At 35.3% G+C, this 230,686-nt stretch carries 202 protein-coding genes, 1 other RNA gene and 3 pseudogenes; 107 read left to right on the top strand and 99 right to left on the bottom strand.

From position 1 onward, the window contains the following. The first annotated feature begins 50 nt into the window (after positions 1–50). From gyrA to J2786_RS06905, 6 genes are all read left to right on the top strand, one after another. The gene (gene gyrA / locus J2786_RS06930) at positions 51–2,669 is read left to right on the top strand and encodes a DNA gyrase subunit A (RefSeq protein ID WP_047429924.1); all 2,619 of its coding nucleotides are present in this window, start codon (positions 51–53) and stop codon (positions 2,667–2,669) included. Between the two features lie 29 nt (positions 2,670–2,698). After that, positions 2,699–3,733 (top strand): tetratricopeptide repeat protein, encoded by a 1,035-nt coding sequence (locus J2786_RS06925; protein WP_047429927.1) that lies wholly within the window; start codon positions 2,699–2,701, stop codon positions 3,731–3,733. A 335-nt stretch (positions 3,734–4,068) separates the two neighbouring features. Beyond that, entirely contained in the window at positions 4,069–4,905 is an 837-nt protein-coding gene (locus J2786_RS06920) for a 1,4-dihydroxy-2-naphthoyl-CoA synthase (RefSeq protein ID WP_047429929.1), read from the top strand. A gap of 74 nt (positions 4,906–4,979) precedes the next feature. Further along, a complete protein-coding gene (menA, locus tag J2786_RS06915) occupies positions 4,980–5,909 on the top strand; it encodes a 1,4-dihydroxy-2-naphthoate octaprenyltransferase (RefSeq protein ID WP_047429931.1) in 930 nt (309 codons plus the stop codon). Between the two features lie 19 nt (positions 5,910–5,928). Next, a complete protein-coding gene (locus tag J2786_RS06910) occupies positions 5,929–6,375 on the top strand; it encodes an SRPBCC family protein (protein ID WP_047429934.1) in 447 nt (148 codons plus the stop codon). Between the two features lie 115 nt (positions 6,376–6,490). After that, complete coding sequence (locus J2786_RS06905) at positions 6,491–7,177, top strand: metal-dependent hydrolase (RefSeq protein ID WP_034697707.1); 687 nt, start codon at positions 6,491–6,493, stop codon at positions 7,175–7,177. Positions 7,178–7,294: 117 nt separating this feature from the next. On the opposite strand, the gene ffs is transcribed toward J2786_RS06905, so the two are convergent. After that, positions 7,295–7,392: signal recognition particle sRNA small type (gene ffs / locus J2786_RS06900), an RNA gene on the bottom strand. Positions 7,393–7,523: 131 nt separating this feature from the next. On the opposite strand from ffs, the gene J2786_RS06895 reads away from it, so the two are divergent. The 12 genes from J2786_RS06895 (at position 7,524) to J2786_RS06840 (ending at position 18,608) form a co-directional block, all read left to right on the top strand. Further along, positions 7,524–8,126 carry a DUF4199 domain-containing protein gene (locus J2786_RS06895; RefSeq protein WP_034697710.1) on the top strand — a complete coding sequence of 201 codons (603 nt, stop codon included), beginning with the start codon at positions 7,524–7,526 and terminating at the stop codon, positions 8,124–8,126. Between the two features lie 16 nt (positions 8,127–8,142). Then, positions 8,143–9,093, top strand: a complete 951-nt coding sequence (locus J2786_RS06890) for a glycosyltransferase family 2 protein (protein WP_047429937.1) — start codon at positions 8,143–8,145, stop codon at positions 9,091–9,093. 213 nt (positions 9,094–9,306) lie between these two features. Next, positions 9,307–9,696, top strand: a complete 390-nt coding sequence (locus tag J2786_RS06885) for a hypothetical protein (RefSeq protein ID WP_047429941.1) — start codon at positions 9,307–9,309, stop codon at positions 9,694–9,696. A 187-nt stretch (positions 9,697–9,883) separates the two neighbouring features. After that, positions 9,884–10,585 (top strand): GIN domain-containing protein, encoded by a 702-nt coding sequence (locus J2786_RS06880; RefSeq protein ID WP_310024404.1) that lies wholly within the window; start codon positions 9,884–9,886, stop codon positions 10,583–10,585. Positions 10,586–10,648: 63 nt separating this feature from the next. Next, positions 10,649–12,364, top strand: coding sequence for a phospho-sugar mutase (locus J2786_RS06875; protein WP_047429946.1), 1,716 nt, complete (start codon positions 10,649–10,651; stop codon positions 12,362–12,364). A 17-nt stretch (positions 12,365–12,381) separates the two neighbouring features. Then, positions 12,382–13,293: a hypothetical protein gene (locus J2786_RS06870; protein ID WP_052186944.1), complete on the top strand. Its 912-nt coding sequence runs from the start codon at positions 12,382–12,384 to the stop codon at positions 13,291–13,293. A 22-nt stretch (positions 13,294–13,315) separates the two neighbouring features. After that, a complete protein-coding gene (locus J2786_RS06865; protein ID WP_047429949.1) occupies positions 13,316–14,569 on the top strand; it encodes a pyridoxal phosphate-dependent aminotransferase in 1,254 nt (417 codons plus the stop codon). Positions 14,570–14,814: 245 nt separating this feature from the next. Then, positions 14,815–15,801 (top strand): phosphatase PAP2 family protein, encoded by a 987-nt coding sequence (locus tag J2786_RS06860; protein ID WP_052186946.1) that lies wholly within the window; start codon positions 14,815–14,817, stop codon positions 15,799–15,801. Positions 15,802–15,941: 140 nt separating this feature from the next. Beyond that, positions 15,942–16,664, top strand: coding sequence for a 3-deoxy-manno-octulosonate cytidylyltransferase (gene kdsB, locus J2786_RS06855; protein ID WP_047429951.1), 723 nt, complete (start codon positions 15,942–15,944; stop codon positions 16,662–16,664). Between the two features lie 81 nt (positions 16,665–16,745). Next, positions 16,746–17,408 carry a hypothetical protein gene (locus tag J2786_RS06850; protein ID WP_047429954.1) on the top strand — a complete coding sequence of 221 codons (663 nt, stop codon included), beginning with the start codon at positions 16,746–16,748 and terminating at the stop codon, positions 17,406–17,408. Between the two features lie 34 nt (positions 17,409–17,442). Then, the gene (locus J2786_RS06845; RefSeq protein WP_047429956.1) at positions 17,443–18,018 is read left to right on the top strand and encodes a glutathione peroxidase; all 576 of its coding nucleotides are present in this window, start codon (positions 17,443–17,445) and stop codon (positions 18,016–18,018) included. Between the two features lie 74 nt (positions 18,019–18,092). Further along, complete coding sequence (locus J2786_RS06840) at positions 18,093–18,608, top strand: VOC family protein (protein WP_310024398.1); 516 nt, start codon at positions 18,093–18,095, stop codon at positions 18,606–18,608. Between the two features lie 90 nt (positions 18,609–18,698). Here J2786_RS06840 and J2786_RS06835 read toward each other — a convergent pair whose 3' ends face one another. Further along, positions 18,699–19,355: an NAD(P)H-binding protein gene (locus tag J2786_RS06835; protein ID WP_047429959.1), complete on the bottom strand. Its 657-nt coding sequence runs from the start codon at positions 19,353–19,355 to the stop codon at positions 18,699–18,701. Positions 19,356–19,469: 114 nt separating this feature from the next. On the opposite strand from J2786_RS06835, the gene J2786_RS06830 reads away from it, so the two are divergent. Both J2786_RS06830 and J2786_RS06825 read left to right on the top strand, forming a co-directional pair. After that, positions 19,470–19,823 carry an MmcQ/YjbR family DNA-binding protein gene (locus J2786_RS06830; protein ID WP_047433219.1) on the top strand — a complete coding sequence of 118 codons (354 nt, stop codon included), beginning with the start codon at positions 19,470–19,472 and terminating at the stop codon, positions 19,821–19,823. An 82-nt stretch (positions 19,824–19,905) separates the two neighbouring features. Next, positions 19,906–20,397: a hypothetical protein gene (locus J2786_RS06825; RefSeq protein ID WP_047429962.1), complete on the top strand. Its 492-nt coding sequence runs from the start codon at positions 19,906–19,908 to the stop codon at positions 20,395–20,397. Between the two features lie 9 nt (positions 20,398–20,406). On the opposite strand, the gene J2786_RS06820 is transcribed toward J2786_RS06825, so the two are convergent. Both J2786_RS06820 and J2786_RS06815 read right to left on the bottom strand, forming a co-directional pair. Next, the gene (locus J2786_RS06820) at positions 20,407–21,456 is read right to left on the bottom strand and encodes an acyltransferase family protein (RefSeq protein WP_047429964.1); all 1,050 of its coding nucleotides are present in this window, start codon (positions 21,454–21,456) and stop codon (positions 20,407–20,409) included. Next, positions 21,440–22,366, bottom strand: a complete 927-nt coding sequence (locus J2786_RS06815; RefSeq protein WP_047429967.1) for a bifunctional riboflavin kinase/FAD synthetase — start codon at positions 22,364–22,366, stop codon at positions 21,440–21,442. Before J2786_RS06815 ends, J2786_RS06820 begins: the two co-directional genes overlap by 17 nt. Before the next feature lie 287 nt (positions 22,367–22,653). Here J2786_RS06815 and atpD point away from each other — a divergent pair, with 287 nt between their 5' ends. From atpD to J2786_RS06800, 3 genes are all read left to right on the top strand, one after another. After that, positions 22,654–24,162: a F0F1 ATP synthase subunit beta gene (atpD, locus tag J2786_RS06810; RefSeq protein ID WP_034697748.1), complete on the top strand. Its 1,509-nt coding sequence runs from the start codon at positions 22,654–22,656 to the stop codon at positions 24,160–24,162. Between the two features lie 88 nt (positions 24,163–24,250). Then, positions 24,251–24,532, top strand: a complete 282-nt coding sequence (locus tag J2786_RS06805) for a FoF1 ATP synthase subunit delta/epsilon (RefSeq protein ID WP_047429970.1) — start codon at positions 24,251–24,253, stop codon at positions 24,530–24,532. A gap of 80 nt (positions 24,533–24,612) precedes the next feature. Then, positions 24,613–25,431, top strand: coding sequence for a hypothetical protein (locus tag J2786_RS06800; protein WP_047429973.1), 819 nt, complete (start codon positions 24,613–24,615; stop codon positions 25,429–25,431). A 362-nt stretch (positions 25,432–25,793) separates the two neighbouring features. On the opposite strand, the gene J2786_RS06795 is transcribed toward J2786_RS06800, so the two are convergent. The 5 genes from J2786_RS06795 to J2786_RS06775 form a co-directional block, all read right to left on the bottom strand. After that, positions 25,794–27,983 carry a B12-binding domain-containing radical SAM protein gene (locus tag J2786_RS06795; RefSeq protein WP_047429976.1) on the bottom strand — a complete coding sequence of 730 codons (2,190 nt, stop codon included), beginning with the start codon at positions 27,981–27,983 and terminating at the stop codon, positions 25,794–25,796. 158 nt (positions 27,984–28,141) lie between these two features. Continuing rightward, on the bottom strand, positions 28,142–28,903 hold the full coding sequence (locus tag J2786_RS06790; RefSeq protein ID WP_047429981.1) for a hypothetical protein: 762 nt from the start codon (positions 28,901–28,903) through the stop codon (positions 28,142–28,144). A 178-nt stretch (positions 28,904–29,081) separates the two neighbouring features. Continuing rightward, entirely contained in the window at positions 29,082–29,960 is an 879-nt protein-coding gene (locus tag J2786_RS06785; protein WP_310024391.1) for a DMT family transporter, read from the bottom strand. 67 nt (positions 29,961–30,027) lie between these two features. Continuing rightward, the gene (locus J2786_RS06780) at positions 30,028–31,299 is read right to left on the bottom strand and encodes an aminotransferase class I/II-fold pyridoxal phosphate-dependent enzyme (RefSeq protein ID WP_185097549.1); all 1,272 of its coding nucleotides are present in this window, start codon (positions 31,297–31,299) and stop codon (positions 30,028–30,030) included. Positions 31,300–31,387: 88 nt separating this feature from the next. Beyond that, a complete protein-coding gene (locus J2786_RS06775; RefSeq protein ID WP_047429988.1) occupies positions 31,388–32,425 on the bottom strand; it encodes a PLP-dependent cysteine synthase family protein in 1,038 nt (345 codons plus the stop codon). 223 nt (positions 32,426–32,648) lie between these two features. On the opposite strand from J2786_RS06775, the gene J2786_RS06770 reads away from it, so the two are divergent. The 10 genes from J2786_RS06770 to J2786_RS06725 all read left to right on the top strand — a co-directional run bounded on the left by J2786_RS06770 (position 32,649) and on the right by J2786_RS06725 (position 47,202). Continuing rightward, complete coding sequence (locus tag J2786_RS06770; RefSeq protein ID WP_310024388.1) at positions 32,649–36,134, top strand: glycosyltransferase family 117 protein; 3,486 nt, start codon at positions 32,649–32,651, stop codon at positions 36,132–36,134. A gap of 88 nt (positions 36,135–36,222) precedes the next feature. Further along, entirely contained in the window at positions 36,223–37,716 is a 1,494-nt protein-coding gene (locus J2786_RS06765; protein WP_310024386.1) for a DUF8728 domain-containing protein, read from the top strand. Between the two features lie 132 nt (positions 37,717–37,848). Then, positions 37,849–38,376: a DUF1697 domain-containing protein gene (locus J2786_RS06760; protein ID WP_047429995.1), complete on the top strand. Its 528-nt coding sequence runs from the start codon at positions 37,849–37,851 to the stop codon at positions 38,374–38,376. 652 nt (positions 38,377–39,028) lie between these two features. Then, the gene (gene kdsA, locus J2786_RS06755) at positions 39,029–39,838 is read left to right on the top strand and encodes a 3-deoxy-8-phosphooctulonate synthase (RefSeq protein ID WP_047429997.1); all 810 of its coding nucleotides are present in this window, start codon (positions 39,029–39,031) and stop codon (positions 39,836–39,838) included. A 43-nt stretch (positions 39,839–39,881) separates the two neighbouring features. Beyond that, positions 39,882–42,119 carry a TonB-dependent receptor plug domain-containing protein gene (locus J2786_RS06750; RefSeq protein WP_310024381.1) on the top strand — a complete coding sequence of 746 codons (2,238 nt, stop codon included), beginning with the start codon at positions 39,882–39,884 and terminating at the stop codon, positions 42,117–42,119. 153 nt (positions 42,120–42,272) lie between these two features. Next, a complete protein-coding gene (locus J2786_RS06745) occupies positions 42,273–42,653 on the top strand; it encodes an HYC_CC_PP family protein (RefSeq protein ID WP_310024379.1) in 381 nt (126 codons plus the stop codon). 116 nt (positions 42,654–42,769) lie between these two features. Continuing rightward, a complete protein-coding gene (locus tag J2786_RS06740; RefSeq protein WP_047430006.1) occupies positions 42,770–43,243 on the top strand; it encodes a DUF3347 domain-containing protein in 474 nt (157 codons plus the stop codon). An 89-nt stretch (positions 43,244–43,332) separates the two neighbouring features. Next, positions 43,333–46,071 carry a multicopper oxidase domain-containing protein gene (locus tag J2786_RS06735; RefSeq protein WP_310024377.1) on the top strand — a complete coding sequence of 913 codons (2,739 nt, stop codon included), beginning with the start codon at positions 43,333–43,335 and terminating at the stop codon, positions 46,069–46,071. 28 nt (positions 46,072–46,099) lie between these two features. Next, a complete protein-coding gene (locus J2786_RS06730; protein ID WP_310024374.1) occupies positions 46,100–46,723 on the top strand; it encodes a DUF3347 domain-containing protein in 624 nt (207 codons plus the stop codon). A 26-nt stretch (positions 46,724–46,749) separates the two neighbouring features. Continuing rightward, complete coding sequence (locus J2786_RS06725; protein WP_310024371.1) at positions 46,750–47,202, top strand: heme-binding domain-containing protein; 453 nt, start codon at positions 46,750–46,752, stop codon at positions 47,200–47,202. A gap of 64 nt (positions 47,203–47,266) precedes the next feature. Here the strand turns inward: J2786_RS06725 and J2786_RS06720 are convergent, their stop codons facing one another. From J2786_RS06720 to J2786_RS06695, 6 genes are all read right to left on the bottom strand, one after another. Beyond that, positions 47,267–49,297 (bottom strand): alpha/beta fold hydrolase, encoded by a 2,031-nt coding sequence (locus tag J2786_RS06720; RefSeq protein WP_310024369.1) that lies wholly within the window; start codon positions 49,295–49,297, stop codon positions 47,267–47,269. A 72-nt stretch (positions 49,298–49,369) separates the two neighbouring features. Beyond that, a complete protein-coding gene (locus J2786_RS06715) occupies positions 49,370–50,488 on the bottom strand; it encodes an FAD-dependent monooxygenase (RefSeq protein ID WP_047430021.1) in 1,119 nt (372 codons plus the stop codon). 54 nt (positions 50,489–50,542) lie between these two features. Next, positions 50,543–51,043 (bottom strand): GNAT family N-acetyltransferase, encoded by a 501-nt coding sequence (locus tag J2786_RS06710; protein WP_047430025.1) that lies wholly within the window; start codon positions 51,041–51,043, stop codon positions 50,543–50,545. Between the two features lie 13 nt (positions 51,044–51,056). Further along, positions 51,057–51,665 (bottom strand): hypothetical protein, encoded by a 609-nt coding sequence (locus tag J2786_RS06705; protein ID WP_047430028.1) that lies wholly within the window; start codon positions 51,663–51,665, stop codon positions 51,057–51,059. Positions 51,666–51,852: 187 nt separating this feature from the next. After that, positions 51,853–52,719, bottom strand: a complete 867-nt coding sequence (locus tag J2786_RS06700) for a sigma-70 family RNA polymerase sigma factor (RefSeq protein ID WP_002979276.1) — start codon at positions 52,717–52,719, stop codon at positions 51,853–51,855. A gap of 363 nt (positions 52,720–53,082) precedes the next feature. Further along, positions 53,083–53,874, bottom strand: a complete 792-nt coding sequence (locus tag J2786_RS06695; protein WP_047430031.1) for a S1/P1 nuclease — start codon at positions 53,872–53,874, stop codon at positions 53,083–53,085. A gap of 444 nt (positions 53,875–54,318) precedes the next feature. On the opposite strand from J2786_RS06695, the gene J2786_RS06690 reads away from it, so the two are divergent. The 4 genes from J2786_RS06690 (at position 54,319) to J2786_RS06675 (ending at position 58,658) form a co-directional block, all read left to right on the top strand. Next, positions 54,319–55,260 (top strand): type VI secretion system baseplate subunit TssG, encoded by a 942-nt coding sequence (locus tag J2786_RS06690; RefSeq protein ID WP_047430034.1) that lies wholly within the window; start codon positions 54,319–54,321, stop codon positions 55,258–55,260. A gap of 54 nt (positions 55,261–55,314) precedes the next feature. Continuing rightward, positions 55,315–56,217 (top strand): TssN family type VI secretion system protein, encoded by a 903-nt coding sequence (locus J2786_RS06685; RefSeq protein WP_047430037.1) that lies wholly within the window; start codon positions 55,315–55,317, stop codon positions 56,215–56,217. Positions 56,218–56,242: 25 nt separating this feature from the next. After that, a complete protein-coding gene (locus J2786_RS06680; protein ID WP_034697821.1) occupies positions 56,243–57,382 on the top strand; it encodes a hypothetical protein in 1,140 nt (379 codons plus the stop codon). 100 nt (positions 57,383–57,482) lie between these two features. Then, positions 57,483–58,658 carry an aminotransferase class V-fold PLP-dependent enzyme gene (locus J2786_RS06675; protein ID WP_047430044.1) on the top strand — a complete coding sequence of 392 codons (1,176 nt, stop codon included), beginning with the start codon at positions 57,483–57,485 and terminating at the stop codon, positions 58,656–58,658. 52 nt (positions 58,659–58,710) lie between these two features. Here J2786_RS06675 and blaIND read toward each other — a convergent pair whose 3' ends face one another. Together blaIND and J2786_RS06665 are read right to left on the bottom strand one after the other, a co-directional pair. Further along, a complete protein-coding gene (gene blaIND / locus J2786_RS06670) occupies positions 58,711–59,439 on the bottom strand; it encodes an IND family subclass B1 metallo-beta-lactamase (protein WP_047430047.1) in 729 nt (242 codons plus the stop codon). A gap of 688 nt (positions 59,440–60,127) precedes the next feature. Further along, positions 60,128–60,781 (bottom strand): metal-dependent transcriptional regulator, encoded by a 654-nt coding sequence (locus tag J2786_RS06665; RefSeq protein ID WP_047430050.1) that lies wholly within the window; start codon positions 60,779–60,781, stop codon positions 60,128–60,130. Positions 60,782–60,866: 85 nt separating this feature from the next. Between J2786_RS06665 and J2786_RS06660 the strand changes: the two genes are divergently transcribed. Then, positions 60,867–61,895 (top strand): threonine aldolase family protein, encoded by a 1,029-nt coding sequence (locus J2786_RS06660; RefSeq protein WP_310024364.1) that lies wholly within the window; start codon positions 60,867–60,869, stop codon positions 61,893–61,895. A 50-nt stretch (positions 61,896–61,945) separates the two neighbouring features. On the opposite strand, the gene J2786_RS06655 is transcribed toward J2786_RS06660, so the two are convergent. Next, positions 61,946–62,449: a hypothetical protein gene (locus J2786_RS06655; RefSeq protein ID WP_047430054.1), complete on the bottom strand. Its 504-nt coding sequence runs from the start codon at positions 62,447–62,449 to the stop codon at positions 61,946–61,948. 319 nt (positions 62,450–62,768) lie between these two features. On the opposite strand from J2786_RS06655, the gene J2786_RS06650 reads away from it, so the two are divergent. Further along, positions 62,769–64,013 carry a site-specific integrase gene (locus J2786_RS06650; protein WP_047430057.1) on the top strand — a complete coding sequence of 415 codons (1,245 nt, stop codon included), beginning with the start codon at positions 62,769–62,771 and terminating at the stop codon, positions 64,011–64,013. A 14-nt stretch (positions 64,014–64,027) separates the two neighbouring features. Here the strand turns inward: J2786_RS06650 and J2786_RS06645 are convergent, their stop codons facing one another. The 3 genes from J2786_RS06645 to J2786_RS06635 form a co-directional block, all read right to left on the bottom strand. After that, positions 64,028–64,312 carry a helix-turn-helix domain-containing protein gene (locus tag J2786_RS06645; RefSeq protein ID WP_047430060.1) on the bottom strand — a complete coding sequence of 95 codons (285 nt, stop codon included), beginning with the start codon at positions 64,310–64,312 and terminating at the stop codon, positions 64,028–64,030. Between the two features lie 3 nt (positions 64,313–64,315). Further along, the gene (locus J2786_RS06640; protein ID WP_047430063.1) at positions 64,316–64,591 is read right to left on the bottom strand and encodes a helix-turn-helix domain-containing protein; all 276 of its coding nucleotides are present in this window, start codon (positions 64,589–64,591) and stop codon (positions 64,316–64,318) included. Between the two features lie 196 nt (positions 64,592–64,787). Beyond that, a complete protein-coding gene (locus J2786_RS06635; protein WP_226798643.1) occupies positions 64,788–64,940 on the bottom strand; it encodes a TraQ conjugal transfer family protein in 153 nt (50 codons plus the stop codon). Between the two features lie 837 nt (positions 64,941–65,777). On the opposite strand from J2786_RS06635, the gene J2786_RS06630 reads away from it, so the two are divergent. Then, positions 65,778–66,662, top strand: coding sequence for a helix-turn-helix domain-containing protein (locus J2786_RS06630; protein WP_226798642.1), 885 nt, complete (start codon positions 65,778–65,780; stop codon positions 66,660–66,662). Positions 66,663–66,751: 89 nt separating this feature from the next. Beyond that, positions 66,752–67,132: pseudogene (locus tag J2786_RS06625) on the top strand (alpha/beta hydrolase); the annotation flags it as partial. Between the two features lie 27 nt (positions 67,133–67,159). Here the strand turns inward: J2786_RS06625 and J2786_RS06620 are convergent. After that, a complete protein-coding gene (locus J2786_RS06620) occupies positions 67,160–68,107 on the bottom strand; it encodes a beta-1,6-N-acetylglucosaminyltransferase (RefSeq protein ID WP_047430069.1) in 948 nt (315 codons plus the stop codon). 435 nt (positions 68,108–68,542) lie between these two features. On the opposite strand from J2786_RS06620, the pseudogene J2786_RS06615 reads away from it, so the two are divergent. From J2786_RS06615 to J2786_RS06605, 3 genes and pseudogenes are all read left to right on the top strand, one after another. Further along, positions 68,543–69,661: pseudogene (locus tag J2786_RS06615) on the top strand (DEAD/DEAH box helicase). Positions 69,662–69,711: 50 nt separating this feature from the next. Next, positions 69,712–69,906, top strand: a complete 195-nt coding sequence (locus J2786_RS06610) for a cold-shock protein (protein WP_047430072.1) — start codon at positions 69,712–69,714, stop codon at positions 69,904–69,906. A 236-nt stretch (positions 69,907–70,142) separates the two neighbouring features. Further along, on the top strand, positions 70,143–70,499 hold the full coding sequence (locus J2786_RS06605) for a MaoC family dehydratase (protein ID WP_226798641.1): 357 nt from the start codon (positions 70,143–70,145) through the stop codon (positions 70,497–70,499). Positions 70,500–70,676: 177 nt separating this feature from the next. On the opposite strand, the gene J2786_RS06600 is transcribed toward J2786_RS06605, so the two are convergent. The 5 genes from J2786_RS06600 to J2786_RS06580 all read right to left on the bottom strand — a co-directional run bounded on the left by J2786_RS06600 (position 70,677) and on the right by J2786_RS06580 (position 72,709). Then, positions 70,677–70,940, bottom strand: a complete 264-nt coding sequence (locus J2786_RS06600) for a hypothetical protein (protein WP_047430076.1) — start codon at positions 70,938–70,940, stop codon at positions 70,677–70,679. Positions 70,941–70,983: 43 nt separating this feature from the next. Beyond that, the gene (locus J2786_RS06595; protein ID WP_142016419.1) at positions 70,984–71,781 is read right to left on the bottom strand and encodes a hypothetical protein; all 798 of its coding nucleotides are present in this window, start codon (positions 71,779–71,781) and stop codon (positions 70,984–70,986) included. Between the two features lie 7 nt (positions 71,782–71,788). After that, positions 71,789–72,019 (bottom strand): hypothetical protein, encoded by a 231-nt coding sequence (locus J2786_RS06590; RefSeq protein ID WP_047430082.1) that lies wholly within the window; start codon positions 72,017–72,019, stop codon positions 71,789–71,791. Next, on the bottom strand, positions 72,012–72,350 hold the full coding sequence (locus J2786_RS06585) for a cupin domain-containing protein (protein WP_047433224.1): 339 nt from the start codon (positions 72,348–72,350) through the stop codon (positions 72,012–72,014). The genes J2786_RS06590 and J2786_RS06585 overlap by 8 nt, the downstream gene beginning before the upstream one ends. 140 nt (positions 72,351–72,490) lie before the next feature. After that, positions 72,491–72,709 carry a hypothetical protein gene (locus J2786_RS06580; RefSeq protein WP_047430084.1) on the bottom strand — a complete coding sequence of 73 codons (219 nt, stop codon included), beginning with the start codon at positions 72,707–72,709 and terminating at the stop codon, positions 72,491–72,493. 467 nt (positions 72,710–73,176) lie between these two features. Between J2786_RS06580 and J2786_RS06575 the strand changes: the two genes are divergently transcribed. Both J2786_RS06575 and J2786_RS06570 read left to right on the top strand, forming a co-directional pair. Next, complete coding sequence (locus tag J2786_RS06575) at positions 73,177–74,274, top strand: calcium:cation antiporter (RefSeq protein ID WP_047430088.1); 1,098 nt, start codon at positions 73,177–73,179, stop codon at positions 74,272–74,274. A 545-nt stretch (positions 74,275–74,819) separates the two neighbouring features. Beyond that, complete coding sequence (locus tag J2786_RS06570) at positions 74,820–75,059, top strand: hypothetical protein (RefSeq protein WP_047430091.1); 240 nt, start codon at positions 74,820–74,822, stop codon at positions 75,057–75,059. A gap of 1,047 nt (positions 75,060–76,106) precedes the next feature. Here the strand turns inward: J2786_RS06570 and J2786_RS06565 are convergent. Genes J2786_RS06565 through J2786_RS06555 form a run of 3 tightly spaced genes read right to left on the bottom strand, consistent with a single transcriptional unit; the run spans position 76,107 to position 79,585 of the window. After that, positions 76,107–78,380 carry a glycosyltransferase gene (locus J2786_RS06565; protein WP_082001943.1) on the bottom strand — a complete coding sequence of 758 codons (2,274 nt, stop codon included), beginning with the start codon at positions 78,378–78,380 and terminating at the stop codon, positions 76,107–76,109. Between the two features lie 44 nt (positions 78,381–78,424). Continuing rightward, complete coding sequence (locus tag J2786_RS06560; RefSeq protein WP_047430094.1) at positions 78,425–79,453, bottom strand: glycoside hydrolase family 130 protein; 1,029 nt, start codon at positions 79,451–79,453, stop codon at positions 78,425–78,427. Continuing rightward, positions 79,454–79,585: a hypothetical protein gene (locus J2786_RS06555; RefSeq protein WP_262711490.1), complete on the bottom strand. Its 132-nt coding sequence runs from the start codon at positions 79,583–79,585 to the stop codon at positions 79,454–79,456. A 166-nt stretch (positions 79,586–79,751) separates the two neighbouring features. Between J2786_RS06555 and J2786_RS06550 the strand changes: the two genes are divergently transcribed. From J2786_RS06550 to J2786_RS06540, 3 genes are all read left to right on the top strand, one after another. Then, positions 79,752–80,312, top strand: coding sequence for a helix-turn-helix domain-containing protein (locus J2786_RS06550; RefSeq protein ID WP_226798640.1), 561 nt, complete (start codon positions 79,752–79,754; stop codon positions 80,310–80,312). A gap of 509 nt (positions 80,313–80,821) precedes the next feature. After that, positions 80,822–81,091, top strand: a complete 270-nt coding sequence (locus J2786_RS06545) for a hypothetical protein (protein ID WP_052187039.1) — start codon at positions 80,822–80,824, stop codon at positions 81,089–81,091. A gap of 53 nt (positions 81,092–81,144) precedes the next feature. Then, positions 81,145–81,639, top strand: coding sequence for a CinA family protein (locus J2786_RS06540; RefSeq protein WP_047430097.1), 495 nt, complete (start codon positions 81,145–81,147; stop codon positions 81,637–81,639). Positions 81,640–82,099: 460 nt separating this feature from the next. Here the strand turns inward: J2786_RS06540 and J2786_RS06535 are convergent, their stop codons facing one another. After that, positions 82,100–83,401: a chloride channel protein gene (locus J2786_RS06535; RefSeq protein WP_047430100.1), complete on the bottom strand. Its 1,302-nt coding sequence runs from the start codon at positions 83,399–83,401 to the stop codon at positions 82,100–82,102. 343 nt (positions 83,402–83,744) lie between these two features. On the opposite strand from J2786_RS06535, the gene J2786_RS06530 reads away from it, so the two are divergent. The 3 genes from J2786_RS06530 to J2786_RS06520 all read left to right on the top strand — a co-directional run bounded on the left by J2786_RS06530 (position 83,745) and on the right by J2786_RS06520 (position 85,940). Further along, complete coding sequence (locus J2786_RS06530) at positions 83,745–84,620, top strand: AraC family transcriptional regulator (protein WP_082001945.1); 876 nt, start codon at positions 83,745–83,747, stop codon at positions 84,618–84,620. Between the two features lie 112 nt (positions 84,621–84,732). Continuing rightward, complete coding sequence (locus J2786_RS06525; RefSeq protein ID WP_052186950.1) at positions 84,733–85,158, top strand: YybH family protein; 426 nt, start codon at positions 84,733–84,735, stop codon at positions 85,156–85,158. A gap of 29 nt (positions 85,159–85,187) precedes the next feature. Further along, the gene (locus J2786_RS06520; RefSeq protein ID WP_047430106.1) at positions 85,188–85,940 is read left to right on the top strand and encodes an SDR family oxidoreductase; all 753 of its coding nucleotides are present in this window, start codon (positions 85,188–85,190) and stop codon (positions 85,938–85,940) included. Positions 85,941–86,502: 562 nt separating this feature from the next. Here J2786_RS06520 and J2786_RS06515 read toward each other — a convergent pair. Then, positions 86,503–87,183 carry a hypothetical protein gene (locus J2786_RS06515; protein ID WP_142016416.1) on the bottom strand — a complete coding sequence of 227 codons (681 nt, stop codon included), beginning with the start codon at positions 87,181–87,183 and terminating at the stop codon, positions 86,503–86,505. 235 nt (positions 87,184–87,418) lie between these two features. On the opposite strand from J2786_RS06515, the gene istA reads away from it, so the two are divergent. The 13 genes from istA to J2786_RS06450 all read left to right on the top strand — a co-directional run bounded on the left by istA (position 87,419) and on the right by J2786_RS06450 (position 105,529). Continuing rightward, positions 87,419–88,816 carry an IS21 family transposase gene (istA, locus tag J2786_RS06510; RefSeq protein WP_226798639.1) on the top strand — a complete coding sequence of 466 codons (1,398 nt, stop codon included), beginning with the start codon at positions 87,419–87,421 and terminating at the stop codon, positions 88,814–88,816. 204 nt (positions 88,817–89,020) lie between these two features. Continuing rightward, positions 89,021–89,764, top strand: a complete 744-nt coding sequence (gene istB / locus J2786_RS06505) for an IS21-like element helper ATPase IstB (RefSeq protein WP_047430109.1) — start codon at positions 89,021–89,023, stop codon at positions 89,762–89,764. Between the two features lie 1,234 nt (positions 89,765–90,998). Next, on the top strand, positions 90,999–91,631 hold the full coding sequence (locus J2786_RS06500) for a hypothetical protein (RefSeq protein ID WP_047430115.1): 633 nt from the start codon (positions 90,999–91,001) through the stop codon (positions 91,629–91,631). Between the two features lie 814 nt (positions 91,632–92,445). Beyond that, the gene (locus J2786_RS06495) at positions 92,446–93,207 is read left to right on the top strand and encodes a phosphatase PAP2 family protein (RefSeq protein ID WP_142016413.1); all 762 of its coding nucleotides are present in this window, start codon (positions 92,446–92,448) and stop codon (positions 93,205–93,207) included. A 518-nt stretch (positions 93,208–93,725) separates the two neighbouring features. Further along, a complete protein-coding gene (locus J2786_RS06490; protein ID WP_310024349.1) occupies positions 93,726–95,042 on the top strand; it encodes a phage tail-like protein in 1,317 nt (438 codons plus the stop codon). Positions 95,043–95,428: 386 nt separating this feature from the next. Then, positions 95,429–97,066 carry a phage tail-like protein gene (locus tag J2786_RS06485; RefSeq protein WP_142016408.1) on the top strand — a complete coding sequence of 546 codons (1,638 nt, stop codon included), beginning with the start codon at positions 95,429–95,431 and terminating at the stop codon, positions 97,064–97,066. Between the two features lie 662 nt (positions 97,067–97,728). Then, complete coding sequence (locus J2786_RS06480; protein WP_142016405.1) at positions 97,729–99,189, top strand: phage tail-like protein; 1,461 nt, start codon at positions 97,729–97,731, stop codon at positions 99,187–99,189. Between the two features lie 1,313 nt (positions 99,190–100,502). Further along, positions 100,503–101,993 carry a helix-turn-helix transcriptional regulator gene (locus J2786_RS06475; protein WP_142016402.1) on the top strand — a complete coding sequence of 497 codons (1,491 nt, stop codon included), beginning with the start codon at positions 100,503–100,505 and terminating at the stop codon, positions 101,991–101,993. A 291-nt stretch (positions 101,994–102,284) separates the two neighbouring features. Further along, positions 102,285–103,004, top strand: coding sequence for a hypothetical protein (locus tag J2786_RS06470; protein WP_142016400.1), 720 nt, complete (start codon positions 102,285–102,287; stop codon positions 103,002–103,004). 17 nt (positions 103,005–103,021) lie between these two features. Next, the gene (locus tag J2786_RS06465; protein WP_142016397.1) at positions 103,022–103,762 is read left to right on the top strand and encodes a hypothetical protein; all 741 of its coding nucleotides are present in this window, start codon (positions 103,022–103,024) and stop codon (positions 103,760–103,762) included. Positions 103,763–103,773: 11 nt separating this feature from the next. After that, a complete protein-coding gene (locus tag J2786_RS06460; RefSeq protein ID WP_142016395.1) occupies positions 103,774–104,511 on the top strand; it encodes a hypothetical protein in 738 nt (245 codons plus the stop codon). 269 nt (positions 104,512–104,780) lie between these two features. Beyond that, complete coding sequence (locus J2786_RS06455) at positions 104,781–105,212, top strand: transposase (RefSeq protein WP_142016392.1); 432 nt, start codon at positions 104,781–104,783, stop codon at positions 105,210–105,212. Next, positions 105,188–105,529 (top strand): helix-turn-helix domain-containing protein, encoded by a 342-nt coding sequence (locus J2786_RS06450; protein ID WP_142016390.1) that lies wholly within the window; start codon positions 105,188–105,190, stop codon positions 105,527–105,529. Before J2786_RS06455 ends, J2786_RS06450 begins: the two co-directional genes overlap by 25 nt. 265 nt (positions 105,530–105,794) lie before the next feature. Here the strand turns inward: J2786_RS06450 and J2786_RS06445 are convergent, their stop codons facing one another. Together J2786_RS06445 and dinB are read right to left on the bottom strand one after the other, a co-directional pair. Continuing rightward, positions 105,795–108,854: a DNA polymerase III subunit alpha gene (locus tag J2786_RS06445; protein ID WP_310024343.1), complete on the bottom strand. Its 3,060-nt coding sequence runs from the start codon at positions 108,852–108,854 to the stop codon at positions 105,795–105,797. A gap of 7 nt (positions 108,855–108,861) precedes the next feature. Further along, positions 108,862–110,004: a DNA polymerase IV gene (gene dinB, locus J2786_RS06440; protein ID WP_310024340.1), complete on the bottom strand. Its 1,143-nt coding sequence runs from the start codon at positions 110,002–110,004 to the stop codon at positions 108,862–108,864. Between the two features lie 61 nt (positions 110,005–110,065). Here dinB and J2786_RS06435 point away from each other — a divergent pair, with 61 nt between their 5' ends. Together J2786_RS06435 and J2786_RS06430 are read left to right on the top strand one after the other, a co-directional pair. Next, positions 110,066–110,842 (top strand): XRE family transcriptional regulator, encoded by a 777-nt coding sequence (locus tag J2786_RS06435; RefSeq protein ID WP_142016380.1) that lies wholly within the window; start codon positions 110,066–110,068, stop codon positions 110,840–110,842. Positions 110,843–110,948: 106 nt separating this feature from the next. Further along, positions 110,949–111,575 carry an alpha-ketoglutarate-dependent dioxygenase AlkB family protein gene (locus J2786_RS06430; RefSeq protein ID WP_310024337.1) on the top strand — a complete coding sequence of 209 codons (627 nt, stop codon included), beginning with the start codon at positions 110,949–110,951 and terminating at the stop codon, positions 111,573–111,575. Between the two features lie 23 nt (positions 111,576–111,598). Here J2786_RS06430 and J2786_RS06425 read toward each other — a convergent pair whose 3' ends face one another. Then, positions 111,599–112,003, bottom strand: a complete 405-nt coding sequence (locus tag J2786_RS06425) for a hypothetical protein (protein WP_142016377.1) — start codon at positions 112,001–112,003, stop codon at positions 111,599–111,601. Positions 112,004–112,016: 13 nt separating this feature from the next. Here J2786_RS06425 and J2786_RS06420 point away from each other — a divergent pair, with 13 nt between their 5' ends. The 3 genes from J2786_RS06420 to J2786_RS06410 all read left to right on the top strand — a co-directional run bounded on the left by J2786_RS06420 (position 112,017) and on the right by J2786_RS06410 (position 113,609). Next, on the top strand, positions 112,017–112,304 hold the full coding sequence (locus J2786_RS06420) for a helix-turn-helix domain-containing protein (RefSeq protein WP_123861603.1): 288 nt from the start codon (positions 112,017–112,019) through the stop codon (positions 112,302–112,304). 92 nt (positions 112,305–112,396) lie between these two features. After that, positions 112,397–113,413 (top strand): DUF3945 domain-containing protein, encoded by a 1,017-nt coding sequence (locus tag J2786_RS06415; protein ID WP_310024331.1) that lies wholly within the window; start codon positions 112,397–112,399, stop codon positions 113,411–113,413. Continuing rightward, on the top strand, positions 113,406–113,609 hold the full coding sequence (locus J2786_RS06410; RefSeq protein ID WP_310024329.1) for a hypothetical protein: 204 nt from the start codon (positions 113,406–113,408) through the stop codon (positions 113,607–113,609). Before J2786_RS06415 ends, J2786_RS06410 begins: the two co-directional genes overlap by 8 nt. 168 nt (positions 113,610–113,777) lie before the next feature. Here the strand turns inward: J2786_RS06410 and J2786_RS06405 are convergent, their stop codons facing one another. The 4 genes from J2786_RS06405 to J2786_RS06390 form a co-directional block, all read right to left on the bottom strand. Then, positions 113,778–115,049: an ApeA N-terminal domain 1-containing protein gene (locus J2786_RS06405; protein WP_142016358.1), complete on the bottom strand. Its 1,272-nt coding sequence runs from the start codon at positions 115,047–115,049 to the stop codon at positions 113,778–113,780. A gap of 85 nt (positions 115,050–115,134) precedes the next feature. Then, positions 115,135–116,256: a hypothetical protein gene (locus J2786_RS06400; protein ID WP_142016355.1), complete on the bottom strand. Its 1,122-nt coding sequence runs from the start codon at positions 116,254–116,256 to the stop codon at positions 115,135–115,137. 101 nt (positions 116,257–116,357) lie between these two features. Then, positions 116,358–117,683 (bottom strand): HEPN domain-containing protein, encoded by a 1,326-nt coding sequence (locus J2786_RS06395; RefSeq protein ID WP_142016351.1) that lies wholly within the window; start codon positions 117,681–117,683, stop codon positions 116,358–116,360. A gap of 7 nt (positions 117,684–117,690) precedes the next feature. After that, on the bottom strand, positions 117,691–120,687 hold the full coding sequence (locus J2786_RS06390) for an AAA domain-containing protein (RefSeq protein WP_167497827.1): 2,997 nt from the start codon (positions 120,685–120,687) through the stop codon (positions 117,691–117,693). 487 nt (positions 120,688–121,174) lie between these two features. Between J2786_RS06390 and J2786_RS06385 the strand changes: the two genes are divergently transcribed. The 3 genes from J2786_RS06385 to J2786_RS06375 are packed head-to-tail and all read left to right on the top strand — an operon-like array spanning position 121,175 to position 126,257. Next, the gene (locus J2786_RS06385) at positions 121,175–122,221 is read left to right on the top strand and encodes a ComEC/Rec2 family competence protein (protein ID WP_142016346.1); all 1,047 of its coding nucleotides are present in this window, start codon (positions 121,175–121,177) and stop codon (positions 122,219–122,221) included. Between the two features lie 58 nt (positions 122,222–122,279). After that, on the top strand, positions 122,280–124,706 hold the full coding sequence (locus J2786_RS06380; RefSeq protein WP_167497826.1) for an RNA-directed DNA polymerase: 2,427 nt from the start codon (positions 122,280–122,282) through the stop codon (positions 124,704–124,706). Between the two features lie 3 nt (positions 124,707–124,709). Next, complete coding sequence (locus J2786_RS06375) at positions 124,710–126,257, top strand: DNA polymerase (protein WP_142016340.1); 1,548 nt, start codon at positions 124,710–124,712, stop codon at positions 126,255–126,257. Between the two features lie 187 nt (positions 126,258–126,444). Here the strand turns inward: J2786_RS06375 and J2786_RS06370 are convergent, their stop codons facing one another. After that, the gene (locus tag J2786_RS06370) at positions 126,445–126,753 is read right to left on the bottom strand and encodes a helix-turn-helix domain-containing protein (protein WP_142016337.1); all 309 of its coding nucleotides are present in this window, start codon (positions 126,751–126,753) and stop codon (positions 126,445–126,447) included. A 501-nt stretch (positions 126,754–127,254) separates the two neighbouring features. Between J2786_RS06370 and J2786_RS06365 the strand changes: the two genes are divergently transcribed. The 6 genes from J2786_RS06365 (at position 127,255) to J2786_RS06340 (ending at position 131,072) form a co-directional block, all read left to right on the top strand. Next, the gene (locus J2786_RS06365) at positions 127,255–127,791 is read left to right on the top strand and encodes a hypothetical protein (RefSeq protein ID WP_310024321.1); all 537 of its coding nucleotides are present in this window, start codon (positions 127,255–127,257) and stop codon (positions 127,789–127,791) included. 101 nt (positions 127,792–127,892) lie between these two features. Then, on the top strand, positions 127,893–128,588 hold the full coding sequence (locus J2786_RS06360; RefSeq protein ID WP_310024320.1) for a TonB-dependent receptor plug domain-containing protein: 696 nt from the start codon (positions 127,893–127,895) through the stop codon (positions 128,586–128,588). A 2-nt stretch (positions 128,589–128,590) separates the two neighbouring features. Next, positions 128,591–129,121 (top strand): conjugative transposon protein TraM, encoded by a 531-nt coding sequence (gene traM / locus J2786_RS06355; RefSeq protein ID WP_310024317.1) that lies wholly within the window; start codon positions 128,591–128,593, stop codon positions 129,119–129,121. A 15-nt stretch (positions 129,122–129,136) separates the two neighbouring features. Continuing rightward, positions 129,137–130,033: a conjugative transposon protein TraN gene (gene traN, locus J2786_RS06350; RefSeq protein ID WP_142016280.1), complete on the top strand. Its 897-nt coding sequence runs from the start codon at positions 129,137–129,139 to the stop codon at positions 130,031–130,033. Position 130,034: 1 nt separating this feature from the next. Next, positions 130,035–130,595 carry a conjugal transfer protein TraO gene (locus J2786_RS06345; RefSeq protein ID WP_142016277.1) on the top strand — a complete coding sequence of 187 codons (561 nt, stop codon included), beginning with the start codon at positions 130,035–130,037 and terminating at the stop codon, positions 130,593–130,595. Between the two features lie 12 nt (positions 130,596–130,607). After that, positions 130,608–131,072 carry a DUF3872 domain-containing protein gene (locus tag J2786_RS06340; protein ID WP_142016275.1) on the top strand — a complete coding sequence of 155 codons (465 nt, stop codon included), beginning with the start codon at positions 130,608–130,610 and terminating at the stop codon, positions 131,070–131,072. Between the two features lie 154 nt (positions 131,073–131,226). Here the strand turns inward: J2786_RS06340 and J2786_RS06335 are convergent. Beyond that, positions 131,227–131,669 (bottom strand): annotated as a pseudogene (locus J2786_RS06335) (JAB domain-containing protein). A gap of 370 nt (positions 131,670–132,039) precedes the next feature. On the opposite strand from J2786_RS06335, the gene J2786_RS06330 reads away from it, so the two are divergent. The 3 genes from J2786_RS06330 (at position 132,040) to pelA (ending at position 135,321) form a co-directional block, all read left to right on the top strand. Next, on the top strand, positions 132,040–132,357 hold the full coding sequence (locus tag J2786_RS06330; RefSeq protein WP_047430125.1) for a terpene synthase family protein: 318 nt from the start codon (positions 132,040–132,042) through the stop codon (positions 132,355–132,357). A 736-nt stretch (positions 132,358–133,093) separates the two neighbouring features. After that, the gene (locus J2786_RS06325) at positions 133,094–134,272 is read left to right on the top strand and encodes a BT3233 family polysaccharide utilization protein (protein ID WP_047430127.1); all 1,179 of its coding nucleotides are present in this window, start codon (positions 133,094–133,096) and stop codon (positions 134,270–134,272) included. Positions 134,273–134,301: 29 nt separating this feature from the next. After that, complete coding sequence (gene pelA / locus J2786_RS06320) at positions 134,302–135,321, top strand: pectate lyase (protein WP_047430130.1); 1,020 nt, start codon at positions 134,302–134,304, stop codon at positions 135,319–135,321. 150 nt (positions 135,322–135,471) lie between these two features. On the opposite strand, the gene J2786_RS06315 is transcribed toward pelA, so the two are convergent. The 14 genes from J2786_RS06315 to J2786_RS06250 all read right to left on the bottom strand — a co-directional run bounded on the left by J2786_RS06315 (position 135,472) and on the right by J2786_RS06250 (position 154,428). Beyond that, complete coding sequence (locus J2786_RS06315) at positions 135,472–136,578, bottom strand: pectate lyase family protein (RefSeq protein ID WP_047430133.1); 1,107 nt, start codon at positions 136,576–136,578, stop codon at positions 135,472–135,474. 241 nt (positions 136,579–136,819) lie between these two features. Next, on the bottom strand, positions 136,820–137,158 hold the full coding sequence (locus J2786_RS06310) for a cupin domain-containing protein (protein WP_047430136.1): 339 nt from the start codon (positions 137,156–137,158) through the stop codon (positions 136,820–136,822). A 348-nt stretch (positions 137,159–137,506) separates the two neighbouring features. Then, the gene (locus tag J2786_RS06305; RefSeq protein ID WP_047430139.1) at positions 137,507–138,241 is read right to left on the bottom strand and encodes a rhamnogalacturonan acetylesterase; all 735 of its coding nucleotides are present in this window, start codon (positions 138,239–138,241) and stop codon (positions 137,507–137,509) included. A gap of 207 nt (positions 138,242–138,448) precedes the next feature. Next, complete coding sequence (locus tag J2786_RS06300) at positions 138,449–139,414, bottom strand: pectinesterase family protein (protein WP_047430142.1); 966 nt, start codon at positions 139,412–139,414, stop codon at positions 138,449–138,451. A gap of 31 nt (positions 139,415–139,445) precedes the next feature. Beyond that, complete coding sequence (locus tag J2786_RS06295) at positions 139,446–140,357, bottom strand: alpha/beta hydrolase (RefSeq protein WP_052186955.1); 912 nt, start codon at positions 140,355–140,357, stop codon at positions 139,446–139,448. A gap of 23 nt (positions 140,358–140,380) precedes the next feature. Beyond that, positions 140,381–142,048: a glycoside hydrolase family 28 protein gene (locus J2786_RS06290; RefSeq protein WP_047430145.1), complete on the bottom strand. Its 1,668-nt coding sequence runs from the start codon at positions 142,046–142,048 to the stop codon at positions 140,381–140,383. A gap of 1 nt (position 142,049) precedes the next feature. Further along, positions 142,050–142,895, bottom strand: coding sequence for a rhamnogalacturonan acetylesterase (locus J2786_RS06285; protein WP_047430148.1), 846 nt, complete (start codon positions 142,893–142,895; stop codon positions 142,050–142,052). A gap of 120 nt (positions 142,896–143,015) precedes the next feature. Next, positions 143,016–144,659 carry a glycoside hydrolase family 43 protein gene (locus J2786_RS06280; RefSeq protein WP_047430151.1) on the bottom strand — a complete coding sequence of 548 codons (1,644 nt, stop codon included), beginning with the start codon at positions 144,657–144,659 and terminating at the stop codon, positions 143,016–143,018. 45 nt (positions 144,660–144,704) lie between these two features. After that, positions 144,705–145,958 (bottom strand): glycoside hydrolase family 88/105 protein, encoded by a 1,254-nt coding sequence (locus J2786_RS06275; RefSeq protein WP_047430154.1) that lies wholly within the window; start codon positions 145,956–145,958, stop codon positions 144,705–144,707. A gap of 11 nt (positions 145,959–145,969) precedes the next feature. Then, positions 145,970–146,965 (bottom strand): DUF4861 family protein, encoded by a 996-nt coding sequence (locus J2786_RS06270; RefSeq protein ID WP_047433240.1) that lies wholly within the window; start codon positions 146,963–146,965, stop codon positions 145,970–145,972. 49 nt (positions 146,966–147,014) lie between these two features. Then, positions 147,015–148,430: a pectate lyase gene (locus J2786_RS06265; RefSeq protein ID WP_310024313.1), complete on the bottom strand. Its 1,416-nt coding sequence runs from the start codon at positions 148,428–148,430 to the stop codon at positions 147,015–147,017. Positions 148,431–148,459: 29 nt separating this feature from the next. Next, a complete protein-coding gene (locus J2786_RS06260; RefSeq protein ID WP_047430159.1) occupies positions 148,460–149,482 on the bottom strand; it encodes a pectinesterase family protein in 1,023 nt (340 codons plus the stop codon). An 82-nt stretch (positions 149,483–149,564) separates the two neighbouring features. Next, complete coding sequence (locus tag J2786_RS06255) at positions 149,565–151,400, bottom strand: RagB/SusD family nutrient uptake outer membrane protein (protein WP_047430162.1); 1,836 nt, start codon at positions 151,398–151,400, stop codon at positions 149,565–149,567. Between the two features lie 10 nt (positions 151,401–151,410). Further along, complete coding sequence (locus J2786_RS06250) at positions 151,411–154,428, bottom strand: SusC/RagA family TonB-linked outer membrane protein (RefSeq protein ID WP_047430165.1); 3,018 nt, start codon at positions 154,426–154,428, stop codon at positions 151,411–151,413. A gap of 878 nt (positions 154,429–155,306) precedes the next feature. Here J2786_RS06250 and kduI point away from each other — a divergent pair. The 8 genes from kduI to J2786_RS06210 all read left to right on the top strand — a co-directional run bounded on the left by kduI (position 155,307) and on the right by J2786_RS06210 (position 164,913). Continuing rightward, positions 155,307–156,143 carry a 5-dehydro-4-deoxy-D-glucuronate isomerase gene (gene kduI / locus J2786_RS06245; RefSeq protein ID WP_047430167.1) on the top strand — a complete coding sequence of 279 codons (837 nt, stop codon included), beginning with the start codon at positions 155,307–155,309 and terminating at the stop codon, positions 156,141–156,143. A gap of 8 nt (positions 156,144–156,151) precedes the next feature. Further along, on the top strand, positions 156,152–156,934 hold the full coding sequence (locus J2786_RS06240) for a gluconate 5-dehydrogenase (protein WP_047430171.1): 783 nt from the start codon (positions 156,152–156,154) through the stop codon (positions 156,932–156,934). 17 nt (positions 156,935–156,951) lie between these two features. Further along, positions 156,952–158,349: a glucuronate isomerase gene (gene uxaC, locus J2786_RS06235; protein WP_047430173.1), complete on the top strand. Its 1,398-nt coding sequence runs from the start codon at positions 156,952–156,954 to the stop codon at positions 158,347–158,349. 9 nt (positions 158,350–158,358) lie between these two features. Next, on the top strand, positions 158,359–159,363 hold the full coding sequence (locus J2786_RS06230) for a sugar kinase (protein ID WP_142016267.1): 1,005 nt from the start codon (positions 158,359–158,361) through the stop codon (positions 159,361–159,363). A gap of 2 nt (positions 159,364–159,365) precedes the next feature. Next, complete coding sequence (locus J2786_RS06225) at positions 159,366–160,034, top strand: bifunctional 4-hydroxy-2-oxoglutarate aldolase/2-dehydro-3-deoxy-phosphogluconate aldolase (protein WP_047430178.1); 669 nt, start codon at positions 159,366–159,368, stop codon at positions 160,032–160,034. Positions 160,035–160,255: 221 nt separating this feature from the next. Next, positions 160,256–161,782, top strand: a complete 1,527-nt coding sequence (locus tag J2786_RS06220) for an MFS transporter (RefSeq protein ID WP_142016264.1) — start codon at positions 160,256–160,258, stop codon at positions 161,780–161,782. A 48-nt stretch (positions 161,783–161,830) separates the two neighbouring features. Then, complete coding sequence (locus tag J2786_RS06215) at positions 161,831–163,294, top strand: tagaturonate reductase (protein ID WP_047430184.1); 1,464 nt, start codon at positions 161,831–161,833, stop codon at positions 163,292–163,294. Positions 163,295–163,299: 5 nt separating this feature from the next. Next, positions 163,300–164,913, top strand: coding sequence for a UxaA family hydrolase (locus J2786_RS06210; RefSeq protein ID WP_047430187.1), 1,614 nt, complete (start codon positions 163,300–163,302; stop codon positions 164,911–164,913). Between the two features lie 88 nt (positions 164,914–165,001). Here J2786_RS06210 and J2786_RS06205 read toward each other — a convergent pair whose 3' ends face one another. The 3 genes from J2786_RS06205 to traM (J2786_RS23045) all read right to left on the bottom strand — a co-directional run bounded on the left by J2786_RS06205 (position 165,002) and on the right by traM (J2786_RS23045) (position 167,127). Beyond that, on the bottom strand, positions 165,002–165,394 hold the full coding sequence (locus tag J2786_RS06205; RefSeq protein WP_142016262.1) for a hypothetical protein: 393 nt from the start codon (positions 165,392–165,394) through the stop codon (positions 165,002–165,004). A 30-nt stretch (positions 165,395–165,424) separates the two neighbouring features. After that, positions 165,425–166,453: a LacI family DNA-binding transcriptional regulator gene (locus tag J2786_RS06200; RefSeq protein ID WP_047433242.1), complete on the bottom strand. Its 1,029-nt coding sequence runs from the start codon at positions 166,451–166,453 to the stop codon at positions 165,425–165,427. A gap of 503 nt (positions 166,454–166,956) precedes the next feature. Then, positions 166,957–167,127, bottom strand: a complete 171-nt coding sequence (gene traM / locus J2786_RS23045; protein WP_226798710.1) for a conjugative transposon protein TraM — start codon at positions 167,125–167,127, stop codon at positions 166,957–166,959. Positions 167,128–167,933: 806 nt separating this feature from the next. On the opposite strand from traM (J2786_RS23045), the gene J2786_RS06195 reads away from it, so the two are divergent. Continuing rightward, the gene (locus J2786_RS06195; protein ID WP_047433244.1) at positions 167,934–168,896 is read left to right on the top strand and encodes a hypothetical protein; all 963 of its coding nucleotides are present in this window, start codon (positions 167,934–167,936) and stop codon (positions 168,894–168,896) included. A 9-nt stretch (positions 168,897–168,905) separates the two neighbouring features. Here the strand turns inward: J2786_RS06195 and J2786_RS06190 are convergent, their stop codons facing one another. From J2786_RS06190 to J2786_RS06150, 9 genes are all read right to left on the bottom strand, one after another. Beyond that, a complete protein-coding gene (locus J2786_RS06190; RefSeq protein ID WP_047430192.1) occupies positions 168,906–169,460 on the bottom strand; it encodes a DUF4256 domain-containing protein in 555 nt (184 codons plus the stop codon). Between the two features lie 133 nt (positions 169,461–169,593). Further along, positions 169,594–169,992: a DoxX family protein gene (locus J2786_RS06185; RefSeq protein ID WP_047430194.1), complete on the bottom strand. Its 399-nt coding sequence runs from the start codon at positions 169,990–169,992 to the stop codon at positions 169,594–169,596. 17 nt (positions 169,993–170,009) lie between these two features. Continuing rightward, positions 170,010–170,588, bottom strand: a complete 579-nt coding sequence (locus J2786_RS06180) for a YdeI/OmpD-associated family protein (protein ID WP_047430196.1) — start codon at positions 170,586–170,588, stop codon at positions 170,010–170,012. 279 nt (positions 170,589–170,867) lie between these two features. Beyond that, positions 170,868–171,332: an SRPBCC family protein gene (locus tag J2786_RS06175; RefSeq protein WP_047430202.1), complete on the bottom strand. Its 465-nt coding sequence runs from the start codon at positions 171,330–171,332 to the stop codon at positions 170,868–170,870. A gap of 225 nt (positions 171,333–171,557) precedes the next feature. Continuing rightward, positions 171,558–171,884, bottom strand: coding sequence for an ArsR/SmtB family transcription factor (locus J2786_RS06170; protein ID WP_047430205.1), 327 nt, complete (start codon positions 171,882–171,884; stop codon positions 171,558–171,560). A 152-nt stretch (positions 171,885–172,036) separates the two neighbouring features. Next, entirely contained in the window at positions 172,037–174,151 is a 2,115-nt protein-coding gene (locus J2786_RS06165) for a carboxy terminal-processing peptidase (protein ID WP_047430207.1), read from the bottom strand. Between the two features lie 226 nt (positions 174,152–174,377). Further along, entirely contained in the window at positions 174,378–174,944 is a 567-nt protein-coding gene (locus J2786_RS06160) for an SLATT domain-containing protein (protein ID WP_047430210.1), read from the bottom strand. After that, positions 174,922–175,803 (bottom strand): SMODS domain-containing nucleotidyltransferase, encoded by an 882-nt coding sequence (locus J2786_RS06155; RefSeq protein WP_047430213.1) that lies wholly within the window; start codon positions 175,801–175,803, stop codon positions 174,922–174,924. Before J2786_RS06155 ends, J2786_RS06160 begins: the two co-directional genes overlap by 23 nt. 8 nt (positions 175,804–175,811) lie before the next feature. Continuing rightward, positions 175,812–176,216 carry a helix-turn-helix transcriptional regulator gene (locus J2786_RS06150; protein WP_047430216.1) on the bottom strand — a complete coding sequence of 135 codons (405 nt, stop codon included), beginning with the start codon at positions 176,214–176,216 and terminating at the stop codon, positions 175,812–175,814. Between the two features lie 150 nt (positions 176,217–176,366). On the opposite strand from J2786_RS06150, the gene J2786_RS06145 reads away from it, so the two are divergent. After that, positions 176,367–176,606, top strand: a complete 240-nt coding sequence (locus J2786_RS06145; RefSeq protein ID WP_034697863.1) for a SymE family type I addiction module toxin — start codon at positions 176,367–176,369, stop codon at positions 176,604–176,606. 805 nt (positions 176,607–177,411) lie between these two features. Here the strand turns inward: J2786_RS06145 and J2786_RS06140 are convergent. Beyond that, a complete protein-coding gene (locus J2786_RS06140; protein ID WP_047430220.1) occupies positions 177,412–178,173 on the bottom strand; it encodes an O-methyltransferase in 762 nt (253 codons plus the stop codon). A 788-nt stretch (positions 178,174–178,961) separates the two neighbouring features. Here J2786_RS06140 and J2786_RS06135 point away from each other — a divergent pair. Beyond that, positions 178,962–179,744: a YdcF family protein gene (locus J2786_RS06135; protein WP_047430222.1), complete on the top strand. Its 783-nt coding sequence runs from the start codon at positions 178,962–178,964 to the stop codon at positions 179,742–179,744. 78 nt (positions 179,745–179,822) lie between these two features. On the opposite strand, the gene J2786_RS06130 is transcribed toward J2786_RS06135, so the two are convergent. The 9 genes from J2786_RS06130 to J2786_RS06090 all read right to left on the bottom strand — a co-directional run bounded on the left by J2786_RS06130 (position 179,823) and on the right by J2786_RS06090 (position 189,650). Then, positions 179,823–180,692 (bottom strand): DMT family transporter, encoded by an 870-nt coding sequence (locus J2786_RS06130; RefSeq protein ID WP_047430225.1) that lies wholly within the window; start codon positions 180,690–180,692, stop codon positions 179,823–179,825. Between the two features lie 197 nt (positions 180,693–180,889). Further along, a complete protein-coding gene (locus J2786_RS06125) occupies positions 180,890–181,285 on the bottom strand; it encodes a VOC family protein (protein ID WP_047430228.1) in 396 nt (131 codons plus the stop codon). A gap of 896 nt (positions 181,286–182,181) precedes the next feature. After that, positions 182,182–183,141, bottom strand: coding sequence for a DUF6624 domain-containing protein (locus J2786_RS06120; protein ID WP_047430238.1), 960 nt, complete (start codon positions 183,139–183,141; stop codon positions 182,182–182,184). A 105-nt stretch (positions 183,142–183,246) separates the two neighbouring features. Next, the gene (locus tag J2786_RS06115) at positions 183,247–183,858 is read right to left on the bottom strand and encodes a hypothetical protein (protein ID WP_047430240.1); all 612 of its coding nucleotides are present in this window, start codon (positions 183,856–183,858) and stop codon (positions 183,247–183,249) included. Between the two features lie 128 nt (positions 183,859–183,986). Then, on the bottom strand, positions 183,987–184,862 hold the full coding sequence (locus tag J2786_RS06110; protein ID WP_310024296.1) for a phosphotransferase: 876 nt from the start codon (positions 184,860–184,862) through the stop codon (positions 183,987–183,989). 195 nt (positions 184,863–185,057) lie between these two features. Then, the gene (locus J2786_RS06105) at positions 185,058–186,215 is read right to left on the bottom strand and encodes an alpha/beta hydrolase-fold protein (RefSeq protein ID WP_047430242.1); all 1,158 of its coding nucleotides are present in this window, start codon (positions 186,213–186,215) and stop codon (positions 185,058–185,060) included. Between the two features lie 310 nt (positions 186,216–186,525). Continuing rightward, complete coding sequence (locus J2786_RS06100) at positions 186,526–187,233, bottom strand: hypothetical protein (protein WP_047430245.1); 708 nt, start codon at positions 187,231–187,233, stop codon at positions 186,526–186,528. Between the two features lie 167 nt (positions 187,234–187,400). Next, a complete protein-coding gene (locus J2786_RS06095; RefSeq protein ID WP_052186956.1) occupies positions 187,401–188,894 on the bottom strand; it encodes a BspA family leucine-rich repeat surface protein in 1,494 nt (497 codons plus the stop codon). A 471-nt stretch (positions 188,895–189,365) separates the two neighbouring features. Continuing rightward, positions 189,366–189,650: a bacteriocin-like protein gene (locus J2786_RS06090; protein ID WP_047430248.1), complete on the bottom strand. Its 285-nt coding sequence runs from the start codon at positions 189,648–189,650 to the stop codon at positions 189,366–189,368. Positions 189,651–190,098: 448 nt separating this feature from the next. On the opposite strand from J2786_RS06090, the gene J2786_RS06085 reads away from it, so the two are divergent. Then, positions 190,099–190,887, top strand: a complete 789-nt coding sequence (locus J2786_RS06085; protein ID WP_047430251.1) for an XRE family transcriptional regulator — start codon at positions 190,099–190,101, stop codon at positions 190,885–190,887. Positions 190,888–190,955: 68 nt separating this feature from the next. Here the strand turns inward: J2786_RS06085 and xth are convergent, their stop codons facing one another. After that, entirely contained in the window at positions 190,956–191,735 is a 780-nt protein-coding gene (gene xth, locus J2786_RS06080) for an exodeoxyribonuclease III (RefSeq protein WP_047430254.1), read from the bottom strand. Between the two features lie 190 nt (positions 191,736–191,925). On the opposite strand from xth, the gene J2786_RS06075 reads away from it, so the two are divergent. After that, the gene (locus tag J2786_RS06075) at positions 191,926–193,161 is read left to right on the top strand and encodes a YaiO family outer membrane beta-barrel protein (protein WP_047430257.1); all 1,236 of its coding nucleotides are present in this window, start codon (positions 191,926–191,928) and stop codon (positions 193,159–193,161) included. Here the strand turns inward: J2786_RS06075 and J2786_RS06070 are convergent. From J2786_RS06070 to msrB, 8 genes are all read right to left on the bottom strand, one after another. Beyond that, complete coding sequence (locus J2786_RS06070) at positions 193,158–196,595, bottom strand: sulfatase-like hydrolase/transferase (RefSeq protein ID WP_047430260.1); 3,438 nt, start codon at positions 196,593–196,595, stop codon at positions 193,158–193,160. The two genes, J2786_RS06075 and J2786_RS06070, sit on opposite strands and share 4 nt — an antisense overlap. Beyond that, positions 196,589–197,656: a HEAT repeat domain-containing protein gene (locus J2786_RS06065; protein ID WP_047430264.1), complete on the bottom strand. Its 1,068-nt coding sequence runs from the start codon at positions 197,654–197,656 to the stop codon at positions 196,589–196,591. The genes J2786_RS06070 and J2786_RS06065 overlap by 7 nt, the downstream gene beginning before the upstream one ends. A 9-nt stretch (positions 197,657–197,665) precedes the next feature. Beyond that, a complete protein-coding gene (locus J2786_RS06060; protein ID WP_047430267.1) occupies positions 197,666–198,022 on the bottom strand; it encodes a response regulator transcription factor in 357 nt (118 codons plus the stop codon). Positions 198,023–198,034: 12 nt separating this feature from the next. Continuing rightward, the gene (locus tag J2786_RS06055; protein ID WP_047430270.1) at positions 198,035–201,943 is read right to left on the bottom strand and encodes a response regulator; all 3,909 of its coding nucleotides are present in this window, start codon (positions 201,941–201,943) and stop codon (positions 198,035–198,037) included. A 407-nt stretch (positions 201,944–202,350) separates the two neighbouring features. Next, complete coding sequence (locus J2786_RS06050) at positions 202,351–203,166, bottom strand: ferritin-like domain-containing protein (protein ID WP_047430273.1); 816 nt, start codon at positions 203,164–203,166, stop codon at positions 202,351–202,353. 24 nt (positions 203,167–203,190) lie between these two features. Then, positions 203,191–203,901: a ferritin-like domain-containing protein gene (locus tag J2786_RS06045; RefSeq protein ID WP_047430276.1), complete on the bottom strand. Its 711-nt coding sequence runs from the start codon at positions 203,899–203,901 to the stop codon at positions 203,191–203,193. Between the two features lie 78 nt (positions 203,902–203,979). Beyond that, positions 203,980–204,549 (bottom strand): fasciclin domain-containing protein, encoded by a 570-nt coding sequence (locus J2786_RS06040; protein ID WP_047430280.1) that lies wholly within the window; start codon positions 204,547–204,549, stop codon positions 203,980–203,982. A 107-nt stretch (positions 204,550–204,656) separates the two neighbouring features. Continuing rightward, complete coding sequence (gene msrB / locus J2786_RS06035) at positions 204,657–205,181, bottom strand: peptide-methionine (R)-S-oxide reductase MsrB (protein ID WP_047430283.1); 525 nt, start codon at positions 205,179–205,181, stop codon at positions 204,657–204,659. A gap of 90 nt (positions 205,182–205,271) precedes the next feature. On the opposite strand from msrB, the gene J2786_RS06030 reads away from it, so the two are divergent. Both J2786_RS06030 and J2786_RS06025 read left to right on the top strand, forming a co-directional pair. Beyond that, the gene (locus J2786_RS06030; RefSeq protein WP_226798633.1) at positions 205,272–205,841 is read left to right on the top strand and encodes an RNA polymerase sigma factor; all 570 of its coding nucleotides are present in this window, start codon (positions 205,272–205,274) and stop codon (positions 205,839–205,841) included. Position 205,842: 1 nt separating this feature from the next. Further along, positions 205,843–206,664, top strand: a complete 822-nt coding sequence (locus J2786_RS06025) for an anti-sigma factor (RefSeq protein WP_047430286.1) — start codon at positions 205,843–205,845, stop codon at positions 206,662–206,664. A gap of 85 nt (positions 206,665–206,749) precedes the next feature. Here the strand turns inward: J2786_RS06025 and J2786_RS06020 are convergent, their stop codons facing one another. The 3 genes from J2786_RS06020 to J2786_RS06010 all read right to left on the bottom strand — a co-directional run bounded on the left by J2786_RS06020 (position 206,750) and on the right by J2786_RS06010 (position 209,770). Then, positions 206,750–208,147, bottom strand: coding sequence for an alkaline phosphatase (locus tag J2786_RS06020; protein ID WP_047430289.1), 1,398 nt, complete (start codon positions 208,145–208,147; stop codon positions 206,750–206,752). Positions 208,148–208,224: 77 nt separating this feature from the next. Beyond that, complete coding sequence (locus J2786_RS06015; protein WP_047430292.1) at positions 208,225–209,427, bottom strand: GTP-binding protein; 1,203 nt, start codon at positions 209,425–209,427, stop codon at positions 208,225–208,227. Between the two features lie 4 nt (positions 209,428–209,431). Beyond that, the gene (locus tag J2786_RS06010) at positions 209,432–209,770 is read right to left on the bottom strand and encodes a MerC domain-containing protein (protein ID WP_047430295.1); all 339 of its coding nucleotides are present in this window, start codon (positions 209,768–209,770) and stop codon (positions 209,432–209,434) included. 86 nt (positions 209,771–209,856) lie between these two features. On the opposite strand from J2786_RS06010, the gene J2786_RS06005 reads away from it, so the two are divergent. After that, positions 209,857–210,246: a Fur family transcriptional regulator gene (locus J2786_RS06005; protein ID WP_002979333.1), complete on the top strand. Its 390-nt coding sequence runs from the start codon at positions 209,857–209,859 to the stop codon at positions 210,244–210,246. Between the two features lie 57 nt (positions 210,247–210,303). Here J2786_RS06005 and J2786_RS06000 read toward each other — a convergent pair whose 3' ends face one another. Beyond that, positions 210,304–210,789: a hypothetical protein gene (locus J2786_RS06000; RefSeq protein ID WP_047430298.1), complete on the bottom strand. Its 486-nt coding sequence runs from the start codon at positions 210,787–210,789 to the stop codon at positions 210,304–210,306. Positions 210,790–211,153: 364 nt separating this feature from the next. Beyond that, positions 211,154–212,362 (bottom strand): hypothetical protein, encoded by a 1,209-nt coding sequence (locus J2786_RS05995; protein WP_047430301.1) that lies wholly within the window; start codon positions 212,360–212,362, stop codon positions 211,154–211,156. Positions 212,363–212,565: 203 nt separating this feature from the next. On the opposite strand from J2786_RS05995, the gene J2786_RS05990 reads away from it, so the two are divergent. Further along, positions 212,566–213,057, top strand: coding sequence for a hypothetical protein (locus J2786_RS05990; RefSeq protein ID WP_047430303.1), 492 nt, complete (start codon positions 212,566–212,568; stop codon positions 213,055–213,057). A 59-nt stretch (positions 213,058–213,116) separates the two neighbouring features. Here J2786_RS05990 and J2786_RS05985 read toward each other — a convergent pair whose 3' ends face one another. The 3 genes from J2786_RS05985 to J2786_RS05975 are packed head-to-tail and all read right to left on the bottom strand — an operon-like array spanning position 213,117 to position 214,730. After that, positions 213,117–213,344, bottom strand: coding sequence for a hypothetical protein (locus J2786_RS05985; protein WP_047430305.1), 228 nt, complete (start codon positions 213,342–213,344; stop codon positions 213,117–213,119). An 18-nt stretch (positions 213,345–213,362) separates the two neighbouring features. After that, positions 213,363–213,824 carry an NUDIX hydrolase gene (locus J2786_RS05980; protein ID WP_047430307.1) on the bottom strand — a complete coding sequence of 154 codons (462 nt, stop codon included), beginning with the start codon at positions 213,822–213,824 and terminating at the stop codon, positions 213,363–213,365. Positions 213,825–213,875: 51 nt separating this feature from the next. Further along, positions 213,876–214,730 (bottom strand): AraC family transcriptional regulator, encoded by an 855-nt coding sequence (locus J2786_RS05975; protein WP_047430310.1) that lies wholly within the window; start codon positions 214,728–214,730, stop codon positions 213,876–213,878. 91 nt (positions 214,731–214,821) lie between these two features. On the opposite strand from J2786_RS05975, the gene J2786_RS05970 reads away from it, so the two are divergent. The 8 genes from J2786_RS05970 (at position 214,822) to J2786_RS05935 (ending at position 220,519) form a co-directional block, all read left to right on the top strand. Continuing rightward, positions 214,822–215,802 carry a polysaccharide deacetylase family protein gene (locus J2786_RS05970; RefSeq protein ID WP_047433250.1) on the top strand — a complete coding sequence of 327 codons (981 nt, stop codon included), beginning with the start codon at positions 214,822–214,824 and terminating at the stop codon, positions 215,800–215,802. A gap of 150 nt (positions 215,803–215,952) precedes the next feature. Then, on the top strand, positions 215,953–216,339 hold the full coding sequence (locus tag J2786_RS05965; RefSeq protein ID WP_047430315.1) for a MauE/DoxX family redox-associated membrane protein: 387 nt from the start codon (positions 215,953–215,955) through the stop codon (positions 216,337–216,339). A 459-nt stretch (positions 216,340–216,798) separates the two neighbouring features. Then, positions 216,799–217,734 carry an NAD-dependent epimerase/dehydratase family protein gene (locus tag J2786_RS05960; protein ID WP_047430318.1) on the top strand — a complete coding sequence of 312 codons (936 nt, stop codon included), beginning with the start codon at positions 216,799–216,801 and terminating at the stop codon, positions 217,732–217,734. Positions 217,735–217,856: 122 nt separating this feature from the next. Further along, positions 217,857–218,765: a helix-turn-helix domain-containing protein gene (locus J2786_RS05955; RefSeq protein WP_310024278.1), complete on the top strand. Its 909-nt coding sequence runs from the start codon at positions 217,857–217,859 to the stop codon at positions 218,763–218,765. Between the two features lie 7 nt (positions 218,766–218,772). Then, entirely contained in the window at positions 218,773–219,474 is a 702-nt protein-coding gene (locus J2786_RS05950) for a type 1 glutamine amidotransferase domain-containing protein (RefSeq protein WP_310024276.1), read from the top strand. 49 nt (positions 219,475–219,523) lie between these two features. Then, positions 219,524–219,895: a hypothetical protein gene (locus tag J2786_RS05945; protein WP_156121416.1), complete on the top strand. Its 372-nt coding sequence runs from the start codon at positions 219,524–219,526 to the stop codon at positions 219,893–219,895. Positions 219,896–220,032: 137 nt separating this feature from the next. Continuing rightward, entirely contained in the window at positions 220,033–220,329 is a 297-nt protein-coding gene (locus J2786_RS05940; RefSeq protein WP_310024274.1) for a DoxX family protein, read from the top strand. Then, complete coding sequence (locus tag J2786_RS05935; RefSeq protein ID WP_310024870.1) at positions 220,286–220,519, top strand: hypothetical protein; 234 nt, start codon at positions 220,286–220,288, stop codon at positions 220,517–220,519. Before J2786_RS05940 ends, J2786_RS05935 begins: the two co-directional genes overlap by 44 nt. Before the next feature lie 1,112 nt (positions 220,520–221,631). Here J2786_RS05935 and J2786_RS05930 read toward each other — a convergent pair. The 5 genes from J2786_RS05930 to cobA all read right to left on the bottom strand — a co-directional run bounded on the left by J2786_RS05930 (position 221,632) and on the right by cobA (position 230,676). Beyond that, positions 221,632–223,149, bottom strand: a complete 1,518-nt coding sequence (locus J2786_RS05930; protein WP_047430331.1) for a TSUP family transporter — start codon at positions 223,147–223,149, stop codon at positions 221,632–221,634. A 5-nt stretch (positions 223,150–223,154) separates the two neighbouring features. Beyond that, positions 223,155–226,031 (bottom strand): TonB-dependent receptor, encoded by a 2,877-nt coding sequence (locus tag J2786_RS05925; RefSeq protein ID WP_047430333.1) that lies wholly within the window; start codon positions 226,029–226,031, stop codon positions 223,155–223,157. A 378-nt stretch (positions 226,032–226,409) separates the two neighbouring features. Beyond that, positions 226,410–228,086, bottom strand: coding sequence for an NADPH-dependent assimilatory sulfite reductase hemoprotein subunit (locus J2786_RS05920; protein ID WP_047430336.1), 1,677 nt, complete (start codon positions 228,084–228,086; stop codon positions 226,410–226,412). 42 nt (positions 228,087–228,128) lie between these two features. After that, positions 228,129–229,841 carry a diflavin oxidoreductase gene (locus tag J2786_RS05915; protein ID WP_047430339.1) on the bottom strand — a complete coding sequence of 571 codons (1,713 nt, stop codon included), beginning with the start codon at positions 229,839–229,841 and terminating at the stop codon, positions 228,129–228,131. After that, positions 229,831–230,676 (bottom strand): uroporphyrinogen-III C-methyltransferase, encoded by an 846-nt coding sequence (gene cobA / locus J2786_RS05910; protein ID WP_047430342.1) that lies wholly within the window; start codon positions 230,674–230,676, stop codon positions 229,831–229,833. The genes J2786_RS05915 and cobA overlap by 11 nt, the downstream gene beginning before the upstream one ends. Positions 230,677–230,686: the final 10 nt, after the last annotated feature.

The following is a 230,686-nucleotide window of genomic DNA, read 5'->3' as shown; positions in this document are numbered from 1 at the left end:
TTTCAGACTTACAGCTAAGGGTCTGAATATCATTACAATAAAATTTGTTTATGCAAAAAGAAGGAGAAAGACTGATTCCTATCAACATTGTTGATGAAATGAAGTCGTCTTATATCGATTATTCGATGTCCGTTATCGTTTCAAGAGCGTTGCCGGATGTAAGAGATGGCTTGAAACCCGTTCATAGAAGAGTACTTTATGGTATGTATGGATTAGGGGTATTTTCTAACAGAAAGTATTTAAAATCTGCGAGAATTGTTGGGGATGTATTAGGTAAATATCACCCGCATGGAGATTCCTCTGTATATGATGCTATGGTAAGAATGGCACAGGATTGGAGCTTACGTTATCCTCAGGTAGACGGACAAGGTAACTTCGGTTCTATGGATGGTGATCCGCCTGCAGCAATGCGTTATACCGAGGCAAGATTGAAAAAAATCTCTGATGAGGTTCTTTCAGACCTAGACAAAGAAACAGTTGATTTTCAGAATAACTTCGATGATAGTTTACAGGAACCAACCGTAATGCCAACTAAAGTTCCGAACCTTTTGGTTAATGGTACTTCCGGTATTGCAGTAGGTATGGCAACCAATATGGCGCCCCATAACCTGTCAGAATCTGTAGATGCAATCTGTGCTTATATCGATAATAAAGAAATTACGATTGACGAACTGATGCAGCACATTATTGCGCCGGATTTCCCTACAGGTGGTATCATCTATGGATATGACGGAGTAAGAGATGCTTTCCATACAGGAAGAGGTAGAGTGGTTTTAAGAGCGAAAGTTAACTTTGATGAGATCGGAAACAGAAACGCTATTATCGTTACTGAAATCCCTTATCAGGTGAACAAAGCTGAAATGATCGCCAGAACAGCAGAGCTTGTTAAAGACGAAAAAATCCCTGGAATCCACGAAATCAGAGACGAATCGGATAGAAAAGGACTTCGTGTGGTTTACGAATTGAAAAATGACGCAATCCCGAATGTAGTTCTTAACCTATTATATAAATATACAGCACTTCAGACTTCTTTCAGTGTTAATAATATTGCATTGGTACACGGAAGACCGGAGCAGCTGAACCTTAAAGATATCATTCACCACTTTGTAGAACACAGACATGAGGTAATCGTAAGAAGAACTCAGTTTGAACTTAAAAAAGCAAAGGAAAGAGCACACATTCTTGAAGGATTCATGAAAGTGATCGGAACTCAGGATTCCCTGGATAGAGCCATCTCTATTATCCGTCACAGTGCCAACCCTCAGGCTGCAAAAGAAGGCTTGATCGAGGCATTTGAACTTTCAGATATTCAGGCTCAGGCAATTCTGGATCTTAGATTAGCTCGTCTTACAGGAATGGAGCTTGATAAGATCCGCGATGAGTACGATGCAATCATGAAAGAAATTGCAAATCTTGAAGATATCTTAGCCAACGAGCCAAGAAGATTCCAGATTATCAAAGATGAATTGATCGAAATCAAAGAAAAATACGGAGACGAAAGAAGAACTGAAATTGATTATTCAGGAGGAGAAATGTCTATCGAAGATATTATCCCGAATGAATCTGTAGTTCTTACAATCTCTCACGCAGGATACATCAAGAGAACTTCGCTTTCAGAATATAAAATTCAAAGTAGAGGAGGTGTAGGAAACAAAGCAGCAACAACAAGGGATTCCGACTTCCTTGAGTATATTGTTTCTGCAACCAACCACCAGTACATGTTATTCTTTACAGAAAAAGGAAGATGTTATTGGCTAAGAGTATTTGAAATTCCTGAAGGCTCCAAAACAGCAAAAGGAAGAGCAGTACAAAACCTTATCAACATTGAACCGGATGATAAGATTAAAGCTTATATCAGAACAAACAACCTTAAGGATTCAGAATATGTAAATCAAATGAGCGTTGTGATGGTAACCAAAAACGGTACTATCAAGAAAACATCATTGGAAGCGTATTCAAGACCAAGAGTAAATGGAGTAAATGCTATCGAGATCAGAGATAATGACCAGTTATTAGGAGCTTATCTTACCAATGGAACATCTCAGATCATGATTGCTACTAAAAATGGTAAATGTATCCGTTTCCCTGAAGAGAAAGTAAGAGAAGTAGGTAGAGGATCTATCGGGGTAAGAGGTATCTTGCTTGAAGATGGTGACGAAGCTATTGGTATGATTGTTGTGAACGATGTAGAGAACGAAACAGTACTTGTAGTATCTGAGAAAGGATACGGAAAGAGAACTGCAGTAGAAGACTACAGAATTACCAACAGAGGAGGAAAAGGAGTTATTACCCTGAACATTACTGAAAAAACAGGAAACCTTATCGCTATTCAAAATGTAACAGACGAAGACGGATTAATGATTATCAACAAATCCGGTGTTGCCATCAGAATGGGAATGGACGAAATGAGAGTAATGGGTAGAAATACTCAGGGAGTAAAACTGATCAACCTTAAGAAAAATGACGAAATTGCAGCCATTGCAAAAGTAGAAATGGATAAAGATGTAGAAGAAGATTCTGAAGAACTTGAAGAAACAGAAGAAACAGAAGAAACAGAAGAAGGAGTTGTAGGATCGCTATTTGATAACCAGGAAAATGACAATGTAACACCTCAGGCTGGAAATGAAAACCCGGCAGAGGAGAATGAGAATTCTGATTCTGAAGAATAAATTGTACAATTAAATATAGAATAGTTATTATGAAGAAACTAATTTTAGGAATGGCTATCGTGGCGTCTGCTTTTGTTTTCGCGCAAAAAGATGCAAATGCTCTGAATGCAAAGCTTCAGGAAGCCAACAAAGCAGCTATGGCTGCCTATGATGCAAAAAATTATGCAGCAGCAGCACCTAAGTTTATTGAAGTTTATGACTTATTAAAATCCAGCGGTCAGGACAATAAAATATATATGTATTATGCAGGACTTAGCCACGCGTTAGCTAATAACAGTGACCAGTCTATCAAAATATATACAGATCTTGTGAATTCAGGATTTACAGGTGTAGAAACCACTTATACAGCAAAAGAAAAGAAAAGTGGTCAGGTTGTGAATTTTGATAAAGCAACCTGGGAGGTGATGAAGAAAAATTCAGACTATACTGATTTCAAAACTGAACAATCTAAAAGTATAGAGACTGATTTGTATGAAACATTGGTTTCACTACTTCTGAATGCTAAAAAAGCTAATGAAGCACTTGTGATTATTGATAAGGGATTAGCTAAATTCCCGAACAATGCCAAGCTTAAAGAAGCTCAGACTACAGCATATCTTCAGTCAGGAAACACAGAAAAATTTGTTGCAGGATTGAAGGAACAATTGGCGAAAAATCCAAATGATGCAGTAAGCTGGTTTAATTTAGGGGTAATGCAGAGTAAAAAACCTGAAACGGTTGCAGATGCTTTAGAAGCATTCAAGAAAGCAATCGAATTAAAACCTGATTTTGCTGACGCTTACCAAAATTTGGTGTATACTACGATTGGTGATGACTCTAAAGTAGTGGCAGATATTAATGCATTGAGAAAAGATAAGCCAGACGAGGCATCTAAATTAATCGATGCAAGAAGAGAAAGATTTGCTAAAGCATTACCATTTGCAGAAGGATGGTATAAAGTAGCACCAAAAAATATTGAAGCTGTTACTGCGTTAAAAGAAATTTATGTAGTAACTAAAAACGTAGATAAAGTTAAAGAAATGAAAGCTAAAGAAGCTGAACTTACAGCTGCTGGAGCAAAATAATCATTTTTAACAACAACAGATACGAAAACCGGAACAGCAATGTTCCGGTTTTTTGTTTTAAACAGAAGGCGTTGACATAGAGTCTTATCCGGATTTTATGTCTCATAAAGGAACTTTTGATCTGTTATGGTTTTTGAGCTAGATTCTGTAAACCTAACAGGTTTTTAAAACCTGTTAGGTTTAATCGGTTCACAGCTCTGTTATACAGTTTCTGTTGAAAATTTTTCATGTCGAATTCATCTGTTCAAAATTTCTGTTTTTTATCGTGATGAACCTTAAATTTCAACCTGAGAAATTCTCTGCAATTCCGTATCTTTGAGAAAAATTTTTATAAGATGATCGAGTGGAAAACCGCCAAGGAATACGAAGATATTACCTATAAAAAATCTAACGGAGTAGCAAGAATTGCTTTCAACAGACCTGAGGTGCGCAATGCTTTCAGACCTAAAACAACTTCAGAATTATACGATGCTTTTTATGATGCCTATGAAGATCCTTCAATAGGAGTTGTATTGCTTTCTGGAGAAGGACCTAGCCCTAAAGATGGAGGCTGGGCATTTTGTAGTGGAGGAGATCAGAAAGCCAGAGGACACCAGGGATATGTAGGAGAAGACGGAAGACATCGTTTGAACATCCTTGAAGTTCAGCGTCTCATCCGTTTCATGCCGAAAGTAGTGATCGCAGTGGTTCCGGGATGGGCAGTTGGTGGAGGACACTCACTTCACGTAGTATGTGACCTTACTTTAGCAAGTGAAGAACATGCTATTTTCAAGCAGACAGATGCTGATGTTACCAGTTTTGATGGTGGTTACGGTTCTGCTTACCTTGCTAAGATGGTGGGCCAGAAAAAAGCCCGTGAGATTTTCTTTTTAGGAAGAAATTATTCCGCTCAGGAAGCTTTCGAAATGGGAATGGTCAATAAAGTAGTTCCTCATGCAGAATTAGAAGATACTGCTTATGAATGGGCACAAGAAATTTTAGGAAAATCTCCAATGTCTATCAGAATGCTGAAATTCGCCATGAACCTTACAGACGATGGTATGGTAGGACAGCAGGTTTTCGCGGGAGAAGCAACCCGTCTTGCCTATATGACAGAAGAAGCTCAGGAAGGAAGAAATGCATTTCTTGAAAAAAGAAAACCTAACTTCGGAGAAGATCAATGGATATCATAACATTAGTAATGGGTAATAAGTAATGAATAATATCTTTTATTACTTATTACCCATTGCTCATTACTTATAAATATATGACTGATTGGATAAAAGCCGCAAGGCTAAGAACTTTACCGCTTTCCTTAAGCGGAATTATTATGGGTGCTTTCATTGCAAAATGGAGGCTCTACGGAGAAGGGGGAACGTGGGACTGGAAAATCCTTGCACTCGCTCTTTTGGTTACGCTTTTATACCAGATTTTATCAAATTATGCCAATGATTACGGTGATGGAGTGAAAGGAACCGATGCCAAAAGAATCAATGAAGCAGAAGCAAGAGCTGTAGCATCAGGGAAAATTACAGCAAAACAGATGAAAACAGCAGTAATTCTTTTTGCCGCTTTATCTTTCATTGCTACCATCGCTTTGTTGTACGTTGCTTTCATTCCCAACTATATGAATGAATTCTATATCTTCATAGGATTGGGAGTAGCAAGTATCCTTGCAGCTATTGGATATACGGTAGGTAAAAAACCTTACGGTTATATGGGCTTAGGAGATATCTTTGTGTTTATCTTCTTTGGATTGGTTTCTGTATGTGGAAGCTATTTCTTATTTACAAAAACATTCAGCTGGGATATATTATTGCCTGGTACAGCTGTCGGAATGATGAGTATGGCCGTTCTTAACCTGAACAATATGAGAGATATCGAAAGTGACAGACTATCAGGGAAAAACAGCTTTGCATTAAGAATCGGATTCAAAAATGCAATGATCTATGAAATGGTTCTGCTGCAGCTTCCGTTATTGCTTATCCTTGTATTTTTAGGAATGAATGGATTTATGCAACAGCAAAACTATTACGTTTTCATCGTAATGATTCTGTTATTTCCACTATCCAAGCTGAGAAGAAAGATTCTATCTGTAAAAGAACCGAAAGAATTAGATCAGTATTTGAAGCAGGTAGGAATCATGACTTTTGTAATGGCTGTTCTTACGGCAGTGGGGCTTAACTTATTTAAATAATTTTTAAAATAAAACACTTATGAATTCCAATGTCTATGTTGAAGCTCAAATGCTTATCAGAAAACCCGTTGAAGATGTTTTTGAAGCATTTATCAATCCTGAAATAACAACGAATTTCTGGTTTACCAAATCTACCGGAAAATTAGAAGAAGGTAAGACAGTTACCTGGGAATGGGAAATGTACGGCGTAAAAAATGAAGTGAAAGTTCATAGAATTATTCCGAACCAGCTGATCAGTACAGAATGGGGAGAGCCTTCAACCAACGTAGACTACGAATTCAAAACCATGGAAAAAGGAACTCTTGTTATCATTAAAAGCTATGGATTCAGCCAGACCGGCGAAGACCTGTTAAAAGTAATTAATGACAATACAGGAGGCTTTACAACGGTTTTAGACGGTTGTAAAGCGTATCTGGAACATGGGATTAATCTCAGGCTGATTGAAGATAAATTCCCACAGAAATAATAAATTAAAAAAACACAGATGGCACGAATGCTTTCACGAATATCACTCTTTATTGTGCTGTTTGTGAAATGATTTGAGTCATTTGTGTTTAATAATAATTGAAATTAAATTTAAAATGAAAATACAATTCTTAGGGCAAAATTGTTTCCTGTTCACCTACAAGGACAAAACAATTCTGAGCGACCCTTTTTACAACTACAAAAAAGCAGAATCAGGTTTTGATATTGCTGCTCAAAAAATCGACTATATCCTGTTGACCCATGCTCATGGTGATCATATTGCAGATGTAGCAGAGGTGCTGCAGCATTATCCGGAAGCTACCATTATTGGAGTTCCTGAAGTATGCGGTTATTTCCAGCAGGCTAAAAACAGAGACGATGTGAACTTAGGAGGATCGGCAAAAATCGACGATCTTAAAATTTCCATGGTTCCGGCTCACCATACAAGTTCTTTTCCGGATGGAAGCTACGGAGGCGTTCCTGTAGGGTATATCTTCAGACTCCCTGAAGGTAAAAACATCTATCTGGCAGGTGATACAGGAGTAATGGCTGATATGGAGCTGTTCCCAAGACTTTACGGAAACATTGATCTATCCATCCTTCCCATCGGAAGCCACTACACCATGTGTCCTAGAAAAGCTTCTTTTGCAGCAGCAGAGCTATTGAAAACTCCAAAAGTAATCGGATGTCATTTTGATACTTTCCCTGCCATTGAAATTAATCATGAAAGTGCATTACAGCATTTTGCAGATAAAAATGTAGAACTTGTTTTACCAAAACTGGGGGAGACCTTCGAATTTTAATCAATAACTGAACCGGAGGTAATCTGAAAATTAGAAAAATGGAAATGATGCGTAAGGTATTAAAAACAAAAAAAGATAATTATCAAATTACCTCTCTTCTTACTTTAAAACAAAAAAAAATGGCAAGCTACCTAAATCACACCGCTACGACCGATTACCTTTGCTGCGTTCCCACCCTGGAGGATTCTCAGGAGCTGGTTGTTTAGGACTTGCCGTTGCAAAGGTAGGAATATTTTATAAACTTCAAAACTTTATTAAAGAAAATTAGTCGAAAAAATGCAGTGGTAAAGCTAAACGCCTGACATTTAGAGGGAAAATTTTTCAACTTTTTTCTAAAAATTTAAATATGACGAAAAGTCCATCAACACTAGGAATTATACTTTTTATTGCTACAATGATCGTTTTCTTTGTAGTATATACTTTTTTTTCAGGAATCAATTATTTTGATATCTCCCTGAAAGCCAATGCTTTTGTTTTACCTCTTTTATATGCCGGAGTTGCTTTCTGGTCTGTAAAATCGTTTTGGAACAACCACAGAGTAGTAAAATTCAAAGAAGCTTTCAAAAGAGCATTCGTTCCGATGTTCATCGGGGGAATTCTTTCCATTTTCAGTATTTATGCGTTTTTAACCTTTGTAGATCCTGCAGCTAAAAGCCTGCTGAACTATCAATATGTACAGAGACAAAAATCAGAACTGGATACAGAATATACCTCTGCAAGAAAAATTCTCAAGCATCAGAAAGATATTGATGAGCTGGATCAGAAATACAAGGAAAGACTGCAAAGCTTCACTCCTGAGGCAGTTAAAGGAAAAGACATGCTTACCGCAAGTCATTTTTCAGGATATTTTGCAGCAATTCTTATATTTTACGTAGTTTTGTCGGTGTTTTTCGGAGCATTTTTCAGAACAAGAACAATACATCAGCCCGAAGAAACCAATCAAGCCTAATTTTTATTAAAATTAAATGAATTTATCTATAGTTATTCCGTTACTGAACGAAGAAGACTCTTTGGAAGAACTTTTTTCAAGAATTGATAAAGTGTGTACAACCAGTAATTTATCTTATGAAATCTGGTTTGTAGACGACGGAAGTACGGATTTGTCGTGGAGCATTATTGAGAATATGAAAGTTCAGTATCCTCAGATCCACGCTATTAAATTTTCCAGAAATTATGGAAAATCCCAGGCACTTCATGCTGCCTTTGAAAGAACAAACGGTGATGTAGTGATTACAATGGATGCTGATTTACAGGATTTCCCGGAAGAAATTCCGGAACTCTATAATATGGTAATTCATGATAATTATGATATCGTTTCCGGTTGGAAAAAGAAGCGTTTTGATAATGTAATGACGAAAAATATTCCGTCAAAATTATTCAATGCAGCAGCAAGAAAAGTTTCAGGGGTTTATCTTCACGATTTCAACTGTGGTCTGAAAGCCTATAAAAAACAGGTGGTAAAATCGGTTGATGTGTACGGAGATATGCACCGTTATATCCCAGTATTGGCTGCCAATGCGGGTTTCAGAAGAATTACCGAAAAAGAAGTGCAGCACCAGGCAAGACCTTACGGAACTTCAAAATTCGGAACAGAAAGATTTGTAAGAGGTTTTCTGGATTTGATAACGCTTTGGTTTGTAAGTCGTTTTGGAGGAAGGCCAATGCATTTCTTCGGAGCAGTAGGAACTTTAATGTTTATCGTCGGTTTCCTTTCAGCACTTTGGCTGGGAATCTCTAAACTGATTGATGTGGCAAGAGGAATCTACGGACATTTAATCACCAATAATCCATGGTTCTTTATCGCATTAACCATGATGATTATGGGAACACTTCTCTTTATCGCAGGATTCTTGGGAGAAATGATCATCAGAACCAATCGTGAGCACAAGAACTATAATATCGACGAAGTAATATAAATTCAGAGGGGTATTCAGTTAAACATACTGAAAATAATCTGTTAATGTAAATCTTTAGTCGATGTATGACCATTCCCATCCTCTGGAGGGGTGGCGAAAATTCAAAGAATTTTTGACTGGGTGGTTACGCTAAATAATCACTCCAATTTCAATACATAAAAAGCACTCTGTCAGCAGGGTGCTTTTTGTAATTTTATAAAAACTTTTAACTTAATGTTTAAAACCCAACCCATACTTTTTTATTTTCTTTTATTATTAATGGCTTCATGTTCATCCAATAAACTTTCCGGTTCATGGGAGTTTATTGATATTTATGATGGTGAAATTCGTAATACGGATACGTTGAAAAATAAAACAAACAATTCCAGATACGGAACAGGAGTTCTGACATTTTATCGGGATAAAACATTCAGCTCAATGGGGAACAGCGGAATTTATCAGGTAGATAGTAACCTGTTGAAAATGAAGTATAGTGATGACGAAAATGTAACCCCAATGAAAATTTCCAGCGTAAGTAAAAATTATCTGCTTTTATTTTCAATGGCAGGAAGTCCTAAAACCTGGTTTTATAAAAAAGTAAAAGAAAAGACGAATAAGAAATAGCTTTAGGAAAAGCAAAAAATTGAAAATTATCAGGTATTTTATTGTCAAAAGACAAAGATTTTTAGAAATTTTAATCCTATTTTTGTTCAAAGTAATATTGAAAGTCCTGTAAGAAGCATGAAAAGGGCTTTAAGAGATTTTCAGTAAAAATCATTACGATTATAATATAGAATATTTGAAATTACATATGAAAAAAATTGTATACACATTGATGCTGCTGGCAGTAGTTTCCTGTGGAAAAGTTTCTCCAAAAGGAAATATTGAAAAGAAAGATGTGGATGTTTCGGAGTTCGTAAACCTTGATCTGGAAGGAAAATTCCGAGTATTTTATGCTAAAGGTCCAAAGAATTTTGTAGAAATAGAAACCTATTCGAATGTGGCAAGTAATCTGGATGTGGATGTAAAAGACAAAACACTTTTCATCAAAGAAAAAAGAGGTACAAAAGGTGTAGATTTTTATAATGTAACGATTTATTCAAAATATAACCTTGAAAAAGTAGCTGTTTCAGATTCTGTTGAAGTGAACATTTCAAGTGAAATCAAAACAGACAATTTCAGACTCAGTATGAAAAATAATGCAAGTTTCATGGGATCTGTCAACACCAGAAGAGCAGAAGTGGAAATGCAGAACAGAAGCCGTGCTAATTTCCTGGGATTGTCCAAAGAAGCTGTTATAAAAATATCAGATACAGCAAGTTTAATTGCTCCTTACTGGAAAATTACCAATCTGAATATCGATTCTAAAAACGGAAATTATGCAGAAGTAAATGTGAAAGATTCTTTGAAAGGAAATATCCAGAATACAGCAAAATTTGTTTACTACAACGATCCGATCAGGGCGTTCAAAATCGATAAGACGACGAAAGTTGAAAACAAAAAACTGGATTAAAAACAGTATTATTTAAATTAGAAACTAAGAACTTTACAAATTATAAAAGAACAACATATAAATATGAATACACTAGAAAAAGCGAAACTTTGGTTAAGTGATACCTTCGATAAAGAAACGAGAGATGCTGTACAGACGTTGATCGATAGCAATTCCCCAGATCTGGAAGATTCTTTCTACAGAGAACTGGAATTCGGGACAGGAGGAATGCGTGGGATAATGGGAGTAGGAACCAACCGCTTGAATAAATATACATTAGGACAGGCTACCCAGGGATTGGCAAACTACATGTTACAGCAATTCAAAGGAGAAGAAATTAAAGTGGCCATCGCTTATGATGTTCGTAATAACTCAAAAGAATTCGGGAAACTGGTAGCAGATGTTTTGACGGCAAACGGAATTAAAGTATTGCTTTTCAAAGATCACAGACCGACTCCTGAATTGTCTTTCACAGTACGTGACAAAAAATGTAATGGAGGAATCGTGTTAACAGCTTCTCACAATCCGCCGGAATATAATGGTTATAAAGTATATTGGAATGATGGAGCACAGATTGTTCCACCCAATGATGAAGCCATTATCAATGAAGTATATTCTGTAAAATTTGAAGAAATTAAATTCAACGGAAATGATGATCTGATCGAATGGATCGGAGAGGAGCAGGATGATGTGTATATTGATGCATGTATTGAAAACTCTACCTATCAGAATGTTGGTAAAGAAAATTTGAATATTGTTTTCACGTCCATCCACGGAACAACGTATACAACTGTTCCCAAAGCCCTTGAAAAAGCAGGATTCAAAAAAGTGGATCTTGTGAGAGAACAAATGATCCCAAGCGGAAATTTCCCAACAGTAGACTCTCCAAACCCGGAGGAGCCTGCAGCACTGGAAATGGCAATGGATCTGGCAAGAATTACCAATGCAGATATCGTGATCGGAACAGATCCGGACGGAGACAGATTAGGTATTGCAGTAAGAAATCTTGACGGTGAAATGCAATTACTGAACGGTAACCAAACCAACACAATCCTTACTTACTACATCCTGAATGAATGGAGAAAACAGGAAAGAATTACCGGAAAAGAATTCATTGGTTCTACGATCGTAACTTCAGATATCTTCTTTGATATTGCACAGAAATTCGGGGTAGAATGCAAAGTAGGTCTTACCGGATTCAAATGGATTGGAAAAATGATCCGTGAAGCAGAAGGAACTCAGAAATTTGTATGTGGTGGTGAGGAAAGTTTCGGATTTATGACCGGAGATTTCGTTCGTGATAAAGACTCTTGTGGAAGTATTCTTTTAGCTTGTGAAATTGCAGCATGGTGCAAAGCCAACGGAAAAACAATGTATCAATACATGATTGAGATCTATGAGGATCTTGGAATGTATTACGAAGGATTAATCAATATCGTAAGAAAAGGAAAAGAAGGCGCTGAAGAAATTCAGAATATGATGAAAAACTTCCGTGAAAACCCTCCAAAAGAGCTGGCGGGATCATTAGTAGAAGAAGTAAAGGATTTCAAAGAACAGACAAGCCTTACCGTTTCTACCAACGAGAAAAAAGTAATGAATGATATTCCCAAATCTAACGTATTGATCTATTACACCCAGGATGGAACAAAAGTATGCGTAAGACCTTCAGGAACAGAGCCAAAAATCAAGTTCTATGTTTCAGTGAAGGATTCCATTACTTCAGAAGCAGATTTCAGAGACAAATTAAAATCATTGGAAGCTAAAATAGGGGCCGTTAAAACAGATTTGAAGCTGGATTAATACTCTGAAAACAGCAGATGATAAAAAAAATTATAGCAATATGCATACTCTCTGCAGCTGTAGTTTCCTGTAAAAAGGAAACTGCAGTTTCAGAAGTAAAACAGGTAAACGATTCGATTGTTCAGACTGAATCCAGAGAAGATCAGTATAAACCAATAGACACAACCTGTTCATCTACCAGCAAAACGGAAGATTACATCACATCTCTTCAGTGGTACCGCACCAAAATTGAAAAAGAGATGGCTGGAAACAGTCCGGAGCAGAATGACAAAGTATACGAAGATTATTTAAAAATAAGAGGAAAGTATACAGAGTGTCTGATGAACCTTCATACTGATGTTCTGGATAAATATGTGAATTATTATAATTACGATAAGGATCAGTACAACTTGCCGGACAATGTTAAAAAAATAGCTTCGGAATTGAAGAAAGCAGGTCTTGAGTTCAGGGAAGTAGGAGAAGGAATGACTGAAATATGGACCATTCCGGGATATTATTCATCCTTGTTTAAGAATAAAGTAACTCCTGATTATGAAGTCTATATTTCACAGACTGATAAAGAAAGTGAATCCAATTATGCAGCTGATGCTGGATTAATAATTAGCTGGGAACAGCTGGGAGACAGGCTTATGTTCTGGGAAAACTTTATGAACAAATACCCTGAGAGCAATCTTATAAAGGCTGTCAGACAGGACTATAAAATATATTTGTCTGATTATCTTTTGGGAATGGATAACACGCCAACCTATGAAAGAGACATGGACAAAGGAACCGGAAAACTAAATGATGAAAACAGAGCGGAATTCAACAGGATGATCAAAAAATATCCGAATTCCTATACAGCCAAAAAAGCAAAAGAGATCATGACTCTTTTTGATGCACAAACACCGGTAGATCAAATAGATGAGAAGATTCATGGAGAACGATAATATAAATTTAAAATAAGAAAAAGTGAAAGTTTCAAAATTAGCAGCGAACCTGATCGGTTCTGAAATTGTAAAAATTGGTAACGAAGTAAATGATCTAAAAGCAAAAGGAGCGGAAATTGCCAATCTTACTATTGGTGATCTGAATTCTAATATCTATCCTATTCCAGCATTACTGAAGGAAGAGATTCAGAAAGCATATCAGAATAATCTGACAAACTATCCGCCTGCCAACGGACTTTTATCTTTAAGAAAAGAAGTTTCCAAAGACCTGAAAAAAAGATGGAATCTTGATTATTCTCCAGAAGATATTTTGATTACTGCAGGATCAAGACCATTGATCTATGCTGTATACAAAACAATTGTAGACGAAGGAGATAAAGTTGTGTATCCTACACCATCATGGAACAACAATCACTATGCTTATCTTACTTCTGCCAACGCTGTAGAAGTGAAAACAAAACCAGAAACCAACTTTCTTCCAACTGCAGATGATTTAAGACCGCATTTGGATGGAGCAGTATTGTTAGCTTTATGTTCTCCATTGAACCCTACAGGAACCATGTTTACAAAAGAACAGCTTTCTGAGATCTGCGAACTGGTGATCGCTGAAAACAAAAAAAGAGGAGCAGATGAAAAACCGTTATACCTAATGTATGACCAGATCTATTCTTGCCTTACTTTTGGGGCTGAGCATGTAGATCCGGTTTCTCTTTTCCCTGAAATGAAAGATTATACAATCTATATCGACGGTATTTCAAAATGCCTTGCAGCAACAGGAGTACGTGTAGGATGGGGATTCGGGCCTTCACATATTCTGGACAAAATGAAAGCGCTTCTTACCCACGTTGGAGCATGGGCACCAAAACCAGAGCAGGAAGCAACCGCTAAATTCTATGAAAATTCAGAAAATGTAGATACTTTCGTTGAGGATTTTAAAGGTAAACTTGAAGAAAGCTTAAAAGTTCTTCACAACGGAGTTCAGGATCTAAAAGGAAAAGGACTTTCAGTAGACAGCATTGAACCAATGGGAGCTCTTTACCTTACTATTAAATTAGACTATATTGGAAAAACAAAACCAGATGGAACAGTCATTGAAAACTCTTCAGACCTGGTATTTTATCTGATTAATGACGCAGGAGTGGCTTTAGTACCATTCTCAGCTTTCGGAGAAGAAAAATCAGAACCTTGGTTCCGTGCTTCTGTAGGAGGATTGGCTGTAGATGAGATCAAAGTAATGCTTCCAAAACTGGAAAGTGCTTTGAACAATTTAAAGTAGTCTTCACATAAAAACATATGCTTCGACTCTGTCCGGCATGACATCATTAAACCCAGAATAAGTAATGTGTCACGCTGAGCAGAGTCGAAGCGTTTTTTTATCAAATAGTTGAATTAAAGTTACATTTACTTTTCAAAAAATTAAATAAATATTAAAAGTTAAATAATCATTTTGTAAGATACTTAACAAGGAATTATCTTTGAGGCTTTTACACACCTGAATATAATAAAGTCGAAAATTACACGATGAAAAAACTGAGATTTCTACTCTTACCAGTTTCAATACTGGTATGCTCACAAGAGGTTGATACATTGAAGGTACAGGAACTTCCCAAAGAAGCTGAGCTGCCAAAAGTACAAACTTACACCTTGAAGGACGGATCTGTCCGAACTTATCCCAAGCCTAAATTATTGGATTTTGTAACCAAATTACCCAGAAACTTTATCAATACCAATAAAGATTTTGTAGCAAAAGACCATGCGTATTATCTGGGAGGTGCTGTTGCAGCGACGTTGATTCTCCTGCCATTTGATCAGAAACTGATTGACAATTCAAGAGAGCTGGCAGAAAAATGGGGAATGGATAAGGATAACAACTATCACAAAGTAGGAGGTGTTTTTAAAATTCCTAAAGATGTCGGATCTACACTGTACCTGATCGGTAACGGATCTACATTAGTATTATTAGGGATTGGTTTCGGAACCTATGGATTGATAAAAAATGATTACAGAGCCCAGGCAACTGCCAGTGGTTTAATGGAAAGTTTAATTCTTTCCGGAGTTTTTACCCAAACCCTTAAAAGAATTACAGGAAGAGAAAGCCCGTTTATTGCAGAAGAATATGGTCATAAAGGCGGGGCGTGGAATCCGTTTCCAAGCTTTTCTGCATTCAGTAAAAATACCTCGAATTACGATGCAATGCCTTCAGGCCATTTAACCACCTTTATGGCTGGGATCACGGTGATAGCAGATAACTATCCGGATGCAAAATGGATCAAACCTGTAGGATATACGCTGGCAGGAGCATTATGCTTTCAAATGATGCAGAGTAAAGTTCACTGGGCTTCAGACTATCCTTTAGCCTTATTAATGGGATATTTTATAGGGAAAACAATATCAAAAAGCAGGTATACTTCATCAGAAGGAACTATTGGAAAAACAAAATATAATCTCAATTTTGTAGCATCCCGCCAATGGGAATACAATATGGTAGGTGTAAAACTCTCTTTTTAAACTGCTGAAATCTCTGTTTTGTAGAGTAAATAAGATACTTTTCACTACATTTGGTCTCAGGATAAAGGATTTATTCGGACTTTTACAGATGTCGGAATGAAACCTCCTGATTTAAAAAGAATTACTTAATATTGTATTGAATGAAAATAATAGCTGTTATCCCTGCACGTTATGAGGCAAGCCGTTTTCCAGGGAAATTAATGCAGATTTTAGGAGAAAAAACCGTTATTACCACAACCTATGAGAATGTAGTGGAAACCGGGCTGTTTGATGAAGTATTTGTTGCTACAGACTCTGAAATTATTTTTGATGAAATCGTAAAAAATGGTGGTAAAGCCGTAATGACAGGGCAGCACGAGACCGGAAGCGACCGTATTGCTGAAGCAGTGCAAAACATAGACTGCGATATTGTGATCAATGTTCAGGGAGACGAACCCTTCCTTAAGCTGGAGCCATTACAGCAATTGATTGAAGTTTTCAGAAATGATGACCAACAGGAAATATCTTTAGCTTCTTTAAAAATACAACTGCATGAAAAAGAAGAAATTGAAAACCCTAATAATGTAAAAGTGATTACTGATAACAATGGTTTTGCTTTATATTTTAGCCGTTCTGTAATCCCTTTTCACAGAGAAATTTCTTATGATGTAAGTTATTTTAAACATATTGGAGTATATGCTTTCAGGAAAGAAGCCTTACTGCAATTTTCTAAGTTGGCTATGAAACCTTTGGAAATATCCGAAAAGATTGAATGCATCCGGTACCTTGAATATGGAATGAAAATCAAAATGATAGAAACCAATTTCGTAGGAGTAGGCATTGATACTCCTGAAGATCTTGAAAAAGCCCGAAAACTGATCTGAAATTAGCAAATTGATCTTTGTATTTTGCCTTTTTGCAATTTTACGTAAATCCCCCTATATTTGAATCTATAAATAAAATTAATGAAGAAGTTATTATTAGTATTTGGACTGATATTTTCGCATGTGATATTCGGACAGACAGCAAAGGAAATTATTGACAAGAACATTGAATTATCCGGAGGTTTAACCAATTGGAAATTATTAAACTCAGTATTGCTTCAGGGAAAAGTAATATTGGGAATTAAAGATGAATATCCGATAAGAATTTTTCAGCAACGTCCAAATCTTACTAAAACATTGATTACTACAGGCGGAAAAGAAACCGCAATAGAAGGTTTTGATGGCACCAAAGGCTATGCAATGAATTATGCAGCCAACAAGCTTCAGGAATATCCTGAATATGTGCCGGAAAGCTTTGATAATGATTTCATTGATTGGGAAAATAAAGGATTTGATGCCAAATACCTTGGAAAAGAAAAAGTAGGAGAAATCTACTGCCATAAGGTAGAACTTACCAAGAATGTAAATAAGAATATGTATTATTTTGATACAAAAACTTATATGTTGATCAAAGAAGTGAAAAAAGATGAAACGCTGATCTATTCTGATTTTAAAAAAGTTGGAAATATTATTATGCCTTTCAGAATTGAATCTTCAAGTGCTAAAAAAGACGGAGATTACGTGATGTTACTAAACAAAGTAGACATCAATAAAGTATTTCCGGCTAATATTTTTAAGTTTTAATTCAACTGCAGTTCTCTGCATACAATTATAAGACATGAAAAAGATTTTTTTACTGCTGCTTTCTTTCATAGCATTTCTGCAAAGCTGCACTAACCAGAAAAGTGAAATTTCTAAAGCTAAAACTACAGAACTTATGGGAAAAACAATATATGACTTCAAAGTAGAAGGTCTTGATGGCAAAGAAATCAATTTTGCAGATTTTAAAGGAAAGAAAATCCTGATTGTCAATACTGCTTCAGAATGTGGATTTACACCACAGTATGCAGATCTTGAAAAGGTATATGAACAATATAAAGATAAATTGGTAGTGATAGGATTTCCTGCTAATAATTTTGGAGGACAGGAACCTGGAAACAATACCGAAATCGGAGCTTTTTGCCAGAAAAATTATGGAGTAACATTCCCAATGGCCGCTAAAGTTTCTGTAAAAGGAGATGATACCGCACCCATCTTTAAATATCTGACTGAACAGGAATTGAACGGAGTAAAAAATACAAGCATCCTTTGGAACTTTACCAAATTCCTGGTGGATGAAAACGGAAAACTGATTGATTCTTTTGTAAGTACTACAAAGCCTACTGATCAAGCTATTACAAAATATCTGAAATAAAGATAAAAAACTATATTTTTACAAGTGGGTGGTTTACATCCACTTTTTTTATTTAAATCCTAATAGTATACTCTATGAAAAAAGTAATTTTTACCCTTTGTATCCTGGCTTCTTTTATGTTAGGATTTGCCTTTAAGGCCGTTACAGAGAACAAGTCTTATGATATGAAAAGAGTTACCGGCATTGGCGGAATCTTTTTTAAGTGCAAAGATCCTAAGAAAATGCGGGAATGGTATGAAAATCATCTTGGACTTAGCACCAATCAGTATGGAGCTGTATTTGAATGGTTTCAGGGTGCTGATAACTCTAAAAAAGGATTCAGCCAGTGGAGTCCTTTCAGTGAAAAGACAAAATATTTTCAACCTTCTGAAAAAGATTTCATGATCAATTACAGGGTGGAAAATCTTGAAAAACTGGTAGAACAGCTAAAAAAAGAGAATGTAAACATCGTTGATACAATTGAAACTTATGAATATGGTAAATTTGTCCATATCATGGATATTGAAGGTAATAAAATAGAGCTATGGGAACCTAACGATATTGAATATGAAAAATTAGGACAAAAAATGGGCAGCAAAACAACAAAATAGGTAATAGATGATGGGTAGGTTTTCGGGAAATTACTAAAAAGGTTTTCATTTTTAACATGAACCACATTACCTCGTATCTTGCATCCCGAATTATTCATTACTCTTCTCCGCAAAACAAAAAATATTCCCCAGTTTGATACTGGAATACCCATTGCTCTTTATTTTTGAAGAATTGATCATGGCCTTTGCCAGAATATCGGTCGGCAGAGGTTTTTGACTTTCTAATAACCCCAGTTTATTAGCGAATTTGATAATGCGGCTCCCCAAAACCTCTCCGGTTCTTTCAGAGTCTTTTCGTTCAAGCATTCCCGGCTTAAAAATAGTGATCTTATTGAAGTGCAGTTGTTTGACAGCTTCTTCCAGTTCGCCCTTCATTTTGGAATAGAAAATCTTAGACTGGGGATTTGCTCCGTAAGCTGAGACCAGAATATAATCTTCCACTTCATTGTCTTTCGCAGCTTTTGCAAACTCATATTGGTAGTCAAAGTCTACTTTTTTCTGGGCTTCTTTGCTTCCGGCATCCTTTAAAGTTGTTCCCAGACACGAAAACGCCACATCTCCTTTCACCATATCTTTCCATTCCTCCGGTTTTTCAAAATTCACTATATGAACTTTTAGTTTATCATTTTGAATATCAACAGGCTTTCTTACAAAGATATCCACTTCATCAAACTCCTTGTCATTCAATAACTGACGGACAAGATCTTTTCCTGTGGCACCTGTAGCACCTATTACCAGAGCTTTCATAATAATTGTGGTTTTGTGAGATTATTTCTTTCTTAAATTTACTAAATTTGAATCAAAGATTCAAGAATTAATTTGATCATTACCCATTACTTATCACTCATTACTCATATTGATATGGATGCCAACGAAATTTTAGATTACTGTCTTGCCAAAAAAGGAGTTACGGAAAGTTTTCCGTTTGATAATGAAACTCTTGTAATGAAAGTAGACACCAAAATGTTTTTACTGATGGGACTTGAGAGACAGCCGTTGGCCATTAATGTAAAAACAGATCCTGAATGGAGCGCAGAGCTTCGTGAGCAATATCCTCAGATTACAGGCGCTTATCACATGAATAAGACCCACTGGAATTCTGTAACTGTTGATGGATTGAAAAGAGATCTGATCTTTAAACTTATTGATCAGTCCTATGATCTTGTTTTTAAATCCCTGACTAAAAAAGCTCAGAATGAAGTCAATTCATTATAGTACATAAAATAAATTGAGGAACGGAATTTGTTATCTATTACCGGTGAAATAATATATTTAACATTAATAAAATAAATAACAAATGAGAAATCACCTTTTATTATTCTTAGCAGTAGGCGCATTCATGTTGTCAGGCTGTACCAAGCCGGTAAATAAGAACACTACGGAAAAAAGCACAGTTGCTGTATCGGCCTCTGAAAAATCTCCCGAAACTCTTACAATAGAATTTTCAGGGACAGACCCATTTACCATTAAAAATGCACGGCTCAAAGTCAGCTTATATGGAATGGATGAAAAGCTGGCCGATGCTCCTGCTTCTTTAATTACAGAACAGGAATATGAACAGAAATCAATACCTTTTACCATCAACCTGCCAATACCGAAAGATGCAGAAAATAAGATTAATCCAAAACCTTCCGGCCCTGCAAAATACTATATAACCGTAAGCTGGGATTCTGATGGAAACGGAAAAGCAGATGAAAAAGGAGATATCTTTATTGATTATGATAAACAGTTCCCGAATGTAAAACTGAATAATGAAACCCAGAAAATCTACTTAAAAGTATTAAAATAAACCAAAAGGCTATTCCGTGAGAATAGCCCTTTTCGTTAGTAAATCTTTATATTCTAATGCTTTCTTTTCAATAAGATGCCAGGAAGCATATCCCAACAGGATAGATAGCGGTAATGAAAATATAAATAACATAGCTGTATCCAGTTTAAAGAAATACATCAATGTCTGCTGTATAGGGAAAGAATAAATATAAATCCCATAGGAAGTATCCCCAATAGTCTCTCCAACTTTATTAAGATATGGGGTAGAGCTCTTTCCAAGAAGAATTACCAGCAGAGGCAGAGTAATATAGGAGGTATACTGATTAATATTTAAATAAACACTGGCAATAAGAACAGCGAAAGAAACTATAATGAGGATGTTTTCTGTTCTTTTACTGGTATTCAGATAAGCCATGATCATTCCTCCGGTAAAAAAGCACATCAGATTATAAAAGTGATTAGTTCCCAATGCCAACTTGAGCAATAATCCGTAAAGAAAATAAGGATAGAAGATGCTTAAAACATAACTTGATATAAATAACAGAATGACAGCGGTTTTCACAAATGTTTTTTCCCGGATAAAGAACAGCAGTGAAACCATGACGTACATGCTGAATTCATAGCATATAGTCCACAAACTTCCATTAATGCTGTGCTTGTAGGGATTGTTTTCAAAAACGCCGTCGATACCTTTCTGACGAAAAAATAAAGTAATATTTTGTGGGATATAAGTGTATACAGAAGCGTTCTGTAAATAAGGTACAGAACTTTCATACACAAAAGGAGCCAGTAAAACGGTAAGAAAAAGTACAACTAACAATGCCGGAAAAAGTCTTAGAAGCCTTTTCCAGTAAAAATCAGGAAGACCTTTGCAGCGCAGCAGACTTTTAAAAATTAAGTATCCTGAGATAATAAAAAAACCGTGAACTCCCAGATAAGAAAATTCCATCTGGCCGTTGGTAAGTTGTGACAGAGGGTCACCGTGAGACGACCCTGAAAGAGCATAGGAATGGGAAATGACAACAAAACTTGCAAAAACAAGCCTTAGAAAGTCAAAATTATTACTCCTTGAAATCATATATCTGTGTTAATCTTTTATCCTCATCCAGTCTTTCAATCAACTTGTCAAGACCTTCAAATTTGATTTCATCATGAAGAAAATCCCTGAAACTTACCGTAATCTTTTCATCATAGATATCATCATCAAAATTAAGGATATAAACCTCCACAGTTAGTTTTTCTCCATTTACCGTCGGATTGGTTCCGATGCTCAGCATACCTTTGTACTGGTTGCCCTTTACGAATACTTCAACAATATAAGCTCCCTTTTTAGGCAGTAGCTTGATGGATTCAGTATCAATATTTGCTGTCGGATATCCAATGGTTCTCCCAATCTTTTTCCCATGAACTACAGTTCCGGAAACAGAGTAGGAGTATCCCAACATTTCGTTGGCCTCTTTAACATTTCCTGCTAAAAGTGCATTACGTACTTTCGTGGAACTGATATTATTTTCATGAATATTGATAGCTTCCATTTGCTCTACTTCAAAATCAAGTTCTTTTGATAATTTCTGAAGAAGCTCAAAATTTCCGCTTTTATTTTTTCCGAAAGAATGATCGTATCCTATAATAAGGTACTTTACATTCAGTTGATCAACTAAAATCTCACGTACAAATTCCTCTCCCGTAAGGTTTCTGAATTCTTCATCAAATTCTTTCAGGAACAAATTATCAATGCCATATTTTTCTACCAGCTGTTTCTTTTCTTCCAGTGTATTCAGAAGCTTTAAATCTTCATTCGGATTGAAAACAAATCTTGGATGAGGCCAGAAAGTAAGGATTGCAGTTTCCAGGTTGTTTTCTGTGCCTATTTTAGCCAGTTCATCGATAATACTCTTGTGCCCTAGATGTACCCCGTCAAACATTCCTAAAGATAATGCTAAAGGCTTCTGTGAGGAGTAATCTGTAAAATTCTTGAAAACTTTCAAAACGGAAAAATTTTGATTGCAAATATAAAACCTTTATTTTTAATGTAACGGAGGGAATCTGAAAATTTGAAAATGAAAATTTTGAAAAATATCCTACATTATATTATACTATAATAATAACAAATGTCCGAATTGCAATTTTGCTGTTAAATATAATGATAAATATTGAATTCTACGCATTAAATGATAAACTCATTCATATCCTGAAAAGCATGATAAAAATCTTTTTTTTACCAATTGCGGGTTTATGAAGAATCACTATATTTGCACCAAGAAAAAATTTAGCAATGGCAAACCAAATTAAAGGTAAAATTTCTCAAATTATTGGTCCGGTAATCGACGTTGTCTTCACAGATGTGGAAGCTGTTCCAGCAATCTATGACGCGTTAGAAATTACAAAAGAAAACGGTGAAAAAGTAGTTTTAGAGGTAGAACAACATATTGGCGAAGATACAGTAAGATGTATCGCAATGGACGCTACTGACGGTCTTAAAAGAGGGCAAGACGTAATTGGATATGGAAATCCTATTATGATGCCAATCGGAGAGGCTGTAAACGGAAGACTATTCAACGTTGTTGGTGATGCTATCGATGGACTTCAAGATATTTCTAAGGATGGTGGTCTTCCAATTCACAGACCAGCTCCAAAATTTGATCAATTATCAACTTCAGCAGAAGTTTTATTTACAGGTATTAAAGTAATCGACCTAGTTGAGCCTTATGCAAAAGGAGGTAAAATTGGATTGTTCGGTGGTGCCGGTGTAGGTAAAACAGTATTGATTCAGGAGTTGATTAACAATATTGCAAAAGGACACGGTGGTCTTTCTGTATTCGCCGGAGTAGGTGAAAGAACGAGAGAAGGAAATGACCTTTTGAGAGAGATGTTGGAATCAGGTATTATCAAATATGGTGATGATTTCATGCACTCTATGGAAAACGGAGGTTGGGATCTTTCTAAAGTAGACTTAGAAGCTATGAAAGATTCAAAAGCTGCATTCGTTTTCGGACAGATGAACGAGCCGCCAGGTGCAAGAGCTAGAGTAGCACTTTCTGGTCTTACATTAGCTGAGTACTACAGAGATGGTGGAGAAAGCGGACAAGGTAGAGACGTACTTTTCTTCGTAGACAACATCTTCCGTTTTACACAGGCTGGTTCTGAGGTATCTGCACTTCTTGGTCGTATGCCATCAGCGGTAGGTTACCAACCAACGCTAGCTTCTGAAATGGGTGCGATGCAGGAAAGAATTACTTCAACTAAAAATGGTTCAATTACTTCAGTACAGGCGGTATACGTACCTGCGGATGACTTAACTGACCCGGCTCCTGCAACTACGTTTGCTCACTTGGATGCAACTACAGTACTTGACAGAAAGATTGCTTCATTAGGTATCTATCCAGCGGTAGATCCACTTTCTTCTACTTCCAGAATCCTAAACCCTGAAATTTTAGGTAATGATCACTACAACTGTGCTCAAAGAGTAAAAGAAATCCTTCAAAGATATAAAGCTCTTCAGGATATCATCGCAATCCTTGGTATGGAAGAACTTTCTGAAGAAGATAAAGCTGTTGTATACCGTGCAAGAAAAGTTCAGAGATTCTTATCTCAGCCTTTCCACGTAGCAGAACAGTTTACAGGTATTCCAGGATCATTGGTAGATATCAAAGATACAATCAAAGGATTCAACATGATTATGGATGGTGAATTAGATCACTTACCAGAAGCAGCTTTCAACTTGAAAGGAACCATCGAAGAAGCTATCGAAGCAGGACAAAAAATGTTAGCTGAAAACGCTTAATAATTAGACATAAAGATAACAGATACAAGACATGAGACTTTAAGGTTGTCTGAAATCTGAAATCTGAAATCTTCAAATCTAAATTAAAATGAATATAAAAATTTTAACACCAGAATACGTAGTTTTTGAAGGAGAGGTAGATTCAGTATTATTGCCTGGAAAAAATGGTGAATTTCACATCATGAAAAACCACGCAGGAATTGTTTCTTCTTTAATCGGAGGTGATGTAAAGCTTTTTGCTAATTCTATTGATGAGGCTTATGCTAAAAACTTCACTAAAGAATCCGGAAAAGACTCTGTTTTTGCTTATGCTATCAAAAGCGGTGTTGTAGAATTTAATCATAATAAAGGAATTATCCTTTGTGAATAATTAAATGAAAAGCTAAATATATTTTCAAGAAAGTGTAACTTTGTGTTACACTTTTTTTATTTAGGTAAAAGTCTGATGGTATGAAGAAAGGCATAATCATATTCTTTACAGTTCTGGGTGTTTTCCTCCATGCTCAGAATATCAAAACCAAGAGAGGGATTATTAATCTTGACGGCATTCCGGTAGCTAAGCTCTCCAACAAATCCAGCGAATATACGTTTATGGATCTGAAGGAGACTCCGATGTATACTATAAAATTCATTGATAAAAGCATCGTTGACTCTGTTCGCGACAGCTATATCAGCATCAATAGAGTCTATAACCGGGAGAAAACAATTGAGATTGATTACTCATCACCTTCTGCATTTTCCGGAGAAGAAAAATCTGCAGTCTTTACATCAGTTAAGGATCTTAAAATAATTGATAACAAAGGGATCAATGTTAAAAATCTTGATGAGCTTTTTTCCAATGTACCTAAAAGAAAGCTGGATGCTAAAACGAAAGATGCGTATGCCATCCGAAAGAAAATTGATAAGATGAATATTGAGGTCAATAAAGTAGGAGAGATCCTTAGTAATGGCGTTCCGGTAGGATATTTTACCAATTTACCCGTAAGCTTCGGTTCGGAAGATACCATCATGGATAAGACCTCTATAGATATTGAGATCTATGACGCTAAAAGTAAGCTTATCGGAAGATATATTACGACCACAAAACAGTTAAAGACAGCAGGTGGAAAATCTTTTACCATATACAAGGAAATGTCCGGGAGAGCTTCTATTTTAAAATTCCCAACCTATAAAGCATTAGCTGAACGTATGGCCATTATGGACCCCAATTTTATTAAAGTACAGGAGAAAGTGTCGGTTGGGACTGTAACAAAAGAAACCCCTAATTAAAAGAAATATATTTTTATATCAATAGGAACGGGCTTTAGCCCGTTTTTTTATTATAGATCAAATTCATCCGGCTTTAGCCGAAACTTATAAGGACCTCGTTAGTCTTTATCAACCACCCCGTCAAAAATTCTTTGAATTTTCACCATCCCTCCAGTGGAAGGTAATATTTTGCCGGTTTATATATGGTAGTTAAAAATTCGGATTTGATCTTTCTGTATGAAAAATTTTATTCTCTTAAATCTGTGTAAATCCGTGTAATCTGTGGTAGATTATAATTCAATCAAGTTTTATTCATTCAGAAAAATAAAAATTCACAGAAAATTCCGCAATCTCAAAAAATCCCTGAGAAAAAACGAGAATTTTTATAAGCTTAAAATCACCCCATTTTCCTTTAATTGCTGCATCGGTTTTGAGAACCAGAATAATTCAAAATCTTCGAAATTTTCTTCAAATTGATTCTTAAGTTGCTGAATAGTAGGTTTTTTAGAATTTTCAATTGAATTATCTTCCAGTACACTCATCAGCCATTCCGCCTTTTCCTCTTCCAGCTCAACCTTTACAATATTGGTTTTTAAGTGGAATGTAAGAAGCGTATACGTACCAGAATATTTCTTTTTATTTTTTACGCGATTCTCAGCGATTACATTTTTCGTCAGAAAGATAACTTTGGAATTTCCTTTCAGACTAAATTGTCCATCTTCCAAAAGACAGTCGTGAATATAATCCGGATGAATTGTTGTTCTTGGAATTTTAAAATCAAACCACTCCTGAAGCGGTAGTTCAAAATTTACTCCATGCATATAATTGAACAAGGATTTTTTTAACCCGAAGCTGAACTTGTTGTGATCAATACCGGTTTTATCTTTAAAATCAATATCATTATTGGCAAACAAAATTTCCTGTTTTACCGGAATGACTCCAAAATCTTCCGGACTTATTCCTACAGGGGAATGAGCTGTCATGGCAAACTGATGCCAGAACCCACTTTGAAGAATTCCCATCTCAAACATCTGTCTGATCATTTCCAGAGAATCAATAGTTTCCTGGACGGTTTGGGTAGGGTAGCCATACATGAGATAGGCATGCACCATAATTCCTGCTTCTGTAAAATTTCTGGTTACATTGGCAACCTGTTCCACAGAAACTCCTTTATCGATTAATTTCAGCAATCGGTCGCTGGCCACTTCAAGACCACCGGAAACAGCCACACATCCCGAAAGTTTCAGAAGGTAACATAAATCGCGGGTAAAGCTTTTTTCAAAACGGATATTGGTCCACCAGGTCACTACAAGATTTCTTCTGAGAATTTCCAGGGCAACCTCTCTCATAAGGGCAGGTGGAGCAGCTTCATCTACAAAATGAAATCCTGTTTCGCCCGTTGTTTTGATCAGTTCTTCAATTCGGTCTACGAGAATTTTAGCAGAAATAGGCTCGTAGATTTTAATATAATCTAAAGAAATATCGCAGAATGTACATTTTCCCCAATAGCATCCGTGCGCCATTGTAAGTTTGTTCCAGCGTCCGTCGCTCCATAAGCTGTGCATTGGATTGGCAATTTCAATAACGGAAATATACTGATCCAGTTTTAGATCTGTATAATCGGGAGTTCCTATTTCAGACTGTTTGAAGTCATGCCTTTTAGAATTATTTTTGTAGACGACTTCATTCTTTTCGAGAAGAAAGGTTCTTTTAAACTCACCTTCGTCTGTAGCAATTTCTAAATTTTGGTGAAGAAGTTCCAGCGGAAGTTCACCATCATCTAAAGTAATAAAGTCAAAAAATTCGAAGACCCTCTGATCTTTGACTTCTCTTAATTCTGTGTTGGGAAATCCTCCTCCCATAGCAATTTTAATGTGAGGATAATGCTTTTTGATCCATTGGGCACATTTGAATCCTGAATACAGGTTACCAGGAAACGGAATGGAAAAACAAACAAGCTTTGGCTGAACAGTTTCAATTTTTTCCTGAAGAATTTTTAACGTAAATTCATCAATAAATGTGGGTTCACCAGATAGCTTTGAATAGAGTTCATCAAAAGAATTGGCACTTTTTCCAAGGCGTTCTGCATATCTGCTGAAACCAAAATCAGCATCTATATTTTCTACAATATAATCGGAAATATCTTCCAGATACAAAGTTGCCAGATGCTTGGCTTTATCCTGCAGACCCATATTTCCAAAAGCAAACTCCATATCATCCAGCTGATTGAAACGGGAGGCTTCGGGAAGAAAGTTCATACTGCAGATCTGTCTGGCCAGTGTAGGTGTTTTTCCCTGTAAAAAAGGAATAACCTGATCTATTGTTTTTAAATATTCCTCTCTTAAGGCATAAATTCTCTGGGAATTTTCAGAGGTGTTCTGAAGATCAATTTCTTTATTGAAAACCTTCCGGATTCCATCCTTTGAAAACAACTCCAAAATAACATCGATCCCCAAATCTACCTGGTAACTGGAAATATTTTTGGTATTTAAAAATCCTTTAATATAAGCCGTTGCAGGATAAGGAGTATTAAGCTGGGTAAAAGGCGGAGTAATAAGAAGCAGGTCTTTCAACAGAAATTTTTTGCAAAGTTATTCTAAAGTTTTTTTAGAAAAAAATTTTTTCCCCTGATTATAAACAGTGAGAAAAAGTCGCAGAGATATTGCGTTTTATTAAAATCTGAATCCATCCCAATTCTTTTCATTTCCAATCTATAGAAATAACTAATTATTTAGAATAAATTAGCAGGTCTGCTAAACAAAGCATCGGTGGCATTATTCTCAATAAAGCTTAGGAAAGTATTCTCATCAAAATATCCATCATGATCTAGAATTGCCGGATTTAATAATTCTATTTCACTGGGTTTCTCAAGGCTGATATTCTCAATAAACTTTCCGGTTTTTCCTGTTATTTCATTATGAAAACTGATCAGGTATCGGGAATAAATATTTCCTTCAGCAACAGTATAATGCCCGTTTTCTGCAATGAGGGATGTCATAATGCTTCCTCCGATATAGGTTTCATTATCATTCCCCGAAGCACCAAATAATACTTTTGAGGTAACATTTCCAGAGCAGTACAATGAGCCATTGATGATAATATTTTCTGCCTGTATATTACCGGTAACAATAAGAACAATATAATCTTCAACAAACAGTTTTTTAGATAAATGAAGATCGCCTTCTATGAGAATGATTTTATATCCTTCCCCTTCTTCGGTAATCAGTTCAAGGGAATTGTCATTTTCATTTTGTATAAGTACAATCTCAGGACCATCATCTTCATTATTGATGTGGAGAGAGGCTTCTTTTATTTTTTCTGCTGTTTCATCATCCAGCATTTCGAGAAATTCAGCAAGACTTTCCTCGTCTACATAGCTTTCATTGAAAAAATTGTTTTCCAGGGCTTCATGAGCAATGCTATATAGATTTTCTGATTTTTCTTTGAGCTGCTTGTATAATTGATCTTTGGTCAGTTTTTGCAATTCTTTCATCGGTTTTTAAAAGTATATACATGGGTCTGTTCAGTGGGGGAAACACCTGTTAATAGACAGATGCAATATAATCAGAAATTTTGTTATGCCAGAAAGTGATCTATTTATTTTTTCAAATATTTTTTTATGGATGATTTTTTAAGTTCGAAATATGGTATTCTTTCCCAAATAATCTGTTCTAGGCATGACCTATTTTCCTTTGATCGCCGATTACATTCAGGGTAACTCCAAAAAGAATTAAAGTAATCCCAATAAGCAGATTTGGAGTGAATTTTTCATGAAACATCAAAACACTGATCAATACAGCAACTACAGGTTCCAATGCTCCTAAAATAGCAACAGGTGTAGATCCGATATATTTGATGGCAAATACAAGGCATAAACTGGAAATAACGGTAGTGAGAAATGCAAAAACCAGGAAGTTAATGAAGATCTCTGTGGAATGAATCACAAATGATTCATTCGCCATCAAAGCTTTGGTCATAAAGAACATTGAGGTGAAAAACATGGAATAAAACGTAAGCTTGAATCCGGAAACTTTGATATTCGATTTGTTGACAATAACCATATATAAAGCATAGAAAAGTGAACTGAGCATAACAATTCCCAACCCTGCAAAATTGATTTCCAGTCCGTTTCCTTTTAAACATAAAACAATGACTCCCGCAAATGCAAGCAGTAAAGAAGCTCCGGATAATTTGGTAAGCTTTTCCTTGTAAAAGAAAAGCATGATTAATGCTACAATAATCGGGTAAATAAATAAAACGGTAGAAGCAATTCCTGGGGTAAGGAAATCATACCCTAAAAACAAAAATTCTGAAGAAAGGGCATAGCAGATTCCAAGGATGGCCAGAATTAAGGTTTCCTTTTTATTGATTTTAAAACTTTCCCGTGAATACAGCAGATATCCTCCCACCATTAAAGCCGAAAAGAAAAATCTGTAAAACAGGGTGATATCCATTGAAAAGTGTGCCTGCTTCACTGGCAGAATAAAAATAGGAATCAGACCATATGAAACGGCTGATAAAATTCCCAGTGTGTAACCTCTAAGTTTCATGTGCTTTATAGTTATTAAACAAGAAAGCCACTGAATCAATCAGTGGCTTTCTTTTATTTTTAGGATATTAAATCGCTTTAAAACTTAATCCTTGTTCCTGCAGTAATTTTTGTTCCTGCTCTTTGTAGTAGCCACCTACTAATTTATCATGAATTGCTTCAAATGCTGCCAGAGTTTCATTGATCTCTGCATCTGTATGAGAAGCGGTAGGAATAAGCCTTAAAAGAATCATTCCCTTCGGAATGACCGGATATACCACCACAGAGGTAAAGATACCGTAATTCTCTCTTAAATCTTTTACCAATAGAGTAGCTTCTACAGGAGTTCCCTGCATCATTACCGGAGTTACACAAGTATTGGTGTCTCCAATGTTGAATCCTCTTTCTTTAAGTCCGTTCTGTAGTTTGTAAACATTCTCCCAAAGTTTAGCTTTGATTTCCGGTCTTGATCTCAATAGCTCCAGTCTTTTTAATCCTCCTATTACCATTGGCATCGTAAGAGATTTTGCAAAGATTTGTGATCTCAGGTTGAATTTCAGATATCTGATGATTTCTTTGTCTCCCGCAAGGAATGCTCCGAAACCAGCCATAGATTTAGCAAAAGTAGAGAAGTATACATCAATCTGATCATTACAGTCCTGCTCTTCACCTACACCGGCACCTGTCTTACCAAGCGTTCCGAAACCATGAGCATCATCCACTAAAAGTCTGAACTGATATTTAGATTTAAGATCGCAGATCTCTTTGATTTTTCCCTGCTGTCCTCTCATCCCGAAAACCCCTTCAGTAATCACAAGGATACCTCCTCCTGTTTCTTCAGCTACCTTGGTTGCTCTCTGAAGGTTTTTCTCCAGACTTGCCATATCATTATGCTTGTAGGTAAATCTTTTACCGGAATGAAGTCTTACTCCATCCACGATGCAGGCATGAGAATCCATATCATAAACAATTACATCATTTCTGCTCACCAAAGCATCAATGGTAGAAACCATTCCCTGGTAACCGAAATTCAATAGATATGCTGATTCTTTTTTTACGAAGTCTGCCAATTCTCTTTCCAACTGAAGGTGCTGATCTGTTTCTCCAGACATCGCTCTTGCTCCCATTGGGTAGAACATTCCATATTCTGCAGCCGCTTTTGCATCCGCTTCTATTACCTCAGGATGATTACACAATCCTAAATAGTCATTGGCACTCCAGAAAATTACTTCTCTCCCCTGAAACTGCATTCTAGGGCCGATAGGTCCCTCTAATCTCGGGAAAATAAAATAGCCTTCACCATAATCTGCAAATTGTCCAAGTGGTCCTGGATTTTCTTTTATTCTTTCAAAAATATCCAACATTGTATCGTAATTTTTAAGTAACAAAGCCTTTTTTGTCTGAACACGCAAAAGGCTTTATTTATTTGTATCGTGATTTTATTCGTTCTTATTTAATAAACTCCGTTTTGAAAACTTCGTCATAGTTGTGAACACAGTTGTTGACAAATCCCTGTTCAGCCATCCATTTATCACTATATACTTTAGTGATGTATCTGGAGCCGTGGTCAGGATAAATTAAAACAACTACGTCATTTTCTGTAAGCTCATGAGACTGGGCATACTGCATCAATCCCTGTGTTACAGCTCCGGTAGTATAACCTCCCATGATAGCTTCTTTCAAAGCAATTTCGCGGGTTCTGTACGCGGACATTTCATCATTTACCCTTACAAACTCATCCACCTTGTCGAAAAGCAGGGCAGAAGGGATCAGGTTTTTACCCATTCCTTCGATCTGATAAGGATGTACATCTTCTTTGTGTATTTCTCCTGTCTCGTGATAGCTTTTAAGGATAGAACCATCTGCATCTACACCAATAATCTTGATATCCGGATTCTTTTCCTTCAAATACTTGGCAGAACCTGATAACGTACCACCAGTTCCGGTGCAGGCAAAAAGGTGAGTGATCTTACCCTGTGTCTGTTCCCAGATCTCAGGACCTGTTGTCTGATAGTGCGCATCAATATTCAGTTCATTAAAATATTGATTGATGTAAATAGAATTTGGAGTTTCCTGAGCGATTCTTTTAGCTACTTCATAATATGATCTGGGATCATCTGCCGGTACATTGGCCGGGCATATATACACCGTGGCTCCCAATGCTTTCAGATAAGCAATTTTTTCAGGTTTTGTTTTATCACTTACTGCAAGAATACATTTATATCCCTTAATGATACATACCATCGCAATAGAAAACCCGGTATTACCGGAAGTAGTTTCTACAACTACAGAATCTTCCTTTAAAAGGCCTTTTTTCTCTGCGTTCTCTATAATATGAAGTGCGATTCGGTCTTTGGTGGAATGTCCAGGATTATATGATTCTAACTTGGCATAAACGGTTGCTGGAATATCTTTTGTCACAGTATTTAGCTTCACCATCGGAGTGTGTCCTATCAGGCCAAGAATATTATCGTAAACATTACTCATTATTTGTTATTTTCAATAAAAATCTGACTGCAAAAATACAAAAAAATAAATAATTACTAAACTTTTGTTTGATTTCTAGGGCATAGTTTTGTAAAAAGTTATTTTCGTATTTACAGTTTTGACACGAGTGTAATCGCAAATACTACGCCAAAATTTTTAAATTTTGTTAAAACCCGCATAAAATAAGATAAAAGCCTTATTTTCGCATAATTGATTTAATACTATGAAAAATTGGACTTTTAGGCAATGGAACACCGTTTCAGGATGGGTGATTTTCGTTATTGCTTTCTTCACGTACTTGTCCACCATAGAACCCAATTTCAGTTTTTGGGATTGTGGCGAGTACATTTCTTCTGCAGTAAAACTTGAAGTAACGCACGCTCCCGGAGCTGCTTTATTCCAGATTGTGGGTGCCGTGGCAGCCATTTTTGCATTAGGGAAAGGCGAAAATTATTCTATCGTGATCAACGCGATGTCTGCATTGTTCAGTGCGCTGACTATTTTATTTTTGTTCTGGACGATCACACACTTTGTGAGAAGACTTTTGAACAAAGATTTTGAAGAAATTACAAAACATCAGGAAATCTCTATTTTATTTGCCGGAGCAGTTGGAGCACTTTGCTTTACTTTCTCAGACACATTCTGGTTCTCAGCAGTAGAGGGAGAGGTTTATTCTATGGCTTCTATGTTTATTGCGCTCTTGGTCTGGTTAATCACCAAATGGGAGAATGAGTATCAGGCGGGAGACAGTGAAAGATGGATTATTCTTATTTTCTTTATTTTAGGACTTTCTGTAGGAGTGCATATGATGTGTATGCTGGCAATTCCTGCAGTATGTCTGGTATATTATGCTAGAAATTACAAGTTTACCTGGAAAAACTTTATCTGGGCAAACCTTATCACACTGGGAATTTTGATTATCGTTTTCAAAATTATCTTCCCTTTAATTATGACCATGTTCGGAAGACTTGAGATTTTCTTCGTGAACGGTCTTGGACTTCCTTTCCACTCAGGAACAATTGCAGCATTTGTTTTAATGGTAGCGATTTGCTATTTCTTAATCAAATATGCAAGAAAAGCAAAAAGAAACATCTACCAGACAGCTGCATTATCTGTAGTTTTCATGATGATCGGGTTCTCTTGCTGGATGGTTATTCCTATCAGAGCCAATGCTAATCCACCGATGAACCTTAATGATCCGGATACAGCAATTGGTATGCTGGATTATTATAACAGAGAGCAGTATGGGGACTGGCCTACGATTTACGGGCAAAATTATACGGCATTTCTGGATGCTAACGGAATCGAGAAAAACGAAGACGGAAGCTTTAAAACACAAAAAACCGGGGAAATCTACGAAAAAGACGAAAAAACCGGAACGTACAGAAAAACCGGAGACCGTTTCAATTATGTATTCAACAAGTCTCAGGTGAGCTTAATGCCAAGAATGTTTAATGAAGATAAGGATGTAATGGCCAACTATATTTCTATGTATGGTGCTCCTGATTTTACATTCAACTACGGTAACGAAGATGTGGCAGATAATCCTCAGGCTAAGCAGATCTTTGATGAACTGAGAGCAAAATATGAAGACAAATCAATTACCGCTTCAGATTATCTGAAAGTGAAACCTTATAACCTGATCAATGTTCAGAAGCCTTCATTCCTTCAGAATATGGATTACTTTATCACTTTCCAGAACGGATATTACTTCGTAAGATACCTGATGTGGAACTTCGTGGGAAGACAGAATGATCTTGAAGGAAATATGGAGAGCACAAAAGGAAACTGGATTTCCGGAATTCCTTTCGTTGATAATGCCGTGGTAGGAAATCAGGATAAAATGCCTGCTAAATTCAAGAATGAAAGTACAGTAAAATTCTTCTTCCTTCCATTAATTTTAGGTTTGATCGGATTCTTTTTCCAATTGAACAGAGACTTTGGAAGATTCTATGCATTGTTATCTTTATTCATTTTAACAAGTGTAGGTATTGTTTTCTATACAGGGGTAAAACCTTTTGAGCCGAGAGAAAGGGATTATGCAATGGTAGGCTCATTCTACGCGTTTGCGATCTGGATCGGATTGGGTGCAGGAGCCATCCTATGGTTCTTACAATCTAAAATAAAATCAAACGGAGCGAACATTGCTTTGGGAGTGGTTTTATTAGGGGTTCCTTTCATGATGGGCTTCCAGAACTATAATGTTCATGACAGAAGCAACAGATATACTGCATATGATTATGCGTATTCAGTTTTAAAATCATTACCGAAAAACGATATCCTTTTCGTTTACGGGGATAACGATACATACCCGGTTTGGGCTATTCAGGAGACAGAACAGTTCAGAGATGATGTAAAGGTGGTGAACTTTACCCTTGCTTCAACTCCATGGAATCTTGACCAGGTAAAAAGAAGAACTTACAACGCAATGGGAATCCCAAGCCAGTTGACACACGAAGATTATAGAGATGGTGTAAATGATCAGATTTATATGATGAAGAAGGAAGATTGGGAAGGTGTTTTCTCTATGTTGAAAGAACAGGGAGCTCCGGAAACAGAATTCCAGTCGTTCAGAAAATATCTTACTCAGGATTCTTTAACATTGAAACAGGCGATTGAATTCATTAAATTCAAATCTCCTGAAAAAGATGAATTATTGAAAATGTACTTCGGGGAAGAGAAATTTGAAAAATACAATATCCTTCCGGTAAACAAATTCATCCTTCCTGTCAACAAAGAAAATGCTTTAAAAGCAGGAATTATCAACAAAGAAGATCTTCCGAATGTAGCCGATCAGATCATGATTACTTACAAAGGAAATACATTGTATAAGAATAACCTGATTTTAATGGATCTTTTAGCGAACTTCGACTGGAAGCGTCCGATCAACTTCTCATCAGGAGGTATTTATGACAGTGAGAACATTTTCTATCTGAACGATTACCTTCAGTTTGACGGATTCAGTTACAGATTAATCCCTATCCAAACGCCTCCAACAGCTGATGGAGATATGGGAAGAGTAGATGCTAATTCTCTTTATAATATAGTGAAAAACTTCAGATGGGGGAACTTTAAGAATTTAAATGCTCACTTTGATGAAACAGCTACTTCCAATATCATCAGCTACAGAATGTCAGCAAGCAGAGCGGCGGCAGCCCTTGCACTAAGCGGACAGAAAGCGAAAGCATTGGAAATTCTGGATCTTGCAGCGAAAGAAATTCCAGCGGAGAAATATAACGATCCCCGTTCTTTAAGTTCAATTGTTTCAGGATACATCATTGCAGGACAGGAGCAGAAAGGTCTTCAGATTGCTGAAGTTCTTAAAAAAGGAATCTTTGAAGAATATGATTATTATTTAAGTCTTTCCAAAGCGGATCAAAGTTATCTGAGAAGACAAATGAGAACAAAACCTATGGAATATTCTCTTGTGGTTTCTGCAGTAACAGATGCTTATACAAAGATAGGACAGAAAGAAAAAGCATATGCATATCTGGTAAAATCCATCGAGCCAATAGACAAGAAGTTCAATGTATTTATCAAAGATCTTCAGGAGATGGGTAGAGATAAAGCGATGAAAGAGTCTGAAAATGTGCAGCAGATTACGCCATTCTATCAATACTTATTTGATGTCATGGAACCTTATGATTCCACGTATTCAAAAGAAAAAGAAAATCAGATTACAACTGCGATTATCAAAGCAACAAAATAAAATACTTTAAAACGGAACTTCGGTTCCGTTTTTTTATTATTGGGAATCCTGAATTTTAAGGTTATATTTGTGAAAGTAAAAATACATAATGTCCGAAACACAAAATAGCAAATTCCCAATTTATGCCGTCATTGTTACGGTTCTTTTTAAGCTTCTGTTTTTATTAACGCACTACATTCAGGAAGATGCATTTATTACCTGGAGAGTTGCCCAGAACCTATTGGATTATGGAGTAATCGGCTTCAACGGCGATACTAAAATTTCTGCATCGACAACACATCTGTATGTTTTTGTCTCCTATATTTTCAATCTGGTTTTTGGAAAAGAAAACTTTATTGAACCTCTTTTGATTTTTAACTCCCTACTGTTTACCATAGGAACTTTATGGCTGTCTCATCTGGTTCTTAAAAACCCATGGCATAAAGCGGTTTTTATATTTCTGATCGGTATTTTGCCTCCATCAATTAAAATTTCAATCCTTGGGATGGAATACGGAATCCTGTTTTTTCTGGAGATGGCATTGCTGTACTATGGATTTAATAAAGGAAAAAAATGGGTTCTGACATTTCTTCCCGTTTTAATCATGTTTACCAGAATTGATACCGTCATATTCCTCGGAATTGTATTCCTTGTAGATCTATTCTGGAACAGAAAAATAAGATGGAATTATATCTTCGGAGGAGCTTTTGGAGTTTTATCTACAGTAGCTTTCAACTGGTTTTACTTTGGGGAACTGGTAAACAATACCATTACCGCAAAAAAATTGCTTTACAGTGAAAACTTTACGATCCAGCAGCATATCGGATATTTTTTTAAAAGCTTTGGAAACTTTTGGGGAATGCTGAAAGTTCCGGGAGATTTCAATCCTCTGACTATTGTAATATTGATTTTTGAATTGCTTTGCTTTATTTATCTGATCAGACAAAAAGAAAAAAGAAACTACTTTTTGTGGATGATTTTTCTTTTCGGATGGGCAAAACAAATCATCTTCATTTCTCAGAAAAGCTTGTTCGACTGGTACTACTGGGTGCCGCAGATTTTGCTTTTCGTTCCGGTCCTGATTTTTGTGTTGGAACAAAAAGAGAGAAGAAATCTTTGGCTGTCATTATTGATTATATTCTACATTTTCCCAATGTTTGTTTTCCAGACTGTTCACTCCATTGCAACAGGAAATGGAGAATGGAATTACCGCAGAACAATTGGTACATTTTTAAATCAATATGAAAAAGATAAAAACCAGTGGATTCTATTGGAACCAGCGGGTTATGTTCCTTATTTTTCAGGATTAAAAACAATTGATGAGGTTGGATTGGTTGATAAACAGATTCAGGAGGAAATTAAAAAAGATAAGGTTAATTACTGGATCAATACCGTAAAAACAAGAAAACCAAAATATCTTCTTTCTTATCAGAATTTATACGAAGGAGACAATGCGAATTCTTTGTATTATAAAACCCACTATAAGCTTTTAAAGGAATTCAGAGTGAAAGATCATCTGAATAGCAACAATAAAATTTTAGAAAAAATTTACCATCTGAAACCTTCCGGAACAGACTATAATTTGTACATTAGGATCGATTAAAAGATTGAAATATTTAAAATTGAAAGAATTCAGAAAAAAAGTTTTATAATAACTCTTTCACTCTAATACTCTCAAACCCTCCAACCCAACAATCACTGCAACCTATTATCTAAAACCTAATCCCTAAATAAAATGAAATACTGTGCTTTTCTCCGTGGTGTCAACGTAAAAGGAACCAATATGAAAATGGCTGATGTATGCCAGGTTTTTAAAGATGCTGGCATGAAAGACGTGAGTTCAATATTGGCTTCCGGAAATATCGTGTTTTCTTCAGATAAAAGCGTGGAAGAGCTAAAAACCATTCTTGAAAAAGCAATGTCAGAACATTTCTCATATGAAGCTTTTTTGTTTGTGAAATCTAAGGAAGAAACAGAAGTTTTCTGGAACAGTATTCCTTTCGAAAAGAATGAAAATTTTCATATTTATGGCTTTGTAGGAATTCCCGGAGTGGAAAAGGTTTTGATGGAGGAGTTTCAGAAAGCTGCACAGGCTGAAAACGAAAGGGCAGAAATTATCAATGATATCTTTTACTGGCAGGTCCCGAAAGGAAATACCCTAGATTCTACCTTTGGGAAGATTTTGGGAAAGAAAAGTCTTAAAGATCAGTTGACCAGCAGAAATGTGAATACATTTGAGAAGGTTTTAAAAAAAATGAATTAAAATACACGAATCACCTTCGGATATAACTTATCCAATTATATTATAACATTTTATTGGAAATTCAATAGGAGCGGGCTTTAGCCTGCTTATCAATAAAAGTAAGAGCCATTGGCTTCAGCCAAAACCTAACTTATAAGTTATGGTAGACTGATTTCGTGAATGAAGCAGTTAGTATTAGGGCTGTCATGCTGAGCCTGTCGAAGCATCTGTCAATAATCTACTATCTATTATCGAGTACTCATTAACAGCTAGTATTAGAGTTGTCATGCTGAGCCTGTCGAAGCATCTGTCAATTCATAACCCGAAATTCAAAATTCTTTTGATTACCATATTGTCTCTTGTAAGGTACACTTTAATAAAAACAGCTAGTATTAGAGTTGTCATGCTAAGCCTGTCGAAGCATCTATCAATTAATAATTAGAAACCAATATTCTTTTGATTATCATACTGTCTGTCTATTGTAAGGTACACGTTAATAAAAACAGCTAGTATTAGGGCTGTCATGCTGAGCCTGTCGAAGCATCTATCAATTTATAATCAAAAATCCAAAAGGGTTAAAAACTATTGCAGCCATAGCCTGTTAAAGCAATCAAATAATTTCCATTTGTGAAACTTTCTCAGTATTTTTACTGAACTTTTTAATTATATCAAAATGATTCAGTATTTAGATAATATTTCGCACAAAGATTCAAAGAACTTTTTCCTTATTGCCGGTCCTTGTATTATTGAAGGAGAAGATATGGCATTAAGAATTGCTGAAAAGGTAATCAGTATCACAGACAAATACAATATTCCCTATATTTTCAAAGGGAGCTTCAAAAAGGCTAACAGAAGCCGTGTAGATTCTTTCACTACCATTGGTGAAGAAAAATCTCTTGAAATCCTTAAAAAAGTTGGAGAGACCTTCAATATTCCTACAACAACGGACATTCATGAAAATGAGCATGCAGCGTTGGCAGCACAATATGTAGATGTTTTACAGATTCCTGCTTTCCTTGTTCGTCAGACTGATTTATTAATCGCTGCCGCAAAAACCGGAAAATGTGTTACCCTGAAAAAAGGACAGTTCCTTTCACCGGAAGCAATGAAATTTGCGGTTCAGAAAGTAACAGATTCTGACAACCAGAAAGTAGCGATTATTGAAAGAGGAAATTCTTTCGGATATACAGACCTTATCGTGGATTACAGAGGAATTCCTACAATGAGAGAATATGCTCCGGTTATTTTAGATGTTACACACTCTTTACAGCAGCCTAACCAGAATTCAGGGGTTACAGGTGGAAGACCGGACCTTATTGAAACTGTTGCTAAAGCAGGAATTGCAGTAGGAGCAGACGGAATTTTCATTGAAACACATCCTACACCGGAAACCGCATTATCTGATGGTGCCAACATGTTAAGATTAGATTTATTAGAAGATTTGTTACAAAAATTGACAAGAATTAGAGAATCGATTTTGTAATTGTTAAAAAAACATTAATTTTAGAAATTCTAAAACATTTCTTTTGAAAAAACTAGTTTTACCGCTAAGCCTTATGGTCCCGTTTCTGATTTTCTCCCAACAAAGAAAAAAGGATACAGCGACCACTAGAGTAACCGATATAGAGGAAGTTGTCTTCCAGAAAAAAGCAACAGGAAGAACCAATGACCTTACCAACGTAAGAATTTCAGCAAAAGAGGCAAAATCAGTAGCTTCTATTAATGGAGGAATTGAAGGCTTGCTTAAAACACTACCTTCCGTAAACTCCAATACCGAGCTGTCTTCACAATATATGGTTCGTGGTGGAAACTATGATGAAAACCTTATCTACATTAATGATATTGAAATCTACAGACCTTTCCTGATCAGAAACTCTCAACAGGAGGGGATGAGTATAATTAACCCGGATATGGTTTCTGCAGTGAATTTCTCTGCGGGAGGATTTGAAGCCAAGTATGGTGATAAAATGTCTTCTGCCTTAAATATCTATTACCGTGAACCTGAAAAATTTGAAGTTTCAGGAGAGGCCAGTTTAATTGGAGGAAGGCTCACTACCGGGCTGGCTTCCAAAAATAAAAAATTTACAGCCTTATTTTCGGGAAGATACAGAAACACCAACCTTGTTCTTAATACCTTAAAAGAAGATACGGATTTTAATCCAACGTATTGGGATTTCCAGTCTTATCTGAATTATCATGTCAGTGATAAATTCAGCATGTCATTCATCGGATATTATTCCAAGAACGACTATCAGATGATTCCTAAAGCGAAAAGCGTTACGTTTGGAAGTCTTCAGCAGCCTATTACCGTCAATATTGGATATGGAGGTCAGGAAAATGACCAGTATAAAAATATGATGGGAACATTCTCTATGAATTATAAGCCGGCAGACAAGTGGAAACTTACCCTGGATGCCTTTGCCTATCAGAACAGAGAAAGGGAGTATTATACCATACAGTCGGCCTACGAACTTCAGACTTTTGATCCGGTGACACAACAGCCTGTGACTTCTTTTGATGTGGGAGGGCAAATAGAACATGCAAGAAATGACTTATTTGTAAGAACCTACGGAACTCAGTTCAGAGCCAAATTTTCACCCAATGTAAACACAGACTTTGAGGTAGGTTTCAAATATGAAAAAGAAAATCTGAAAGATCTTACTAATGAGTGGAAATTAGTAGATTCCGCAGGGTACAGCCTTCCAAGACCGGAAATTATTGATCCAAGAACAGGGACAACAGGTGATCTTAAGCTTGCTTATTATATTGCCGGACAAAACAATATTGAACCTACAAGACTTTCAGCATATGCACAGTATTCACAGAAGTTCTACTGGGGTGCCAGTAAAGTGTTTGTGAATGCCGGAGTACGTGTTGCCAACTGGAGTTTCAATAAAGAAACGATATTCTCTCCAAGAGCCCAGTTTGCAATCAAGCCGGATTGGGACAGCGATATGTTGTTTAAAATTTCGGGGGGAATTTACTATCAGGCTCCTTTCTATAAAGAAATCAAGGATTTAGATGGTAATTTTAACTCTAATATAAAATCGCAGCGCTCTATCCAGGTTATTCTTGCCAATGATTATGAGTTCCAGATGTACGACAGGCCATTCAAACTGACTACGGAACTTTATTATAAAAAGATGGATAACCTGATTCCTTATTACATGGATAATGTAAGGATTCGTTATTCCGGGCAGAATAATTCCAAAGGATATGCCTATGGTATCGATACCAGATTATTTGGGGAATTTGTACCAGGTGTAGATTCTTGGTTATCCGCGAGTTACGCTAGAGTATATGAAAATATTGATGGAAGAGGAGATATTCCCAGACCTACAGATCAGAGGTTGAGGTTTGCTATGTTCTATCAGGATTATATGCCAAGCTTCCCGTCTATGCGTGTGAACCTTACTCTGGTATACGCTATGGGATTACCTACAGGAGCTCCAGTAATGTTTAATAGCAACGGACAACCAGATTTTGGTTCAGCTTATAATTATCAGCAGACACTTCCTTCTTATAAAAGGGTAGATTTGGGATTGACAAAAGTATTCATCGATCCGAAAGAAAAAAATAAGAGATCCGGTTTCTGGGGTAATTTTGAAGAACTGACATTAGGAGTTCAGGTTTTCAATGCATTTAATATTAACAATACTGTTGCGAACCAATGGATCACAGATTATAACAGTAATTATATGTATCCTGTTCCGGTACGTCTTACAGGGCGTTTCTTCAATGTGAAGCTTGAATTCAAACTGTAAAAAATTAAAAGATGAGGTTGATGTTAATCTCTCAAAAAATACATAAAAGCTTTCGGAGAAATTCGGAAGCTTTTTATTTTACCCGAATTTTGTAACATCATTACCAAATTTTATAACAACAGTCTCAGAGATATTTTTATCTTTGTCCTATCAATGAAAAAGATTCTTGCCATACTGTTTTCTATTTTCTACTTCGGATTCTCTTCCGGAGCAGCTTTTAGCATTCATTATTGCATGAAGGAATTTGTTTCTGTAAGCCAGAAAACAGATGGTATCTGTGCTAAATGCGGCGTTAAAGATAAAAAAGGATGCTGCAAAACAGAGATCAAAATCGTAAAAATAGATGATTCTCAAAAAGCAGATTATCTTCATGTTGATTTTTTAAACACGGTTTCAGAGATTCCTGTGAAACAGCAGTTTGTAGTGGTTGACAAGTCTTTTTCAGCTACCAAATTTACCCAGATCCAGATTAATGCACCGCCTGAATTCCGGCCGGTCCCAATCTACCTCAATCATTGTAATTTTAGAATTTAGAATCCGTCTGTCGTTTTCTGTATCATCTTATACAGTTACAGGCGACATGTTCTGACGCATATTTTTGATGCGTTACCCTTATTCTTTATTAAAAATTAATTCTAAAATCTAAAACAATGAAAAAATATATCATTACAGCAGCCTTATCTTTATTTTCAATCATTTCATTATCAGCACAGTCTAAAAAAGATGCTCAGGTTTCTAAGCTGTATCAGAACTATATCGCAATCAAATCAGCACTAGCTTCAGATGATGCAGATAAAACTTCAAAAGCCGCAACAGAATTCATTAAAACAGCTTCAACCATTGACTATAAAATGGTTTCGGAAGGGAATCTGAATGTTCTTAGAAAAGATGCTTCTGTTATTTCCGAAGCAAGAAATGTTACTGCCCAGAGAGAAACCTTTCTCAACCTTTCAGATAATATGATCGCTTTAACCAAGGAGTTCAAACTTTCTGAAAAACCAGTCTATGTTCAATATTGCCCAATGGCAGACGGCAGCTGGCTGAGCGATGAAAAACAGATTGCCAACCCATACTACGGGAAATCTATGCTTTCATGCGGAAGTGTAAAGTCAGAGATTAAATAATTAGTCTATTATTCTTTAAAATAATAAGTTGTATAGCTAAAGTTATAATTGACTTTAAGTTGTACAACTTCTAAAAACTTTGAAATATTATGAAAAAACTGATAATGTTTCTGGTGCTGTTATTCTCTGTTTTTACTTTCGCTCAAAATACAAAAACGTATTATACCTGTCCGATGCACGCTGAAGTGGTCTCCTCAAAGCCTGGGGACTGCCCGAAATGTGGAATGACTCTGATTAAAAAGACAGCCGTTGTAAAGCCGGAAGCGAAACCTGCAGCTAAAACAGAAACAAAGGCAAAACCTGCAGAAACAAAAATAAATAAGACAAATAAAATAAAGGAAGCAACTAAGGTTGAGCAAACAAAAGTAATAAAGCCTTCTGTTCAGCCAGAAAAAAAAGTTGTATCATCAGCTAAAGCTCAAACTACTTATACTTGCCCGATGCATCCGGAAATAGTTTCGGAAAAACCGGGAAAATGCCCTAAATGCGGGATGGATCTGGTAGAAAAAGAAGATCATTCCCATACACAGGCCGAAAATCCCAAAGAAGAAAAATCTGTTTTAAAACGTAATTCAGAAAACGGAAGAATTACTTTCGGTGGGAAAACGGTTCGTTATGATCTGTATGTAAAAGACACCATTGTCAATTTCACCGGAAAAAACAGAAGAGCAATTGCGATCAACGGAAAACTTCAGGCTCCGACTTTATATTTTACAGAAGGTGATACAGCCGAAATTTACCTCCACAATATGCTTAAGGAAAATACAGGATTGCACTGGCATGGGGTAATTCTTCCCAATGAACAGGATGGTGTTCCTAATCTGACCACGAAACCTGTAAAACCGGGAGAAACCCATTTATATAAATTCAGAATCTCTCAGAACGGAACCTATTGGTACCATTCTCATGAAGCACTGCAGGAGCAGATCGGAATGAATGGTATCCTGGTTTTCAAAAAAAGAGAAGGTGAACCGAAAACAGAGTACAATGCTGAAATTCCGGTACTATTAGGAGATTGGAGTGATGATGATCCGATGCAGATTGCAAGAAGACTTCATATGGCCAACACAGACTGGTATGCGGTAAAGAAAAATGCAGTACAGAGTTATTGGGAAGCCATCAAGTCCGGCAATTTAGGTACAAAAGCCCTGAATGAATGGAAAAGAATGGAGGCGATGGATGTAAGTGATGTTTATTACGATAAATTCCTGATCAATGGAACTCCCAGTTCAGATTATTCCAATCTAAAGCCTGGAGACAAAGTGAGATTAAGAGTGGCCAACGGAGGTTCATCTACCTATTTCTGGCTGAATTATGGAGGCGGAAAGATAAAAGTAGTCGGAAATGATGGAAATGATGTGGTTCCGATAGAAGTTGACCGTTTGATTGTCGGGGTTTCCGAGACTTATGATATTGAAGTCACTATTCCGGAGAATAAAAGCTTTGAATTCAGAGCGACTTCAGAAGACAGAATAGGACACGCTTCCCTTTGGCTCGGGTCCGGTGAGAAGGTAGAAGCTCCCAACCTTCCAAGGCTGATGCTTTTTGAAGGAATGAAAATGATGAACGGCATGATGGAAATGAGCGGAAATATGAAGCCTATGACAATGACGATGGGAAACCAGATGATGGATATGAACGAAGTAATGTACCCGGAATTATCTGAAAATCAAAGGAAAACTACAGCAAAGCATATCAATGAGATGATGGGAGTGAAGACGAAAGAAGATAAAAAAGAGGATCATTCTCAACACTCCGGAATGGATATGGGAGAAGAGAAAACCATTAAAAGATTGTCTTACAATATTTTAAAATCTCCTGAAAAAACTATTCTTCCTACAGACAGCATCCGTGAAATGAAATTTACGCTGGAAGGGAATATGAACCATTATCTGTGGACGCTGGATAACAAAACCGTAACAGAGACGGATAAAATTCTGATCAAAAAAGGAGAGGTGCTTAGAATTAAAATGTATAATAATTCTATGATGCGCCACCCGATGCACCTTCACGGTCATGATTTCAGATTGATTAATTCAAAAGGGGAATATTCTCCATTGAAAAATGTGGTAGATATCATGCCAATGGAAACCGTAACGATAGAATTTGCCGCAAATCAGGATGGTGACTGGTTTTTCCACTGCCATATCTTATACCATATGATGGCGGGAATGGGAAGAATCTTCAGTTATGAAAACTCTAAACCCAATCCACAGCTTCCGAACAGAAAATTAGCCTGGAAGAACTTTATACAGGATAATAAAATGACCAGTTCTATGGCAATGCTGGATGTAGCAAGTAATAAGATCCATGCAGAAACGATGACGATGTTCGGACCGAGATGGGCAAACCTTAATGAGTTTCATTCCAACTGGAATTTTGATCATTTTGAAGGAAGTGCAAAAGTAGGACGGTTTTTAGGAAAATTCCAGTGGGCGCTTCCCTATGCAGGAGTAAGAGTTCAAAAAAATCATGAGATCATGGAAAGACAAATGGCAGAAGATATGGGTATGGATTTTCATGGGAAAAAGACCTGGTTCGGACAGCAGAAAGCTTCCAAAAACAAATTGGCATTCATGGTAGGTATGCAATATGTACTTCCGATGTTGATTACAGCTGATGCAAGTGTAGACCAGAACGGAAAAGTACTGTTGGAACTGAGCCGTGAGGATATTCCACTTTCAAGAAGACTGAGAGGAAACTTCAGCGTCAATTCTGATGGTGAATTCTCAACGGGAATGAGGTATATTCTTCAAAAATGGTTATCCGTTTCCGGAAACTATGATAATGAAATGGGCTGGGGTGCAGGTGTTACTTTAACATATTAATTTTTTTAACCATATTATTTAAGAAACAATGAAAAATATAATAACCGTACTGTTTGTGGGAGCTACATTATACTCTTGTAATAAACCCGACAGTAAAATATCTGAGAAGAAAGCAGAACCTGAAATTAAAATGACGGGTAAAACCGAACCTGCAGAAATTTCAAATCAGGAGGTAAAAGAAAACCCGGAAGAAAGTAAAAAAGAAACCGGCGAGCTTTCAGCTTTTCCGATTCAGCAAATTATCAAAGGTTACCTTCCTCTAAAAAATGCCCTGGCTCAGGATGATTCTAAAAAAGCTTCCGATGCGGCTAAAAGTCTGTTTTCTATATTAAAGAAAATAGATATCAGTAAAACAGATGCAAAAAACAATTCTGAGTTGCGTGATATTGTAGAAAGTGCAGCAGAAAATGCAGAACATATAGGAAAATCTGATGATATAGCTCATCAGAGAGAACATCTGTTATCTCTGAGTAATGATATAAATGATTTAATAAAAGAGAAGGGAACTGGCGGATTAAAATTATACCAGGACTTCTGTCCAATGTACAATAATGGAAAAGGTGGGACCTGGATCAGTGAGTCGGAAGAGATTATTAATCCATATGAAGGACAGAAAATGATTAACTGCGGATCTATAAAAAAAGTATTTTAAAACAGTAAAAAGAGATGAACCGACACATGAAAAACATATTGCTAGGGTTTGTTCTAATTTTTTTACTTATTCAGATTATTCAGCCTGCCCGTAATATTGATTACGGGCAGGTTCCTTCTACAGATATCTCAAAGGTTTACAAACTTCCTGAGAATGTGCAGTCTGTTCTTAGAAATTCCTGCTACGACTGTCACAGCAATTCTACTCATTATCCATTTTATTCTTATATACAACCTTTAAGTTATTATCTTGAAAAGCATATTAAAAAAGGAAAAGAAGAATTGAATTTTAATGAATGGGGGAGCTACAGCCGTCGTAAACAGACTAATAAATTAGAATCTATTGTGAATCAAATAAAGCAGAAAAAAATGCCGCTTACTTCTTATACTTATCTTCATCCGGAAGCGCAACTTTCCGAAAAACAGATAGAAGAAATAGTTCGCTGGATAGAGCTGACGCAGGCTGAAAATGAAAAATAAGAACTTAAAAACAAAAGCCATCTCGTGCAAGTGAGATAGCTTTATTTAATTTAATACCGGAACTTTATTTAGAGGCTCCTGCAGTTTTTTCGCTTTTTGGTGTATAGGTCACTTTTGAAATATCCACCGTCATTTCCTTCAGACGTTTTGCCACCTTATCAGGCATTTCTTTCTGATATCTTCCTCCGATTACTTCAGCTAGAAATTTCTCTGTTTCAGCGTACATTGCCATGCTGTTTACAGGTTTACGGAATCCGTGCCCTTCATCATCGGCTAAGATATAATTTACTTTTTTCCCTTTATCACGCAGTGCAATGACAATTTGATCCGCCTCAGCCTGTTTTACCCTTGGATCATTCGCTCCCTGAACAATCAGTAATGGCTTGTTGATCTTATCTACACTGAATAACGGACTGGCATCATGCATACGTTTTTTACCCTCTTCAGTTTTAGGATCACCCACCATTCCGTAAAGGAAAGCACGTGCAGCTTCCCAGTAAGCAGGGACAGAATCCAATAAAGTAAAGAGGTTGCTTGGCCCTACAATATCTACTCCGGCAGCATATACATCAGGAGTGAAGGCTAAACCTGCGAGTGTTGCATATCCACCATAACTTCCTCCCATAATTACTACTTTATTTTTGTCTGCAATTCCCTGATCAATCAGGTATTTTACACCCCAGGTGATATCATCCTGCATTAGTTTTCCCCACTGAAGATCTCCGCCGTTCTGGAACTTTTTACCGTATCCGCCACTCGCTCTGAAGTTGGGTTGTAATACCGCATATCCTCTGTTGGCTAAAAATTGTACGGTTGAATTGTATCCCCAATAATCTCTTGGACCTTTCGGACCTCCGTGAACCAGTACCACTACAGGAACATTTTTACCGCTTGATCCTACAGGTAAAGTCAGATATGCCGGAATTTCAAGTCCGTCACTGCTTTTATAGCTGATAGGAGTCATTGCAGCCAGATATTTTTCAACCTTTTTCAATTCTGTTCTGGGTGTATATTGAAAAATTAACTCTTTTGTCTTTGCATCGAAGAAATACGCCTCAGAAGCATATTTATCTCCTCCTACAGAAACCAGAAACTTAGAATAGTCATTGGTTGAGCTTGAAAAAGCCACCTCTCTTCCGGGAAATTTGCTTTGCAGAAATTTGTAGTTAGCTTCCCATGTTTTATCTTTCCAGTAATACTCCGTTTTATCTCCGGTGTACGAGGTGTTAATCATCTTTCTTGTATTTCTGTCCAGAAACAGCCCTCCAAAGTCTACTTTATCTTTAGGATCACTTTCTACTTTTGTGATCTGTTTTGTCTTAGGATCCATCAGGAATAATGCCGATTTATCAAGATCTCCTTTATTGGTTACAAGATAAAATTTGGAATTATCCTCGTTCCAGTTGGAGATATAAGCACTTTCCGTTACCAGTGTTTCGTAAATAGGAGTCAGTTTATCACCTTCTTTATAAAAATATTGGGTGGTTCCTTTATCATCAGTTTTTGACAGAACCCTTAATTTTTCATCCCAGTCAAAATCATAGCTGGTGATGCGGTCTTTATTTTCAAAAATCTTTTTCAGTTCACCTGTAGAAATTTTCAATGAATACAAGTCGTGCCAAGCTTTATCACGGTTATTCAATCCAATCATGAATAGATCGGGATCTTTTCTGCTCACCATATAAATCTGAGCAGTTACATCCTTAAGCGGCGTTATATTTCGGGATTCCGGAACTCCTTTTGCTACTTTCGCCATAGGATCAACCGCAAAAATATTCATGTTTTCATCTCCGTTATTATCTTTTACATACAGGATATATTTTCCGTCTTCTGACCAGAAGTAGCCATTCAGCGGGCGTTTGCTGTCTGTAAGTGGGCGTGCTTTATCAAAAGGTTCGTCAATTTTTTTTACCCAGATATTCATAATTCCTCCATATTCTTTTGTAAAGGAAATCCATTTTCCATCCGGGCTTAGCTGCCCGCCGGAAATCTCCGGGTTACCAAAAAATAAACCTCTGTCCAGTACCGGGACCTCCTGTGCTCGTGCCGTATGAACTCCTATGAGCAGGAGCAATACATAAAAGATTTTTTTCATGTTGTTAATTTTTAGTTGTTATTAATAAATTGTTTATGATTTTTAAACTGTATCTTTTCTTATCATCATAATCTACATTTCCAGTTCTATTATTTTTTTTGCCATTTTCTGATTCATGCTTTCCGGAATCAAGCCCATCAGAAAATTACGGAATGAATTTCCTTTTTCCCATTGAGAAAACTTTCCAATGGTACGGCTGGTGTTGACAATATAATCCACCTTTTTTCTTCTGACATTTTGAAACGCTTCAAAAACTGCATTAAAATTCTGTTTTTTTTCCAGCAGTTTTCCAATAATATAAGCATCCTCAATAGCCTGGCAGGCACCTTGTCCCATATTGGGAGTTGTAGCATGAGCAGCATCTCCAATCAGGCATAGATTTTCAGAATACCATTTGGGAATAGGAGCGAGGTCGGCAATGATATTACAAATAATATTTTCGTTTTCAGTGGCTTCAATAAGTTGTAAAACCAGGGAATCAAAATCTTTAAAAATATCTGTAAGCGATGCCTCACTGCTGAAACTCTTTTCATTGATACATGCATACCAATAAACCTTTTTTTCAGAAATTTTTACAAAACCAAAACGTTTTCCTTTGCCCCACATTTCAAAAGCTTCCTGATGGTATTTTTCCGGCAGATCAAAATCTACCAGACCACGCCAGCATTTTTGCCCTGAATTTCGTATGGTACCGGTTTTCAGGATCTGATTACGGATAGGAGATTTTATACCGTCTGCACCAAAAACGATTGTGCTTTCAATCTGGTTTCCATTGTCAAAATCTAAAATATAGTGTTCCTTTTTTCTTATTGTCTGCAGTGAATGATTTAATCGGATACAATCAGAAGGAAGGTTTTCAGCCAAAATCTTTTGAAGTTCGGCCCGGTGAATCGCAACATTGCAGGAATTGTAATGCGTTTCCAGTTCAAGGATTTCGGTTTTGGAGATTGTTTGTAAAGATTCATTAGCGATAACAATCCTGTGAATTTTATTACCTGCTTTTTCAATCCTTTCTTTTAAACCCAGGTGGTCAAAAACCTGCATCGCATTCACGGCCATCATAATTCCCGCTCCTACAGGTTTTATTTCGGGAGCGGACTCATAAATTGTGAAATCATACTGATGCTGTTTCAGTACATTTCCGAGGGTCAATCCTCCGATTCCGGCTCCAATGATTGAAATAGAGTTCATAAGATTTGTTTTTTGAAAACGCAAAGACAAAAACTACTTTGTACCGTATTTAATTTATAAACTTAAAATATAACTTTCCGATACCTTTTTAAAACCATACTTGCTGAAAAAATTATGAGCACCATGATTGTTGACTCCGCTTTCCAGTAAAATAAAGCTGATATTCCAGTTTTTAGATTCATGGATGGCTTTCTCCAGAAGTTTACTTCCCAGTGACTGACCTCTTACAGACTGATCAAGAAGCATATCTTCCAGAATGGCATATTTTTTAAAAGGACTGTTGATCACATTAAAAACCATCATGCCGACAATTTCCCCGTTTTCATTTTCTGCAATCAGAATATTCAGTTTGGAGCTGCCATCAGAATTAAAATCAGTAATCAGCTGTTCGGTAAGAATCAGTTCAAGATCCGGATTCCAGTGGTGTGAATCTATCGCTCTGCCGGACATCATTTCGCCATGGGAAATATAAGAATCTGTTTTGTGGGTAATAAAAAAGTCTACGAGTTCTTTCACGCGGCTTTTATCGGTAAGCCATTGAGTAGTATATTTCATGAGGTGATGGTTTTTATTTTAGATTTTTCAGTTCTTCCAACAGTTTATTCTGTTTATTGATGAATTGATTGAGGCTATCTGTTTTCAGAGGATGCGCATTCTGGTATTTTTCAATTTCGGGAAGCGTTTTTCTGATTTTGAATACAACGTATTGATCATGAACTTTTGTTCTGTTTGCTTTTATTTTAGCGATGAGGTCCCGGATAGTTTGTGTTTTTATGTCATATTTTTCAGAACTGGTTTTTATCTCTTTTTCAATCTGTTTCTTTGTGACAGAATCGGTTACCGAATTTGATAGTGCCGTTGCATCATTATAGTATATTTCTGATTTTTGAATAACATCATCATATTCGGTCATTGCATCCTCTGTTTCCTGATTAATAATCGTTATTCTTTTGTCAAGATCCTGTAAAGCCTTGTCATTTTTTATCAGCTCCTGATAGATTTCATGAACGAGGTTTCCTTCACGTGAGGAGTATCTGGTATTTTTTTTAATAGCTCCAGAAACTGAAGATTCAGCATTATCAACTGCATTTTCTACGGTAGGAGCTTGCCGCGATTTATTTTCACTGCAGGAAAGTAAAGAAAGAACTACAGCAGAAGCGAAAAGTATTTTTTTCATAGTATGTTTTGTTTGGATTGAAAATCAGCATCATATCCAAAGCAACTAAAATTACTCATTTCAATTCTAATACAAGTGATTAAAGGATATGATTTTAATTAGTTGAACAAACTTTGAAAAATGTTACATCCATAAAAAAAACGGAGCCTGAAACCAGACTCCGCCTATAAAATTTTTTACGCTAAAATTATTTACCCAGGTAAGATTTAAGGATCTTGCTTCTGGTATTGTGTTTTAGTCTCTTAATTGCTTTTTCTTTGATCTGACGAACTCTCTCTCTTGTAAGATCGAAAGTTTCACCAATTTCCTCTAAAGTCATTGGGTGTTTTCCGTTCAGTCCGAAGTACAATCTTACTAAGTCAGCCTCTCTTGGCGTCAAAGTATTCAATGCTCTTTCAATCTCGATTTGCAGAGATTCAAGCATCAGATCTTTATCAGGACTTGGAGATTCTCCTGAACGTAATACATCATAAAGATTAGAATCTTCACCTTCTACTAAAGGTGCATCCATAGACAGATGTCTTCCGGAGTTTTTCATTGATTCTTTAATATCTTCCTCGCTCATGTCAAGAACTTCAGCCAATTCTTCCGGAGAAGGTGGTCTTTCATTTTCCTGCTCAAGGTGAGCGTATGCTTTATTGATTTTGTTGATAGATCCAATCTTGTTCAATGGTAGTCTTACAATTCTTGACTGCTCAGCCAATGCCTGTAAGATTGATTGACGGATCCACCATACTGCATAAGAGATAAATTTGAAACCTCTAGTTTCATCGTACCTTTTTGCCGCTTTCATTAATCCTAAGTTACCTTCATTGATCAAATCGGGTAAAGAAAGACCTTGATTTTGGTATTGCTTAGATACAGATACTACGAAACGAAGGTTGGCTTTGATTAGTTTCTCAAGTGCGGCTCTGTCGCCTGCACGTATTCTTTGTGCCAATTCTACTTCCTCGTCCGCAGTAATCAGTTCCACTTTACCAATTTCCTGCAAATACTTGTCTAATGAAGCAGTTTCCCTGTTGGTAACCTGCTTAGTGATTTTTAATTGTCTCATTTATTTTTTCCTCAAAAAAGAGTTACTATAATATATACGTATGAAAAGGTAAAAAGGTTACACTGGATTCAATATTTTTTATACAAAATATACTATAAAATGTATTAGTGATTTTTTAATAATAGATTAAATAATTGATAACTAGATTGTTGTGTGTTTTGGTTTATAATTTAAAAAATAATTATAAATTCTAAAATAATAAATTCATTTACAAAACTTTATAATTTTACTAAACCTTAAACCTTAAACCTTAAACTTTAAATTTTAAACAAAAAAAACGAAACCGAAGTCCCGTTTTTATATCTAAAAGTACTATTTCAGGTTATATTGAGTACCCGCAAACCTGAAAACCGTAACCCGCAACTAGAAAAGCTCGTTTAATACTTTTGCCAGTCTCAATCCTCCGTATAGAAGCTGTCTTTCCATCGTTTCATTGAACTTATACTGATAGTCGTAAGACAATTTAGAATCGTTTGGAGTCTGTGCATAGATCTTGTTGGCGATTTTATGAGAATCGTACAACCAGTCTTCCAGTGTTCCGGACTGGATCTGTGCTACTTCCTCTTTAGATTTGATATCTAGAAGTTTAGAATATTCAGTGTAACTGTATTTTTGAGAATCTACTAATTTTCCATCCCAAACAGAGTGTAAATTAGTTTTTTCCCCGAAATAGGTAACATTGATTTTATTTCCACCCAAATCTTCAGCTCTTCCTACGTGTAATGGCTGAGCAAGGTCTCCCATAATATGGATAAGGAAAATTAAAGCAATTTTTCTGTCTTTTTCAGAAGTGTTTTTGTCTTTGATCTGGCTGGACAATGTGTTTACCTGAGTATAGAGGCTTGGTCCTGCCTGTGCTTTTAAATTTTGTTCAAAAGCTTTAAAGTCGGTCATCGGATCAATGTTTACATAATGCCATGATGAAGCCTGCTTCCAGGTACCTGTGGTATCAGATTTGATAAAATCCGGCCAGTTCGCCCAGTAAGCCAGACGCTCTTTTCCCATGATCTTTTTAATTTCTCTTCTTGCTTTGCGGGAAAGGTGGTTTTGTGCAATGTCTGCAATCACTCTGTGTCCCGTTAATCCCCACGCATAAGAATAAAGTGAAGAGGCCATGAATGCTAAAATCAGAATTTTAGAATAAATACTTTTCATTTTAAATAACAATTTTCAGTCTGCAAAGATACGGCCCACTTTCGGAATGAGCATGCATTATCCTGAATTTATTCCGTATGATGATGTTAATAAAATTTAATTTACATAAAAGAAGCAGTTATAGTAGGTTGGGCAGTTTGAATTTTTTTGGTAATGAAGGTAGGATAGAACATAAAGAAGAACAATTTAAAATCCAAATCAGAACCTTAAGCTTTAAATTTTAAACCTTAATTAAAAAACCATTAATCAATTGATTCTGAATAGGTAATTTTAAATTCAGAAAAGCAAATAAATAGGCTATTTACCGTATTTTCACGGAATTTGTAGAAAATTATTCCTATTAATGTCAATAAATTATTATTTTTAGGATAAAATTATTGTAAAAATATTTTTTCAAACTTATGAGATATATTATCTTTACAAGTCATAATCAGAGGAAACACTATGTATGAGAATAATATTGTAGATATGCATTACAATAAGCTGCAGACAGACTTTAAGGCTGAAGCTGTGGCTGTAAACCTCTTGAAATACCATCGTGCGGTAAGCAATATCTTCATTGAGCGTGTAGGTGTGAACGACCGTGCTTACCTGAAAGATATTAAAAGTATTTCAAGCAGTTATTTAGGATTTGACGAGGAAGTTTTTACTATAGAGACTTACAGGGAAGGTATTTACGACTATCTTCCGGAAGGTTTATTTCATCCGCCGTCTCTTGGAGCTTCCAGAAAGAATGTAGATACTGTGGTAAGGGAAATCCGGAAACAGAAAAGGGTAGAGGATGATGCCCGTAAGTTTTTCCGTCCATTTGAGCTGGAAGTTTTTTTTACGGAAATCAGTGCTTTACTTAAAGAATCAGAATTTGATATCACCAGCAGTACAGACTCTTTACTGGAAACAGTAAGTGAACTTTGGCCTATGATAAAAATGCTGGACAAGCAGAGTGCCTATATTTTTATGCATATTTTGCCGTTTTTTCATCAGATCAGAGGAGACAAGAGATGGTTTGAAAGATGTATGACTGCTTTTCTGCAGGTACCGGTAAAAGTAAGTTTTTCACCTAATATTATTGACGGGATTGAGAAAAATGATAACTCCATGTTACTTGGAAATTCAAGACTGGGAGTCACCTATATTCCAAGCGGGCCTCATATGGACGGGCAGCGAAACTGGGTGGTGAACATTGGTCCCATTCCTTATGGAGATATGAAGAAGTATATTCAGGGAAGTCCGTTCAGAAATGTGCTTCAGGCTCTTTATGATTATTTTCTTCCCGTAACAGTGGATGTGGAGGAGAATTTTGTCACAGAAAAGGAGGAATATTCATTCAGCCTTGAGGACGATGAAAGAAATGCCAGCCGCCTTGGATACTCTACATTCCTCTAAATTATTTTATTATATTTACAACTACCAACAAAGTATAAATTCGAAAAGAAACAAATGGAAATTTCTTCAGTAAAAGGTATTTTTTTAAGGTATATCTTAATGCCTTTAATCGCAATTATTATGATGGTTATACTCGGTGTAATCAGGAGAAATAAACCTGCGATCAAAATTAAAGTAATTATTATATACGTACTCCTTTGCAGCTTATGTCTGGCTATCCCGGGTGTTTTCGGGTTTGCGGGAAATCTTTTTAATCCGTACTGGTATCTTATTGCACAGGTGATTTACCTTATTTTTGGGATTATTCATGTGAATCTGCTGCATAAATATTTCAAAAAGCATATCGATTCTCTGGCAATGAGCATTCTGTTTGAATCTATCCTTTCACTGACATGTATCGCTTTGGGTGGATATCTTTTCACACTGATCTTCAACTGGATGAGCAAAGGCACAGGATATGCTGTAATGGCAGCAACAAGTATGGTGATCTTTGTGGTTCCCATGGTTTTTTATTACTGCTATATTCAGTTTATCAGTATTCCTTTTGATATTTATAAAACATGGAGATATTCTCCTGATCAGAAACTTCCAGATTTTGAGGGAGCAGATTTTGACAGATTAATGGTCCTGAATGTTGAACTGAGCAAAAAATTAGAAGATACCAACCGATTCAGAATTAAAGCGAAAACACTTCCTACAGGAGTTACATTCGGAGATTGGTTCTACAGGGTAGTAGATGATTATAACCATAAAAATCCGGGTTCAATTATCCATCTTTCAGACGAAGGAAATGAGCCGTATTACTGGATTTTCTACACAAAAAAATCGTTTTTCAGTTTTAGAAAATATATAGATTTCGACCACGACATTACGACAAACAACATTTCTGAAAATGAAGTGGTGATTTGTAAGAGAGTTATTCAGCATGAAGAGGAGGGAGTCACAAGAAAATCATAAACACAAAAATTAAAAAGTATTAAACATGATACAGCCTATTAAACATTTTGCCATCAATTGGGTGGATGGGATGAAAGTTTCCCAGAGACACCTTAATGATCAGGATAATTTCTTAATTGATACCATCAGAGATTCCAATTCCCTTGGAATTACTACATATAACTACGGACTTCTGCCTATTTCCAATGAATTTACAGACCGTACTATTTTTGACGTTCACAATACCGCAACCAATGATGTACAGCTGGTCATCAAGCGTTGCAGCGCGGTTACAATGGCAGGATACCGTATTGAACTGACAGACAGAAGAATCAGCGTAAAATCATTGGCGAAATCTATGAATGAAGAGCAGGCCGATGGAGAATATTATATTTTGATCTCTGTAAATCCTTTTGATAAAGTACCTTTCGGAGATATTGATCCTGAGGAAATTCCGCCACGACACCCAAGTGCACAGCCGAATCATCATATTGAACTGCTTCCTGTAACATCTTTGAACAGCAGCTATTCAGGAGGAAATTATCTTATTATCGGTAAGGTAGATTTAAAAGGAAATATTGCACAGGTAGATTCCAACTTTATTCCGCCTTGTACTTCTGTACAGAGTCATCCGGCTTTGGTAGATTATTACAGCAGCTATGCGAAGTCTATTGGAAATCTTCAGCAGTATGCTTTTAAAATTATTCAGAAAGCATCTCACAAAAATCAGAATACAGCTTTAGCACAAAATGTTAAGTTCTTGTGTACTACCATGGTGAATACTTTTGGAGATATGTATTTCCAGTTCAGAAATATTACGCCTTGGCAGCCACCTGTATTTTTAATTGAATCTTTTGCAAGACTGGCGCTTCATTTATACAATTCAACCCAGCTTCTTGTTCCTGCAGAACTGGAAGAAATGCTGAACTACAGCTTGGAGTGGAGCGAAATTGCGCCTCATACTTTACTGAACCAGCTTTCTATTGTAGCAGAAACGAATTATGACCACCATAATTGTGGTGAACCATTGCTTTATATTCAACAGATGTTGAGAAGCCTTGAAATTATCTTCTCTAAACTGAGTGAGCTTGATTATATCGGCCAGAGAAAAGAAAATATCATCGTTAATGAGCAGGAAGTATCCACGAATACAAACCCAAAAAGAGGTTGGAGTGTTTTAGATTAAAATCACTGATTAAAAATAGAGTCCCGGATGAAAATTCGGGATTTTTTATGGGGGTATTTAGGAAAAATTAAAAGTAAATTTGTTGTAAGGATAGATAAAAATGAATTCAGAGGTTATAAGAAAAGATACTCCGGGATGTTCGGATAAAATATTTTTAAACAGTGCAGGCGCATCATTGATGCCAAAAACCGTTGTGGATGCTACCATTAAGTTTTTGTATGAAGAACAGGAATTTGGAGGCTATGCGGCGGCAGTACAAAACGCAGGTCTCATCAATCAGTTTTATGAAGAGACGGCAAAACTGATTAATACAAAGCCTTCCAATATTGCATTTGCAGGCAGTTCTACAGATGGCTATGCAAAAGCTCTGTCCAGCATTTCTTTTAAAGAAGGCGACTGTATCATTACCACTAATGATGATTATATATCCAATCAGATTGCTTTTATTTCTTTGCAGAAAAGATATCATATTGAAATCATCAGGGTTGCGAATCTTCCTGACCATGAATTGGATCTTGAAGATTTTGAAAGATTAATTAAAAAACATAATCCTAAATTAATTGCTGTTACTCATATTCCTACCAATTCCGGTTTAATTCAGAATGTGGAAGGAGTGGGAAAGTTATGTAAACAGTATGATGTTCTGTATCTTGTGGATGCCTGTCAGTCTGTGGGACAGATCGTGGTGGATGTAGAAAACATCCATTGTGATTTTCTCACGGCAACCGGAAGGAAATTTATGCGCGGACCGAGGGGAACAGGATTTTTATATGTTTCAGATAAAGCCTTAAACCGGAAAATGTATCCTTTATATTTGGATAGTCTGGGAGCTAAATGGACCGCATTTGATGATTATCAGGTTCATGACACAGCCAAAATATTTGAGCTTTTTGAAAGACCTTATGCTGCTTTGGTGGGATTTGCAGAAGCTTTGAGCTATGCTAATGCCATTGGAATGGATCAGATTGAGAGCTACAACCGGAAGTTGGCAGATACTTTAAGAATTAATCTGCAGAATAATGATTTCAGAGTGCTGGATAAAGGAAATAGATTAAGCAGTATTGTCACTTTCTGCCAGCCAGATGGAAATGTAGAAAAAATTCATAAGGCTTTGAGTGATCATAAGGTGTTTTTTAAGGAAAACCGCAGAGAAGATGCTTTAATTGATTTTACCTCTAAAAATGTAGACCACGCGATCCGGTTATCTCCCCATTATTTCAATACGATGGAAGAAATTGAAAAAGTATCACAACTTTTAGAAAATATCCGCCATTAAAATGGTGGTTTTAAATATGAAGCGCCCTGGCATTCGCCAGGGCGCTTCATATTTATTTTTTGTTCAAAAGATCAAGAGTATGTTCTACATGTCCGCCTCCTTTCCATTCATCGTGTCCGGGGATAATCAAAGTTGCCTGTGAATATTTGTTTTTCAGCTTTGTCATGGTTTTCGGCCATTCTGCAACATTAGCCTCTCCGGTGTAGCCAAGATCAACTGCAGCATTACTTTTTACAAGACAGCCCCCATCAAGAATTTTATATTTCGGGAACCATACCACAACATTGTCGGCTGTGTGCCCTTCACCAAGAAAGTCAACTACAAATTCTTCACCACCAATACGGTAAGGTTTTCCTGTTTTGATAAGTTCGGTAGAAGTAGCTTTTCCTTCTTTCTTTAACAGTTCATTGGTTTTTGCCGTAGCGTAAGTTTTAATTCCTTTTTTATTATAAAAGCTTAAATCTCCGGCTCTGTCTTCATGCGAATGGGTAGCAAACACTGCAATCACAGGAACGTTATGGCGTTTCTGAATGGTATCCATCAAACTTTGATATTGTGTTTTCTGCCATGGAACATCAAATAAAACAACTCCTTTTTTAGTTACCAGATACACTGCATTGGTAGAATATTCCTTTCCTCCGAATACTCCAAAAGTCTTGTAAATATAAAAATTAGGTTGAATCTGTGGCTCAATTACAAAATCTCTTACCTGAGTGGTTTGAGCATTTCCCAATGGGCTTAGCAACATCGAAATAATAAAAAACGGAATGCTTTTTTTCATAATTTTTTGAGTAATAATTAATGTATGTATTTGTCAGAAAAGACAAAGTCTGTAGATTGTTTTGCAAACCTAACTAAAAATAAATTTTCGGGTATTGAGAGAAGAAGAGTTTAACCGTTTTTTAACAGTATCGAAAAAATCTTTAATAGCTTAAAAACTAAAATCAATATTTTTAAAATCATTAAGATTATTAAGTTGTTAAGTGCTTCTTAATGTTTAATTTTTTAAGTGTCAAACCTAACAGGTTTTAAAAACCTGTTAGGTTTATTCTTTCAAGGTTTACGTTTTTAGTTTTAATGATTTTTAAAACCTGTTAGGTTTATTTGGGATTGAGTAGTAAGTAAAGTTTCGCTGTAAGCTTAAAATCAGAATGATTTATCTTAACTATACTTTATTTCTTAAATCTTCCTTAATGGTTTAAATTTTTTGATGAATTAAAGCAAACCTCACAGGTTTCAAAAACCTGTGAGGTTTATTTTTTCACAAAATTAAAATCAGATATTTTTAAACCATTAAGATTATATTAAGTTGTTAAGAGTATTAAGACAAATGCGTGGAGCTTAACAATCGGAATGGTTCATCCAAACTATATTTTGTTTTTTAAATGCTTTTTAATGATTTTAACTTCTCAATATTAAACCTAACAGGTTTTCAAAACCTGTTAGGTTTATGATGGAATTCGTTAAGACTATTTCTTAACCAGTATTTTTTCAGTAGCTTTTTTGCTTAAAATTTCTGTTTTGCCTTCAATTTCTATCGTCATTGATTTGTCAAAACTTTCTATTTTTATAATTTTTACCTTTGTATTGAGCAGTAATTTCCTGTCATTCAAGTAGGTCAGGAAAGCATCATCGGAAAGGGTAACAGAGGCAAAAGTTACATTTTCTCCCGGTTCGCAATTGCTTAATTTTTGCAGATCCTGAGCAATAATATTGCCATCTTTATCAGGAATAGGTTCTCCGTGAGGATCGAATTTAGGATGATCCAGGATTTCGTCCATTTTCTCAAAAAAGATTTGAGAATGCACATGCTCAAGCTGTTCTGCAATCTCATGAACGTTTTCCCAGCCGAAATTCATCTTTTTTACCAGGAACATTTCGGTAAGTCGGTGTTTACGAACAACAAGGGCTGCTTCACGTCTCCCGCTTTCTGTAACGATCAGGGGCTTGTAGGTTTCATAAATGACCCACTTTTTCTCTGCAAATTTCTTCATCATATTATTGACACTCGGCATTTTGACATTTAAAAATTTGCTGAGTTCATTAATCGTAACCTTTCCTTCATTGTCAACTAAATGAAACAAAGCTTTCAGGTAATTCTCTTCTGTTAGGGTTGTTTTCAAAATGTTAGATGATTTTCAGTACAAATCTAACAAAATAAAACGAAAAGTTGACTCTTGTTATTTTAACTTTTTTTACTTTTACTCTATGAAATTTTCATTCAAAAACGATTATTCTGAAGGCTGCCATCCCAATATCTTACAGGCACTTTCACAGTATAATCTTGTACAGCAGGCTGGCTATGGAGAAGATGAGTATTCATTAAAAGCGAAAGCATTAATTAAAGAAAAAATCAACAATCCGGATTCGGAAGTTTTTTTAGTTTCAGGGGGAACGCAGGCTAACTTAATTGTTATTTCAGCGATCTTAAAACCTTATCAATGTGTTATTTCCGCAGCACCCGGACATATTCTGAATAATGAAACAGGAGCTATTGAGGCCACAGGTCATAAAGTATTAAGCATTGAAACGGCAGATGGTAAATTAAAACCGTCAGATATTATCCCGATTTTAGAAGGACATCGTAATGTACCGCATCAGGTAATGCCCAAATTGGTTTATATTTCCAATTCTACAGAGCTGGGAACAATCTACCAGGCAAAAGAACTGGAAGAACTCTCTGCATTTTGTAAGGAAAATAAATTATATCTGTTTATGGATGGGGCAAGACTTGGGCATGGGCTGACAGCTGAAATCAGCGATCTTACCTTGGAAAAAGTAGCTGCTCTTACTGATGTTTTTTATCTTGGAGGAACTAAAAACGGAGCTTTAATTGGAGAAGCGATTGTGATAAATAATCCTGTATTACAGGAAGATTTTGCTTTTAATATCAAACAGAAAGGAGCATTATTGGCGAAAGGAAGACTGTTGGGAATTCAGTTTTTAGAGCTGATGAAGGATAATCTGTATTTTGAACTGGCACAACATGCCAATCAGCAGGCAATGAAAATTAAAAAAGCTTTGCAGCAAAAAGGAGCTGCATTTCTTTCAGATACCTATACCAACCAGATTTTTCCTATTCTCAATAACCAGCTTATAGAGATACTGTCTGAGAATTTTGAGTTTTATGTCTGGAAAAAAGTAGATGAAAATTTTTCAGCCATTCGTCTTATTACTTCATGGAGTACAGATGATGAAGCTGTGAACCGTTTTATTGAAATAATCGAACAGAATTAGCAATAAAAAAAACAGCCTTGGAAAAAAGGCTGTTTTTGTTTTATAATGGATTACTTTTTCAAAGCTTCGCTGACTATTTTACAGTCTGCAGGCGTTAGCTTCTGTCCGTCTTTATAGCTGATTTTTTTCTCGTCAGCATATTTGGTTTGTCCGTCCTCTTCTTTGTGATCACCAATACCTTCCGTTAAAGTATTATCTTTCTGCAGGAAGTAGATATCTCTTTTGCTTTTTTTACCTTCAGAGCTGAATTCATAAGTTAGCTTCAGGGTATCTCCGGATTTGAAACCTGTTACATCTCCTTTTGAACTGTCTTTTTCGCTGTTTTTATAAGATAATTTTCCGGTGATTGTTCCTAAATTGTCATCAATAGAAGCAAAAACACTGTCTTTTCCTGTAGCCCCGATATAACAGAACGATTTTGGCCCAAGAGTATCTATTACAGGTTCTTCCACAGCAATGGTATCTGCTTCCACTTTGGGAGCCGGTGCTTCAGTTTTCTTATTACAGTTGATTAAAAAAGCTGATACAGCGCCCAATAAGATTAATTTTTTCATATCCTTAATTGTTAAAATCAAATTTCTATTCTGCTAAAATAATAATAGTATTTGTATATTAAAAGTAATGAACTCTAAGAAAAACGTAAAAAAAGGTGAAGACCTGCATGAATAAAGGATTTTAGGAGAATGATAAAATTGAAATGGTGCAGTGAAAAGCTACTTAAAGAAGTCCAACTGAAAAATCAGGTTACCAAATCATTACCTATGTTCTTTTAGGGCTAAATATGTAATTGGTTGTAATTCTGAATTTTGCATTGTATTTCATATTGCCTCGTAACTCAATTGAATTTAATTTTAAATATCAAAACATTGAGTTATGGAAACTACAAAAAGGTCAACTTTTAAGTTACTATTTTACCTAAAAAAAAACGCACCTAAGAAAAATGGTGCGGTAGCTATTATGGCGAGATTAACCATTAATGGCAATATCTCTCAGTTTAGCACTAAGTTGGAAATTAATCCACAACAGTGGGATTTAAAATATGGAAGGGTAAATGGTAAAAGTAGGGATGCAGTGGAAACAAATCAAAGACTGGATAAAATAAGAGTCCGTATAGAGCAGTGTTATTCTAGGATTTTGGATAAGGATCATACTGTATCTACTGAAAAACTGAAAAATACTTTTCTTGGTTTGGATAGTAACGAATTTACACTGTTGCAATTTATGGATAATTTTATCGTGGACTTTAAAAAGAAAGTAGCTAGTGGTACCCGATCAAAAGCTACTTGTTCTACATATTCCATACTTCGTAATAATTTAGCCGGTTTTATTATGTTCAATTATGCCAAAAATGATATCCCCTTAAAGGAAATCAACTGTGCTTTTGTGCAGGATTTCGATTATTATATGCGTAATGAAAAAAATAACTGTCACAACACAATATGGGCATATATGGTTTCATTAAGAACGATCGTAAAGCTGGCCATCAGCCGAAAGTTACTTTATGATAATCCTTTTGTTGAGTATAGCAATATTCGTAAGGATAAGGACAGAGGTTATCTTATGAAAAAAGAACTGGAAGCGCTTATCGAATATCAACCTATGAAAAAAAATATTGAGTACATAAAAGATATGTTCTTATTTAGTTGCTTTACCGGACTGTCTTACAGCGATATTAAAAGATTGGATAAGACACATATACGTGAATTTTTTGATGGCAATATATGGATCATTCTACGGCGTAAAAAAACAACAATATCCTCAAATATTTTATTGCTCGATATTCCTAAAAAGATTATTGCAAAGTATGAAGGTACTGCAAAGAACAGTCTTCTTTTTACTCTGGTAGGCAACTATCAATGTAATCTTAGTCTTAAAAAGCTTGCAAGGGAAGTAGAATGCCTTAAAGGAAAAAAAATATCCTTTCATATAGCACGGCATACCTTTGCTACTTTATTTTTAAGCGAAGGTGTGCCACTGGAAAGTCTTAGTAAGATGATGGGGCATAAAAACATAGCTACTACCCAGATCTATGCTAAAATCCTTAATGAGAAGGTGGGTCGGGATATGGAAGAAGTATCTCATAAATTTAAGGAGCTAGAAGCTGCTTTTAATTCATAAGATTTTTTGGTATATCATTTTGCTTTGTAATTATTTTCCAACAGGTTCAAAATATCTAATTCCTTGTACAATATTTTTCCCTGAATTTGTACAAAAGGTAATATGCGATCGTCCCGGTATTGTTGAAGTGTGCGCCTGCTGATATGAAGCAAGCGACATACTTCATCGCCGGTTAAATATTTTTCTTCCTGATGGGACGGTCGTAAATATCGGCTTATCTGCTTAATATGTTTTTTAATAGCATTCAAATCTTTAAGCCAGGATAAAATTTCTTCGGTAGCGTTTTTTATAGATTGCATCCTTTAATTTTTTGATTGAACTAATGCGATTACATCATTATATTTAAAATAATTTTTCCGACTGATGCAGGTGCAGGGCAATAGGCCTTTTTGCTTATAATTTTGTAGGCTTCTTTTACTAATATTCAAAAGCTGACATACCTCCTGATTATCCAGCCACCTGTTTTTACTATAGGTGGATTGATATGGTGCAGCTATTTCTGAAAGTAATTTGTTAAGCCCCTCAATTTCTTTATTCAAGGCTTCGTAGGCATTCTTTTCTATGAGTATAAATTCCATAATTCAATTTTGAATTATGAAGCTATGGGACTGCTGAACATAAGTCTTCAAACTGTCTTTCAATTGCAGTAATAGGTAGTGAATGGCTCATTTAAGTATTCTATAAGCCGTTACAAATAAGCAGATTTCTCAAAAAATAGTTAGGAAAATATTTACAATAAAATCTTAGTAAATCTTTTGTGGCAGTTTGAATGATCTACTGGTCATTTTTTATAACCAATATCACATTTTTTGAAACCGTTGATTCGGAAGTGTAATACAGTCTGAATTCTTTTTCATGCAATGGATATAGATCATTTGGCTGCATAGTCGGATTATTAAAGAACCGCAAATTGCTTTTTTGGAGCACCAACGGATGATTTCTCGAATTTTTTTAAAGAAGATTTATTGCGGATAGAAAGTATATATTAATATTTTGATTTGGGGATAAGCTGTTTTAATACCAAAATTTATATAAATATTACCTTTTATAAAATATTACTCGGAGAACTGCAAAATATGATGACTGTCCTTATCCTTTCTGATAATTAGAACAGATCATTTCCTTTAAACTTGCTCCAAAGTCGGGAAACGTTTGAAAGCAGGGATTATAGAATGAAAAAACGGACATAAGAGAGTGAAATCTTCAAATGTCGGTCTTGTGACCAAGACGAGCGTATCTTCAAACACTTTTATAGATGATTTGATTCGATTAAGTCAAATTAAAAATCAATTACTAATCCCAATTTTATCAAACAAGTTATTTTAGCTTTTTTCTAATGCAATTTAATTTTTTAAACTATTAGAAATCAGCAATGGAATAATAAGCCTTAATTTGGCTGTGTTGGTCTTGTACCCATACCCGAAGAGGTATCGAAACATTTGGTTGAGGATTTGGAAAGAATTGTAGAATTAAATAATCCTGTGATGTGACCTCAAAGAGCGTATCTTCAAACACTTTTATAGATGATTTGATTCGGTTGAGCCAAATAAAAAAAGACTTACAAAGCTCATTTTTAACAGGTAATTTTCATACACTTTAAACTACTTGCAATATAATTTTAAGCATTTAAAAAAATGGTGATTGACGTTATTGGTCTTTAGTTAGCTTCGATTGTCTTTTATTCCTTTGCTGAAGTTTACGAAACATTAGGCTATAGTAAATTACATTTTTAATACTTATATGTGTAGTTTGATTTTCTTAACTTTGAAAAATGAGAAAAAGATAAAAAGAGCTGTTTCGGAGTTTAATACTGAGTTAAAATTAAAAGGTTTCCGTGCGTTTCAAATTGAGCAGGACGGAAACGAAACCCGTGTGTACAGCAGAAAAGAATTCTATAAAATCTGCCTTACGACCGGGAAAAGTAAAATTCATTATTCCGATAAAAGTTTTGAGCAGGAGGGAACGGTGCTTTTTTTCGGAAACCCACATATTCCATATTCCTGGGAAACAATTTCTACGACTTATAAAGGATATACCATTCTTTTTTCCGAGGAATTTTTTAAGAATTCTGAACGCTCTGAAAGTTTACAGCAGTCATCTTTCTTTAAAATCGGTGGAACTCCTGTTCTGAAAATTACCGAAGAGCAAAGACAATTTCTTAATACCATTTTTCAAAAGATAATTGCAGAACAGGAAAGCGATTATGTTTATAAGGATGAGCTGATACGCAACTACATAAGTCTTATCATTCACGAATCTTTAAAGCTGGAACCTGCAGAAGATTTCGACCAGAATAAGAATGCGGCATCAAGATTATCATCAGTTTTTCTAGAACTGTTAGAAAGACAATTTCCTATTGAAACTACACACCAATCTCTGCAACTGAAATCAGCTCAGGATTTTGCAAAGAATCTAAATGTTCACGTCAATTATCTCAATCGTACCATAAAGGAAGTTACCGGAAAATCTACGACAGCGCATATCACAGAACGTATTCTTACAGAAGCAAAAGCATTGTTGCAGCACACCGATTGGAATATTTCAGAAATGGCTTTCGCTCTCGGATTCGATTATCCGACGTATTTTAATAATTTCTTTAAAAAACAAACAGGTGCCAATCCAAAAGCATTTCGTTTGACCGAGGTTTGAATTTCTTAATTTTTGGTTTGATTATCATTAACTGGTAGCACTCCGCTGTTTATAATTTTGTATCAGTAATTTTTAAACAAAATTCAGATATGAAAATAGCAACAACAGTGTTGGCTTTGTCCTTTCTTTTCATCGGACAGGTATTCGCACAGAATAAAAAATTATATCAAAGAAAAATGAATGCAGCAGAACAAAATGAACATTATACTTTTCAACTCAGCGATAAAGTAATCCGAAAATCGGTTACTTTCAAAAATCGTTACGGAATCACTCTTTCAGGAGATTTATACCTTCCCAAAAACTCTGGGAACGAAAAATTGGCAGCGTTGGCAATCAGTGGACCGTTTGGTGCGGTGAAAGAACAATCTTCAGGTTTATATGCCAATCAAATGGTGGAAAGGAGGGGTGCCGTTATTGCTTTTGATCCTTCTTATACCGGCGAAAGTGGAGGTGAGCCAAGAGATATTGCATTTGTTTACAAATTCTGATAATTTTAATTAATTATTCTGATTGCTATTTCTCCTAAGTTCCCGTTCTATCTCATCAATTTCCAACAAAGGAAGCTGATAACTTTCACTTATGTATTTTAGAATATTTTTATTTGTTTTATTATTTACTTTTCTGATAAAAAGATAATTGGAAGATTTTAGAGTTTCGATGAAATTATCAGCATATTGGTCTTTATTAAAAAAACTTTTTTCAATAACTGCTCTTTTATCGTCATTTACGATAATATCATTAAATACGGTATTGAGAAGAACCGTCTGAAAAAATGATTCGGCTGGTAAAAGAGTATGGAGATAGTAGTCTTCAAAATCCATTACCCTCTTATTATTGGTCAAGAAAACACAGGTTTCTCTTGTAAAAATAAACCATTTTCCACCAATATAAGGGATAACACCCTTCATAAAATCTCTTTTATATATTAATGAAGAGATTTTGTGGGTTAGCTCTGTAAAGTGATTTTGTATTCTTTGAAGAGTATCTGGCCTGTAAAACTTCTGATCATAATAAAAAATATAATTTCTTCCATTATTGACTGTAAGAAATTTACGTATAGTATTTTGTGACTTAAGGGGGGAATCTTCACCGCTTAGATTGATAAAATAATTCCAGTCATTACTAACATTCAAAAGGTATTCCATTGCATTAAGTTCAGCCTTAATCATGCTAAACCCTCCAGCTACAATATTTATACTTTCCAAAATATATACATTGGGAAAGTGTATTAAATATAATTGTATTTCTTCTGTAAATTCTGCTTTTGCCTTCCGATCAATATGAATAAGATAAAATTGATCCCTTGTATAAATCTTCTGAAACATTTCTTTAAATACATCAGGTTTATGATGGATCATAATAAAATAAGCAATCCTCACCTGCGAAGCAGAATGTAGGTCGGAAGTTTGGGAATGGGGAAGAGTTATGGGAAGTGACGTTTGCATAGGAGTGAAATTTAAAATCATCCGCACAGGCAAACAATTCAGTTTATGCGTGTAATTTACGAATATATTTTTGATAATCAGTTAATTAAATTGACTGTAGTTTAATTGTTTTATTGTACATTTGCAAAGCATTTATAAAACAGGTTTCTGCCTTTGCTATTCTGTAATAGTTTAAACTCACAATTTTTTCTTTCAGTCTTTGCTTTTTCAGCCACCCAATTATCAATCGGGTTTCTAATGTGAAATGCTATATAAATTTTTTCATCTTAGAATGATGCGTTATTGCAGGCTTATCAATGATAATTATTTGATTTATATTAAGCTAAGCAAGTGAAAGTGATGAGAAAAGAAGTTCTTAACTCATCCTGTCGTACACCAATTCAAATTCTGAAAAGTGAATTTGCTTACAAAATATCGGGAAATCTGTAAATTATGATGAGTTTTAAAAGTTTAAATTTAATTAATCCAATAATCCGTGCTGTAACAGAGTCAGGATATTCCAAGCCAACTGAAATACAGTATTCCGCTATACCGCATATTCTTGCCGGAAAAGATATTATAGGATGTGCCCAGACAGGAACGGGGAAAACGGCAGCTTTTGCAATGCCTATCCTGCAGCTGTTAAAAAAATATACTCCTGAACATAAAGAAATAAGGACATTAATACTTACACCGACTCGTGAGCTGGCAATACAGATTGAAGAGAATTTTGCTGTTTACAGCAAATATTTACCTTTATCACAGTTTTCTATTTATGGAGGAGTTGCAGCAGGAAATCAGCTTGCCGCCCTTAGAAAAAGAGTAGATATTCTGGTGGCTACACCAGGCAGATTACTGGATTTGGCCAATCAAAGACATATTGATCTTTCTAAAATAGAAATATTAGTTTTGGATGAAGCAGACAGAATGTTGGATATGGGATTTGTCAATGATGTCAAAAAAATTTTGAGGCTAATTCCTCAGAAGAGACAGACCTTGTTTTTTTCAGCTACAATGCCCGCATGGATAAAAAAAATTGCAGAAACAATTCTGAATAATCCTGTAGAGGTTACTGTAAATCCAGTATCTTCAACGGCACAAACGGTGAAACAATCCGTCTATTTTGTGGAAAAAAAAGATAAAAACAGGTTTACTAATTGATTTATTGCAAAATGAACATATAATGCGTTCACTGGTTTTTACCCGTACTAAACATGTTGCCAATAAGCTTGTACAGCAATTGGAAGGGTAGGGATTTTTGCTGCAGCAATTCATGGAAACAAATCTCAGATGGCAAGACAGAATGCTCTTGATGATTTCAAAAACAGTAAGATTAAAGTGTTGATAGCTACAGATATAACAGCTAGAGGAATTGATATTGATGATCTTCCTCATGTAGTGAACTACGAGCTTCCCAATATCCCGGAAACTTATGTCCACCGGATCGGTAGAACCGGAAGGGCAGGAATGGAAGGTACTGCTATTTCATTTTGCGATACCGATGAGCGATTAGATCTTAAAAATATTCAAAAACTGCTCGGATTTACAGTACCGGTCAGATCATTTTATAAATAAAGTCTGTAGCGTTTACAGAACATACTATTCAATTTTTAATAATAATTACAATGCAACAAGGCACCGTAAAATTTTTCAATGAAGCAAAAGGCTTCGGATTTATTACTCCAGCAGATGGAAGTAAGGACATATTTGTACATTCTTCAGGATTGAGCGTAAGTGCAATTCGTGAAAATGATAAAGTCGTTTTTGATGTACAAAAGAGCGACAAGGGCTTAAATGCTGTCAACGTAAAATTGGCGTAATTAATCTTTAATATCATCTGTTTGAAATAGACATTATTTTCAATTTCAGTATTATATTTTTTATTTTTTTACAATTCAAAGTCCAGTAACCTTCGGAGTTTGAGTATATTGTTTGAAAGAACATTGGTGTAAGTTTAATTACTTTTTATTTTCATAATGTTCATTTGCCTCTCACAGCACGTGAGAGGTTTTTCAAGAAATAATTTTCATCATCTTAAATAGTAAGACATTCAAACATGATTATTATTAACAATTTTATTGAATATAAAGTTTTGGAAGGGCAAATGGTTGGTTTTTCTGACTGGTACACTATAGACCAGCAGCAAATCAATAGTTTTGCAGAAGCAACTTTAGATGATCAGTGGATCCATATTAATGAGGCAAGGGCAAAAAATGAATATCCCTTTAAATCCACTATTGCTCATGGCTATTTGCTATTAGCGCTAATCCCTTATCTATGGAAGCAAATTGCTGAGGTGAGGAACGTGAAAATGGAAATTAATTATGGGATTGAGAATTTTAAGTTTGGTCAAGCTGTATTGGTAGGTAGTGATGTAAGGCTCCAGGCAACTGTTAAATCAGTTACCGATTGAGAGGGACTATAAAAGTAGCGGTAGAAGCAAAACTTCTAATAAGAAATCAAAGTAAGCCTGCTTATACGGGAAACGTTATCTTTCTCTATCATTTTTTTGAAAAAAATAATAGTAATGACGGTATATTGGATTAATTCCATTTAATTCCTTATCTGAATAAGGTTTGATTAGTAATTGTCAAATAACATCATAACCATTCACTCCCAAAATAAAGTAATGTTCAATTATTCTTTGAGCTTTCTTGCACATCGATAAAAGATCATTTACTGATGTGTTGTCGAAACTAAAGTCATCATGGGTTTTCACAATATATTCAGTTACTATTTCAATATTCATTAAATCAATTTCTGTTACATCGGTTTTCAGCCTATTTTCTTCTTTGAAGAAAGGAATTTTACGGAAAATAGAATCGTTAAACCGAAAGAGATGTATTGTTTTCATTATAAACTATTTAATAGGATGGAAAATTTAGGTTGAGGCTTTGTCAAGAAAGCTTATCTTTTATTTTTCTGTAGATCCTTTTTTTAGTTAAGGTACGTTCTGATGGTAATGGGTACAAGCCTCCTGAAAGGATATACAATAAGCTGCCCCAAAAATTATTTTTCCTACATAATTCATGACTGTAGTTAGTTAATATTTTTATGTATTCGTGTTCATATTCCTTTGCTTCCTGTAATGTGTAATTTTCTGGAATATCTTTAATAATATCCATAACATTTTGGTTAAAGGTTTTAGGTGAATATTTTTCTATAAAGTCTAATTCAAGCCTGCACATCCCGATAAGTGGAGTAAGTAAAGAAAAAATTTCATCATAAAAATTATAAATATTTACCTTCCAAGATAAGCTTTCTTCTTCCGGTAAAACCTGAATAGTCAACAGAATAAGTTTTTTATGGATTACTTCCATTTCATCTGTGTAGAGTTTGTTTTGCTGCCAGAATATGAGTGAATTGATTTTATTTTTTTTAATAATATTTCCCAGTATATATTCAAACTGGATTCTAATATTCTTTATGTTCTCACTCAGGTCTTCTAAAACAGACTGCCACAGGTTATGCTGGCTTAAGCTGCAGTATGTACTGAATACCAATCTTGATTTGTTAATAAGCTGCTGTAATTCTTTTAATATTCTAAGAATTTCCTTAGCGTCTCTTTCTAAGGTGATGTTGGTATTTCGCAGATAGAAAAGAGAGGTAAACTGGGAATAATAGGCTCTTCTTGAAATATTTTTTTTATTTCTGAGTCCCGATTTGCTCTTTGGATGCTTGATTAACTTTTTCATTAGAATTTTATTGTAGATCATTTTTCTTCATAGTTCCTTTTTCAAAGGATTTTTGTTGTATGATAAGGGAAACAAGATATTGTCTTAAATCTTTTATCGTAATATTTTTTTCTTTCTCAGAAAAAAATAATGGAGTTTCATCTAGAAGTTCATACAGTTCAGGAAATTCTTTTTGGATTTCCACTGTTTTTTTAAATATCTTTTTCGTTAAAACAGATATAGTGTTTAGATTATTCATAGCCGCTTTTTATTATTGTTAATATCATCTTAAAGCGTTTATTTCCTTTTATTGAATGACGTTTATGGGCAGGAACGATAATGCATTCACCTTCTTCCATAAAGTAAGAAGCTCCGTCTATAATGATTTCAGCTTTACCTTCAATGATCTGTGCAACAGTATCGAAAGGAGATATCTTTTCAGATAACCCTTCTTTGTCATCAAAAGATAAAACACTGATATTACCGGTCAGTTTTTCAAGTATATTTTTACTGACTACAGAATTTGGAATGTAATCTACAATCTGGCTTGTAATATATACTTTCGATTTTTCAAGTTCTCTATGATTCATCACTGTGGGTTTAAACATAAAAAAAGCACATGGTATTGTAAATAAAAGGGACAGAACTGTCTAATATTCCATCCCTTTTTCCAGTGAAAGCGTTTGATAAATATATCTTTTCATTGGCTTTAACTGTCCTTGAAAACAATTTATGAAAGATTGATTTCTTTGATAATATTGAGAACTTCTTCACGGTTTTTTCTTAATCTGTTTCCGATTCTTTCCAGCATTTCCTTTTCTTTACCTTCTTCAAGCTTCAGGTCGTGGTCCGTTAATGTTGAAAATTTTTCTTTCAATTGTTTTGATTGCACATCCCAGTCTCCTGGAATTTTGAAAGATTGGTTGCCTTTGTTGTGGTTTGTGTCCATAAGGTAGGTTTTAGTGTAACTTCATTGCTACAATACAAAGTTGGGTATTTATTAATCTATTGTATTACAGATTGTTTCTTTTATGTTGCACATATCACACTTTTACAAAATTCCAGCTTATTTTGAACATCTGAAATGTGGTTGATCATAAAAGCAGTGTTTGATGACTCCTTATAAAGTAATGGAGGTGGTTAAGTCTAGGAAATGATTACAAACTTAAAATACTGCTCGATAATTCCAAATAAGTGATTGATTATTTGTATCTTGCTGAATAATTGCATTGAGCTGACAATCTGGACTCAAAGAACCAGTGTATTCACTTCTTTTTCTTTCATTATTTAATACTTCCGGCATACCTCTTTGTTCCACTTCAAATCATTTATAAAACTGTTTTTGAAAAGGAGAATATAAATCTGCTGATTCTCTCCAAAAGAGAATTCAATGGTAAAAAAATTATTAATGTTTTTATGTATATAAAAAAATATTTAAGGATGTGGACATTTTTGATTCCTATCCTGGCATGGTTCTCTTATGTTGGAAATTCTGTTTTTTCTTCAGGGTATTACTCTGTGATTCTTACTTTATTTTTAATAGGAAGTGTTTTAGCTGCGGTGTACCATTCCGAAGTTATTGCGCATCGTTTGGGGGAACCATTTGGAACTTTGCTTTTGGCATTTGCTATTACGGTCATAGAAGTAGGGCTTATTATTTCCATTATGATGGGAGCAAAAGGGTTGGAAACCATTACTCTTGCCAGAGATACGGTTTTTGCTGCAGTGATGATAATCCTTACGGGAATCATTGGAAGCTGTATTGTGATAGGATCCTTACGATATAGAGAACAGAGCTTTACCTTACAGGGGGTAAGTACGGCACTGATTACACTGACCTCTGTTATTATTTTTGTGCTTATTCTGCCCAATTATACGGTAAGTCACCTCGGAGGCGAATACACGTCCCTCCAACTGCTTTTTATCGCCTTGATTTCTTTAGGGCTTTATCTTGGATTTACCATGATCCAAACTTTTAGACATCGAAGCTTTTTCATTTCTCCACAAAACAAATTATCCGAGAATCTGCCTGTAGAAAGCAATAATAAAATAATTTCCACAAAACAATTGTATATCAATTGTATATTGTTAATTTTATCCCTGGGAATAGTCGTTTTGCTGGCAAAACTTCTTTCAAAGGATGTTGAACATATAGTTGTTTCTGTGGGTGCCCCCAAATCTCTTGTAGGTATCATTATTGCTGGTATTGTTCTGCTTCCGGAAGGTCTGGCTGCATTCAGAGCTGCAAAAAGTGATCAGATTCAAACTTCATTAAATCTGGCTTTTGGTTCAGCTTTAGCGAGTATCGGACTAAGTATTCCTGCGATTGCCATTATATCTGTAATAACCGGTATAAGAATGACATTGGGGATAGATATCAAATCAACAATACTTTTAGGGCTGTCTCTTTTTATTATTACTGTTTCACTGGCAACAGGCAGAACTAATATCATGCAGGGAATTGTATTGATCGCTATTTTTTTAATTTATCTTTTTATTACAATTGTACCATAAACCTATTTAAGTTATGCATTATATAGCTTGATATATAGTGAAACGGCCATCTTTAGTTTATATGATATGATGGTTGATATAGAATATATTTCATCATGAATCCAAAAAAACGTTTGAAGGCTCATGAAAAGAACTTTTTTCCTTACCAAACCGACCTTTCTTATAATTTCTCACTATCGGAAATCATTAAAACGGAGAGAAAGCTAAAATTTCGATTATAACAGAATAAATGGAAAATATAAATCAAAGATGAGATACTTATACCTATAAAATCATGGAAATCCATAAACATGATCTTGGAAATTAAAAGTTATTACTTATTAGGAATTATTGCAGTAAACCATATTTTGTTTTATGACTGTGCAACAAGTAATGAGTACAAATCATATGATTATAAAGATGTTGCCCAAATATTGAAATTTCAAATAAAAACTAATGAGATAACACAGAAATTGGTTCACAACTTGGGTTAAGTCAATACTTTAAAAGTTTGAAAAGTACTCTGAACAGAAAAAAGATTTTACAAATAAAAATTATTTATCGATATGACTAGTAAAAAATATTACTTCCACGATAAAAGTCAGAATATTATATCAGAAGATCAATTAATTGGAGAAAATATAGATGCTATAGAATGTTTTTTAACTGATTATCAGCTAGAAAAGCTACATACAATAGAGCGTGTTTATATTTTGGAAAAAACATTTTTAGGAATTTTTAAGACAAGATTGTATTTATATCTTAGTGAAGATACAATATATAATTACGCTATTCAGAAAACATAACATTACTATACTTTATTATTCCTCCGATCATAGCTTAATGTTAGAATTCAAATTTGTTTGGAATATTGATGCTTTGTCTTATTTCGTTTTGATGGTTTCTGAAAGCTATATAGTATTTGTTACTCTTACTAAAACGATAACATCTTTAAAGGAGTGGTCAACGGCACTATGATGATGAAAATTAGCATTTTCACTTTCGGCTTCGCATAGCAATTACAATTTCCCATACAAAAGTCATTACATTTTGCAAAATCGAAAACTGTGTAAATAAAAAATCCCCGCTATTATGAGTAGATTTCTGTAGAGGTATAATCATACTCATATCCTGGAAACACTATATAGTAAATTTTACAGTCCGATTTAATATCCTACAGATATTAACCTTTCTAATGCTTAGGAGGAGAGTATATAACAAAACCCTCCCTTTTAGGGGAGAGTCAATTGTACTAATGAGAATGTACAACTATTATGAACAGTAAATGTATATCTAAATAAATTACATTAATATGCTGCAAGTCATGTGATTCTATTTATTATTGTCGTATATGGAGTAGAAATAATGCATTTATTTTTAACGCTCTTAGGGTATTTTTTAAGTATAACTTTTTAATGCGTCAATTCTGTGATAATATTTAATTTTCTTTGCAAGAAAGTTATAAATTTATTTTGACTGTAAATTCCAGTTTTCAGGAATTTGAAAGGTTTGTCACCTTTATGATGATTTGTGTTCATGACGTGGAATTTAATATAACTTAATTGCTGCAGTACAAGGTGGTGTTTTTATAACCTATGTATTACAGCTTGTTTTTTATATTGCAGTTATCACACATTGTTAGTATCCGGAGTCTTTTTCTTACTGAGAGAGTGATGTTTTATAAAAGGGAAAAAATCTGTGATTATGCCCATAATTGTATAAATTTGGAGCTGGAAAAAGAAGAAATCTTAAAGATCATAAACCTAAGGTCTTATTACAGAGTTGCAGATAAATGACTGATATCAGAGTTTTGATCATAGGGTTGGCTGCTGGTTGAAAAACAAGTAAACTAATTATTTAGTAAAACAGAGCCTTGCCATGAGAAAGCTGACTGTTGATTCCGCTCCCTGATTGAGATTGACATTTTTCTCTTCAAGCCCATCATAACATCCACCTGTTGCAGGGTTATAAATAATCTGATGTAAATAATTTTTTCCTAAAAACCAACTAAAAGCACTCCTCATCATCTGCAAATATTTTTCATCCTTAAAAACCTTGTAGAATGTAGATAATGCAAGTATGGTGTAAGCAACATCTATGGGCTGTTCCCCGCCAATTGATTCAGGACTTTTAACCGTTTCTTTCTGTAGCCATCCTTTATTGGAGATTACTTTGATGCCGCCCTTACTAAATATTTTAGAAAGCAAAAACTTGAATGATTCATCGGCAACCTGTTTATACATTTCATCCTTGGTGGTAATCCACGCACACAATAAAGCTTCAGGGAGTACACCGTTTCCGTAAGTAAGATAGTTTTCAAACCAATGCCAGTCTTTATGTTTTTCATGCTGATACATTTTCACGAGACGATTGGCGAGTTTTTTCAATAATGGAATATTGTTTTCAGAGTTTTGATAATGCAATCCCTTGATGATAAAAGCCATTGCCCGGGTAGAATGGATATTCTCAATAGATGAAATACTTTTTTCAATGATTGATTCTGCTTCATCAGAAAACTGCTGCGGTAAGATTGCTTTTATTGAAAGAAGATATCCCAGTGCCCAGATAGCTCTTCCATTGGAATCTTCAAGGTTGGTTTCATAATTCTGCTGAGCAAATTCCTTGTACTGATTTATATAATTGAGAAAACTTCCATCCGGTTGTTGACAAAACTTAATAAGTTTCAGATAAGTTGAGATTAAATCAAGATCAGATTCATCTCTGCTCAGCTCATAATGTCTGCAGGCTACAATCATAGCCCGGGCATTATCGTCCAAAGTATACCCGGAATTGATATCAGGTTTGTTGATTTTAGAAAACTGGATCATCCCAAAATCCGTTGTCATATTTTTGACATGGCTTAGATTAATGTTGGGGAATGTATAATGTAATGTCATTTTATCTTTGCTGTATTGTTGAAATAATAGGGCGTGCGAAATAGAAGAATTTTCCCAGGCTGTGGGAGCCATTTTTTCCAGACTATTTGATCGTAATTTTTCCTGTACAGTTTCATTTTTTAGTAATGTATTTACGGCAACAGCAAGCTGCTTCGGAGCTTCAAAATCAATAATAATTCCCAGGTCTTCATTCAGTACTTCCAAAGCATGGGGAATAGGCGTGGAAATAATGGGACATCCGCAGCTGATGGCATACGAAAAAGTACCACTTACTGCCTGATTTCTGTCTTTTGAAGTGAAAAGATAGACATTGGTAAGCTGAAGATAATCCAACAACTTATCTAGAGGCAGGTACTGATTGATAAAATAAGTATGATTTTCCAGATGGAGCCTCTTAACAGTATCCTTCAAAAAATCACGATATTTCTCACCTTCATACTTAATGATGCCGGGATGCGTTTTTCCAATAATCAGAAACATTACATCCGGGTTTTTGGAAATGATTTCAGGCAGAGCTTCTAAGGTTGTTTCAATATTTTTCCCCGAACCCAGTAAACCAAAGGTTGAAAGAACTTTTTTATCTTTAAATCCGTATTTCGCTTTCAGTGAAATTTTATCGATAAATGGCAGTAAATGGGTGCCGTGGGGTATCACTTTAATTTTATCAGGTGGTATATCATAATCATTGTTCAGTATATCCGCAGAAATACTGGTCATTACAATAATAGATTTTACAAAACTGCTGATTTCTTTTACCTTTTCTTTTAATTCCCGATCCGGTTTTGGTAGAACGGTGTGAAAAGTAATGATGATATCTTTTTCTGTATTTTGAAGAAAAAGCAGTAATCCGTTGGGGGTTTCGTTGAAAAATCCAAATTCATGCTGGAGCATAACCAGTTGAATATTGTTATTCTTATTGATTTTATCAGCCAGCTCCAGATAAGATACGGCATCGGATGTATTTAAGCGATATTCTGGATCATCTTCATATTGATAATGCTCATCCTCATCCTCAGTTTCCATTGGGCAGATGCTGATGCTAAATGATTCTCTGAATTTTAATTTAAGGGATTGTACCAAGTCCTGACAGTATGTTGCAATACCGCATACCTTGGGAGGAAAAGTACTTATAAAGATAATTTCAGGTTTATAGTTAATTGTGTTTTTATTACTTTGTAAAGATTGTCTTTTTGTCTTTTCCTCCACGTCTGATTTTATATTTTTATTCATATTGATATTTATTTTAAACCTGACATTCTGTATAGAATAGTCAATTATGATGTGTACTGTAGTAATTCCTTCAGTAATTCAGGGATGCTTAAAGAAGCAATAGCTATTCTTTTGTCAGCAGCGCCATAGTAAATATGGAGTGTATGTCCTTCTACGATGGCTCCGGTAGGGAAGCAGACATTGTTCACTTCTCCCTTCTGTTCCCATTCTTCATCGGGCTTGAAAAGAGGATAAGGAAGTCTTGAAATTTCTTTTTCAGGAGTATCAAGATCCAGTAAAGCAGCACATGCGCTGTAAACATATCCTTCAATGGTATCATGTACACCATGGTAGATTAAAAGCCATCCATGCTCAGTTTCTATAGGGGGGCATCCACCGCCAATATAGCTTACTTCATGCTCATATTTGGGAGATAATACAATATGTTCTTTAAAATGAAGGAAGTAGTCTTTCCAGAAATCAGGATTCAGATCTTCAATCTTTTCTATCCTTACAATTTGGATATCAGGCCTTATGCGATGTAGAAAATAAAGCTTACCATTAATTCTTCTTGGAAAAAATATCACATTTTTATCCCAAAGGAAGACCTCTTTATCCTTTATATGAGTATGCGGGAGTTTGTTGAAACGTCTGTACTTTTCTCCTATTTCACCTTGAGATTCTGCTAAAAGCTTAAACTTTTTGTATGGAATTTTTGGCACAATGATTCCTAGCTTTTGCCATGATATTAGATCCTTAGATACGGCAAGTGCACCCAATGCATTAACCCCGTCATAACTGGTATAAGTAAGGTAAAATAAGTGATCGATTTTGACAATTCTTGGATCTTCAACACCGTGTTTTTCGTATTCAAATTCAGGGATAATAACCGGATTGCTGAGCCGTATTTCAGGAGTCTTATAATCCGATAATATACAGTATCCGATACTCGAGAAGTTATTCCTGGCAAGAGCCCTGTATAATAAATGTATTTTTCCGTTATCCTGAATGACTGCAGGATTTAGAACTCCTTCACTCTCAAAGTCTAATGTTGTTTTTCTGAGTATAATTCCATCTTTTTTCAAGGATACCATTTAGTTGCCGGTATTTCGGGCTTCTTGTTCCCTTTCTCTTCGTTTACTCGTTTTATCCTCCCGTTTCTCTTTTGCAGATTTTGCGGGTGGGGTTTTATCTGATTTCTTTTTTCCGTCTTTTTCTTTTGACATTGTGAAATATTTTTTTGTTACCTGTAAATTTCAATCATTAAAAAAGGAAAGCTTTGCAATTGTCTTTTAATTTGTTGTATAAATCATAGATATTTCCGATTTAATAGACTAACTTTGGATAAATGACTGTTAATGAAATAATTGACGGATGTAAACAGTAGGGGAGATGAAGTTGTATGTAAAATATATGGTAAGTTTGCGCTGCAAAATGGTTGTCCATCAGGAACTGGAAAGATTGGGCATTAAAAATGCTGTCGTTGATTTAGGGACAGTAGAATTATTGGATGATATTAGCTCAGAACAAAGACAGATACTTAAAGAAAATTTGCTTAAAACAGGACTTGAAGTATTAGATGATAAAAAAAGTATCCTGATAGAGAAAATAAAGAATGTAGTGATAGAAATGATTCATTATTCAGATGAACTCCCAAAAGAAAATTTCTCAGACTATGTAAGTGAAAAATTAGGCTATGATTATACCTATCTGGCTAATACCTTTTCAGAAGTGAAAGGAATGACACTCCAGCATTTTATTATTATTAATAAAGTAGAAAAGGTAAAAGAACTGCTGTTATATGATGAACTTAATCTTACAGAAATCTCTTATAAACTCAATTACAGCAGCGTGGCCCACCTCTCCAATCAGTTTAAAAAAATTACAGGACTTTCCCCTTCATTTTATAAACAGCTGAAACAAAGACGTCTTGGAAATCTGGAAGACTTATAAATGTGTGATATATGTAAAATTATACCGGATATATATAGCTTAGTATAACACTTAAACGGCCATCTTTGTAGTATAATAATCAGGAATTCACAAAATCCATAAAGCTTATATCACTATAAATAGTGCAATTTTAGATAGGAAATATAGTGAACAGTTGAAAATATTTATCAAACAACAGGCCGTTCTCCCGTATTTGAAAACATTGTAGTAATAAAGAAAGATGTGAAAAAGCGAATATACGACATATAAAATTAGTAGGCTTAAGGATTCTCAATTTTGACAATGAGCATATTAAATCCCGATAAAATAGTAGATCTGTTTTCGAAAGGATTTAATTAATCAAGGATGGAGCCCCATGGTTTCTGTCCTTTTCATCCATATTATAGGAATTGATAGATATATAAAAATTTTCATCAACTGAGTCCATAAAACTGTTTGAACATTCATGAGTAAACAACATGTTTAAATACAAAACAGACTTTCTTATTACCACTTTAACGTCAAAAGTCATGAAAACAATACACCTTTTTCAGTTTAAGAATTCCATTACCCGGAAACTTCCTTTTTTTAAGGAAGAATGTAGATTAGATAATTTAAATGATTTAATGGCCTATGATCTGATGAACACCGAAAAAGTGACTGAGTTCATTATTGAAGTTCATGATGATTTTATTTTTGAAGATATGACCAGAGAAGATCTTTTGTCAATGTGCAGAAATGCCAGAGAAATGATTGAGCATTATTTTGTGACAACCATGAATGATTATGACGTTATCTGAATATTGATTTCAGCAGCATAAAAGTTTTTTTGATCAACATAAATAATAGACCCATGAAATTTCAGCAAAGTTTACTTGATTATATCAGTACTTCACTCATTACAATGAATGAAACGGTTTCTATAGCAGAAAGCGTAACCTCGGGATTAATACAGCTGGCTTTTTCCCAAATGGCTAATGCAAAACTGTTTTACAAAGGAGGAATAACGACTTTTACATTACCTGAAAAAATTCAATTTTTAGATATAAATCAAATCGAAGTTAAGGAAAATAGTTTTGAAACCCAAAAAATGGCTGATACAATCGCTGTAAAGGTCGCTGAATCATTTGGAACAGATTGGGGAATTGCTTCTACTGGATATGCTGCATCTGTAAGAAATTCGGGATTTAAAGTGTATTCATTCTGTTCATTCAGTTACAAAGGAGAGATTGTACTTTCAAAACGCATAGAGCTTCATGATAAGACCCAGGCACTGGATGCACAGTTGTATTATACCGAATTTATTTTAGGGTGTTATAAAAGTGCATTGAATCAAATATTAATTTAACTTACCATTTACCATCAGTTTAAAAGTATAGATTTTTAATTTTTCGCTTTTATTTATGTAAATCTCTACGAGTTTCCAACTCTGTAAAATTCTTTGTCAACCCTTTATTTGATTTTATGCTTAAAAATTATTAGATTCTAAATTTTTTGAATAATTTATATCCAACATTTACAAATTTATTCATTCTTATGCAAAATAAAAATGGCGCTAACTGTCTTTAGTTGGCGCCATTTGGCTGTTTGTGATCAAGGCGGGCGTATCTTCAAACACTTTTATCGATGATTTGCTTCGTTTGAGGCAAATCAAAAAGGAATTGGTAACTCCGATTTTAATATTTAATCACTTGTAGTTGTAAAGTTTTTGCAAATTACTTTTTTTAGTAAATGTAATAATCCAATATAAATAGATAAGATGTTATTGATATGATTTGTTTTATTTAAATATCGTACGGTACTTATAATCAATTTATTGTGTTCGGACTGCTTGGAAATTCTTTGTAAGTATACACATTGTAAGGATAGATTTTCTTTGCCAGAATTTTAGAAATAATACTACTGATGAACAAAGGAAACAGCAATAGATAGCCAGACGGTACTATACTAGAAATAATAAACATGGCTGTAAGAGGGGCGTGAATAGCTGCGGAAAGCATGGCAGCGGCTCCAAATAACGCAAAGTTAATAACCACAAGATGAGTACCTAAATAATGGTTGCAGAATTGGGCAAAAAATACCCCTAAAAATGCACCTGTAACAATACTCGGGGCAAATACACCGCCGTCACCGCCTGCGCCGAGAGTGAGGGAAGCTGCCAATGGCTTTATAAAGATGAGCAAAACCAGAGGAATTAAATATGCGAGATTAACAATATCGGACGAACTTGATTCAAGGATTTTACCAAGCCCTTGATAACTATCACCATATAATGCCGGAAGAAAAAAGATAAATACCCCAACAGTTATGGCACCTAAATTTACACGTATGAAATTGTTGTTAATCCCACCAAAAAATGTTTTTGCGTAGATGACAATTTTTGTAAAATAAAGGGCAAATATACCTCCGATTAAACTTAGTATCACAGCAAAAGGTATGGATTGCCACCGCCAGTCCTGTACCTTAAATGTAAATAATGGGTTTGAGTCATAAAAATGCACAAATAGATGAGCTATAATCATCGAACTTATTCCACTGATCAGTAAGGTTTTATTGTATTTACGTGTAATAACTTCAAATGCAAATAGAAAACCGCCCAGCGCACTTCCAAAGAGTACGGTTACACCCGCTATAATACCTGCACATATCAGTTCCGTCTTGTAGGCCCAAGCACTATGCAAATGTTTGTATGCCTGATTACCAACTGTTGCGGTGGCAACTACTGTTGATACTTCGACTCCTGTAGATCCTCCGAAAATGACCGTTAAAAAGCCATTAATGCAGTGAGAAGGTATTTTAAAAAAAGGAAGATGATCCTTTCTTGTTTCAAGGGTTGTATATATTTCCTTAATTCCTTTATTTTTTCTGTTCTGAAAGAAATATTTACGTAGGAAATAGATTGCTGTAATGCCTACACTTGGTAGAAAGATTAGCAATTTGTTTTCCGTGGCTATAATTTCTTCAAAGAGGTATTCCTGTACCTGTCCTGTCAAATGTTTTAAAGTATAAGATATAAGACAACACATAATACTAACGATAATAGATATCCCGATTAATTTGACATAGCTGGATCTTATTATTTTCTTTCGGTACGCTGTATTGCCTTTCATAACTATTTTAGTTTTAATGAAGATGTAAAGGTAACAGTTATTTTTTGAAATAGTAAAAGTTGCTTGTTACTACATACTACCTGTTTTTATTTAAACAATTCAAATGAAATTTAAATAATTCATTGATTCATAAACTGAAGGTCCAACCGATCAAGAAAAGGATATACTTAATTTCTTTTTTATTTATCAATACTGTTGTTTGCAACGTTGGAATTTTAGATAACTGTTAAAAATGGATGTTTTTGAAAAAATTGCACATTTAGTTAGCTTCTTTACTTTTAGTCTTGAATAATACACACTATTAAATAAAGAAAAACTAAATTAGTTGTGCAAAGAAATTGTTATGCCTAAAAACGATTCAATTACAGTAAATAGAATGGATTACAGCAGTGGGATTGCTGTTGGTATTTGGAACGTATCTACACCAGGTATTATAAAAGCACTTTCACCTCATAGGCACGACCATTATACTTGCATGCTAATTGAGGCTGATCAGCTTGAAGTTGTATTTGATTTTAAGCATTTAACAATGCCGGTGGGGACACTTTTTATCTCTCCTCCTGGACAAGTTCATCAGATTCTAGAGACTCTTAGTGCAACAGGTTATTATTTGTCTTTTGAAAGCCGTCATATCGGTAGAATGGCACAAACCAGTTTGGATAATTTATTAGAGGAAACCTTGATTATCGCTCTCTCTAATAATGAGCGGCATTGGTTTAGAACAATCTTTGAGTCAATCATGAAATTACAAGATCTGAACGATACCCCTTATAGGCAAGTTGAAAAACCATTGCTTTCAGCTTTTATTGAACAGGCAGTTTTATGCTACAAACGCCAATCATTCATTAATTCCGAAAGTGTTAGCCTACGTTCTATAAATCTCACGAAGGAATTCAGGAATCTTGTAAAATCACATTTCCGGAGTATAAAGCGTCCATCTGAATTTGCAGCAATGCTTAATATAACTGTTGGACATCTAAGCGATACAGTAAAAAAAGTTACTGGTTTATCTGCTTCCGAACATATACAGAAGGAAGTGATGAGTGAAGCGCAAAGATTGCTCTACTATACCGAAATAAGCATCAAGGAAATTTCCTATCAGCTGGGATATCAAGACACCAAATATTTCATCAGGCTGTTTAGTAAAAATGCAGGTTTTTCACCAAGTGAATATCGGAAGCAATACGCTAAATGTTCAGACCAAACCTTAGATCATTAAGATTGTTCCTTCTTTTGTCCACCTTTTACCTTAATTTGTGAGTGGCGTTGCATATGCCAATTGCTCAATTTTGTAAGACAAAAAAATTACTTCTAAAGAAAATTTAGATTTTATGATTGGACAGAATTTTGTTGAAAGCTCAGTACTCTCATTGTCGAGAACTCCCGAGGGAATAGTCGACTCTTTTCTTGCTCATATGAATTCTTTCCATACGGAGACTATGCTTCGTTTCTATGAGGAAGATGCAATCTTTATTCGTGATAGTGGTCAGCCTCGTAGAGGAAGATTGGAGATTGCGCGAGAATTGGACTGCTTCTTTAAATTCGGTTTGCCAATCAAAATTACAACAAGGAATGTTTATGTATATGGTAATCTAGCATCACTAATCTTGGACTGGAGTATAGCACGTATTGCGAATAATGGTGAAAAAATATGTATTCGAGGAACATCTAATGATTATGCTAAAAGAGGAACCGATGGATATTGGAGATATTGGTTTGAAAATCCCTTTGGTGTTCAAGTGCGCAGCTTATTTTAAAAAACTTTACAATATTAAATAAATCAGATATGAAAATTTTAGTAGTAGGAGGTACAGGTCTAACAGGGAGGCTTGTAACTAAAAAATTGGAAAAACTTGGTCATAAAGTAGTAATCGGTTCGCCATCACAAGGTGTCGATGTCATTACTGGTGAAGGGCTTCAGGAAGCATTGACCGGAACTGAAATAGTAATCGATCTATCAAATTCATCTTCTCCCGAAGGAGAAAATGCACTTCGATTTTTTGTGACTGCGGGAAAGAATCTTGTCAAAGCAGAATTGAATGCTAGTATTAAGCATCATATCGTTCTATCAATTGTAGGAACAGATGATGCATTGGAAATCGGTTATCTCAGAGCAAAAAAACTTCAAGAGGATACTATTAAAAACTCGGGTATACCTTACACTATAATTAGGTCAACACAATTTCACGAACATGTGGAAGCCATCATCCAAGTTCAGGGAGAAGGGGATAAAGTTTTTGTTTCGAACTTAGACTATCAACCAATTGCACTTGATGATGTTGCCGAATTTATAGTACAATTCTCTTTGGAAGAACCTAAAAATAACACCATTGAAATTGCAGGACCAAGACGTGGCAAAATGGGGACTTTTGTCTCTGAGTATATTCAAATTACAGGTCAGGACAAAAAAGTGATTACAGAAAATGAAAGTAAGTATATGCATTTTGTTGTTACTAATTCACTTCTAGTTCCCGCTGGTCATTACTCCGCTGGTCAGAAACTTTTTGAGGATTGGGCACTGGAAACATTTAAAAGCTAAACTTTCAATTATAAATTTTTCTTTTGATAATTTTAAAATTTTAGTGCAGATCTTTTTGTTCTGCATTTTTAATTATAATGGTACGTCTGACTTTTAATAAATACATTTTCTAGGAAAATTTGATTAAGATAGAAGAATTGCTTTAAGCTTTTAAGTTAAAACTAAAGTCTCGTTTTTAAATTTAACAGAAGTTTAATGCAATTTAATTTACAAAGCTTTTAGAATTTATTATTGGACTTTTAAGTCTTTAATTGGCTATTTTGGTTTTATGCCATAACCGAAGAAATATAGAAACATTTGACGGACGATTTAAAAGCGTTATAAAAAAAATTAAATATCGCTGTGATATGATCTCAAACCTTAAAAAGACGTTCCATTCACTTCGAAATTAGTTGCTCAATTGACCGTCTTTTCAACTTTCATCTGTTCCCATAAATATATTTTGTTACAAGAGATTGGATTATATTCACTATTTGATTAGGATGAAATTTTAACATTGATTATTTCAAAATAAAACTTATCAATAAAAAAATTGTAAATCAACGGTTTCAGACAATTATTATTAGAAGACAAGTACACTGGCGAACAAACCAATACTGTTCTCATTATGTTTAATAGGGCCATACCATTCAAAATTACTACCTAGACCAAAGCTAAACTCTTTGTAGCTGAGTCCTGCACGCAGATAAATGTAGCTTCTGTTATGATCACCTGAGCTTGGAACAAATCCATACAAACCTTGTACACGACCGTACCATGACCAGTTATCATTAATTTTTGGACGATATTCTATGAGTAGCATGTTTTCTGATGCCCAATCACTTGCTAGATCGATTTTTGGGTTTGCTACGATAGTAAATTCAGGTGTAGAATATGAATATATCAGACTTGCTACCGGTCTGAATCCATAAACAGGAGTATATTGCAAACCTGTTGTGACTTCTAAACCCCTTAACAATGTATAAGTAATATGCGATTGTGTCATGATGTCAGGTGTCATCTCTTTTTCCCAAGGAGCATTTCCATTGGTAATACTGAAAAAGCCAAGTTTTGGTATACTTTTAAACTTTTTATTAACCATAACCTGATAATAGATACCCCTGCTACCCAGCATCATCTCCATGTTGATAGGTGTGCTTTTGAGATCGGGTTGTTTTTCTGCAATTGTCTGAGCCTGGAAGGCTGTTGTTAGACTGATAAAAAATAAAGCTACGCCAATTCTTACTGATTTTTGCTCTTTCATAATCTTATACATTTATTTCCCAAGGTTTAGTGTTAATATGTCAGTTTTAACATGAGAAAATTATAGCGCAAAATTAGAACAGACAACAGTTGTAGAATCCTTCAAAATTGACCATCTCAATCCTGCGAAAGTGATCAGTTGATTCCTGAGCAAATTGACCAGGGTATTCCTGCCCAAACTGACCACCAAAAAAAGTCAAAAAACGTGTCTTGAATAACTTAGCCAAAAAATATCAATGGCTAACAAAAGAATAGACATGTTGAACATCAAACAATTATTACGATTATACACCCAGGGAGTAAGTAAATTGCAGATAAGCAAACAGCTGGGTATCTCACGCAATACTGCCAAAAAGTATATCAGCCTGTTCAATGAACACCAGCTTACGTATGAGGAGCTGATAGAGCTGAGTGATGAAGATTTAGATGATTTATTTGAGACTCCGCCAACCGCTATAAGGGATAAGGACAGTATCAAAAAACAGCTTGAATCGTTGTTTCCTTACATATCCATAGAACTAAAACGTGTAGGTGTTACCCGTTATCTGCTATGGGAAGAATACATAGAGAAGTACCCTTTGGGCTACCAATATTCCCGCTTTTGTCATCATTACAGGGAATGGTGTAAAAAGGTGAACCCCTCCATGCATATTGAACATAAGGCAGGGGATAAACTTTTTGTGGATTATACAGGAAAAAAACTTCACATTATTGATAAAGAAACAGGAGAACAACAGGAAGTCGAGATCTTCGTATCGATACTTGGAGCCAGTGGCATGACCTTCGTAGAAGCTACAAGAACCCAAGGAAAAGAAGATTTTCTTGGAAGCCTTACCAAAGCCCTGCATTATTATGGAGGAGTTCCCGCAGCTATTGTTACCGATAACCTGCGTACAGCGGTAAAAAAAAGTCATAAGTACGAACCTGTCATCACTGATTCCCTTCTGGATTTTGCTTCCCACTATAGCACTACAATACTTCCTACTCGTACCTATCATCCCAAGGACAAGGCTTTGGTTGAGAATGCGGTACGTATTGTTTATACCCGCATTTTTGCTCCATTGCGTAAAGATCACTTCTTTAGCTTGGAAGCATTGAACAAAGCTATAGAAAACCTGCTGGAAGGATATAATGAAGCTCCCATGAAAAGAAAGAAGTATTCCAGGGCTGATGTTTTCCGTGAGGTTGAAAGACATGCATTATCCCCACTACCCGCTATGATGTACCAACTCAAGCATTCTGTACGTGCCACTGTTCATAAGACCAGCCATGTATATTTAAGCAAAGACCAGCATTATTACAGTGTTCCGTTCAGCTATATTGGTAAAAAAGTAAACATTATTTTTAGTAAAAACACGGTCGAGATCTACTATGACCAGCGCAGAATAGCATTCCACAACAGAATCCTGGCCAAATATCAGTATACGACCGTAAAAGAACATATGCCTTCATCTTATCAGTTTATGACGGAATGGAATCCATCCCGGTTTATCTCTTGGGGAAGGTCTGTTGGAGAATATTGTGAACAGTACATCATCAAAATCCTGGAAAAGAAACAGCATCCTGAGCAATCCTATAAAACCTGCCCTGGGAATCCTTTCATTATCAAAAAAGATTGGCAGCATAAGACTTGACAATGCCTGTAAAAGAGCATTGGGATATGAAAAATACAGCCTAGCCATGATTAAAAGTATCTTGGAAAGAGGTCTGGATAATCTCACCGATGACGATGCATTTTTTGAAGAAAAGAAACTGCCTAAACACAAAAACATAAGAGGCGGAAAATACTATCAGTAACATCTACAATCATTAACAATTAAATCATTAATACGAAACCTATGAATCAGGCAACATTAGAAAAAATGAAACATTTAAAGCTCCACGGGATGCACAGGGCTTTTTCCACAACAATGGAAACAGGAAGTGTTTCCTATACCAATGATGAACTTATAGCCTACTTAATTGAATCCGAGTATGACGACAGGGAAAGCATAAAGGTAGAGAGATTGATTATCACAGCTAAGTTCAGATACAGGGCATTTATAGAAGAGATCACAGCCTCTTCTTCCAGGAATATTGATAAGAATACTATTGGAAGGTTATCTTCCTGTGATTTTATCTCTCAGAAACAGAATATTCTTATTACAGGAAGTACAGGAGTTGGAAAAAGTTTTATTGCAACTGCCATTGGCTACAAAGCCTGTACAATGGGATATAAAGTTATGTACTTCAGCATCAATAAACTCTTCTCAAAGCTTAAAATGGCTAAGGCAGACGGCTCTTATTTTAAAGAGATTGACCGAATAGAAAAGCAGGATCTTATTATCCTTGATGATTTTGGGTTACAGTCGCTGGATAATCTTAAAAGGCAGGATTTTATGGAAATTATAGAAGACAGGCACGGAAAACGCTCAACTATTATTGCTTCCCAGCTGCCTGTAAGCGCTTGGCATGAAGTGATTGCGGAACAAACAATAGCGGATGCAATCCTTGACAGAATGGTACATAACTCCCTGAGAATAGATCTTACAGGGGAATCGATGAGAAGAAAAAAAGCTGATCAGAAAATCAGCTCAGAGTAAAGATTTATTTTATATTTTTAAACCATCTTTTAGACACCTTTTTTGACTTCATTCTTAGTGGTCAATTTAATCAGGAATTAGGTGGTCAATATCAATGGAATTTACACGTATAGAAAGTATATACCAATATTTTGATTCGGCGTATAAGCCTTTTTGATTCTAAAATTTATGCAAAGATTGATTTTTATAAATTACGTCTACATGTAAATTTTCTCTTTAGTCTTCTAATGCGACTAATAGGTTTTGCGTTCTTTCATTGGTTTTTTAATTATTACTTTCAATATGAGCTACATGAACATTTTATCAAATACAGACCTATCAAGCCAAGATCCCCTTATTTAAATGGACAAATCCGAATTCTGGTCGCTAGTGGATTTACCTGATCCTGATCTTAATTTAAATGCTTTAGCTTTTGAATGGTAGGAGTTTTACAATAAGAAAAGACCGCACTTTTCTTTGAATGGAAAAACGCCTTGGGAAAAATTACAGTCGTTGGAACATCTTATCCCTATTCAGCCTGATGTTACTGCAACATTTTGGGACTCAAATGAAGTGATATTGCCCAGAAATTATACTTACTTAAATTATATAAAACAAAAAAATATCAATTTAGCTTCAAAGCCTAAGAGGAAGTAGGCTCTGCTGGGAAAAAGAGGAGAAAAAAACGAAGTTCTTTCCGAAGGCTGCGAGCGAAGCTCATGCCAGCAATACGCTTTTAGATATACGGAAAGGGAGACCAAAAGGTCTCCTCCTTTTATTTCCGGTATCTTCTATGGCAAAGAAAACCCTCTCTTAATTTGTAGTGAATCTATTGTTATAGCACAGTTTCTAGATATCTAGTTCTGTCTACAATGATACTACATGTTAAGTTAGTTTTCCTGTAGAACATATTCTAAACGAATTTGATAAACGGTTAAAAGAGATGCAGCTTTGCAAAATACAGTAGTTATTAATATGGTGACATGTTAGAGATACATACGTATAAGGTACATATATTAGCTTGTTTTCTGTAATCGTTAATATGTTAAGTATTTGATTATTATATGGTTATTTAAATCATCCTTTTTAGTGTTTTTTTTAAATAAACAATTTCAGAATAGTTCATTTCTTTCCAATATAAATTTTGACCCTCATCAATCTGTGTTTAAAGAATCGATTTAATGATGCCGTTGATATTTGAGGTGTAATAGGTATGAACGTTGATAAAATGGACAGAAGAAACTAAACCAATAAGATGATAGGAAAACTTTTTATTTGCTTGCTTATATTAATTTCGGAAATTCTTTATGCTCAGCATTATGATGAATGGCGATCACAGTTTGTAAAATGGAATTTAGGAGCAAGTTATACAGGAGGCAATTTAACAGATCAAAAGGAAGGAAAAAGCAGGTGGATTAATAAATATACAGCCCATTTATCACTGGATGTAGCTCTTTCAAAAATTTTATATTTTGATTCTAGTGAATTGTATCTGCAACCTTTTTTTGAACTATCTGTACCGGTTAAAAACCCTTATAGTAAGGATCTAAGTTTTTCCACATATGCAGGGGGAATAAATCTGAAAAAACATTTAAATCAAAATTTCCAAAAAGGAAGATTTTACATATTTGTTGGAGGAAAGTTTGAATATATAATATGGAGATTAGATTATAACAACGGAAAGCAATATCATTCTACAAAGCTTGATTATGTTTTGAACGGTGGCGGTGGATTTACCATTTCAGACCGAACAGAGGTTTTCGTGACGTATTCCAGAGGATTGGGAAAAGTCTATGCTGTTACAGATCTTGAAAATTTAAATAGATTTGGATCTTTTTCTGTGGGAATGCGGATAACACTTGTTAAGAATTGGTGGTTTAGTGAGTGAGTTTTTTTATCTGAAAATTCTCTGAAAATAGCCATATAATTGAAAGAAAAATATCAGGAATGCTTTGAAAGTTCTATATTAATTAAAAACATTTAAATGATATATGTAATAGTATTGATGAGCATAATAGTTGTTGGCATGTCAAAGAGGAGTACTAAATTATATTTGTAGAAAGGTTGCTCATCATTCTACTTGTTATTTGTGTTTTCAAGGGCTGTCTTAGAATTAGGGCAGCCACTTTGTTTTAATGAAGATGGACATATCTTAAGCAATTTCTAGAAATTATTAAATAGAAGTAAAAAGCGGGCAGGATGTAAGAAAATAGGAAGTTTTAATTTACTTTTTGAAAAGATTAAAATCACATTTAGGAAAACTTCAAGCAAAAAATTACCTAAAAAACGTATTTTTATATATAACCTTTATATTAAAAATCTTGTTTTTAGGTAGTTGTAAAAACGTATTTTTTATGTATGTCCTTTTTTTCTCTCAACTTTTGAATTCCTTTCTTTGTACTAAACATAGATTCTTTCAGCAATGAAAAAAAAATTATTATCGGACTATTCTATTTTATGATGCTATCACCTATAAACAGATAGTGCCTTAATACATCCAGTAGATTTTAGATAACTGGCAACCAGTGACGGTCTAATTATCCTTACTTAAAAAGACATATGACCTCTGAGTATGATTCAAGCGTACCCTTCTTAATGTATTTAATTCGTTTATTTTTTACAGAACTTTTTCTTTACAGTATAATGATAAGGAAAAGTTGAGTAATCATTTAAAGACGTTTTAGCATAACCTATTTTAATTTATGAAAAAGTTAATAGTATTTTATTTACTTTCTATTCCTTATTGTTTTAATTCTCAAGATTCTTCATTTGTTGCATATAAGGATAAAAACATTAGCCACACATTTACGTATAAAAAACTAATCTTGCCTGTAAGTTTAATAGCCGCAGGATCTGTTTTGAAAATTCCGTCACTTGAAGATAATGTTCAAGGAAATGTAAGAAGCTTGTTTGGGTATAATTTTAAAACAAAAATTGATGATTTTACACAATATACTCCATTATTATTTTTATTATCAGGACAGTTTCTTGGATTTAAGGCTTTGCATGGTTCTAGGCAGATGATCACCAATGTACTTATTTCATCTTTGATCACAGGAAGTATTACATATATAAGTAAAGAAAGTTTTGGAAGTTTAAGGCCTGATAAATCTGCTTATAATTCATATCCTTCTGGTCATTCTGCATTGGCCTTCAATCTTGCAACAATTCAATTCTTGGAGTATAAAGACAATAATATTATCTACGCCTCCTCTGGTTATTTATTTGCAATTATGACAGCATTAATGCGCGTTGGAAATAATAGACACTGGAGTGGCGATATACTTACAGGAGCAGGTTTGGGTATAGGGGTTGCTATTATTGTTAATTATTGGAATCCTTTATCTGGTTTTGATTTTATAAAAATTTCGAATCATCAGGTTAAACTTGCAGGCTATCCTTTTATGGACAAAGATAGTTGTGGTATAGGATTAATACTTACATTAAATACTAAGGTTAAATAAACTCTGTAGGTAAATGTAGGTATCAAATCTTTGCCTACATTCTTTGGAGATTTAAAGATAATAGTTGTTACAAGTGGTTCACTTTGTAAAAAGTTCCACTTGAACATCTACGATCAATAAAAATTTTCGAATATTATGTAATCTAAAATCACGAACATAATATGAGATAAGACATATAATTCTGGTGATTCGAACTACTCTTGTATTATTGTTTTAAGATTAATTAATGAAAAAATAATTTTGGGCACATAAATATTATTGCATGAATTTCAAGATATTATTTAGAGATTACTTTTCTTTACACTTAGTATTCTTGTACTGAAATACGTATTTTCTACTAAAATCTAAACAAGTGAGTTTTACAATGCTTGTTTTCAGCGTTTTAATTGTTGTTTTTTTTAAGTAGGTCTTTTTTATTCCTTTTTCCATTTTCTATATTTCTTTGTAATACACATAAATTATTTTAAAAAATGAAAAAGACATTATTACCTCTTGTTGCTATATTAACTGGTATAATCATGTACGGGCAGGTGGGAATTAATACAGTCTCCCCAAAAAGTAGCTTAGATATTACGGCAAAAAATCCAGTAGGGACTTCAACAAATGTAGAAGGAATTCTGATTCCTCGTGTAGACAGGCAGAGAGCATTGAGTATGACCTCTATAGAGTCTTCTACTTTAATTTACATCAATGACATCTCTACTGGTACGGCTACAGGACAGGCATCCAATATTGATACGGTGGGATTCTATTATTTTGATGGCTCGGTAAGTAAGTGGACAAAGCTGAATATTGGTGGGGTTAAAGCAGATTTTACTCCGGATGCTTTTATAGATGACTCTGCCAATTCTATGGTAAAACTGGGAACTACTTCTTCAGGAGAAAGCCGTGCTTCAGGATCAGATTTTGTGATTAAGGACAATGGTAGCGTAGGTATAGGCACCAATACTCTAACATTTGGTTCAAAAGTAAATATTCAGGGAGGTCCTGTAAACATTGGGAATTTGTCTCAATATGCAGGAGGCTTACAGGTAAGGAATCAAGACGCTTCAAAGGCTGTATTTCTTGCCTACGGTACTGAGGCCTTTGAATTATTTAGGATTAATGAAAATGGTAATGTGGGTATTAATACAGTTTCTCCTACAGAAAGATTGGATGTGAATGGTAAGGCCAGAGTGCGTAATCTACCAGTGAATGGGACAACAGGATTTACTGCAACCAAGACTTTGGTTGCTGATGATAACGGCGTTGTAGGAGTTTTAAATGGATTGCCGCCAGGTGCATATGATGGTTATAATTTGACAGCTTTACAGGGGTATTCATCTTCTGTAGCTACTACAAGAAGCTTTTCCTATAGCCAAATTGTTGGGACGGTTGTATTAGCACCTTGGAAATACTCACCCCTTTCTTCTGTTGTGTTTAACCCCATATATACACTGTATTTTAACTCCCAGAGTACCAACCCGAACAGCTTTATGCAGATAAATCTTGATTATTCTATTCGTTTAAGACCAAACAATAATAATACACCTCCTAATGCAACTTATACCATTTATGATATACAAGTGCTTTTAAATAACAGTGTTATTAAGACGTATAGCGCAACTTCTTCATTTGGATCTGGTTCTACTAATTATCACAATAAGAATTTTATTATAGACTTATCATCAATTCCATTGAATTCATCTAATAATAAATTGGAAATAGTTTTAAAATTAAAAGATAATATATTTAAATATAATGAAGGGACTGCTAATGGGGAATTTAATCCTGGTACTAATCCTTTTATAGATTTGTCTGCTACGGATCTTTCCTTTCAATTATTTCAAAAATAGCATTATCAATATGTCACTCATCTAAATAATTAAATAGCAAGAGTTGTAATTTAAGTATAAACACAACGATTCTAACAGATATTGAATGGTGTTTGTTTCATAGCAATAGAAGCAGTCAATAAATAAGTAATAATAGATGTATTAGAAAATGATCTGTTAAATAAACTTCCTATCAATTTAAAGTACAAGTATTTCACTGGAGATTTGTAGATTTCTTTTCTCTTTAATACACGATGAAATACGTGTTTTCTATATGAAATGTAAGTGGGTTGAATTTAATATGTTTGTTTTCAGTGTTTTAATAATTGTTTTTTTTACGTATGTCTTTTTCTACGTATGTCTTTTTTCTCTTATTTCTTTGTAATACACATAAATTATTTTAAGAAATGAAAAAATCACTATTACCTGTTGCTATTATACTGTTAGGCAACATTATGTTTGGACAGGTGGGAATTAATACAGTCTCCCCAAAAAGTAGCTTAGATATTACGGCAAAAAATCCAATCGGTAATTCAAGCAATATAGATGGAATTCTTATTCCGCGTGTAGACAGGCAGAGGGCATTGAGTATGGCATTGGTTGAGCCTTCTACTTTAATTTACGTTAATGATATATCTACAGGCACAGTTACAGGACAGGCATCCAATATCAACGCGGTGGGATTCTATCATTTCGATGGTTCCACAAGTAAGTGGGTAAAATTCAATACAGATACTAATATTTATAATGCTAATGGCACTTTAACGAGCAATAGGGTTATGAGTATGGCAAATAACTCTTTGGTATTAAGAAATGGCAATGAAGCTAATCTATATGTTGAAAGGTCTGGTACCGGTAATCTGCAAAGTGGTCAGAATGTAGCAAATCTTTATACAAGTGGTTATGTTGGGGATACAAATAAAACACTGTCAGGAATAAGAACCTATTATCGAGGAGATGGAATCAATACCAATAGTTCCATGACTTTTTCAGTTAATGGGAATATCAACAATAATTTGGTACTAGCTTCCAACAATAACGTAGGTATAGGTACAGATTCTCCTACGCAAAAGCTGGATGTCAGCGGTAACGGAAGGTTTATAGGGAATAATGCTGATATAAAAGTTGAATCAACTACTGCTACAGTTCCTACTTTATCATTGTATCGTCAAAATGCTGGGGAAAATTTGTCTGCCAACCAAATATTTGGACGAGTTCATTTTAAAGGATTTGTTGAAGGAGGGGAAAAAGATCTGGCAGGAATAAGAGCTACATATCAAGGTAATGGTAATACTACTGATTCAGAATTGAAGTTTTCTGTGAATGGGGTATCAAACTCACAGATGGTATTAAATTCCTCGGGAGATTTAGGTATAGGAATAGCTTCACCTAAAGCTAAATTAGATATTTCCGGGACTGATTCAGGAGTGCGTCTGCCGCAGTTGACCACCGCACAAAGGGATGCAATTGCTTCAGATCGAGCGCACGCAGCCACGATTATTTATAATAAGGATATAGGTAAAATACAAGTAAATACTGGTACTGATACGAATAGAAAGTGGGAAACGCTTGATTCAGTGAGTGAAACTTTAAATACATCAGCTACTTTTACTTCTAATGCCTCACAGACTATCACATATACAAGCACTAATAGTGGAGATCGGGTGCGCTTTCAAGAACAGTTGTATAATTCTACTCCGGTAGGCTATATTTCTAAAGTTAATAATACTGATTTTGTTTTAAAGGGAGGAAGAACTTATAAGGTGGATGTCAATATGGGAAGACTAAAAACCAGTGATGCCAAGCATACATGGTGCCATATATTTGATACACAAGCGGGGAGTGGTTCTTATACTTCTGTATCTATTATACCTCAGAGTTATACAGCTGTAAATTGGAATAGCTCTAACACAATGAGTACATTTGTGACGATTCCTTCAGGTAATACTAAAACTATATATGTTAAATGTGCTAAACAAGATTCAGGTAATGTAATAATAAATGATTCCGTTGCACCACAGATTTCCATTACAATTATGGACTAGATAATGAAAGCGGTTGTTAATTATAATGTTATTTATTCCATTTACTACTAGCATTAAATTTTTATAAGTTTTAGATATAATAAATTAGGTGCTTGAAATACACTACAATTTATTAAATCTTTGCATATTTATTAGACGTCTCTCATTAACTCTAATACAATGCATTTCCGTAGGCTGTCTCAGATTGAGACGGCCTTTTTGTATAAAACACCTATTAGTTTTTAGAATTAAAACGATACTAATATAAAAATAGTAAAGTTGTCTAAATTTTTACATAACAAAGAAAGGTTTTATTTTAAAATATTTAGAACCGTTTAGGTAGGTTTAAAATAATTCTGCAGAAAAGCTGACATAAGAGTAAAATCGAAAATTTTCATAAAATTTAGTGCATCTATTATGCACAAGAGTTTGGACGTTAAAAAGCTTATGTGTGTAAAGTTTTTATTTGGTTTAAAAAATAGCAAACATAAAAATGTTAGAAAGATTCAATATGGGGATTAGCAAAGTAAATATAGGTACGTAATTTATACATGTTTTTTTAATTTTGTATTTTAACTATCTATTTTATAGCTTTTTAAATTCTGCTGCTTATAGAGTATGTCTTTTTTTTGATGTATTGTCAGTTTTTGGTTTTTTTGTTTATAACAAATAAAATCTCTATCATGGAAAAAAAACTATTACCTCTGGCTGCCATCTTGTTAGGCAGTATCATGTTTGGGCAAGTAGGTATTAATACTACTGCTCCTAAAAGTACACTAGATATTATAGCTAAAACCCCAACAGGTTCTACAACAAATGCAGATGGAGTTCTTATTCCCCGTGTAGACAGGCAGAGGGCACTGAGTATGATATCTGTAGAACCTTCTACTTTAATTTACGTAAATGACGTCTCTACAGGCTCAGCTACAGGACAGGCATCCAACATTGACGCAATGGGATTTTATCATTTTGATGGTTCCACAAGCAAGTGGATAAAGCTGAATACTGATACCAATACTAATATTTATAATGCCAATGGGACTTTAACAGGCAATAGAGTTATGAGTATGGCAGATAATTCTTTAATATTCAGAAATGGTAACGAAGCTAGTTTGTATGTTGAAAGGTCTGGTACCGGTAATCTGCAAAATGGTCAGAATGTAGCGAACCTTTATACAAGTGGTTATGTTGGGGATACCAATAAAATTTTGTCAGGAATAAGGACCTATTATCAGGGAGATGGCACTAATAGCAGCAGTTCCATGAAATTAACGGTCAACGGTAGTAGTAACAATAATGTAGTATTAGCAGCTGATAATAATGTTGGGATAGGAACAGATAGTCCTACACAGAAGCTTGATATAGATGGGATTGCTAAATCAAGAAAAATAATATTGGGGCCAAGTGGTTATAATTATGCAGGAGGTACTTTGAATGTTCGGAATAACAATGCTTCAGAATATATAATGGGTCTTGCAAGTTCAGACAACATATTTAGAGTAAATGTGCTTGATAATGGAAATGTGGGAATAGGTACTACTGATCCTACCCAAAAACTTGATGTAAATGGAAACCTCAGGCTGAGAGATATCGTACCCAGTTCGAATATTCAGGATATAACTTTGGTGGCGGATGCTAATGGGGTAATTAAAAAGAAGAAAAATGAAATAAAGGGAATTGCCAGAGCATATTTATATAATAATCGTGAAACTGGAAATACAACTGGGGTAATTTATAGGTTAAATTATTTTACACAGGTTGATGACCCAGGTAATGATTTTGACCATCAAGAAGGCTATTTTGTAGCTCCTGAAACTGGTTTGTATAAAATAACCATGACAACTTCTATTAAACTTACTGATCCCGATACTTATAATGTACCCAATGCTGTTGTAGGATTTGCTGATTCTACTACCAGTAATTGGGTGTTAAGATTTTCTATACCAACTGATTACATTAAAGGGACCTATGCTGCGAATAATACTGTCGGGAGCGCAACTACATTTATAGGAGTGGCTGAATTACAAGCAGGCAGAGCTTATTTTTTTGGCGCAAATCATGGTCTTACTTTTATTGCTAATCCAAGCGGTGGAACAGGAAATGGTATTGGAAGCTTCTTCGAAATACAATTGATAAAGAACTGATAGAATATTTACCTGATATATTATCATGTAGATTTGATCAAATAATAGAAATTATATTTAACAGCAGAATTCTATAGTACTTCTGCTGTTTTTTTAGCTGCGATGTCATATTCTGAAGATCAAATGGCAGAGAGTCCATTTAATTTACCAAAAAAAGAACTGACAGGTATTGATTTTTTGCAATGGTTCATAGAGCATTAAATTGACATAGTCTTTGGTTATAAAATGCTCATTTAAACAAATTGTCAATAATAAGAAGGTAAGGTTATTTGTGATAATAGTATTTTTATATCACTTGTTTTGGATAAAAAAATATTGAGTACAATATAGAAATTTATGTCAGATAAATTTTCTTTTTAATAAATAATAAATTTCTCATTATTATTATTTGGTTGTAAGTATGTACGCAATCTTTACAGTATCTTCTTGAAAATAAATTTTTAATTATTGATTACTAGTTTGTTGCGCATTTGGGTTGTTTTTACGTATGGCTATTTTTTTTAATAGGGTTGGTATTCCTTTCTTTTGTAAAAACAACAAAGCCCTTACAATGAGAAGAAATAAATTCCCCAAGATTACGGTATTAATCAGTGTGTCTGATCAAATAGGAATTGAGACCATTATATATTCTTTTGATTCAATGATAAATTATACTGTTGGTTTTTTTAGAGGCAGTTATAATTTTTATAAAACCTTTATAGACGGTCACAAGGTAAATTACAATAAGATTTTTTTCAGTAATATTTCCCAATTCAGTCTTTTCAAACAAAATTGTCAACAGGTATTAATTCTATAAAATTTATTATTAAGAAGAACTGCAGCATTATTGAAATAAGACAAATATAAAATATGGAGATTATTTCAAAAGTCAAATCATTCGACTTTTGTCATTCTGATAAAGCAAGAAGTCTAATTAATAATCAAACTAATGAGATTATTATTTTCTGTCATGGAAACGATGTAACTAAACTAAAATAGTACAACTTGATGTGAATCTCTGATTTATTGTTTTTTGCTTAGCATTTTAACCTCTAGCTCAGTATAAAATTTTATAACAGATGGCAAATCTCATGTCTAAAATAGCAGAAATTAATATTGGTATTTCTGTTTTGGACGCTTTATCCATTTTAATATTATTCAAATTATCGTAAGCAAATGATTTTAGATCTAAGTCTTTAAATTAAATAAGCTGATGATAGGTAATGCATTAAAATCAAATAGGTAGCTAAAGTTAAGATCTTGAAGTATATGTTGTTTTTTTTGTAAATTGTTAATTATTTTCTTTTATATTAATTAAAAATAGAAAATTTTATATGTTATTTAAATTTATACGTATTTTTTTATTGTTTATGTTCGGTTTTTTATACAGTCAACGAATTGAGATTAAAAGAGTTGATGGCTTGCTGGAAAAATCGAAAGAAACTCTGTATACGAATACTATACAATCTCTTACATATGCAAAGGATGCGGCTATGATTTCTGAAAATGAGAAAAATTCATTGAAATTAGCAGAATCTTACTTGAATATAGCTCGTTGTACAAATCTATTAATGGACTATAAAGATAGTTTTTTATATATTGAAAAAGGATTAAATGGAAGTGAAACGAAGAAAGATGCTGTATTAGAATGCCAATTCAGAGAAATAAAAGCGATTAACTATAATAAGTTAAAACTCACTGATAGTGAACTTAAAGAATATCATAGGATTATAGAACTTCTATCAGGAAAGAATGATATTGAAGCAAAAAAAATATTATCCAGAACTAATGCAAGAATGGCTTCGTATTACCTTAATAAACAGGAATCTCTGTATTCAGAAAAGTTTATTAACAAAGCTATTAGTATCCATCATAAAATATCCAAGAATCTGGATGATGATTTCTCTGATAATTTAAATTTATACACTATAAAAGGATATGTGTGTTTACACAACCTTAAGTATGACTCAGCTTATTATTATTTTAATAAAAGTTATACCCACTTAAACAGGATCAAAAGAAAATATATCCAGCTCATTTCTCTTGGGGATTACTATTTTGAGCTGAAAAATTATGTAAAAGCAGTTGATTTTTATTTTGAATCTTTACAGGATCTTGATCAGAATAGAATCAAAGATCTTGAATATTCTACTTACACCAATAAAAAGATCTCAATGTCTTATGGATTTCTTAATGATAAAGCAAAAGAGAAAATTTATTTGGAAAAATATTATATCGAGTCTGATGAATTAGCCGGTTTAAAGATAACAAACCTTCAGTCTGCAGTAAATACAGTAGAAAACGAATACCAGAATAGAAGTGACAAATTCAGGAAACTCAATTGGATTATTTTTTTATCTGCTATTATACCATTTATGTTTCTAAATATTATAATAGGTTATAGATATTTAAAGTTAAAACGAAGAAAGAGAGCCGTCATTTCTGAGAAGAATTTGCTTTTGCAGGAAAAAGATCATTTGCTAGAGGAAAAAAATATGTATTATGTGAAATTACAACAAAAACTAGATGTAACGCTGGAGGAAGTTATCTATGAAGCTAAAAAAAATACAACATCTTTCTTTGAAAAGTTTCAGACATTTTATCCTGAATTTAGCCCAAGACTTTTAGAATGTAATCCTAGTTTTAATTTGGGTGAATTAACACTTCTTGCCTATGTTTATCTAAATTTTTCTTCTAAAGAGATTGCTGAATATACATTCAGATCCTATAGAACCATTCAGACCAGAAAATATACATTAAGAAAAAAAATAGGACTGGAAAAAGGAGAGGATTTGTATGTTTGGCTAAAGAAAATAAATCCTTAATCTTTAAAAAACTTATAGGATTTTACTTCTTTTAAAATAAATTTGTTTAAACTTTACAAAACAACCAAAGCTTTCATTTTAAACTTATTTAAGCAGATTCATATATTTTAACCTCTCCATTATAAGATTTTTAGAATGTCTTAAATACTTAAATTTCACTTATTTGTTGTCTTAAGTGATTGTAACCATCGTGACGACAAGATTTCTGCTTTTTGTTTTTTTTACGTATGTTAATTTTTTTAGATAAGAATGTAATCTCTTTTCTTTGCAGCTCTCTAAAAAAACACACGAATGAAAAAACTTATTTTTGTAATTATTACAATTGTTCCTTCCGTTGGGCTTTACAGTCAGGTAGGAATAAATGTAGCAAAACCAACAGCAACTTTAGATGTAAATGGAGATGTTAAAGTTCGGAATTTGCCTGTTGCCGGGTCAAATGCTGAAATATTAGTTTCTGACGAAAATGGATATATTTCAAAACAGGATTACACTCAATTCCGAAAGGAGATCATTGGTGATATCAAAGATGCTATTCAGGATCAGGATCATCATGGCTGGTTTCTTTTAAATGGAAGAAGTATTTCTACCTTACCCTCAGTTGCAAAACAGAATGCTATCTCACTGGGCTTTAGCTCCGCTCTTCCAGATTTTAGGAATAAATTATCCAAAAGTAAAAATACTGCCGGCTCTCTAGGCACAATTGGAGGAAAATCTAGCATTACACTTTCGAGAAATAATTTACCTGCATTCGAATTGAACGGAAGAACAAGCTCTGCGGGTAAGCATGATCATATTTTTGTCAATATGATTAATCATGCTAACGGAGGTGGAATGACTTTGAATGCTCAAAATACAGGAGCAAAATGGGGCTCAGACAATACCATACGAACAACAAGTATATCAGGAGCTCATTCCCATAATATAACATTAAAAAGTAATGGTAGTGGAACTGCTTTTAATTTGACACCCGGCTATATTAGTCTGAAACAATTTGTGTATCTAGGAAAATAATTGTTAAATCAAAAAATATGAAATTTAAAATCTTACTAATATTAATGTTTTCCGTTCAATGGATTCATTCACAAACAGGTATAAATATAAAGCAACCTACTAAAGCTCTTGACGTCAACGGAGAATTAAGGGTTAGAAATATTAAAACGGAAAAAGATCCCGAGTATATAATAGTCACTGATGCGGATGGTGTAGTGGGAAAAAAGAAATACGAGGAAATTAAGCCGCAAAAAGGAGATGTAAAGAGAGGATTTCAGAAGACTGATCATCATGGGTGGTATCTTCTGGACGGTCGCCAAATATCTTCTTTGCCGTCAAATGCAAGTTTATCGGCAAAAAATATAGGATATGCAACAGCTTTGCCGAGTGCAACAGGTAAATTCCTTAAAATATCTGGGAATGCTCAATATACAGCTAGTACAGGAGGGAAGAACACTGTAATTCTTGATAAAAATAATCTGTCAAAGTTAAGCTTTACTGGTGAAACCTCTTTATCTTCTAATGCTTCTCACAATCATTCTTTTATTGATAAGCGTTCTGATATATTTGGTTCTAATTTTAATGGTACTTTGGCGAATGTTGGTAATACAAATGGTGCTAATAAACGAAATCCACACCTTAGCCCTCAGGCAAAAACTACAAACTCTGGAAATCATACCCATTCTTTTAAAATTTCTAATGCTGGAGGTAATAGCCAGTCATTTAGTATTGTACCTGAATACATAGAGGTCAATACGTTTATTTATCTTGGAAACTAAAAAATATAGAGATGAAAAAAATAGTAGTATTTGGTTTATGTATAAGTATGTATTCTTGTATTTATGCTCAAATTGGAGTAAACACATCCAAACCGACAAAAACCCTTGATGTAAATGGTAATATGAGAATCAGGAAGCTTGATATTATTAATTCACCTGTTAATGTTCTTGCTGTAGATCATGAAGGGAATGTTAAAAAGCGACAAGATCTACAACTATCTCCGTCATTAGGTGATATTAAATATGGGATGCAAAAAAATGATCATTCAGGATGGTTTCTCATCAATGGACGAAATATAAATACATTACCTTCTGAGAAAATCAAAAAAAATGCATATGCTTTAGGTTTTTCAGAATATTTATGGGATGCGAGAAATAGGTACATAAAATATACTAGTGGATCTAATGGTACCCTTGGAGGTAGCCATACTGTCAAACTGACAACTCAAAATCTGCCAAGCTATAATGTTTCTACAGTTAGTGCTAACAGTGGAGGACATTCACATAACCTACTTGATCATCATATGGGACCTGCTGGTTTATATGCTATTAATGACAGGAAAGGGACCCCAAATAATAAGACCGGTATTGATAAACGTTTTCAAGATATAACCCAAACCAGAAATACAAATGCCAATTCCTGGAGCCATACCCATACGGCTTCTGCTTCAGTAGAAGGTCAGGGACAGGCTTTTTCTATAGAACCGGAATATCTTACGGTAAACCTGTTTATTTTTTTAGGCGAGTAATATAGAATTTGATTTACAAGATGGACGGTAGTGACTAATTGTACTATATGAGTGGTAAGGATATTTATAAATATATGATCGGTTTTAGGATTGTGGTATTTTTAGATACTTGAATTTTGTTATTGCCGCTGTGAATTCCTTTATTGAATGCTAAATATCTAAGGGGCTGTATTTAGTCATTTTTAAGTATTACATTTTTTCTTTGTAAGTGATCGCATTTTTAACTTTGTAAATGAGAATTAAAAGAAAAATCAACAAATTATTTCTAAATGGACTTTAAGAGTATAAGTGTAGGAGGGATGATCAATAAGAGAGTAAATGAACTTGAGATGGATATATCTCGCATTATAAATTTTTTAAAGTGTTCTGAGGAAGAGTTACAAGAAATGTATAATGCTGAAAGTCTTGACACCAATCTACTTTTGAGATGGAGTAAGCTTTTGGAATATGACTTCTTCAGGATTTATACGCAGCATTTAATACTTTTTTCACCTCCCGCCTGTCAAAGCATAAAACAAAATCAGTCTGTTAAGAAATCTAAGGTTCTACCACAGTTCAGGAAACAAATTTATACTCAGGAAATCATAGATTTTATTCTTGAATTGATAGAAACAAATGCAAAAACCAAATTGCAGATCATAAATGAGTATAACATTCCTAAAACAACTTTATATAAATGGATAGAAAAGTACAAAAAATAACGTCAATGCCTAACTATAAGAGTATTTATAAAGATATGATAGAACAAAAGTTTCCAGATAAATTAAACGATTGTAAAAAAATTATGGAAAAGGCTTCGCTTTGTGCTCTTGATATCATTCTTTTGAATAAAATCATTTTTTTGGAAAAAACAAGTGACACTGAGCTATTTAATCAAAGACATCGTTCTTATGATGAAAAAAGTATTATAAAAATTTTAGACTATCAAAAAAAGCATGAACTCAATAATATGCAACTTGCAAGAGTTTACAAGCTGAGCCGAAATACTATTGCAAAATGGAAAAAGCAATATGGGTGAGTTAACTGGTGAATAATTTATTATATAGTTGCTGAATCGGATTCTAAATATACAAATGACAATGATAATACATCCAGAGTTATCATTTATTTCCCTCATTTTTTTAATACCAGTTGCTTTAATCTCTCTTTCAAAAGGAGAGATTTTTTGTTAAGTTGTTTAAGCCTATCAAACAAAAAGCTGCAATTTTAAAAAACTTTATAACTTCATAATTATATTGGTTTATCAAATATAAGTAAATAAAGATTTTTACTAGAAATGTAATTTATTTCCACATACCTTTGTTACGAGGTAAATCTATTTCATGCTGCTGAGGATAAGGCTTACGAAAAGTCATACTTACATCCTCCCTAAGACTTCTTTGAATTTCCTGCGATTTGTCTTTATCCATTGAATACCTGGGATCAGGAATAAAAGGCATTTTAGCCATTTTATGAATGGTAACAGTCGGAAAATGGAAATCGACCTCTACAGTTCCCAATAGAAGGTAACACCCACCACCCTGAAAAGGGTATTCTTCAAGGCAGTTTGGAAAATGAGCGGTATCAAAATATTCTCCATCTGCATCAATCCAGGTTCCGAAATACATCGTTCCTTTCTTGGTAGGTACATGCTTTCTTGAAATCAGATAGGCAAGCATTTTAACCTGATGTTTATGAAACTTCAATAAATCCTTTACCAAAACAGAACCTCTGTACCGGATTTGTAGCAAATCAAAAGGACTGAAAGAAACAGGAAAACCTAATATCTCTATTTCGTCAAAAGCATCTTCAAACTTGTTTCTTTCTATAGAAGGAAGCTGATAATCTTTCTGAGGTTCTTCCAATAAAGTCAGATGCCTGAAAGGCACCTTATGAGTTCCCAGAAGAAATCTTGATTCAATCAGTAGTTCATGTTTTTGTTTTCCGGTAAAGCGGAATGCTCCGATAAAGATTAAAATTTGCAATGTTTCGATACCGATAGGAATTCTTTTGACAAAGTTTTCAAGAGAGGTATACTCTCCATTCTGGGTTCTTTCTTCAGGAATCAGCTGTGCTAACCTTGCCTCCAGCCTTTCAATATGCATAAACCCCAAATAAACATCCGAACCATAAACCGTTGTCTGGTACTGGCTTAAATTAACACAAGGATTGTGGATAAAAGCTCCTGACATCCTGGCTTCGTGAATATAGACTTCGGTTCTATAGAATCCACCACCATTATTGATCGCAGAAACCATAAATTCGATAGGATAGTAGACCTTGAGATATAAACTCTGATAACTTTCTACGGCATAAGAAGCAGAATGTGCTTTACAGAATGAGTATCCAGCAAAGGATTCTATCTGACGGTAAACCTCCATAGATAACTGTTCAGGATGTCCCAGATTTTTACAGGATTCAAAGAAGTTATCTTTTACTTTCTGTAAAGCTGATAAAGACCGACCTTTACCGCTCATCGCTCTTCTCAGGACATCACCATCAGGGGCGGATAATCCTCCGAAATGCAGGGCAATTTTAATAACATCTTCCTGATATACCATAATACCGTAGGTTTCTCCCAGTTCTTTTTCAAAAACCTCATGGAAGTATTCAAATCTTGTAGGATGGTTATGCCTGAAAATATATTCCCGCATCATTCCGCTTTGAGCCACTCCGGGTCTAATAATGGAAGAGGCAGCTACCAGTACTTTATAGTTGTCGCATTTCAATCTTCGGAGTAATCCCCTCATTGCAGGAGATTCAATATAAAAACAGCCAATCGTTTTTCCGGAACTTAAGAATTCATTGCATCGGGCTTCGTCTTTTGAAAGAGTTGTATCTCGGATATCAATATCAATTCCTCTTTTTTCCTTAATCAGCTTTACAGTGTCATCTATAGTTCCTAATCCTCTTTGTGAGAGAATATCAAATTTTTCAAGGCCAATCTCTTCAGCAGTGTACATATCGAACTGTACGATCGGAAAACCTTTAGGAGGCATTTCGAGTGCTGAATAATTAGTGATAGGTTCTTCGGAGATCAGGATTCCACAGGAGTGCATGCTTCTCTGGTTAGGAAACTTTTCTAAAAGCTTTCCGTAGTAATGAACCTGTCTGGATACCGAATTACTATCATGTTTCTGGATGGGTTTTGTTGCCAGTATATCAAGCTCATCTTTCGGAAGCCCAAATACTTTTCCTACTTCCCGGAAAATAGAACGGTACTTGAATTCAACATTGGTTCCACAGAAGGCAACATGGTTCTTACCATATTTGCCAAAGATATATTCAAGGATGATATCCCTGGTCTGCCAGCTCCAGTCTATGTCAAAATCAGGAGGCGTTTTACGGTTGAGGTTTAAAAACCGTTCAAAATACAGATCCAGCTCCAGAGGACATATGTCAGTAATTCCGATACAGTAGCTGACGATAGAATTGGCACCGCTGCCTCGTCCTACATGCATAAAGCCCATCCGGTTACTGTATTGGATAATATCCCAGGTGATGAGAAAATAAGCACAGAAATTAAGCTGGTCAATAACCCCCAATTCTTTATCCATTCTTGCTTTCGCCTGTAGATTATCCTCGGAATACCTTTTTGAAAGTCCCTGATACGCTAGCTTTTTTAAAAGCTTAGAATCATTTTCTTTGCTGTCAGTGAAATGCTTTTTGTTTTTAGGTGTTGAAAAATCAAAATCAAAATGGCAGCTATTGACAATATACTTTGTGTTTTCAATAATCTGTGACTCATGGTAAAATTGAGCCAGAAGCTCTTTTTTATCAGTAAACATTTCGTTGTCTTTACAGTAATCAGCTTCTGTAAGCTTACTGATCAATGTATTGTAATCAATAGCCCTTACTATTTTATGAAGCTCATATTCTTCAGTGGTGTTAAAGGTAACCGGATGAAGAATAACCATTTTATGAATGAACTGTTTTAATTCCGGTTTAATCAAAAGATTTAACTGGTTCTGTCTGATGCCTATAAATTCATGATCTGCTAATTTTTCAGGAATATTCTCCAGTGGGTAAATAACAAAAGTATCTGTAAAATCAGGATTTGCTTTAGGAATTTCAATGTCTTCACAGTTATATGCGGTTAAAAGCCTGTTGACTTCTGCAATGCTTTTTTGATTTTTGGCCAGGCAGATATAATACAGTTCATCCTGAAGCCTTATTTCCACTCCGACGATCGGTTTGATATTATGATCCTGACAAAGTTTGTAGAAATCATATATCCCGGTAATGGTATTGATATCCGTAAGAGCCAGGATTTTAATATTAAAATGTACAGCCTGCTTAACCAGTTCTTTAATAGAAATGGTTCCATACCGAAGGCTATGATAAGAATGACAATTCAGAAACATCTTGAAATTATTTTAATAAACCCGAGGCTCTTCCTACACTAGAAGTACCAAACCTGTTCTTGATTTTATCCATTGTCTGATAGAGTGACATCAACTCTTCCGTATCTTCAAAGAGATCCATTTGATGGCATCCGTGAACCAGTCCGGTAAACTTTATGCCAACCAATCTTATTCTCATACGTCTGGTATATACTTTTTTAAAGAGTTCCAAAACATACCTGAGCAGGGTGTGGTCAGCTGAGGTGTAAGGAATCCTGCATTGTTTGGTTTCCGTATCAAAATTGGAATACCGGAGTTTTACCACCACTACCGATACCAGCCATTTCTCTGCCCGGAGCTGATAACAGAGCTTTTCAACCATTCCTGAGAGTATACTTTGAATACCCTGAATATCGATGCTATCCTGAGCAAAAGTATCTTCTGTAGAAATGGATTTTCGTTCAGAATAGGGAACCACAGGATTTTCGTCAATTCCGTGTGCTTTTTTCCAAAGTTCATTTCCATTTTTACCAATCAGCTGCTGAAGAACGTCAACAGGCATTTCTGAAAGCGTTTGTATCGTTCTGATTCCCAGTCTTGACAGCAGCTGAAAAGTAACATCGCCGACCATAGGAATCTTCTTTACCGAAAGCGGGTTTAAAAACGGCTGTATGTCAGACTGTTTCACTTCCAATCTTCCGGTAGGCTTAGATTCTCCGGTTCCGATTTTGGATACGGTTTTATTGGTGGATAAAGCAAAACTTATGGGTAATCCTGTGTTTTTCTGTACGCTTTCTGCTATTTCATGAGTCCATTTATAACATCCAAAAAACTGATCCATCCCGGATAAATCCAGATAAAATTCATCAATACTTGCTTTTTCGAGAACAGGAACTTTTTCCTGAATAATCTCCGTTACCATATGGGACATATTGGAATACATTTCCATATCTCCCTTAATTATTTTAGCTTCGGGGCACAGCCGTAAAGCCATTTTAATTGGCATGGCGCTTCTGACTCCGAAAAAACGGGTTTCATAAGAGCAGGAAGCCACTACACCACGGTCTCCACCTCCTATGATGACAGGCTTTTTCTCCAATTCGGAGTTTTTCAGCCTTTCACAGGAAACAAAGAACGTATCCAAATCCATATGTACAATTGCTCTTTCCATGTGACAAAGTTAGTTACGTTTTGAAACTAAATTTGTATTTTTGTTGTCTAAAATTGTAACAATGTCAAAATTCTCTGATAACATCGTGTTTTTGAGAGGAAAGAAAAATATGACTCAGCAAGAACTGGCAGATCTATTAATTCTTACCCGATCCAGATATGTCGCCTATGAATATGGCAGAACAGAACCTCCTATTGAAATATTGCTTAGAATTTCAAAATTCTATAACATTAGCATCGACCTATTGTTGACTGTAGATGTTAGAAAATTTTCTATCGATGAACTCATGGAGCTTCCTGACAATCGAATCGTTCTGCCTATAAAGGTTGATCAAGATGGAAATAATCAAATTGAGATTATTCCCCAAAAAGCTTCAATGGGCTACCTGAATGGCTACGGAGATCCGGAATACATAGAAAGTCTGGAGACCATATCATTGCCTTTTTTAAAAGGGGGTAAGTTTAGGGCATTTCCAGCTGACGGAGATTCAATGCCCCCCTATAAGAACGGAACCTATATCGTGGGAAAATATGTAGAAAATCTTTCGGATTTGAAAACGGACAGAACGTATGTTTTCATTACCACCAATGATGGTATCAGTTATAAGAGGTTTCAGTTTCATGAAGCAGATGGTATATGGGTGAAGGCTGACAATCAATTTTATGAACCTTATAAAATTCCATTGTCTGAAATTAAAGAAATCTGGGAGTTTGCCTGTAGTATTAATACCAAAGAATATGAGCCTGATGAATTTTCAGAACATCATATTCAAAGTTTTATCACAGAAATTAAAACTGATATCAGACAGATCAAAGAAAAAATGGGAGATAAGAATTAAATTTATTTTGAGTACATGGCATAATCAAAAAACTTCCCCGAAGGGAAGTAAAAACACAAATGATGAAAAAAAATTATTCCGTAGAAACGGAATGAGACAAAGTTAAATGTTTTACATACAAATTACAATGACCCAGCTGAGTTTATTTGATACAGAAGAATTCTATGAGTTTCCAAAAGACCTTTTGGAATACAGAGAGAATTTCTTGAGCCGGGAAGAAGCTGACCTGCTTAGAAACAAATTATTGGAAACTGCACCCTGGGAACAGCGTACCCAGAAAATGTACGATAAGATGGTACTTACTCCACGGTTGACCGCTTGGTATGGAGATTCAAAATATAACGATTCCGAAGAAAATAAAAAGCCAACCAATCCATGGACTTCTGAATTGTTCTCCTTAAAACAAAGAATTGAAAAGGAATTTGGCTGTCAGTTCAATGGTGTTTTGCTAAACCTGTATCGTGACCATAATGATTCCGTTGCATGGCATCGGGATAAGGAAAGCCGATATGGAAAACGTCCCGTTATTGCATCAATCAGTCTTGGACAAACCAGAAACTTTGATTTCAGGAAGAAAGATCATCATCAAAGCAAATACAGTTTGCCACTTCCTAATGGCTCACTCCTTATTATGAAGGGAGACTTACAAGAAAATTGGGAACATCGCATTGCTAAATCAACGATACGAATGAAAGAACGAATTAATCTGACTTTTCGATTAATAAAGTCTTAAGAATAAACCTGTTCAAGAGTATGTTATAATTTTTGCAAATGCTTTTCGGCACATTCGTGTAAAATCTTGTCAATTTCCGAATCAATCTCAGGGGAGATATCTTGTGTCCTGCCAAATCCGACTCTACCGCTTCCAGACTGTCCGAACGAAATCATATACGCTGTTGAAAGATCTATTTTTTCTTTAGAAAGAAAATCTTTATGTTTTTCATTAAGTTCTGCTATTTTAATTTCAACACAGTCTGAAAATCTTTCAGCACCATTTCCAAAAAGCTGTTCAGTTAAGCCCATAGTCTTTATTATTTTACTATAAATATCGATTTTTTTGATAAAAGATTTACTACTAATAAAATAAATCTCTTCGTTACTACGAAAAAGTAGTGATTTTATATCATTCCTGTTGTTCAATTTTACATCACCAACAATCATAAAAATCACAGTTATGAATATTGAGAGAACAGAATTTATAGCCTGGATGGAGAGAATCATGGAAAGATTTGATATTCTAAAAGAACAGATGATTAAGAACCAGTCCAGATTTATAGAAATTGATGGAGAACAGCTTTTGGACAACCAGGATGTTTTACAGCTTTTAAAAATAAGCTCCAGATCGTTACAACGATATCGAACGGATAAAAAGCTGCCTTACTATACCATCAGCGGAAAGCTTTATTATAAGCTTTCTGATGTTCATCAACTGATCAGAGAGAGCCTAAGCTCTTCATTATGATCAAGACTTCAACAGCCAAATACACTACTGTAATTCCAAATTTTATGAATTCGTGATCGACTAAATACCTTCATCCCATTAAATAAAATAAGATGGAAGATGAAATAGTAAATTCTCAGGAAACCAGTGAAATCAAACCAACAAGAGATACACTCCTTGTCCTGAACATTCATACCAACCAAGTTGAATTGGTCAGAGGAATTGATCAAGATGGGAATCTGCAAAAGGTTCCTCCAAAAGAAAAAAAGGATAATGAACAGCTGATCACGGTAGATAAGCACGGCGATCTATTCTCCAACTTCTTTTCCAATTTTTACCGGCAGCTTAAAAATCCCACGCATTTCAACTTTTTCAAAGTTTCAGAATACGATGCTGTTAATACCGCTAACGATCTTCAAAAATATGTCGATCAGGCATCCCCCGAAGAAAAAGAAAAGCTGAAAGACTACGAAGTTTTACCTAAAAACAATAACAATCCCAAAAATCAAAATACAATGGACAACAACACAGAAAATCAGGAATATCGTTTTCAGCCTGAACAGATCGACTGGAAAACGATGGAAAAATTCGGACTTAATCAGGAGAAGCTTGAAAAGATGAATGCTATGGATTCATTACTCCGAGGTTTTAAAACCAATACACTGATTCCCATTACCATTAATCTGGGAACGGCGGTTAGCAAGATGGATGTTCGACTATCCCTTCAAACAGGAGATACCGGACAAGTTGCTGTTCATCTGCATGGTATCCGAAAAGAACCTAACCTCAATATGAAATTCCTCGGGCATCAGTTCAGTGATGAAGACAAAAAGAATCTTAGAGAAAGCGGAAATATGGGTAGGGTAGTAGATCTGGTCAATCCTAAAACAGATGAAATCATTCCATCAGTCATCAGCCGTGACCGTTTAACCAACGAATTGGTTGCTTATAGAGCGGAGTACATGAAAATTCCTAATGAAATCAAAGGAATACAACTCGATGAACATCAGAAGCAAACCTTACTCGAAGGTGGACCATTATATCTTGAAGGAATGACTTCTAAAAAAGGAGAATCTTTCGATGCCACCGTACAGTTTAATGCAGATATCAGATCTCCAATTGATGGATGAAGAACATGGAGCATTTTGGGTTTCGGTTATTACAGATGATGAAAATGTAATTGAAGTAAATAAAGATTTATCACTTATGGTAATTTTTGCAGGGAAACAAACTAAATATCAGCCTAAAGATTGGAATGAAGTTATCGAGCTTTATAAGCTATTATTGGCTGGCGAATCCGATATAATACTCGAGAGAGTAAAATAAAGAATTAATATGTCTTATAAAAGATATATAATGGCGAACCATCAAAGGTAAATGCGCAAATAGATTGCGTAGTCATAATGCTTAATCTATTCTAAAGTTATTCAATTTGATTATAACTGTCAGATTAAGTATTGACTAATTCAACTAATTCAATCTTAGCTATTACAATTAAAATAATCTTTTAATGGAATTCTTTTTATTTAAAATTTCATTTATTTTACTATTATCGATACCTATTAGTGAAAGTACGCAGCAAGTTAGTAAAACTCGTAGTTTATTAGTTTCCTCCAATAGTTCTTGCCCTAATAACTCATTTCCTTTACGATCGTAAAAATGAGAATAATAATTTCTAGTTTTTACTACTCTGTCAACTTTAATATTGCTATTTCGAATAAGGTGTACGGCATTGAAATTATTTATTAAATCGTTTATTCTCTCCTTTAGAATCTTATCAGTACCTATAAATCTCTGATGATAACCTTCCAAAGACTGTATAATAGTTAGGAAATCAAGACTTGAAAAGTATCCTTTTTGTTGAATACTAGCTATTAAATGATTTCGAATTGGGGTGAGACGATCACTTTCTTTAAACCATTTTAGTATTACTTCAGGGAAAATATCAGAAATATCATCATAAGTAAATAAAAAATTTGTAGAATCAACTTTTTGGGTAGACTTTTTCTTACTTATGAAATATAATTTTATAGGATCAGAATTCTGAGGAATATTTTGTTGATTATATAAAAAAAGTTCTGTTATTAGAACAGGAATTTGTGTTGCTAACGTTATAAATTTACAAGTAATAAATACCTTTTCTAATAAAACTGAAAAACTCTTCTTTTCTTTACATACTATTGATAGAGCCGTGGTTTGGCTAAAATTAAATTCTGTGTTTTCAAAATTTCCATTAAATTGACTCTCCCCGCTAAGGGTCAATTGATATCCTTCTGTGATATCAAAATTCTTTTTCCAGTAGGAATCTTGATCCGTAGAAACTTCTACTTTTTTCACTTTATTATTACGTTCACCAAAATAAAATGATTTTTCAATAATGGCAGGCTGTTTCCATTGAGAAAAAATGGGAGAGAATAAAGAAATTTTATCAAAGAATTTATCTTCAGTAGAATTTAAATGTAAACCTTCTAAGGTGTATAGGCATTCATAAGTACTTAAGTGGACAGAATTCAATGAATTTATATTTAATGACTCTCGACAATTAAATAAGGTTATTTTTTTATTATCATTAATATCACCATATATTGTTTCTACAGTTGATACCTTATTTTCCAATATTCTTTTTATAATTTCTGATTCTGTATGATAGCAACCAAATAATTCTAACACTATCTTTTCAGGCTTGATTATTAATGTTCCGCCAATTTTGTTTTCTGGATTGCTTGGCAAGTACCAAAGTCCTTTGAATTCTTTATTTTTTTTCATGGATTTATATGACTGAAAATATTCTAATAAATTCTTTATAATAGAGCGTTACTATAGCATTCTAATTTGTATATTAATTTATTCTTTACCATTCCCATCTATTTTTCTTCTTGATTTCTAACGAGTTTTTATCAACATCTTCCATTAAATTGTCTTCTGCATTTTTAGCCGGATTGTACCAATCGAGTTTTTTTTCAGCCCAATCAAGCCATTCTTTGTCTGTAGTATTAGTAGATTTCAAATGCTCAAAATACTCCTTTAAAATCATAAACTTCTTCCATCGATGGGCATCATTATAGAAATAAATAAATTTTGTAAGCTCTTCATCCTTCAATTTTTGTTTTGCTTCTTCAATCTTTCTAAGCTCCTCTCTCTTTTCACTTTCAATTTTCCACACTCTTCTATTTTCAGCCATTCTTTGAAACTCAGTTTCAACTTTTATCAAAATTTTTTCAATTTGATCTTCAACGAGTAACTTATCTGTGTCTGCAAATTCAATAGTCCCATATTGCACGATCTTAACTGCTAGTTTTCCATTTGCTATTAAATCTCTGCTTTTCCATCCTCTTTCATTCGTTGTATCTTTAATATTGCTTTTTTCTTTAATATATAGTGTAATTTTATCTTCATATGCTGCAAATTTTAATCCTTCAGAATCTACACTTACCTTATATCCTAAAGTTTTAAAATTCTTTATCAGATTATCCAGTATTCTTAATGAACGAGACACATTTTTTGGAGAAACAACAATATTAGGTAACCCTCTATCAGTAGAAATAGTTCCTTTTATCTTTTCATAAGAATCATGAACTTTTTTCGTGTCAAGGTTAGCTTGTGCTTTACTAACGATTTCGTCCGGCTTACTTAACCGTTCGGATACTTTTAAAATTAATGCGGAATTGCTTTTGATTTTTTCGGTAACAATCTGTTTGAGTGAATTTATAGGATTAGGATCATTTTTAGTTCTATCCACATGAATTTTTATCTCTTTTTCATTTTCTTGTTGAGGCAATAGGGTTTTTACTACTTTCTTTCCAAATTGTAATTTTTGCCAGTATCCCATAGGAGGTAAAGGGATATCAAATTTTTTACAGATCTTTCTTAGTCCGTTATCAGACAAATTAAATTCTTTAGATAATGTAGTTAGAGGTGTAGCCCACACCTTATCATAGAGTTCTGTACGGGTAAGCTTAATGATATTATTCATTATAGTATCTTAAATAGATTTAGGGATTATAGTAATTTTAAAACTTTCAGAAAATTTTCCTGTTCTTAAATGTTTTATTATAATTTAGGTGTAAAATTTTATTAGTCAGGAAATTCTTTATTTAAATCGTTTTTAAATCCAAGTTGGGATAATACTATACATATTGCAATTTTTCTTAAACAATAAACTTGTAGTTGTAGCTGATCTGGTTTTATAGAATTGAGGCTCCCATGTGTAATAGCATCCCTTGTTTTCTTTAGTTTTGCAAAAGGATACCCGAAAATTTCAGGATCAACATTATTGATTCGTAAAGTCTCTTCTAATGGGCTCTTAAATGGTTTAAATTCTAACTTATCAATAATACCTCTAATTTTCTTTTCAAATTCCATCTGATCTTTTTTAGCTACCAGATAATTTTTTAGAGTTTTATATACCTGATCTGAAATAGATTTTTTATCAGTATTAAAGGCAAACTTTTCTTGTTCTTGCTTAATATTAAAAATCTCAATAATATTAAAGAGAAGCAGAAACGCTGATGAAAAATCAACTTCCCTTGAATGAAGGATATTATCAATAGCTTTTGAAATTTTCTTTTCATTCTGACTATATTTAAGGTACCAATTCTTTTTCAAAAAATTTTCAATTCGATTATTTTTTTTCAGAAAAATGGATACCGTTTCCATGTCTGAAACATATGTTTGGTTATTTGGCTCTGTATCTCGAAATATATATATATCTTTTTCTGTACGGAAAATAAGTTTTTCCATTGTAACTCTAACATTGAAAAAGAATGAAAATAGATTGCAAATAATTTCAATGTGATGCTTAATTTCATCATAGTCAATGTTTTCAAATTTGAAGTTAATTGTTCCTTGCTTTTTTACAGTAAATTCTTCACTCCCTCTATGCTCATTACTTGTATATTCTAGTTCTGGTCTGAAAGACATATTGTCAATTTTATAGAAATTGGACATACCATCCATCCTTGATATTGAAAATGTATTTTTATTACGATGATTAGTGAAAAAAGAATAAAATTCATTAACAACTTGTAAACCATTTTTATTTAGAAAGGTAATACCATTGTTGATATTTTCTTTATCTGTATTATCCTTAATAATGCAAATATTGGTTAACCATATTGTAAAATATCGATATTGTTCATTGGTTTGAAATGATAAGACTTTATAAATTCTACTTTTATCAAGAATTAATGAAACTTTAGAGTCAATAATGTGAAAATTCTCTTCAAATAAACCTAAAGGATTTTCTGAATTAGAATAATAAGCATCTATTCTTGAGGTGATATCATTTTCAATAATTTGGATATATATTTCTTTATCTGAGACAAAAAGATGAGCATGGTGCTCTTTATCAGATATTCTTTCATCTTTAAATTTAAGGTCTAAACAGTAATAATTTTTCATGGAAAGGTTAATTTTGAGTATGGTACTTTAAAAAGTTCGACAACACTCCTGAAGGGGTTTTAGCATTTTTATTAAGAATCTTGGTATTGGCAAAAACAATGAAATTATCTTTGGCCCTAGAAACAGCTACATTGAGCATATTCGGTTTGTTATCTCTATCGAAAAATAATGTGCCTTTATCTTCATCACCATAGACCATTGAGAATAAGACAATAGGTCTTTCAGCACCTTGTAGCGCGTGAACTGTTCCTATTTTAAAGTCCTCAACTTTAAATCCTGCATCTTTTAAAGCCGATTTTAAGCTGTTTTTTTGTCCTGTAAATGGTGTAATAATACCAACAGCGTGTTCAATTGACTTATATTTCTTTTCAATTTCTGTTTTGTTGTCTGTCAGCCAGTTAATAATTGTTTTAACTTCTTCAATATTAAACCTGCTGCCATTTGGGTTTCTTGTTGATTGGCCTTCAACATGAATACAATGCATTGGCGGGAAAAGCAAATCTTTTTCTGCTTTTCCTCTTAATGGAATAAGTTTTCCGTCATAAGCTAAAACATTACAATAATTAATAATTTCATCATAACATCTTCTATGTTCTGTTAGCAGGACCCCTTTTTCATGCAAATTTGGCTCTTTAAATCCCGATGCATTTTGAGCCATTTTCATAATACTTCCGGTAGAAGAAAGAAAACCTTTAGGGTCAAATTGTTTTTCGTAAACAATATCATCATAGTCCTCGATAATTTCACACTTTTTAAGGTTACCAATATCAATTTTATGGGTAACGTTCCAAATGGGCTCAATCTGTTTTACATCTCCTACAACAACAGTCTGTTTAGCTAAAGCAAATGTGGCAACACCTACTTCAGGAGAAACCTGGCCTGCTTCATCAACAATGAGAAGATCAATAAAATTAAATAGAGGTGGATTATCATGTATTTTGTTGCCTTCTCCGCTCATCCTTAAAAATTTATAAAAACTGAAAAACTTTGGCGCCATGAAGAATGTACTGACAAAGCATGGTGTAAGCATTGCATGTCTTTTCCATCTGTTAATCATAGGTTCTTTCCCTTTCCCATTAAATTTGGGATCACGAAGATCTGCTTCAAGTTGTAGTAGATACCTTCCTTCCCAGTAATGTAAAGCCAATTGAAATGCTTTATGGCGAAGAGAAACATCAAGTTCATCATAAAAAGAGTTGACATTTATCTTTTCTTTTATTTTTAGGTGCTCACTTTCCCAATACTTTTCTTCTGAACGTGGAGGGTTACCTTTAATTGAATTGTTATTCTTCCATAGTTTCCATTTTTCAATGGAACCAATAATCTTTTTAGCGGTATTTATCTTAGAATCTATTGTATCAAGAATTTCATTTTTCTTGAACACAAAATTTTCAGGAATTGCAATTTGGGAATCTCTAAGAATTATTTTTACTTCCGAAGCTCGGTTTTTTAGAGCAGACTGTATTCCCAGAAAGCAAAAAACTTTTCTGAAAAATGGTTCATTGTTAAAATATGTAATAATATTTTGTTCAGTTTTAGTCAGGTCCTCAACATCATTTTTGAGTACATCTTCATTGAGCAAATCTTCCTGATAATAATTGGAAACTTTCGAATTATTGAGAAGGTAATTAGACGTAAATACATGTTCGGATTGTAAGTAATCCTTCCACGTATCACCAGAGTCTTTAAGGATCTGTTCAATGTCTGAAATTTCTTTTTGTAATTTTTGAACTACTGAAGATAAACTGAGAGCGGTAGAATTAAAGTATTCGTTACTTTTCTGTAAAAAATATTCTTTAGCGTCCTGTAAAAACTCTAAATTCTCTATATCGTTAAAAAGGCCATTACCATTTAGTTTTTTATAGTTAATCCCTTTTAATTCGCTTTCTTTTTTATTGGTAGAGGGAAGGTAAGTGGCATAACCATCAACATCTGGAATCCACCTGCCCTGTAATTTTCCTTCTCTTGTATTGGACCGGGAAAAACTGTCTATGATATTGGTAACCGCCTGGTTATTGGTAGAACAGGCTAAAATAACAGGCGCATCTTCTCCTTTCAGTGCGCTTTCAACCATCTTATTGGCAACTATACTTTGTAACAGCGTTGTTTTTCCCGTACCTGGTGGACCATTGACTGCAAAAACCTTTTCATTAGATCCTAAAAGAGTATTTAGACTTTTTCTTTGTGAAATGGAAATAGGAAAATCAAACCCCATCTGCCCGAGGTGCAAATCATTGGTATTTATTAAATCAGGGACGGTAATAGGTAACTTTTCCTGATTGTTATTTAAGGTTATAAAAGACTGTAAAAGTTCGGGAAGATTCTTTTGGTGAAGAATTTTTTCATACAGCTCTATGATTCCCATTGCAGCATTCATTTCCTCTTGTGGAAGTAACACTATGGCATTAAAGATCGTTTCATAAGCTCCTGAGTGGTATTCGCATAGCTCCTGACCGGTAACTTTTTTAAATATATCCTGTACGTATTGTATATACTCGGGATATTTTGAATAATTTTCTTTTCCTAGAGTGGTAGCTAAATCTACTTCTTCAATACTCCCGAAAATAAATTCAGTACGTTCATCAGCAAGGGGTTCCAGATACTGTCTTTGAAATAAAGGAAACATTTCGTCAGGAATATAGAGTTTTCCATTCCTATTTAAATAAGCAGAATACCAAAAAGGAAATTTGGGTTTCTTATCTTTGAGATGAACGAGATGGTCTGTTGCCGGTTTAAGCTTGAATGGAGCAATTACTACAAATATATGGTCTATAGTGATCCAGTCTTCATCGTCTTTATTTTTAATCCCTCTTTTTGCATTGATTCTTCTTTCTTCGGAATCAATAAGTGTATTAACTTTTTTAAGATCAGCAATAGAATTGTCTTCAATTTTGAAATCTTCAATTTCAAAATGCTGAGAACCGTCAATTTCAATATTGGTATTAAGGGAGTCTGCTAAATTTTTTTTCCAGTAGGTGAGCCATTTATGATGTTCTTGATTCATTTGTGATTGGTTAGTAAAAGTCATATCAAGCTAAAATAAGATAATTATATGAGATTGTTTTATGGGAAGCCGTAAAATAGATAAGTTAATACATATTACAACCGAGGGTAGAGTTTAGAAAAGTTTGTATTAAAAATATAGAAAAGATTTTCCATTAAATATTTCTTTATAGATCTCTGATGTGAAAACGTGGGAAAGTAGATCATAATAGGCAAATACTGAAGTTGATTTTTAAGATTGTTATCAAATATTGTAGAGGGAAGCAAGAATATTTTTAATTCAAAATTATAATAAAAGCTTTTAAAACATACTTGGATATGTTTTTACATAGTTTTTTGTAATTTTGGAGTGTTGTAAAAAAAATTAATTATCCAGCTTTTAGAAATTTAAAGTTATAGGTTAGATTACTGTTTTTTTATCTGATTTCCAGTTATAAAAACTTTAAAATTGATTTGCAAAAAAACTAAACCAATAGAAAAGTCAAATTATGAATACATTGAAAGTTATCAAGGCTGGTAATGGTGATTCTTTATTAATGCGTTTTTTGGGTGATGACTCAACGTATAAAAATATTCTTATAGATGGGGGGAATAAAAAGTCTGAATACCGAAAATATCTGAAATCAGAAATTATAGAAATTCAAAATAATAAAGAGTATATAGATCTACTAGTTATTACACATACTGATCAGGATCATGTAAAAGGAATTCAATATTTATTAGAAGATGAAGATATTGATAAATCAATTATTAAGAATGTTTGGTTTAATAATTTTTTTTCTTCTTATTTCGTAGAAAGTAATGATATAAGCTATATTGAGTCTTGCAAAATTCAAAATCTTTTAGAAAGTTATCAGATTCCAAGAAATAATAAGATAATCGCGGACGATTTAGAGGAATTTGTTTTTTTTGGTGCAAAAATAACCATATTATCTCCGTATATGTCAGATTTGCAACAGCTTATAAGTAAGAACGAATTGGACATCTCAACTGAGGGTAATGATTATCGCTTTTCTATAAGGGAGCTAGTTACAAATAATAGCAGAATTTTTGTAGATAAATCTGAAGATTTAGACCAAACACTGGAAAATCGTGTTAGTATTGCATTTCTCTTCGAAATTAATGATACATCAATATTATTTTTGGGAGATGCAAATCCCGATATTATTGTAAACTCAATTAGGAAACTTTTAGTTAAAAAAAATCAAGATGTATTAGTGGTTGATTATGTCAAACTATCTCATCATGCCAGTCACAGAAGTATTAGTCTTGAAATGACGAAACTAATAAGTTCAAATCAATATATAGTCAGTTCAAATAGATTAAAATCTAACCTACCTAACAAACTATCATTTGCAAAAATTTTAAATCGTAAGAATAAAGGACTAATAAAAGATCACTTTTATTTTAATTACAGTGATGAAGAAGTTCCAAATGATAAACGATTAAATTTTTCAGCTGAAGAAATGGCTGAGTTTGGTTTTGAATATAACAACCCCAATTATAAAAACGGATATTTGATTAAGCATGAGTAATTTTTCCTATAATTTAAATGATCATCAAGAAACAGTTCTTAAATCGAACACTGTACGATTGGAACCTAACTTTAGAGGAACTACAAAATCAATAAAGGGTACTGGTGTTGTGTATAAGACTTTAGATAACTCAGGAATTCATTATATTTTTACTGCATTACATTGTTTATTTGGTAAAAGAAACGGTGAAACTTTCACAGATGAATCTATTTTTGAAAGTGTTCAAATCTTTAGACAAGTTGAGAACGGTAATTATCAGGAATTCAATGTAAAAAAAGAAAATATAATAGCATTAAAAGACCAAGATTTAGCACTTATTTTAATTGATTTTACTAAATCAGCTGTAAGAGATGCACATTTAGTTTCAGATAACTTAGCCCAGATAATAATTGGTAAATCTACATATAAAGGTTATTATAACTCATATGGCTATCCACAATTTATGGATAATAATCCTCACAATCTTTTATTTCATTATAAACTTTCAGCAAACGGCACTAATTTTATAAATTTAGAATGTAAAACTAATATTAACGCCGAAGAAGCTAAAGAAAAAATTTCAGGATATTCTGGTGCAGGCTTATTTCAGTCAAATAAAGCTATTTTAAGTGGTATTATTACACAAATTTCTGATGAAAACGGATTTGCAAGTTCCATTATTGCAAAGAAAATTGATGTTGAATTAATAAATAGAGTTCTAGAAGAAAGGGATAATAAACTTTGTAAAGTTCAATGCATAGATGATACATCTAAAATAACATTAGAAAAAGATGGAAGTCTCGTAAATTATGAAAAAGTAATAATTAATGGTTGTGAGCTAAATATTTGGAGAGCTTTGAAGCGTTTAAAACAAGATTTAAAGGATGATTGGTTTCAAGATCCTCTTAACTTTAGATTTTTGTTATCAAAAAAGACATTTTATGATCGAGTTAAAAACTATATAGGAAAATTAGATGTTTATCAGCCAACTGCTGTTGCAAAACATTTTACAGTTCCAAAATCAGGATTTTCGACTAGACCTACTATTGAAACAAGTTTTATTGATAGAGTTATTTATCAGGCTTATGCAGATAAATTAGCTGAAAAACTTGACTTTATACTTCATCGACAAATATATTCTTTTCGATATAATTCTGGTAGAAATTCAGTTAAATATATGTATCATTATTCGATTGAACAATGGAAAAAATATGTTTTTCAAACCAAATTTGTATTAAATGAAAAATATCCATATTTAGTCGTTGCAGATATAACAAATTTTTTTGAGAATATAAATACAAAGCTATTACTAGATTACTTAGAATCTTTGGTTCATGATTATGTTATTAAATCAGAAACTGGTGAATTGCTTAGAATAATAAATTCAATTGGGAAATTAATTACTAAATGGAATGAAAAACAAGTAAATTCAGAATTTGGAATTCCTCAAAATAGAGATGCTTCATCTTTTCTAGCAAATCTTTATCTTAATAAAATAGATCAAATAATGATTTATTCTAACTGTCATCAACACTACTATAGATATATGGATGATATACGAATTGTTTGTGAAACAAAAGCAGAAGCAATAAAAGCAATATACGATTTATCAGTAGCATTAAGAGAATTAGGATTGAATCTGAATTCATCAAAAACCACTATTTTAGACTACAATGATATAAATGACAGAAATAGAATAAAAGAATTTTTACCAGATTCATTAATTCAAATTGAACAAATAAATAGTTTGTTATCAACAAAAAGAAAAAGAGATGTTCAAATTGCTGTACATATGACTTATAAATTATTTCTTGATGCAGTTGAAAGTAATATTGACCATGAAGACAAATATATTCAACGACGAAAAATAGCATTTTGCATTACTAAACTGCAACTATTTGCTAGAACAAAGGGGTTGAAGGATTGTATTGATTTTAAAAAAATAATTGAATTTGTTCTAAAGGAGTTAGAAAATCAACCCTGGCTTACCTCTTCATTTATAAAGTTGCTTATGTCTATAGACAAATCATATTTCAAACTTTCCGATTTTGATCAAATAAAGAAAATCATAAATAATAATTTGAAAAATATTTATGAAAGTCAAACTTATTTTTTATGGCTTTTTATGAGCTTTATGAAACATGATGATAAAAATTTAATTAGAATGGCAATTGATAACATAAAAAGTACTAATCAAGTTAATCAAGCTAATACAGCTGGATCCTATATTTATTTAGCATCAATTAACTGGAGAAATTATAAACAAGTAATGCTTAGCGCATTCAATAAAGGTAATTTAGCAGAGAATTACTTTTTACAACGTAATGCCTTAATTGCTTTGAGAAATGTAAACCCTAAAGAACTAAAAAATGAAATAATTTTGGGAGATTTAAAAGACTTGCATGAGAAATTATATGATGAAAAATTGGAAGAATTTGTTTCTGATTTACCTCAATTGAAAGTTTCAGATATTATTAAAAATACAGCTCCATTAATTTCTCTTTAAAATATGAATATTATTGTAATCAAACAAACGACATATATAAAGGGGGCTGAAGAAAACTTATTTTATATAAAAGAAATTGGTAAACCTTTTACAATTCAAAAAGATGAGTTAAATGTGGATGGAGCAAAAATGATAATTTCATTCAATTTTGAAAACTTGATTCACCATATTGAAATTGAAAAAAATGTTCACTATTTTGATTTGGAAAAAGTTAAAAAACAGATAACTGGCCGTTCAAAGAAAGAATTTAAAAAGAATGATTTTCCCTGGAACATTTGGAATGCAATATATTCGTTAAATTATCAAGAATTTTGTACTTCTAAGAATGAATTTGAAGATAAGGTTCGAACCGCTAAAGAATTTTTTTATGGAAATAATAGTGGTGAGTTAGATATAGCTAATCAAGTTCCCTTTTTACTTGATTGTCTAGAAAAATTATATTTTGATATAAGTGAAGAATTATCAAATTCAATTGAATTTGCTAGGTATATTAATATTGAAAAGAAACTCCATAATATACTACTTAGAACAACTAAAAAAGGAATTGCTTTTGATATTGAAATAGTTAAAAAACATATAGCAGAAATTGAAACAGAATTATATAAATTTAGAAATGAACTTCAATTAGATTATGGAATTTTTTCAAAATACGATTATAGGAATTTAGAAAATAATTTAATTAATTTTATCCCAAAGAGTTTAAAATACAATTCAAAGGGTTTTTGGAAATATTTAAAATTAAAGAGAGGGAAGCATCCTTTATTCGACCTACTTTTAAATGAAAGGAAACTATCGAAAAATAAAACTATTCTAACACGAATAGGCTCATTATTGGATAATACTATTTATCCATATTTTGACTATTTTGGTACAATTACCAGCAGGATTCTTGTCATTTCACCATCACTCCAGCAACTAAATAAAAAATATCGAGATATTATTGTTCCAGCTGATGGGAAATGCCTATTATACTTCGATTATAGCCAGTTTGAAGCAGGACTGCTCGCCTCAAAAGCTGATGACGATAATTTGATCAAAATGTATGAATCTGATATTTATCATGGAATTGTTAAAAGTATTGGAGATGACAAAATAACGAGAGATGAAGCAAAGCAGTTTTTCTATTCATATTGTTATGGAGTTGAGAGGCAAAATGTAACTAATGATTTTTTTCGTCAATTTCCTAATTTAATTTTATATGAGAATTTAGTCTCAAAAGAGTTTGAACAAAATGGTTATATAGAAACAGAATTTGGTAATAGAAGATATAGAACAATGGGTATTGAAAGTATTAATGATGAAAAATGGTTGATCAGTCAAAAGATTCAAGGTCTAGCATCAATAATATTGAAGAAAGTAATTATATCAATAAATGAAAATTATCCAGAGGTAGATTTTTTATTGCCTATGCATGACGCAATTTTATATCAAGTTAATCAGGTTGATGTAGAAAAATATCAAAAGGAACTTAGCTATATTTTTGAATCCGTTATGAAGGAATATTGTGAGAAATTAACTCCAAAGGTTATTTTAAAAGATTTTACTAAATAACTTTCTTATTAAGTACTAGTAATCACCATAGATTTTAGAAATAGATTTTCGGTAAATTAAATGAATTTTTGACAATAGACTAGACTAAAATCTATGGATTTAAAAGATAAAAATAGCTAAATTCTATTTTAGATGCAATCGTGGTTATAAATTGATGATCACAAAAGAAAATAATCTTCATCTATACTTAAGGTTTTCTTCTATTTTGATTTTTAAACTTTTTTTGAAGATGTTCAATTTCTAATTCAACTCTTTTTAATTCAGAATCATCCAATTTTTTAAACAAAATTAATATATCAATTTCTAAAAAGTTAGCCAGTTTTACTAGATTTTCAATTGTTGGATTTGTCAATCCTCTTTCAATTCTACCAATATGGTCTTTAGAGATATTCAATTCCAGACCAACTTGAAATTGTGATAATTCTTTCCTAAGCCGATAGACTTGAATAAATTTACCTATTTGAAACTTTAAATTCTCTACTTCCCATTTATACATGTAGTAAATTTTGTTTTTTTAATATGTTTTCATGAAGATATATATGTCGTTTAATGTTTTTTTCATTATCTTTGTAAAATAGGTTACAATAAATGTAACTTTGCGATACTTCAACGAATAATAGAAGCTATTGCTTAGAATCTCGATTCGAAAACTGGTAATTTTTAACACACGAGACGATAAGCAGGAAGCTCACGACCTAGGCGTGGGCTCTCTTATCTGTGTGTAAGGTATACCAGTACCCCGAATTGGATAATGTAGAGTCCCATGCCGTTTTTTATTTTATGCAGTTCTGCTTTTCTACAATTATCTTTTTATTCTAAGCCGCTTTACAAAATAGAGGTATACTGATACGGTACAATAGGGTGTACGACCTATTGCGGCTTTAGGGCTTTCACGGGAACACAAATTCATTCATATTCACATTTGACCTTGTAGGGAGGAACATTATGATTTCTCCTACATGGTCTTTAAAAACTATTATTTAAAGTAAAACAACCATTGAAAAACAAAAACAAAGCTGTTGGTTCACTCAGAAAGAAGCGTAGAAAACTACAGTGTATTGAAACTTTCTTTCAGACCCATGACCTCGTTACAGCTAAACAGATGCTCAGTTCCATCATGCAATATGCAGTCAACGGAAAAGACTGGCTAAAGAAAGACCCTTCTGTCATTTTACAGTTTCATCAATCATTGTGTATATTCATCCGTGAGGGTTATATGATCGGTAAAAAGACAAAGAAATGGAAGGTAAATGCAGCGCCAGACATAAGCTCTCCAATGATGAAAGGTTCTCTGTCTGATAAAGAATATGAAAAGCCAATATTGGTTTTCAAAAGAGCCTTTAAGGAATACAGCATTCAGGAGTTTGACTATTTTATATCCGGTATTGTCTATTTCTCACAGCAAATGTACAGGCATGGGCCGGAAAGCAATCTGGTAAGACCTTATATTCATCTAACAAAGATGCTGGATGCAGCTTATCTCATTTTGGAAAGAGGAGTACAAAAAAAAGTAATAACAAAAAAAATAAAATAAAAAACAGAAACTAATAAAAAAGCCCTTTCCCATAAGTCGACTAAAACATCAGGAAAGAGCACAATTAAGTCATTAATTAAATTAAAAACCTTTACAAATCTATGAAAAATTCCTATTACCATATAGGAGGCATTTTCTTTGGGCTCATGTTTACTGCTGTAAGCATCCATACAAAAGCCCAGACACGCACCATTTCCGGTACCGTCATCTCATCAGGTAAACCCCTTTCAGGAGTCGTGATCTCCCAAGAAGGCAGTGATCAGGTAACCATGACCGGCAACAACGGAACCTACACTTTACAGGTTTCAGCAGAAAATACCATCCTATTGTTCAGACACCCTGATTATACAGAAGAAAAATTCACACTCACTAATCAGAAAGTCGTTAATATCAGCTTAGAACAAAAAGTAAAGGGAATCGAAGAAGTTATTCTCAACGCCGGCTACTATAAGGTTAAAGACAAAGAAAGAACCGGTAGTATCGCCAAAGTTTCAGCAAAAGATATCGAAAATCAACCTGTAACCAATGTACTGTCAGCAGCACAGGGTAGAATGACAGGAGTAAGCATTACCCAGAATTCAGGGTTAGCAGGAGGCGGATATGATATCCAGATCCGGGGCAGGAACAGTCTGCGTAATCTAACCAACGGTGTAGTAGACGGAAATCAGCCCTTATATGTGATTGACGGAATTCCGGTGGGAGGGCAGCTTAACTCAGCTCTTTCAGTGGGAGTGGTTCCGCTTAAAAATATCAGTCCGCTCAATGCCATCAGCCCTAATGATATAGAGAGCATATAGGTTTGAATAAGAACAGGTTTTATAACGCTCAAAATGAAAAAACGATTTCAGGCCAATCTAAAAATGCAATAAGAGGTATAGTCTATGAGACTAAGACATTGGTTAATGAAAGTACATTATCTATAAGGCTTTCAGAAGCGATGCAGCTTGGAAGTACTGAGATTCCTCCAGGAACTATGCTGGTTGCTGCAGGTAAATTTCAGGCTGGAAGACTTCAGTTAAAAATCTCTTCCATCCAATATAAGAGTAATGTCTATCCTGTGGAAATCAATATTCATGATAATGATGGACAATTGGGTTTATACGTTCCGTATTCACCGGAGCAGAATGCAATCAGTGATATTGTTGCCAATATGAGCCAGACTTCAGGTACCAATATTATGATGACCCAATCGGCAGGACAACAGGTTGCAGCTGATCTAAGCAGGGGAGTCATGCAGGGATTGTCGGGTTATTTTCAAAAAAGAGTGAGACAATTAAAAATCACTGTAAAAGCTGGCCATCAGGTTTTACTCGTGCCCAAAAATAACTAATAAAAAAATTAAAGAATGAATACGCAAAAGAGCCATTATATTCTCATAATACTATTGCTTCTATTGGCAAGCAGAGTATTGGGTCAGGATTCCGTGATGACATATGTTTCATTGGAACAGGTTAAGCTGGAACCTTTCAGGTTGCAGGTGACCTACAATAAAACGACCCATCTGGTATTTCCTTCATCTATACGGTATGTAGATCTTGGAAGCGATCTGTTGGTTGCCAATAAGGCAGAGCCTATCGGCAATGTTCTCAGAGTCAAATCTACAGTCAGAGATTTTGAAGAGGAAACCAATTTTTCGGTTATTACTGAAGATGGAAAATTTTACAGTTTCGATGTTTTTTACAGTGCATTTCCTGATGTCCTCAGTTATGATCTTGTAAAGATGGAGAGAAACACTGAAAATTCAGCCGATGTACTTTTTGAAGATCTCAAAGGAAGCTCTTCATCTCTTACAGAATTGATTATGGAAAACCTGTATCGAAAGAGCAAAAAAGAAATAAAGCATATTGCAGCAAAGAGCTTCGGAATTCAGTTTTCTGTTCGTGCATTACATGTCAATGATAATAAATTCTACTTTACCCTGCATGTTGATAACAAAAGCAATGTAGACTATGATATTGAATTAATCAATTTTAAAATTGCAGATAAGAAGAATTTAAAGAGAACTGTTATTCAGGATAAGTTGTTACAACCAATCAGGATTTATTCGCCGGTGACGATCTCAAAGCATAATTCGGGTGTAACAGCTGTTTATTTACTGGAGCAGTTTACTTTGTTAAAGGATCAGGTGTTAGAAATTGAAGTGCTGGAAAGAAACGGAGGGCGGAATCAAAAAGTTCAACTTGGGAATAAGGAGCTGATCAATGCAAGACTGATCGATAGTTTAAATTTTAAAACCAATTGAGATGAACAAATTATTGATAGCAATGCTTTTCATGAGTACAATGAACGTAAAATCTTTTGCCCAGCAGATGATTCCCGGACAAACCGGTGTTGAACTTTCTTATTCAGTATTTCCCAAATCTCCCGAAAAGCAAAATTATCTGATAAGTACGGGGTTTGTTTCTTACGTAAAGAATGGAAATTACTTTTTTGGTCTGGCAGAATATAGCAGGAAAAATTATAAATATACCAATTATGCTATTCCGATAGATACATTTCTGCTGGGCGGTGGCTACAGTTTTTATGTATGGGGAGATTTCATACGAAATGTCAATCTTAATCTAGGAATTGGCGTGCTGGTTGGTTATGAGCAGGTTAATAGGGGTAATGAATTAATTTACGATGGCTCAATACTTGGCTCTGCAGATCAATTTATTTATGGTGCGGGTGGTAAGTTGTCGCTTGAAAGCTATCTGACGGAACATTGTGTATTTCTAGTCAGCGGGCAGCTGCGCTTTTTGAAAAATAGTCAAATGGATCAGTTTTACCCTCTGTTGGGTTTTGGAATAAGATATAATTTTTAAAAATAATATAAAATGAAAAATTTAATTAATATTAAAATTAAAACGCTATTCAAGTTTTCCTTAATACTCTATATGATCGGATTACTTGTACAATCATGCCAGAAGGATGATTTAGAAATTCGGCAGAATTTTCCTTTTGAGGTGTCGGTTATGCCGGTTCCTAAGGACATAGCTAAAGATGAGTATGTGGAGATACGTATTACAATACTTCCTGAAGGTAATTTTTCTGACACAAAGTATTATCTTAGGTATTTTCAGTTTGAAGGAACAGGAAAGCTTCAGTATTATAATACACAGCCCTATTTTCCTAATGATAGCTATCCTCTTTATGAGAAAGAGTTCAGATTGTATTATACTTCAACCTCGGAAGTTTCACAATCATTTACGGTATGGATCTATGATAGTTTTGGAAATGAGAAGAAAATTGAATTTCAGTTTAACAACAGAAAAATAGAAGAACAAATCAAGCGTCTTTAGCTGATAAATTTTTGATAAAAGGGGAGAATTAAAATTATGCTTTAATACTTGCGAAAAGATGGTTGACCATTGAAGGGCAATCACTTTTTCGCGGCGCCACAAGAATCCAGGCCGATTATCGGTCTGAATTCTTATTTTTAAGAACATAAAGAGTCTATAATATCCCTTCATCTGCGAAAGAGAAGGAGTCCATTGAGGTTATTATACAATGATCCAGTAAATTAATATTTAATAGTTGGGCGGCTTCTTTTATTTTCTGTGTAATGTTTATGTCCTCACGAGAAGGTGTCAGATTACCGGAAGGGTGGTTATGAGTATAATAAATGACACGGCATTACATAATAAAGCACCCTGCATAATAATTCTTATATCAACCAGAGAAGAGGTAATCCCGGATTCTGATATTTTTTGTATTCCTAAGACCTTATTGGCCTGATTCATATACATTGAATAAAATGACTCTCTATAATCAATCTGATCTGCATCAAAATGTTCCCGGAAAATATTTGTAGCATCCTGTGAGTTCAGTACTTCTTTTTCAGTATTTCCTTTTCTTGTATAGATCAATTTGATCTCATTCACTATATTAAATTTCATTGTTATTGCTCTGAGCACGGCAGAGCCTTGTATTTCCCGTACTTAAGTTAAACAGCATTTATTTAATAAAACACGATTGAACTGCTGCGTACCTGTTTTATTAGGTCAAAAGCTCTTCGATCTTCCCTCCTTCCTTTTCTCTCCAAACCTTTGTTGGGCTTTAATCAATATTTTTTCAAAAGAAAACCGGAAAAAAGAAAGCAGATATGAAGTGTTGACAATGAAAAAAGTCAAAAGGAAACGGAATAATTGGAGGGTACCTTTAGGGAGGAAACCGTTTATGCCGTAGTCTTTTGACGGCACAGACGATGGCTGGCAACAATACCTTAGCTGCCTTTTTACCGATTTTTTATGAAAAAAAATATAAATTATGCTATCCATCCCTGTAAATGTGAAATATCTGGATAATGTTCTGATGCAGCGTACTATCGAGGTGCAAAAGTTGGAGCCTTCTCTTGAAGAATATCTTGATTGCAGGGCTTATGATGTTGCAATGCCCGTAATATTTTCGTTATTGTGGTATCTTCATGATGATCTGCCTGCGTCATCATATTATAGTGGTTCATTTGAAAAAGCTTTTAAAATATCAGGTTATACAATAGGCTTGCTTCTCGATTTGTATTCGTATAAGGCTAAAAAGAAGGAAATTAAAGCTTACGCTCATGTTGTAAAAATTATTCAAAATTGAAATTTGTGATGAGCAGATAGCGATCGATAGAGTTGTCTCTTTATTCTATCAATACTCAGCTGATCTGGAAGAGGAGTTCGACCGATTGGAAATACAGTATCCTGTTGAAGTTTGTTATTTCAGGTATATTCAAAAAGGTTCCATCAGATATTGTAACGAAAATAGGAAGATCCGATATTTGAAAGAATCAGAGGCAGATGAAAATTTATCTAAAGAGCGTTCAAGACTTTAATTATACACTGAAAAGTTAATATGAATTTCAAGTTTTTTAATTGAGAATATATAAATTTTTGATTTGAGATATGTCAAGCAGGATCTGTTTTTTTTGACCTGATAAAAATACTTAAAATAATAGCTTTTCAGAGGTTATTATATTATCTGATGTTCATTTTTTCAAAATTAATAATTTCCTGAAATGATAGAAACGAGAAGGTGACAATTGTAAGACCTCAATAATAATGTGAAAGTAAAAGCTTACTACACTTCGCGTTACTCTCAACAAATAATATGGAAATTCTAGACAAAGAAACGATGTTCAGTATTTTTGAAAAAATAAATTAATATCAGAATATTATACGTGATTTGGTTTATCTTTATTTACAGGATTACGATGGATGAAATGAAGATAATTATTGTTTCCAACCAATAAGTTATAATAGAGTATGTGAAACTCTAAGTTTATGGTCTCCATATTGAAAATATTTTCTATTTTTGGTAAAACTGTAGACCTCTATCTATGAATAAAATAAGTTTTAAATTAATTTGCGCAATCGATTGCATTTTTTCATGTTTTTTATATGCTCAAAGATCTGTAAAAGTTGTTAATTCTTTGGATTTTTCCAGAAATGAAGTAGTGTCAATTCCCAGAACTATGCTGCGGTCATTTTTACATAAAAACAGTGAGGAAGAGCTTAGAATAAAAGATGCAAAAGGAAAATGGCTGCCTATTCAATGGATAGATTATGATGCTGATGGGAAAAATGAAGAATTACTTCTTCTGGTAAATATTGACGGAGGAAAGACCAATGTATACACTATTGTTGCGGATGGGAGCGCTCAAATCCCGGAAAGCGGGATTTCTACCTATTCGAGATTAGTCCCGGAAAGGGTAGATGATTATGCCTGGGAAAATGATAAAATTGCTTTCAGGGTCTATGGTCCGAAAGGCCAGCAGGAAGCTTTAAAGGGAGTTAAAAGTAGTACGCTTTCAAGTGGTGTTGACATCTGGTTGAAAAGAACAGATAAGCCTGTTATCAATACATGGTACAAAGGGTATCTTACAGATCCTATGTATTATCATAAAGATACAAGAGGGGAAGGTTATGATCCTTACCATGTAGGAAACAGCAGAGGAACAGGCGGGATTGGAATCTGGAAAAATGAAAAACTTCAGGTTTCCCAAAACTTTGTTGCCTCCAGAACAATTGCTGAAGGTCCTTTAAGAACAGTTTTAGAATTGACTTATCAGCCATGGAGTGAATTTGGAGTAAAAGAAACCAAAAGAATTTCACTGGATCTGGCTTCCAACTTTTCAAAGTTTGAATCTGTTTTTGAATCAGAAAAACCTGTTCCGAACTATACTATTGGAATTACGTTGCATAAAAATGAAGGAAAAACCCAACTGAATAATCAAAACGGATATTATCTTCATTGGGAAAAAATAGACGATGCTTTTGTGGGAGAAGGAATTGTTGTGAATCCGCAAATCGTTGAAAAATCAATCGCTTTTACCTCAGATATTCCTGATGAAAGTCATCTATATGTTATTACAAAGCCTTATAAAACCTTAACATATTATGCAGGGTTTGCCTGGCAGAAAAGCGGACAGGTGCAAACACAGAGAGACTGGGAGAATATGCTTCAGAAGCAGGCTCAGATCATTGCAAAACCATTGGTGGTGAAAATAGGAAAGTAATGAAGTTGTAATTTTTAAATAATAAAAAAATGAATCTGAAAATATACACATTTACATTAGGATTACTGGCGGTAAATTATTCTGCTCAGTTGAAAGATACACTGGCAGAGAAAATGCTTTTCTATCAGCTTCCCAATGGCGGCTGGGGAAAACAGCTGGAAGATAAGTCAGTGGTAAACTATAATCTGCCTGTTGATAAAAATCTTTTGAGAAAGATAAAGTCTACGGGGGATGATCATGCAACTATTGATAATAATGCAACTTCCAGAGAAATCAATGGATTGATTAAAGCGTATTCAACTACAAAAAATCCTGAATATTTAAAAGCTGCAGAAAAGGGAATCAGCTATCTTCTTCTTATGCAGTATGATAACGGAGGTTTTCCACAATATTATCCCAATACAGGACTCTACAGAAAGCAGGTGACTTATAATGATAATGCGATGATCAATGCCTTGACAGTTCTGTATAATGCAGCGGAAGGAAAGAATGGTTTTGATGTGGTTTCTTCTTCTCTAAAAGAAAAATCAAAAATTGCAGTTCAGAAGGGCATCGGATGTATTTTAAAAACTCAGGTTCTTCAAAAGGGAAATTCTTCTATTTGGGCTGATCAGTATAATGAAATTACTTTGCAGCCGGATAAAGCAAGAGCTTTTGAGCCTGTTTCATTAGCTACGGGAGAATCGGTAGGAATTATCAGGTTTTTGATGCAGCAGCCAGTGACTCCTGAAATAGAAAAGTCTATAAAAGCAGCAGTAGAGTGGTTTAAGCAGAATAAAATTGAAGGGTACAGTTATAATGTAGCAAAACAGAACGGGAAAGCGGTGAGAATACTGGCAGAAGATAAAAATTCTGTGATCTGGGCGAGATTCTATGATATTCATACCAACAAACCTCTGTTTGGAGACCGGGATGGCAGTGTAAAGTATAATTATAATGAAGTTTCGGAAGAAAGGAGAAATGGATATAGCTGGTTTGGAGACTTTGCCGAAAAACTGCTTGCTAAGGAATATCCGAAATGGCTTGAAAAAAATAAAATAATAGAATAACAACAGATATTAATAAGAGCGGGCTTTAGTCCGTTTTTTATATCAAAACCTTAGGCTTTATCTAATCTTTATAGAATACTGAAAGGCCGGAATACAAAAGAGAGCACCTCATTGCTGAGGCACCCTCCTTGTATTACTGTTATTTATGATTTAAAATGCGTCACAAACATTTCCTCCTAAAGTAGCACCTGCATTAGCGGTAACATCTGCTTTCACATCCGCAACATTTAGTTTTCCAATATTGTATGGCGGTGTGAATGCTGTTCCGCTTCCGTTAATATTCCCTGTAACATTAATGAAACTACTTCCCGTTTGCGTTACTGCTGTAAAGCCGCTCATTAAATTAATAGGCTCTTTTACGTTTTCAAAGACATTTCTTTCCACGAGAATATTGGCCTGTACTCCTGCTGCAATACATTTATTGCTTACAGAACTGTTGAAATAACTGTTCAGGATATGGATTTTGCCAAATCTTACTCTAGGCATACGCTCTCTGCATCCCGGAGCCCACCAGCAACGAACAAAGGTTACATTCAGCTTCCCGGCGTCAGCAGTAGCACCATCACTGGATCCGATGAGGTTAGAAAATCTGTGGTCATCCGTTCCGCCTGAACCACCCGGTTTTGGAGCTTTCAGATAATGGAATTTGGTGTAGGAAACTGTAATAAAGTCTGATTTGTTTTTGATATCAAAATTTCCATCCACACCATCTCTGAATTCGCAGTGGTCTATCCATACATTTCGGCAGTCATCAAGAATGGCATTATCCCAGCCGTCAGTATCGTAAGCTCCCGGACCTTCAAAAATAAGGTTTCTGATAATGATGTTGTTACATCTTTTAACATTGATAATTCCTGAGCCGTCTTTCGTCTGGTTTGTAGATACTAATTTAGCCCCGGTTGTTCCGTAAATTGTTTTTCCGGTCTGATCCTGGAGAGATAAACGTGTAGTGATGGTAATGGTTCCGGTTACTTTAATCACTTTTACAGCAGTATTTTCAATAGCAGCCTTTAATTGGGCATACGAGGAAACAGTAGTCTCTGCAGCCGTTCCTCCTCCGGTAGTACCTCCGTTTTCAGAAGCCCATCCGGGAGCCACACAATTGGCAAGAGGAACAATCTTTTGTGTAAGACTGTTTTTAATACTGATTTCGCTTTCTGCCAGGTCATTATTGATTTCTTCGTGACCACATCCGGTAAGGGCAAAAGTTGAACTTAGAGCTGCTGTAAAGAAGACAGCTTTGAACTTTGTTTTCATAGTTTATATTTTGTGATTTGTTCTGAAGTAAAATTATGAAGTTAATATTTAATTATTTTATATTTTGATATATTAATATTTATATAATTATAATGTTAAATATTTTATTTGGTTAATCGGTTGCATTTTATTATTTATTTAAATTCACAAATTGAAATTGATTAAATGTTAAAATAAAGCGGCAATAATTGGAGTATAGAGTTCAAATCTAATGAAGAATAGATCTGCTTTTTCCGGCTTCCTAAATAAGAAAATCCTCTCTAAAAGGTGTAAAAGCATCAATCAGCTTTCCTTCCTCAAGGCATTTTACCCCATGGAAAACATTGGGCTGTGCAAAAAAGCCATCACCTTCCTGCAGAATTTTTGTTTCATTGTCAACAGTCACCTCAAACTTCCCGGAGGCAACATAAGTGATCTGAGAATGAAAATGCTGGTGTAATGCTCCGGTTGCTCCTTTCGTAAATTTGACAATCACCATCATTACCTGAGCATTGTAGCCCACAAACTGTCTTGAAACACCGTTTCCCAGATCTTCCCATTCAGAGTCTCCTTTAAAGAAAGGTTCTTTTTTTAAATCCATTTTTATCTTTTTTAAATTGAAATTTTGTAAGATCTGCAGAGAACTGTTTGCGTTCCCTCTGTCATTTTCTAGAAATCTAAATTTTTTATTTATTACCCAATAAAAAAATCTTTGCTGTACGAATTCCTTCGGAATTACAAAATTTATGGATAGTCTAAACGAGTAGTTTGTATCACTGTATTAATTGCGGAACAAATTAATATTTATATATACTTACATATACATACCTATGCATCTTATCATTCCTAAGAATCTAAATTCTTGTTTTTATCATCATGTATTACTTGATAAAAAAATATTGCTGTCTGATTAGTGCATAATGACAAACCGCACAGATCGTAAATTTTTTTATTTAATATATTTCTCTAATCCGGTGTTTAGACTTTTCAATGAAGCCGCTGCCAGTTTTGCAACGGATTCAGCTCCCAGCTTTGACAAATGAGTATCATCATCTTTTCCTTCCGGATAATAATTTTCATCCCCTTTTTTATAATGCAGATGCAACTTTTTTGAATTTTCCGGACCATAAGAAATTTCCAGTTGCTCTGATAATAATTGTAAATCCACAAAAGGAACTTTAAGATCATTGGCAACCATTTTTACTACCAAAGGATATTCTTTATGTGTATCCATCAAAACACCATTCTTATTAAAGTTTCTTCTGGCAATAGACGTCATCAGAATGGGAATAGCACCTTTAGATCTCGCTTCGTTCACATATCTTTCAAGGTTGGCTCTGTATTGAGTATATGGATTGGTAAACCGTGTCGAGTCATTAATTTTCTGATCGTTGTGTCCAAACTGAATAATGACAAAATCTCCCTTCTTAAGCTGATTTATTACTTTATTCCATCTTCCTTCCGTTCTGAAGCTTTTTGAACTTCTCCCGTTGGTGGCGTGATTCTGAACGGATATTCCGGAGGTCAACAGAGAGGGAAACATCTGTCCCCAGCCATGTTCCGGGTTTTTATCAGGATTTTCTTTATTGGCCATCGTTGAATCACCAATCAGAAACAGGGTAGGTTGTTGTGCCCACGTCATGATTGAGAGGAAGAAAAGAAGTAGGGTAAGCTTTTTATACATAGTTGTTTTTTATAATTTTTTTTGTCTTGTTATAATTTCTACATCATCAGACAAGTAAGCTGGAAAAACACAAAGGAGCTAATGAAGTTAAAAGACAGTGTTTTAGGGCGCAATGATTTTATCTTCGATAAAATTTTCAATCATAAAAACTGGTGGAAGTTTCTGATTTTCTTGGATTAATCTTCCCCTATGCGTCTGTTCAACAATTCAATATTTTGGGTTCCAGCCATCAAATATTTTTTCCAGGGTGTAATTTTTCAGATCTTTTTTGGTGAGTTGATGAGACCAGTTGATGCGTTTTGAAGTGTTTCCACCTTCCCCTTTACTTCCGGATTCTGCATAGTAGGCGGTTTTTTCTTTATCAGGAAACATTTTGTCGCCTTTCCATGGGTTCCAGCCCTCGGGAAGAATATGTTTTCCCATTTCTGTATTGATAAACACTGTTTTTGCGTATGGTCTCCAAGGTCTTCCCAGAAAAACTTTGGAAATGCCATCTTTTGCAATCAGTTGACAGTCAAAAAATATAAAACCATATTTCCTGTCAATTTCGGTGGCGGCTGCAGTGATATAAGAATCAGCGAGACTTTTAATCGTACAGTTTTTAAATACGGCAGTAGCCTGTCCGAAAATAAAATCTGTAGTTCCTTCTATATAACAGTTTTTAAAATATTGCCTGCTGTGATTGGTCGCAGAATATAAAGTATCCTGACATCCCAAAATAGCAGCGTTTACCATGATAAAACGATCACCTTCTACATGAAGAGCAACAGCCTGCCCTTCGTTGCATGAGCTGTTTTGAATGGTGAGATTAGTAATTTTAACATCATCCGACATTACCAATACCGTATATGAATTGAACGTCGTCATCTTTTCATTGAACACATCTGGCTTTCCGGAGAAGTCGTTATAGGTAATGATCGTATTTTCTTTGTTTTCACCTTCCAGAGTGATTTTATGTTTCGAAGAGGGAATCTCTATCTTTTCATGATAGGTCCCCGGTTTTATTTTGATTAATGCCTCGGCAGGCCCCAGATCCCTTATAGAATTGATGGCTTTTTGAATGGAGGTAAAATCTCCGTTTCCTTTCTGATCAACTGTAATCGTAATGTATGGTTCGCCTGCCCATAGCAGTTGAGCTGCTGTTATGAATAGAATTAAAAGTAATTTTTTCATACCATTTATTTGATCCGTTTGAGATTAAAAGCTATTTTAAAACCTTATTTAAAAAATCTACAGTATACTTCAGAGTTTCTGTAAACCATGGTTCTGCCGACCAGAATGAATGCGGAGAATCTTTGATTTCATAAAATTCAGTAGGGATGTCATAAGACTGCAATTTCTTCATCATATCATCTCTTCCTGCATGGAATCTGGACTGCGAACTGTTGATGAAAAGAGTAGGTGGTGTATGTTGATTTACATATTCCAACGGTGAGGCTTCCGTCCAGTTTTTGAGATTGATATCCCTGTCACCAGCCAGCCAGTAAGAGGCATACGTACTTTCTTCAGCTTCAGGATGTATAAACGAAACAATTCCGTCAATATTGATGATCGCCTTTATTTTGTTTTTGGCTTTTACGCCTACCAGGGTCGCCATCTGTGCACCGGCAGACTCACCTAAAACTGCCATTTTATTTTGATCTAAAGCATATCGTCTGTGATTTTTTCTGCCCCATTGAATAGCCGCTTCAATATCTTCAATACCTGCAGGATATTTGGCTATATCAGCAAGGCGATAACCAACAGCAATGACCACAAAACCTTTTGATGCCAGCTCCATTGCCATGTATTTTTCATTTTCCTTACTTCCGGAAATCCAGCCTCCACCATGTACCATAGCAATTCCTGCATGTTTTTTTGACGAATCAGCAGGGTAGTAAACATCTGCTTTTAAAGAAATTCCATGAGCAGTGCCATATTCAACATCTTTATCAATTCTGATATTTTGGGGTATCGGACGGTCAATAGGAGTAATAAAGCTGTATTTCTTTTTAAGCTTTTCAAAAGTACCTTCATTGGTGTAAGGAGAAGCATTCGGTCTCATCTGCCCGAATGCCATCGTCCCTACGAATAAAATAGAAATAGAAATATAAGTATGTCTTTTGTTAAAAATCATGAGCCGGATTCTTACAAATTATATTATTTTACTGCATTCTTAGGTACTTCTGTTCCTATAGAAAGCAAATTTTTGTCGGATCGCATTTCTTTTGGCAAAATAACAGCTTCCGTTTTGTTTCCTAAAATTTTGATATAAGGTTTGATTGGGGATTCAAATTTTACATCAGCAAGGTTAATATTTTTACTGTTGTAAACTGTTGCTCCCGTACCTTCAGAGTATTTCAACGTTACATTTTTTAATTGAATTCCGTCTGCATCAACAATAGTCAGTGCTTTTTTGGTATCAAATTTTGAATCTTCAATCACAATATTTTTAAGGTTCATTTCTGCCAGACCCAATAGAGTGATGGCTTCATAAGAATTAACGGCATTGATGTTTTTAAAGAAGATATTTCTGAAAACCGGAGTTTCATCTGTTACAGGATACACTTTTTCGGGGGTCTTGTTTCCTTCCTGCTTCTGTCCGTCTTCTAAAACCGGAGAAGAACCTTCATAAAACATATTGAAACCAATTGTTTGGGTAGGAATATTAATCATATCAATATTTTTAATATAAATATTTTCTACAATTCCACCTCTTCCACGCGTTGTTTTAAAACGAAGCCCGATGTCTGTTCCGATGAAAGTACAATCAGATACATGAATGTTTCTTGCTCCGCCGGACATTTCACTTCCCACGACAAATCCTCCATGGCCATGATACACTACATTGTTTTTGATGATTACATTTTCTGTAGGCATTCCTCTTTTTCTGCCATCCTCATTTTTTCCGGATTTGATACAGATAGCATCATCACCCACATCAAATGTATTGTCATAGATCAGAACATTTTTGCATGATTCCAGATCTACACCATCGCCATTTTGTGAAAACCATGGATTTCTTACGGTAAGATTTCTTAGGATCAGGTTGGAGCACATCAGCGGATGAAGGTTCCACGCCGGGGAATTCTGGAAAGTAGAACCATCTAACAATACTTTGTCGCAACCCACCAGACTTACCATCACCGGACGTAGAAAATCTTTTACGGTAGTTAGTTCGTTTTTGGATATTTTATCAGGAACATTAAAGCTTGAGCTGCTTTCAAATCCTTTTTTATAGCTTTCTGAAGGGTACCATGTTTTGCCATCGGAAGATAGAATTCCACCCGATTTTATGATTTCTTTCCATTCAGATTCTGCAACTTTACTTTTTTTGATAGCCCTCCATGCGTCACCGCTTCCATCAATGACTCCTTTTCCTGTAATGGCAATATTCGTAACATTTTTTGCGGAGATAGGAGACTGGCAACGGATGGTATTTAATCCTTCAAAACTTACATCTACCAAAGGATAATCATTTTTATCTTTACTGAAAATAATAAATGCGCCTTCTTCTACATGAAGATTGACATTGCTTTTCAATTCAATAGGACCTGTTAACCACATTCCTCTTGGTACCACCAGTTTTCCACCTCCTTTTTTACTAAGGTCTTCAATGGCTTTTTTGAAAGCTGCCGTATTTTTTACATTTCCACCTGAGATTCCGCCAAATTGTGCGATGGAAACTGTATTGGAAGGAAAAGTGGTTTCTGCAACCTGAGGCATTGTAAACTCAATGTTTTTGTAAATCTCCAGATTCTGAGCAAAAACTTGCCCCGAAAACATTATTGCTGTGGCTAAACCGATCATTGTAAGTGACTTCTTCATGTTATTTTTTTTGAGTTTTAATTATTTTTTTTAATTCCTGATACACTAAAGAGGCGACTGTTTTTGCTCCCTCAGGCTGAAAATGAGTATTGTCTTTCTGTCCTTTTGGATAGGCTTCATACAAGTTCTCAGGAAGGTTCATAAAATAATGAATGGTTGTAAAATCCTGTCCTTTTTTTGTAAAGTATTCCATCGATAATCTATTAAGATCGATATAGGGAACATTCATTTCCTTGGCAATATCAATCGGGGCCTGCCAGTAATCTCCATGTACATTTTCCAGTTTTCCGTCTTTCCATGGATAATTTCTGGCAACTGGAGTTACAATAACGGGATTTCCTCCTTTCTGTCTCGTCTGAGAAACGAATAAACGTAAAAATTCTTTATATCCCTGAATGTTCACATAGCGTTCAGGATGCTTTTCTGAGCTGTCATTATGCCCGAACTGCATGATCACATAATCACCAGCCTGAAGATGTTCATAGACATACCGCCATCTTCCTTCCTGAAAAAAAGTTCGTGTGCTTCTTCCACCATGAGCCCTGTCAATAACCGCTACGGAATCTGTTGTGATCCCAGGTTTCAGAGATTGTATACTGTCTTTTACAAAAAAAAGCTGAAAAACCTGTCCCCAGCCTGTGATGGGATACCGGACTTTCATATAGTCTTTTCCGGGATCATAATCTCCGGTATAATCAGCCATTGTGGAATCTCCGATGAGGTAAATATGGGTTACTTTTCTATCTGTTTTTACTGCTGTTTTTTGTGCTTTATCCTGTGACTGGCATGCTGACAGAAATAAGATACTTAATAAAAACAAAATGGGTTTATATATTCTTTTATTCATGACTTTTTTGTTGGGTAATCGCAAAGGCGCGAGGTTTTTATTCTCTGATTTAAAGCGCATAAATATCTTAAAACAGTGCTTTTTGCTATCGTTAGCCTCTTAACATTTACCAATATTATTTTACTTTTTAGTAATTCTGAACCAATCAAAATCAGCATATCCTCCTCTGGGTGCTTTTGGCGTACTGATGCTATAAAGCCCTACTTTTGCTCCAATCCATTTTCCCGGTTTTGCCTGGAAAACGTCACCTGCTTTGATGAAATTTTTACCGTTTTCGCTGTAACTGAACTGGCACAATCCATTGGGTTCGGTTACATTCACTTTTAAATAAGCCTCATTGCTTTTTAACTGAGTTTCCCAGAGTATTTTCTCCTCACCGCCTTTGTCTGCTTTTTCAGCTTTCCTTAGTTGTAGGTAATAGCCGTCAGGTTTGTTGGTGATAACCAGTGATGCATGATCTAGTCCCATAATCAGTAATCCTGCAGTTTTTCCATCCTTAGCTTCTTCGGGAACTAATTTTACCTTTGTTGTGGCAGTAAAATTAGGAGCCGGGAATTTTTGGGTTAACAGATTCGGAACATTCCACAGGTTTTTTTCACCTTCAAGAACTTTTATTGAGAATAACCTTAAAAATTGCTGTCCGGGAAGTTTGGAAGACCATACAATATTTTCATTCGCGCTCCATTGCCATTGTAAACCTAATTTCTTCCCATCAAATTCATCGGTCTCAGAAGGGGTGACAACAGGATATAATTGTCCAACATCTGGTTTTTTATAACTTACAACAGGCTCTCCGATTCCGTTTTTATTATAGTCTGTTCCCACTACGGGCCAGTCTTTTTCCCATTTCATTGGCTGCAAGTGAACAATTCTTCCGCCCGCATCCACATCCTGAAAGTGATAGAACCAGTTTTCTCCGGAAGGGGTATCTACCCATGCTCCCTGATGAGGTCCGTTGATGGTTGTTGAGCCCTGCTCCAGAACAATTTTTTCTTCGTAAGGGCCATATATATTTTTTGATCTCAGCGCAAGCTGCCAGCCTGTTGCAACACCACCTGCGGGGGCAAAAATATAATAATAGCCGTTTCTTTTATACATTTTAGGCCCTTCAATGGTAGGATGAGCATCATGACCATCAAAAACGTGAATTCCTTTATCGAGTACTTTTGTTCCTTCCGGATTCATTTTATTGAGGGTTAGCATACTTTTGACTCCGGCACGGCTTCCGGCCCAGCCATGAATAAGATAGGCATTTCCGTCTTCATCCCAGAAAGGACAGGAATCAATCAAACCTTTTCCTTCCATCACCAAAACCGGTTTCTCCCAGATTCCCAGAGGGTCTTTAGTTTTTACCATATAAATTCCGAAATCCGGATCTCCCCAGTAAATATAAAATTCTCCTTTATGAAATCTGAGGCTGGGTGCCCAAACGCCATCACCTCTTTTGGGTGTTGAAAAGTGTTCGGGTGGCAAGATATCCTGGATTGCATAATTAACCAGTTTCCAGTTGATCATATCTTTGGAGTGAAGAACAGGCAATCCGGGAGCTTCGTTGAAACTGGAGGCCGTCATATAATAATCATTCTCTACCCGGATAATGTCCGGATCTGAATAATCTGCATATAAAATAGGATTTCTGTAGTTTTTCCCCTGATCAGCAGTCCATACTTCGGAAACATATTTTTTTTCCTGTGCCTGAAGATAGGTAGAAGCTGCCGAAAAGGCTGTAAGGGTAATGATATTTAAAACACTTTTTGTCTTCATACAATCGATTATACATTATCTGGCTAAGAGTTTCTCAATCCTTTTTTATTTTTCAAATTCTAAACTGGCAAGAATAAACGGACCTGTTCCTTTTGGGTCATTGGAACGGACTTCTTCATTTACATAATATTCATAAGAACCGCTTCTGTAAGGTGTTCCGCCCAAACCTGCCACAGCACAGCATTTATTTAAGCTGACAACACCGTTTTCATCTACTGTAATCAGGTTTTTGATAATGCCATCGTATCCTTTTTTGGCGTATGCTTTATATGATTTGGATAAATATCCTTTGTTGACAGATTTTATCATGGTGTACACAAACATAGATGAACCTGTTGCTTCCAAGTAGTTTCCTTTTTCTCCTCCTTTATCCAATACCTGATACCAAAGTCCTGTCCTGGAATCCTGAACTTTGATAACAGCATCACAGTAAGATTTCAGGTAGGCAAGTAATTTTGCTCTTCCCGGATGGTTTCGAGGCAGATAATCCAGTACATCTACGATAGCCATTCCGTACCAGCCCATTGCTCTTGACCAGAAATTTGGTGAAAGTCCGGTTTCTTTATTTGCCCATTGCTGTTCTCTGCTTTCGTCCCAGGCATGATAGAGAAGTCCTGTTTTTTTATCTAAAAGGTGCTTCTGAATCAGTTCAAACTGATTGATGATATCGTTGTAAGCTTTTTCAGCTTCTTCGCCTTTTGAAAAATCATGGGTATAATGGGCATAAAATGGCTCACCCATGTATAACCCGTCCAGCCACATCTGGTTAGGATAAATTTTCTTGTGCCAGAAACCGCCTTCTGAAGTTCTTGGCTGGCCATCAATTTGAGAGCGCAGGGTTTGCAGAGCTTTTAAGTATTTGTCTTTTTTCTCCTGCTGATAGAGGTAAAGAAGTACATTTCCACAATTCAGCATATCAATATTGTATTTGGAAAGATCATAAGAAACAACACTTCCGTCTTCTTTCACCATGGTATCACCAAAGGTTGTGATGTATCTGTAATATTCTTTGTTTCCCGTTTTTTCAAACAACCTTTCAGCACCTTCCAGAACGATGGCTGTGGGATAGCTCCATTTGGGCGCTTTGTTATAATCCAGCATCCATGCCTGAGGAAAGCGTTGTATTTCAGAAAGAAGCATTCTTTCCGACCATGGAAGTTTGGCTGAAATTTTTCCGTTTACTTTTGATTGTATTTCGGATGAAGAATTTTGCAGTGGCTGTTGTGCACAGGAAAAAAAGAGTCCTGAACATACTGCTGCCAATGCATAGATTGTAATAGAATTATTAATAAAGTTCATGATTTTAAACTTTAAAGTTGTTGAGTTTTATCCAGAATATCCAGTTTTTTATTCAGGTCCTGGTAGAAAGAGTCTTCGGTAGTTAAGCCGTTGGGTTCCTGTGACCAGGCTCCTAAAAAGTAATAAGATACATTTTTGGTCTTTTTGAAAATGATCGTATGGGTAGATTTTGTCTTTACATATTGATCTAGACTTTCAATAGGATAGAAGACTGCCATTCCCAGATTGTCTTCTTTTTTGGCTAAAGTTTGCGGTCCATAAGTCGCAATATAGCCCCATTTTTTATTTTTACTGATTCCCTGTTTCAAAGGAATGTCTTTAAAAGCAACAATTCCCGTACATAAACCTGAAAGGCTATTGTTTAGGGTAAGGTCCACTTTTACGAAACGATCTTTGGGTAAAATAGTCAGTTTTGACTGCAGATCTACCGGATTACCCCAGGTTTTCCATCCCTTGTAATTGATAATGGCATAAGACTGGTCTTTTTCATTGACCACTTTTGTGGTAGTCTTTTTTACGATTTTAAAAGTTTCAACATAATCATTCTGTTCATCATATCTTCCGTAAGACCCGATTCCGATGGTACGGCCGGACTTCAGGATATCCTGTCCCCACGGAGCATCATGATGATAAGATTCAAAACCATCCTGACCGACTTCCGGTAATACCAGAGTGTTTACTTTTTTACCAAAAATATCTGTAGCATTTCTCCAGTCCAGATAGAGCCTGTAGCCAATCTGATTGTTTTCCAGACCAATTCCTTCATATCTGATATATGAGGAGTGATCCGTATGGGTTTCCGGCAGGGTAAGTTCCTGAACGTTTTTAAAAGTTCCGCCGATGTATTGATTGCCTTCCCATTGGCCGCCTTCTTTTACAGAAAGTTCAGCGTAGGAAAATGGTGCTTTAGGATTTTTCTTACTGTTTTCAATCACAGAAGTCTGTGCTGAAAGAGTTGAACTGATAAAAGTTCCCGCAATACATATTGTAAATAAGCTGAATTTCATACTTTTTCTTATTAGTTTACCGATTTGTAACAAAGAGTTTTCATGGTTATTAACGTTGTTCATCGGTTATTTTACTGACGATATCGTTGAAATAAACCTCAATATTGTCATAATTTTTATCCAGATCTCTGCCATAGGCATTGGCGGATTTCGGGTCTAAATGATGTTTAATTTCCCACTCATCAGGAATTCCATCATTATCTGAATCTGGGAGTGGTTTTTCCTGCCTCAAATTTGGAAATCCACCCACATCCTCCTGAGAGTCGATGATTCCATTTGTGCTTCCTTTTGATCCTCTATAAGTAAAGTTTCCGGTTTTGATATCTTTTATAATATGCAGATCAACAGCGTCACGTACCAGGCTTGCTCCTCCATATTGTAAAGTTTTTTCATAGGCTTTCTGGGCGGTATGGGTGATGGTATTATTTTTAATATCGTGAGGCTGATTAATCCTTATGGAATTTTTATCTTTTTCCGTTAGATTGTACGAGGATTTCATCTGATTAAAAACACCTTCTTTCCAATTGTCTTTGGTAGTTTCAGGATTTCCCTCCATGACATTTCCATGGATATAGTATTTTCCCCAGGTATTGTAGACTTCCGTTTTCGGATTTTCATTTTTATCTATGGCAATAATCCTTTGTCTGGTGATGGTTGCAGGTCCGGGTTTGTAATAATTATTGATGATGTTGACGTTCATTCCTTCACCGCCGTATATGCTGTTGTGTCCCAAGTTATACATCACATTATTTCTGAAATCAGTAAGGTCGGTGAGGGCAAATTTACTTCCTGCATATTCTCCCAATCGTGGATTCCTACTATCGTGATGAGCATATATATTGTGATGAAATGATGCCTGTTTACCTCCGGCAATTCCTCCGTAACCATGGGCTCCTTTCTGATGGAAGCTGTTTCTGAGGCTTTCCGCAATAATACACCACTGCAAGGTTGTATTTTCGTTGGCGTAGATGGAAACAGTTTCGTCTGTGGACCAGCTCATAGAGCAATGATCTACTATCAGATTTTTGATGAATCTTGCACCCAAAGCATCACCTTCAAATTTTTTCTGATCTCCCATTCTGAATCTCAGATAGCGGATAATAACGTTGTCAGCCGCTATAAATGTTTCGTAATTGGCAACGGTAATGCCGTCTCCGGGAGCGGTTTGTCCGGCAATGGTGACGTTACCTTCTTTTATTTTTAAAGGAGATTCAAGATAGATGGTTCCGCTGGTTTTAAAAACAATATATCTCGGCCCTTTCTGGTTCAGGGCATATCTTAATGTTCCTTCAGAATGATCGTCTTTCAGGTTGGTTACGAAATATACTTTTCCGCCACGACCGCCCGTTGTGAATCTTCCAAAACCTTCAGCACCCGGAAAGCTCAATACTTCCTGCGCATTGATCAGCGTGGAAATACTGCATAAAATTCCGGTAGCGAATATTCTGATGAAACTCTTTGTCATGATTGAAAAATTCTCTTTGAAGGGTTGAATTATTTTAAACTCTTTTTTGCATTCCAGCTATCCATGCCTTTCAGGATATTTCCTGCCGTATATTTTTTTCTTTCCTGTTGGGTTAACTGATGTGACCATGAAACTCTCTGCATGGGATTTGCTCCCGTACCTTTTGAGTGGCTTTCTGCATAAAATGTTGTCTTTTCAGCATCAGGTTTACTCCAGTTGTGCCATCCTTCAGGTTTTATTGTGGAATTGAGTTCACAATCAATATAAACAGTTTTAGCAAATGGCCTCCAAGGTCTCCCCAGATACACCGAATGTTCCTTTGCATTGCCGATAATTTTAGAATTGATAAACACAAAACCAAACTTATTTTCCAGTGGAGTAGAAGCTGCTGTAATATAGCTTGCCGTTTCTTTGGAATAAATGATACAGTTTTCAAAAACAGCGGTTCCTGCCCCGAAAATATAATCAGTAGTACCTTCTATATAACAGTTTTTAAAATAATTTCTTGATGGTTTTGTCTTATCCTGAAGATCCTGAACTCCTTTCAGATATAAAGTATCCTGATTTCCTAAAAACCTGCAGTTTTCAAAAGCGATTCTATCACCTGAAGTCAATACTGCAACGGCCTGTCCGACTCTCCCTGAACTGTTTTCAAATGAAATATTTTTAGCACTAAAATCATCGGAGTAAATAAATAGAGTAGACGAGCCTGTAGTTCCTATTTCTTTTCCGTCTGCATTTTTTTTAGAAGCAAAATCATCATAAGTAATGATTGTTTTTTCAGAATTTTCACCTTCCAGAAAAAGAGGACCTTTCGATTCAGGAATAACAATTTTTTCTTTATAAATTCCAGCTTTAATAACAATTTTTGTCCTCAGATAAGAGTTGTTTTCAACTGCATCTATCGCTTGCTGAATGGTTGTAAAGTCACCTTTTCCGTCTTTCGAAACCAGGAGGGTTTTCTCCCTGGTCCGGAAAGAAAGAAGGCTGAATACAGTAATCAAAAAAGCAGAAAACAGCGTACAGTTTTTAAAAAGGATGGAATGTCTCATAAAGCAATTTTGGTTTAAAATACAGGCTGTGTTCCTAAAGAGATCAGCCTGTATTTTTGATATGAATGTAAACTTAAACTGTCTAGTATCCGTAATCCTGGGTAAGATTATAATTTGAATTGATTACATCCAGGGCTATAGGAAGAAGTTCCTTTTTATTAGGCTGGAAATAATAAGCATAGCTTTTCACAGGATCTCCGTTGATGTAAGGCTGTGTCATAGCAAGTCTCCAGTTGATTTTTGTATATCCTGAAGGCGTGGCAACACTTTGGTTAGGATTGTAGAAAACATCGGCTTTGTTGATTCCGTTGACATAAATATCCATGTCCAGTACATTTTGCTGTGCTGTTTTTGTAGGAACATAATTGATAACGGTTGATGCCGGTTTTTTATAAAAAATATATTCAGGAACGTTGGCATAAGCTCCGGTACCGTTCATGAAATCTGTTAATTTTTGTCTGGTTTCATTGATTTTTGTTTCAAGAAGGTTCCAGCGGATCAGATCATATTTTCTTAATCCCTCGCCTCCGAATTCCAGCAGTCTTTCCTGTACAATATACTGGAAAAACTGATTTTTTGAAGTTGGAATTGTTCCCACCTGGCCTGGATTTCCGGCATAAGCTCTTTGTCTGACAGCCATTACGGCATCAATAGCTTCCTGAGAAGGCGCACTGTGAAGTTGGTTATCTGCCTCTGCAAACATTAATAAAATATCTGCGTATCTCAAAAGCGGCCAGTCAATTCCTAAATTCTGGGAAGTTCCTGTAATGCTTGTCCAGGATTTTCTGAATTTTCCATCGTTCCAGTTGATAGAGGTTTGAAGATCTTCCTGTTTACTTGTACTTACTCTAAAAATAGCAATATTAACATCTCTTCTCAAATCATTTTTACCAAATTCATAGAAATAAGTAGGAATAGCACTGATTCCTCCTGCTGATTTCCAGTCTGAGTCATCATGTCTTAACCCATTATAATATCCGATTTTAGAATCTGTTCGTGAATTTCCTCCAAACGCTCCGACAGCGAAAATAATTTCATTCGTTGTATCCGGACTGTTGGTATGCAGCGATCTGAAAAGACCTTCATAGCTGGGATTTAGCTTATGCTGCCCGGAATTGATGATTTCTTTACACTCATCATATGCGATCTGGTAATATTTCTGAGGATTGGAGCCTTGTACCATTAATTGGGGACTTCTTCTCAGAGAATATCCTGCTCTTGCCAGGGCTATTCTCGCTCTTAATCCTTTTACTGCAGCTTTTGAAAGTCTTTGTGCCGTAGTTCCTCCTTCAGATTTCCATGGAACTAAGGTTGAAGCTTTAGCAAGATCTTCCAGTATCTGATCATAAATGATATCACGGTCTGTTTTAGGTAAATATACCGAAGGAAGATCAACTGAAGGTTTGTCCTGAAATGGAACATCTCCCCAGTTTTTAATAAGATCATAGTAGAACATTGCTCTTAATGCCAAAGCTTCACCGAGATAACGGTCCATCAGCTTTTTATCAGCTGCGGATCCGGTTTGATACACCGGAGAAAGCGGAATATTTTTAATAACAAGATTGGCTCTTTCGATACCTGTGTAAGTATCAAGGAAAGGTCTTAATAATTCTGTATTGGTAGGAACTGCTCCAAAACAGCTGACTCCTCTTCTGTCATTGGCATTGTAATCTCCTGACGTTCTGAAGTCGTCTCCTGACTGAGAGAGAATAAGGTTCATTCTTTGTCCATAGGTATTGTCACCCATAGCACTGTTATAAACTCCCACAAGAGCAGCAAAAGTATCCGGCGCTGAGTCAAACTGCTGTTTTTCTGCGGTGTTGGAAAGGTTTTCTACCTCTAAATATTCGCTGCATGAATTCAGGGTCACCACAAAGGCAAGAGATAAAAAAAGGCTTGAAAATTTATTTTTGTTCATAGCGTTCGTTTTAGAAAGTGATATCTACTCCTGATAAGATAAATCTGCTTCTTGGATAAGCTGAATAATCAACTCCCGGAGTTAATGGATTTCTTCTTGTATTGGCTTCCGGATCAAATCCTGAATAGCCGGTAATTGTAAATAAATTATTCACGGTAGCATACAGTCTCAGGTTTTTCACTCCGATGGCTTCCAGAGATCCTTTTGGCAGACTATATCCTATGGTAAGGTTATTCAGTCTTAAGAAAGAACCGTCTTCAATGGCATACGAATGCAGGAAGTAAGCCCCTGCAGGCGGAGTCCACATAGTTGTATTGGCGTTAAGGGCAGCAAGAGCCGTTGGGTCTGTTACCTTATTTCCTGCATTGTCAAACCATCTCCATCGGTCTGCTACTTCTGCCAGCATATTATTATCCTTGTACAGGTATTGGGTTGTATATTCTACTTTGTTGGCATTATACACTTTGTTTCCAATGGAAAAATTGAAAAGAAGGCTCATATCCCAGTTCTTATATCGGAAGGTCTGGGTAAAACCACCGTAGAATTTAGGCTGTGCGCTTCCAAGATCAGTCATGTCTTTGCTGTCAATGACACCGTCGCCATTAAGATCCTGAAGTTTAAGATCTCCCGGCTGTATAGCTTTGGCACCGTTGGCTACTGCAGCAGAATTTGGAATTCCTGTTTTTAACGTATAAATCTGAGTGGCTGAGTCATAATTAAAATCACTCACTTCATATCTACCGGCCGTTACATATCCCCAATAAGTTCCTACCGGTTTGCCTACCTGTACCAGGAAGTCAAACAGGTTATTCTGCCATCCGGAAGGGTAGTAGTAAGAATTGGAACTTGCGGAGGCATTATTTCCTAAGCTTTTGATCGTATTTCTGTTGGATGAGATATTGGCATCAATCTTCCATGAAAAATTTTCTTTACTGATGATGGTACTTCCCATTGATAATTCGATCCCCTTATTTTCACTGCTTCCTGAATTTTGATATTGAAATTCATATCCTGAGGTCTGTGGTATTTTAGCCAGTAATAAAAGGTCCTTCGTATGAGTCTTATAGACATCAAGGGTACCATAAAGTCTTCCCTTGAATAAACCAAAGTCTATCCCCGCATTATAAGAGGTTGCAGTTTCCCATTTCACGTTAGGGTTTGCCATGATATTTCCCGTTGTAGCACCAGGTGTAACACTGGTCCCAAAAGCATATCCATAATCTGAAGAAGAGGTGAAGAAGGTATCATATAAAAAGGCTCCGATTCTGTTATTTCCCGATTTTCCGTATCCTAAACGAAGCTTCAGTTCATTGACAAAATTGCTCTGTTTTAAGAAATTTTCTTCTTTGATCTTCCATGCTAAAGATGCCGCTGGGAAATATCCCCACTGGTTAGGGCCTGGTTTGAAAACACTTGAGCCGTCAGCTCTCATGGATACCGTTGCGATATATTTATTATTATAGATGTAATTTACTCTTCCAAAGAAAGAAGCCAGGCGGTCTACTTCTCTTGCGGTTTTAGGAGCATCCTGAATCATTCCTGACGGAGGAGAAGCCAGCTGCGAATTGGCAAATGCTTCCTGTGCTGAAGAGGATTTCGGGAACCATTTGATATTAATAGATGTTGATTCTCCGTCTGTTCTTACCGTTTCCTGACCTGCTAGCAAATCCAGCTTATGATTTCCAAAGGTTCTTCTATAATTCAGGGTATTGGTATTGGTAATTCTTCTGGTTTGAGCGTTGCTTAAAAATACTACAGGCTGATCATTATTCTGTCTTGCAAGGTTGGTTACCGGACCGGAGAACTGGTTGACAATCTGATCTCTCTGTACATATCCGATTACACTTCGGAAAGTGAAGTCTTTACTGATTTTATAATCAAGCGTTGCATTAAGCAATAAATCATTTCTTCCGCTTTCTTTTACTTCATCATTGGCCAATAGAATTGGATTGACAAGATTGGTCTGATCTGCGAATAACGGATCAAATTCATCAACATCTACCGTAGAACCTCCTTCAAAAGGCTGATATCTTATAGCATTTCTCAATCTGTTGGTCGTTTGCGAACCGGAAGCAGAAGTTCCAGCACCATAAATCATTTGGCGGCTGTAACGGGCATTAAGACCAATGGTCAGTTTTTTTGAAATATCATAATCATATCTGAAGTTGGCCATATTTCTTTTAAATCCGGAACCAATCATAATCCCGTCCTCTTCTACATTATTCAGAGTTAAAGAGAATGCCGAATTTTCATTTCCTCCGGATAGAGATACATTATGAGTAAAGTTGAAGGCTTCTCTTCCAAAAAGTTTATCCTGCCAGTTTACATTCTTGACAGATTTATATTTATCCAGCTGATCAAATGTTCCGTAGCGGGTATTAAAAGTTTCAATATCTTTTAGGTCTCCATTCTTATAATATTGTTCATACTGATAGAGTACATACTCATAAGGATCCAGAACATTAAGCTTATTCTGAATACTTCTTACTCCTACAAAACCATTATAATTGATTGTTGTTTTCCCCTTTTTACGGCCTCCTTTTGTCGTGATCAGAACGACACCGTTGGCTCCTCTTGAACCGAATATAGAGGTTGATGAAGCATCTTTTAAGACCTCAATTGATTCTATTTCCTTTGGCGATAAGATCGTCAGGGCATTATCCATCTGCACACCATCTACAATATAGAGCGGGGCATTACTTTGAGTGATGGAGTTTCCGCCGCGGATGACAATATCCACATCAGCTCCGGGAGATCCCTCACTCAGGGAAACCTGCACTCCGGCCAGTCTTCCCTGGATAGCTTCAGCAGCATTGGTAGACGGCATATCTTTAAGCGCTTCGCCTTTCACCGAAGAAACAGCGTTGGTAACATCTTTTTTAGAAACCTTTGTATATCCCACTAAAACCACATCATCCAGTTTGGTTTCTTTATCTTTTTTTGTTTCTTTTTCTTGAGCCATTGCAAGGACAGGAAGCAGAAAAACAGTTAAATATAACCACTTTATTGATTGTACTCTTTTATCCATTTTGTATCCTTATAGTTTTAATTCTTGGTTGAAAGTTTTTTCAATCGTTCTTGTTTTGGACTGTTAAGTATTATTCTGCGGACTTTAGTGGTCATGAAGCTTTTTAATATTTTCTTACGCTTTAGTGCAATCGATTGCGTAGTTTTTTATAAAACATTATTCTGGCTCCTAAACTAATATTATTTTTCAATATGCAAAGAAAAAAATGTTATTTTTTTATTAATTTGATGGTTTAAATAAAAATATCCTATCCAACTAGAGAGATTTTTTATTATGTAACATATTGTAAATAAGGTTAATATTGGTTTTCTCTGAATGTTGTGTAATTAGGTGAGAATTTTTCATTTTTTTAATGCTTAATATTTAGAAAACTTAAAAATAACTTAAAATTCATATGTTTTTTGCATCCCAAAATCCCTGAATTATTATCTTGGAATAAAATTTTGTAATATTTTCTGATTTTTATCATCTTTTTTCGCGGGATTTTGTATCAGTATTTTATTGTTTTTAATAATATATCGTAATGTATATAGTATGTTTTGTAAAAGCGTTTAATTTTTATCAATTTCACACCTTGTAAATATCGTTTTATTTTGGCATGATTTTATATTTTTGAAGGTTCTGTGTTCTGTTTTTGGTTAATTTTTATTGAATAAAAAGTTTTTATTTCAATAAAAATAAGTGTAATTTTTAATTTTATATATCTGAAAATCAGATGTTTTTAAATTTAAATTAATTTTTTGTTAACTAATTGAAGAATAATTCTATATTTATCCCACAAGTATTTCTGCCAATTTTAGTGTAATTTTATGCAATCGATTACATTTAATTTAACTGGTTTGAGAAAACCACAAAAAAAGAAAAGTAAAAATAGGAGTATGATACAGTCAGAATTTCGTTACGCCCATCATCCGGAAGATGTTAAAAATTATACCACAGAAGATCTTAGGAGGGAGTTTCTGATCAATGATTTATTCAATGAGGATAAGATAAAATTAGTCTATTCTATGTATGACAGACTTATTGTAGGAGGGATAATGCCTTCTTCCAAAGCTTTGAAGCTGGAATCTACGGATGATCTGAAAGCTGAAAATTTTCTTGACAGAAGAGAGCTGGGAATCATCAACGTAGGTGGTGCCGGAAAAGTAACGGTAGATGGAACGGTATATAACCTTGGTAATAAAGAAGCTTTATACGTAGGAAAAGGTGCTAAAGAAGTCTTTTTTGAAAAAGATGGTGAAGAGCAAACCTATTTTTACATCAATTCAGCGCCGGCACATCATTCATATCCCACCAAGAAAATCACGAAAAATGAAGCGGAAATTGTGGAATTGGGTGAAGAAAAGTACGCCAACAAACGTACGATCAATAAACTGATTGTGAATTCTGTAGTTGAAACATGCCAGCTTCAGATGGGAATGACGGAACTACACCCTGGAAGTGTATGGAATACAATGCCTGCCCATACCCATTCCAGAAGAATGGAAGCATATTTTTATTTTGATCTCGAAGAAGGGCAGACGGTAAGTCATTTTATGGGACAGCCTCATGAAACCCGTCATTTGTTTATGATCAACAGACAAGCTGTACTGTCTCCGGAATGGTCTATTCATTCAGGAGTAGGAACAACTCATTATACTTTTATCTGGGGTATGGCAGGAGAAAATATGGACTACGGTGATATGGACGGTATCAAAACAAACGAACTAAAGTAATTTTTCTAATGAATTTATTTGATTTATCCGGCAAAGTAGCTGTTGTAACAGGCGGCACTCACGGATTAGGAATGGCAATGGCAGAAGGCCTTGCTGCTGCTGGTGCTGAACTGGCAATTACCAGCACAACGCCATCAAAATTAGAGGAAGCTTTGAATTATTACCACGAAAAAGGGTATAAAGCAACCGGCTATATTTTTGATGTAACTGATGAACTGGAAGCAGCTCAGAAAGTAGCTTTGATGGAAGCTACCCATGGAAAAATAGACATCCTTGTCAACAATGCGGGAATCATCAAGCGTATCCCGGCTATTGATATGGAAGTGGAAGACTTTAGAAAAGTAATTGATGTGGATCTTACCGGACCTTTTATAATGTCGAAATTAATCGGCAAATATATGATTAAAAGAAAATCCGGAAAAATTATCAATATCTGCTCAATGATGAGTGAGCTGGGACGTGATAATGTAGTGGCATATGCTTCTGCAAAAGGAGGTCTTAAAATGCTTACTAAAAACCTGGCAACAGAATGGGCAAAACATAATATCCAGGTGAACGGAATCGGACCCGGATATTTTGCAACTTCTCAGACAGAACCCATCCGTGTGGATGGAAATCCATTCAATGATTTTATCATCAGCAGAACTCCGGAAGGAAGATGGGGAAATCCGGAAGATCTGGCAGGAACAGCTATTTTCCTGGCTTCTGATGCAAGCAGATTCATCAACGGGCAGATTATTTACGTTGATGGTGGAATTCTCGCCACCATAGGAAAACCTGCTAATGAATAACTACAGATTAGACTAGAATGAAACCTTTTATAACAGATCAATTTTTATTACAAAATAAATACGCTGAAGAACTTTACTTCAGGTTTGCGGAAAAACAACCTATCATTGATTATCATAATCATCTGATCCCTAAAGATATTGCAGAAGACACTGTTTTTGAAAATATCTCTAAAGTATGGATTGCCGGTGATCATTACAAATGGAGAGCCATGCGTACCATGGGTGTGAATGAAAAATTCATCACTGGAGATTCCACAGATAAAGAGAAATTTGAAGCATGGGCAAAAACGGTTCCTTATACATTGAGGAATCCATTATATCACTGGACTCATCTGGAATTAAAGAGATATTTCGGAATTGATGAATTATTAAGTGAAAATAACGCGTCGGAGATCTATGAGAATATCACCGCTCAGCTTCAGACACCGGAAAAATCAACCAGAGGTTTGTTGAAAATGATGAATGTAGAATCTTTATGTACTACAGAAGATCCAACAGATATTTTAAATTACCATCAGGACCTTGCGAAAAGCGATTTTAGCATCAAAGTAAGCACGGCATTTCGTCCAGATAAAGCAATTTTAATTGAAAATCACAATTTTGCAGATTATATGGTAAAGCTGGGAGTATCTGCAGGTATTGAGATTAATTCCTACCAGACTTTATGTGATGCTTTGCTTAAAAGAATTGAATATTTTCATGAAAATGGCTGCAGATTGTGTGACCACGGCTTAAACAATATTTCTTTTGAAGAAGCTTCAGAAGCGGAAGTGAATGCTATTTTTAATGATAAACTGGCAGGAAAAGTGATTGCTGAAAAGCAGGTTAATCAATTTAAAACAGCAATTTTATTATTCCTTGGTGAGGCTTATCATAAATACGGATGGGTACAGCAGTTCCACCTGGGAGCTTTGAGAAATAACAATGAAAGAATGCATAGAATTCTTGGACCGGATACAGGTTGGGATTCCATCGGAGATTTTGTTCAGGCAGAAACGTTATCTAAATTCTTAAATACTTTAGATGGAAAGGATCAGCTGACAAAAACCATTTTATATAATCTGAATCCTGCTGATAATGAGATTTTCGCTACGATGATCGGAAATTTCAATGATGGAAGCATCAAAGGAAAAGTACAGTTCGGTTCCGGATGGTGGTTTCTGGATCAAAAAGATGGGATGATCAAACAGATGAATGCCCTTTCCAATATGGGATTAATCAGCTGCTTCGTAGGAATGCTGACAGATTCCAGGAGTTTTCTTTCTTATCCAAGGCATGAGTATTTCAGAAGGGTATTGTGTAATCTTTTCGGAGAAGAAATGAAGAATGGTGAACTGCCGGATGATATTGAGCTGATTGGGAAAACCATTTCAGATATCTGTTATCATAACGCGAAAAACTATTTTGATTTTTAATTGAATACAATGAGCAAAATAGTCACATTTGGTGAAGTCATTATGAGGCTTTCTCCACCCGGAAACAGAACCATGAAACAAAGTCATGAAATGGAGTTCTTTTTTGGAGGAACAGAGCTGAATGTCGCTGCTTCATTGGCAACAATGGGCTGCGAAGTACAGCATGTCAGCTGTGTATCCGATGATTTTGTCGGAGAATCTGCGGTTTCTTTCATTCAGGGTTTTGGCATTGATACCACCTTTATCGACAAGAATGAACATCCTCTGGGGTTGTATTTTCTTGAAGTAGGATCATCAGTTCGTGCCAGCAGAATTGCTTATAACAGGCTGAACGGTTCTTTTGCGAACATCCGGACGGAAAAAATAGACTGGAAAAAAGTGCTTGAAGGATGCGAATACTTCCACTGGACAGGAATCAGTCCCGGTATTTCGGAATCAGCCTATGAAGCCTTAAAAGAAGGGTTGAAAACCGCTCAGCACATTGGGATTGAAGTTACTGCCGATCCTGCTTACCGTTCAAACCTTTGGAAATATGGTAAAAATGGAAGTGAAGTGCTTAAAGAACTGGTTTCTTATTCCACCATATTTATCGGAGGAGTGAATGAAATTAATGAGATTCTCGGAACCCGGTTTTCTTCAGATAAAGAAGGTTTTATTGAAGCCTGTAAAGAATTAAAACAACAGATTCCTTCCGTTCATAAGATTTTTGATAAAATAAGAATAGGGGTTACCGCAAGTTCCCAGCAGACACAGGGAAGAGCGTGGGTAAACGAAAACTACTTTGAAACAGATCTTCTGGAAATCAATCCTGTCGTTGACAGAATCGGGACGGGAGATGCTTTTGCCGCAGGATTAATCTATGGTTTAAAGAATTTTGATGATGAAAAAGCATTGAATTTTGCAAACGCAGCCTGTGCGATCAAACATACTATTCCGGGAGATATTAGCTATTCAAGTGTAGAAGACATCCTGGAAGTGATGAATGGAAATTCAGGAGGAAGAATAAAAAGATAATTATGGCAAGATTTAATCGTATAGAAGTAGCCTTAAAAGCTAAGCAAACCGGTATTGTTCCTGTATTTTATCATGCAGATGCTGAAGTTTGCAAAAAAATTATAAAAGCTTGTTTTGATGGTGGTGCCCGCGTTTTTGAGTTTACCAACAGGGGAGATTTTGCCCACGAGGTTTTTGCCAATCTGGTAAAATATGCAGCCGTAGAAATTCCTGAAATGATATTGGGAATAGGCTCTGTCATTGATCCCGCAACAGCTTCTTTATACATTCAGAATGGAGCCAACTTTATTGTGGCACCTTCTTTAAACCCGGAAGTCGCTAAAATTTGCAATCGAAGAAAAATTGCATGGATGCCTGGCTGTGGTTCAGTTTCTGAAATTTCTTATGCCGAAGAATTAGGCGCTGAAATTGTGAAAATATTCCCGGCAACACAGGTAGGAGGCCCTGAATTTATCAAGACGGTAAAAGGCCCGATGCCATGGTCAAACATCATGCCTACAGGCGGAGTAATGCCTGCAAAAGAAAATATTACCGAATGGATTTCTGCAGGAGCCTATTGTGTAGGATTGGGTTCCCAGCTGTTTCTAAAAAATGAGGAAGGAGAATATGATTATGAAAAGATTACAGAAGCAGTAGCCTATTCGATTCAGGTTATTAATGAATTAAGATAACGATCCTTACATTTTGTTTTAAGCCGGTAAAAAAATTAAAAATTGAGTAAAGACTTTGATGAGGTAATCATTGAAACTCAACTTAATTGTTTTCAATTCTTTAATTAAATAACAATGGTTTAAAAAATTAATAGATTCTGTGCTGAAATAGCATGGAAAGGATAGTTTTTGTCTTGTTCTGTTGTTAAAATCAATAAAAATCAATACTATTAACGATTGATATGAAAAAAGAAATATCTCCGAAACCAAGTAACTTCAGATGGACGATCTGCGTGCTACTTTTTATTGCAACGACCATCAATTATATGGATCGGCAGGTGCTGTCTCTCACCTGGAAAGATTTCATCGCTCCGGAATTTCACTGGAACAATAATGATTACGGAAATATCACTGCATTATTTTCTATTTTCTACGCAATAAGTATGCTTTTTGCCGGAAAGTTTGTAGACTGGATGGATACCAAAAAAGGATTTCTCTGGGCGATCGGAATATGGTCAATAGGAGCTGTACTCCATGCTTTCTGCGGAATTGCTACTTCAGGAGCTCTGACCGGAAGCTGGTGGGTAGGTTTTGAAGAATCCAAAGAGATTATCGGAAGAGTAGATAATGTTGGAGCTATCATCAGTACCAGTGTCACACTGTTTATTTTTGCCCGTTTCGTTCTGGCTGTTGGGGAAGCAGGGAATTTTCCTGCTGCGATAAAAACTACTGCAGAGTATTTCCCAAAGAAAGACAGAGCGTTAGCAACCAGTATCTTTAATGCTGGAGCAACGGTTGGAGCATTAGCTGCACCGGTTACCATTCCTTTTATCGCAAAATCGATGGGCTGGGAATGGGCATTTATCATTATTGGAGCATTAGGTTTTGTCTGGATGGGCCTCTGGGTATTCTATTACAAAAAGCCACACGAACATCACAAGGTTAATGAGCATGAGCTTATCTATATTCAGCAGGATCAGGATGATTTTCCAGCAGAAGATGCGTCGCTGCCGGAAAAGAAATTTTCTTTCAGGGAATGTTTCAGTCACAGACAAACCTGGGCTTTTGCCTTTGGAAAGTTTATGACAGATGGAATCTGGTGGTTTTTCCTGTTCTGGACGCCGGCTTATTTAAGCTCCGTTTACAAAATGGATTCTACACAGAGTGCATTTCCTTTATTTGTTCTTTATATGATCACTTTATTGTCGATTATCGGAGGATGGCTTCCTAAATATTTTGTGGAGAAAAAAGGAATAGATGCTTATACAGGAAGGATGAAGGCGATGCTGATCTTCGCATTTTTCCCATTGCTGGCTCTGCTAGCCCAGCCTTTGGGTTCTGTTTCATATTGGATTCCGGTACTGATTATCGGAATTGCAGGAGCAGCACACCAGGCATGGTCTGCCAATATATTCTCTACGGTAGGTGATATGTTTCCTAAAAAAGCAATCGCAACCATTACGGGAATCGGAGGAATGGCAGGAGGAATCGGATCATTTTTAATCAATAAATCTTCAGGAGTCCTGTTTGATCATGCTCATAAAGCATGGACTACTGTGGACGGAATACCTTTACTGGAAAAATATCCCCAATATATCCATGAGCGTCTGCCTGAAAATTTTGTTCATGATCTGGAAAAATCCGGAGCTATTATTTCAGATGGAATCGATAAAGGCTATATGATCATTTTCTCAGTATGTGCAGTGGCTTACCTGATTGCCTGGAGCGTAATGAAGACTTTGGTTCCGAAATATAAAGTGATTAAATAAAAACAAAAGCTATCAGATTCTAAGATAGTTTCATTCAAATTAGAAAAAATGGAAAATCAGATAAAACAAAAATTAAATCGTGAATTCAATGGTTCTCACGAAAAGCTTCCGATTAAAATCGTACAGTTTGGAGGAGGAAATTTCATGAGAGGATTCACTGATTATGTGATTGATCAATTGAATAAAAAAGCAGGTTTCAATGCCGGAATTGTCAATGTTCAGCCAACGCAGGGTGGTTCTGTTCATAAGCTTGAAGAGCAGGACAATCTATATACTCTCTTTACAAGAGGAATTAAAAAAGGTGAAATTATTGATGAAAAGATGGTCATTTCTGCGATTCAGAAATCAATTAATCCCTATACAAACTATGATAAATTCCTTGCATTGGCAAAAGAAGAAGAACTGGAATTTATTTTCTCCAATACTACAGAAACGGGAATAGCGTATGATGAAACTGAAGATCAATATTCCGGCCCGCACAAAAACTTTCCGGCAAAAGTGACGGTTTTATTATATGAAAGATTTAAACATTTCAAAGGATCATCAGATAAAGGATTGAGAATGATCCCTTGTGAGTTGATTGAAGATAATGCTTTTGTTTTAAAGGAGATTATTATTCAATATGCCAGATTATGGAATTTAAAAGAGGATTTTGTGCAATGGATTGAACAGTGTAATTATTTCCACAATACATTGGTTGACAGGATTGTTCCGGGATACCCTAAAGATGATGCAGAATCCTACGAAGAACAGTTGGATTATGAAGACCAGATGATGGTTGTTTCTGAAGTATTTTTACTTTTTGTAATTCAGGATGCTAAAAATCTGAATGAGAGAATCCCTTTTGATCAGATCAATGAGCAGATTTTAGTAGTGGATGATATTCAGCCTTACCGTCTTAGAAAAGTAAGAATTTTGAACGGCGGCCATACTTTAATGCTGGCTCCGGCACTATTATCAGGAAAAGAAACGGTAAAAGAATCTCTTGAGAATTCATTTATCGGACAGTTTTTAAGAGATTCAATTTTTAATGAAGTAAACCCCACTTTAGGCCTGGATGAAAATGAGTTGAAGGAATTTGCAGAAGAAGTATTTGACAGGTTCAGAAATCCTTTTATTAAACATCATCTGGCAAGCATCGCTTTGTATTTTGTTTCTAAATTTAAAGTAAGAATTCTGCCCAGTCTGGTGAGGTATGTAGAAATTAATCAGAAATTACCACTTAATTTAACTTTCTCTTTGGCAAGTTTAATCAGATTCTACCAGGGAAGTTTTGATGAGAGAGCCCTTCCGTTGAACGATGAAGAGGCAATAATCAACCGATTCAAAGAAATCTGGACAGCAAATGATTATCAAAAAGTTGCAGAACTGGCATTATGTGAAACTTCTTTCTGGGATACAGATCTTACCAACGTTGAAGGCTTGAAAGAGGCAGTGGCAAAAGCATTGTGGGAAATTGACCATCATGATGTGGAAACAGCGTATCAAAACTTTGTTCAATCTTACTCTTAAATATCATGCAAAAAAAAGTACTCAAGATAAATCCTGATGATAATGTAGCTGTTGCGCTGGTTGATCTTACACAGGGTGAAAATGTTACGTTGGGTGATTTTACCTATGAGATTGTAAAAGATACAAAAGCCAAACATAAATTTGTCACAGAAAATCTTTCGGTAGGAGATTCCATTATCATGTATGGTGTTTTGGTGGGAAAAGCAAGTCAGCCCATCCAAAAAGGAGAAGTGATTACCACCGGAAATGTAAAACATCAAAGTGCAAAAGTAGAAGGCAAAACAGAAACGATTTCCTGGACAGCTCCGGATGTGGAGTTATGGAAGGATAGAACTTTTATGGGCTATCATAGGGAAGACGGACAGGTGGGAACAGAAAATGTATGGCTGTTTTTTCCTTTAGTCTTTTGTGAAAACAGAAATGTAGAGATTTTAAAAGAAGTTTTCGAAAAAGAACTTCTATTTGAAAAAGCAACAAAACATCAACTATTACTAAGATCTCTGATCAATAACTCTGAGGAAGAAATTATCACTGAAGAAGATCAGGATTCCAGAGTTTTTAAAAATATTGACGTTAAATTCATTACCCATCAGGGAGGCTGTGGCGGTATTCGTCAGGATGCTGAAGCATTGGGCCGTTTATTGGCAGGATATGTTAATAACCCGAATGTTGCAGGAGCAACCGTTTTGAGCCTTGGATGTCAGAATTTACAGGTTGATATTTTTAAAGATGCCCTTGAAAAGATCAGTCCCAACCATAAAAAACCGATTATCATATATGAACAGCAGAAATCGGGAACAGTGGATGAAATGCTGAGCGGGATCATCAAAGATTCTTATGAAGCCATTAAAAAAGCGAATGAAATTCAAAGAGAGCCTGCATCTATTTCAAAGCTGGTAGTAGGATTGGAATGTGGAGGTTCAGATGGTTTTTCAGGAATTTCTGCCAATCCGGTTTTAGGTCGGTTATCAGATGTAATGGCAGGAGTAGGAGGAGCTACTATTCTTTCGGAATTTCCCGAATTATGCGGAGTAGAGCAGGAGCTGGTGAACCGTTGTGTAAATGAAAAAGATGCGGAAAGATTTTTACAGTTAATGAAAGACTTTGAAAAATCAGTCGTTGCTGCAGGATCTGGTTTTGATATGAATCCGTCACCGGGGAATATTAAAGATGGATTGATCACTGATGCCATGAAATCTGCAGGAGCGGCTAAAAAAGGAGGTTCATCTCCCATCAATGATGTCCTTGATTTTACCGAATACATTCAGAAACCCGGGCTGAATTTACTCTGTACACCTGGAAATGATGTAGAATGTACCACTGCTTTGGTGGGCTCAGGTTCCAATGTGGTGTTGTTTACAACGGGGCTTGGAACTCCGACAGGAAATCCCGTAGTTCCAGTGGTAAAAATATCGTCCAACACTTCTCTTTCCGAGAGAATGCCGGATATTATTGATTTTAATACAGGCGATGTCATCACCGGGGAAAAAACGATTGATGAAAAGGCAGAAGAACTGTTGGAGTTTATCATCAAAATAGCCAGTGGAGAAGTAAAAACCAAAGCTGCTGTTTTAAACCAAAATGATTTTATCCCCTGGAGAAGGGGGGTGAGCTTATAAAAATGTTTTTTTATTATAAATACTAATTAGGATTGAAATGCTTTCTGCGTAGTGTAGAAGGCATTTTCTTTTATTTATTGGTAATTCGCTAGAAGAGTAGGGTTGTTAAAAAAGGTAATATAAGAGTTAATATAGTGAAAACAGCATCGCCCATATGTAATTTTCTGTATTCACCTTGCTCCCAGCTTGATTGCATATAGCCTGTCAGTAAAGGTTCATTTCCGAAAATAATAAGAAATAAATTTCTTAGAATCCAGTAATAGACCATATATAATAAAGGCAAAAATGCAAACGTAGCAGCATTGCCATTTGGCATTTTTAGCGTTTCTCTATTGATATTTAAATAACCAAATAATGCGATCAAAATGGTGAAGAACAATACAATCAGGTAAGTTGTTCTGTTTTTCAATATTTTATATGATAACCATAAAATAATTTGACCAAAGCCACCAAGAAAAATATAAAGTGATTGACTATCCAATAGCATCGATATTTTTTAAGTATAGAAAAATTACTTCTTTTTTGAAGACTTCCTGATATGAAGCTGAGGGGTAAGTACCACTTTTTTCTCAATAGAAACGCCAGATCCGTTTTCTTTTACGTTCTCTAAAAATACCTGTCCTGCCATTTTCCCCATCAACACTGGAGTCTGATCCACTGAACTGATCGGAAGCTCCATAAACTGAGTAAACGGCTCATTGGAAAAACCGATAATGGCAACTTCCTGAGGAATTTTTATTTTTCTCTTTTTTAATTCCTGACAGGCACCTAAAGCAGCAAAGTCACTGGAAGAGAATATAGCGTCAGGAACAGATTTTTTACTCCAAAGTTTTTTAATAGCTTCCGTTCCTTCATCAATAGAACTGCCTGTAAGAATGATATTATCTTCTTTTATAGGAAGATTATGATCAATTAGGGCTTGTTTATAGCCATTAAGACGGTTCTGGTAAATTTCAAGATTAAGGTCTCCTGCAAAATGACAGATATTCTTATAACCTTCTTTGATGAGGTGTTCTGTAGCCATATATCCTCCCCGATAATCATCAATCGTTACGGTGCTGATGCCAGCGATATCTTTTTTTCTGTCAAAAAAGATAATCGGAGTATTTGACGTATCCAGAATGTTTCTGATGTGATTAATATCTGTTGTTGTTTTGGATACAGACATGAAAATACCATCTACCTGAGCATTCAGCAAAGTGTTAAGCTGTCTTTTTTCAATATTGACATCTTCGTGACTCTGGCAGATGATGACATGATAACCAAGTGGAGAGAGTTCTTCCTCAATTCCCCGTATTACTGAGGAAAAAAAATTGGTATTGATGTAGGGAACAATAATCCCTACATTTTTGGTTTCACCACTTTTTAAGGCTTTAGCAAGGTTATTTTGCTTATAGTTCATTTCCTTGGCCGTTTTGCGGACCAGCTCTTTAGTTGCTACGCTTATTCTTGGGTGGTCATTCAATGCTCTCGAAACAGTGGCAACACTTACGTTGAGCTTATTGGAAATGTCATATATCGTTGCACTTTTCTTGTTCATAGAAGTTTTCTGGATGTTTTTATAATGCATGAATTCTATGCATTGGTGATGTAAATTTAATCAAATTTTAGCTATTTAAAGGGAATATAGCTGAGTTTTATATCATCTGCGTATATATTAACAGAATAGATTGTTTGGATTCCCTTAAATGATTGTTTTTATATGGATTACATCTTTTTCAACATGGAAAAAATTTTGGTAATAATATACTTAATTGTACCAGAATATATTTTTTGAATATAAATCGAATTTAAAGATTGATTGAGTGAAGGAGTTCCTGTTTACAGCAATTCCAAAAAGTCAAACTTTAGAACAAACAGAATATGGAGCTGTAACCCAAGAACAGAATTCGTGAACTTTTATCCGTTTAATGATATAGAAACTATTTCACCGCGCCCACTATTGTTTATAACAGGGTGACCAAGCACATTCAAAGGAGTTGGTATCAATGCGAAGATTTTATTAACAGAAGACTTCGTCAATCATAGAGCAGTGTTAGTCAATCAAGAAGAGTTAATTTGTAATTTACCCGGAAATTGAAATTCTCGTAAGAAAAATTTTGCCCACGCAGTAACAGTAGATCCAGAGGGAATGGTAAAATCAGGTGTTTTCGCAGATTCAAGTAATCGTAATTTCACTGTGCCATCTGCGGTTATGGTGGTAGTCTCATGAATGCATGCGCGGATACTATTTTTAGGTTTGAAAACCTGCTCAGTTGCGCCTACAGTGTAAAACGCTCAGTTTCTTTCTCCGTTAACATTCGCCAAAAATTCCTCATCTGTAGATTCGCGATAAAAGGGCAGAAACCACATTTGACCGCATTGGAGGAAAAGCAGTAAATTGGATGCCTTCTGATAAGATTTTTCCATGAGCTGCAATTGGTCATTTACTGTCAAAGTTCAGATAAAATGGCTCACAGTTCTATAAATTTCGTATTTTTACACGATAGAGTTATGAAGGCAATTCTTTGAAATCAAGCGAAATGTGCACCATTACCAAATCGTTACCTTGATATTTGCAAAACTGCGCAAACCTATATTCAATACCGTTTCTGTATAGTAGGCCCTACTTTTATATTAAAAATAGGATATGAAGAGATAATGATTTTATGATGAAAATTAATATTTCAGAAAATGAATTTTAAGGAAAATATTAATTAAAAATACATTGAAATTATCAATACTTACGGTATGAATTAACAGGTCGCTCCTCTGGAGCTTTATTATTACGGAGACTTCATTTTTTCTATTAACAGTAGATCCCGATGGGATCAAATTCAGCTCCAATAGGAGCTAACTGTTAATAGTACGTATTTGCTTTAAAATTATAGCTCCAGAGGAGCGACCTGTTAATTATACTTTAATCTAATTGGGCAATAATGTTTAAAAATATTGCTCATAATGAAATACTATTTTAATGCTCTTAGAAATGTCTAATGCTTTTAGGCACGAAAAATGATCTACTTTTTAAAATTGATTTAATGAAAAAGATGGCTAAAGTACTGGGCTTGGGATTATGTATGTTAGGTTTATACTTTGTACAGGGACAAGCTCCTAAGAATTATATTTATACGTCCTCGGGAGATCTGCATGGAATTGAAAAGATGATTACCCGTAAAGACATTGGCGGAGTACAGATTGTTTACAACTGGAAGGCTTTGGAAACTTCAAAAGATGTGTATGATTTTTCTGTTATTGAGAAAGATCTGAATTATCTGACAAGTCTCAACAAAAAACTATTTATCCAGCTTCAGGACAGATTTTTTGAACCACAGGCAAAATATATTCCTGACTATGTGTTGAAAGATAAAGAATATACGGGAGGATTAGTGCCCCAATATGATAATCCGGGTGAAAATAAACCTGTTGGAAACGGTTGGGCTACCCAGCAATGGAATCCGGCTGTCCGGATGAGATTTCAGAAACTGATAGCAGCGCTGGCAAAGAAATTTGACGGAAAGATTCAGGGGATCAATCTTCCGGAAACATCGATCGATATTGATATGGAAAAGGATAAAACTGGTTTTAGCTGCGACCGTTATTTTCAGGCTGAATTGGAGAATCTAAAGTTTGCGAGAAGTGCTTTTCATCATTCTTACGTTCTGCAATATGTCAATTTCTTTCCTTGTGAATGGGAAAATGATCATCAATATATGTCCAGGCTGTTCGATTTTGCTTATAAAAATAATATTGGGTTAGGGGGACCTGATATTGTTCCGGATAAAAAAGCACAAATGAAAAATTCTTATCCTTTTTTTAATCAATATAAAGGAAAGCTTTCTTTGGTAGCAATGGCCGTTCAGGAGCCGACGCTGACTTATAAAAACCCTAAAACAAAGAAACCTTTTACCAAAGAAGAATTTACAGAATATGCCAAAAACTATCTTGGCGTTAATATTATTTTCTGGAGCGTGGAATCTCCCTGGTTGAGAGATCCCAGCTAAGAACCTCCTTTATACTTTTAAGATTCCTCTAAAGCCTCTTGCGGCATAATAAGAATCTGCACCATTGTGGTAGGTAAATACAGTATTGTACCGTCTGTCACAGAAAATAGCGCCTCCAAGTTCACGGATCTGCGATGGTGTTTTGATCCAGCTTGAAGTCTTTTGATCAAATTTTCCCAATTCCTGAAGATGACGGTATTCTTCCTCTGTTAAAAGTTCAATACCCATTTCTTTAGCGGTGTCGATGACGTTACTTTCCGGTTTGTTGGCCTTTCTGGCATCCCATGCAGGATAATCATAGCATAAGCTTCGGCGTTTGGGGCTTTCCGGAGAACAGTCAACGAAAGAATACTCATCTGTTTTTTTATTGTAATCTACCACATCGGGTTCACCTTCAGTGGTTTCCATTTCGTATAAAGGCCGTATTTTTTCAGGGTTGGCTTCTAGTTTTTGCTGGACTTTTTCCCATTTCAGGTCTTTATGACGGTTCATGTTTTTTTCAAAACGGGCTTTTAATGTTTTTAAAAGTTCGTTGATTTGTTCCTGGGTGAGTTTATTTTTCATGTCAAATTTTTTTATAATTTATTGTGTTGTGTTGTTGGAAATCGCAAAGGCGCAAATTTCTTAGTGAGAATATTTCTTAAGACGCAAAGATTTTATCTTCGATAAAATTTCTGACTGTTATTCTTTAAAACTATTAATCAATAACAGTGATTTTTCTGTCTGCAGGTCTGAAATACCATGAGATAAGAACCAGTACGAATAATAATACCGCCGGAAAAGTTCTTCCTGCTGTGTCACCCACGATCAGGTGGGAAATAACTGCTCCTGACATAACGAAGAAAAATCCGGCATACGCCCATTCTTTCAACAGCAAACGTTTAGGAATCAAGATGGCAATAACGCCCAGAATTTTCCAGACTCCGATGATGGTCATCAGATAAGAAGGGTAGCCGAGATTGGTAAAATTGGCCAGTTCATCACTGTTTTTCATCAGTTGGACAATAGCTGTTGAAACCATTCCCAGTGCCATCCAGAGGGTGAATATCCAATAGATGATTTTTGTTCTTTTTTGTGATGGTTGTGGTGTGTTCATGATTGTTTTTTTTATAGTTAGTCGTTTAATCCTATTCCTTCCATGATTTGCGGTATGCATTTTTCAATGCGGGCTTCACGGGTTTTAGATTGTTTTGCAGAGGAGAAGTGGAGTAGATAGGCTCTTTGTCTTCCGGGAGTTAATGCTTTAAAAGCTTCCTGTAATGCAGGATCTTGATCCAGTTTCTCCTGAAATTCTTCAGCCATTTCAAACTCTTTTGTTTTCTTCATTTCCACTTTAGCACCTGATTCTTCTATTTCAACGGCTTCAAACATATACGAGCGAATAACTTCCTCCAAATCATTGATTTGCGATAGCTCTGTAAATCGGATCTGTCTTGCTGCCTGTACATTTTTAGACTGCTGAATCAAAATATTATCAGGGTCTTTCATTAAAGCTCCCTTGAAGAAGAGAATTGCACAATATTCTTTAAAACCGTGGATCAGGAAAATATTTTTCCCATCATAAGTATAACAGGGACAGCCCCATTTTAAATCTTCTACAAGCTCAGTACTAAGGGCAATAGCTCTTAATTTTTCAAATTCTTCCTGCCATTGTCCGGCGTTTTCGAAGAAAAAATTAACTTTTGGATTCATTGTGTGGTATGTTTGAGGGTTTGGGAGTATTAGAGTTGGAGAGTTTTGGGTTACGGGATGCGAGATTCGGGTTATTTAGGTTTGAGGGGTTAGAGTGGGAGAGTTTGGGTTTCGGGATGCGAGATTCGGGTTATTTGGGTTTGAGAGTATTAGAGTGGGAGAGTTTTGAGAGTATTAGAGTGGGAGAGTTTTGAGTTATTCAGGGTAGTATATAAACCTCGAAACTCGAAACTCGTATCTCGTATCGTCTCTCATCTCTTTGTCTATTATCAATCATCGCTACCTGCTACCTAATATCTCCTGCAAACGATTATGCGCCATATTGATCCCCTGTGCGAATGGCATTTTCAGGTGCTGATCTCTGAAATCTACAGATTTATAAATGGTTTGAATGGTAATCTTGCTGGTAGTGTCCGTTATCTTTTCAAATGTTAAGAACTCAATCTGAGCCGGAAAAGGGGTGTTTTCCATCTGGAAAGTTCTTATAATTTTCTCATTCTGAACAATATCATGAATAGTTCCATTGGCGCTGAAAACTACATCTCCATGGGGATTTGACGTTTCGAAGCGGTAGCTACCATGTTGTTTGTTTTCGAATTTGGTTACTTTCGTTCCCATCCATTGTTCGAAAAGTTCTGCTTCTGTATACGCTTTGAAAAGCAGTTCTACAGGAAGATCAAATTCTCTGATGATGAAAATTTCCTGTCGGCCGTCTTCTGCCTGAATTTTTGTTTTAAGTTCCATGATATTGGTGTTTTAGGGTTTCGGGATTCGTGATCTGGGTTATTTTGTTTTAGAGTAGGAAGTTTGAGGGTTCGGGATGCGGGATTCGGGTTTTGTGTTTACGAGGTTCGAGGTAAGAAATTCGAGTTATTGTAGATTTTAAATTGCAATTCATTTATCCAATCTATCTTGAAACTTTGCACCCCTAAAACCTAATACCCCGAAACACGTATCCCGCACCTCGCATCACGTATTTTTATTCTGATACGCTTTCATCACATCTTCCAGTTTGTTGAACTTTTCGTCCCACATTTTGCGGAAGGGTTCTATAAAATCGGCTATTTCTTTCATTTTATTGGGATTTAGGTGATAAATAATTTCTCTTCCGTTTTGTTCAGATCTCAGCAGTTCACATTCTGTAAGGATCTGGAGATGTTTTGAAACGGTAGGTCTTGCCGTATCAAAATTGGAGGCAATGGCTCCTGCTGTCATCGACTGTGCTGCCACCAACATCAATATAGACCGTCTTGTAGGATCTGCTATCGCCTGAAATACATCTCTTCTTAAATTCATCGTGTAGTTATTTGACTACAAATATATGTGTAGTTATTTAGCTACGCAAATATTTTATGCAAAATTTTTGATTGTAATGAAAAAAAGCTCAAAAATGTAAGGAAATACACTATTGAGCTTTGAATTTTTAACTTTTGAATAAAGAAATATGCTTAAGATCTTATTTCCCAATCTTCAACTATATTGATGGCTTCCTTCAGATACAGATCTTTTTGAAGATTTTTAACCCATACCTCAGATTTGTTTTTGAATGCTGCATCGCTTTTCTCTCTTTCAATATCCTTAGGATACATAGTGAATGTAAGACCGCTTTCTAATGTTTTTAAAACTTTAAATTTATCATCCTGAGTTTTTCTCTGCTTCATAAGGTCGCTGTATTTCTCAATGCTCAAAGGCACTGTTTTTTCTTTCCCCAGATTTTCTTTCCATTGAGCGTACTCCAGTAACAGTTTATAATTATCATTTTTAGCAATTCGCTCTGCACTTACTTTCTGCAAAGCCTGAATATTGAGGAAGTTTTGCCTGTTGAAGCTCGTTCCCGGTATTTTATCCCACGCTAATGCATAGTCATCATATTTTTCACCAATGTCTGCATAAGAAAAGATATCTTTCATCTGGATATCTGAGCTTACGCCTTTTCTCTGGGTAGACTCTCCGGTGATTCTGTAATATTTCTGAATAGTTAGTTTTACCGAACCGAAATCTTCTTCAGTATTTAAAAACCTGTTCAAATCTACAAATACCTGTACGGTTCCTTTTCCATAGGATACAGGCGATCCCATGATAACTGCTCTTCCGTAATCCTGCATTACGCCAGCTAAAATTTCTGCTGCAGAAGCGGATAATTCATTTTGTAAAATCACAAGCGGACCGTTCCAGATTGGCGCTTCATTTTTATTTTTTAACGTGGTAATTTTTCCATTTCCATCCTTCACCTGCACATACGGACCCGCATCCATGAAAAGTCCCATAATATCACCAACTTCCGTTAAAGAACCTCCGGAATTGCCTCTGAGATCCAGAACAATTCCCTGGATATTTTGTTCTTTAAGTTTGATGATTTCTTTTTTAATATCATCAGAAGCATTTCTTCCGTCTTTATCTTCAAAATCAGCATTGAACTTGGGTAAATTGATCAATCCGTATTTTTTATCAGATGCATTTACGATAATACTTTTAGCAAAAGTATCTTCAATTGATATTTCTTCACGGTTCATGGTTACGTCCTGAATCGTTCCGTCTTTTTTCTGTACCGTTAAAGTAATTGGAGTCCCTTTTTCCCCTCTGATTAATTTGATGGCTTCGCTGGAAAGCATATCCACAACATTTACAGCATCAGTATCAGGGGTAGATTTTATTTTTAAGATTTTATCACCTTCCGTCAGCTGCTTGGTCTTCCATGCCGGAGCTCCAATGGATAATGTACCGATATAAAGGTTTCCTTTCTTTTCCTGGATGACTGCACCTATCCCGATGATCTTTCCTTTAAAGTCCATATCAAAATCTTTCTTTCCCTGCGGCGAATAATAATTGGTATGGGGATCAAAAATATGAGTATAAGCATTCATATAGACCGTAAACCAATCCATTTTTTCCCTTTTCCTGAATCTGATAAATTTTTCTTCCAGAAGATCTTTCACATTTTCTGTCGCTTTTTTTACCTTTTCATCCTGGCTCAGTATTTCGGGCTTGCTGTTGTTATCTTTATTGGTAGGATCATCCTTCTTTTTTTCTTCGCTTTTCCTTTTCAGGGATTCTATTTCCTGAAGAATATTGTATTTCACATATTTCCTCCATTCATTATATTGCTGCTGCTTGTTGGCAGGTGCATTTTTTAGTTTGGGTTCCAATGTTAATATTTCATCCTCTTGGAGATTGATGGGCTTGCTGAAGATATCCTTAGTCATTTTATCAATTTCATCAATCCTTTGATACAATTTATCGACTGTCAGTTTATAAAAAGTCAAATCTCCGGTGTTCAGATAATCGTCCAGTTTGGTTTCATATTTACGAAACTCATCCATATCAGACTGCAGGAAATAGGTTTTTGTAGGATCTATTGATTCAAAATACTGCTTATACACTTCTTTTGAATACGCATCATTAATAGGTTTGGGGCTGTAATGCAGATAAGACAAAACATTCTTCGTATTGATCATGATGATCTGCATCTTTTCTTCTTCATTGAGAGGAGGACGGAAACCGAACACGAAAAATGTAAGCGGAAGAAGAAGTAATAAACGAACGGTTCTAAAATTTTTCAACATATCTCTGATTGTGCTTTTAATTGAAAACTATCTTTGTTTTCTTGTCATTAATTGATCTTTTTTCCAATTTAATGATTGAAAATAGCAGTAAACAAGAGTTTTCAATGTGCTTTTATAAAATCATGTGAATGTATGAAAAATATTGATAATAAGGAGTTGGGGAGGAGGATTTTAAGATAAGTTTAAGGTTTGAAAGTTAGAATATCATAAAATATATTTAAATAGCTTATTGGTTTTTCCGTAATTTTAGTGGTAGGAATTTATCAATTTCTGAATCATTGAAAGTTAATTCTTCATTTAATTGAAGAGCTTTTTGTGCTTGTGAATAAGCCTTACTAAAAGTTCTTGGTGAACCTTTATAAGTTTTAGAAAGATCGTCTAATAATTCATTTCTCTTTTCAATTATTGAATCAGGCGTTAGTAATCCCGCTTTTAAATCTGTCAAAAGAGAAAGATATTTTTCTCGAATATCAAATAGTTCGAGGGCTGCTGTTGAATGTTTTTGTATAGTTTCCCCTAAATTATATTCTTTAAGAAAACTGGTAAAACCAAATTGAATAGCGGATAAAACAGTACTGGTAATTAATGCCCATTCTTCTCCTTTAAACACTCGAACTAAAAGACCTGTTGTAATAAGAGCTGCCAAAATTATTTGTATATTCTTGATGCAATTGTTTTTCCGAGTAAGTATATCAGCACATTTTTCTTGAGTCTTATGTGAATAAACTATTTTTCCGTAATTTTCTCTTAATTGGGCTTCTAAAACTTCTTTAGTTAGGGAATCTGTTTCCATATATTTCTTTCCATTTTTGTTTTGCAGACCATTCCATTTTATCATTTTGATACTTAATAGCTTCTTTTGCTTTATTATAAGCTATTGTAGCTTTATATTGGAAGTTTTCTGGATTGTATATTATTTGATTGCTTCCTAACGCAGACCAAGTTGATTGATTTTGAGATTGATTTTTAAGATACTCAAAAAAATCACGACACATTAAATCATAATATAAGTAGGACTTATTGCGATTTTCCCAATTAATCAAAAATCTGTAAGCAAGCGTATCTATTAATAACCCCTTAATAGGAACACTACAGAAGTGTTTCCATGCTCTTGTCATTCGGCATAAAGACCGCAGGTTATAATTTGTTAAGCTATCACCAATTCCTATCATGTTAATTTCGGGAATGGGATTCGTTGTTTTCCAACTACCACCATCATTTGAGTCTGCAAATGTGTATGAATCATCATTGTTTTTAAAAACGGGTAGAACCTCTATTTCCATACCATCAGCAAACTTAATAGAAACAATTTGACCATCTCCTTTTAGACTTGTAGTAGGATATGTTTTTGCAATTGAATTTTTTACTACTTGTAAAAATGCAGACTGACCGTTCCCAATATAATCATTATAATTTAGATAAAATCTCCAAGGCATTTCGAACAATATATCTATATCACTGATCCATCCAGTAGCAGTATTACGACCAAAAGAACCAATGTATCGTCCTCCCGTAGTGCAATCATCCATATTCCAGAAATCTTTGTTCAACCTTTTGCAGATATTTATATACCTCATTGAAATTGTTGAACGTAAAGTACTTCCAATTAATAAATTATTAGAAAAATTCTCAAAATATACAGCTTCGCTCATTTATTTTATTACTTTCTATCAATCAACTTTTCCAACTTCTCAATCATCTCTTTCTGCTGCTGAAGCATACGCTCATAAAGCTCAACCATTTTATCAAGAGGATTGAAATTGAAATTAGGATAATAGTTATAACCATTCGATTGATCATTGAACGTATTAGAAATAATATTCACCGCCTGCTCCTCATCAAAATTCTCAATCGCTTCTGCAGGAACTTTCAAGATTTGAGCTACCTGCGCCAGAATATCAGATTCTACGGTTTCTTTTTGTTCTAAAAGGGAGATTTTCTTTTGGTTCCAGTCGTCGCCAAGTTCAAAAGCCAATGCTTCCTGTTTAATTCCCAGCATTTCGCGGAAACGCTTTATATTTCTACCTTGGTGTATTTTTTTATTTTGCATATCTGTGTAACTCATAATAACAAATATAAAGCTTTAGATCAAAAAAATAAAGCGCTGTTTTAAAATAAATACTATTCTAAAATATCCTTCTTTCAGAATAAAATATCCTTTCCTGGGATGGTTTATCCTTCTTATTATCCTTTCATTTGTAGAAAAATAACACATATGAAAAGAAAAAGAAGAATGAACAGCAGCAAATATAATGAACTGAACAATCGTTACCTTACGGTTTTCCTCAAATCATTTTCAAGAGCGTATGGCAAAATAGTCTACTTCCCCGAAATAAGAATAGCAGGGAAGTGGGTGCAGCAATGTGGTTTTAAGGCAGGAGATAAAATATTGGTTACGGTAAGCAGAAACCAGATTATTTTGGAAAGGGAAGTGGATTATGAGGGGTCAGTATGATTTTTTGATGGTTTCTCGCAGATTTTGGAGATTGAGCAGATTTTTTTAGAATAATAATCTGTGATATCTGTGTGATCAGCGGGAAATTTTATTAATATTAAATTAAACGTAAAGTTTTGAATTGAAGGATTTTATATTTTGAGGAAGCAAAGGATGGGCAAGTGAACTTGCCTGATGAAGCGGATGATGGTCGCTCGCAGATTTTGGAGATTACGCAGATCTTTTTAAAGTAATAATTTGTGATATCTGTGTGATCAGCGGGAGATTATTTTTTTGAACCATTAAGGCGGACTTAAGGTTTTAAGTAAAGTTAAGATTCAAATAGATTTGAATGAAGCGTTGTGTTTTCTGAGACTGTCTCAAAAATGTCATTCTGAATGAAATGCAATGTAATGAAGAATCTCCTGTATAATTTCCTCATGATTGTTCTTAATAATTTACTATTCTTAATGGTTTAAAATTATCTTATTAACGCAAAGTTTTGAAATGAAGGATTTTATATTTTGAGGGAGCAAAGGATAGGCAAGTGAACTTGCCTAATGAAGCGGATGATGGTCTCTCGCAGTTGGAGATTGAGCAGATCTTTTTAGAATAATAATCTGTGATATCTGTGTGATCAGCGGGAGATTATTTTTTTGAACCATTAAGTATGACTTAAGGCTTTAAGTAAAGTTAAGATTTAAATAAATTTGAATGAAGTGTTGTGCTTCAAGAATGTCTTTAGATATTCTCTTAATATTCTTAATTACTTATCTATTCTTAATGGTTTAAGAATTATCAATGGCTAGTTCTTATGATATTTTATTTATTTTATAAAAACACCGATATATTTTCCATTGTATTCTACCACAGTAGTCTCTATATTTTTTTTAGCACAAAAATCCTGATAAGCAGAATTATCACCAATATCGTCACTAATAAACACAGCACCAGGCTTCAATCTTTTATACATTTTTTGATAAGCCCACATTCTTCCGTGGTAACTTTTGTCAGAATCATAGTGGAAAACATCAAAAGAGGAAGCTTTTTTAAAAATCTTTGGTAAGGATTCTCTGTCTGCAAAACGGAATAGCTGCCAATATTTTGTAAGGTTTTCCGGAACAACATATCCTACATAATGATCACCATCCTGAGCAAGATAAGGCATATCTGAACTATAGAGTGTACCATTTCTCTTTTGAAGCGAAAGCAATATCGCTAAGGAAGACCATCCATAAGCCACACCTGTTTCCAAAACGTGTTGTGCTTTGGTAAATTCGCAGGCATAATAAATAAGCTCCAGAGCGCCAGGTCCACCCATGGTAATAGGGCATTCATTTTCTTTTAAACTGGCTTTCTCCAGGATATCAGCATAGGTAGATCTGAAATGATCGGTATTCATAGAGAAAAGTCTGGCGACTGCTTCTTTTTGGGAAACAGCTATGGAGGCAGCCCAGGAATTGGTTTTTGCTTTTCCCTTGAATGGGCTTCTTCTGCTTACCGTATTTTTAATGATTTTTCTGCCCAGTTCAGGATAGAGAGCAGGTCTTTTAAGATAAGCTACAAATGTTTTGAGAACTGTTGACATTTCATTGATTGTATTAAAGTTACAAGACAAATGTACTTTTTTTACAACCATATTTCATTGAGGTAATATTAATTTTAACAATAAATCTGTTAACGTTCTGTAATAAATACAGTCCGGAAATTGACCAGTGTGAACTCTTTTTTTTTGATTTAAAAATAAAATTGTTAATCGGAAATGCAGGTTTTCTTCAGGAAATTTTGTATTCTTTGATTTCTATGGTAAAAATATCAGGTTTGTTTTCAGTTTTTTAAAGCAGGGACCGTTTCTTTATTCCTGATGAAGACGTTTTGCTTTTTCCTTTACAAAAATGCCTTTCCAAAAATATATGGAGTACGGTCATCAAAACGGCAATACTTTTCTGCTTTTTCACTGGGGTAGGTATTTTTTATTGTTGTTAACACACTAAAAGGTGTGTTGTTTGCAAATGTATAAAATAATTGTATAAATCAAAAGGAAAATGAAACAAAATTGCTATTATAACTTAATAATTATTATTTAAAATATATTTTGTAGAAATATTAAAACTTATGTGGTAAGCGGAAAAGCTAAGGATACCAGAAATTTCTGCCTATAAATAATCTTGGCCACTTTTTTATATCTAAATGTTTTCGGAAAATCATGCTAAAGACTTTCAAAAACAAAATCAACAGGCTGTTTACTGTTATGATTCTTTATAGAAACATGAAATAGCTTCAAGTCATTGAAACGCAGTCAGGAAGGCAATATTCAGGAAATGCCTACCTTTGCAGATCTGATGTTTTCTATACATTAATCAATATTTTTTGAAGATGAAATTTTTATTAGACCTTTTATTTCGTGTTGTACAGCTTTTTACAGAACCTTACTTTTTAGTATTTCTTGCAATAGTTATCATTGCTTTGCTCAAGAGAAAGAACAAAGGCAAAAATCTGAGAATAGGAGTTGGCATTTTTGCAGTTTTAATGATCATTTTTATAGGCAATGGTTTTCTGGGAAAACTGACTTCCAGATATCTGCAGGAAAATTACGTGAGTACGGTTGTGAGTAAAAAAACCGCTCCTCAAAATCCCGTTATCGTTGTATTGGGCGGTGGTGTTGTAGATTTTGAGCACACAGAAAAGCTGCATACACTGTCTTATTCCAGAATGGTAACGGCTTATCAGTTATATCATGAATACAGGCAAAATAATCTGCCTTGTAAAATAGTAATCTCCGGAAAGGGAAGAGGCCATAAAAGTGAAGCCGAATTATTCAGTGAAAATTTTAAAAGCATGGGAGTAGCAGAGGCTGATATCATTAAAGAAGATAAAAGCATGAATACGTATGAAAACGCAAAATATTCCAGTAAGATCCTGAAGCAGCTGGCTCCTTCTGATGTATATCTGGTTACTTCCGGGTTTCATATGAAAAGGTCTGTTGCTTTGTTTCGGACTTTTGGATTAAACCCTGTTCCACAAGCTTCAGATTTTATAGATACTGAAATCACTGTATTTCCAAACAGCTATAATGCGGCTTTTACTTTTGTGATGCTCAAAGAAGTATTGGGAATATGGCAGGTACAGCTGTATAACAGTTTGGGTTTGAATGGATAATAAACTTAAAACTATTATATAAAACCGGACACTTAAACTAACTTAAGTGTCCGGTTTTGTTTTAAAAAGCTTTGATTATTATTTTGTTTTCCTAACAGAAATTACTGTCTGCAAAACCACAGAAGCAATAATAAACGCCAATCCTATATAAAATGAAAGATTCACTTCTTTGCTTTCTCCGAAAAATAAGAACGCCATAATAATAGCATACACAGGCTCCAGATTGTATGTTAAATTGACGGTAAAAGCAGGAATTTTCTTCAAAACCTCTGCAAACATCACATATAAGCCAACGGTACAAAAAAGTGATAAAATGCCCAAATAAGCCGTGTTTTTTAAGTCAGGAACTATGCTATCTGACTGAAAATAGAGGAGATATACGGGCAAAAACGCTCCCCAGCATAAAGTACCGGCTATCATCTGATAATAGTTGATGACTTTGGTATCAAAATGACTCACAAGGCGTTTGTTATAAATCGTATACAAAGCCCCGAATGCCGATGAAAAGACACCTAATACAATCCCAAGCTGATAGGAAGTGTCAAAATGAAATATCAAACTGATTCCCACGATGGTCAGCGTACTGAGAAGTAATTCTGAAAGCTTGAATTTTTCCTTGTCAATAACAGGTTTGAATACTGCTGTGAAAAAACTTGTCAGGCAGTAGCATACCACGCCAATGGATATGTTGGCATATTTTATACTGGCATAAAAAAGAAGCCAGTGCAAGGTAAGCAGTAAGCCCGCTTTTGAGATCTGAATTTTTCCCCGGAAAGGAATATCCGTTGGGATCCTCAAGAGTTTTACAATAAAGAACAGAATAATAGAGGAGAAGAGGAGTCTGTACCAGACCAGCAAACCTTCGTTAAGAGTGATTAGTTTCCCGAATACACCTGTAAATCCAGCCAGAATTACGGCCAGATGTAATAATAAATATGATTTTTTCATTAGAGAATGAACTGTAAAATTGGAATTAATATTTTTGTCAGAATGTGAAGCACGACAAACCCGATCGTTAATACGTTAACGACATGAGTACGCTTCAATTAAATTGAAAATATTAAAATGCCGGAGGAGGCAGGCAGTTCGAGCGGTTCATAATGATCTGTTGAATGTCAAATATAAGGAAAAAATATTTTGAAAATTTACATAAAAAATACGTTGAACTTGTGTCCATCCGGATCTGCAAATACAAAACCATAGTAGTTTTCTCCAAAACTTTCAGGTTCTGAAACAATGGTTCCACCGGCATTTCTTACTTCTTCAGCCCATTCATTTACCTGGTTTTTACTTTCAGCGGAAAGGGTAAATATCATTTCATTAGAGCTTTGAGGATCTCCGAATTTCATGCTTTTCAGGTTGTTTTCTATGACATTTTTTAAGAAAAAGTGAATAATGAATTCATTTCCAGCCATAAAAAAACTAACCAGTTCATTGGAAGTATGCGGATTATTAGGCTTGAATCCCAGTTCTGTATAGAATTTCTGGGTGCGTTCAAGGTTGGCTACAGCCAGATTGGCCCAGATCATTTTAGGTTTCATATTATTTTATTTTTGGTTAGGATAAAGGTATTTTGTTTTTATGGAATAAAAACTGCCATGAGGCAAGATTTTGTATTCCGTTGATTAATTTAACATAATATAAAAGGGTCAAATATGATTAAAGATTGGAAGGTCGCAAGAGACCCTTGTCAAGATTCTGAACCTTGACAAGGGTTAATTTCCACTACAAATTTCTTTCAAACCATTGACTCAGAAAGATTTTTCCTTTCTCAAAAGTTAAAATTGCCGTACAGTCAATATTTTTTTGAAAATTGGATTTTCACGCCCTTTAAAGAAAACTCAGAGGATGATGAAGAGCCGGATGGACTTGTAGAAGAATATGAAGTAAAAAAAATCGTACAGGGCAAAGAGACGGATTTTATCTGTATATTTTTATTCTTATGGATATGCCGATCATTTTTTCTCTGTACAACAAATCCTGATTAAAATAACCCAACAGTGTATAGCGCAAATCATAAAATGTTTTTCAGTAATTTGAGAATGAGAGAAATCTGGAAATTCTCAGGATTGTTTTATAAGCAAAGAAAAGTTCTTAGAAACCGTTATAATGTATTTGGCTGGAAAATATTGAATATAGGGGATTCTAAGGAGGTTAATACTCTATTTTGGGGATACATGAAAAATCCTATAATTTATATTATGTTAAATTGTATATTATTTTGATTTCAAAGAATCACAAAACATCTTAGATTTCAATATTTTACCTTCTCGATTATTGCATCAGATTTTCAAACCCTTAAATCCAGAAATTTGTCAGTCCCACAATTGGTCTCTTACATTTTAAAGCCTACATAATAAATGACGGATTAGGATATTTTTAAAGTAAGCCTTAACCCGTCATTTTTACAAACTGCTGTTAGCAATAGTTTTTCTATTTATTTAGTTTTATTTAATTTTTCTAATTCAGGTAATTCTCTTTTATACTTTTCAACGTCCCAAACTAAATTCCAATTTTTAACGTAGTTAGAGATTGGCTCTAAGCCAACTTCAGTTCTCCTTTTATCTACATTATCAGGATCAGTTAAAGGCAAAATATAGTAAGTATTATTACTTTGATTGATTCCTATCTGACTTCCGTATATTTGTTTTCTGCCTTCCCGGATTTCTATTCTGTCAATTAACAAAGCTAAAGAACCTGGACTTGCATTTCCTTTGGTTACTGCTTCTTTCATCATCGGCAAATATTTTTTTTGCGTTTCCAGATCTGAATGTTGAATGACAAGAAATAATGCACTATTGGCTTGTGCGCCTACTTTGTCTTTGCCAACCCAGCCTTTTTCATCCAGTATTTTTTTTACTTTTAATAGATTAATGGAGTCTTTCTGATTGGTGATTTTCCAAAGATCATTCATTTCTTTAGAATTTGGACCGAATTTTTTTTGAGTTTCATTCATTTGAACTCTATATTTTTGGTCTTCCTCAAGAATTGCCAGTAATTCAGCCTGCAATGGTTTGTCATAATTAGCTTCTATGGCCGCTATTTTTTTTTCTAACTTTTCAACTGTTTTCCCCCACTCTTTTTTTGAATGTAAATTATCCAAATCAGTATCAGACTTTAAGTGCTTTAGATTGGTCCAACCTTTTTCTATAGATAAGTTCAGCCATTTAAATGCTTTTGTTGTATTTCCGGCCAAAGAAGATGAGCATGCGCCATTGTATAAGTGACTTGGATTTTCACTTTCGATTTTAAAAGCTTTATCATATACATCAGCAGACATTTTATAGTCTTTTGCTTGATATAATTGATCAGCTTCACTTATTAATTTTGCATATTCCTGAGCATTAACGCCCGTGAATAAAAATAATAATAACAATGTATAAATAGTGTTTCTCATATTTTTTGTATTTAATTTCTGAATTTTAAATGGTTATTATGCCGCTAATATAAAATTTATTTCGCTGATTGGATTGTTAAGAGATCATAAAAAAAATTAAAGAAATTATTTTAGCTTGCTCCTCTCCTCTTCCCAGAATCTGTCCATCATTGCTTTAGATTCTCCCGGGCTTTTCAGCATTTTGATGTCTCCATTTTCATCAATTCTATAATGTCCTTTAAAAGCATCCGGCATTGCATCGTATTGTCTGTTTACTTGTTCTAATGTTTCTTTAAAACAAGGATACCCAAATTTTTCAGCTAAATAAGGCAAAGCATTTCCTCCTTTTAAAAGTTCATATTCCTGAAAGTTATAGGGCGTTGTTTGGTGTCTTTTAGCCAATGATTGGTTAAATTTTTTTAAAAGCTGAGTGATTTCCTTTTCCTCAATAAAATTTGAAAGTCCGCGTAAGGCATATATTTTCATATCCAAATAACGTTCTTTCTTATAAGCATTCATGAAAAAATCCTTCAGTAATGGATAAGTAAAGTCATAAAGCAATTTCAATACTTTATTTCGAATATCTAATTGTTTTGCTGAGTTATAAATAGTGATCAGATGTTCCACATTGTCATTGCTGATAGTACTTTTGTCTAAATTAAACAGAGCATTTCGAAATTCAGGCTTTTTTCCATTACCTTTTTCATTTGTTAAAATAACCGGGAAGTTGTTGGTCATACTATTACTTAGTTATAATTGTTTTATGATATTATTTGTATCAAAGAATGAATTCATTAATGATTCTAAACTGATTTCATGTTGTGTGATTTTCTAAATTATAATGCAAATGAGGTCTTTTCCTGTCATTATTTTAGCTCAATTTTATGATAAGCAATCCATCGTTTGAGATTCCCCACCATTCTTTTTAAATGATCTTCATTCAGGAAAATATTGGTCCAATATTCAAATCTGTCGCACTGAACACTTATATAATAGTTCATAATGGCCAGACATGCGAAAGGCAAAAGCTTTTTCTCTTCGGGAGTAATTTCAGTTATGGTCTCGTAACCTTTTATAAAACTGTCTGCTTTTACTTGGTATTCCTCTTCGTTCAGATGGGTTGTAAATAGCTGAAATAAAAAATAAGAAATATCATAGCATAAATAACCGTTGCCACAAAAATCAAAGTCAAAAAAGGTTACTTCTTTTTCATCGCCGATGTGCAGATTGTCAAACCACACATCAAGATGAACCGCTCCATATCTCATGTGCTGTTGGTCAGCATTTTCCATTTTTAGCGTTAAAAAATCGGAGAGACTTTCCAAAAATTCAATTTCGCTGCTATTTTGATGATAAAACTCTTTGGTTCTTAAAACCGGATTCTTAAGTAGATTTTGAGCATTATAGGACATTCTCATCAGCTCGATATTTTCTGTTGATTGATGAACTTTAGCTAATGCTTGTCCAATCAGAAAGCTTGTTTCGGGTGAGAATTTTGCGGTCTTTATGCCTTTGGCATATGAAAATAAAACACCAAATCGTGTGCCTTCCGGAGCTTCAATTTCCTGTATAAACTGATTGGATTGATCAGCTATAGGAAAAGCAATTTGTCGGTCTGCTCCTTTCAGATGATTGAGAAGTCTTACTTCTTCCTGAATTTCTAATGGAGTTCGCCAATGATGGGTGTACACTCTAAAGACGTATTTGTTTTCACCATCATGAACAATGTATAAATGGTTCATGGCAAGCCGAAATATACTGCATTTCGTGTTGTCGGTTAGTCCATATTTTTCTTGGATAAGTTGACCCAGTTGATCAGGTGATAAAGTGCTGTTTATGGTTGGAAATTTCTCTGTCATTGAATTCTCGCTCATTTCTGGTTATAGAATTTGTGCAATTTCGTTAACATTTTTCGATTTTACACGTATTAAATCCGTTTATTTAACTATTTCATGCAATTCCATTTCCAAATCCCTCTTTTCCTTTTCTTTATAAAATTCAGAATTTGCTAATGAAATATTGAATTCTTTGACAGTTGCAGAGTAATCCTGTTGTAGTAAGATTTTAGCCTTTATAATATTTAAATAAGCCTCTGAAAAATTTGGATAAGAATCTGTGAGGATTTTCCAGGCCTGAATAGCTTTGTCATATTGCTTTTCATTATAAAAAAACCACCCTTTTCCATTTAAAATACCCAAGGAAAAATTTAGCTGAACACCATAATTGGACAGGATTTCTTTATCCAATAATGATTTAATGCTCAAATCTGTTTGCTTATTGGAAATATACTTCGACTGACTGGCAGACCAATCTTCAAATATTTCGTAAAGAGCTGTATTAATAAGTAAACCCGGCGTTGCATTATGATCTGCTTTTTTAAATTCATATCCTTTCATATCCAGAAAAGGATTGTTAATTTTTTTAATTACTGAATCCATCTTCATGAAATCTTCAGGATAATCGTTTCCGATTCCATAGCGGTAATATTTTTTTGTATGAAAAGAGCGTTTACCAAATTCACTTATAGAATCTGTTAAATCAACATTTTTCTGAGTAAAAAATGGGCTCATAGAGATAATGGCATTCAAATCTTTTATTCTTGAATTCCATAATGAGGTTGTAAAATACCCATATCTTGAATGGCCAATTAACACTCTGAAAGCAGAGGCTTTGTACTCTCTTTCGGCTAACGGGATGAGTTGTTCAAAAATAAATTTTTCATTCTCCATTGCAAGGCCGTTTGGGTCAGAAATTTTATACTGTGTTTCAAGGTAGCGGTATCTTTGTTCTGATTCAACGCTTATTATGATTGATGAAGGAATTTGTTCATTACTTGTTAAATAATCAATGGTATTGAGAATATAATGATTACTTCTTTTATTTTGCCTGTCAAATACAATAATTAATGGGAATTTGTTCCTGGATTTCTTTTGCCATTCTATGGGAACGATTACGGAAATTTTCTTCTCAAATCCAAGACTTGTTGGGTTTAATGTGGTGTCTTTTAGCATTTTATATCTTTCGTAGTTCTGGGCAAGCAGTGAAAACGTTGCTGAAGTGAAAACTAAAAGAAAGAGTAAGTACTTTTTTATCATGGATATCAGTTAAGACTCAAATTTACGGATTGTGTTCATATAAAATTTGTAATGATGCTAATGTTTTTTTGATTTTTTACATAAAAAGCTCCAAAATTTAAGGATTTTGGAGCTTAATTTATAAGCGGCTTTTCGGCTGACCTACCAGCATCTCTGGTTCCGGATGTTATTGTTGAATTCGTAATTAGTCCATGTAGCGGACTTAACAATTTTTACTGAGATTTGATAATTTAATTTACTGTTTATTACCACTAATTCTTGATAATTTGTTTTTTAAGGGGTTAAAGCTTTACCAAAGTAAATCCTGTTCTTAGTTATTATTGTTAATAATCGGAGCCAGTTCTTTTTTTAATTCTTCAAACTTTTCTTTACTCATCATATCAATTTCCACTAGTTCTTTTGCCTCCTTTAGTTTTGCAATCGCTTCATCTCTGGTCATTTTTCTGTTTTTCAAAAGAATTTCGCCAGATTCAATTCCTAATTCCGTATCCATGACGCTTAAATATTTATTGATTCCAAAAGCTCTATCATTTATTTCTCCCAAAACCATCACTACATACAAAGGTTTATTTTTACTTCCTCTGTGATATGTTTTTATTTCTCTGACAATAACTTTAGTATTTTTGAAGCTGTTATCTGCCATATTCTGTGCTTCACCACCCATAGCGGACATAATACTTCCAAATCCAGCAGGTCTTCCCATCTGTATAAATTCATAAGTTTTTTTGGAAGTGCTTCTTGATTGTGAAATACCCCCTCTTGCTTTATTTCCATAACTTCCAGAATAAGTCCTTGTATTGAGTTCTTCTGAGGTGGGAGATCCTAAGATTAAAGTATCGCCTACCTTCACACTATTTTTACTCGTTGTTATATATTCCTTAACTTGGGTGCCATTTTTAACAGTGTTAAAAAAATTAATATCCTGAGTGTTTTCGTAAGTCAATAAATCAATATTCTCTTGAGCCTGAATATATACTATCGATAAAAGAATAGTAAAAAATGTAATAGTTTTTTTCATAATTGTTATTTAATATATTGGAATTCAATTCTTAGTTTAAACTTGGTTATGCTTAGTTTATACAAATATAAGACAGTTATCTCTATATAAAATGAGGTAAACCATAAAGCTCCAAAATCCTTAGATTTTGGAGCAGAGTTTAAATAGCTAACCTTTCGGCTGTTCTACTATTGCTTGGTGACTTTATTGAAAAAAGTATCGCCTTTAAAGATATAGTCTCCTGAAGGATATTCAGTCAGATCGACGGTGTTTTTCCCTTTTCTAAACAATATATTCTTAATGAGGATACCGTTATTATCATATAAATAAACATTTTCATCTACTGAGGATTCCACATTGATCACTCCTGTCGTTGGATTAGGATAAGCGGAAGTTTTTGTTTTTGGGGAAGCTTCTCTTGTTGACAGAAAGCAACCGGAAATATAGGAATCTCCAATAATATTAAACCCTTTGTTGATCAGCTGGGCTCTGGCCAGCATCGCTTGCGGTGAAGAATAAACCAATCCTGTTGCATCTATAGTTCCGGACGTTATTGTTGAGTTCGCCCATGTAGAATTAGTATTCAGAGCGATGAGAAAATTGCTGTAATTCGTACATGATAAACCGACATTTTTAAATCCGAAATACATTGAATTCCAGCTGAAGTTCTGAAGCTTGATATTCCATGAAGAAATATCCTGGTCAAAATGCGAAGCACCTGCAAACATATTAAATCCGGCGAAATAATCAACCTTACTTACATCCCAGTTTCCGATGGGCTGATTGAATGATACTGCATTTTCAAACATATGCTCAAAATCTGTCACTTTACCTGTATTCCAGTTATGAAGTGGCTGATTAAATGCAGATGCATTATAAAATGTATAGCGGAAATTAGTCGCGTTTTCAGTATTCCATGAATTTAATGGCTGGTTGAAAGCTGTGGCATCTGCAAACATGGAAGAGAAATCAGTTCCGGACATCGTGTTCCAGGCAGAAATATCCTGATTGAAAGAAGAAGCAGAAGAAAACATGCCGCTAAAATTGGTTACTTTGGCTGTATCCCAGTTTCCAATATTCTGATTAAACAGAGTCGCTCCGCTGAACATACCACTCATGTCTGTAATACGGAATGGATTCCAGTAAGAAAACGAAGTGTGGCCTGTCAAAGATGAACAGTTAAGGAACATTTGTGATAAACTGGTTATCTGTGTTAAATCAGGAGTATCTGCAGCCGTTACGTTAAGATTGGGACAGTTGGCGAATGCTCTGTCGAATTGCTGAAGCCATGTCGTATTTCCCCACTGGCTAAGTTCTATGAGTTCCTGATTTCCACCCTGAGGCATGATCTCAGTATTGGCCCTGAATCCGTAAAATAATCCGTTACCGCTGAATGCTTTTAATTGGTAAGTGGCCTGCAGAGGATCTGGATGGAATGATGGCCCAAAATAGATGAGTAGAGGTTCATTGCTGCTAGAGGTTAAATAATCAAACATCCCGTTATGCTCAGGATATCCTACTTCTTCCCATAGAATGGTGTAATCGGTTCCTGTGCCACCAAACCTTATGGAATGATCGATAACACCGTTTGCATTGGGCTTCCAGATGGTGGTAAATTCATTCTGCGCATAGGAAATGCAAAATAAAAGGAGAAAAATGATTATTAGTTGTTTTTTACACATAATTAAAAAAGTTATTTTAAGGTTAAAATTGGTTTAGTAAGACAATTAATTTCCCGGGATTCTTTATCTTATCTCTAATACAAAGGTACTGGCGCACAGCGACAAAACTCGTCGTATTAAAAATTTACACCTCTTTTTTTTACTTTTTTTTGATTAATTTTTGTATACATAAACAGGGGAAAATCACCAGCAATAATTTCCATTCCAAGACTGATTTTGAATGGATAACCTAAAAAAAAATCTGCAGTTATTCATTACTGATAACTGCAGAAATAAGATGGATTTATATTGTTGTTTTCACACCGGCTGAAATAGTAATGCAGGTGTTGCTTTATTATAATTCATTGAAAAGAATGTCAATAAATCTAAGAACTGAAAATGGATGTATATTGATTTTATTCTTTCACAGGGATATAAAAAAACCGCCCTAAAAAGAGCGGTCTGATTTTTTACTGTTAATTTTCCTGCTGATTAGCAAGTAGAACCGCACTCAAGTAATTTGATGTGGATTACACCATTAACAACACATTGTGTTTGGCATAAAGCGTTAGTTACAACAGTGCTTACACCGCCTACTACTCCACCTACTGTAGATCCTACACCACCAACAACACCACCAACGATAGTTCCTACACCGCCTACTACTCCACCAACTACTCCTCCTAGTCCACCTAGAAGACCGCCGATTGGATCCAGTAATCCGTTACCTGAAATAGCTTTTAATTCGTTTCTGTCTAATTTTTTTAAGTTTTTCATAACTATAATTTTATATGATTATTACATCACGAATATATGAATAATAACTTTACAATTGTAAATTATTTTCAATAAATTAATTATATGTTTTTATTATTTAATATTTCATTAATATAAGTGTGTTTTAATAAAAATATGGTTTTCACTTATATGTGATTGATTTTCTAAAAGTTAAAAATGATAACTCAATTTGTGGAGTTTGGAGTTATTATTTATGCATTAAATTGTCTTTATTGGTATTTATTTTTCAAAAATAAATAATGCCTTTGTAATGTGTCTTTAAATAGCCTTAGGTAAAGTGAAAATGGTTATTTGAAGTACACAAAAAGAGTGATTTTCCCGAAAAAGATATGAAGGGGATAAAATTTGTGTTCTTCTTGTCGTAAAAACCGTTCAGTTTATTGATAACGGAATCAAATTTTGTATTTTTGCTGACAACCTTATATCAATGTCAGTTTTTTCAAATAATATACGCTTTTTAAGAGCCAGGAGAAAGCTCTCCCAACAAAATGTAGCCGATGAATTATTGATTTCAAGAGTCCGGTATTCAAAATATGAAAACGGAATTTCTGAACCTCCAATTGAGCTGCTGGTAAAAATCTCAAAATATTTCCATGTAAGTATTGATCTTATGCTGTCTGTAGATATTGAGAAGCATCCGATAGATGAAATGCTAAAGCTTCCGGATAACAGAATTGTACTTCCGGTGGCGGTAGATAATCATGGAAATGATACGATAGAAATTATACCTCAGAAGGCTTCAATGGGTTATCTGGAAGGTTATAGCGATATAGACTACATCGAAAGTCTTCAGCGCATTGCTCTTCCCTTTCTTACCAATGGGAAATACAGAGCATTTCCTGCAGATGGGGATTCTATGCCTCCATTCAGGAACGGATCTTATATTGTAGGAAAATACGTAGAGGGGATCAATGAACTGAAACAGGGTAAAACCTATGTTTTTGTCACTTTAAATGACGGGATTACCTACAAGCGTTTTAAAGAAAGAAAAGAAAATGCAATCTGTGTAAGTGCTGACAATTCATTTTATGAACCGTATGATATTCCTTTTGAAGAAGTAGTGGAAATCTGGCAGTACGCTTCAGGGATTTTCCCGGAAGATTTTGAGCCGGGTGATTATGAGAGCTATAATTTTAAAGAGATGTTCCGTGAACTGAGACAGGATATCAGAGATCTTGATAAAAAGGTTTCTGGCCGTCGCCGCAAGCAATCTTAATATTTAAATACTTATTATATAATATACTCCTGATTTTTCGCGGGAGTATATTATACATGGACTCCTTACTAATTATGATCCGATAGTTCAATCCATACGGGAGCATGATCACTGCTTTTTTCCCAACCCCGTACATGGCTGTCTACTCCACCGGAAGCCAGTCTGGGCTGGAGATAAGGACTTAATAAAATATGATCAAGCCTCATTCCTGCATTACGATCGTAAGCTTTATACAGATAATCCCAGAAGGTATATATTTTCTCATCAGGATAAAGACTTCGCAGAGAATCAAGCCAGCCTTTTTTCTGAAGATCTTTAAATGCTTTTCTTACTTCTGTTCTGTATAGCGCATCATTTTCCCAACGTTCAGGCTTATAAACATCAATAGGTTCCGGTATAATATTGAAATCACCGATCAGTATAGCGGGAAGTTCCATTTTGATGAGTTGGTTGGTTCGTCTTTTAAAACGTTTGATCCATGATAATTTATAATCAAATTTAGGTCCGGGATAAGGATTTCCATTGGGAAGATACAAACAGCAGATGACCATTTGATCAATAATAGCTTCTATATAACGGCTCTGAACATCTTCCATATCACCTGGTAAAGATCTTTGTACTTCAGTTATTTCTCTGTTTTTTGCCAGTATGGCTACTCCGTTCCAGCTTTTCTGTCCGTTCCATATGGCCTGGTATCCTGCGTTATTGATTTCCTGGACTGGAAAGCGTTCCTGTGGAGCTTTTAATTCCTGCAGGCAGACAATATCCGGTGAAGCTTCCTTCAGCCATTTCAGTAAAACAGGAAGCCTTCCGTTGATTCCGTTCACATTATAGGTTGCTATTTTCATGATAAAGGTTTTTAAAAAATCAATTCTTTTTAATTACGACAATAATTATTCCATTATAAATATCTATTATTTGATATTTTAAGAAAAAATAATCTCAAAAAAATAAGTTTTGATGAATAATCTCTGGGTTGAGAGATAAAAGTTCAATATATTTGTGATACCAGATGTAGCTCATTAATAATAAACTTCGATGAAAAGATATCCGACCTTTTTATTAGCATTACTTTTTCCCATTACCCTATATAGCCAGCAGAATCTTACTGCTGATGAACTGTTCGTTAAAGCCCGTACCACTGCTTTTGAGCAGAAAGATTATGTTACATCTATTGCCCTGGCAAAAGAGGCATTGGAAAAAGCTCCCAATTATACTGATATTTCCGTGTTTTTGGGAAGGTTATATACCTGGAACAAAGATTTGGCAGCAGCAAGAGCTGTGTTTGAAGATCTCGGAAAAAGAGAGGTTCAGGATGAAGATTATTTTCTGGCCTATGCTTCTCTGGAATACTGGAATGATCAGAATACAAAGGCTATTGAAATCATAGATAAAGGACTTTCTTATCATTCAAAATCTGAGGCTTTACTGCTGCTGAAAGCAAAAGTATATTTTGGAATGGATGATTATGAGGAAGCTGACCAAGCAGTAACCACTCTCCTATCTGTTAATCCAAAAAATACTGAAGCTAGGGCTCTTGCAGTAAGGATAAAGGATTTGTCTTCTAAAAATGCTGTGGGCATTATTTACAATTATTCCCATTTTGACAAACAGTTTGATGACGACTGGCATATCGTGGGTGTAAGTTACAAAAGGATTACCCCTATTGGATCTGTAATTCTTCGTGGTAACTATGCGAACAAGTTTGCCCAGGGCGGTACACAGATTGAGTTGGAAGCATACCCAAGACTTTCCAAAATGTTCTATTTATATGTTGGCGGAGGTTATTCTGATGATGTAGGGCTGTTTCCGAAATACCGTACCGGAGTTTCCCTGAATGCCAATCTTCCTCATAGTTTTGAGGCTGAGTTGGGTTACCGTCAGCTTCATTTCAGCAACAGTATCTGGATGTATACTGCGGCTGTAGGGAAATATTATAAAAATTTCTGGTTCAATCTTCGTACTTATATCACTCCCGACAGTAAAAACATTTCACATTCCTATACAGGAACGGTGCGTTATTATACCAAAGGAGCTCAGGACTATTTTGCTTTTCAGATCGGAACAGGAATAAGCCCGGAAGAATACCGGAATAACCTTCTGGAAAATGAGACTTTTAAGCTTAAAACCTTTAAAGTAGGTGCTGAGTATAATTTTTCTTACCGCTCCGTCAATCTTTTTTCTGTAGGAACGATGTATTATAACCAGGAGTTCCGTCCGGGTGAGAAAGGAAATCAGTTTGACATTACTTTAGGCTATACCCGAAAGTTTTAAAACTTTGACTTTGTTTTTTTCTTAAAGTTGACCATTACCGAATCCGGCATCAGTTTTTTCGTGGAATAAAACTGAGTATTCATATTTTTATACTGATTGAACCTGCCATTGATTTTACTCATGGTTGCTGCATCATTGTAGGCATTTTCTTCCATGTCTTTAAGGGTGAAAAGCTGTCCGTCATGAATATAATACTTCTCAGATACAAAATCAATAAGTTGGTTTTTACTCTGCATCATAGGAATTCCAGCCTTGCTGATTTCAGAATCTGCAGAAAAGCCTCTTCCAACCCATGTTACAGTAGAAGGTGTATTGATTTTATAATTATTTCTGTAGTACGCCAGAATTGAAGGTGCAATATCAAAATGACTTACTGTTTTGTGAAAACGTTTTGATTCTTTTAATAAGGGTGAATAGATTAACAGTGGTACGTGGAACCTGTCAATTTTAGATTCCAATGTGATTTCAGGCATACTGTGATCCCCTGTAATGACAAAAATAGTGTTTTTGAAATCCGGACGTTTGCTGTAATTTTCAAAGAAACCTTTCAAAGCATCATCAGCATTCAATACAGAAATGAGCTGGTCTTTGTGCGCAGCTGCCCATTTTTTCTGCCCTGAAGTTAAAGTCCCGGAATTAAGTCTTTGGTTGTACAACTTTTCATAATATCCCTTATTGTTAATTAAAAAAGGATTGTGCGTTGAAAGCGTAAGTATTATATTGAAGTAAGGACGATTCTGTAATTTTTGCTGCTGTTGCATTTTATCTAAAACAGCCTGGTCTTCATACCCCCAGCTTTCTCCGTTGTTGGCAGGAAGTTTACGGTAAGGGCTGCTGAATGAAGCTTCATCTACGATATGATCTACCCCGCTGTACTCCAGAAACTCGCGGTAGCGGTCAAATGATACATGACCTCCGTAATAAAATCCTGTTTCAAAACCATTCGCTTTCAGGATATTATAAAGATTGAAATTTTCCGGTGTTTTTTCTATTTCCAGGAAACCGTTCTTTCCGAAAGGAAGTGATCCCGTCAATGATGGTAATGCGCCAAACGTTCTTCCTGCTGAGCTTAAACTGTTTTCCCAGTATAATCCTTTATTGGATAAAGAATCAAGATACGGCGTAAAGTTACCGATATATCCTTTTGGTGAGGTGTAGGCATGCCCGAAACCTTCCATCACAAGAAAAACAAGATTAGGAATTTTCTCAGATCTGTTAATATAGGATCCTAAGAAATCCTGTGTGTTTTCTTTTCTCCAGAACGGAAAGTTTTTATTGATCATTTCAGCATTGGTAGTAAAATCTTCATTTTCATTCAGTAATTCGGCTAGTTCCGGATGATCGCTGATGAAATTTTCTTCGTTGGATTTGAAGAAATAAGCCCATTTGCTTTTTGCCGCATTTTGATTAAACTCACTCTCAGAGCTCAAAATTTTTGCTCCCATTATATTGGAAGGAATAAAGAATGCTGCTAACCCGAAAACGAAGATAACCAATCCCGGATAGATTGATTTTAAGGCTGTTCTGCCTGCAATCCATATAGGAACAAAAGAAGCTGTGATTAAAATTCCCAGTAATGCAAAGTTTTTGAAGTTAAGCATTCCGCTGGCCTGCAAAATCTGCTTCATCTCCTCTTTGCTGTAATATAAAAGATCTGCGCCCAGTATGTTACGGCTTTCAGAAAAATATAGGAATAAGATATACTGTGTAACGGCCACAATAACCAGGGTTAACATTCCCAGGATTCTTGCCCAGCCTTCTTTGATAAAATTAATGATAAGATATATAATTCCAACACAGAATGTCAGTTGTAATGCAAATAAAATGTTTTCAACGAAAAGACGGCCAATAATGGCTGATGTTTCAAATTTTGGAAAGGTATAGTGATACCATAGAGATTCTGCGGTCACTCCTATTAAGAATAAAGCAAAGAAAGCCAATGCCAGTATTCCCCATTTTTTGAGTCCTGCCTGAAGAATTGCATATATTCTTTCTTTCAGAGGTAAATGCTGTGTGCTTTGATTGAAACCTTGTCTCGTCATTTCGCCCCAGCCATGGGATTTTTTGAAATAATCTATAAATCCGTTAACCCCTGCTTTTACCACAATAGGATGAAAATAAAAAGGTTCGGAAAAAGCGGTAACAATCAATCTAAGGAAGTCTTTTCTTTTGGTATAGACCTGATGGCTTACGAGATCTACCAATATCGCGTAGATAGAATACAGGAACCCCATTGAAATCACCAGGGCAAAAAGAATGATAAAGAACGGCCAGTTGATGATTCCCAGCAATAAAAAGAGGATGAAGATAATATATCCTGAAAATTCGATGAGCGGACCCAGAAATTCAAAGAAGAACCAATACGGAAGGCTGATCATTCCCAGTTTTTTATACTTCGGATTGAACATCATTTTTCTGTGTTTCCAAAGGGTTTCCATGGTACCGCGCATCCATCTGTTTCGCTGTTTTCTGAGAATATCTTTGGATTCGGGAACTTCTGTCCAGCACAGAGGATCCGGAATGGTAAGTACTTCGTAAGGTTCATTTCTTTCTTCCATGTACTTTCTCATTCTTACCACCAGCTCCATGTCTTCTCCCACTGTATTTTTATCATAACCGCCGCATGCCAGCACAATTTTTCTGTCAAATACACCAAAAGCACCGGAGATCAGGATCAATCCTGAAGCTCTGGACCATGCCATACGCCCCAGTACAAAAGCTCTGATATACTCCAATGCCTGTGTTCTTCCCAAAAGGGTTTTCGGCATATTGACGCTTACTACTTTTCCATTTTCAATGACACAGTTGTTAGCCAGACGAATTACTCCACCACAGGCGATGAACTTTTTATCAGTTTGCTCCAGCATTGGTTTTGCGAGCTTTAAAATCGAATCCTGCTCGAGGATACAGTCCACATCAATGCAAACCAGATATTCACCGGAAGAAATATTGACGCCAACATTTAAAGCATCAGCTTTTCCTCCGTTTTCTTTATCAACAACAATCAGTTTTTTAAAGGCCGGATTTTTACTTTTATACACTCCTCTTACCGCATTGGTTTCTATTTTTCCCTGAATAAAATAAGCGACAGACTCAAGTTCATAAGCTTCGATAAGCTTTTGAATGGAATCATCCTTACTTCCATCATTAACAATGATAATTTCCAGATTATGATAGTAAAGAGATAAGAGTGAACGCACATTTTCCACAATGGTCATCCCTTCATTGTATGCAGGAGCAATAACGCTGAATACGGGAGCATTGGGATTTGCTGCAATAATACTGTAGTCCGTAAATGTATTTTCTTTTTTGTATCGCAATACAGCGCCAAGCGCATAAATTCCTATCCAGCCATAGATAAGGGTTACCGCTGTTCCGTAAACCAAAAACAGCCAAATAACGACTTCATAGATGATGTGTGAGAATTCTAACATACTTTTTCCTGTAATGCGTATTTAATAATTTGAACTAATTCTTCGGAAGAGGTTTCATCCTGGGATATTTCTGTCAGGTATTCCTGTTTATCCAAAGCACACAAAGCTTCTGCGGCATAAACTTTTATCCCTGTATCAGCATTGTTCAATAATTGATTTTTCAGAAAATCTGTACTGAATTGGTCTTTTGACTTTTTCATGATTTTGAGAATCTCTTTCTGTACTTCATTCGGCTGATGCGGATACGTTTCCATAAGATGAGCAATGGTAGAAGAATTTTCCAGAGATAATAATGTTTGTACTGCCTGTATTCTTATATCAACAGAAGAATGGCCCAACAGACCGGTTACTGTAGGGTACAGAGATAATATCTGAAATTTTCTTAAAAGTTTAAGGGTAAAAATGACTACGGAATCATTAGAACTTTCCATCCATTTTTTAATACTATCACCTGAGTTCTCAGGAACATGGGTGATGGAAATAAGCAAACGAAGCTGTTGCCATTCTGATATTTTGGAGGAAATGCTGTTCAGGAAATGAAGACCTTCGAATCCTTTAAAGTTAACCATCGCATATTGGGCCTCCTGATATACCTGAGCTGAATGATGAGTTAAAAATGTAGAAATTTTTGGCAATGCTTCTTCCACTTGCATCGCTGTAAGTTCCTGTATTCCTCCAGCAATGATGTGTTCTTTTTTTTGATTCAGTTTTTTCAACGCTTCTTCCTGAAGTCCATATTCCTGAAATAAGTCTTTGAGTTTACTCTGGGCAGCTCCGGAGAATTTTTTCTCGGATTCTGCCAGTTTCTGAAGGAATAGATTTCTGAATGAAGGACTAGCGGAAGCTGCTGAAAAATCAGTATCTGCAGACCTGTCTTCTTCGCCATAGACAATCACTTCTGAGATTTTTTTATTGATTACTTCAGACCATTTGAAAATCTGGACGGATTCTCTGTACTGATAAAAACTATAGATCAGTACAATTATGATCAGAAAGAGTACTAAAGATAGCATTCCCAGAAAAACAAGAAAGAGAAAATGCACAGAAGTGGTGAGAAACATGGTTGTAGTTTATTTTAAAGAAAATCTTTTTATTCTTAATGTCAATTCATTGGGACTGAATGGTTTCACGATAAAATCGGCTGCTCCAAGGTCGAAAGCATTCAGTACAACTTCTTCCTGTCCCATGCTGGAAAGCATGATCACCGGGATCTGCTTGCCCATGGTCTTAATGGCAGAAAGTATTTCAATTCCAGAGGCAAACGGCATCATAATATCGGTGATAGCCAGATCTACGTCTCTTGTTTTAAGGGTTTCAATAGCATCTTTACCGTTTCGGGTGAGGATTACTTCGTGCCCTTCTTTTAATAATTTATGTTCAATCGTTTTTAGAATCAGTTCGTCGTCTTCGGCGATTAGAATCAGCATAATTTTAGTTTTTTATTGTATTAGATTTTTAATTAATTGTAATCCTGTTGTTATCTCTTGGATAATTTCATTTTCCATGGAAATAAAATCCATGTTAGGATCTGCTTTGTTTTCCCAGCCGGCAGTACGTTCAGTAAGCTTTATCAGTCCTGCTGTTCCTGCTGTTCCTTTAAGCTTGTGAAGAATCAATTTCAGATGGTCACTGTCTTTTTCTGCGGTACTTTTTCTGATATTTTCTTCAGCCTGAGTAAGTTGATCTACCACAAGGTTCAGGAATATTTTTCTGAAATCCTCGTCATCGTCACCTATTTGTTCATTCAGGAGATTTATATCAAGGTAATTTCCCTCACTGCTAGAATCTTCAGCAGAGATATTATCTTCATTAATGATATACTTCTTTAGCATTTCCAGTAGATCAGCCTGTCTTAAAGGTTTCGGAAGGAAGTCATTCATCCCGGAATCCAGACACTTTTCTTTTTCCCCCAGAACATTACCTGCAGTTACACCAATAATTGGAACATCGGCATATTCCGGCAGTAAGCGGATTTGTTTGGTAGCTTCAATACCATCCATTACCGGCATCTGAACATCCATTAAAATGATATTGAATATTTTCTCTTTACACTGTAAGACAGCCTGAAGTCCGTCCGTAGCTTCCGTAAGCTCTGCATCCGGAATCAGAGAACGCATCATTTTATGGTTAAGAACCATATTGACAGGGTTGTCATCTACAAGTAAAACCTGCGGCGCCTGCATCAGTATAGAGGTTTCTGCCTCCGGTTGTGTGATATTGGTGATCTCCTTTTCAGTATTTTTTACAGCCCGTCTTAATGCTTTATAGAGCTCTTCTGACTTGATAGGTTTCAGCAGGAAGTAGGAATTGTTTTCCTGGCGGAAAGAATTGATGACATCATGTTCCTCAGAAGATGTGTGAAGAATAATCAGAGGAGAAGATTCATGTTGTTTGTTAAATAGTTCCTTGATTTTTTCTATGGTTTCAAGTCCGGAAATAATAGGCATATGATAATCCATCAGAATGACATCAAAACGCTCTCCTGCAAGTAATATCTGGAGCGCTTCCATTCCATTGGCAGCAAGCTTTGAATCTATATTTTTATATGCAAGCATGTGCTGAATAATAATCCTGTTGGCTTCGTTATCATCTACGATAAGTACCTTATTTATTTTCAGGTCGTCCTCCTCACGGTGATCAGACATTTCATACGGAACTTCTATGTCAAAATAGAACACAGACCCATTATGAAGTTCACTCACCAACGACAGGCTGCTTCCCATATATTTCAGAATATTATTGGAAATGGTCAATCCGAGGCCTGTTCCTCCGTATCGTTTGCTGATAGAGCTGTTTTCCTGGGTAAAAGCATTGAAAATATGCTGTTGTTTTTCCTTAGGAATTCCAATTCCGGTATCTCTTACGGAAAATCTGAGTTTGATATTTTTGCTGTCCAGATTCAGTTTTTCTACTTTAAGTTCTATTTCTCCCTGCGTTGTAAATTTCACGGCATTTCCAAGAAGGTTGATCAAAATTTGTTTCAGCCTTGATTCATCCAGCCAGATCGTTTCAGGAAGTCCCGGTTCTATATTCAGCAGTAATTCTATATTTTTTTTCTGTGACTGGTAAAGAATGACATTGATAACCTGGCTTACCATATCATAAATATTGGATTTGTCTACGATAAGGTCCATTTTTCCGGATTCTACCTTAGAAAAATCAAGGATATCATTGATGATATTCAATAAATTCTCTCCTGATTCATTGATATAATTAAGATATTGAGTCTGTATCTCATTCAATGGAGTTTTTAAAAGAAGGTCGGAAAAGCCAATAACACCATTTAGTGGGGTTCGGATCTCATGGCTCATGTTGGCCAGGAATTCAGATTTTGCTTTGCTGGCAATGTCTGCCATTTTCTTGGCATTTTGTAGTTCTTTATTGATTCTTACAGAGGCTGTAATATTTTGTGCAGAAACAATAATTCCTCCGATAACATTATTGGAAAGATACCATGGCGTGACTTCTACGCTGTAATGCTGAATGATTCCTTTACCCGGAACTTCTATTACCATATCTTCATTTTTGTAGGCTTTTCCTGCCAGTGCATCCTGGTAAATCTTTATTCTTTCATCCGGAACATTGGGAGATATTTTAAACATATTTTCACCAATAAGCCTGATGTCATTCATCTGAAACTCATCTTTCCAGCTTTTGCTTACAGAAAGATAATTAAGGTTTTTGTCAAACATGGCTACCGTAGAAGGTACATACTTTACAAAAGACTGCAGCATAGCCTCTTTTTTGGCCAGTTCAAGATAGATGTTTTTGAACGTATCAATATTCTGAATGATTCCGTAGACTCTGGTGCACACTCCATCTTCAAATTCCGGAATCCCTTTTACCCTTACCCAGATCATCGCACCGTCATTCTGTATAAGCTGTAATTCTTCATCGTAAGGAACGCATTCTTTTATAGCCTTTTCGAATAAGGATTCCAGCTTTTCACGGCTTTTTTCACTGTAGAAACCCAGCGCATTGTCAAAATCAGGCTGGAAATTTTTATCTATTTTATGAATTTCTCTGGTAGATTGTGACCAGAGAACAGTATTGTTTTTCAGGTTAACTTCCCATCCTCCAACCTGGGCCACGGCACTTGTTTGTTCCAACATCTTTTTGGTATGAACAAGATCTTTTTCCAGGCTTACCCGTTCAGTAACATTCAGGGCGGTGCTCACAACATAAGGATTTCCTTCTTTATTGATCTCCACAAGATTGTGATACATCCAGATCATATCTTCACCTCCTTTTGTTCTCAGGATCATGGTTCCGAAATCTTCCTGGTTTTTATTGATTCTTTCGAGATACTGCTCAAGAAGTGGCCAGTTTTTTTTAGGAACAAGGTCTTTTAAATTCAACTTTTCCACCTCTTCGGCAGAATATTGCAGGGTTTCTCTGCCTTTTTCATTGACAGCAATGATATTTCCTTCCATATCATGCATACTCATCAGGCCTATGGCATTTTCGAAGAAGCTTCTGAAACGGCGCTCAGAGCTTTCCAGTTTAAGTTTTTCTTCGATTCGATGAGTAATATTTATTCCAAAACAGAAAATCTCTGAGTGATCCTGATTGAGCTTTAGATACCATTCAATAATGATGGTTTGGGTATCATCTGTCTTTGTGGAAGTGGTAAATGTAACCTCTTCATTGGTATCGGGAAGATTTTTGGAAAGTAATTGCAGCTGGGAATTATGATTTCCCATAAGGTCCAGGAAATTCTGATTAAGAATCTGACTTTTATCCATTTGAAAGGTCTTCTCAAATGCCGGATTAACATCTTTCATTGAGAAATCTTTATCCAGAACACAGATCAGATTATTGGAAATGGTAAAAGTCTGCTGAAAATACTCAGCCTGGATGTTTTTCCTTTTTCCCATAATAACTTTTGTGATCGCTGCTCCTATTTTTTTTAGGGTTGAAATCTGATCATCTGTGATTGTCTTAGGTTTATAATCAATAACACAGATAGTTCCTAATGCGAATCCTTCATCATCAATAAGAGGTACTCCTGCATAAAAACGGATTCCTCCGGCAAGAATAATTGCGTTATCAGAAGACCTTTCGTCTAATAAAGTATCGTTGATAATGACAACGTCGCCACTGGCGATAGAATATTGGCATACCGTATTTTTCCTTTCTACAAAATCAAGAGCAATCCCCACACAGCTTTGGATGGTCTGGGTTTCGCTTTCCATCATGGCAATAAGACCTGCCGGGCAGTCTGTCACCAGACATGCTGTTTCGGCAAAAATGTCTAACTGGGGATCTTTTTCGAGGTTTAAAAGACCAAAATACTCCAGTTTTTTCATTCGGCCTTCTTCATTTGCCGGAATTGGATACTTTTTCATATATTATATCAACAGTTAGAGACTTTTCTTTTTTGATTATTAAAAAATGATAATCAAGGCCTTAAAGTTTATATTTTAAATATTTTTAAGCACTTTAAATTATTATTTTAATAAGTAAAGCAAAGTACGGAATAATTTTGTATTCTATTGCAGTAAATTTGCTAATAAAGCTATATGTATGCTTATTTTAAATTAACTTATAAGAATCCTGCATTTATATCGAAGTAATGGGCATTATGAAAATAAAAAAGTACCCCTGTATGAAATGGGATACTTAAGGATGAACCGGGATGATATAAGTTGTTCATAATGTATTTTCTTAAGGCCTGACGATTGATTGTTTATAAAAGTCCATTTCCTGAAAAATACGGAAATGGACTCACCACTTATCATCATCCAAATCACAACTAAACTATGAAAAGTGAAGCAATAGCCTGCGCATCGCTGCCACTTAAAATTTCGTCATAAGCTGCAGAACCTGCCGCAGCACCAAAAAGCGTTGCCGTGTTGTAGCCTGCCTGATTGGTATTGTCTTCTCCGGCATAAACAGGATTGGTCGCTGAAGGCATACTCCCTCCGTTGGCAAGCTCAATCCATCCTTTGTTGGCTCTCATTCTTCTTACCTGTGAGGCATGTCTTGCTTCAACGGAATGGATTTGTAATGCTGCCTGCAGTACCACCTTGTTGGACATTACATTTCCGGCCTGCCCTTTATAGGCCCTTACTCCGGTATCTTCAAAGGCCTGAGCAAGGATAAGAAACTGGTTATAATCAGTAAAAGGCATAAAGTTTCCGCTGGCTGTAAAATCAAAAGTTGGCTTATTTCCGGGAGTTGTTCCTAAAGAAGTCAGTGTGCTCTTCAGGAAGCTTACATGAGCGGATTCATGCTTTGAAATCTGCATAAAAACAGTTCTGTCTCCATTGGGAATTAGGCCTGGTGTTGATAATCCTATGCTATAATACTCATTTTCCAGGTATTCAAGTACCAATGCCAGTTGTAAAGCATCTGTCAGTGCACTTTTTAAAGCAGTACCTGTTAATGTTGGTTTTGTAGTTTCTGCTTTGGCAGGAGTAGCCATTAAGGCACCGAGTCCGAGAGGAACGGCTGCTGTAGCTGCTTTTTTCCCGAATAATGAGATATCCGTAATCGTTTCTAATCTTGATGCTTCCTTGGTGAAAAATTTGTCATTAGAAAGCTTATCCAGTAATCTAAGAATATTCATAATGTGAGTTTTTAAGGTGAATGATTAGTTGATACCTCTTTCTTTCCAGGTAAAAGGCGTTTTGATAAATGCTCCGGCAGCCATTACAATATCTTTAGGCTCTTTGGCAAGATCAAGTCCGTTAGCATCTATCACGTCATCTCCTGAAAAATCTGCAGATCCGGGATTGATCAGATTTCTGATGGCAGAAGCATGTCTGGCCTCCACTGAAACTATTTTACCGGCAATAACAAGATAAGCAGGATTGGAAATATATTTCCCAGCTCCATTGTAAGCTGCTACGCCGGTATCTTCTAATGCCTTTGCGGTAGCCAATACCGAATTTCTGTCACTAAAATTCACATTAGGATACTGAAATTCAAGCTTAGGAAGCACATGATCTGTGGCACCACTAATGGCAACTTTGAAGAAATCTCTGTGAATCACCTCATGATGATAGAGATCTGTGAAAACCTCTTTTTCGATACTGGAAATTCCGGTATAAAAATTATTGACCACTTTTGTATAAAAATCTGCTTCTAACTGTTCCAGAGCATAAGCATAATTTAATACACCTACATCTCCTGTTCCAAGATCGTACCTGGATTCTTCTATAATCTGGAAGTCATCATCATCATTACATCCGATGATGGTAAGGCCTGCAATGGCTAATCCTACTCCACCTAATTTTAAAAAGTTTCTTCTGCTGGTATCAAGGGTGGCACCCTGATTAGAAACCTGAATTGTTTTTTTCATACTATTAATTTTTTTAGTGTTAGATATAAAAGAAAGAAAAACAGCACAGTGAATATGCTGTTTGAAATCTTAGAATTATTATGGCATCAATACCGTATCTATTACATGAATCACTCCATTAGATTGGTTCACATCAGCAATCGTTACTTTAGCGCTGTTTCCTTTTGCGTCTTTTATGTAAAGATCTTTCCCTTTGGTCCAGAAAGTAAGATTCTCACCCTGTACAGTTTTCATCATGCTTTTTCCGTTTCCGGCTTTTACAGCAGCCCAAATTTCTTTAGCACTGTATCTTCCTGGCAGAACATGATACGTTAATATACTTGTAAGCATTGTTTTGTTTTCAGGTTTTACAAGGTTTTCTACAGTACCTTTCGGAAGTTTTGCGAAGGCAGCATCTGTAGGTGCCAGTACAGTAAAAGGTCCTGCACCCTGTAGTGTTTCTACCAAACCTGCCACTTTCACTGCTGCAACAAGGGTTTTGTGATCTTTGGAGTTGACAGCGTTTTCAATAATATTTTTGGATGGATACATAGGAGCTCCTCCTACCATTACTGTTTTTTCTTTCATCGTTTGTGCAGTTACCTTTCCGCTGAAAGCAAATGATAAAGCTACCATTGCTAAAACTGTGATTTTTGAATGTGTGTTCATTGCGTTGATTTTTTAGTTAATTGTATTGGTTGTGTTTTAAAATCATTTACGAGGTTGGTTTTATTTTAGATTGAAAAAAATGAAAATTATTTTTAATTCATTGTAAATCAGTTCGTTATTTTTTTATTTGGTATGAATTCCAGACAAATAGAGTTCATGCAGAATCGTTTTCCTGTAGGTTTCGGCCCATCATCAAAGACGTGTCCCAGATGAGAATCGCATCTTCCGCATAGTACTTCTGTACGTTCCATGTGATAAGATGTATCTTTTCTGTATCTGACACTTTTTTTACCAATCGGCTGATAAAAAGAAGGCCAGCCGCAGGTTGTTGCAAATTTGGAGGTTGAAATAAAAAGCGGATTTCCGCATACCGCACAATAGTAAGTTCCTTTTTCATCAAACTCATAATATTTTCCGGTAAAAGCGGTTTCTGTAGCTCCTTCTCTGGCCACCTGATAGAGTTCGGGTTTTAAAATCTTTTTCCATTCACTATTGCTTACTTTCAGTGTATTTTGTGCAGTGTGTGAGTAATATGGATTTTTGCTTTTAAAAAAAGTGCTTTGTGCGTGATAAGTCCCGAAAGATAAGACAGCGCAAAAAGCAAGTATTGTTTTTGAAAATTGTGTTTTCATATTGACTATTTTTTAATTATTTTCTTATTATCATGTACGAAATAAAAGTTGTTGTAGATTTTGTTGGGAATATGTTTTATTTTATTACATTTGACTAGAAAAATAAACGCTATTAAAACAACCTATTCGGAAGAGGAACTTATCGTTTTATTAAAAGAGAAAAACGAAACCGGTTTTCATTATCTGTATGACCACTATTCTGGTGCGCTGTATGGAATTATTCTCCGAATTGTTCAATCTAAAGAATACACAGAAGAAGTTATTCAGGATGTCTTTGTCAAAATATGGAACTCTATCCATCAATATGACGTTTCCAAAGGAAGATTCTATACATGGATGATCAATATTGCCCGGAATACGGCTATTGATTATTTAAAGTCTAAAGGGTTCCAGAATGAACTTAAAAACCAATCACTTCCAGATTTCGTATATAATACTGCAGAGCTTTCAACAGTCAATAATTCATCTGATTATATTGGATTTAATAATGTCCTTGAAGGCCTTGAAGTGGACAAGCAGGAACTCATAAATCTTGCTTATTATCAGGGATATACCCAGCATGAAATATCCGAAAAGCTGAAGATACCGCTGGGAACGGTAAAAACGAAAATGCGGAATGCATTGATGAAATTAAAAGATTTGCTAAAAGATTATCAATAAATTGAACACTAAAGAATACATATCATCCGGAATTATAGAATCTTATATTCTTGGCCATGCTTCTCCTGAGGAAGCGGGGATTTTGGAGTGTGTGATGAAGAATAATGCTGAAGTAAAAGAGGCTTTTGAAGAAGCACAGAAGACTTTGGAACATCTTGCTACAGCTCAGGCTGTAACACCTCCAAGTGATTTGAAAGCTAAAATCTGGAATAAAATTCAGCAGGAACAGACTGTTGAAGAAGTAACTCCTGCTCTTTCAACAGATATCTCTGAAGTAAAAACTCACAGGGAAATCACGCAACAGGTGAGAACTCAAACTACGACTCCCTGGAAAACTTATGCAGTGGCAGCTTCGGCATTGTTTCTTGTAAGTGTTGCCGGAAATTTATTCTGGATGAACAGCCAATCTGCCAGTAAGAAAGAAATGTCATTACTGATAGCAGATAAAAAGAATCAGGATCAGGCGATGCAGAAGATGAATCAGAAGCTTGATATGTTCTCTAACCCCGATATGCAGATGGTTATGCTGAAAGGTGTAGAAAAGCACACAGAGGCAAAAGCAATGGTTTTCTGGGACAAAAAAACAAAAGAAGTTTATCTGAATGCTGAAAAACTACCTAAAGCGCCTGCAGGAATGCAATATCAGCTTTGGGCGATTGATGAAGGGAAACCTGTAGATGCAGGAATGTACACTGAAGATAAAGACAGTAGGATTGCTTTGGCCAATATACCAAAAGCCCAGGCTTTTGCAATTACGCTTGAAAAAGAAGGCGGAAGCAAAGTCCCTACGATGGAAAATATGTTTGTAATGGGAGGAATTTAAACTCTGTTTACACAAAAAAACAAGGCGGACACAATCAATCCGCCTCGTATCTCCCAAATAATTAAATATGAAAAAATATGAATGTCTATACCAAACAGGCCTTCAGCATCAGATCATGAAGGTCTGTATTTTTAACAAATGGCTGTAAAAGTTCGTTTCCAGGGCCATAAGCAGCTACTTCTACATAATCTCCGGAATGATCCATGCTGATCCATCCTACAGAATTCCTGGTTTTCTGAATTTCTGAATATAATTTAAAAGGCAGTTTTTTATAATTATAAAGTCCTTCTTCTTCTTTTTCAAGTCCGTTGTAAAAACTCAGAAGATGCTTAGCTTCATCATCATTCAGTGTAATTTTATTGCCTTCATAAATCCAGTCTTTAATGTCTTTTACCGAATAATCTTTCTGAATTTTGTTCAGGATATATTCATTGGTATACCGATAGTCTGAAATACTGTTAAACTGCCTGGTGGCTTCTGCTCCATAAATAGTTCCCGGATTGGCATTTCCATGGTCTGTAGTGATGATGACTAAGGTATTCCCGTCTTTTTCGGCAAAATCCATTACTGCCTTTACAGTGTCATCAAATGCCAGCTGATCATGGATAAGAGCGGCTACATCATTGGCATGAGCTGACCAGTCTACTTTTCCGGCTTCTACCTGAAGTACAAAACCTCCGGGATGATCTTTCATCTGATTGATGGCGGTAGTGGCCATTTCAGCAAGAGTTGGTGTATTTTTGTATTCCTGAAGATGTGTTCTGTCAATCGTATAGGGTAATGCTCCCGTACTGAAGATCCCTAATAATTTCTCTCCTTTCTTTATTTCTTTCAGATCATTTTGTGTTTTCAGAATCCGGTATCCTTTTTTGCTGTAAACAGAATAGAGGTCTTTTTTGTCTTCTCTTTTTAAAGGGTTAAAAAATTCGTCTCCACCTCCTAACAGCACATCAAATTCCAGTTCTGCATACATCTCTGCAATTTGAGGTTCAGCATTTCTTTTGGAAGAATTTATACAGAATCCGGCGGGGGTGGCATGAGTAATGGTTACCGTAGTTACACAGCCGGCTTTCTTTCCTGCTTTTTTGTACTTCTGCCATATCGGAAGATGTTTTTCTCCGTTAGCTCCCATGTTCAAAACTCCGTTTTTTACTCGGATTCCTCCTCCAAAAGCTGAGCTTGCGGCAGCAGAATCTGTAACGATAGAACTTGCTGAAGCCGTATCCATTAAAGCACGGGTAACTTTTTTGTCGTGATACAGATTAAGCCAGTTACTTCCTTTTCCTAGAATATTCCTAGAATACAGGTCTGCCATTGAAAGCGTTCCGAGACTCATTCCATCGCTTACCATAAAGATGATGTTCTTTGCTTTTCCTGCCTGGGGATTTTCACTCGTTTTCCCGAAGCTCCAGAGATCAGACGGTGATAAGGTCAATAACCCTGAAAGTAGTGCAGATCCTTTTAGAAATTTTCTTCTGTCCATATTGTTTTGAAATAATGCTGTAAGTTATTGTAATTAATTTTTTATCGTAACTTTGTTGCATTAATTAAAAGTTAATTTTAAATATTTTCTGGAAACGGATCTTCAAAACTTTGGTTTTTATCAAACCGTTCCTTTTCCCTTTCATTAATAAGACATTGCTGAAGATCTGTTAACATCTGTTCTTTATCCAGATTCTGCCCGATAAACACCAGTTCATTAATTCTGTCGCCCCAGTTTTTGTCCCATCTGCTTTCTATAAACTTTTGGTTTTCTACAAATGAAGAATATTGCAGCCTATGGTTCATAGGCATACTACTCCACCAGATTCCTGCTTTTTCCAGACGAAAAGAACCTCCTGCCTGGGAAAAATTCAATGCATCGTTGGGTCTTGAGGCTAACCAGAACAAGCCTTTCGCTCTGATGGTTCCCTCGGGATAATGATGATTCAGATATTCCCACAGTCTCATCGGATGAAAGGGCTTTTTATCTCTGAAAACAAGTGAACTTATCCCATATTCTTCAGTTTCCGGGGTATGATGATCAGATTGCAGCTCTTTTTGCCAGCCTGCGGATGACTGTGCCTTATCAAAATCGAAAAGCCGGGTATTTAAAATCTTTTGGGGATCAATTTTTCCAAACTCAGAATGTAAAAGATTTGCGTCGGGATTCAGTTTTCGGATTGCTGCTTTTAAAAAGCCAAGTGTTTCAGTATTGATAAGATCTGTTTTGTTTAAAATAATCACGTTGGCAAATTCAATCTGATCGGTAAGAAGATTCACAATTGTTCTGTAATCGTCTTCCATATCAGTGAGATCGCGGTCCAGCAGTAGTTCATCAGAACCAAAATCCTTCATGAAATTGAAACAGTCTACCACAGTTACCATCGTATCTACATAGCTGAAACGGGACAGATCTATTCCGCTCTCTTCATCAATATAAGTGAAGGTTTGGGCAACAGGAATGGGTTCGCTGATACCTGTACTTTCAATAAGGAGATAATCAAAACGGTTTTCATGGGCAAGACGTTCCACTTCTACCATAAGATCTTCGCGGAGTGTACAGCAGATGCATCCGTTACTCATTTCCACCAGCTTTTCTTCTGTTCTGGAAAGGGTATTTTGATTTTCAACAAGCCGTGCATCAATATTAATTTCGCTCATATCATTTACTATCACAGCTACCTTTAAGCCTTGCTTGTTGTGCAGAATATGATTCAGTAATGTTGTTTTACCAGCTCCCAGAAAGCCGCTGAGCACCGTTACAGGAAGTTTCTTCGTCATGATTTTAATGTTTATGATTTTTAAAATTGATAATATGGCCTGTAATCAATCCGGCAGCTCCGATATAAATCAGAGGAAGATGAACTTCAAAGAGAAAATCTGTCAATATAGAAATGAAAATAAGGCTTAGGGATATCCAGAACAGAAATTTCAACCATCGGTTTTCCATTTTTTTCGTTATTCTGTATACAACAACGGCTCCAATGAAAAGGAAAGCCAGATCAATATAGGGGTTATGGGATATTCCCAAGGGAACAATCAATAATAGAGGAAAGACGATACAATGAATCAGGCATAAAACAGCAGCGGAGATTCCTACAGCATCAAGAATTTTTGACTTCATAATAGTAAGGATTAATTTTCTTATCGTAACTTTGTTGCAAAAGTAGAGATAAAAAATTAAATAACGCAACTTTGTTGCATTAAAATATGAAACAAGTCAGAAATACTCACGCCAAAACTGAAATTTTAAACCTTATCAATGGTTCAGATGTAGCCCTTACCCATTCTGATATTCAGAAGAAACTGGGAGATTTGTGCAATAGAGTAACCATTTACAGGGTTTTGGAAAGGCTTGAAAACGAAGGTGCGATACACAAAATCGTCAATATTGACGGTGTAGTGAATTTTGCGAAGTGCAGTGGAAAGTGTACGCATGAACAGCATTTTCACAATCATGTTCACTTTAACTGTAAGGAATGTCATTCCGTTACATGTATTGAAAACGCTATTCCGGAAATCAGTTTACCGGAACATTTTATCGCACAGGAATATAATTTTATTATCAGCGGGATATGCCCGAAATGTGCTGATGCTTAAAAGTAATAAGGCAGAAAAGAGAATTCTGATCTGCCCTTTTATGGAAATAGAAATTCTTTATAAAGAAGAAATATAGACTTCTATTTTGGTTCCGTCATAATTGAAGGTCCCGTCAGAGTTCTTTTTACCCAGTACCCATTTCATATCTACAGGTACATTCCATGCTGATCCTAATGAAAATCCGTTAACAGATCTGATTTCGTTTCCGTTTCCCGTAGTAATAGCCGAATGAAAGAATGTTTTATCGATAAGCCTGTAAAAACCAATGGCTTTGCCTGCCGGAATGGGTGTATATCCATCCCACTTTTCTCCCGCAGGATAATTGAATAGGGTTAACCACTTCTGTCCTGCTGATTGTGCAAGCTGGCTAGGACTGATGCTGGCACCCCGCATATATAATGCATAAGCTACCACATCATGACATACTCCACTGTTGTATTTAGAAATATTCTCTTCCCCTGAAAGAATAGCGTGGGCAACGGGTGCCCTTTCAGATAGGGATAGCTGAGCCTTCCTGGCTCCTTCCGGTGTTATAAATGACATATTGTAATATTTTGGTTGGTGACGTAAAGATACAGCTTTAAAATTTAATCACTTATGTTGGAAAATATTTCAAGTTTTGGCTAAAGCCCTTGATAGGGTCATTAATCAATAAGCGGGTTAAAACCCGCTTCTATTGATCCATAAAATCTGGTATTATATCAGAGACAAGTGTAAATATTCAATAGGAACGGGCTTTAGCCCGTTCTAACAATTATATACAGAGAGATCGGCTTTAGCCGAAACTTAATATTGTATAAGTTTATCTGAAGCCTTTGGAATGGCAGATAATAAAATAGGCGTGATTCCTTTGGCTAAGCTCGGGATAGTAGCCCGCTTCTATTGATCAATATGATTAACAGTTCATTTAACAATAATACATGCATTCATAGCTGAAAAGTTTCCCATCTTTAAATGTGAAAATAAAAAGTCCTGCATCGCCATTCTGAATGTGATATTCGTGTGGGGAAGAAATCCATCGGGCAGACAGCATATCACCAAAACGGGTCACAAAATTCTTTTCATCATAATGGGAATCCATACGTTCATTTCCTAACACTATAGTTTCACCATTAGTGAAGGACATTTTGTATATACTTCCTGAAACTTTTCCTTTATATTCTTCAAAAGCAATAATGATATTGGGTGTTCTGTAAAAATATTGTGGTTCCCAGCCACACTCCGGAGTATTGGGAATATCTTTAACCTTCTGCATCTGTAGCTGTTTCATCTGTGCGTCTGTGATTTTTCCATCAAAAAGTATGGTTTCTTTCCATATGAAATGCATATTCAACTCTTTTACTTTTTTCTCATACGCTTCAGTTTTTGGCTTTTTCGCGAATTGATCTGCCAGAAGAAGTTCAAAGTCGATATCGATCTTTGGATTCTCTATACCAGTATTGGATTCTTTCCAATATTGTAAGGCCTGTTTAAGGTTTTTATCCTCAATCCATGCCAATTCACGTAGTCTTCCAACCTGGGCCAGTTCTTTTTCCCTGTCTTTGCCCTTTACTGCCAGATAGTCTTTTAGTACTTTTTCATAGGTAAGTTCAGTACCGAGATATTTCATTTGGATATATTCGGGATTTTCGTGGAAATGATCGCCCATATAGATCCAGCCGTCCTCATATAAAGGAACATAATCAATACAGACCAGTTCATTTAAAGCGGCTCTTCTTACCGGAATGCTTTCTGTTGTTGGTTCTTTTCGTACACGTAGCTCAGATACCTGCACATAAAAATGGGGACATTGGTATCCCTCTTTCCCTCTATAAAAATACTGAGCGGGTTCACCAGCAGACTTTTTCCCACGCATGCTTTTTTGTAATGGCTGACGGTCAATAAAGCCAATATCACCGTTGCTTACCTGTACTTTGTATTGGGTTTGGGTAGAATCCAGAACATAAACGGGAGCTTCAGTAGAGAAGATTCCTAAAATATCTTTGCTTTTTTCATTTTCACGATAAAGGTGTCCCCATTCCGAAGTATAAACCGGGTGCTGGCCTGGATTCTGAGCTATAATATTATAAAAGCAGCACTGAAAAACGCCCGCTGCCAGAAGTATCTTATTCAACATATTGTAATGTGTATCTGTAAAAGCTTTTATGTCTTTCACAAAGGAGTTCTATGGTTATTCCTCCAAAAATAATGAAAAATGAGGGGATGTCCTAAACTTATTGTTATTCAGAATGGGTATAAATTCCATCCTATTCATCTGTTTCCATTGGGTAGCGTAAATAAAAATACTATTTTTATCGCCCAAAAAAGTAAAAACTCATTATGCCGACTGATGCTTCTCTTAAGCTGATTCCGATGACCACTTTCGTGTTGGAGTACTACTCACACGAAGGATATGCCGATCTTCAGATTCTGAATCTGATGAATAATTATGCCAATTTTTTAAAGAAGCGTTTGACTCTTGGAATGTTTGTTCCCATAGATCGTAAAGGAAATATCTTAAAAGAACCTAAAAATTATACTGCATGGAAATCTCTTGACCATAACGATGGAAAAAGAACAGATATTGTAGGTTTTGAAGAATATGCCGAATACCAGAAGGCTGAGCAGAATTGTATGTTTGAAGGATTTAAAGTAGATTATAACGGATACTCAAAAGTGAGAATCATTGCATCATACGACCCTTCTATTGAATTGTCTTTTAATAAAAATGATCTGATTCCTTCAGGGTTCAATGATGTAGAATCATTGACAGTGTTTGATGATATCTTTTTAACATCCAGTGCATTAAAAGCAATTGGAATAAAGCGATAATTATAGTTGTACTATAAATAATGAAAAACCTTTATCAGCACTGATAAAGGTTTTTTATTTTATCTTACACATTCTCCTGAATGGCAGTGATAGCCTGAAGGACACAGCCCGTTGATGCAGGGCCCCGCAGCATCAGGATAGCATCTTTCATCTGCACGGCAATGGGAATGAGGCGGGCACAGGGAAAGCAGATTTCCAAGGCAAACGCCTACAGGAAGAGGGAGATTAAGTTCAATACCGATTTCTCCAATGATGTTTTTCAATGTTCTTCTGTTTAATTTTTTCATGGTCTTTGTTTTAAGGTGTTATTGATTTTTTATGATACTTTCAAGCTCTGTGATAAAATCTTTTTGTGCCGTGTTTATGCGTTTCTGTGCTTCTTCTGAAGAAAACCATTCCCATTGATCTACTTCGGGAACTTCCAATATTTTACCGGATTTGGGTGGCCATTCTAAAGGGAAAGTATTGCTGTAAAGGGCTACCGTTTCAAGATCACTTTCTAAAGCCCAGGCATAAACGGTTTTTCCTCCTTTCTGTTTAATGGGTGATAATTCGATAAACTTCCCATCTATTGTTTTACCGGTTTCTTCTTTAAATTCTTTCAAAGCACGCTCCAATAAACTTTCATCAGGAGAAACTTCTCCTTTAGGAATAGACCATGCTCCCAGGTCTTTATTTTTCCAGAAAGGGCCGCCGGGATGTACCAGAAAGTAATACAGACTGTCTTTTTTCTTTTTAAACAGTAAAATCCCTGCGCTTATTTTCATAGACTTAAAGATTTGATTATTAAAGGTATGAAAAATATATAAACCTCATGATCAATAAGATAATCCTTTCTTTTTAAACTCAGAAGGAGACATTTCTTTATACGTTTTGAATATTTTATTGAAATGACTGGCATCATTGAACCCCAGCTTGTCAGCAATTTCACTGATATTATAATGACTCTGAAGTAAAAGCTTTTCAGCTGTTTTTATTTTATGCTGCATGATGTGCTGCTGTATGGAGAAACCTGTCTGCTTTTTGATATAAATGCTGATATAATTGGGAGAAAGCATAAACTCTTGGGCTAGATTTTCAATTTTCATTTTATCTGGATCTAAAGCATTGATGTTGATATAATACAAGATCCTTTCAATTCTGCTTAAGTTTTGAGTAAGCCAGTTTTTAGCCGTGATATTGCTCATCGTGTTCCGGATCAGAATCGTAATAATGGCGGAAAACAGATCTGAGCTTATCTCTTTATTATAAGTGTTTTTATGACTGAACTCGTACAGAAGAATCCGGGCCAGCTGCAACAGATGTTCCCTGTCCGTTTTACATTTGATCACCGATTCGTATACAAAAGAATGGTCTTCCATCAGAAGCTGGACCACTTTTTTCAGCTCATTCTTCTTGTTGGAGAGCAGATTTTCCCAGATGTATTGTTCTGTAAATTTTATATAAATGAACCGTGTTTTGTTAGTAATAGAAAACTCATGACCATCGCTGGGGCGCAGGAGAAAAACATCTCCTTTTTGGTAGGGGAAAGTAATATTGTTGAGGTGGTGGAATCCTTTTCCCTTTTCTATGATAATCAGTTCATAAAAGTTATGATTGTGATACTCAACGTCCCAGTTTTCTTTTTCGATGCTGAAAACATTAAAAGAATTGAAATTAACGATTCGTTTCATGAAAAAATGGATTTTTACAAATTTACCATTAATTTTTACAATATATCATGATTCATTATTGATCAATTTTGTCTTATTAAATACATTCAAAATGAATTACATAAAACAATCTGTCCTGTTGCTTGCTTCAACAATGGTTCTGATGTCTTTTTCTGATCATGACAAAGATAAAAGAGCAAAAAAAGATCAACACGAAACACAGACTTCAGCAAAAAAATACTGGCCTAACGGAGCTCAGCTGGTAATTTCCGTCTCCATGCAGTTTGAAACAGGTGGACAGCCTGAGGGCGCTGAAAGTCCTTTCAGTGGAACTCCCCTTCCTAAAGGGCAACCCGATCTTCCGGCAGAAAGCTGGTATCGTTACGGAGGAAATGAAGGAATTTACAGAATGCTGGATCTGTGGAAAAAATACGACATCAAAGTAACATCTCATGTAGTGGGAACAGCCGCAGAAAAATATCCGGAAGTGGCTAAAGCGATTGCTAACGGAGGCCATGAAATTGCCGCCCATGGAATTGCCTGGGACAATCAATGGAACAAGAGTTATGCTGACGAGTTGAATTTTGTGAAACAAGGTGTAGATGTTGTTGAAAAAATTACAGGTAAGAAAGCGGTAGGTTATAATGCTAATTGGCTGAGAAGAGGCCCGAATACACTTAAAGTTTTACAGGAACTGGGATTCTTGTATCACATAGATGACCTGAGCCATGATGAGCCTTTCATTACCAAAGTAAAAGGGAAAAATTTTGTCGTAATCCCTTACACATTACGGAATAATGATATCGTCAATATTGAAGGAAAACACTGGAGCCCTGATCAGTTTTTGAATCAATTGAAATTTGAATTCGACCGTCTGTATGAAGAAGGAGCTTCCAAAAGAAGAATGATGAGTATCAGTTTTCACGACAGAATAGGTGGAACTCCCGCAATGATGCATGCTATGGAAGAATTTATAAAATATACCAAAGAAAAGCAAGGTGTAGTCTTTATGAGAAAAGATGATATTGCTAAAATGGTGATGAATGATCCTGATACTCCTGTTGATAACAGTGAAGAAAAGTTTAATAAGTAAGGACGCTGGAAGCCATAGGAAGGAAGTTATTGAAGTCCGTAAAAACAAATTACGGAATAAGAAATACATGATAAGCACAATAAAAGTGAATCATAACATATATAACTTCCAGCCTCCAGCTTCCCTCTTCTAACCAAAAAATACTACTATATGAATACAAAAACAGCTTATTTTTTCCTTCGTGTGTCGATGGGAATCAATCTTTTAGGACACGGACTAGTCCGTTTGGTGAAACTACAGGATTTTGCATCAGGAATGATGAAAGGTTTTGAAACAAGCTGGCTGCCGCAGCCAATGGTTCATCTTTTTAGTGTCATTCTCCCCTTTCTCGAATTTGCAATTGGCGTTCTGCTGACCATTGGCTTTAAAACCCGTATTGCCATTATGGCCGGAGCATCTCTGATTATTCTGCTGCTTTTTGGTAGCAGTACGGTTGAAAACTGGGAAGCAATGGGTATTCAGATGATCTATGCCGGATTGTTCTACATTCTGATCAGCAGAATTGAGGACAATTATCTGGCTTTGGACCAAAAATAAAGATCAGTAAGGCTGAGAGAGTAAAGAATTATACCTGATTATTATAAAGTTGTTTAAACTTCACCAAACCACAAAAGTCACAAAAGGTATCATTTTAAAGCACTTAAGTTATTTAAGTAAGTTTAAAATGATACCGCAGGAAAGTTCACATAAGATGAAAATCTTTGATTTTCACAAAACTTAGGGTGTACTTATTACGCATAAGGTTTGGCTCTGAAAAAATTGAAGTGTTTAAGACTTTTGTGCCTTTTGTGGTTAAAATAATGATTCAATGCTGTATTTTTACTTTCTCAGCATTATTTTTTATGTTTCTTTCGCTCTTCAGAGATTATGTTACAACTTCCATGGATTCAGTTACTCTGTTTTTATAATTATGCCCGAATTTTGTATCATAAATAGAAGCAGCTGAAAATATCTTGTTTATTTTCAATGGAATACATAACCTCAAAATAGAAAACGATGCAAACTATATTAGGTGCCAATGGGCAGATTGGTGAAGAACTGGCAAGAGAACTGAAAAGAAATTACACTTCAGATATCCGTATTGTCAGCAGAAATGCCAAAAAAGTAAATGATACAGATACTGTTTTCTCAGCAGATTTATCAGACAGAGAAAAAGCAATAGAAGCCATGAAAGGAAGTGAAATCGCTTATTTTACCCTTGGACTTCCTATGGATACGGATTTATGGGAAAGACAGTTTTTGACCATCATGAAAAATGTAATTGAAGCCTGTAAAATCAACGGAACAAAGCTGGTCTATTTTGATAATACTTATATGTATCCTCAAAATAATGAGGTGTTAACAGAGCAAACCAAATTTGCGCCTGTCGGAAGAAAAGGAATGGTAAGAAAACAGATGACAGAAATGCTTTTAAATGAAATGGAAGCCGGAACCATAGAAGCTGTTATCTGCAGAGCTCCTGAATTTTATGGACCCGGAAAAACTCAGAGTATTACCAATAGTCTTATTTTCAATGCTATTAAAGAGGATAAGAAACTCAAAGTTCCTTTGAGAGATGATAAGATAAGAAGCCTGATCTGGACCCCTGATGCCAGCCGTGCCACTGCTTTGATCGGAAATACTCGTGATGCCTACGGACAGACATGGCATTTACCGGTAGATGATCATAAGCTGAATTATAAAGAATTTATTGCTTTGGCTTCTCAGGTCTATGGAAAAGAATTCAGGTATTCTGTAATCCCGAAACTATTTTTTACAATAGGATCTTTATTCAACAAAAATGCAAAAGAATTACTGGAACTGCTTCCGAGATATCAATATGATAACCTTTTTGATGACTCAAAATTCAGAAAGAGATTCCCTGAATTTGTGGTAACGACTTACAGACAAGGAATTGAGCAGATCAAAAAAGAACAGCAATCAGCAAAATAATTTCGTTAAAATAAGTAACTTAGAAACACCAATACCACAACCGAAAGGCAAAATATTCCCCTCCTTCGCAGGGGTGGCGAAAATTCAAAGAATTTTTGACGGGGTGGTAAAAAAGAAATAAAATGAAAGCTCCTGAAAAAGTAAACTCCATCACTGCATTACACAGATACCTGAATCTGAAAAGGCCTTCCAACCCTTTGATCAGTGTCTTTGATTTTAATGAAGTGAATATTGATCCTGAAACTATTTTAAGTTCAGTGACAACGGATTTTTATGTAGTTTCCATTAAAAAGGATTGTGCAGGCAGATGCAAATACGGACAGCATTATTATGATTTCCAAGATGGGATTATGTATTTTATTGCTCCCCACCAGGTATTGCAGTTTGAAGATATTCTGCTTTCCGAAGTAAGAGGAAGCGTGCTGGTTATTCACCCTGACTTTCTGCAGGGATATCCGTTAGTTTCCATAATAAAAGATTATGGCTACTTCTCCTATACTGCGAATGAAGCTTTGTATCTCTCCGAAAAAGAAGAAAAATCCGTAACGGATATCATGGATAATATCAGCAGGGAGATAGAAGCTAATATGGATAGTTTCACCCAGGATTTACTGGTATCCAATATCGATTTGCTGTTAAAATACTGCGACAGATTCTACAACCGCCAGTTTTTAACCCGAAAAAAGGTGAATCATGATCTTTTAAGCCAGCTGGAAAATCTACTTGATGATTATTTTAAAGATGAAAAATTATTGATTAATGGTATTCCTACTGTACAGTTTGTGGCGTCACAGATGAATATCAGTCCTAATTATTTGAGCGATATGCTAAGAGTTCATACAGGACAGACTACCCAGCAGCATATCCAGAACAGAGTAATAGAAAAGGCAAAAGAACTGCTGTCAACCACAACACTATCTGTTTCTGAGATTGCGTATAATTTAGGATTTGAACATCCACAGTCTTTCCATCGCTTATTTAAAAATCAGACCACTGTTTCACCGTTAGAATTCAGGAAATCTTTTAATTAATACTATCATGATTAAAAAAATATTGCTAATCGTAACGAATGTAGATGAGTATGCCAGCGGTAATTTTAAAACAGGTTTGTGGCTGAGTGAGCTTACTCATATTTATCATGCAGCAAAGGAAAAAGAATGGCAGATTACCATAGCTTCTCCAAAAGGCGGAAATACTCCTGTTGATCCGGAAAGCCTTAAACCTCTGGTCCTTGATGGAATTTCAAAAAAATATTATGAAAATCCAGGGTTTATGAATGAATTAACACATACAAAAAGTCTCAATGAGATAAAGAATGAATCTTTCGACTGCATTTATTTGGCTGGAGGGCATGGAACAATGTATGACTTTCCTGATAATACAACTTTACAGATTATACTAAGAGACCAATATGAAAATAATAAAATGGTCGCAGCGATCTTTCATGGAGTTGGAGGATTAGTGAACGTAAAGCTTTCTGATGGAGAATACATGATCAAAGGTAAAAATATTACGGGATTTGACTGGTTTGAAGAAACTTTGGCAAGAAGAAAAAATGAAGTGCCGTTTAATCTGGAAGCCGCTCTTAAAGAACGGGACGTACATTACAAAAAAGCTTTTATTCCTATGACTTCCAACGTTGTGGTGGATGGTAATTTGATCACAGGACAAAATCCTTTTAGTTCTAAAGAAATGGCTAAAGTCCTAGTTTCTGAGCTTGAAAAACAGGTATTTAATTAAAAGTCAGTTATGAATATTTTACTATATTTGTTTGCATTCTATGGGATTTATGGGGAAAAGAAATGGATTATGGCAGTATCTACAGGTATTTAATATATTTGTAATAGTGCTCCATCTGGTGATCCTGAAAACAGAAAATACCAACTTTATTTCCACAGAAACAAAACATCATTACAGTCAGGAAAAGACTTCTCATAAAAAATGCAATAAGCTTGATCTTGCGGATAACAACAGAACTCCGATAAAATGTAACAGTAATTATTGTTCCGGTTTTTCTCTGTTTTTTACTGCTTCTTTTCATTCTTTTGCCTTTGAAAAATTTATAGATCAGGAAATAAGCAATCGCTATTTCTTATACGATGATCCACCCTATTCTTCATTTTTTAATTCTATCTGGATTCCTCCTAAAATAACAGGGTAAATTTCAGCTATCGTGAAATAAATAACACGATTTGAGATTTACATAAGAAATCTTGTTATCTAATCAAATAATCACATGATCAATCCCTGTTCATGGCAATGTCATGTTGATTTAATCAATAAATGAATTAAAAAAAAATGAAAACAATACTATCGAACCTCGAAAAGAATACAGTCAATATATATGCACTTTGCAGAATACTCATCGGGCTCTTCTTTTTTATAGCAGGTTTTAACAAACTTTTCCATCCTATTTTTCAGGGATATATGTTAAATACCATAAGCTCTATTGGATTTCCGTTTCCGCAGTTTACGGCTAATTTTACGGCTTTCTGTGAATGTGTATTCGGGTTATTTTTTAATGCTGGGTTTCTGGACGAGAATAAGCTCTGTGTTTTTAATCATCATTATTCTGGTTGCATTATTCACGCATGATCTCAGTTCAATTCCTAAGGAACTAGTTCCTGTAAAACCTGAAACCGGAATTTACGAAGTAGACCCTTTTACATGGTTAAGCTATTTTCTTTATCTGCCTCAGACATTGTATCTTCTGTTTTTACTCCTGTTTTTGTTTCAGGGATGTACAGGTTTCGGGCTTGATACTTTTAAAAAAAACAAATCTTAAATAATTAATTAGTTTAAGCAGCTCTTTTTTAAGAGCTGTTTTTTGTTGGATAATCGCAAGGGCGCAAAGATTTTTAAAATTTATGTAAAATTTTTAAGTCGCAAGAATATTTCGACTTCGCTCAATATTAGATTTTCAGCAAGGGATATGATGTAGACTTTTTTAAAGATTTAAAAGAAATATACGGTATTCAATTTTATCGGAGATAAAATCCTTGCGCCTTATAGCAGCCTTTTTGATGTCATCTTGCGTCTTTGCGTTTAAAAAAATATTTACGAAAAAACATTCAAAAAAATAAAAACGCAAAGCTTTAATGGTTTCAGATTTTTATTAAAGTGAGCAAAGTGTCGCGACTAAGTCGCTGATGAAGGTTTGTACTATACATCCGCATAAAAAGATTTAATTTTTAAACCATTTTTGCTAAACCTTAATGACCTGTGAAAGAATAAGATATCCAGCATTCAATTTTATCGGAGATAAAATCCTTGCGCCTTATAGTAGCCTTTTTGATGTCATCTTGCGTCTTTGCGTTTAAAAAAATATTTACGAAAAAACATTGAAAAAAATAAAAACGCAAAGTTTTAATGGTTTCAGATTTTTACTAAAGTGAGCAAAGAGTCGCGACCATGTCGCTGATGAAGCTTTGGACTATACATCCGCTTAAAAAGAATCAATTTATTGATTTCCGACTTTGCTTCCTTGAATTATAGGTTAGCAATTAGATTCTTTGCGTTTTAAAAAACATTCAAAAAAAACGCAAAGTTTAAAGTATTTGAAGATTTTTACTAAAGTGAGCAAAGGGTCAGCGACAATGTCGCTGATGAAGCTTTGGACTATATATCCGCTTAAAAAGAATCAATTTATTGATTTCTTACTTTGCTTCCTTGAATTATAGATTAGCAATTAGATTCTTTGCGTTTTAAAACATTCAAAATAAGAAAACGCAAAGTTTTAATGGTTTCAGATTTAAAATAAGAAAACGCAAAGTTTTAATGGTTTCAGATTTTTACTAAAAATGAGTAATGATAGTGTTAATACACTGCATCATTAATTTTTCCCCCTGATGCCTCAAAATAAAGTAAAACATTAAAATCTCTGCGTTTAATTTTTTTTTATGATAAAAATGATTTTGTTATTGTAACAAGGCTCATCAGAATAACCACAATTCCTACCACAACAAACATTTTTTTTGTCGGAAGTTTTGCTGTAAGCATCGCCGAAAACGGAGCCGTAAAAATACCACCCAATAAAAGTCCTAAAACAATATTCCAGTGATGAATTCCAATAGTGAAAATAAATGTTATTGCACTTGTTACGGTCAGTAAAAACTTGGCTACTGTGGAGCTTCCCACGACATAACGGGGGATCCTTCCCTCTTTGATCAGTGTTCCGGTTACCAAAGGTCCCCAGCCGCCACCAGCAAAGGAATCAATAAAACCTCCTGCCAATCCTAATATTCTGAGATTGGTTCTGCGTTTGGTTTTCGCTTGTCCTGATTTTTTATCCTTAAATGCATTTCGTAAGATGTTAATTCCAAGATACAAGGTGTAGCAGGCAATAATAGGCTTTACAATATGAGCATAATGTTCCCCGTAATGAGACAGCGTTAATGCACCGATAACAGAACCTACAATAGCCAGCGGGAATAATACCCACACCATTTTCTTATTGACATTTCCCAGTTTGTAATGGCTGAAACTTCCTGCTGCTGTGGTAAAGGATTCCGCAGAGTGGATGCTCGCACTCACAACAGGTGGTGGAACATTCAGCAGTAAAAGGATGGTGGTACAGATCACTCCATAGCCCATTCCCATAGATCCGGCGACAATTTCCGCCATAAAGCCTGCAAACAGCATCCAGTAAAAGATATGACCGTCTTTGTTCAGGAAATATTGGATGTCATCTGAAAGATTAAACTGATAGACTACAAGTCCAAATAATCCGAAAAGAAGTAAAACACCAATGATTGCAAGGTAGATATTAGCTTTTCTTTGAGCTGTTTTGGTAATATTAATCAGTTTTTCAATTTCCATATCCGGTTTTAAAGAAACTTTTCCATCGGACAGATATTCCGTAGTGATTTTGTTGAGTTCCTTCACTTTATAATTGAAATCTCCGGTCAGTCTGTTTCGGATATCCTGCATATTATCCAACACATGATCCATTTCATCAGGAATGACTTCGGTAAAGGTTTCCCTTAATCTTTTGGCGATGGTAGGAGATTTTCCGTTGGTAGAAATGGCAATTTTAAGACTTCCTTTTTTGACAATGGAACCTAAATAAAAATCACACAGATCAGGCTTGTCAGCAATATTCACCAATACATTTTTTTGCTGGGCTTTTCCCCTGATTTCTCCTGCCAGTTCAATATTATTTACTGCAATAATGGCAAGATCTGCATCATTAAAATCATGCTCATCGTAGCCTCTTTCATGCAGGGTTAGATTAGAAAATTCATGTTGTAAGGCTCTGACTTCAGGAATAATTTCTTTCGCCACCAGTTTGATGAAAGTATCCGGAGAGTTTCCCAGTACGGACTCCAGTTTTTCAAGGGCAACCTTGCCACCGCCGATGATCAGCAGTGACAGGTTTTCAAGTTTTAAAAATATGGGATATAAAGAATTGCTCATCCTGATTACAGTTTTAAGTCATACGTAAAAGCGAGATAATACAGGCCTCCGATTTCAGGGCCTGCTGCATACTGGAAATAACGTCGGTTCAGCAAATTGGTAGCTCCAATTTTAATATTCGCATGAATTTCAGGAAGTTTCCATGTTGCCTGGGCATCAATCGTATAATAAGCCGGAATTTCTCCGGATGCCAGCGGACTTTCCCATGTAAAGCCACTCTGCCATCTTCCTACAATGGTAAACCCTATATTCTTGACGATTTCTCTGTTTCCAACACTTACGTTTACCATCCATTTTGGAGTGTTGAATGCAGTAATAAAGAGGTCTGAGGTATTGTTGGATGCAAGATCGTTATAAGAAACATTGGTATTGATATTATAGTTTCCTGTAATATTATACCGGACTCCAAAAGAGGTTCCATAACTTTTGTAAGTGCTGTTACTATTGGTATAAACCCTGTATCTGTCCTGTTTACTTCTGTCGAGCATCGCAAGTACGGCTGCATTGCTTCCCACCTGGCTGTTTTTTGGAACTGCCACTTCTACCTGTCCCAGGAATCCTTCGTAGATATTGTAATAGAAATCCCAGTCCAGCACCAGTTTATTATTGAAAAACACAGACTTATATCCTACTTCAAATGAATTGATTTTTTCCGGCTGTAGTTTTTGTAAACTGGCTACCGTTAAAAGCTGTTTATTATCCTGAGCAGCCTGGCTTTGGGTTTTTCCTGCATCCACATCTGCATTTACCGCTGAGGTGAACCGGTCAATAGAAGCCAGTGTATAAGAATTTTCCAGATAACCTAATCCGTCATTTACTTTTGAAAGACCTCCTACTCTTCTTACATTCCCGTTGTTCACGAAAGAAAGAGCTTCAAATAACGAAGGGAAACGATATCCGTTTTGAAAAGATGCCCTGAAATTATGCTCTTTAACAGGAGAATACACCACGCTGAACCTTGGATTCAGCTTTGCTTCAAACTCCGGGTTTCTGTCAACACGTAATGCGGCGTTGATTTTTAATTTATCATCAAAGAAAAGCTTGGTAATCTGTGCAAAAGCTCCATATTTCTGATAGATCACATCTTTCCCGAAGGTGCCGTTGGCTAAAGGAATATTTCTTTCACTCACAGGACGGTTGAAATCAACAAAGTTATTTCCATCCGGAGTAATGCTGTACAGTCGGTAATCCACACCAGCCAGAAGGCTGAAAATTTTCACAAATCTGCTGAAATCATAGGTAAGCTCACCCTGATAAAAGCGGGATTTCTGTTCAAGCTTTGCGCCTCCTGTTGCCGGAGCTCCAGCTACTCCTGCATTGGCTGAATCCCAGTTATTGATTCCGATAATGGTATTTTTTAACTGTTCAAAGGCTGCGGTTCCAGGGACTGCCCTGTTTTTATCGGCTTCCTGACGGGCGAGAATAAATGCGTCATTAAGATTGGTTCCAGCATTTAAGCTGTTCTGAAGAGCAGTCTGAAATATATTTTTCCAGTTGGTATTGGAAAGATTCGTAAGGTCCAGATTGTCTGCCAAAGGCTTCAGGTTATAAGAATCTCCTGTACTTTCGATGGATACATATGCTCTGAAAGTTAACTCTCTTCCTGTCAGTTCTACTTTATGGTTCTGAACCGTAGCGTTTTGCAAGCGGATTTTATTTCCTCTCTGAAAAGTTCCGTCCAGCAAACCGTAACGATAGACGTAAGAAGTTCTCCACTGGTCCCCGAAACGGTAATATAATCCTGCATCGAATTTGATATTCTTCACATCAGGACTCACAAGATCTTTTTCAAGATATCCTGTTCTGGAAACGTTGAATGTAGTAGGTTTACCATTGTAATCCACTTTTACGGCAACACGGTTGTTTCTTTCATCACCGTATTTATTCCAAAGATCTTCAGCCGGATTATTGGCCAGCGAAAAATTAGGATTGGCTGTTACCAATGAACCGGAATTCTGATCGGTAAGATTGTTGGAAATCCAGTCTGTTCCACTGAAATAGGAAGCATTCACCTTTACTGCAAAGTTTTTATTGATCACCTTTGCAAAACGGATGGCACTTTCTCCCAGGGAACTTATTTTATGGTTGACATTATCTATATGATTCACTCCGCCACGGAAATATACACTTATTCCTTCAGAAGTAAACGGATCTTTGGTCTGTAAACTCGCCAGTCCGTTAATGGCATTCATTCCGTACAATGCTGAAGCGGCTCCCGGAGTGACTTCCATCGACTGGATATCCAGTTCTGTAGGTCCTATTGCATTTCCTAGTGGTACACCCAGCGTTGCAGATTGTACATCTACACCGTCTACCAACTGCATAAAACGGAAATTATTAGGCGAGTTGAATCCTCTTGAATTTGGAATTTTTAAAGTAAGACTGGAAGTTAAAAGCTGTAATCCTTTTACATTTTCCAGGGTTTCATAAAACGATGCTGCCGGACTTTCCCTGATCGTTTTGATATCAATTTTTTCAATAGCTATCGGTGATCTCAATATCTTTTCCGGAACCCGTGAGGCGGAGATCACGACATCATCAATGATGGTGTTCTGAGGATTAAGTCCCACCGTTATTTTGTTGGAAGGCGAAAGGATTTCAACCGTCTGGCTGCTGAACCCGTCTTTCTGAATAACCACTCTGAATGGAATAGTAACCCTTGTTCTGAGCTTAAAATTACCCGATTGATCGGTTAATACGGTGTCCTGTGTATTTTCGATCTGTACTTTTACAGAATCGAGACCTTTATGTGTTCCTGTATTTTTGATGCTTCCGCTAAGCTCTATAAGCTGCTGCTGTGCTTCTGCAAGGTTAAAAAATAGAAATGTAAATGCTATAATACCTGCTTTAGGCAGAAAATTTCCCTGCTTTTTGTTTTTCATTTTTTCTTCATTTTTTAGGTTGAGAATGAAGCTGTCTGAATTTTACATTGATTAATTTTAACCGCAAAAGGCCCAAAAGTTTTTTATTTTAAAACAATTTAGTTCACTTAAGTAAGTTTAAAATGATAAAAGTTCACATAAGATAAAAATCAAAGATTTTACAAAACTTAGTTGTACTTATTATGCATAAAACTTGGCTCTTAAAAAGCTTAAGTGTTTAAAACTTTTGTGACTTTTGCGGTTTGAATCGAAAAAGTTGAAACAGCTTTGTATATATTGTTATTTGAGAATCAACAACACATACACATTCGTCTACCTAAAAGAAGAGATTTAGTTTTTTTGTTTTTTTTCAGATCATAATGAAAATTGGCCATATAATTAATTTAAGGTGTGTAAGTAACGGTATGAAAAATCACCAAATGTTTCCTCTGCAAGTCTTTTCTGTACATAAATCCCGAAAAGCTCATCCAGCGTGGTAAGAATCTCTTCTTCCCCTATATTTTCTTTAAATTTTGTATTCAGTCGCATTCCTAAACGGTCTCCTCCAATGTGAAGATTGTATTTTCCGTAGGCTGTTCCTACAAATCCTATTTCCGCATTAGGAGATCTTCCGCAACCGTTAGGACAGCCGGTCATACGGATCGTGATATCTTCTTCCAAAAGACCATATTTCTCAAGGATAGGTTCTATTTTTGTGACCAGAGAAGGAAGATAACGCTGAGCTTCCGCTAAAGCCAATGAACAGGTGTTCAAAGCCACACAGGCAACAGAATTTTTACGTAAGGCACTTGCGCTGTTGGTATAATCTGAAATTCCGTATTCTTTTAAAACAGCTTCAATTTCAGGTTTATCTTTTTCATCAATATCGGCCAGAATAAGGTTCTGGTTGCAGGTAAAACGGAAATTGGCTTTACCAGTCTGTGCAATTTTTAATAATCCTGATTTTAAAGGATATTCAGCTGTATTAAGGATTCTTCCGTGCTCTACAAATACAGTATAAAACCATTTTCCTTCATGATTCTGAATCCAGCCATAACGGTCTTTTCTCTGTTCAAACTTAAATTCGCGGGCCGGTTCAAAACTGAATCCTGTTCTTTTTTCTACTTCAGCTCTGTACTGGTCGATACCCAATTTATCAATCGTATATTTTAACCTTGATAATTTTCGGTCGCTTCTGTTCCCAAAGTCTCTTTGAACCGTGATGATTTCATAGACGGCCTTCAATACTTTTTCTTCCGTATCCACAAATCCAAGGATGGAGGCGAGACGGGCATACGTGGCTTCATTTCCGTGCGTGGCTCCCAGTCCTCCGCCGGCAGCAATATTATACCCCACGATTTTATTATTCTCAATGATAGCAATCAGTGCAATATCATTGATAAATACATCTACATCGTTATTGGGCGGAACAGCAATTCCTATTTTCAGTTTTCTTGGAAGATATCTGTCCTGATATAATGGATCTTCTTCTGCTTTACGATCAACCAAAAGTTCGTCATCAATCCAGATATCGTAGTAAGATTTGGTTTTTGGAAGACACATTTCACTGATTTTCCCTGCCAGTTCGTAAGCTTCCTGCTGTAAAGGAGATTCTGAAGGATTGGCTGTACAGGTAACATTTCTGTTGACATCTCCACAGGCTGCAATAGAATCCAGATGCTGCAGATTGAAGCTCTGAATGGTAGGTCTTAAATGTGATTTTAAAATCCCATGCAGCTGAATGGTTTGTCTTGTCGTTACTTTAATGGTTCCTGTTGAGTGATCTTCAGCGGTTTCATTCAATCCTACCCATTGTTCCGGAGTTAAAAAGCCACCGGGAAGTCTCAATCTGATCATATAAGAATACAGCCATTCCAGTTTTTTGGAGACACGCTCTTCCCTTCGGTCTCTGTCGTCCTGCTGGTACATTCCATGGAATTTGATCAAAGTTTGGTCATCTTCCCGGATAGCTCCGGTAAATTGATCAGCAAGGCTCTCTTTTAAAGATCCTCTGAGCCCGTTACTGCTGGTTTTAATCCTTTCTACCGGTGAAAGGTTTTCTTTATCTTTGTTCATAAATGTTTCCTTTAATTTTTTACGAATACTTCTTTACTCCGTTTAATAAACATCTTTGGCATATCTGCCGTCAAGCTCCATTTCTTCCAGATAATTTACAGCATCTTCTTTGCTGCGTTTTCCTTCATTCTGAATAATGGTCAGAAGTGTTTGTTCCACATCACGAGCCATTGGTTCTTTAGCGCCACATACGTATACTGACGCGCCACCTTCCAACCAGTAAAATACTTCCTGAGCCTTTTGCTCCAGCCTGTGCTGAACATATATTTTTTCATTTGTATCCCTGGAAAAAGCAAGATCCAAATGAGTTAAGCTGCCTGTTTTAAGGAAATCCTGAAGTTCAGCCTGGTAAAGAAAATCTGAAACGAAATTCCTGTCTCCGAAAAACAGCCAGTTTCTTCCTTCTGCACCTGTTGCATCACGTTCCCAAAGAAAAGACCTGAAAGGCGCAATACCTGTTCCCGGTCCTATCATAATGATGTCTTTATCAGCTTCCGGCAGTTTGAAGTGTCCTGCATCCTGAATATAAAATTCCACTTCTTCTCCTTCTTTGAATTCACTCAGAAAACCACTGCATAATCCGTTGTGTTTCTGATGATCAATAAAGAATTCTGATTTCGCAACGGTAATATGAATTTCCGTGTCACCATGAGCTTCCAGAGAGGACGAGATTGAATACAGACGTGGCGCCTGAGCGGTTACTATCTGTAAGATTTCTTCAAATTCCTTTGCATTTTTTACGGGATAAATTCTAAGGAGGTCAAGAAGACTGAGTCTCACTTCCGGGATGGAATGTCCCGTTATTTTTGCATATTGAGCAACGACAGATTTGAGTAAATAGCTGATGTTAAGATGCTTGTGCAGCAGTTCTTCAACAGAAGCTGTAACCTTAGCTGTTTCTATCTGTTTCTGAGGATCAATTCCTGTCAGCGTAATTATTTCATCTACTACAGATTTTGAATTGAATGGAATAATTCCCAGCGCTGCTCCAGGTTGGTAGGCAAGCGCTTCTTCTGTTTCAATTTCAATATGATACGTTTCTTTTTCAGAAGTAATATCGTTCAGATTGATGATGGCTGAAACTTTCCCCTGGTATTTCTTTCTTCCGGTAGAAACCTTTGGTGCTGTAACATTTTTTGGACTCTGATCTGCATTTTTATTTACCGTTTCGACTACATGTTCTATCCAGTGAGAAGCTTCCTGTTCATAGTCTATATCGCATTTCCTGATTGGAATAATGCGCTGTGCACCTAATATTTCAAAACGTGAATCTACATCTTCTCCGGTTTGGCAGAACAGAGGATAACTGCTGTCTCCCAAGGCCAGTACTCCATATTTCAGTCCGCTGAGATCAATTTCATTTTCATGAATATAATCGTAAAACTTTTTGGCAAGAGCTGGCGGTTCTCCTTCTCCCTGAGTGCTGATCACAACGAAAAAGAATTCTTCTTTAGCCAGATCTTTAGGTTTGTATTGCGAAAGATCAGCAAGTTTAACCTGAAGTCCTTTTTTCTTCACGATACCTGCCAATGCTGTAGCCAGTTTTTTGCTGTTTCCGGTTTCTGTTCCGTAAGCCAGAGTTATCTTTTTTACAGCATTTTGAGTGCTGTTATTGAGTTGCTGTGGCGGTAGTGCGTCGGTCAGCGAAGTTCCTCCGGCAATGCCTGCAAGATATCCACTTGCCCAAATGGCTTCATCTCTGGAAAGGTCTCCGGAGATTTGTTTTAATACATTTAATTTTGTTTCAGACAGCATATTCAAAGAAATTTTGAGTTGTAGGGATTAGACTTCCGTTTTCCACTGATTTGAAGTAAAGACCTTCCTGTTCTGCATTTTCAAGCCATGAAAACTCTTCGTGCAGATTGACAATCTTGCCAACTACAACCAAAGAAGGTGATGCAAAAGCTTTGTCTCCGAATTTTTCGTTAAAATCATCAAAAGATGATGTGTACACCTTTTGATAAGGTGTTGTTGCCTGTTCAATGACTGCAATTTTTTTATCACTTGAAATCCCTAGCTGTATAAGCTTTTCCACAAGAGGAGTAAGATTTCCTTTGGACATGTAGAAAACAAGAGTATCATTGGTGAAAGCAAGTTCTTTCCAGTATTCTTCAGTTACGATTTCCGATTTATAATACGTCAGAAAACGAACTGATGTAGAATATTCTCTTGCTGTTAAAGGCATCCCTGCAAATGCTGCTGCTCCTAAAGCTGCTGTAATTCCCGGAATAATTTCGTACGGAATATGATTCTGTTTTAAAGCCTGCAGTTCATCCAGAATATTGGAAAATATAGAAACATCTCCTCCTTTCAGTCTTACAATGGTTTTGTTCTGAAGGGCATATTCCACCATTAAAGTATTGATATGAGACTGAGGGGTAGACGCATTTTTGCTGCATTCTTTCCCTACGTAGATGATTTCTGTGTTTTTATTGACGTAGGTTTCCAGAATTTCCGGACTTACAAGGCGGTCACATAAAATGACGTCTGCTTCTGCGATTGCTTTTACTGCTTTTACAGTGATCAGTTCAGGGTTGCCGGGCCCTGCACCGATAAGGAATACCTTTGGTGATTTTATATTTGTTTTCATTGAAGTAGGT

This window comes from Chryseobacterium vietnamense (assembly GCF_031454475.1).
Taxonomy (GTDB): domain Bacteria; phylum Bacteroidota; class Bacteroidia; order Flavobacteriales; family Weeksellaceae; genus Chryseobacterium; species Chryseobacterium vietnamense.
This window is presented reverse-complemented; position numbering and strand designations above follow the sequence as displayed.

Coding starts and splice junctions, on each gene's coding strand:
- gyrA (WP_047429924.1), top strand. CDS start 51: ATGCAAAAAGAAGGAGAAAGACTGATTCCTATCAACATTGTTGATGAA.
- J2786_RS06925 (WP_047429927.1), top strand. CDS start 2,699: ATGAAGAAACTAATTTTAGGAATGGCTATCGTGGCGTCTGCTTTTGTT.
- J2786_RS06920 (WP_047429929.1), top strand. CDS start 4,069: ATGATCGAGTGGAAAACCGCCAAGGAATACGAAGATATTACCTATAAA.
- menA (WP_047429931.1), top strand. CDS start 4,980: ATGACTGATTGGATAAAAGCCGCAAGGCTAAGAACTTTACCGCTTTCC.
- J2786_RS06910 (WP_047429934.1), top strand. CDS start 5,929: ATGAATTCCAATGTCTATGTTGAAGCTCAAATGCTTATCAGAAAACCC.
- J2786_RS06905 (WP_034697707.1), top strand. CDS start 6,491: ATGAAAATACAATTCTTAGGGCAAAATTGTTTCCTGTTCACCTACAAG.
- J2786_RS06895 (WP_034697710.1), top strand. CDS start 7,524: ATGACGAAAAGTCCATCAACACTAGGAATTATACTTTTTATTGCTACA.
- J2786_RS06890 (WP_047429937.1), top strand. CDS start 8,143: ATGAATTTATCTATAGTTATTCCGTTACTGAACGAAGAAGACTCTTTG.
- J2786_RS06885 (WP_047429941.1), top strand. CDS start 9,307: ATGTTTAAAACCCAACCCATACTTTTTTATTTTCTTTTATTATTAATG.
- J2786_RS06880 (WP_310024404.1), top strand. CDS start 9,884: ATGAAAAAAATTGTATACACATTGATGCTGCTGGCAGTAGTTTCCTGT.
- J2786_RS06875 (WP_047429946.1), top strand. CDS start 10,649: ATGAATACACTAGAAAAAGCGAAACTTTGGTTAAGTGATACCTTCGAT.
- J2786_RS06870 (WP_052186944.1), top strand. CDS start 12,382: ATGATAAAAAAAATTATAGCAATATGCATACTCTCTGCAGCTGTAGTT.
- J2786_RS06860 (WP_052186946.1), top strand. CDS start 14,815: ATGAAAAAACTGAGATTTCTACTCTTACCAGTTTCAATACTGGTATGC.
- kdsB (WP_047429951.1), top strand. CDS start 15,942: ATGAAAATAATAGCTGTTATCCCTGCACGTTATGAGGCAAGCCGTTTT.
- J2786_RS06850 (WP_047429954.1), top strand. CDS start 16,746: ATGAAGAAGTTATTATTAGTATTTGGACTGATATTTTCGCATGTGATA.
- J2786_RS06845 (WP_047429956.1), top strand. CDS start 17,443: ATGAAAAAGATTTTTTTACTGCTGCTTTCTTTCATAGCATTTCTGCAA.
- J2786_RS06840 (WP_310024398.1), top strand. CDS start 18,093: ATGAAAAAAGTAATTTTTACCCTTTGTATCCTGGCTTCTTTTATGTTA.
- J2786_RS06835 (WP_047429959.1), bottom strand. CDS start 19,355: ATGAAAGCTCTGGTAATAGGTGCTACAGGTGCCACAGGAAAAGATCTT.
- J2786_RS06830 (WP_047433219.1), top strand. CDS start 19,470: ATGGATGCCAACGAAATTTTAGATTACTGTCTTGCCAAAAAAGGAGTT.
- J2786_RS06825 (WP_047429962.1), top strand. CDS start 19,906: ATGAGAAATCACCTTTTATTATTCTTAGCAGTAGGCGCATTCATGTTG.
- J2786_RS06820 (WP_047429964.1), bottom strand. CDS start 21,456: ATGATTTCAAGGAGTAATAATTTTGACTTTCTAAGGCTTGTTTTTGCA.
- atpD (WP_034697748.1), top strand. CDS start 22,654: ATGGCAAACCAAATTAAAGGTAAAATTTCTCAAATTATTGGTCCGGTA.
- J2786_RS06805 (WP_047429970.1), top strand. CDS start 24,251: ATGAATATAAAAATTTTAACACCAGAATACGTAGTTTTTGAAGGAGAG.
- J2786_RS06800 (WP_047429973.1), top strand. CDS start 24,613: ATGAAGAAAGGCATAATCATATTCTTTACAGTTCTGGGTGTTTTCCTC.
- J2786_RS06790 (WP_047429981.1), bottom strand. CDS start 28,903: ATGAAAGAATTGCAAAAACTGACCAAAGATCAATTATACAAGCAGCTC.
- J2786_RS06785 (WP_310024391.1), bottom strand. CDS start 29,960: ATGAAACTTAGAGGTTACACACTGGGAATTTTATCAGCCGTTTCATAT.
- J2786_RS06775 (WP_047429988.1), bottom strand. CDS start 32,425: ATGAGTAATGTTTACGATAATATTCTTGGCCTGATAGGACACACTCCG.
- J2786_RS06770 (WP_310024388.1), top strand. CDS start 32,649: ATGAAAAATTGGACTTTTAGGCAATGGAACACCGTTTCAGGATGGGTG.
- J2786_RS06765 (WP_310024386.1), top strand. CDS start 36,223: ATGTCCGAAACACAAAATAGCAAATTCCCAATTTATGCCGTCATTGTT.
- J2786_RS06760 (WP_047429995.1), top strand. CDS start 37,849: ATGAAATACTGTGCTTTTCTCCGTGGTGTCAACGTAAAAGGAACCAAT.
- kdsA (WP_047429997.1), top strand. CDS start 39,029: ATGATTCAGTATTTAGATAATATTTCGCACAAAGATTCAAAGAACTTT.
- J2786_RS06745 (WP_310024379.1), top strand. CDS start 42,273: ATGAAAAAGATTCTTGCCATACTGTTTTCTATTTTCTACTTCGGATTC.
- J2786_RS06740 (WP_047430006.1), top strand. CDS start 42,770: ATGAAAAAATATATCATTACAGCAGCCTTATCTTTATTTTCAATCATT.
- J2786_RS06735 (WP_310024377.1), top strand. CDS start 43,333: ATGAAAAAACTGATAATGTTTCTGGTGCTGTTATTCTCTGTTTTTACT.
- J2786_RS06730 (WP_310024374.1), top strand. CDS start 46,100: ATGAAAAATATAATAACCGTACTGTTTGTGGGAGCTACATTATACTCT.
- J2786_RS06725 (WP_310024371.1), top strand. CDS start 46,750: ATGAAAAACATATTGCTAGGGTTTGTTCTAATTTTTTTACTTATTCAG.
- J2786_RS06720 (WP_310024369.1), bottom strand. CDS start 49,297: ATGAAAAAAATCTTTTATGTATTGCTCCTGCTCATAGGAGTTCATACG.
- J2786_RS06715 (WP_047430021.1), bottom strand. CDS start 50,488: ATGAACTCTATTTCAATCATTGGAGCCGGAATCGGAGGATTGACCCTC.
- J2786_RS06710 (WP_047430025.1), bottom strand. CDS start 51,043: ATGAAATATACTACTCAATGGCTTACCGATAAAAGCCGCGTGAAAGAA.
- J2786_RS06705 (WP_047430028.1), bottom strand. CDS start 51,665: ATGAAAAAAATACTTTTCGCTTCTGCTGTAGTTCTTTCTTTACTTTCC.
- J2786_RS06700 (WP_002979276.1), bottom strand. CDS start 52,719: ATGAGACAATTAAAAATCACTAAGCAGGTTACCAACAGGGAAACTGCT.
- J2786_RS06695 (WP_047430031.1), bottom strand. CDS start 53,874: ATGAAAAGTATTTATTCTAAAATTCTGATTTTAGCATTCATGGCCTCT.
- J2786_RS06690 (WP_047430034.1), top strand. CDS start 54,319: ATGTATGAGAATAATATTGTAGATATGCATTACAATAAGCTGCAGACA.
- J2786_RS06685 (WP_047430037.1), top strand. CDS start 55,315: ATGGAAATTTCTTCAGTAAAAGGTATTTTTTTAAGGTATATCTTAATG.
- J2786_RS06680 (WP_034697821.1), top strand. CDS start 56,243: ATGATACAGCCTATTAAACATTTTGCCATCAATTGGGTGGATGGGATG.
- J2786_RS06675 (WP_047430044.1), top strand. CDS start 57,483: ATGAATTCAGAGGTTATAAGAAAAGATACTCCGGGATGTTCGGATAAA.
- blaIND (WP_047430047.1), bottom strand. CDS start 59,439: ATGAAAAAAAGCATTCCGTTTTTTATTATTTCGATGTTGCTAAGCCCA.
- J2786_RS06660 (WP_310024364.1), top strand. CDS start 60,867: ATGAAATTTTCATTCAAAAACGATTATTCTGAAGGCTGCCATCCCAAT.
- J2786_RS06655 (WP_047430054.1), bottom strand. CDS start 62,449: ATGAAAAAATTAATCTTATTGGGCGCTGTATCAGCTTTTTTAATCAAC.
- J2786_RS06650 (WP_047430057.1), top strand. CDS start 62,769: ATGGAAACTACAAAAAGGTCAACTTTTAAGTTACTATTTTACCTAAAA.
- J2786_RS06645 (WP_047430060.1), bottom strand. CDS start 64,312: ATGCAATCTATAAAAAACGCTACCGAAGAAATTTTATCCTGGCTTAAA.
- J2786_RS06640 (WP_047430063.1), bottom strand. CDS start 64,591: ATGGAATTTATACTCATAGAAAAGAATGCCTACGAAGCCTTGAATAAA.
- J2786_RS06620 (WP_047430069.1), bottom strand. CDS start 68,107: ATGCAAACGTCACTTCCCATAACTCTTCCCCATTCCCAAACTTCCGAC.
- J2786_RS06610 (WP_047430072.1), top strand. CDS start 69,712: ATGCAACAAGGCACCGTAAAATTTTTCAATGAAGCAAAAGGCTTCGGA.
- J2786_RS06605 (WP_226798641.1), top strand. CDS start 70,143: ATGATTATTATTAACAATTTTATTGAATATAAAGTTTTGGAAGGGCAA.
- J2786_RS06600 (WP_047430076.1), bottom strand. CDS start 70,940: ATGAAAACAATACATCTCTTTCGGTTTAACGATTCTATTTTCCGTAAA.
- J2786_RS06595 (WP_142016419.1), bottom strand. CDS start 71,781: ATGAAAAAGTTAATCAAGCATCCAAAGAGCAAATCGGGACTCAGAAAT.
- J2786_RS06590 (WP_047430082.1), bottom strand. CDS start 72,019: ATGAATAATCTAAACACTATATCTGTTTTAACGAAAAAGATATTTAAA.
- J2786_RS06585 (WP_047433224.1), bottom strand. CDS start 72,350: ATGAATCATAGAGAACTTGAAAAATCGAAAGTATATATTACAAGCCAG.
- J2786_RS06580 (WP_047430084.1), bottom strand. CDS start 72,709: ATGGACACAAACCACAACAAAGGCAACCAATCTTTCAAAATTCCAGGA.
- J2786_RS06575 (WP_047430088.1), top strand. CDS start 73,177: ATGTATATAAAAAAATATTTAAGGATGTGGACATTTTTGATTCCTATC.
- J2786_RS06570 (WP_047430091.1), top strand. CDS start 74,820: ATGACTAGTAAAAAATATTACTTCCACGATAAAAGTCAGAATATTATA.
- J2786_RS06565 (WP_082001943.1), bottom strand. CDS start 78,380: ATGAATAAAAATATAAAATCAGACGTGGAGGAAAAGACAAAAAGACAA.
- J2786_RS06560 (WP_047430094.1), bottom strand. CDS start 79,453: ATGGTATCCTTGAAAAAAGATGGAATTATACTCAGAAAAACAACATTA.
- J2786_RS06555 (WP_262711490.1), bottom strand. CDS start 79,585: ATGTCAAAAGAAAAAGACGGAAAAAAGAAATCAGATAAAACCCCACCC.
- J2786_RS06550 (WP_226798640.1), top strand. CDS start 79,752: ATGAAGTTGTATGTAAAATATATGGTAAGTTTGCGCTGCAAAATGGTT.
- J2786_RS06545 (WP_052187039.1), top strand. CDS start 80,822: ATGAAAACAATACACCTTTTTCAGTTTAAGAATTCCATTACCCGGAAA.
- J2786_RS06540 (WP_047430097.1), top strand. CDS start 81,145: ATGAAATTTCAGCAAAGTTTACTTGATTATATCAGTACTTCACTCATT.
- J2786_RS06535 (WP_047430100.1), bottom strand. CDS start 83,401: ATGAAAGGCAATACAGCGTACCGAAAGAAAATAATAAGATCCAGCTAT.
- J2786_RS06530 (WP_082001945.1), top strand. CDS start 83,745: ATGCCTAAAAACGATTCAATTACAGTAAATAGAATGGATTACAGCAGT.
- J2786_RS06525 (WP_052186950.1), top strand. CDS start 84,733: ATGATTGGACAGAATTTTGTTGAAAGCTCAGTACTCTCATTGTCGAGA.
- J2786_RS06520 (WP_047430106.1), top strand. CDS start 85,188: ATGAAAATTTTAGTAGTAGGAGGTACAGGTCTAACAGGGAGGCTTGTA.
- J2786_RS06515 (WP_142016416.1), bottom strand. CDS start 87,183: ATGAAAGAGCAAAAATCAGTAAGAATTGGCGTAGCTTTATTTTTTATC.
- istA (WP_226798639.1), top strand. CDS start 87,419: ATGGCTAACAAAAGAATAGACATGTTGAACATCAAACAATTATTACGA.
- istB (WP_047430109.1), top strand. CDS start 89,021: ATGAATCAGGCAACATTAGAAAAAATGAAACATTTAAAGCTCCACGGG.
- J2786_RS06500 (WP_047430115.1), top strand. CDS start 90,999: ATGATAGGAAAACTTTTTATTTGCTTGCTTATATTAATTTCGGAAATT.
- J2786_RS06495 (WP_142016413.1), top strand. CDS start 92,446: ATGAAAAAGTTAATAGTATTTTATTTACTTTCTATTCCTTATTGTTTT.
- J2786_RS06490 (WP_310024349.1), top strand. CDS start 93,726: ATGTACGGGCAGGTGGGAATTAATACAGTCTCCCCAAAAAGTAGCTTA.
- J2786_RS06485 (WP_142016408.1), top strand. CDS start 95,429: ATGAAAAAATCACTATTACCTGTTGCTATTATACTGTTAGGCAACATT.
- J2786_RS06480 (WP_142016405.1), top strand. CDS start 97,729: ATGGAAAAAAAACTATTACCTCTGGCTGCCATCTTGTTAGGCAGTATC.
- J2786_RS06475 (WP_142016402.1), top strand. CDS start 100,503: ATGTTATTTAAATTTATACGTATTTTTTTATTGTTTATGTTCGGTTTT.
- J2786_RS06470 (WP_142016400.1), top strand. CDS start 102,285: ATGAAAAAACTTATTTTTGTAATTATTACAATTGTTCCTTCCGTTGGG.
- J2786_RS06465 (WP_142016397.1), top strand. CDS start 103,022: ATGAAATTTAAAATCTTACTAATATTAATGTTTTCCGTTCAATGGATT.
- J2786_RS06460 (WP_142016395.1), top strand. CDS start 103,774: ATGAAAAAAATAGTAGTATTTGGTTTATGTATAAGTATGTATTCTTGT.
- J2786_RS06455 (WP_142016392.1), top strand. CDS start 104,781: ATGGACTTTAAGAGTATAAGTGTAGGAGGGATGATCAATAAGAGAGTA.
- J2786_RS06450 (WP_142016390.1), top strand. CDS start 105,188: ATGGATAGAAAAGTACAAAAAATAACGTCAATGCCTAACTATAAGAGT.
- J2786_RS06445 (WP_310024343.1), bottom strand. CDS start 108,854: ATGTTTCTGAATTGTCATTCTTATCATAGCCTTCGGTATGGAACCATT.
- dinB (WP_310024340.1), bottom strand. CDS start 110,004: ATGGAAAGAGCAATTGTACATATGGATTTGGATACGTTCTTTGTTTCC.
- J2786_RS06435 (WP_142016380.1), top strand. CDS start 110,066: ATGTCAAAATTCTCTGATAACATCGTGTTTTTGAGAGGAAAGAAAAAT.
- J2786_RS06430 (WP_310024337.1), top strand. CDS start 110,949: ATGTTTTACATACAAATTACAATGACCCAGCTGAGTTTATTTGATACA.
- J2786_RS06425 (WP_142016377.1), bottom strand. CDS start 112,003: ATGATTGTTGGTGATGTAAAATTGAACAACAGGAATGATATAAAATCA.
- J2786_RS06420 (WP_123861603.1), top strand. CDS start 112,017: ATGAATATTGAGAGAACAGAATTTATAGCCTGGATGGAGAGAATCATG.
- J2786_RS06415 (WP_310024331.1), top strand. CDS start 112,397: ATGGAAGATGAAATAGTAAATTCTCAGGAAACCAGTGAAATCAAACCA.
- J2786_RS06410 (WP_310024329.1), top strand. CDS start 113,406: ATGGATGAAGAACATGGAGCATTTTGGGTTTCGGTTATTACAGATGAT.
- J2786_RS06405 (WP_142016358.1), bottom strand. CDS start 115,049: ATGAAAAAAAATAAAGAATTCAAAGGACTTTGGTACTTGCCAAGCAAT.
- J2786_RS06400 (WP_142016355.1), bottom strand. CDS start 116,256: ATGAATAATATCATTAAGCTTACCCGTACAGAACTCTATGATAAGGTG.
- J2786_RS06395 (WP_142016351.1), bottom strand. CDS start 117,683: ATGAAAAATTATTACTGTTTAGACCTTAAATTTAAAGATGAAAGAATA.
- J2786_RS06390 (WP_167497827.1), bottom strand. CDS start 120,687: ATGAATCAAGAACATCATAAATGGCTCACCTACTGGAAAAAAAATTTA.
- J2786_RS06385 (WP_142016346.1), top strand. CDS start 121,175: ATGAATACATTGAAAGTTATCAAGGCTGGTAATGGTGATTCTTTATTA.
- J2786_RS06375 (WP_142016340.1), top strand. CDS start 124,710: ATGAATATTATTGTAATCAAACAAACGACATATATAAAGGGGGCTGAA.
- J2786_RS06370 (WP_142016337.1), bottom strand. CDS start 126,753: ATGTATAAATGGGAAGTAGAGAATTTAAAGTTTCAAATAGGTAAATTT.
- J2786_RS06360 (WP_310024320.1), top strand. CDS start 127,893: ATGAAAAATTCCTATTACCATATAGGAGGCATTTTCTTTGGGCTCATG.
- traN (WP_142016280.1), top strand. CDS start 129,137: ATGAATACGCAAAAGAGCCATTATATTCTCATAATACTATTGCTTCTA.
- J2786_RS06345 (WP_142016277.1), top strand. CDS start 130,035: ATGAACAAATTATTGATAGCAATGCTTTTCATGAGTACAATGAACGTA.
- J2786_RS06340 (WP_142016275.1), top strand. CDS start 130,608: ATGAAAAATTTAATTAATATTAAAATTAAAACGCTATTCAAGTTTTCC.
- J2786_RS06330 (WP_047430125.1), top strand. CDS start 132,040: ATGCTATCCATCCCTGTAAATGTGAAATATCTGGATAATGTTCTGATG.
- J2786_RS06325 (WP_047430127.1), top strand. CDS start 133,094: ATGAATAAAATAAGTTTTAAATTAATTTGCGCAATCGATTGCATTTTT.
- pelA (WP_047430130.1), top strand. CDS start 134,302: ATGAATCTGAAAATATACACATTTACATTAGGATTACTGGCGGTAAAT.
- J2786_RS06315 (WP_047430133.1), bottom strand. CDS start 136,578: ATGAAAACAAAGTTCAAAGCTGTCTTCTTTACAGCAGCTCTAAGTTCA.
- J2786_RS06310 (WP_047430136.1), bottom strand. CDS start 137,158: ATGGATTTAAAAAAAGAACCTTTCTTTAAAGGAGACTCTGAATGGGAA.
- J2786_RS06305 (WP_047430139.1), bottom strand. CDS start 138,241: ATGTATAAAAAGCTTACCCTACTTCTTTTCTTCCTCTCAATCATGACG.
- J2786_RS06300 (WP_047430142.1), bottom strand. CDS start 139,414: ATGAAAAAATTACTTTTAATTCTATTCATAACAGCAGCTCAACTGCTA.
- J2786_RS06295 (WP_052186955.1), bottom strand. CDS start 140,357: ATGATTTTTAACAAAAGACATACTTATATTTCTATTTCTATTTTATTC.
- J2786_RS06290 (WP_047430145.1), bottom strand. CDS start 142,048: ATGAAGAAGTCACTTACAATGATCGGTTTAGCCACAGCAATAATGTTT.
- J2786_RS06285 (WP_047430148.1), bottom strand. CDS start 142,895: ATGAATAAAAGAATATATAAACCCATTTTGTTTTTATTAAGTATCTTA.
- J2786_RS06280 (WP_047430151.1), bottom strand. CDS start 144,659: ATGAAGACAAAAAGTGTTTTAAATATCATTACCCTTACAGCCTTTTCG.
- J2786_RS06275 (WP_047430154.1), bottom strand. CDS start 145,958: ATGAACTTTATTAATAATTCTATTACAATCTATGCATTGGCAGCAGTA.
- J2786_RS06270 (WP_047433240.1), bottom strand. CDS start 146,965: ATGAAATTCAGCTTATTTACAATATGTATTGCGGGAACTTTTATCAGT.
- J2786_RS06265 (WP_310024313.1), bottom strand. CDS start 148,430: ATGACAAAGAGTTTCATCAGAATATTCGCTACCGGAATTTTATGCAGT.
- J2786_RS06260 (WP_047430159.1), bottom strand. CDS start 149,482: ATGAGACATTCCATCCTTTTTAAAAACTGTACGCTGTTTTCTGCTTTT.
- J2786_RS06255 (WP_047430162.1), bottom strand. CDS start 151,400: ATGAACAAAAATAAATTTTCAAGCCTTTTTTTATCTCTTGCCTTTGTG.
- J2786_RS06250 (WP_047430165.1), bottom strand. CDS start 154,428: ATGGATAAAAGAGTACAATCAATAAAGTGGTTATATTTAACTGTTTTT.
- kduI (WP_047430167.1), top strand. CDS start 155,307: ATGATACAGTCAGAATTTCGTTACGCCCATCATCCGGAAGATGTTAAA.
- J2786_RS06240 (WP_047430171.1), top strand. CDS start 156,152: ATGAATTTATTTGATTTATCCGGCAAAGTAGCTGTTGTAACAGGCGGC.
- uxaC (WP_047430173.1), top strand. CDS start 156,952: ATGAAACCTTTTATAACAGATCAATTTTTATTACAAAATAAATACGCT.
- J2786_RS06230 (WP_142016267.1), top strand. CDS start 158,359: ATGAGCAAAATAGTCACATTTGGTGAAGTCATTATGAGGCTTTCTCCA.
- J2786_RS06225 (WP_047430178.1), top strand. CDS start 159,366: ATGGCAAGATTTAATCGTATAGAAGTAGCCTTAAAAGCTAAGCAAACC.
- J2786_RS06220 (WP_142016264.1), top strand. CDS start 160,256: ATGAAAAAAGAAATATCTCCGAAACCAAGTAACTTCAGATGGACGATC.
- J2786_RS06215 (WP_047430184.1), top strand. CDS start 161,831: ATGGAAAATCAGATAAAACAAAAATTAAATCGTGAATTCAATGGTTCT.
- J2786_RS06210 (WP_047430187.1), top strand. CDS start 163,300: ATGCAAAAAAAAGTACTCAAGATAAATCCTGATGATAATGTAGCTGTT.
- J2786_RS06200 (WP_047433242.1), bottom strand. CDS start 166,453: ATGAACAAGAAAAGTGCAACGATATATGACATTTCCAATAAGCTCAAC.
- J2786_RS06195 (WP_047433244.1), top strand. CDS start 167,934: ATGAAAAAGATGGCTAAAGTACTGGGCTTGGGATTATGTATGTTAGGT.
- J2786_RS06190 (WP_047430192.1), bottom strand. CDS start 169,460: ATGAAAAATAAACTCACCCAGGAACAAATCAACGAACTTTTAAAAACA.
- J2786_RS06185 (WP_047430194.1), bottom strand. CDS start 169,992: ATGAACACACCACAACCATCACAAAAAAGAACAAAAATCATCTATTGG.
- J2786_RS06180 (WP_047430196.1), bottom strand. CDS start 170,588: ATGAATCCAAAAGTTAATTTTTTCTTCGAAAACGCCGGACAATGGCAG.
- J2786_RS06175 (WP_047430202.1), bottom strand. CDS start 171,332: ATGGAACTTAAAACAAAAATTCAGGCAGAAGACGGCCGACAGGAAATT.
- J2786_RS06170 (WP_047430205.1), bottom strand. CDS start 171,884: ATGAATTTAAGAAGAGATGTATTTCAGGCGATAGCAGATCCTACAAGA.
- J2786_RS06165 (WP_047430207.1), bottom strand. CDS start 174,151: ATGTTGAAAAATTTTAGAACCGTTCGTTTATTACTTCTTCTTCCGCTT.
- J2786_RS06160 (WP_047430210.1), bottom strand. CDS start 174,944: ATGGAAACAGATTCCCTAACTAAAGAAGTTTTAGAAGCCCAATTAAGA.
- J2786_RS06155 (WP_047430213.1), bottom strand. CDS start 175,803: ATGAGCGAAGCTGTATATTTTGAGAATTTTTCTAATAATTTATTAATT.
- J2786_RS06150 (WP_047430216.1), bottom strand. CDS start 176,216: ATGAGTTACACAGATATGCAAAATAAAAAAATACACCAAGGTAGAAAT.
- J2786_RS06145 (WP_034697863.1), top strand. CDS start 176,367: ATGAAAAGAAAAAGAAGAATGAACAGCAGCAAATATAATGAACTGAAC.
- J2786_RS06140 (WP_047430220.1), bottom strand. CDS start 178,173: ATGTCAACAGTTCTCAAAACATTTGTAGCTTATCTTAAAAGACCTGCT.
- J2786_RS06135 (WP_047430222.1), top strand. CDS start 178,962: ATGAAATTTTTATTAGACCTTTTATTTCGTGTTGTACAGCTTTTTACA.
- J2786_RS06130 (WP_047430225.1), bottom strand. CDS start 180,692: ATGAAAAAATCATATTTATTATTACATCTGGCCGTAATTCTGGCTGGA.
- J2786_RS06125 (WP_047430228.1), bottom strand. CDS start 181,285: ATGAAACCTAAAATGATCTGGGCCAATCTGGCTGTAGCCAACCTTGAA.
- J2786_RS06120 (WP_047430238.1), bottom strand. CDS start 183,141: ATGAGAAACACTATTTATACATTGTTATTATTATTTTTATTCACGGGC.
- J2786_RS06115 (WP_047430240.1), bottom strand. CDS start 183,858: ATGACCAACAACTTCCCGGTTATTTTAACAAATGAAAAAGGTAATGGA.
- J2786_RS06110 (WP_310024296.1), bottom strand. CDS start 184,862: ATGAACCATTTATACATTGTTCATGATGGTGAAAACAAATACGTCTTT.
- J2786_RS06105 (WP_047430242.1), bottom strand. CDS start 186,215: ATGATAAAAAAGTACTTACTCTTTCTTTTAGTTTTCACTTCAGCAACG.
- J2786_RS06100 (WP_047430245.1), bottom strand. CDS start 187,233: ATGAAAAAAACTATTACATTTTTTACTATTCTTTTATCGATAGTATAT.
- J2786_RS06095 (WP_052186956.1), bottom strand. CDS start 188,894: ATGTGTAAAAAACAACTAATAATCATTTTTCTCCTTTTATTTTGCATT.
- J2786_RS06090 (WP_047430248.1), bottom strand. CDS start 189,650: ATGAAAAACTTAAAAAAATTAGACAGAAACGAATTAAAAGCTATTTCA.
- J2786_RS06085 (WP_047430251.1), top strand. CDS start 190,099: ATGTCAGTTTTTTCAAATAATATACGCTTTTTAAGAGCCAGGAGAAAG.
- xth (WP_047430254.1), bottom strand. CDS start 191,735: ATGAAAATAGCAACCTATAATGTGAACGGAATCAACGGAAGGCTTCCT.
- J2786_RS06075 (WP_047430257.1), top strand. CDS start 191,926: ATGAAAAGATATCCGACCTTTTTATTAGCATTACTTTTTCCCATTACC.
- J2786_RS06070 (WP_047430260.1), bottom strand. CDS start 196,595: ATGTTAGAATTCTCACACATCATCTATGAAGTCGTTATTTGGCTGTTT.
- J2786_RS06065 (WP_047430264.1), bottom strand. CDS start 197,656: ATGTTTCTCACCACTTCTGTGCATTTTCTCTTTCTTGTTTTTCTGGGA.
- J2786_RS06060 (WP_047430267.1), bottom strand. CDS start 198,022: ATGCTGATTCTAATCGCCGAAGACGACGAACTGATTCTAAAAACGATT.
- J2786_RS06055 (WP_047430270.1), bottom strand. CDS start 201,943: ATGAAAAAGTATCCAATTCCGGCAAATGAAGAAGGCCGAATGAAAAAA.
- J2786_RS06050 (WP_047430273.1), bottom strand. CDS start 203,166: ATGAATATTCTTAGATTACTGGATAAGCTTTCTAATGACAAATTTTTC.
- J2786_RS06045 (WP_047430276.1), bottom strand. CDS start 203,901: ATGAAAAAAACAATTCAGGTTTCTAATCAGGGTGCCACCCTTGATACC.
- J2786_RS06040 (WP_047430280.1), bottom strand. CDS start 204,549: ATGAACACACATTCAAAAATCACAGTTTTAGCAATGGTAGCTTTATCA.
- msrB (WP_047430283.1), bottom strand. CDS start 205,181: ATGAAAACACAATTTTCAAAAACAATACTTGCTTTTTGCGCTGTCTTA.
- J2786_RS06020 (WP_047430289.1), bottom strand. CDS start 208,147: ATGGACAGAAGAAAATTTCTAAAAGGATCTGCACTACTTTCAGGGTTA.
- J2786_RS06015 (WP_047430292.1), bottom strand. CDS start 209,427: ATGACGAAGAAACTTCCTGTAACGGTGCTCAGCGGCTTTCTGGGAGCT.
- J2786_RS06010 (WP_047430295.1), bottom strand. CDS start 209,770: ATGAAGTCAAAAATTCTTGATGCTGTAGGAATCTCCGCTGCTGTTTTA.
- J2786_RS06005 (WP_002979333.1), top strand. CDS start 209,857: ATGAAACAAGTCAGAAATACTCACGCCAAAACTGAAATTTTAAACCTT.
- J2786_RS06000 (WP_047430298.1), bottom strand. CDS start 210,789: ATGTCATTTATAACACCGGAAGGAGCCAGGAAGGCTCAGCTATCCCTA.
- J2786_RS05995 (WP_047430301.1), bottom strand. CDS start 212,362: ATGTTGAATAAGATACTTCTGGCAGCGGGCGTTTTTCAGTGCTGCTTT.
- J2786_RS05990 (WP_047430303.1), top strand. CDS start 212,566: ATGCCGACTGATGCTTCTCTTAAGCTGATTCCGATGACCACTTTCGTG.
- J2786_RS05985 (WP_047430305.1), bottom strand. CDS start 213,344: ATGAAAAAATTAAACAGAAGAACATTGAAAAACATCATTGGAGAAATC.
- J2786_RS05980 (WP_047430307.1), bottom strand. CDS start 213,824: ATGAAAATAAGCGCAGGGATTTTACTGTTTAAAAAGAAAAAAGACAGT.
- J2786_RS05975 (WP_047430310.1), bottom strand. CDS start 214,730: ATGAAACGAATCGTTAATTTCAATTCTTTTAATGTTTTCAGCATCGAA.
- J2786_RS05970 (WP_047433250.1), top strand. CDS start 214,822: ATGAATTACATAAAACAATCTGTCCTGTTGCTTGCTTCAACAATGGTT.
- J2786_RS05965 (WP_047430315.1), top strand. CDS start 215,953: ATGAATACAAAAACAGCTTATTTTTTCCTTCGTGTGTCGATGGGAATC.
- J2786_RS05960 (WP_047430318.1), top strand. CDS start 216,799: ATGCAAACTATATTAGGTGCCAATGGGCAGATTGGTGAAGAACTGGCA.
- J2786_RS05955 (WP_310024278.1), top strand. CDS start 217,857: ATGAAAGCTCCTGAAAAAGTAAACTCCATCACTGCATTACACAGATAC.
- J2786_RS05950 (WP_310024276.1), top strand. CDS start 218,773: ATGATTAAAAAAATATTGCTAATCGTAACGAATGTAGATGAGTATGCC.
- J2786_RS05945 (WP_156121416.1), top strand. CDS start 219,524: ATGGGGAAAAGAAATGGATTATGGCAGTATCTACAGGTATTTAATATA.
- J2786_RS05940 (WP_310024274.1), top strand. CDS start 220,033: ATGAAAACAATACTATCGAACCTCGAAAAGAATACAGTCAATATATAT.
- J2786_RS05930 (WP_047430331.1), bottom strand. CDS start 223,149: ATGAGCAATTCTTTATATCCCATATTTTTAAAACTTGAAAACCTGTCA.
- J2786_RS05925 (WP_047430333.1), bottom strand. CDS start 226,031: ATGAAAAACAAAAAGCAGGGAAATTTTCTGCCTAAAGCAGGTATTATA.
- J2786_RS05920 (WP_047430336.1), bottom strand. CDS start 228,086: ATGAACAAAGATAAAGAAAACCTTTCACCGGTAGAAAGGATTAAAACC.
- J2786_RS05915 (WP_047430339.1), bottom strand. CDS start 229,841: ATGCTGTCTGAAACAAAATTAAATGTATTAAAACAAATCTCCGGAGAC.
- cobA (WP_047430342.1), bottom strand. CDS start 230,676: ATGAAAACAAATATAAAATCACCAAAGGTATTCCTTATCGGTGCAGGG.